The 226,901-nt window shown below is 64.1% G+C and carries 211 protein-coding genes and 2 pseudogenes (1 of these 213 running past the window's edge); 135 read left to right on the forward strand and 78 right to left on the reverse strand.

All coding sequences use genetic code 11. The features are described from left to right. Positions 1-200 (reverse strand): transposase (locus K359_RS0105175; protein ID WP_029078390.1); only part of this gene is annotated, 200 nt, incomplete at its 3' end. Positions 201-896: 696 nt separating this feature from the next. Beyond that, positions 897-2,630: an alpha/beta hydrolase gene (locus K359_RS0105185; protein WP_029078391.1), complete on the reverse strand. Its 1,734-nt coding sequence runs from the start codon at positions 2,628-2,630 to the stop codon at positions 897-899. Positions 2,631-2,963: 333 nt separating this feature from the next. On the opposite strand from K359_RS0105185, the gene K359_RS61085 reads away from it, so the two are divergent. Continuing rightward, the gene (locus K359_RS61085) at positions 2,964-3,269 is read left to right on the forward strand and encodes a hypothetical protein (protein ID WP_156928373.1); all 306 of its coding nucleotides are present in this window, start codon (positions 2,964-2,966) and stop codon (positions 3,267-3,269) included. Positions 3,270-3,628: 359 nt separating this feature from the next. Here K359_RS61085 and K359_RS51165 read toward each other — a convergent pair whose 3' ends face one another. Continuing rightward, positions 3,629-4,450: an alpha/beta fold hydrolase gene (locus K359_RS51165; RefSeq protein WP_051346007.1), complete on the reverse strand. Its 822-nt coding sequence runs from the start codon at positions 4,448-4,450 to the stop codon at positions 3,629-3,631. A 54-nt stretch (positions 4,451-4,504) separates the two neighbouring features. After that, positions 4,505-5,020, reverse strand: coding sequence for a hypothetical protein (locus K359_RS64260; protein ID WP_245284518.1), 516 nt, complete (start codon positions 5,018-5,020; stop codon positions 4,505-4,507). A gap of 94 nt (positions 5,021-5,114) precedes the next feature. Here K359_RS64260 and K359_RS0105205 point away from each other — a divergent pair, with 94 nt between their 5' ends. After that, positions 5,115-5,663 (forward strand): TetR/AcrR family transcriptional regulator, encoded by a 549-nt coding sequence (locus tag K359_RS0105205; protein WP_245284519.1) that lies wholly within the window; start codon positions 5,115-5,117, stop codon positions 5,661-5,663. 480 nt (positions 5,664-6,143) lie between these two features. On the opposite strand, the pseudogene K359_RS64265 reads toward K359_RS0105205, so the two are convergent. The 3 genes and pseudogenes from K359_RS64265 to K359_RS0105225 all read right to left on the reverse strand — a co-directional run. Next, positions 6,144-6,409 (reverse strand): annotated as a pseudogene (locus K359_RS64265) (response regulator); the annotation flags it as partial. Positions 6,410-6,972: 563 nt separating this feature from the next. After that, positions 6,973-8,046, reverse strand: coding sequence for a hypothetical protein (locus K359_RS57125; RefSeq protein ID WP_051346008.1), 1,074 nt, complete (start codon positions 8,044-8,046; stop codon positions 6,973-6,975). Between the two features lie 242 nt (positions 8,047-8,288). Continuing rightward, positions 8,289-8,555, reverse strand: a complete 267-nt coding sequence (locus K359_RS0105225) for a hypothetical protein (protein ID WP_029078395.1) — start codon at positions 8,553-8,555, stop codon at positions 8,289-8,291. Between the two features lie 305 nt (positions 8,556-8,860). Between K359_RS0105225 and K359_RS0105230 the strand changes: the two genes are divergently transcribed. Continuing rightward, on the forward strand, positions 8,861-9,277 hold the full coding sequence (locus tag K359_RS0105230; protein ID WP_029078396.1) for a hypothetical protein: 417 nt from the start codon (positions 8,861-8,863) through the stop codon (positions 9,275-9,277). 48 nt (positions 9,278-9,325) lie between these two features. Beyond that, complete coding sequence (locus K359_RS0105235; protein WP_029078397.1) at positions 9,326-9,535, forward strand: hypothetical protein; 210 nt, start codon at positions 9,326-9,328, stop codon at positions 9,533-9,535. Positions 9,536-9,729: 194 nt separating this feature from the next. On the opposite strand, the gene K359_RS51180 is transcribed toward K359_RS0105235, so the two are convergent. After that, a complete protein-coding gene (locus K359_RS51180; protein WP_156928375.1) occupies positions 9,730-10,572 on the reverse strand; it encodes a protein-L-isoaspartate O-methyltransferase in 843 nt (280 codons plus the stop codon). Between the two features lie 139 nt (positions 10,573-10,711). Between K359_RS51180 and amrB the strand changes: the two genes are divergently transcribed. Beyond that, on the forward strand, positions 10,712-12,415 hold the full coding sequence (gene amrB, locus K359_RS51185) for an AmmeMemoRadiSam system protein B (protein ID WP_051346010.1): 1,704 nt from the start codon (positions 10,712-10,714) through the stop codon (positions 12,413-12,415). Positions 12,416-12,427: 12 nt separating this feature from the next. Here amrB and K359_RS0105255 read toward each other — a convergent pair whose 3' ends face one another. Continuing rightward, positions 12,428-14,299, reverse strand: coding sequence for an MORN repeat-containing protein (locus tag K359_RS0105255; protein WP_029078398.1), 1,872 nt, complete (start codon positions 14,297-14,299; stop codon positions 12,428-12,430). Between the two features lie 172 nt (positions 14,300-14,471). Between K359_RS0105255 and K359_RS0105260 the strand changes: the two genes are divergently transcribed. The 6 genes from K359_RS0105260 to K359_RS0105285 all read left to right on the forward strand — a co-directional run bounded on the left by K359_RS0105260 (position 14,472) and on the right by K359_RS0105285 (position 21,816). Continuing rightward, positions 14,472-15,137, forward strand: coding sequence for a hypothetical protein (locus K359_RS0105260; RefSeq protein WP_029078399.1), 666 nt, complete (start codon positions 14,472-14,474; stop codon positions 15,135-15,137). Next, a complete protein-coding gene (locus tag K359_RS0105265) occupies positions 15,119-16,186 on the forward strand; it encodes a hypothetical protein (RefSeq protein WP_156928376.1) in 1,068 nt (355 codons plus the stop codon). The genes K359_RS0105260 and K359_RS0105265 overlap by 19 nt, the downstream gene beginning before the upstream one ends. A gap of 19 nt (positions 16,187-16,205) precedes the next feature. Then, a complete protein-coding gene (locus K359_RS0105270; RefSeq protein ID WP_029078401.1) occupies positions 16,206-17,600 on the forward strand; it encodes a TIR domain-containing protein in 1,395 nt (464 codons plus the stop codon). A 382-nt stretch (positions 17,601-17,982) separates the two neighbouring features. Then, complete coding sequence (locus K359_RS51190; protein WP_051346011.1) at positions 17,983-19,572, forward strand: sugar ABC transporter ATP-binding protein; 1,590 nt, start codon at positions 17,983-17,985, stop codon at positions 19,570-19,572. After that, a complete protein-coding gene (locus K359_RS0105280; protein ID WP_029078402.1) occupies positions 19,569-20,561 on the forward strand; it encodes an ABC transporter permease in 993 nt (330 codons plus the stop codon). Before K359_RS51190 ends, K359_RS0105280 begins: the two co-directional genes overlap by 4 nt. 103 nt (positions 20,562-20,664) lie before the next feature. After that, on the forward strand, positions 20,665-21,816 hold the full coding sequence (locus K359_RS0105285) for a substrate-binding domain-containing protein (RefSeq protein WP_029078403.1): 1,152 nt from the start codon (positions 20,665-20,667) through the stop codon (positions 21,814-21,816). Between the two features lie 80 nt (positions 21,817-21,896). Here K359_RS0105285 and K359_RS0105290 read toward each other — a convergent pair whose 3' ends face one another. Next, on the reverse strand, positions 21,897-22,691 hold the full coding sequence (locus K359_RS0105290; protein ID WP_029078404.1) for a DeoR/GlpR family DNA-binding transcription regulator: 795 nt from the start codon (positions 22,689-22,691) through the stop codon (positions 21,897-21,899). Between the two features lie 348 nt (positions 22,692-23,039). On the opposite strand from K359_RS0105290, the gene deoC reads away from it, so the two are divergent. The 8 genes from deoC (at position 23,040) to K359_RS0105330 (ending at position 32,404) form a co-directional block, all read left to right on the forward strand. Then, positions 23,040-23,957, forward strand: a complete 918-nt coding sequence (gene deoC, locus K359_RS0105295) for a deoxyribose-phosphate aldolase (RefSeq protein WP_245284534.1) — start codon at positions 23,040-23,042, stop codon at positions 23,955-23,957. 2 nt (positions 23,958-23,959) lie between these two features. After that, the gene (locus K359_RS0105300) at positions 23,960-26,347 is read left to right on the forward strand and encodes an aldehyde dehydrogenase family protein (protein WP_029078406.1); all 2,388 of its coding nucleotides are present in this window, start codon (positions 23,960-23,962) and stop codon (positions 26,345-26,347) included. A gap of 82 nt (positions 26,348-26,429) precedes the next feature. After that, positions 26,430-26,885 carry an RbsD/FucU family protein gene (locus K359_RS0105305; protein WP_029078407.1) on the forward strand — a complete coding sequence of 152 codons (456 nt, stop codon included), beginning with the start codon at positions 26,430-26,432 and terminating at the stop codon, positions 26,883-26,885. 5 nt (positions 26,886-26,890) lie between these two features. Then, entirely contained in the window at positions 26,891-27,814 is a 924-nt protein-coding gene (rbsK, locus tag K359_RS0105310) for a ribokinase (protein WP_029078408.1), read from the forward strand. 7 nt (positions 27,815-27,821) lie between these two features. Continuing rightward, positions 27,822-28,697 (forward strand): carbohydrate ABC transporter permease, encoded by an 876-nt coding sequence (locus tag K359_RS0105315; RefSeq protein WP_029078409.1) that lies wholly within the window; start codon positions 27,822-27,824, stop codon positions 28,695-28,697. Beyond that, positions 28,694-29,731: a carbohydrate ABC transporter permease gene (locus K359_RS0105320; RefSeq protein WP_029078410.1), complete on the forward strand. Its 1,038-nt coding sequence runs from the start codon at positions 28,694-28,696 to the stop codon at positions 29,729-29,731. Before K359_RS0105315 ends, K359_RS0105320 begins: the two co-directional genes overlap by 4 nt. Before the next feature lie 24 nt (positions 29,732-29,755). After that, positions 29,756-31,216, forward strand: coding sequence for an extracellular solute-binding protein (locus K359_RS0105325; protein ID WP_029078411.1), 1,461 nt, complete (start codon positions 29,756-29,758; stop codon positions 31,214-31,216). Between the two features lie 93 nt (positions 31,217-31,309). After that, a complete protein-coding gene (locus K359_RS0105330; RefSeq protein WP_029078412.1) occupies positions 31,310-32,404 on the forward strand; it encodes an ABC transporter ATP-binding protein in 1,095 nt (364 codons plus the stop codon). Positions 32,405-32,459: 55 nt separating this feature from the next. Here the strand turns inward: K359_RS0105330 and K359_RS0105335 are convergent, their stop codons facing one another. Genes K359_RS0105335 through K359_RS0105345 form a run of 3 tightly spaced genes read right to left on the reverse strand, consistent with a single transcriptional unit; the run spans position 32,460 to position 35,646 of the window. After that, positions 32,460-33,488, reverse strand: a complete 1,029-nt coding sequence (locus K359_RS0105335) for a class II aldolase/adducin family protein (RefSeq protein WP_029078413.1) — start codon at positions 33,486-33,488, stop codon at positions 32,460-32,462. An 11-nt stretch (positions 33,489-33,499) separates the two neighbouring features. Next, complete coding sequence (locus K359_RS0105340; RefSeq protein WP_029078414.1) at positions 33,500-34,369, reverse strand: TIGR01459 family HAD-type hydrolase; 870 nt, start codon at positions 34,367-34,369, stop codon at positions 33,500-33,502. After that, positions 34,366-35,646, reverse strand: a complete 1,281-nt coding sequence (locus K359_RS0105345; protein WP_029078415.1) for an FGGY-family carbohydrate kinase — start codon at positions 35,644-35,646, stop codon at positions 34,366-34,368. Before K359_RS0105345 ends, K359_RS0105340 begins: the two co-directional genes overlap by 4 nt. 135 nt (positions 35,647-35,781) lie before the next feature. Here K359_RS0105345 and K359_RS0105350 point away from each other — a divergent pair, with 135 nt between their 5' ends. From K359_RS0105350 to K359_RS0105395, 10 genes are all read left to right on the forward strand, one after another. Further along, the gene (locus K359_RS0105350; protein ID WP_029078416.1) at positions 35,782-36,798 is read left to right on the forward strand and encodes a sugar-binding transcriptional regulator; all 1,017 of its coding nucleotides are present in this window, start codon (positions 35,782-35,784) and stop codon (positions 36,796-36,798) included. Between the two features lie 26 nt (positions 36,799-36,824). Next, a complete protein-coding gene (locus K359_RS0105355) occupies positions 36,825-38,264 on the forward strand; it encodes an extracellular solute-binding protein (protein ID WP_029078417.1) in 1,440 nt (479 codons plus the stop codon). A 120-nt stretch (positions 38,265-38,384) separates the two neighbouring features. Beyond that, positions 38,385-39,314 (forward strand): carbohydrate ABC transporter permease, encoded by a 930-nt coding sequence (locus K359_RS0105360; RefSeq protein WP_156928395.1) that lies wholly within the window; start codon positions 38,385-38,387, stop codon positions 39,312-39,314. A 14-nt stretch (positions 39,315-39,328) separates the two neighbouring features. Then, positions 39,329-40,186 (forward strand): carbohydrate ABC transporter permease, encoded by an 858-nt coding sequence (locus tag K359_RS0105365; RefSeq protein WP_029078419.1) that lies wholly within the window; start codon positions 39,329-39,331, stop codon positions 40,184-40,186. 4 nt (positions 40,187-40,190) lie between these two features. Then, complete coding sequence (locus K359_RS0105370; RefSeq protein WP_029078420.1) at positions 40,191-41,294, forward strand: ABC transporter ATP-binding protein; 1,104 nt, start codon at positions 40,191-40,193, stop codon at positions 41,292-41,294. A 12-nt stretch (positions 41,295-41,306) separates the two neighbouring features. After that, positions 41,307-42,422, forward strand: coding sequence for an ABC transporter ATP-binding protein (locus tag K359_RS0105375; RefSeq protein ID WP_371261128.1), 1,116 nt, complete (start codon positions 41,307-41,309; stop codon positions 42,420-42,422). Between the two features lie 2 nt (positions 42,423-42,424). Then, positions 42,425-44,005, forward strand: coding sequence for an FGGY-family carbohydrate kinase (locus K359_RS0105380; RefSeq protein WP_029078422.1), 1,581 nt, complete (start codon positions 42,425-42,427; stop codon positions 44,003-44,005). Continuing rightward, on the forward strand, positions 43,998-45,038 hold the full coding sequence (locus tag K359_RS0105385; RefSeq protein WP_029078423.1) for a 2-hydroxyacid dehydrogenase: 1,041 nt from the start codon (positions 43,998-44,000) through the stop codon (positions 45,036-45,038). Before K359_RS0105380 ends, K359_RS0105385 begins: the two co-directional genes overlap by 8 nt. 18 nt (positions 45,039-45,056) lie before the next feature. Next, positions 45,057-45,782, forward strand: a complete 726-nt coding sequence (locus tag K359_RS0105390) for a class II aldolase/adducin family protein (protein WP_029078424.1) — start codon at positions 45,057-45,059, stop codon at positions 45,780-45,782. Continuing rightward, on the forward strand, positions 45,779-47,287 hold the full coding sequence (locus K359_RS0105395) for a glycerol-3-phosphate dehydrogenase (RefSeq protein ID WP_029078425.1): 1,509 nt from the start codon (positions 45,779-45,781) through the stop codon (positions 47,285-47,287). Before K359_RS0105390 ends, K359_RS0105395 begins: the two co-directional genes overlap by 4 nt. Positions 47,288-47,339: 52 nt before the next feature. Here the strand turns inward: K359_RS0105395 and K359_RS0105400 are convergent, their stop codons facing one another. The 5 genes from K359_RS0105400 to K359_RS0105420 form a co-directional block, all read right to left on the reverse strand. Beyond that, on the reverse strand, positions 47,340-48,224 hold the full coding sequence (locus tag K359_RS0105400) for an ABC transporter ATP-binding protein (RefSeq protein WP_371261129.1): 885 nt from the start codon (positions 48,222-48,224) through the stop codon (positions 47,340-47,342). Next, on the reverse strand, positions 48,209-49,111 hold the full coding sequence (locus tag K359_RS0105405; RefSeq protein WP_029078427.1) for an ABC transporter permease: 903 nt from the start codon (positions 49,109-49,111) through the stop codon (positions 48,209-48,211). Before K359_RS0105405 ends, K359_RS0105400 begins: the two co-directional genes overlap by 16 nt. After that, positions 49,108-50,529 (reverse strand): ABC transporter substrate-binding protein, encoded by a 1,422-nt coding sequence (locus tag K359_RS0105410; RefSeq protein ID WP_029078428.1) that lies wholly within the window; start codon positions 50,527-50,529, stop codon positions 49,108-49,110. Before K359_RS0105410 ends, K359_RS0105405 begins: the two co-directional genes overlap by 4 nt. Before the next feature lie 165 nt (positions 50,530-50,694). Continuing rightward, positions 50,695-51,471 (reverse strand): Crp/Fnr family transcriptional regulator, encoded by a 777-nt coding sequence (locus K359_RS0105415; protein WP_029078429.1) that lies wholly within the window; start codon positions 51,469-51,471, stop codon positions 50,695-50,697. Between the two features lie 210 nt (positions 51,472-51,681). After that, a complete protein-coding gene (locus K359_RS0105420) occupies positions 51,682-51,987 on the reverse strand; it encodes a gamma-butyrobetaine hydroxylase-like domain-containing protein (RefSeq protein WP_035976181.1) in 306 nt (101 codons plus the stop codon). A 223-nt stretch (positions 51,988-52,210) separates the two neighbouring features. Here K359_RS0105420 and K359_RS0105425 point away from each other — a divergent pair, with 223 nt between their 5' ends. The 4 genes from K359_RS0105425 to K359_RS0105440 all read left to right on the forward strand — a co-directional run bounded on the left by K359_RS0105425 (position 52,211) and on the right by K359_RS0105440 (position 56,129). After that, positions 52,211-52,984: a ferredoxin--NADP reductase gene (locus K359_RS0105425; RefSeq protein WP_029078431.1), complete on the forward strand. Its 774-nt coding sequence runs from the start codon at positions 52,211-52,213 to the stop codon at positions 52,982-52,984. A gap of 104 nt (positions 52,985-53,088) precedes the next feature. Continuing rightward, the gene (locus K359_RS0105430) at positions 53,089-54,831 is read left to right on the forward strand and encodes a fumarate reductase/succinate dehydrogenase flavoprotein subunit (protein ID WP_029078432.1); all 1,743 of its coding nucleotides are present in this window, start codon (positions 53,089-53,091) and stop codon (positions 54,829-54,831) included. Between the two features lie 84 nt (positions 54,832-54,915). Then, positions 54,916-55,149 (forward strand): ferredoxin family protein, encoded by a 234-nt coding sequence (locus tag K359_RS0105435; protein WP_029078433.1) that lies wholly within the window; start codon positions 54,916-54,918, stop codon positions 55,147-55,149. Between the two features lie 2 nt (positions 55,150-55,151). Continuing rightward, positions 55,152-56,129, forward strand: coding sequence for a HEAT repeat domain-containing protein (locus K359_RS0105440; protein ID WP_029078434.1), 978 nt, complete (start codon positions 55,152-55,154; stop codon positions 56,127-56,129). An 18-nt stretch (positions 56,130-56,147) separates the two neighbouring features. On the opposite strand, the gene K359_RS0105445 is transcribed toward K359_RS0105440, so the two are convergent. From K359_RS0105445 to K359_RS0105480, 8 genes are all read right to left on the reverse strand, one after another. After that, positions 56,148-57,422 carry an aspartate aminotransferase family protein gene (locus K359_RS0105445; RefSeq protein WP_029078435.1) on the reverse strand — a complete coding sequence of 425 codons (1,275 nt, stop codon included), beginning with the start codon at positions 57,420-57,422 and terminating at the stop codon, positions 56,148-56,150. Positions 57,423-57,426: 4 nt separating this feature from the next. After that, positions 57,427-58,491, reverse strand: a complete 1,065-nt coding sequence (locus tag K359_RS0105450; protein ID WP_198031113.1) for a phosphotransferase — start codon at positions 58,489-58,491, stop codon at positions 57,427-57,429. A 21-nt stretch (positions 58,492-58,512) separates the two neighbouring features. Further along, the gene (locus K359_RS0105455; protein ID WP_245284520.1) at positions 58,513-59,391 is read right to left on the reverse strand and encodes a glyoxylate/hydroxypyruvate reductase A; all 879 of its coding nucleotides are present in this window, start codon (positions 59,389-59,391) and stop codon (positions 58,513-58,515) included. Positions 59,392-59,451: 60 nt separating this feature from the next. Further along, on the reverse strand, positions 59,452-61,071 hold the full coding sequence (locus K359_RS0105460; protein ID WP_029078438.1) for an ABC transporter ATP-binding protein: 1,620 nt from the start codon (positions 61,069-61,071) through the stop codon (positions 59,452-59,454). 3 nt (positions 61,072-61,074) lie between these two features. Further along, on the reverse strand, positions 61,075-61,914 hold the full coding sequence (locus K359_RS0105465) for an ABC transporter permease (RefSeq protein WP_029078439.1): 840 nt from the start codon (positions 61,912-61,914) through the stop codon (positions 61,075-61,077). Further along, complete coding sequence (locus tag K359_RS0105470) at positions 61,911-62,882, reverse strand: ABC transporter permease (protein WP_029078440.1); 972 nt, start codon at positions 62,880-62,882, stop codon at positions 61,911-61,913. The genes K359_RS0105465 and K359_RS0105470 overlap by 4 nt, the downstream gene beginning before the upstream one ends. 79 nt (positions 62,883-62,961) lie before the next feature. Then, positions 62,962-64,512: an ABC transporter substrate-binding protein gene (locus tag K359_RS0105475; protein ID WP_029078441.1), complete on the reverse strand. Its 1,551-nt coding sequence runs from the start codon at positions 64,510-64,512 to the stop codon at positions 62,962-62,964. Positions 64,513-64,565: 53 nt separating this feature from the next. Next, complete coding sequence (locus tag K359_RS0105480) at positions 64,566-65,339, reverse strand: class II aldolase/adducin family protein (RefSeq protein ID WP_051346012.1); 774 nt, start codon at positions 65,337-65,339, stop codon at positions 64,566-64,568. A 148-nt stretch (positions 65,340-65,487) separates the two neighbouring features. On the opposite strand from K359_RS0105480, the gene K359_RS0105485 reads away from it, so the two are divergent. Together K359_RS0105485 and K359_RS0105490 are read left to right on the forward strand one after the other, a co-directional pair. Further along, positions 65,488-66,192 (forward strand): GntR family transcriptional regulator, encoded by a 705-nt coding sequence (locus tag K359_RS0105485; protein ID WP_029078443.1) that lies wholly within the window; start codon positions 65,488-65,490, stop codon positions 66,190-66,192. A 43-nt stretch (positions 66,193-66,235) separates the two neighbouring features. Continuing rightward, positions 66,236-67,261, forward strand: coding sequence for a histone deacetylase family protein (locus tag K359_RS0105490; protein WP_029078444.1), 1,026 nt, complete (start codon positions 66,236-66,238; stop codon positions 67,259-67,261). Positions 67,262-67,300: 39 nt separating this feature from the next. Here the strand turns inward: K359_RS0105490 and K359_RS0105495 are convergent, their stop codons facing one another. After that, entirely contained in the window at positions 67,301-68,014 is a 714-nt protein-coding gene (locus tag K359_RS0105495) for a transglycosylase SLT domain-containing protein (RefSeq protein ID WP_245284535.1), read from the reverse strand. 776 nt (positions 68,015-68,790) lie between these two features. Between K359_RS0105495 and K359_RS0105505 the strand changes: the two genes are divergently transcribed. From K359_RS0105505 to dhaK, 12 genes are all read left to right on the forward strand, one after another. After that, entirely contained in the window at positions 68,791-70,149 is a 1,359-nt protein-coding gene (locus K359_RS0105505; protein WP_029078446.1) for an ABC transporter substrate-binding protein, read from the forward strand. Positions 70,150-70,261: 112 nt separating this feature from the next. Further along, positions 70,262-71,197 carry a carbohydrate ABC transporter permease gene (locus K359_RS0105510; RefSeq protein WP_035976259.1) on the forward strand — a complete coding sequence of 312 codons (936 nt, stop codon included), beginning with the start codon at positions 70,262-70,264 and terminating at the stop codon, positions 71,195-71,197. Beyond that, positions 71,194-72,156 (forward strand): carbohydrate ABC transporter permease, encoded by a 963-nt coding sequence (locus tag K359_RS0105515; RefSeq protein WP_029078448.1) that lies wholly within the window; start codon positions 71,194-71,196, stop codon positions 72,154-72,156. The genes K359_RS0105510 and K359_RS0105515 overlap by 4 nt, the downstream gene beginning before the upstream one ends. A gap of 77 nt (positions 72,157-72,233) precedes the next feature. Beyond that, positions 72,234-72,362, forward strand: a complete 129-nt coding sequence (locus tag K359_RS66130) for a hypothetical protein (protein WP_334262084.1) — start codon at positions 72,234-72,236, stop codon at positions 72,360-72,362. A 4-nt stretch (positions 72,363-72,366) separates the two neighbouring features. Then, complete coding sequence (locus K359_RS0105525; protein ID WP_029078450.1) at positions 72,367-73,464, forward strand: ABC transporter ATP-binding protein; 1,098 nt, start codon at positions 72,367-72,369, stop codon at positions 73,462-73,464. Then, positions 73,457-74,482 (forward strand): ABC transporter ATP-binding protein, encoded by a 1,026-nt coding sequence (locus K359_RS0105530; RefSeq protein ID WP_029078451.1) that lies wholly within the window; start codon positions 73,457-73,459, stop codon positions 74,480-74,482. Before K359_RS0105525 ends, K359_RS0105530 begins: the two co-directional genes overlap by 8 nt. Before the next feature lie 21 nt (positions 74,483-74,503). After that, positions 74,504-75,127 (forward strand): dihydroxyacetone kinase subunit DhaL, encoded by a 624-nt coding sequence (gene dhaL / locus K359_RS0105535; protein ID WP_029078452.1) that lies wholly within the window; start codon positions 74,504-74,506, stop codon positions 75,125-75,127. Beyond that, complete coding sequence (dhaM, locus tag K359_RS0105540) at positions 75,124-75,516, forward strand: dihydroxyacetone kinase phosphoryl donor subunit DhaM (protein WP_029078453.1); 393 nt, start codon at positions 75,124-75,126, stop codon at positions 75,514-75,516. Before dhaL ends, dhaM begins: the two co-directional genes overlap by 4 nt. 31 nt (positions 75,517-75,547) lie before the next feature. Next, positions 75,548-75,850, forward strand: a complete 303-nt coding sequence (locus K359_RS0105545; RefSeq protein ID WP_371261130.1) for an HPr family phosphocarrier protein — start codon at positions 75,548-75,550, stop codon at positions 75,848-75,850. Between the two features lies 1 nt (position 75,851). Beyond that, a complete protein-coding gene (gene ptsP / locus K359_RS0105550) occupies positions 75,852-77,471 on the forward strand; it encodes a phosphoenolpyruvate--protein phosphotransferase (RefSeq protein WP_029078455.1) in 1,620 nt (539 codons plus the stop codon). Position 77,472: 1 nt separating this feature from the next. Further along, positions 77,473-77,886: a hypothetical protein gene (locus K359_RS0105555; RefSeq protein WP_029078456.1), complete on the forward strand. Its 414-nt coding sequence runs from the start codon at positions 77,473-77,475 to the stop codon at positions 77,884-77,886. Between the two features lie 37 nt (positions 77,887-77,923). After that, on the forward strand, positions 77,924-78,907 hold the full coding sequence (gene dhaK / locus K359_RS0105560; protein ID WP_029078457.1) for a dihydroxyacetone kinase subunit DhaK: 984 nt from the start codon (positions 77,924-77,926) through the stop codon (positions 78,905-78,907). Positions 78,908-78,985: 78 nt separating this feature from the next. Here the strand turns inward: dhaK and K359_RS51195 are convergent, their stop codons facing one another. The 3 genes from K359_RS51195 to K359_RS0105575 are packed head-to-tail and all read right to left on the reverse strand — an operon-like array spanning position 78,986 to position 81,760. Beyond that, positions 78,986-79,666 carry a class II aldolase/adducin family protein gene (locus tag K359_RS51195; RefSeq protein ID WP_035976185.1) on the reverse strand — a complete coding sequence of 227 codons (681 nt, stop codon included), beginning with the start codon at positions 79,664-79,666 and terminating at the stop codon, positions 78,986-78,988. A 32-nt stretch (positions 79,667-79,698) separates the two neighbouring features. Beyond that, entirely contained in the window at positions 79,699-80,424 is a 726-nt protein-coding gene (locus K359_RS0105570; RefSeq protein WP_029078458.1) for an SDR family oxidoreductase, read from the reverse strand. Positions 80,425-80,440: 16 nt separating this feature from the next. Next, positions 80,441-81,760 (reverse strand): iron-containing alcohol dehydrogenase, encoded by a 1,320-nt coding sequence (locus K359_RS0105575; RefSeq protein ID WP_051346014.1) that lies wholly within the window; start codon positions 81,758-81,760, stop codon positions 80,441-80,443. Positions 81,761-81,901: 141 nt separating this feature from the next. Here K359_RS0105575 and K359_RS51200 point away from each other — a divergent pair, with 141 nt between their 5' ends. From K359_RS51200 to K359_RS51215, 8 genes are all read left to right on the forward strand, one after another. Next, entirely contained in the window at positions 81,902-82,939 is a 1,038-nt protein-coding gene (locus K359_RS51200) for a sugar-binding transcriptional regulator (protein ID WP_051346015.1), read from the forward strand. Positions 82,940-83,005: 66 nt separating this feature from the next. After that, positions 83,006-83,947, forward strand: coding sequence for a carbohydrate ABC transporter permease (locus K359_RS0105585; RefSeq protein WP_084518305.1), 942 nt, complete (start codon positions 83,006-83,008; stop codon positions 83,945-83,947). Next, a complete protein-coding gene (locus K359_RS0105590) occupies positions 83,947-84,837 on the forward strand; it encodes a carbohydrate ABC transporter permease (RefSeq protein ID WP_029078461.1) in 891 nt (296 codons plus the stop codon). The genes K359_RS0105585 and K359_RS0105590 overlap by 1 nt, the downstream gene beginning before the upstream one ends. A gap of 48 nt (positions 84,838-84,885) precedes the next feature. Then, positions 84,886-86,412, forward strand: a complete 1,527-nt coding sequence (locus tag K359_RS0105595) for an ABC transporter substrate-binding protein (RefSeq protein WP_035976188.1) — start codon at positions 84,886-84,888, stop codon at positions 86,410-86,412. A gap of 169 nt (positions 86,413-86,581) precedes the next feature. Then, positions 86,582-88,111: an FGGY-family carbohydrate kinase gene (locus K359_RS51205; protein ID WP_035976190.1), complete on the forward strand. Its 1,530-nt coding sequence runs from the start codon at positions 86,582-86,584 to the stop codon at positions 88,109-88,111. After that, a complete protein-coding gene (locus K359_RS0105605) occupies positions 88,108-88,911 on the forward strand; it encodes an HAD hydrolase family protein (protein ID WP_029078463.1) in 804 nt (267 codons plus the stop codon). Before K359_RS51205 ends, K359_RS0105605 begins: the two co-directional genes overlap by 4 nt. Before the next feature lie 15 nt (positions 88,912-88,926). After that, complete coding sequence (locus tag K359_RS51210) at positions 88,927-90,036, forward strand: ABC transporter ATP-binding protein (RefSeq protein ID WP_051346016.1); 1,110 nt, start codon at positions 88,927-88,929, stop codon at positions 90,034-90,036. Positions 90,037-90,084: 48 nt separating this feature from the next. Next, entirely contained in the window at positions 90,085-91,719 is a 1,635-nt protein-coding gene (locus K359_RS51215; RefSeq protein ID WP_035976192.1) for a choline dehydrogenase, read from the forward strand. 66 nt (positions 91,720-91,785) lie between these two features. Here K359_RS51215 and K359_RS0105620 read toward each other — a convergent pair whose 3' ends face one another. From K359_RS0105620 to K359_RS0105650, 7 genes are read right to left on the reverse strand one after another with little or no spacing between them, the layout of a single operon-like run. Beyond that, positions 91,786-92,313, reverse strand: coding sequence for a MarR family winged helix-turn-helix transcriptional regulator (locus K359_RS0105620; RefSeq protein WP_063618910.1), 528 nt, complete (start codon positions 92,311-92,313; stop codon positions 91,786-91,788). An 18-nt stretch (positions 92,314-92,331) separates the two neighbouring features. Continuing rightward, positions 92,332-93,060: an SDR family NAD(P)-dependent oxidoreductase gene (locus K359_RS0105625; protein ID WP_371261131.1), complete on the reverse strand. Its 729-nt coding sequence runs from the start codon at positions 93,058-93,060 to the stop codon at positions 92,332-92,334. Positions 93,061-93,072: 12 nt separating this feature from the next. Then, on the reverse strand, positions 93,073-93,558 hold the full coding sequence (locus tag K359_RS0105630; RefSeq protein ID WP_029078466.1) for an aromatic-ring-hydroxylating dioxygenase subunit beta: 486 nt from the start codon (positions 93,556-93,558) through the stop codon (positions 93,073-93,075). 28 nt (positions 93,559-93,586) lie between these two features. Beyond that, positions 93,587-94,900: an aromatic ring-hydroxylating dioxygenase subunit alpha gene (locus K359_RS0105635; RefSeq protein ID WP_029078467.1), complete on the reverse strand. Its 1,314-nt coding sequence runs from the start codon at positions 94,898-94,900 to the stop codon at positions 93,587-93,589. Positions 94,901-94,911: 11 nt separating this feature from the next. Further along, a complete protein-coding gene (locus tag K359_RS0105640) occupies positions 94,912-95,874 on the reverse strand; it encodes a PDR/VanB family oxidoreductase (RefSeq protein ID WP_029078468.1) in 963 nt (320 codons plus the stop codon). A gap of 2 nt (positions 95,875-95,876) precedes the next feature. Further along, positions 95,877-97,421, reverse strand: a complete 1,545-nt coding sequence (locus K359_RS0105645; protein WP_029078469.1) for an indolepyruvate oxidoreductase subunit beta family protein — start codon at positions 97,419-97,421, stop codon at positions 95,877-95,879. Next, positions 97,418-99,580, reverse strand: coding sequence for an indolepyruvate ferredoxin oxidoreductase subunit alpha (locus tag K359_RS0105650; protein WP_029078470.1), 2,163 nt, complete (start codon positions 99,578-99,580; stop codon positions 97,418-97,420). The genes K359_RS0105645 and K359_RS0105650 overlap by 4 nt, the downstream gene beginning before the upstream one ends. 270 nt (positions 99,581-99,850) lie before the next feature. On the opposite strand from K359_RS0105650, the gene K359_RS0105655 reads away from it, so the two are divergent. The 5 genes from K359_RS0105655 (at position 99,851) to K359_RS57130 (ending at position 105,193) form a co-directional block, all read left to right on the forward strand. After that, positions 99,851-101,026: an acyl-CoA dehydrogenase family protein gene (locus tag K359_RS0105655; RefSeq protein ID WP_029078471.1), complete on the forward strand. Its 1,176-nt coding sequence runs from the start codon at positions 99,851-99,853 to the stop codon at positions 101,024-101,026. A gap of 67 nt (positions 101,027-101,093) precedes the next feature. Next, entirely contained in the window at positions 101,094-102,221 is a 1,128-nt protein-coding gene (locus K359_RS0105660; RefSeq protein ID WP_029078472.1) for a cupin domain-containing protein, read from the forward strand. A gap of 10 nt (positions 102,222-102,231) precedes the next feature. Continuing rightward, positions 102,232-102,381, forward strand: a complete 150-nt coding sequence (locus tag K359_RS61095; protein WP_156928380.1) for a hypothetical protein — start codon at positions 102,232-102,234, stop codon at positions 102,379-102,381. Between the two features lie 131 nt (positions 102,382-102,512). Then, complete coding sequence (locus K359_RS0105670) at positions 102,513-103,310, forward strand: enoyl-CoA hydratase/isomerase family protein (RefSeq protein WP_029078473.1); 798 nt, start codon at positions 102,513-102,515, stop codon at positions 103,308-103,310. 44 nt (positions 103,311-103,354) lie between these two features. After that, the gene (locus K359_RS57130) at positions 103,355-105,193 is read left to right on the forward strand and encodes a non-ribosomal peptide synthetase (protein ID WP_165123165.1); all 1,839 of its coding nucleotides are present in this window, start codon (positions 103,355-103,357) and stop codon (positions 105,191-105,193) included. Positions 105,194-105,269: 76 nt separating this feature from the next. On the opposite strand, the gene K359_RS0105680 is transcribed toward K359_RS57130, so the two are convergent. From K359_RS0105680 to K359_RS0105695, 4 genes are read right to left on the reverse strand one after another with little or no spacing between them, the layout of a single operon-like run. Beyond that, the gene (locus K359_RS0105680; protein WP_029078474.1) at positions 105,270-105,983 is read right to left on the reverse strand and encodes an ABC transporter ATP-binding protein; all 714 of its coding nucleotides are present in this window, start codon (positions 105,981-105,983) and stop codon (positions 105,270-105,272) included. Further along, positions 105,980-107,749, reverse strand: a complete 1,770-nt coding sequence (locus K359_RS57135) for an ATP-binding cassette domain-containing protein (protein ID WP_051346018.1) — start codon at positions 107,747-107,749, stop codon at positions 105,980-105,982. Before K359_RS57135 ends, K359_RS0105680 begins: the two co-directional genes overlap by 4 nt. Next, positions 107,746-108,789 carry a branched-chain amino acid ABC transporter permease gene (locus tag K359_RS0105690; RefSeq protein WP_029078475.1) on the reverse strand — a complete coding sequence of 348 codons (1,044 nt, stop codon included), beginning with the start codon at positions 108,787-108,789 and terminating at the stop codon, positions 107,746-107,748. Before K359_RS0105690 ends, K359_RS57135 begins: the two co-directional genes overlap by 4 nt. Before the next feature lie 32 nt (positions 108,790-108,821). Continuing rightward, the gene (locus K359_RS0105695) at positions 108,822-109,970 is read right to left on the reverse strand and encodes an ABC transporter substrate-binding protein (protein WP_029078476.1); all 1,149 of its coding nucleotides are present in this window, start codon (positions 109,968-109,970) and stop codon (positions 108,822-108,824) included. A gap of 82 nt (positions 109,971-110,052) precedes the next feature. On the opposite strand from K359_RS0105695, the gene K359_RS0105700 reads away from it, so the two are divergent. The 6 genes from K359_RS0105700 to K359_RS0105725 all read left to right on the forward strand — a co-directional run bounded on the left by K359_RS0105700 (position 110,053) and on the right by K359_RS0105725 (position 116,718). After that, the gene (locus tag K359_RS0105700) at positions 110,053-110,877 is read left to right on the forward strand and encodes an alpha/beta fold hydrolase (RefSeq protein WP_035976195.1); all 825 of its coding nucleotides are present in this window, start codon (positions 110,053-110,055) and stop codon (positions 110,875-110,877) included. A gap of 474 nt (positions 110,878-111,351) precedes the next feature. After that, positions 111,352-112,152: an aspartate/glutamate racemase family protein gene (locus K359_RS51230; protein ID WP_035976197.1), complete on the forward strand. Its 801-nt coding sequence runs from the start codon at positions 111,352-111,354 to the stop codon at positions 112,150-112,152. Between the two features lie 146 nt (positions 112,153-112,298). Beyond that, positions 112,299-113,477 (forward strand): thiolase family protein, encoded by a 1,179-nt coding sequence (locus K359_RS0105710; protein ID WP_029078478.1) that lies wholly within the window; start codon positions 112,299-112,301, stop codon positions 113,475-113,477. Continuing rightward, on the forward strand, positions 113,474-114,715 hold the full coding sequence (locus K359_RS51235) for an SDR family NAD(P)-dependent oxidoreductase (protein ID WP_029078479.1): 1,242 nt from the start codon (positions 113,474-113,476) through the stop codon (positions 114,713-114,715). The genes K359_RS0105710 and K359_RS51235 overlap by 4 nt, the downstream gene beginning before the upstream one ends. A 34-nt stretch (positions 114,716-114,749) precedes the next feature. Continuing rightward, entirely contained in the window at positions 114,750-115,529 is a 780-nt protein-coding gene (locus K359_RS0105720) for a cyclase family protein (RefSeq protein WP_029078480.1), read from the forward strand. Between the two features lie 34 nt (positions 115,530-115,563). Then, positions 115,564-116,718, forward strand: a complete 1,155-nt coding sequence (locus K359_RS0105725; RefSeq protein ID WP_029078481.1) for an ABC transporter substrate-binding protein — start codon at positions 115,564-115,566, stop codon at positions 116,716-116,718. 16 nt (positions 116,719-116,734) lie between these two features. Here K359_RS0105725 and K359_RS51240 read toward each other — a convergent pair whose 3' ends face one another. After that, the gene (locus tag K359_RS51240) at positions 116,735-118,357 is read right to left on the reverse strand and encodes an AMP-binding protein (RefSeq protein WP_084518282.1); all 1,623 of its coding nucleotides are present in this window, start codon (positions 118,355-118,357) and stop codon (positions 116,735-116,737) included. Between the two features lie 307 nt (positions 118,358-118,664). Between K359_RS51240 and K359_RS51245 the strand changes: the two genes are divergently transcribed. Continuing rightward, a complete protein-coding gene (locus K359_RS51245; protein ID WP_245284521.1) occupies positions 118,665-119,651 on the forward strand; it encodes an AMP-binding protein in 987 nt (328 codons plus the stop codon). Between the two features lie 498 nt (positions 119,652-120,149). Then, positions 120,150-121,442 carry a c-type cytochrome gene (locus K359_RS0105740; protein WP_029078482.1) on the forward strand — a complete coding sequence of 431 codons (1,293 nt, stop codon included), beginning with the start codon at positions 120,150-120,152 and terminating at the stop codon, positions 121,440-121,442. A 24-nt stretch (positions 121,443-121,466) separates the two neighbouring features. Here K359_RS0105740 and K359_RS0105745 read toward each other — a convergent pair whose 3' ends face one another. Both K359_RS0105745 and K359_RS0105750 read right to left on the reverse strand, forming a co-directional pair. Next, complete coding sequence (locus K359_RS0105745) at positions 121,467-121,775, reverse strand: hypothetical protein (RefSeq protein ID WP_245284522.1); 309 nt, start codon at positions 121,773-121,775, stop codon at positions 121,467-121,469. A 43-nt stretch (positions 121,776-121,818) separates the two neighbouring features. Then, positions 121,819-123,789 carry a 4Fe-4S binding protein gene (locus K359_RS0105750; RefSeq protein ID WP_029078484.1) on the reverse strand — a complete coding sequence of 657 codons (1,971 nt, stop codon included), beginning with the start codon at positions 123,787-123,789 and terminating at the stop codon, positions 121,819-121,821. A 209-nt stretch (positions 123,790-123,998) separates the two neighbouring features. Between K359_RS0105750 and K359_RS0105755 the strand changes: the two genes are divergently transcribed. From K359_RS0105755 to dusA, 28 genes are all read left to right on the forward strand, one after another. Next, positions 123,999-124,706 (forward strand): biotin/lipoate--protein ligase family protein, encoded by a 708-nt coding sequence (locus K359_RS0105755; protein WP_051346038.1) that lies wholly within the window; start codon positions 123,999-124,001, stop codon positions 124,704-124,706. Next, on the forward strand, positions 124,703-125,236 hold the full coding sequence (locus tag K359_RS0105760; RefSeq protein ID WP_029078486.1) for a DUF6505 family protein: 534 nt from the start codon (positions 124,703-124,705) through the stop codon (positions 125,234-125,236). Before K359_RS0105755 ends, K359_RS0105760 begins: the two co-directional genes overlap by 4 nt. Positions 125,237-125,247: 11 nt before the next feature. Beyond that, positions 125,248-126,255, forward strand: coding sequence for a DUF6352 family protein (locus K359_RS0105765; RefSeq protein ID WP_029078487.1), 1,008 nt, complete (start codon positions 125,248-125,250; stop codon positions 126,253-126,255). Then, positions 126,252-126,767, forward strand: coding sequence for a DUF3305 domain-containing protein (locus tag K359_RS0105770; protein WP_029078488.1), 516 nt, complete (start codon positions 126,252-126,254; stop codon positions 126,765-126,767). The genes K359_RS0105765 and K359_RS0105770 overlap by 4 nt, the downstream gene beginning before the upstream one ends. Beyond that, positions 126,764-127,420 (forward strand): DUF3306 domain-containing protein, encoded by a 657-nt coding sequence (locus K359_RS0105775; RefSeq protein WP_029078489.1) that lies wholly within the window; start codon positions 126,764-126,766, stop codon positions 127,418-127,420. The genes K359_RS0105770 and K359_RS0105775 overlap by 4 nt, the downstream gene beginning before the upstream one ends. A 119-nt stretch (positions 127,421-127,539) precedes the next feature. Continuing rightward, complete coding sequence (locus tag K359_RS0105780) at positions 127,540-128,316, forward strand: Cro/CI family transcriptional regulator (protein ID WP_029078490.1); 777 nt, start codon at positions 127,540-127,542, stop codon at positions 128,314-128,316. Positions 128,317-128,345: 29 nt separating this feature from the next. Then, the gene (locus tag K359_RS0105785; protein WP_029078491.1) at positions 128,346-128,555 is read left to right on the forward strand and encodes a twin-arginine translocation signal domain-containing protein; all 210 of its coding nucleotides are present in this window, start codon (positions 128,346-128,348) and stop codon (positions 128,553-128,555) included. Positions 128,556-128,566: 11 nt separating this feature from the next. Further along, a complete protein-coding gene (locus tag K359_RS0105790; RefSeq protein ID WP_029078492.1) occupies positions 128,567-131,512 on the forward strand; it encodes a formate dehydrogenase subunit alpha in 2,946 nt (981 codons plus the stop codon). A gap of 13 nt (positions 131,513-131,525) precedes the next feature. Then, on the forward strand, positions 131,526-132,122 hold the full coding sequence (gene fdh3B / locus K359_RS0105795; protein ID WP_029078493.1) for a formate dehydrogenase FDH3 subunit beta: 597 nt from the start codon (positions 131,526-131,528) through the stop codon (positions 132,120-132,122). Positions 132,123-132,154: 32 nt separating this feature from the next. After that, positions 132,155-133,156, forward strand: a complete 1,002-nt coding sequence (locus K359_RS0105800; protein WP_029078494.1) for a formate dehydrogenase subunit gamma — start codon at positions 132,155-132,157, stop codon at positions 133,154-133,156. A gap of 412 nt (positions 133,157-133,568) precedes the next feature. Further along, positions 133,569-133,748, forward strand: a complete 180-nt coding sequence (locus K359_RS61100) for a hypothetical protein (RefSeq protein WP_156928381.1) — start codon at positions 133,569-133,571, stop codon at positions 133,746-133,748. Positions 133,749-133,794: 46 nt separating this feature from the next. Further along, on the forward strand, positions 133,795-134,457 hold the full coding sequence (locus tag K359_RS0105810; RefSeq protein WP_029078495.1) for a response regulator transcription factor: 663 nt from the start codon (positions 133,795-133,797) through the stop codon (positions 134,455-134,457). A gap of 61 nt (positions 134,458-134,518) precedes the next feature. Continuing rightward, positions 134,519-136,288, forward strand: a complete 1,770-nt coding sequence (locus K359_RS0105815; RefSeq protein ID WP_029078496.1) for a hybrid sensor histidine kinase/response regulator — start codon at positions 134,519-134,521, stop codon at positions 136,286-136,288. A 193-nt stretch (positions 136,289-136,481) separates the two neighbouring features. Then, the gene (locus tag K359_RS61105) at positions 136,482-136,655 is read left to right on the forward strand and encodes a hypothetical protein (RefSeq protein WP_156928382.1); all 174 of its coding nucleotides are present in this window, start codon (positions 136,482-136,484) and stop codon (positions 136,653-136,655) included. A gap of 90 nt (positions 136,656-136,745) precedes the next feature. Further along, complete coding sequence (locus tag K359_RS0105825) at positions 136,746-137,477, forward strand: sulfite exporter TauE/SafE family protein (protein ID WP_029078497.1); 732 nt, start codon at positions 136,746-136,748, stop codon at positions 137,475-137,477. A gap of 231 nt (positions 137,478-137,708) precedes the next feature. Next, positions 137,709-137,909, forward strand: a complete 201-nt coding sequence (locus K359_RS0105830) for a hypothetical protein (protein ID WP_029078498.1) — start codon at positions 137,709-137,711, stop codon at positions 137,907-137,909. Between the two features lie 188 nt (positions 137,910-138,097). Continuing rightward, entirely contained in the window at positions 138,098-138,292 is a 195-nt protein-coding gene (locus K359_RS0105835; protein ID WP_029078499.1) for a hypothetical protein, read from the forward strand. 202 nt (positions 138,293-138,494) lie between these two features. Beyond that, positions 138,495-139,763, forward strand: a complete 1,269-nt coding sequence (locus tag K359_RS0105840) for an NHLP bacteriocin system secretion protein (protein WP_029078500.1) — start codon at positions 138,495-138,497, stop codon at positions 139,761-139,763. 12 nt (positions 139,764-139,775) lie between these two features. Beyond that, a complete protein-coding gene (locus K359_RS0105845; protein WP_198031114.1) occupies positions 139,776-142,004 on the forward strand; it encodes an NHLP family bacteriocin export ABC transporter peptidase/permease/ATPase subunit in 2,229 nt (742 codons plus the stop codon). Beyond that, complete coding sequence (locus K359_RS51250) at positions 142,001-144,907, forward strand: NHLP bacteriocin export ABC transporter permease/ATPase subunit (protein ID WP_051346019.1); 2,907 nt, start codon at positions 142,001-142,003, stop codon at positions 144,905-144,907. Before K359_RS0105845 ends, K359_RS51250 begins: the two co-directional genes overlap by 4 nt. An 11-nt stretch (positions 144,908-144,918) precedes the next feature. Next, positions 144,919-145,482: a cyclic nucleotide-binding domain-containing protein gene (locus K359_RS0105855; RefSeq protein ID WP_029078502.1), complete on the forward strand. Its 564-nt coding sequence runs from the start codon at positions 144,919-144,921 to the stop codon at positions 145,480-145,482. Between the two features lie 262 nt (positions 145,483-145,744). Further along, on the forward strand, positions 145,745-145,918 hold the full coding sequence (locus K359_RS63150; protein ID WP_165123179.1) for a hypothetical protein: 174 nt from the start codon (positions 145,745-145,747) through the stop codon (positions 145,916-145,918). A 45-nt stretch (positions 145,919-145,963) separates the two neighbouring features. Beyond that, on the forward strand, positions 145,964-146,164 hold the full coding sequence (locus K359_RS0105865) for a hypothetical protein (RefSeq protein ID WP_029078503.1): 201 nt from the start codon (positions 145,964-145,966) through the stop codon (positions 146,162-146,164). 32 nt (positions 146,165-146,196) lie between these two features. Next, positions 146,197-146,400, forward strand: coding sequence for a hypothetical protein (locus K359_RS0105870; protein WP_029078504.1), 204 nt, complete (start codon positions 146,197-146,199; stop codon positions 146,398-146,400). A 75-nt stretch (positions 146,401-146,475) separates the two neighbouring features. Then, a complete protein-coding gene (locus K359_RS0105875; protein WP_029078505.1) occupies positions 146,476-146,676 on the forward strand; it encodes a hypothetical protein in 201 nt (66 codons plus the stop codon). A 79-nt stretch (positions 146,677-146,755) separates the two neighbouring features. Continuing rightward, a complete protein-coding gene (locus tag K359_RS0105880) occupies positions 146,756-146,944 on the forward strand; it encodes a hypothetical protein (RefSeq protein ID WP_029078506.1) in 189 nt (62 codons plus the stop codon). An 829-nt stretch (positions 146,945-147,773) separates the two neighbouring features. Next, a complete protein-coding gene (locus K359_RS0105890) occupies positions 147,774-147,968 on the forward strand; it encodes a hypothetical protein (protein WP_029078508.1) in 195 nt (64 codons plus the stop codon). A 280-nt stretch (positions 147,969-148,248) separates the two neighbouring features. Then, positions 148,249-149,235 (forward strand): tRNA dihydrouridine(20/20a) synthase DusA, encoded by a 987-nt coding sequence (gene dusA, locus K359_RS0105895; RefSeq protein ID WP_029078509.1) that lies wholly within the window; start codon positions 148,249-148,251, stop codon positions 149,233-149,235. 9 nt (positions 149,236-149,244) lie between these two features. Here the strand turns inward: dusA and K359_RS0105900 are convergent, their stop codons facing one another. The 5 genes from K359_RS0105900 to K359_RS0105920 all read right to left on the reverse strand — a co-directional run bounded on the left by K359_RS0105900 (position 149,245) and on the right by K359_RS0105920 (position 153,667). Further along, a complete protein-coding gene (locus K359_RS0105900; protein ID WP_029078510.1) occupies positions 149,245-150,141 on the reverse strand; it encodes a LysR family transcriptional regulator in 897 nt (298 codons plus the stop codon). 186 nt (positions 150,142-150,327) lie between these two features. Then, positions 150,328-151,506 carry a muconate/chloromuconate family cycloisomerase gene (locus tag K359_RS0105905; RefSeq protein ID WP_084518287.1) on the reverse strand — a complete coding sequence of 393 codons (1,179 nt, stop codon included), beginning with the start codon at positions 151,504-151,506 and terminating at the stop codon, positions 150,328-150,330. Positions 151,507-151,575: 69 nt separating this feature from the next. Continuing rightward, positions 151,576-152,445 carry an intradiol ring-cleavage dioxygenase gene (locus tag K359_RS0105910; RefSeq protein WP_029078512.1) on the reverse strand — a complete coding sequence of 290 codons (870 nt, stop codon included), beginning with the start codon at positions 152,443-152,445 and terminating at the stop codon, positions 151,576-151,578. Beyond that, complete coding sequence (locus K359_RS51255) at positions 152,439-153,041, reverse strand: flavin reductase family protein (protein WP_063618911.1); 603 nt, start codon at positions 153,039-153,041, stop codon at positions 152,439-152,441. The genes K359_RS0105910 and K359_RS51255 overlap by 7 nt, the downstream gene beginning before the upstream one ends. Continuing rightward, entirely contained in the window at positions 153,038-153,667 is a 630-nt protein-coding gene (locus K359_RS0105920; RefSeq protein ID WP_245284523.1) for an FAD synthetase, read from the reverse strand. The genes K359_RS51255 and K359_RS0105920 overlap by 4 nt, the downstream gene beginning before the upstream one ends. 275 nt (positions 153,668-153,942) lie before the next feature. On the opposite strand from K359_RS0105920, the gene K359_RS0105925 reads away from it, so the two are divergent. Further along, the gene (locus K359_RS0105925; RefSeq protein ID WP_029078514.1) at positions 153,943-155,517 is read left to right on the forward strand and encodes a 4-hydroxyphenylacetate 3-hydroxylase N-terminal domain-containing protein; all 1,575 of its coding nucleotides are present in this window, start codon (positions 153,943-153,945) and stop codon (positions 155,515-155,517) included. Positions 155,518-155,624: 107 nt separating this feature from the next. Next, positions 155,625-155,915 carry a muconolactone Delta-isomerase gene (gene catC / locus K359_RS0105930; protein WP_029078515.1) on the forward strand — a complete coding sequence of 97 codons (291 nt, stop codon included), beginning with the start codon at positions 155,625-155,627 and terminating at the stop codon, positions 155,913-155,915. Between the two features lie 237 nt (positions 155,916-156,152). On the opposite strand, the gene K359_RS0105935 is transcribed toward catC, so the two are convergent. From K359_RS0105935 to K359_RS0105960, 6 genes are all read right to left on the reverse strand, one after another. Continuing rightward, positions 156,153-156,743, reverse strand: coding sequence for a TIGR02281 family clan AA aspartic protease (locus K359_RS0105935; protein WP_029078516.1), 591 nt, complete (start codon positions 156,741-156,743; stop codon positions 156,153-156,155). Between the two features lie 25 nt (positions 156,744-156,768). Further along, a complete protein-coding gene (locus tag K359_RS0105940) occupies positions 156,769-156,972 on the reverse strand; it encodes a DUF1289 domain-containing protein (protein ID WP_029078517.1) in 204 nt (67 codons plus the stop codon). A gap of 107 nt (positions 156,973-157,079) precedes the next feature. Then, positions 157,080-158,684 (reverse strand): HAMP domain-containing sensor histidine kinase, encoded by a 1,605-nt coding sequence (locus K359_RS0105945; RefSeq protein ID WP_029078518.1) that lies wholly within the window; start codon positions 158,682-158,684, stop codon positions 157,080-157,082. A 153-nt stretch (positions 158,685-158,837) separates the two neighbouring features. Further along, complete coding sequence (locus K359_RS0105950; protein ID WP_029078519.1) at positions 158,838-159,761, reverse strand: L-lactate permease; 924 nt, start codon at positions 159,759-159,761, stop codon at positions 158,838-158,840. 30 nt (positions 159,762-159,791) lie between these two features. Then, the gene (locus K359_RS0105955; RefSeq protein WP_029078520.1) at positions 159,792-160,316 is read right to left on the reverse strand and encodes an L-lactate permease; all 525 of its coding nucleotides are present in this window, start codon (positions 160,314-160,316) and stop codon (positions 159,792-159,794) included. A gap of 124 nt (positions 160,317-160,440) precedes the next feature. After that, entirely contained in the window at positions 160,441-161,313 is an 873-nt protein-coding gene (locus tag K359_RS0105960; protein WP_029078521.1) for an NAD(P)-dependent oxidoreductase, read from the reverse strand. 199 nt (positions 161,314-161,512) lie between these two features. On the opposite strand from K359_RS0105960, the gene K359_RS0105965 reads away from it, so the two are divergent. The 5 genes from K359_RS0105965 to K359_RS0105990 all read left to right on the forward strand — a co-directional run bounded on the left by K359_RS0105965 (position 161,513) and on the right by K359_RS0105990 (position 166,430). Then, positions 161,513-161,953, forward strand: a complete 441-nt coding sequence (locus K359_RS0105965) for a VOC family protein (protein WP_156928383.1) — start codon at positions 161,513-161,515, stop codon at positions 161,951-161,953. A 126-nt stretch (positions 161,954-162,079) separates the two neighbouring features. Beyond that, positions 162,080-163,210: an Mrp/NBP35 family ATP-binding protein gene (locus K359_RS0105970; RefSeq protein ID WP_029078523.1), complete on the forward strand. Its 1,131-nt coding sequence runs from the start codon at positions 162,080-162,082 to the stop codon at positions 163,208-163,210. Positions 163,211-163,419: 209 nt separating this feature from the next. After that, a complete protein-coding gene (locus tag K359_RS0105975; RefSeq protein ID WP_029078524.1) occupies positions 163,420-163,650 on the forward strand; it encodes a hypothetical protein in 231 nt (76 codons plus the stop codon). A 311-nt stretch (positions 163,651-163,961) separates the two neighbouring features. Further along, positions 163,962-165,050: a TRAP transporter substrate-binding protein gene (locus K359_RS0105985; RefSeq protein WP_029078525.1), complete on the forward strand. Its 1,089-nt coding sequence runs from the start codon at positions 163,962-163,964 to the stop codon at positions 165,048-165,050. Positions 165,051-165,341: 291 nt separating this feature from the next. Beyond that, complete coding sequence (locus K359_RS0105990) at positions 165,342-166,430, forward strand: TRAP transporter substrate-binding protein (protein WP_029078526.1); 1,089 nt, start codon at positions 165,342-165,344, stop codon at positions 166,428-166,430. Positions 166,431-166,495: 65 nt separating this feature from the next. Here the strand turns inward: K359_RS0105990 and K359_RS51260 are convergent, their stop codons facing one another. The 3 genes from K359_RS51260 to K359_RS0106005 are packed head-to-tail and all read right to left on the reverse strand — an operon-like array spanning position 166,496 to position 172,582. Then, a complete protein-coding gene (locus tag K359_RS51260) occupies positions 166,496-168,040 on the reverse strand; it encodes an efflux transporter outer membrane subunit (RefSeq protein WP_084518288.1) in 1,545 nt (514 codons plus the stop codon). Positions 168,041-168,050: 10 nt separating this feature from the next. Next, positions 168,051-171,296, reverse strand: coding sequence for an efflux RND transporter permease subunit (locus K359_RS0106000; RefSeq protein WP_029078527.1), 3,246 nt, complete (start codon positions 171,294-171,296; stop codon positions 168,051-168,053). A gap of 56 nt (positions 171,297-171,352) precedes the next feature. Next, a complete protein-coding gene (locus tag K359_RS0106005) occupies positions 171,353-172,582 on the reverse strand; it encodes an efflux RND transporter periplasmic adaptor subunit (protein WP_245284524.1) in 1,230 nt (409 codons plus the stop codon). 404 nt (positions 172,583-172,986) lie between these two features. Here K359_RS0106005 and K359_RS0106010 point away from each other — a divergent pair, with 404 nt between their 5' ends. Together K359_RS0106010 and K359_RS0106015 are read left to right on the forward strand one after the other, a co-directional pair. Then, complete coding sequence (locus K359_RS0106010; protein WP_029078529.1) at positions 172,987-173,661, forward strand: response regulator transcription factor; 675 nt, start codon at positions 172,987-172,989, stop codon at positions 173,659-173,661. 2 nt (positions 173,662-173,663) lie between these two features. Beyond that, the gene (locus tag K359_RS0106015) at positions 173,664-174,989 is read left to right on the forward strand and encodes a HAMP domain-containing sensor histidine kinase (RefSeq protein WP_029078530.1); all 1,326 of its coding nucleotides are present in this window, start codon (positions 173,664-173,666) and stop codon (positions 174,987-174,989) included. A gap of 83 nt (positions 174,990-175,072) precedes the next feature. Here the strand turns inward: K359_RS0106015 and K359_RS0106020 are convergent, their stop codons facing one another. The 4 genes from K359_RS0106020 to kynU all read right to left on the reverse strand — a co-directional run bounded on the left by K359_RS0106020 (position 175,073) and on the right by kynU (position 180,020). Then, positions 175,073-176,434 (reverse strand): PDZ domain-containing protein, encoded by a 1,362-nt coding sequence (locus K359_RS0106020; RefSeq protein WP_029078531.1) that lies wholly within the window; start codon positions 176,432-176,434, stop codon positions 175,073-175,075. Between the two features lie 121 nt (positions 176,435-176,555). Next, entirely contained in the window at positions 176,556-177,845 is a 1,290-nt protein-coding gene (locus K359_RS0106025; protein WP_035976202.1) for a M20/M25/M40 family metallo-hydrolase, read from the reverse strand. Positions 177,846-177,990: 145 nt separating this feature from the next. Next, the gene (gene kynA, locus K359_RS0106030; RefSeq protein WP_029078533.1) at positions 177,991-178,830 is read right to left on the reverse strand and encodes a tryptophan 2,3-dioxygenase; all 840 of its coding nucleotides are present in this window, start codon (positions 178,828-178,830) and stop codon (positions 177,991-177,993) included. Beyond that, a complete protein-coding gene (gene kynU / locus K359_RS0106035; protein ID WP_029078534.1) occupies positions 178,827-180,020 on the reverse strand; it encodes a kynureninase in 1,194 nt (397 codons plus the stop codon). Before kynU ends, kynA begins: the two co-directional genes overlap by 4 nt. Positions 180,021-180,197: 177 nt before the next feature. Between kynU and K359_RS0106040 the strand changes: the two genes are divergently transcribed. Further along, positions 180,198-181,031 carry an alpha/beta hydrolase gene (locus K359_RS0106040; RefSeq protein ID WP_029078535.1) on the forward strand — a complete coding sequence of 278 codons (834 nt, stop codon included), beginning with the start codon at positions 180,198-180,200 and terminating at the stop codon, positions 181,029-181,031. 217 nt (positions 181,032-181,248) lie between these two features. Here K359_RS0106040 and K359_RS0106045 read toward each other — a convergent pair whose 3' ends face one another. The 5 genes from K359_RS0106045 to K359_RS0106070 all read right to left on the reverse strand — a co-directional run bounded on the left by K359_RS0106045 (position 181,249) and on the right by K359_RS0106070 (position 186,343). Next, complete coding sequence (locus tag K359_RS0106045; RefSeq protein WP_029078536.1) at positions 181,249-182,850, reverse strand: TRAP transporter large permease subunit; 1,602 nt, start codon at positions 182,848-182,850, stop codon at positions 181,249-181,251. Beyond that, complete coding sequence (locus K359_RS0106050; protein WP_029078537.1) at positions 182,847-183,386, reverse strand: TRAP transporter small permease subunit; 540 nt, start codon at positions 183,384-183,386, stop codon at positions 182,847-182,849. Before K359_RS0106050 ends, K359_RS0106045 begins: the two co-directional genes overlap by 4 nt. A gap of 318 nt (positions 183,387-183,704) precedes the next feature. Beyond that, positions 183,705-184,739 (reverse strand): GTP 3',8-cyclase MoaA, encoded by a 1,035-nt coding sequence (moaA, locus tag K359_RS0106055; RefSeq protein ID WP_029078538.1) that lies wholly within the window; start codon positions 184,737-184,739, stop codon positions 183,705-183,707. Positions 184,740-185,016: 277 nt separating this feature from the next. Continuing rightward, positions 185,017-185,502: a hypothetical protein gene (locus K359_RS0106065; protein ID WP_029078539.1), complete on the reverse strand. Its 486-nt coding sequence runs from the start codon at positions 185,500-185,502 to the stop codon at positions 185,017-185,019. A gap of 160 nt (positions 185,503-185,662) precedes the next feature. After that, positions 185,663-186,343: an HAD hydrolase-like protein gene (locus tag K359_RS0106070; RefSeq protein WP_029078540.1), complete on the reverse strand. Its 681-nt coding sequence runs from the start codon at positions 186,341-186,343 to the stop codon at positions 185,663-185,665. A 77-nt stretch (positions 186,344-186,420) separates the two neighbouring features. On the opposite strand from K359_RS0106070, the gene K359_RS0106075 reads away from it, so the two are divergent. The 7 genes from K359_RS0106075 (at position 186,421) to K359_RS0106105 (ending at position 192,619) form a co-directional block, all read left to right on the forward strand. Beyond that, a complete protein-coding gene (locus K359_RS0106075) occupies positions 186,421-187,254 on the forward strand; it encodes an SDR family NAD(P)-dependent oxidoreductase (protein WP_029078541.1) in 834 nt (277 codons plus the stop codon). Between the two features lie 109 nt (positions 187,255-187,363). After that, positions 187,364-188,062 carry a ribose-5-phosphate isomerase RpiA gene (rpiA, locus tag K359_RS0106080; protein ID WP_029078542.1) on the forward strand — a complete coding sequence of 233 codons (699 nt, stop codon included), beginning with the start codon at positions 187,364-187,366 and terminating at the stop codon, positions 188,060-188,062. Between the two features lie 23 nt (positions 188,063-188,085). Further along, entirely contained in the window at positions 188,086-188,616 is a 531-nt protein-coding gene (locus K359_RS0106085; RefSeq protein WP_029078543.1) for a DUF2059 domain-containing protein, read from the forward strand. Positions 188,617-188,831: 215 nt separating this feature from the next. Next, positions 188,832-190,217, forward strand: coding sequence for a glutathione-disulfide reductase (gor, locus tag K359_RS0106090; RefSeq protein WP_029078544.1), 1,386 nt, complete (start codon positions 188,832-188,834; stop codon positions 190,215-190,217). Between the two features lie 47 nt (positions 190,218-190,264). Next, positions 190,265-191,353, forward strand: coding sequence for an alpha/beta fold hydrolase (locus K359_RS0106095; protein WP_051346021.1), 1,089 nt, complete (start codon positions 190,265-190,267; stop codon positions 191,351-191,353). Positions 191,354-191,576: 223 nt separating this feature from the next. Continuing rightward, complete coding sequence (locus K359_RS0106100) at positions 191,577-191,765, forward strand: DUF2934 domain-containing protein (RefSeq protein ID WP_029078546.1); 189 nt, start codon at positions 191,577-191,579, stop codon at positions 191,763-191,765. 500 nt (positions 191,766-192,265) lie between these two features. Beyond that, on the forward strand, positions 192,266-192,619 hold the full coding sequence (locus K359_RS0106105; RefSeq protein WP_029078547.1) for a cupin domain-containing protein: 354 nt from the start codon (positions 192,266-192,268) through the stop codon (positions 192,617-192,619). Positions 192,620-193,425: 806 nt separating this feature from the next. On the opposite strand, the pseudogene K359_RS51265 reads toward K359_RS0106105, so the two are convergent. Then, positions 193,426-194,352 (reverse strand): annotated as a pseudogene (locus K359_RS51265) (alpha/beta fold hydrolase). Between the two features lie 146 nt (positions 194,353-194,498). On the opposite strand from K359_RS51265, the gene K359_RS0106120 reads away from it, so the two are divergent. The 4 genes from K359_RS0106120 (at position 194,499) to K359_RS0106135 (ending at position 199,296) form a co-directional block, all read left to right on the forward strand. Then, positions 194,499-195,887 carry a class II 3-deoxy-7-phosphoheptulonate synthase gene (locus tag K359_RS0106120; RefSeq protein WP_029078548.1) on the forward strand — a complete coding sequence of 463 codons (1,389 nt, stop codon included), beginning with the start codon at positions 194,499-194,501 and terminating at the stop codon, positions 195,885-195,887. A gap of 29 nt (positions 195,888-195,916) precedes the next feature. Continuing rightward, on the forward strand, positions 195,917-196,270 hold the full coding sequence (locus K359_RS0106125; RefSeq protein ID WP_029078549.1) for a diacylglycerol kinase: 354 nt from the start codon (positions 195,917-195,919) through the stop codon (positions 196,268-196,270). A gap of 41 nt (positions 196,271-196,311) precedes the next feature. Then, positions 196,312-197,457: an FAD-binding oxidoreductase gene (locus K359_RS0106130; RefSeq protein WP_035976207.1), complete on the forward strand. Its 1,146-nt coding sequence runs from the start codon at positions 196,312-196,314 to the stop codon at positions 197,455-197,457. Between the two features lie 87 nt (positions 197,458-197,544). Next, entirely contained in the window at positions 197,545-199,296 is a 1,752-nt protein-coding gene (locus K359_RS0106135) for an NAD+ synthase (RefSeq protein ID WP_029078551.1), read from the forward strand. Positions 199,297-199,299: 3 nt separating this feature from the next. Here K359_RS0106135 and K359_RS0106140 read toward each other — a convergent pair whose 3' ends face one another. Both K359_RS0106140 and K359_RS0106145 read right to left on the reverse strand, forming a co-directional pair. Next, complete coding sequence (locus tag K359_RS0106140) at positions 199,300-200,463, reverse strand: DUF2865 domain-containing protein (protein ID WP_029078552.1); 1,164 nt, start codon at positions 200,461-200,463, stop codon at positions 199,300-199,302. A 149-nt stretch (positions 200,464-200,612) separates the two neighbouring features. Next, complete coding sequence (locus K359_RS0106145) at positions 200,613-200,921, reverse strand: hypothetical protein (protein WP_029078553.1); 309 nt, start codon at positions 200,919-200,921, stop codon at positions 200,613-200,615. 298 nt (positions 200,922-201,219) lie between these two features. Here K359_RS0106145 and cysS point away from each other — a divergent pair, with 298 nt between their 5' ends. From cysS to K359_RS0106165, 4 genes are all read left to right on the forward strand, one after another. Beyond that, positions 201,220-202,635 carry a cysteine--tRNA ligase gene (cysS, locus tag K359_RS0106150; RefSeq protein ID WP_029078554.1) on the forward strand — a complete coding sequence of 472 codons (1,416 nt, stop codon included), beginning with the start codon at positions 201,220-201,222 and terminating at the stop codon, positions 202,633-202,635. Beyond that, positions 202,632-203,138, forward strand: coding sequence for a GNAT family N-acetyltransferase (locus K359_RS0106155; RefSeq protein WP_029078555.1), 507 nt, complete (start codon positions 202,632-202,634; stop codon positions 203,136-203,138). The genes cysS and K359_RS0106155 overlap by 4 nt, the downstream gene beginning before the upstream one ends. Next, entirely contained in the window at positions 203,135-204,733 is a 1,599-nt protein-coding gene (gene cimA / locus K359_RS0106160) for a citramalate synthase (RefSeq protein ID WP_029078556.1), read from the forward strand. The genes K359_RS0106155 and cimA overlap by 4 nt, the downstream gene beginning before the upstream one ends. 156 nt (positions 204,734-204,889) lie before the next feature. Continuing rightward, the gene (locus K359_RS0106165) at positions 204,890-205,267 is read left to right on the forward strand and encodes a VOC family protein (protein ID WP_029078557.1); all 378 of its coding nucleotides are present in this window, start codon (positions 204,890-204,892) and stop codon (positions 205,265-205,267) included. A 155-nt stretch (positions 205,268-205,422) separates the two neighbouring features. On the opposite strand, the gene K359_RS0106170 is transcribed toward K359_RS0106165, so the two are convergent. Next, positions 205,423-206,028, reverse strand: coding sequence for a TIGR00730 family Rossman fold protein (locus K359_RS0106170; protein ID WP_029078558.1), 606 nt, complete (start codon positions 206,026-206,028; stop codon positions 205,423-205,425). Between the two features lie 237 nt (positions 206,029-206,265). On the opposite strand from K359_RS0106170, the gene K359_RS0106175 reads away from it, so the two are divergent. The 4 genes from K359_RS0106175 (at position 206,266) to K359_RS0106190 (ending at position 211,040) form a co-directional block, all read left to right on the forward strand. After that, positions 206,266-208,254 (forward strand): ABC transporter ATP-binding protein/permease, encoded by a 1,989-nt coding sequence (locus tag K359_RS0106175; protein WP_029078559.1) that lies wholly within the window; start codon positions 206,266-206,268, stop codon positions 208,252-208,254. A 141-nt stretch (positions 208,255-208,395) separates the two neighbouring features. Beyond that, positions 208,396-209,094, forward strand: coding sequence for a phosphatidylserine decarboxylase (locus K359_RS0106180; protein ID WP_029078560.1), 699 nt, complete (start codon positions 208,396-208,398; stop codon positions 209,092-209,094). Between the two features lie 78 nt (positions 209,095-209,172). After that, on the forward strand, positions 209,173-210,051 hold the full coding sequence (gene pssA / locus K359_RS0106185) for a CDP-diacylglycerol--serine O-phosphatidyltransferase (protein ID WP_029078561.1): 879 nt from the start codon (positions 209,173-209,175) through the stop codon (positions 210,049-210,051). Positions 210,052-210,320: 269 nt separating this feature from the next. Next, on the forward strand, positions 210,321-211,040 hold the full coding sequence (locus K359_RS0106190) for an RraA family protein (protein ID WP_029078562.1): 720 nt from the start codon (positions 210,321-210,323) through the stop codon (positions 211,038-211,040). 62 nt (positions 211,041-211,102) lie between these two features. Here K359_RS0106190 and K359_RS0106195 read toward each other — a convergent pair whose 3' ends face one another. Further along, positions 211,103-211,717: a TerC family protein gene (locus K359_RS0106195; RefSeq protein ID WP_029078563.1), complete on the reverse strand. Its 615-nt coding sequence runs from the start codon at positions 211,715-211,717 to the stop codon at positions 211,103-211,105. A gap of 189 nt (positions 211,718-211,906) precedes the next feature. After that, positions 211,907-212,302, reverse strand: a complete 396-nt coding sequence (locus K359_RS0106200; RefSeq protein WP_245284525.1) for a hypothetical protein — start codon at positions 212,300-212,302, stop codon at positions 211,907-211,909. 401 nt (positions 212,303-212,703) lie between these two features. Here K359_RS0106200 and K359_RS0106210 point away from each other — a divergent pair, with 401 nt between their 5' ends. Then, positions 212,704-213,531, forward strand: coding sequence for an SDR family NAD(P)-dependent oxidoreductase (locus tag K359_RS0106210; protein WP_029078566.1), 828 nt, complete (start codon positions 212,704-212,706; stop codon positions 213,529-213,531). Here K359_RS0106210 and K359_RS0106215 read toward each other — a convergent pair. Then, entirely contained in the window at positions 213,509-214,963 is a 1,455-nt protein-coding gene (locus K359_RS0106215; protein ID WP_029078567.1) for a PLP-dependent aminotransferase family protein, read from the reverse strand. The two genes, K359_RS0106210 and K359_RS0106215, sit on opposite strands and share 23 nt — an antisense overlap. Positions 214,964-215,051: 88 nt before the next feature. Here K359_RS0106215 and K359_RS0106220 point away from each other — a divergent pair, with 88 nt between their 5' ends. Further along, complete coding sequence (locus K359_RS0106220; RefSeq protein ID WP_084518308.1) at positions 215,052-215,459, forward strand: cupin domain-containing protein; 408 nt, start codon at positions 215,052-215,054, stop codon at positions 215,457-215,459. Then, positions 215,456-215,923, forward strand: a complete 468-nt coding sequence (locus K359_RS0106225) for a carboxymuconolactone decarboxylase family protein (RefSeq protein WP_029078569.1) — start codon at positions 215,456-215,458, stop codon at positions 215,921-215,923. Before K359_RS0106220 ends, K359_RS0106225 begins: the two co-directional genes overlap by 4 nt. A 161-nt stretch (positions 215,924-216,084) precedes the next feature. Here the strand turns inward: K359_RS0106225 and K359_RS57140 are convergent, their stop codons facing one another. From K359_RS57140 to K359_RS0106240, 3 genes are all read right to left on the reverse strand, one after another. Next, the gene (locus K359_RS57140; RefSeq protein ID WP_051346022.1) at positions 216,085-216,681 is read right to left on the reverse strand and encodes a DUF2889 domain-containing protein; all 597 of its coding nucleotides are present in this window, start codon (positions 216,679-216,681) and stop codon (positions 216,085-216,087) included. 259 nt (positions 216,682-216,940) lie between these two features. Continuing rightward, positions 216,941-218,497, reverse strand: coding sequence for a long-chain fatty acid--CoA ligase (locus K359_RS0106235; RefSeq protein ID WP_029078570.1), 1,557 nt, complete (start codon positions 218,495-218,497; stop codon positions 216,941-216,943). Next, positions 218,427-219,227 (reverse strand): TetR/AcrR family transcriptional regulator, encoded by an 801-nt coding sequence (locus K359_RS0106240; RefSeq protein WP_029078571.1) that lies wholly within the window; start codon positions 219,225-219,227, stop codon positions 218,427-218,429. Before K359_RS0106240 ends, K359_RS0106235 begins: the two co-directional genes overlap by 71 nt. A 107-nt stretch (positions 219,228-219,334) precedes the next feature. On the opposite strand from K359_RS0106240, the gene K359_RS0106245 reads away from it, so the two are divergent. The 7 genes from K359_RS0106245 (at position 219,335) to K359_RS0106275 (ending at position 226,812) form a co-directional block, all read left to right on the forward strand. Next, positions 219,335-220,519, forward strand: a complete 1,185-nt coding sequence (locus K359_RS0106245; RefSeq protein ID WP_029078572.1) for a lipid-transfer protein — start codon at positions 219,335-219,337, stop codon at positions 220,517-220,519. A 7-nt stretch (positions 220,520-220,526) separates the two neighbouring features. Then, positions 220,527-220,982, forward strand: a complete 456-nt coding sequence (locus K359_RS0106250) for a MaoC family dehydratase N-terminal domain-containing protein (RefSeq protein ID WP_029078573.1) — start codon at positions 220,527-220,529, stop codon at positions 220,980-220,982. Continuing rightward, positions 220,979-221,386 (forward strand): MaoC family dehydratase, encoded by a 408-nt coding sequence (locus K359_RS0106255; protein WP_029078574.1) that lies wholly within the window; start codon positions 220,979-220,981, stop codon positions 221,384-221,386. Before K359_RS0106250 ends, K359_RS0106255 begins: the two co-directional genes overlap by 4 nt. Positions 221,387-221,576: 190 nt before the next feature. Then, complete coding sequence (locus K359_RS0106260) at positions 221,577-222,404, forward strand: SDR family NAD(P)-dependent oxidoreductase (RefSeq protein ID WP_029078575.1); 828 nt, start codon at positions 221,577-221,579, stop codon at positions 222,402-222,404. A gap of 13 nt (positions 222,405-222,417) precedes the next feature. After that, a complete protein-coding gene (locus K359_RS0106265) occupies positions 222,418-223,563 on the forward strand; it encodes an acyl-CoA dehydrogenase family protein (RefSeq protein ID WP_029078576.1) in 1,146 nt (381 codons plus the stop codon). 313 nt (positions 223,564-223,876) lie between these two features. After that, positions 223,877-225,541, forward strand: a complete 1,665-nt coding sequence (locus tag K359_RS0106270; protein WP_029078577.1) for a thiamine pyrophosphate-binding protein — start codon at positions 223,877-223,879, stop codon at positions 225,539-225,541. Then, positions 225,541-226,812: an FAD-binding oxidoreductase gene (locus K359_RS0106275; protein ID WP_029078578.1), complete on the forward strand. Its 1,272-nt coding sequence runs from the start codon at positions 225,541-225,543 to the stop codon at positions 226,810-226,812. The genes K359_RS0106270 and K359_RS0106275 overlap by 1 nt, the downstream gene beginning before the upstream one ends. Before the next feature lie 9 nt (positions 226,813-226,821). Here K359_RS0106275 and K359_RS0106280 read toward each other — a convergent pair whose 3' ends face one another. Then, on the reverse strand, positions 226,822-226,901 hold the final stretch of the coding sequence (locus tag K359_RS0106280) for a lipoprotein-releasing ABC transporter permease subunit (RefSeq protein ID WP_029078579.1). 1,189 nt of this gene lie beyond the right edge of the window; the window shows 80 of its 1,269 coding nt (coding positions 1,190-1,269); the start codon falls outside the window, past its right edge — the gene reads right to left on this strand; the stop codon is at positions 226,822-226,824.

Consider the following 226,901-nt stretch of genomic DNA (forward strand, 5'->3'; position numbering starts at 1 on the left):
AGGCTGTGCACGACCCGCGTCGGATCGCGCCGATCCGGGAACACCCGGGCCAAATTGTCGGCCAAGCCGAGACGCCGCTCGGCCATCGCCAGAAGCATCACGCCCCCGTTCGAGGTCAGCCGACCGCCATCGAAGGCAGCTGTGACTTTCCTGGCGTGAACGGCTGGAAACGAGAAGGGCAGAATCGTATCATCGGTCATGGCGGGCCTGGTGTTCGCGGCTGAAGGTGATGGGGTTGGCTTTGCAACCGAATCCTACGCCGCATCAGCGCTTTACACCACGCTCGCCAGCCTCTCAGGCGCCTCTGACGAATAAGACGGGCTAGAGGATGTGGCTAACAGGGAGGCTATCGCCGCGACCAAGAGGAATTGTTTGAACATGACCCTCTCCTCGGAGGCAGTTCGAAAAACAAACTCTTCAAAAAATCAGTCGGCAGTTGAACGGCTGGAAACATAGCATTCGCTTGGCGGCGCCGTTGTGAACTCATTCACACCCAAAGGAGCACAATGCCGGTCACCGAATATGCTGGTGAGCGGCGTGCCTTGTACTTCACCGGGACACCGTCCGGCCGTTCAGCAGACGACGTAGCCGCCCACGCGTTCCGGGAGCTTCGCCGCGCTACTTGGGAGGAATGGCGCCCAGAGGGGTCGATCGAAATTGATTGCGTGGAAACCATCATTCTTTGCCTATGGCGTAAGCAGCGCGTCCGCGCAAAGCGGAAGCTGGACATGGCAGTCGCTCTCGACAGGGTTGAGAATCGGGTTTTCCGGGAAAGGCCTCCGCAAGTTCTCCTGAAGAATGACCTCGGATGGGTTGGCCTTTTTTATAGACGGCAAATTGGCAAGAGATGGCCCCCGGTATCTTGCACCCTCAGGTTAACCCGTACAAAACGCCGGTCAGTTCGACCGTTGCTTGACGTATCGCCCGGGCGCACTTTCGACGATTTGATACCGAGCATTTCCGGGTTGTGATGGGGCTCCGGTGGTTCCGGTGGAGTAGCGCTTCATCCAAGCGTCCCAATCGGGCCACCAGCTTCCCGGCTTCTCCTCGGCCCTTTCCAGCCACCCTGCGGCATCGCCATCCAAGCTTTCGTGGATCCAATAGTTGCGCTTCTTGCGCGCTGGCGGGTTGATCACACCCGCCACGTGACCACTCGCTGCAAGCACAAAGCGAGGATCCGTTCCAATAAGCTCCTTCGATCGGTAAGCGCTCTGCCAAGGCACGATGTGGTCCTCACGCGAGGCCAGCAGATAGAGCGGTATCTTGACCTTGGAGAGATCGATAGGCACGCCGCATTGCTCAGTCGCGCCGGGTTGCTTGATCTTGTTTTCAAGGTAGGTGTTGCGCGTGTACCAGCAATACATGGGACCTGGCAGGCTGACGCTGTCGGAATCCCAATACAGAAGGTCGAACGCCTCCGGCGGCACACCCTTCATATAGCTATCGACTACGTAGCGCCAAATTAGGTCGTTCGCGCGTAGCGTTCCAAAGGTGAATGCCAGCTCCTTTCCCGGCAGTATGCCGCCCATTCCGATCGTTGCCTCGCGCATCGCCACCGAATGCTGGTCGATAAGTAGACCGATTTCGCCGGTATCGGCGAAATCAATCATTGTAGTCAACAGCGTCATGGTCGCTAGTTTATCTTCTCCGCGTGCCGCAAGCACGCCGGCAGCACAGCTCAAGATGGTGCCACCAACGCAAAAGCCCAGAGTATGAACCTTTTCGACATTTGCGATGTCGCGCACAACGTCGATGGCTTTCAACGGCCCGAGTGTCAGGTAGTCGTCCCACGTGAGATTTTGAGTCTCGGTAACGGCGCTACGCCAGGAAATCAGGAAAACCTGATGCCCCTGGGCAACGGCATATTCGACGAACGAGTTTCCCGCGCCGAGGTCGAGCAAATAGTACTTGTTGATGCAGGGCGGAACGATCAACAGCGGAGCTTTTTCCACATCAGTCGTCTGCGCCGTGTATTGAATGAGTTGAATCAGTTCGTTCTCGAAAACCACCGCGCCGGGCGTCACCGCAAGATTGCGACCAATTTCGAAAGCCGTTTCATCCACGCGGGTGATGCGTCCTTTCTGGATATCCGCGATCAGATTCTGCATGCCGGACGTCAGGCTCGCGGATCGCGTACGGATGGCAGTCCGGATGACCTCGGGATTGGTCGCGGGAAAGTTCGACGGGCTCATCGCATCGATGAATTGTCGTGCATAGAAGCGCAGCTGAAGCTTGGACGTGTCGTCGACTTGCGCCTGGTCGACAAGATCCGACAATTGCTTCGAATTCGCTAAATAAACTCGCTTAAGCAGGTCATAGTAAGACGAATACCCCCAGGCCTCGTCCTTGAATCGCCGGTCGCCTCGGGAAGCTCGTGTAGATGAATCCGCCCCCGGCGCGGATCTATCGCCCAAAAAACCGCGCCAAAAATCCACGATCGGCGACCAGTATTGTTGCTGCAAGTTCGCCGCGACGGCGAAAGGCGTCATTCCCCCACCTTTCGCAGGTTTGCCCTCGAGACCCATGGCAGCAACGAGTGCGTCGTCGAATTGCTCGGTTGCCTTCTGGCCGGCTTGCATCAGGCTTTCTAGATAGGCGGAGGGACCTCCCTGCGAGGATCTGCTACCCATTTGCACCTCCCGCGAAGACGTCGCTTACAGGACAATCTTACTTCCGGCCGTCGGCCATGACAGCGTAATTTTCGCCGTCGGCGGCTCTGGCTTTGTTGCAGCGCACGCTTGTTGACCAGCAATTGCTCGGCGCTCGGCATTAGACCCTGCGGCAGCACGGTAGACGCGTGGTCAAAAAGTGTCACTTCAAGGCGCGAGGCCGGCCTGGGTCGGAGATTGCCAGGCAGCTTTGCCGAAACCTTCATCTAGCTTCTTCTTCAATGAGTCTTTGCCCACTTGCCAACGGAAGACATGTGCTTGTCGTTCCTATCGCGTCCGGATGGCCCGGGAAAAATGCTGCTGGCCGAAATAGGACAATCGGCAAATCAAAGCAGGCCGCTTACATCAGGACAAGTGGCAATATTCTGGAGTCATCAGGACAAGCTGCCGGTTGCCTGCCCGAGGAGCGGAAGCGGCTCCAACTCCTACCCAGAGCTGCCGCTCATATTTGAGGGGGCGCAAATTAAAGCGCAGTTCCCAAGGCACCAATTGAGAGGTCACAGGGCCAGAGATGAACACAATAAAGCAGCGGGACATCACGAAAATGCTGCCAATCCCGCCGCGGAACATCGCGGCAAAGGCGACTACGCCAAAGGTTAAGGAACGCGCCGCAAGCGCAAAGCAGCACTCGCAAACGCCCAACACAGCGACCAGGCGCATTCGAAAAGTCAGCAGCCGAAGTGATAAGCAACGAGGGCTCGGTTGATCGCCGGGCTCTTTCGTTTCGTTCTGAATCCGGGATGCAAACGCCGTGGGCATTGGACCACAACCATTGGCTTAGCGGCGGGCCATCCTGCCGCGTTCGCCGTCGTGCTTGCGTATGCAGTGCTCTGGCTATGCTGTCATTCGCTGCGACGCACGTCCTGTCTCCAAAGCGCAGCCGGTAGCAAACAGCAGCGGCCACCGCGATCTCCCCATGCTTGCCATCACCGTCGGTCGCCATTCGAACTCGTGACTGATCAGTAAGCCGAGGACGAAAGACGCCTTGGCGGGTGCAGCCCGTCCGCGAAGGCCAGGAACTTGGCGGCAAACTCCTCGGAGGCTTCGAAATATGCCTGATGCCCGGCGTTGATCTCGCCGAACGTTGCGTCTGGAATCCGCTCATAGAGATCGCGAGTGCGGGTGACGATCTGATCGTGGGCGCATCCGATAACGAGCGTCGGGCACCGGACCCGGCTGGCTTCTGCCTGGATGTCGACGCGCAGATCAAGCTCCACCTGTCGCGCCAGACCCTCCCAGTTCGTACCCGCAAGAATGCCTTGGGCCAGGGCGTCGAGATGTGCCGCAAGCGGGCTGGCGAAGAATTTGTCCGACAGGGTCGTCAGTGCAAGAAGTTGGATAAAACCCTCCCGATCCGCCGCGATGAGACGGCGCCACAGCTCGAAGGTCAGCTTCAGACGTGGCTCGTCGGCGGTCAGGAAACCGGCCACCAAGGTGAGCGTGCGGACCATTTCAGGCCGCTCCGTCGCCAGAACGGTCGCGATGGCGGCGCCGAGCGAATGGCCTACGAGGTCGACATGCGGTGGGCCGACCGCGTCAACTACCGCCGCCACTTGCCGGGCCAGCGTCGGCAAGTCGAGTGGGGCGCCATCGTCCGTCGTCTCGCCGGCACCGGAATAGTCCAGCGTCACCACTGTGCGGCTTCGGGCCAGCCGCTCGATGAGATCGCCCCAATGCCCGTCTCCGCCGCCGGTGCCGTTCACCAGAAGAACCGCAGGTCCCTTACCCAGCACTCGGTAGGCCACGCGCGCGCTGCCCACGTTCACGAAGTTACTCGTCATTATTTCTTGCCTCTTCATTGTGTTGCTTCAGCAGCGAATTCTGCATTTTGTTCCTCACTGAGTCTCTCGCCCCGATTTCGCATTGCGGACGAGCACGCTGTCGCCGTTCCGGCTGATTTCGAGCGCGCCTGCCCGGGGCGTTGAGAAAGCCACGCTCTGACCCGGTGCAAAAACAGACACAACACGGATCGGCGTTCCCGCGATGCCCTGCGCAAGGGTCGTGACAACATGGAATCCATCTCGCTCGACGGTGTAGGCGACACCGGACACTTCGCCGAGGTCGATGCTCTTGGCATCAATCGGACGCAGGCCATCGGCGCGGGCCGCCTCCACAGAGGCCAAGGCGAATGCTGCGGCAACAAGCATGCTACGGATAGACATCGCGATCTCCTTTGGGTTGCGACCCGAAATCTTGAAAGCCCGCGGCATCCGGGCGTTCGGGTCGCCGTCAACGATCAACATCGCACCGGTGAGAGCCCGCTTTTCGGTCGGAGCCATTGCAATCTCCATTTCTGTAGTGATCGGCACATAATCATTTCGACGATTTAGATCCTTGATCGACAGTGTCAAGTAACTTATGTGTTGATCATTACAGAATAGAGGGGCGATGGCAGCTATGGGGAGGCCAAGGGAGTTTGATCGCGACGCGGCGCTCGAGGCCGCCATGTTCCTGTTTTGGCGCAAGGGGTATGCGACAACTTCGATGAATGACCTGTGCGGCACCATGGGCGTTGGGTCGCCAAGCCTCTATGCGGCCTTCGGCGGCAAGGAGGCGCTCTATCTCGAAGCGATCCAGCATTACGTCCGGACCAAGGGGCTCCTAGTCTGGGACAAGCTTGCGGAAGGAGCGACCGCTCGTGCTGGCATCGAGAATCTACTGATCGCGGCGACCAACCGCCTGCCGAGATCCCGCGCGACACCGGCAGGCTGTATGGCAGTGCTGGCGGCCGTCGGCGACGAATGGCCGACCGCGATCGCCCGCGTGGTCAAGAAGGTCCGGCTCGAAATGCTGGGTATGCTACGCTCGCGGCTGGAAGCTGCAGCGAACAAAGGCGAACTGCCCGCCTCGACGGAAATTGATGGCCTGAGCCGGTTCTATTTGAGCGTCTACCAGGGAATGGCAATTCAGGCGCGGGACGGAGCCACCCAGGTGGAGTTGCGAGCCGTGGCTGCAGCGGCAATGGCTGCTTGGCCGGGCGGTGGCCAGACATAGTCCGCTCGGGAAATACGCTTCTCGGCAGTCGCGAGCAGATCGTCGCTGATGCCCGCTAACGGGATGGTCCGGTGTGCTCCCGCCCCGCCGGTGACAGAAGCTGGCCCGGGGCAGCGAAGACAAGAAGCGGTCGGCACCGAGAGCCGCCGGTCGCAGCGACCGGACCGTTGATGTAGCATCTAGGCGCGGTGAAACAGTTTCTTATCTCCAAACTTCAAATCGATCTCTGCTGGAACGTGCAGTTGAAGATGGCATGCGTCGAGCCGACGCCGATGTGGATCTACGCCTAAGCAGTTTTAAGCGGACATGTTTCCCTTCGATGGCTGGCTATCGCGATGTCCCGCTGACACGGATTTCCTCAAAGTGCGAGTGCAGCCAAAGCCGCTTCCTTAGGCATGTTTGCGATATGCCATCCGGCGTCGTGTTGGTCTGCTTCGGTCAGTATGCCTCCTTCCGACCATTCGGTAGTATAAAACGAAAGATTCCGCTCGCGCCATAGCCGGTAGAAAAAATGAAGGGGCGCTCACGCGCTCTGATAATCTCAGCCACCGGTGCGCTTGATCTGCCGGCGAGATTTATATCTAGAATGGCGAAATCGAACTCACCACGGTTTGCTAGGTGAACAGCTTGTGGAGACCAGCCTCGGCCGCGACCGCTTGACCTAGCTCCTCCAGCATTTCCACCAGCATCATCCTGATCATTGTCTCGTCCTCAACGAGGAAGACAGAATAGGGTGATTCTATCATGGTGGAATGCCTGCCGTTTCTGTCGGGCCAGATCGGCTCCATAAGCTTAACCCGGCGCGCGCGTGTCGCACCTCAATTTGGGCGTTAAGCTTGATGTCCGCGTTGCAGGTTAAATCTGGAACGATCTTTTAGGCCGGTCGGTTGGGCCGATCTGTTCGTGCCTTCGTCTCCATCACACGGCTCATCGCCGGGGGCTTCCTTTGACCTTAATCCAATGGCTCCGGCCGCCGCGGTAGGGGCAACCTGAGCGCTTTGGACGCCAGCCCCACGAAGCCAAACTCGCAGGGCTTGGGGACCGCTCTACGCGATCGCGCACGGGGCTTATGCAGGGAATTGGGCCTTCGAGACTGGTTACGGCAGACCGGGTCCGCCACCATCCTTCGCTCGCAAGGCGAGAAGGATGACGCGCAGAAGCTAGCCGCGGAGGCAAGCCTGCCGCGTGCCACTTCGCGAAGGCGTACTAGTCGTACCTGTCACTGCGAGGAGCGAAGCCACGAAGCAATCCATCGCGCCGCATACGGAAGGGTCTGCTTCGCTTTGCTCGTGCCGCCCGCGGCGCAGATCTAGTTCGGCATCAGCACCGCGTCGACGCGACGGCTGTTTCGTGCGCTGATGACGATGACGCCATTGCGGATCGCAAACCTCGCGCCGACGAGGCGCGGAGCCTTCTCCGTCAGCGGTGACGGCAGCGGAATCATTCCACCGGTGACGGTATCGCCTACGTTTATCGGCGGCCCCACAACGCCGGTCGATGGCGCTGCTTTGATGTATTCCCTTATCAATTGAATCTCTTCACGCGAAAGGCTGAGCGCGGTCTGTTCGCCGCCGGCCGCCTTTCTTTCCGCCTCGGCCTTGTCTTGCGCTTCTTGCTGTTGGGCGGCGTCGCGCTTCGCGGTTTCGATCTGTTCGAGTCTTGCGAGCCGTTCCCGCAGCGGAGCCAATTCCCGGCGCAGCGTGGCAATGTCCGACTTTAGGGTGGAGTTCTGGCCGAGCGCAATTGCTGCGGCAACGCAGGCAACGACCGCGATCAGGCTAAGACATGCGACCGCCAGCCCCGCGATGCCGACCCCATCGCTGGCCTTCCGGTCCGCCGCGCCGCTTGTGAAACGCCGACGCCGCCGGTGAGTGAATTTCGGCATGCGCATGCCAAGCAATCCGACAAGTCGCGATAGCTGGGAATCGCTCCGATTCGTCTCGTGAATGGAGCCAAATGACGGCTCGAGGACGATCGGGGATCCTCCGGGTAGATCCGATGCGGCGGTCGAACGGCTCGAGCTCGAGCTCACGCGATCGGTGCCGTCTTCATCTATCGCGCGAGGGGGCTCTCGATCAATGTCGCCGGTTCGATCGACGAGCGCATCGCGTGTGTCGCCAACAATGGCGTCCGAACGCGCTGTGGCTTCAAGCGAATGCCATAGCGAGAGACCGGAATCTGTGATTTGCAGACCGGCGTCATTGATCGAAGCTAATCCGGCTTCGAAGACGTCGGCGTCGCCTAGCTCGGACGAGCGCCTCAACTGCGCAGCTCCATCGCCGCCTGCGATCATGCGCTTGACTTCGCGGCTGACCTCCTCAAGCGGAATCCGTTGCTCGGGCCTTGCGGCCAGCACACTCAGGATCGCCAGATTGAACTTCATGCGGCGCCTCTCGATGCCTCATCAATAGGTCGCGCAGCCATTGCTCTCCCGTACGGGCGATTTGCGAGCGTCAGCGGACGTCGAAGCGGTTAGTCAATGCCGGCATCGACGTCCGTCAGCCAGAGAGTCGGGCGAGTGTAACGGCTCCCGCATAGGCAAACAATCCGGCGAAAGACGTGCGCCGAATGGATAAGTCCGCATGCGAACGGCACGCGCCAAGATCGCGTCGGCCGACGCGTGTCTCAGAGAAATTCGCGAAGCCTGGAGAGTTCGAGCACATGCTCCGGCGACAGCACATCGGGGACGAGGGGAGGCTGCGCCGTAGTCCGGATCTCATAGAGATGGCGCGTCTTCTCAGGCTTATCCATAAAGTCCCGAATGCATTGGTCGAGCGTCCCGCTGACGACCGTATAGGGCATCCGATCCTCTCGCCTGGCATTGTTGAGCGATGGCCACTTGTAAAGCGAGGCCGTGGCCTGAAAGTCCACCTGATGAGCGTGATCGTTCATTCGAGGATATCAACCCCAAAAGGCTTTTCCGTCAATGAGCGTACGGCAGCACACACGCGCTTATATGAATATCCGAAATAGCGTGAGCGCGGCGAAGACGAAGGTCGTTAACGGTGAATGCTTGAATCTGTCCACTCCCAAATCAAGGAGGCGTGTGAGTCAATCTACAATCTAAAATAGAACGTGTATTTTGATTGACTACAACAAATGAGAGCATTTTAACGAAATGAATGTCTTAAGTCGCTGAAAAAGTTGTAAAATTGTCAAATTGGTCGCGTTGGGATGAATTGCGTTGCGAACGTGCGATGACGCTCGATGCGCCGGTGTGCACGACAATGATCCTCGCCCGCCTCGCCGGAAGTCTGGTACGCGCTGCGCTTGCTGACCACCCGGGCGAGAAGATCATCTCGCTTCTGGCTATCTCGGTGTCGCACCTCGAGGAACACTGGGATCTGGCTCTCGACCTCCCGCTCGGACTGGCCGATGAAGCACTTCGCCCTGGAAGTCCGCCGGGGATGGCCCGCTGGGCGGCAGACTGTGCCATCGACAGGATCCGCGATCGCTTTGGCTGGGCGCGATCGGATACGGTTCGGCGGCGCTGGAGGCTGTTCGTTCGGTCCCCGATGAGTTTCGCAAGCTTGCCGAGAAAGACCTCTAGAATTCGTGATTCACTTTCTCGTCAGTCCATTAACAAAAGGCAATTTGGAATCGCGCCCTTGTGAGTGGTGACCTCGCGCACTCGGCCTATTCTGGGGATGCGGAGGACAGCCATGACGCACAGCGCCGAACTGATCCAGACCATGCGCGATGCGTTGGACACGGTCATGGCCAGCGTTCCTGCGGATCAATCCGTTTTCGGTCTCAAGGCGGCCGTTGCTGAATGCATCCTGAGAGCCGCCGCTCACGGCCAGACGTCGTTCGACGGACTCGTCACCTCAGCGTCCAATCAGCTGCAATCGATCATCTCGATGCTGACCTAGGAGATGAGGGCGGCCGAGCCGTCCGGAGGACCAGCTCGAATGAGCAGGGGATGCACGGCTGAGAACCCGACCTTGCTCGCCGCAAGCAGGTGCCGCGGTGGCGAATCCGCCAACGTCGCGTCCGGCCGCAGCAGCAGCCACCGCCTGACTTGTTCGTCCATTGGCGTTGCGGCAATGAGTGCGAGCGAACGTGGCTATATCCGCATCGGCAGGAAGTGGATCAGCTTCCCATGGTAAAGATCGACCGTCTCGCGAGGGGATGAGGATGAAGCTTTAACGACTTTGATGATGTGCTGCATTGCGCGGTGACCCAAGGGCAGGATCATCATGCCACCAGGCTTCAGTTGATCGAACAATGGTTGAGGAATGTGATCCACGGCGCAGGTCACAACGATCTTGTCGAACGGAGCCGCTTCGGCCCAGCCGAAATATCCGTTGCCCTGCTTGGTGGAGATGGACGCGTATTCCCGATAGCCGCGCTCGACCAGATTCTCGTGCCTGGCTCGAGCGTTGTCCGCCAGTTCGCCAACGATCTCCACGGTCCATACCTTGTCCGTAAGATAAGCGAGGTAGGCGGATTGATAGCCAGATCCCGTGCCGATCTCGAGAACATGATCGCCGGGTGACACCTCGAGCGCGCTTGTCATCCGGGCGACAATGCCTGGACCCGAGATCGTGGCGCCATGACCGATGTTCAGATAGGCGTTGTCATAGGCACGGATCATGTCCTGGGCCAGAACGAACTGGTCCCGCGGCGTCATCAGAAATGCCGCGGCATCCTGCGGCCCCCAGATGTCCCGGTTCGACCGGAGCGCCAGATATCGCTCCCACCTGTTGGCCAGCAATGGCGCCTGTTCACCGCGGTTGATTTCCATCCACCGGATGAAATCTTCCCGATTGTCGAGTGGCGGTGAAAATTCAGGTGCCTGGTGTCGTTCAAGTGCCGCGGCAGCGATCCTGGGAAAGGCCGCGCTTGCGATCGCGCCGGCCAGAACGGCACGCCTTGTCAGCCCGCACGGATCTGATGCCTGGCTCATCCTGCGATCCTATTCTGCCCGATGTTCTACCAGCAAGCGAAAATATAGCGGACCGAACGCCAAGCGTCATCACTCGAATTGGAACGTCCCGGTAAAGCTGCAATAATCCGGCGGCGACCGTCGCCGCAGAACCAAAAGAATGCATTCTCCAGCGCACAGATCATACAAGCATCTGCAACTGCTTCTGTTTGCTTTCGGCATCGTCGTGATTGCCACGACGGCAGCGGAAAGCTCCTCCAGGCCGTCAATTCGGGCTCAATTCACCGCAGCCGAAATGTTCTCGATACCGATCGGCGAAGCTCGAAGAGCCGGCATCGCTCCGAGGAGGCTCTCCGGAATCACCGTTCCCCATCACCTGCTGGCGGCCGGGTTGATCGCGCAGGCGTTTCAAGCGGTGGAGAGCGGGCGCATCAAGAAGGTCATTGTTCTATTCCCCGACCACTTCAAGCGATCGAGCTTGCCGTTTGCAACGACGGACCGCCCGTTTGACACGGTCTTCGGACGGGTCGAGAGCAGCCTGCCTGATGTCCGGACACTGCTTGGGGCGCGACGGTTGGTCGGCCGATCCGACTTGTTCGAGCGCGACCACGGGATCGGCGCCATCGTCCCATTCATCAGGCACTACCTGCCGGATGCCCGGATTATCCCGATCGCCGTTGCACTTCGTTCGCAGCAAGCGGATTGGGACCAACTCGTTGCGGTTCTGCATTCGATCGTCACTGAGGAGACGCTGGTGGTTCAATCCACCGACTTCTCGCACTATCTGCCGCTCGAGCAGGCGACGCAACGGGATCAGGAGGTCCTGAATATTCTCGCTTCGGGGGATATCGCCTCGGTTGCTCGGCTAAGGCAACCGCAGCATATGGACTCGCGCGGGTCGCAATACCTGCAAATGCGAATACAACGGGACTTCTTCAGGAGCCGGCCGCTGGCCGTCTACAATTCAGACTCACACGCCTATGCCGACGGCCGGGACGGACTGACGACCACCTACATCGTCCAGCTCTATGAGACCGATCCGCCAGCGCAAATAGGGCAGGACCTTCCTGGATCCAAGGTATACTGCTTTGCCGGGGATACGTTGTTTGGACGAGGCCTGCTGCGAATTCTCTCGACTCGAGATGAGCAGGAGCGGTTCTTTCGGGACGCACGTCGCGTGTTGAACGGCTGCCGGCTGATCGTGAATCTGACCGGCGTGGTCGTACCGGAGCTTCCGCTCAAGTTGGAGCCCATGATGTTGGCGATGCCGTCGATCCTGACGCTGGAGGCGCTGAAAGCCATCAACGTCGTGGGTGTCAGTCTCGCCAACAACCACACCATGGATCTCGGACCCGCGTCCTTCGATCTGATGAGAAGAATTCTATCCGACGTCAACATCGCCACCATGACGCATGGCGAGATAGTTGACTTCGGCGGCTTCAGGTTGACGGCGTTGACTGATCTCGACAATCAGAGCCTTCGGACCGAGGGCGTAATCGGTCCGGACGACATCGCGCGGCTCGCCGCATCGCACGCCAAGCCGCCTCTTTTTGCGATGGTCAATTGGGGCACGGATTACGTCAACAGGCCGGGTCCACGCCAGATTGAGCTGCGATCGGAACTCCGGCAGTCAGCCGTCTCGTTGGTGATTGGTGTCCACCCCCACTCGGCGGCTTCCGCTCTAGACCTGCTCGATGGGGGCGGAGGGATCAGCGTCCACTCGCTCGGCAACTTCATCTTTGATCAGACCTCACGGGTTGCTTCCGGCAGCTTCCTCGAGGTCCGCGTCTTCGAACACGGGACGTACTTCGCGCGTCTGGTTCCCCACCTGAACTTCTTCGAAGCTGCGCTGCAGCAGCGATAAGCCTGATCCGCCTTACGGTTTCGGCATTCGCGGCCTGAAATACGTCAGGTCGACCACTGGCGAGGTGACGACCGATCCATCGGTGAGCTTCAGCACCAGTTGGAATTGATGTCGCGACGTCTTGGGGGCCGAGATATCGAGATTAAAGCTTCGGGCCGTGCCCTGAGCGATGCTTGCCTGCCAATTCTTCGGAAGATGAACTTGATAAGAGCTCCGTCCGACGGACAGCAGGCTAGGCGAGGTCTGCACCCGAGAACCTCGATCCACTGCGTCATCGCAGCCAGCTTCACCCATCTCGATGTCGAAGGAGACCAGGGGTATGTTCAGTGAAAATGGCGAAGATTTCGATTTCAGTTCGCCTTGATTCGATTTCCATTGATATTCGATGTTGCCGGACATGGTCGTGAAAATGACGTTCTGCTGCGGATAGACAAAGTCGCCAAGTCGGCCGAACAGGCCGGTTTTCTTGACCTTGAGCACGCAGGCTGCGAGAGCCGTGTTGATCTGATCCTCCGTCGTATCGCCGCTGGGCATGTCGCAGCGGAACGCGAGACCGCCTGTCTTGGGCTTGTCGGACATTTTCTGCCGATACAAATCGAGCGCTGCCTTCTTCAAACGGTCGGTATCGACGCCGAAGCCGCGGAGGCCGTCAACGATCGAGGCCTGCTTGGTGCCGTCAAAGGACCCGAGTTGCGCAGTGGTTTCCTGAGTGCGCCGATCGGCGGTTCCCAAACTGTAGGTCAGTTTTGCGCCGACGACCTGTCCCCACCCCAGATTCCGAAAGATGATGTCCGGTCTGTAGGCAGTGTCGATCCCGCAATATCCGGGACCTGTCTGAGACGCTTCCAGATATGGCTCCGGGTCGAGGGTACTTGATGCAACATCCAGAATTGCGTCGGCGATGACCGCCGGTTGAACGCCTTCGTTTTGCACCTGTACCTTCAGGAATACCGAAGCGAATTGATTGTCGCTGTAGATCGAGGGCAGGCCGTCCTCGTACCCCGACGAGATCTTCCCGCCGCCCTTCCAGGCGTCGCGAAAAGCCTTGGAGCCCGGTTGGATGGTCATCATTCCAGGTGAGAACTCGGCGTCGTACACGTGCGCTTGGGTGTCGGGATCGGCATCGGCGAAGGTGCCGTTTTTCTCCTCATCCATCGCCAGCTTCAGCTTCACTGCGTTGGAAACCGCCGCGAGCCGCGGCTTCAGCGCACGTGGAATCGGCGTGACATCGGGAATCCGCACGCGGTTGGTTTCGGTGCCCTGGTCCCAAACGGTCCAGTAAGACCCTTCGGCCAGCAGGAGCTTGCCTCGACCGTGCCTCAAGCCGCTTTGAAACTTGCCTTGATAGATCGAGCCATCGCTTGAGACGTATCGGCCTTCGCCTTCCATCTTGCCCGCGACGAAATCACCGTCATACCTGTCGCCATTCTCCAGCTTCAATACGCCATGGCCGTCCATCAGTCCGTTGAGCCAGTGTCCTGAATACGAATACCCGGTCCGGAACACGAGAAGCGCTCCGTCTCCTTCCGGACGCCCGTCCTTCAAGGTCCCTTTGAAGACGCTGTAGATGAACTGGCGGTCGTAATCGGGAGCGCCCTTCGCGCGCCAGCTCAAGGTGCCGGCGCCATTAGCCAGGGGATTTTCATCGGAGCGGACCGGAGCGCGAGGCTCCCAAAGAAACTCCAGATCCAGTTCAGGATGAGGATCCCAAACCCGGAATTCCTTGCGGATCAGGCCACGCGTTTCGCTGCTCCAGACGACCTCGGTCCTGTTCTTCCAAGCGCCGTCGGCAAATGCAGGTTCAGGGAATAGCGGCGAGACCGTCAGCAGTGCGGTGAAACACGCGCCGGCGAGTATTCGAGCCGCATCAATTCGTTCGCGCATCGAATGTGTGTCCGATCATCAGAACCAGCATTCAACCGTTGCCACGCGAGCAAAGGTTAGCGAACGAACCGATCGCGGGCAAGGCCCGCGAACCATATGCACTTGTCAATCATGCGTTGCGGCTCCTATAGTCGGAACGGTGCAAGGCCCTGAAGATGCGGTTGAACACACGATGCGTCGCCTGCTTGCAGCCGTTCTTGCTTTTGCCCTCTTGGTGACCAGTCCGACCCTCGCCGAGACCGGACCGACGAGGGTGATCTTGCTGTTCGTCATCAACACGCCCGATCAAAACGCAATGAACGGCGTCACCGAATGGATCAAGGCGTTCAAGAACAATCTCCGGTTCCTGCTTGCCGACTTTGACAGTGAAAATCCGGGTGCCGACCCGGTGTTCAAGGTCCAGCTGGTTTCAAAGAACGTGGAGACGGCCGATACCGATCTGCTCGAGAGCTCGTTTCAGACCCAGCCAAGCTTGCAGGTCCTGAGCACCGTCGGCAGATACGCCGGGCAATCGACCTTTGTCGATAACGACATCTATCTCGGCGATCTTCGAGGCCGGCTCAAGGCCCCTTACGTGCACTTCTCTCGGGAGATCGCGCCGGGGCTCTACTCGATCAACCGCGAGGCCCTGGCGGTCGTCACACTCTATGCGTACGGAATGGCGCTTGCGAAGGCACTGCCGGCAGATAGCAGCCGCTACGTCATCTGCAAGGTTCTCGATCGCGCGAACATGTACAGGGATCGGGATCTCGGCGCCGACATGAAGATGTACTTCGACGAGCTGTTCAAGGCGATTTCGTACGAGCTGGAGGCTCGCGCATGCGGCGGCAAAAAATAGTTTGCTGCGCCATTGCCTTCTTTTGCCTGCTGGCGGCCGGGCTGCCGGCTCGCTGTGCCGACAGGGTATCGGTTCGTACGCTGGTGCCGACTTTCTCCAGCAACACCAGCCTGGGAGCCAACGCATCGACCGTTCTAGCATTGAGGCTCTGGACGACGCTTCGTCCGCGTCCCAACCCAAATCCAAAGGATCTCTATTTCGGGTCGGGACAAATCGAATGGTCGGAGCGCGTCACCGAGAATTCACCAGAGGCCGCCAATCAGATGGCGCTTGAAACCGGCAGCGATCTCGCGCTGTGGGGCGGGGTCGAGGAGTACGGACCCGGCATCGTTGTCCTCGCAAACCTGCTCGTTGTACGCAATCGACCGGCCACCGACGACCTTCAGAAATGGGTGGTGAATTATCGTGACCAGCAGATTGAGCTCAGGCTACCAAACACCAACTATCAGTTCTCCCCGCTGGTGCTCGCAAAGGACGTGACCGCCAAATATTCGCGCCCGAACCAGATTACTGTGTGCGAGCAGAAAAGTCCGGATTGTGCCGGAAGGCGTCTCGGTAGCCCGTTTCGGTCAATCAGGATCGATGGAGATTACGCGCTCGTAAGGCAACCGAGCGGAGCTACCGGCTGGGTATTTCTTCCGGATTTGTCGAAGGCGCAGGGAGAGGTGATCGATTTCACCGCAGCGCTCATATCGTATCTGCGGGGCGACTTCGAACAGGCCGAACGATTGTTTTCCAGGGTGCGCGATTCTCAGACGGACAGCCTCGTGCATAACGACGCGTTGCTGCTTGCAGCAGTCTCTCGATTTCGCCTGGGCGACGGAATTGATGGCTTGCGGAGTGCTCATGAGCAAAACCCGTATTCGCGTTTCGGGGTTCAGGCGCTCGTCATGGCGAACATCTCGTTGGCCCAGGCGGCCCAATCTGGAGAGAGCAGGGCTGCCAGCCTGAAGGAAGCCGGCAGCTTGATCGAGGCCTATCGACACCTCTTTCCTGACACCGATCCCTGGCTCGTCGGCGTGATCAGGTCGTTGCGCTCATCCAACTAGGCCCGGATCGGAGAGCGGCATGGCCGACGTATTCATCAGCTACTCAAAGTCCCGCCGGGCGGAGACGGAGGAGCTTGCCGCGGATATCGAGGCTCGGGGATATACGGTTTGGTGGGATACGGACATGTCCCCCGGCGATCAATTCACCACCGTCATCTCCACCGAGTTGGCGCGGGCGCGCGCTGTCATCGTGATCTGGACGCCGAAATCCGTGACGTCGGACTGGGTGATCTCGGAGGCCGGCCGCGCCCTCAAGCGCAAGGTCTTGATCCCGGTTTACACGTCTGATCTGGCGATCGACTCGATCCCGCCGCCATTCGACGTTCTGCACACCGAACCGGTGACAAACCGCGAAGCGATTTTCGGTGCACTCGAAAAGCTTGGCATCAAGCCCGGCGAGCTGCCGGTCAAGCCGCCACCCAGTCCGCCTTCACGTCGAAATGTGCTTGCCTTGGCCGGCGGATCGGCTGCCGTCTGCGCGCTAGCAGCGATTCCCTTCTTGCGGAGTAAAGCTTCCGACACCGACAAGCCGGCCCGCACATTCGAGATCGGATCGGATACCATCTCGACAATTGCCTACACGATCGATGGCCACAACCTTCTCCTGGGCGGCTGGGATGGTGCCATCAGCCTGCGCGATTTTAAGAGCGGCAGCGAGGTTCGCCGTTTCGATGGTCATGCCCATGTGGTGTGGAGCCTGGCTGTCCTCCCGGACGGCCATCGGGCCATTTCGAGCGGCGACGACGGGATCGTGAAGCTGTGGGATCTGGCCAATGTCCATCCCATACGGGAGTTCAAGGGACACAGCGGCGAGGTGTGGTCGGTGTCGCTGGTGCCCGGCCAGGACAGGGCTCTTTCGGCTAGCCTCGATGGGACCATGAAGCTCTGGGATCTGTCGAAGGACATCCCGATCAGAACGTTCAACTATGGTTCGAGGCTCCTTTGCGTTGCGACGTCGCCTGACGGCAAGATCGCCGTGTCCGGAGCAAATGGCGCCATCCAATCGTGGAATGTCGACGACGGAAGCAAAATCAAGACTCTCAACGGGTTTGATGGCGATATCATCGCCATCGGCGTACTGCCCGACGGCAAGCATGTGGTTTCGGGCGGCGACGATGGCATCATTAGATTGTGGGAGCTAGCGTCGGGGCGCGAAGTCGCGAAGTTCGAAGGCAGCCGAAAAATCTCCGCGCTTGCAGTTTCACCGAACGGCCGCACCGTGATTTCGGGGGGAGAGGATGCAACTGTGCGGCTTTGGGATGTTTCCAGCCATCGGTTGATCAAGAGCTTCAATGGCCACGCTGCAGCGGTCGAGTCTGCAGCGATATCTCCCGATGGCCGTTCCGCCGCAACCGGTGACAAGAAATCGGTCGTCAACATTTGGAATCTGGGAGGGACCGGCTCGACCGTTTGATCTGCCGGAAGGTTGATCGTGCTCCTCGGCGTTACGAACGGACGAGCCTTGATGTCCCGATGAGCATCGCGAGCGCCCGCTAACCCCTTGTGGTCGCGACCGGTCGATCACGGAAGTGATGTATTTGTCATGTCAGTGTGCGGCCGCACGCTCCGGAAACCGCACGCGGTTCGGTCCGGCCTGCTTAGGTTTGACGCAAGAAGAGGTGGCACCCGTCGGGTCTCCGAGGAGCTGGGGCACGCGTTGCGGAGCTGAAAACCCCCGTCCAACCGCGAAGCCATCCGTTGACAATCGACCCGGATGGTAGAATTATAACATAAATAGTTCGGAAAATAACACGATGTCACCATCGTAGCAGCGATGGGCGGAGTGGGAGGAGAAGGTGGAGCCGTCTGGTTCGGTTGCAGCACAACCGACGCCGCCGCTTGTGCTGGTCAACGGCATCAACAAGCGCTTTGGCGGCGTGCGCGCGCTGCGCGACGTCAGCCTCGAGGTGCGGGCCGGCGAGGTGCATGCGCTGCTGGGCGAGAACGGCGCCGGAAAATCCACGCTGATCAAGATTCTCAGCGGTGTTCATGCCTTCGACAATGGCTCAATCGAGATTGCGGGCCGGCGGGTGGCATTCGACAGTCCGGCAAAGTCGCGCGAGGCGGGGATCGCCGTCGTCTATCAGGACCTCAGCCTTGTTGAGTCCTTGAGCGTAGCCGACAATCTGCTGCTCGGTCGTGAACCACGCACCCGTTTCGGCTTCGTCAGGAAGCGCGAATTGATGGCACAGGCCGAGGCGTTTCTGACGCAGCTCGGCATCCCCCTCGATATCAAGGCCACCGTCGGCTCGCTGCCGTTTGCCTATCGCCAGATGACGGAGATCGCGAAGGCGCTGATGGGCGAGGTGCGGTTGCTGATTCTCGATGAGCCGACGTCCTCGCTGACATCGGACGAGGTCCGCATCCTGTTCGAGGCAATCGGCAAGGTGACGCGCCGCGGCGTCGGCGTGATCTATGTGACGCACCGGCTGAATGAAGTCTTCGAGATTTCGCAGCGCGTGACCGTGTTGCGCGACGGAGCCAATGCCGGCACTTTCGTCACCGCCGATACCGACATGAAGCGGCTGGTCAATGCGATCGTCGGCATCGATCGGGCGTTGCCGGTGACGACGAGGGCCGAGCCGCAAGCTGCCCGCGCCTTCGAAGCGGCTCCGGTTCTGTCGCTGTCGAATGTCTCCAACGACCGGATGCGCGCTGTCGACCTGTCGGCCCTGAAAGGCGAGATCCACGGGCTGGCCGGGTTGATCGGCAGCGGGCGTACCGAGATTCTCGAGACGATCTTTGGGCTACGTCCCGTCGAGCATGGCTCGTTGCAGATCGACGGCCGCGACTGGCTGCCAAAGAACCCGGCGGATGCGATCGACCGGGGAATAGCCCTGGTGCCGGAGGATCGTCACGTCCAGGGCCTGGTGCTCGACCATTCGATCGAGCGCAACGTCACGCTGTCGCGGCTTCCTTACTTTTCGCGCTGGGGCTGGATGCAGCAGGCCGCGGCCGCCAGGCGCGCGGAGACCGCGATCGGCAGGCTAGCTGTGAAGGCGCCGGGCGCGTCGAGCCTGGTCAGGACGCTCTCCGGCGGCAATCAGCAGAAGGTGGTGTTCGGCAAGTGGAATGATCCGAGGCCGCGCGTTTTGCTGCTGGACGAACCCACAGTCGGCGTCGACGTCGGCGCGCGCGAGGAGATTTATGGCGTGATCCGGCACGCCGCTCGCGACGGCACCGGTGTGCTGGTCGTGTCGTCCGACCTGGTCGAATTGATCGAGCTCTGCGACCGCATCTCGGTGATCGTTGACGGCAGCGTGGCCCGCACGCTTGTGCGCGGCGAGATCGACGACGCCGAAGAGCTCCACCATTTGCTTCAACTGTACCAGGCGTCCGGCCAAGGCGTTCTTGACAAAGCCGCATTGCACGAGTTGCCCGCATGACCGAACTGACTGCCCCCAACGTCGTCGCATCGCCGACCAGATCCGACCGCCGCCGCAAGCTGCTGCAGAATTTGTTGCGCGGCGAACGGCCCTACATGCTCTACATCGCCTTCGTGATCCTGCTGGTCGTGTTCAGCCTGTCATCGCCCTGGTTCCTGTCGGTCGAGAATTTCCTGAATATCGGACGGCAGACGACGCTGGTGTCGATCATCGCGGTCGGCATGACCTTCATCATCATCGCGCGCCAGATCGATCTATCGGTGGCATCGACGCTGGCCCTGTCGGGGATGGCGGCTGCGCTGGCGATGAGCCAGATCAACAACAGCTGGATCGTCGGCGCCGCCGCCGGGCTCGGCACCGGTGCGCTGGTCGGGTTGCTCAACGGCATCCTGACCACGCAGCTTCAGATCCCGTCCTTCCTGGTGACACTTGGCACCCTGAGCATGGCGCGCGGACTGGCGATGATGGTCACCAACACCAAGCCGGTCATCATCACCAACGAGACCTATTTTGCGATCTTCGGCGAAGGGTCTTTTCTCGGCATCCCCGTGCCGATTGCCTGGACGCTGGCGGCGATGATCGTCGGCATCCTGCTGCTGCACTACAACGTGTTCGGGCGGAGGATCTACGCGGTCGGCGGCAACCCGACCGCGGCATTGTATTCCGGCATCAACACCAAATGGGTGACGACGGCGGCCTTTGTTCTCACCGGCACGCTGGCCGGCCTCGCAGCGCTGGTGCTGTCTGCTCGTTCGCATGCCGCGCGGCCCGATGTCGTGCAAGGCATGGAGCTCGACGTCATCGCAGCCGTCATCCTCGGTGGCTGCAGCCTGTTCGGCGGGCGCGGCTACATCCTGGGGACGCTGTTCGGCAGCCTGATCATCGGCACGCTCAACAATGGTCTCGTGCTGCTTGGCGTCAGTTCGCCGATGCAGCTCGTGATCAAGGGCGCAATCATCGTGGCCGCGGTGGCCTTCACCAAACGCTAGTCGAAGTCGAAACGCGGCGCATGAGGCACGGAATCTTCGCGCTGCACGGTAGGGGCAAGGTCGCCGGCCCTCGGTCAATCGGCGACCAAAATGGGAGGAAACAATGAAGCCAATCTTGCGACAAAGTGTGCCGCTGACCATGCTGATTGCTGCGACGGCCATCTCGATCGCTCCCTCGGCCCGCGCCGAAGTCCCCGCAACCTGCGTCAAGGGGGTCGACCTCGCAACGCTCGGACCGAAATCGATCGTCGGCCAGGGACCGCATGGCGAGAAGGCCGCTTCGCCCGAAGTGCTCGCACTGTCGGACGCGGATGCTGCCAAGATCAAGGAGAAGCATTTCAAGGTCGGCATCTCCATGCAGACCGTCAACCTGGACTGGTCGCAGCTCCAGATTCAGGGCATCACCGACACGCTGAAGAAATACGGCGTGACGGTGACGGGCGTTGCCTCCGCCGAATATCAGGTCGACAAGCAGATCGCCGATATCGAGAATACGATCCAGCAGCATCCGGACGGCATCATCTCGATCCCGGTCGATTTCACCGCCACCGCGCCGACCTACAAAAAGATCGCCAAGGCCGGCATCAAGCTGGTGTTGATGGACAGCATCCCGACCGGCCTCAAGCACCCCGAGGAATACGCCGCGATGGTCTCGGCAGACAGCCAGGGGAACGGGTTGATCGCAGCGCAAATCCTTGCGTCCTGCGTTGCGCAGGGCGGCACCATCGGCCTCGTCAATTTCGGCGTCGACTATTTCAGCACCAACGAGCGCACCAAGGGCGTGCGCGAGTGGATGAAGGCGAACCGGCCGGACATCAAGATGAAGCAGGTCGATTTCACCGACCCGCCGAAGGTCTCGCAGATCGCCGGCGACTTCCTTACCGGCAACCCTGATATCAAGGGCCTGTTCGCGGTCTGGGATCAGCCGGCGCTGGATACGCTGAGTTCGATGCGCGCTCAGAGCATCAACATCCCGGTCACGACCGTTGACCTCGGCCTGCAATCGGCGATCGAGATCGCCAAGGGCGGTCCGTTGAAGGCGACCGGCTCGCAGCGTCCCTATGATCAGGGCGTCGCAGAGGCACTGGCGATGATGAATGCGCTGCTCGGCAAGGAAACGCCCGGCTGGATCGGCGTGCAGTCGCTGCCGGTGACGCAGTCGAACGTGCTGGAATCCTACAAGACGGTGTTCAAGAAGGAGCCGCCGCCCGAACTGATGGATGCCTGCAACAAGGCCAAGCCTGCCTGCAACTGAGCCTTGACCCGCGATGCGCGGTTTTGCGAGGCCACGCATCGCCGACCAGCCTGATCCGGGCGAGCCAGCCCCCGTTCGGATCAGGTTGCGCTCGTCACATACTCGACAGGAAGGCTGCGGAAGTGCTTGCGCATGTCTGACGGCACCGAGCCGCCGACGATGATCCGCGAAAACGCGCTGACGTCCGAGAAGAAGGCGGGCTTGAGACTGCCGAGCTTGCTGGCATCGACGACCAGAATGCTTTCCATCGCAGTGGCGATCGCAGCCTGCTTGATCGCGACCTCGTGAAAATTGGAGCAGCTCGAGCCGCGGGTCCAGTGCAAGCCTCCGGCGGAGATGAAGGCCTTGTTGATCCCGAGCCGCCGCAGATAGGACAGCCCGTCGTCGGACGAGAACGACTGCGATGACGGGTGATAGAGGCCGCCCATCAGCATCACCTGCGTGGCCGGTCGCCGCGTGACGATCGTCGCCACGTTCATCGAATAGCAGATCACCGAGAGCGGCATATCCTCGGGCAGGCAGTCTGCCAGCGACTGCATCGTGGTGCCGCAGTCGATGAAGATCGTGTCGCCTTCCTTGATCGATGCCGCCGCCGACCGGCAGGCGAGCAGCTTGTCCTGGGTGTGCTGATCGATCTCCTGCTCGAACGTGTACTTGATGCCGGTCGGAGATGCCGCGTTCACGACGTAGCCGCCGAGCAGGGCGAGCGCAGCCTCCGGTCCGGCGAGGTCGCGCCGCACCGTCATCTCGGACACCTTGAGCAGCTCCGCGGCATCCTTCAAGTGCAGCGCGCCGCTGCTTTCGACAGCGCGGCGCAGCCGCTGCAGGCGCTGAACGCGTGTCTCGCTGGGTCGTGCGTTCGGTGTTTCAGCCATTTTGCTCACCGAGCTTGCTTATCCGGTTGACAATGATCTTACAATGATGTGAGTTTAGCAACGACAATATGTTACAATAATAACATCAAGGGCTGGCGGCCAATCCGCGGTCTGACGATGTCATGCATCGGCGGGCTGCGGCTCCGGCGGGCAAGGTCTGGGAGGATCCCATGTTGCAATGGACACATTCAGTCTATCTGCCGATCTGCTCGATTCGCTAGAACCGCCGGCGTTGCGATGGTGCAGAGCGTGCGCATTCCAAATCCTTCCGCCGTGCCGGTACAGCCCGGTGCGCAGGGCGACGGCGATCTCCATCCGGTCGCGCGCAACAGCGGCCGTCCGCTCGAGATGGATTGGGTCGACGAGACCAGGATCAATCTGTCTGCCGCCGAGCGGCGCGTGGCGAGCTTGCCGGGTCGGCGTACTGTCAAGAAGGACGCGCAGGCCGCTTGGCTGCTCAAGGCGATCACCTGCATCGATCTGACGACGCTCAATGGCGACGACACGTCGGAGCGGGTGAAGCGACTCTGTGCCAAGGCGAAGGCGCCGGTCCGCAGCGACCTGCTCGAGGCGCTCGGCTTTGCCGGGCGCGATCTGCACGCCGGCGCGATCTGCGTCTATCACCGTTTCGTCGCCACGGCGGTCGAGGCGCTCGACGGATCCGGCATCCCTGTCGCCGCGGTGTCGACCGGATTTCCGGCTGGCCTTGTGCCGCACGACATTAAGCTCAAGGAAATCGAGGCGTCGGTCCGCGACGGCGCGCAGGAGATCGACATCGTCATCACCCGCGAGCATGTGCTGACCGGCGATTGGCGTGCGCTTTATACGGAGGTCAGGGATTTTCGCGCGGCGTGCGGCGAGGCGCATCTGAAGACGATCCTGGCCACCGGCGACCTCAAGACATTGCGCAACGTCGCCAAGGCTTCGATGGTTTGCATGATGGCCGGCGCGGACTTCATCAAGACCTCCACCGGCAAGGAAGGCGTCAATGCGACGCTGCCCGTGACGCTCGCAATGCTGCGGATGATCCGCCTTTACCAGGAGCGCACCGGCTACAGGATCGGCTTCAAGCCGGCCGGGGGAATCTCGACCGCCAAGGACGTGCTCAACTATCAATTCCTGATGAAGGAGGAATTGGGCCGCGACTGGCTCGAGCCGGATCTGTTCCGCATCGGAGCCTCCAGCCTGCTCGCCGACATCGAGCGCCAGCTCGAGCATCACGTCACCGGCCGCTACTCGGCCTTCAACCGTCATCCCGTGGGCTGAGCATGAGCGTCGCACAATACTACGAGACCATGGACTATGGTCCCGCGCCCGAGGCCGACGGCGAGGCGCGCGCCTGGCTGAAGCGCCACGACGCGACTTTCGGACATTACATCGGCGGCAAATTTGTCGCGCCTCAATCCGGCAAGCATCTGACGACGATCGAGCCGGCCACCGGCAAGACATTGGCGAAGATCGCGCAGGGTGCTTCTGCCGATGTCGAGGCTGCGGTCGGCGCCGCGCGGTCAGCGCAACCACTTTGGGCCAAGCTCGGCGGCCACGGCCGCGCCCGCCATCTCTATGCACTGGCGCGCATGCTGCAGCGTCACGCGCGGTTGTTCGCGGTGCTGGAGGCGATCGACAACGGCAAGCCGATCCGGGAAACCCGCGATCTCGACGTGCCGCTTGCCGCGCGCCATTTCCTGTATCACGCCGGCTGGGCCCAGCTGCAGGAGCGCGAGTTCGCCGATCAGGTGCCGATCGGTGTGATCGGGCAGATCATTCCCTGGAATTTCCCGCTGCTGATGCTGGCGTGGAAGATCGCGCCTGCGCTGGCCGCAGGCAATACGGTGGTGCTCAAGCCCGCGGAATTTACGTCGCTCACGGCCCTACTGTTCGCCGAGCTTGCGGCTGCGGCCGGTCTGTCACCGGGCGTGCTGAACGTCGTGACCGGTGATGGCGCGACGGGTGCGTTGCTTGTCGAAAATCCGGGTGTTGACAAGATCGCATTCACAGGATCGACCGAGGTCGGCCGGCTGATCCGCCAATCCACCGCAGGCACCGGGAAGTCGCTGACGCTCGAGCTCGGTGGCAAATCGCCCTTCATCGTCTTCGATGACGCCGACATCGACGGCGCGGTCGAGGGGGTGGTCGATGCGATCTGGTTCAACCAGGGGCAGGTCTGCTGCGCCGGTTCGCGGCTCTTGCTGCAGGAAGGTATCGCAGAGACGTTTCGCCGACGGCTGATCCGGCGCATGGAGACGCTTCGCGTCGGCCCGCCGCTCGACAAGTCGATCGACATGGGGGCGGTGGTCGCGCCCGTGCAGCTCGAACGGATCAGGTCGCTGGTCGAGACCGGGGTGAAGGAGGGCGCCGAGAAATATCAAGCGCCGGGCGCGCTGCCGGCGGAGGGCTGCTTCTATCCGCCGACCCTGCTCTGGAATGTGCATCCCGCTTCGACGGTGGCGATCGAGGAGATTTTTGGGCCGGTGCTGGTGGCGATGACATTCCGCACGCCCGACGAGGCGGTGATGCTCGCCAACAACACGCGCTACGGGCTTGCCGCAAGCGTATGGAGCGAGACGATCGGGCTGGCGCTGGATATCGCGCCGAAGCTTTTGGCCGGCGTGGTCTGGATCAACGCGACCAATTTGTTCGATGCCAGCGTCGGCTTTGGCGGTTACCGCGAGTCAGGCTTTGGCCGCGAGGGCGGCCGTGAAGGCATGTACGAATATCTGAAGCCGAAGGCATGGAGCGGGCGCAAGGCGCGCGCGAAGGCGTTGCCGCCGCCGGCGCCTGCCGCCGATGGTGGCGGGTTTGGCGTGCCGGCGATCGACCGCACGGCAAAACTGTTCGTCGGCGGCAAGCAGGTGCGTCCCGACGGCAATTATTCGCGTGCGGTGCTTTCGCCGAAGGGCAGGCATCTCGGCGAGGCCGGCGAGGGCAACCGCAAGGACATCCGCAATGCCGTGGCTGCGGCGCGCGCCGCCGAAGCCTGGGCGAGGGCGACCGCGCATAATCGCGCCCAGATCCTCTATTACCTTGCCGAGAATCTCTCCGCGCGCAGCGACGAATTCGCCAGGCGCATCGCCGACATGACGGGCATATCGGCCGCCAAGGCGCGTACCGAGGTCAACACGAGCATCGAGCGGCTGTTCAGCTATGGCGCCTGGGCCGACAAATTCGAAGGAACTGTCCACGCGCCGCCATTGCGCGGCGTGGCGCTCGCGATGCATGAGCCGATCGGAGTTGTTGGCGTGGCCTGTCCGGACGAGGCACCGCTGCTCGGTTTCATCAGTTTGGTGGCGCCGTTGATCGCATTGGGCAATCGCGTCGTCGTCGTGCCGAGCGAGCGGCATCCGCTCGCCGCGACCGATTTCTACCAGGTCCTGGAGACGTCGGACGTACCGGCGGGCGTCGTCAATATCGTCACGGGTGATCGCGACGGTCTCGTGAAGGTCCTCGCCGAGCACGACGATGTCGACGCGCTCTGGGCGTTCGGATCGCAGGAGGCTTCGGCGGCGGTGGAACGGCTGTCGGTCGGCAATCTCAAGCGCACGCTGGTCGATCACGGTCTGTTGCTCAATTGGTACGACAAGGCTGCGTGTGAAGGCCCGATCCTGCTGCGCCACGCCGTGCAGGTGAAGAACATCTGGATCCCCTATGGTGACTAGAGTCACCAGATCACTGTAACGACAACAGCGATCCGGACCGTCAGCGTTCGGACGATTTCGAGGATCAAGGAGGGAAGGCAACATGCTGAAGGGCATCGATCCACTGCTCAATGCCGATGTGCTCCATGCATTGCGCGCGATGGGGCATGGCGACCGTCTGGTCGTTTGCGATACCAACTTTCCGGCCGATTCCATCGCGCGCCAGACGGTATTCGGCCGGCTGCTGCGTATCGACAATGTCAGCACCGCGAGGGCGATCGAGGCTATTCTCTCCGTCATGCCGCTTGATACCTTTGTCGACGATGCAGCCACCCGGATGGAGATCGTCGGCCAGCCGCAGGAGGTGCCGCCGGTGCAGCGCGAGGTGCAGACCGCGATCGATCGCGCAGAAGGGCGGTCCTGGCCGCTGGTCGGCGTCGAGCGCCATGCCTTCTACGAGAAAGCCAAGTCCGCCTATTGCGTGATCGCGACCGGCGAGCGCCGCTTCTATGGCTGCTTCCTGTTCAGCAAGGGCGTGATCGCGCCGGACGGAGAATGATCACCATGAGCAGGAATGGCGTCGCCGTCCTTGGCGTGTTCGTCGTCGATCTCGCGTTCCGCGCGGGCAATATGCCGGCGATCGGCGAGACGATCGCCGGGTCAGGATTTGCGATGGGACCCGGCGGCAAGGGCTCCAATCAGGCGGTCGCGGCCGCGCGTGCGGGCGCTGCCGTGACCTTCATCTCCAGGATCGGCAGCGACGCTTTCGGCGAACTTGCGATCAAGACCTGGGAGGCCGAGGGAATCCGGCCGCGTGTGGCCAGGACTGCGGAAGCGCCGACCGGCGCGGCGTTCATCTATGTCCACGAGACGCGCGGCGATAACGCGATCATCGTGGTGCCGGGTGCTGCGGGCGGTATCAGCCCGGCTGATATCGACGCGGTGGCGGGTGCCATTCGCGACAGCCGCGTGTTCGTGACGCAACTCGAGCAGCCGGTCGACGCGGCGTTCAGGGGGCTTGAGATTGCGCGCGCGGCCGGCAGCATCACGGTGTTCAATCCGGCGCCGGCGATCAAGTTCGACAGCAGCCTGTTTGCGCTGTGCGACTATGTCGTCCCCAACGAGACCGAGGCTGAAGCGTTGACCGGGATCGCGGTGGGCGATCTCGACGGCGCTCGCCGCGCTGGCGACGCGCTGCTGGCCAAGGGGGCGGGGACCGCGCTGATCACGCTCGGCGAGCGTGGCGCGCTGTTCCATGCGCGGGACCGCTCGTTGCACGTGCCGCCCTTCGCAGCCGGCAAGGTGGTCGAGACCACCGGCGCGGGCGACGCCTTCGTCGGCGGCTTCGCGGCGGCGCTCGCGGATGGCGTCGATCCGCTGGAGGCTGCGCGCTTCGGATCGGCCACGGCGGGAATCTCGGTGACGCGACCGGGGACGGCGCCGGCGATGCCGCGGCGTACGGAGATCGAAGCGCTGCTGAAGGGCTGATCCTCCGATGATGCGGAATGATCCGATCAAGCACGTCTTCATCTGGCCGGCGGTGCTCGTCGTGCTGGCGATCTCGATCTTTCCGCTGATCTATTCGCTGACCACCAGCTTCCTCAGCTACCGCCTGATTCCGCCGATCCCGCCGCGGGTGGTTTGGCTCGGTAATTATGCGACGCTGCTGCAGGAGCCGCGGTTCTGGAATGCGATCTTCACCACGACGCTGATCGCCTTCATCGCCGTCGGGCTGCAATATGTAATCGGATTTGGCGTGGCGCTCGCGCTCAATGCGCGCGTGCCAGGCGAACGGCTGTTTCGCGTCGCGTTGCTGCTGCCGATGCTGCTCGCGCCGGTCGCGGTCGCACTGGTCGCGCGCATGATCTTCAACCCGACCATGGGACCGCTCAATCAGCTCTTGGGCAAGTTCGGCCTGGTCAATTTGCCGTTCCTCACCAATGGACACTGGGCGCTGGCCTGCATCATCGCGGTCGAGGTCTGGCAGTGGACGCCCTTTATCATCCTGATGATGCTGGCCGGCCTGCAGACGCTGCCGGAGGACGTCTACGAGGCCGCCGAGCTCGAGAACGCCAGCGCCTGGCAGCAGTTTTGGGGCATCACCTTTCCGATGCTGCTGCCGATCTCGGCGGCGGTGGTCTTCATTCGCCTGATCGAGAGCTACAAGATCATGGACACCGTGTTCGTGATGACGGGCGGCGGACCTGGCGTCGATACCGAGACCCTGACCCTGTTCGCCTATCAGGAGGGCTTCAAGAAGTTCAATCTCGGCTACACGTCGGCACTCAGCTTCCTGTTCTTGATCGCCATCACGATCATCGGCGTCACTTATCTGGCGCTGCTCCGGCCGCATCTGGAGAAGCGCCGATGAGCGGGCAGGGCCTGACCGGACTGTCGCCTTGGAGCCGCCGGCTGGTCGCCGCGGGTGTTCTCGCCTGGTGCCTGATCACCGTGTTTCCGCTCTACTGGGTGGTCGTGACCGCGTTCAAGACACCGCCCGGCGTGGTCGGCGGCCCGACCTATCTGCCATTCATCGACTTCACGCCGACCTTGCAGCCCTTCATCGACCTCTATCAGGGCATCCGCGGCGAGTTCTTCCGGACCTTCCTGAACTCGACCATCGTGGGCCTCTCGGCAGCCGCGATCGCCACCGCGATCGGCGCGATGGCCGCCTATGCGCTGGTGCGGTTCGAATTCAGGGTCCGGCTCGGTGCAGGCCTTGCCTTCTTCCTGCTCGCACTTGGCGGTTACCTCGTCTTCAACAACAATTTTGGATTCACCCGACCGCAGGCGCTGCTGCTCGCATTCCCGATCGCGCTGGCCGTTGCGATCATTGCCAACCGCCTGCCGCTGCCTGGGCCGATTCTCGGTAACGAGGACATTCTGTTCTGGTTCGTCAGCCAGCGCATGTTCCCGCCGATCGTCACCGCATTTGCGCTCTATCTGCTCTACAGCGAGATCGGCCGGCTCGGCTTCCAGCTGATCGACAGCTATATCGGCCTGACGCTGTGTTACGTCGCCTTCTCGCTTCCGATCGTGGTCTGGCTGATGCGCGACTTCTTCGAGGCTGTTCCGATCGAGGTTGAGGAAGCAGCGATGGTCGACAACGTGCCGAGCTGGCGCATCTTCATCGGCATCGTGGTGCCGATGTCGATGAACGGGTTGCTCGCGACGTTCATGATCACGCTGGCCTTTGTCTGGAACGAGTTCCTGTTCGCGCTGTTCCTGACCAATTCGCGATGGCAGACGCTTCCGATCCTCGTGGCGGGGCAGAATAGCCAGCGCGGCGACGAATGGTGGGCGATCTCGGCGGCGGCGCTCGTCGCCATCGTTCCGATGATGATCATGGCAGGTTTGCTCAGCCGGATGATGCGGTCGGGCCTGCTGCTCGGAGCTATCAAGTAAGAAAACCTAGGGAGGACAAAAATAATGTTGCGACGAACGTTCCTGATGCTTGCCACTTCGCTGGCGACAGTTTGCGGCGTGGGCGAGGCGAGCGCTGCCTGCAGCCCGGACTATACCGGCGTCACCCTGACGGTGGCGTCGCAGACCGGCCCCTATATCGCGTCCGCGCTCAAGCTCGGCGCCGACGAATGGGCGAAGAAGACCTGCGGCAAGGTCAACGTCGTCGAGTTTCCGTGGTCGGAGCTCTATCCGAAGATCGCGACCTCGCTCACGGCATCGGACGCGACATTCGATCTCGTCAGCTTCGCGCCGGCCTGGCTGCCGGACTTCGTGCCCTATCTCAGCGAGATGCCGAAGGAGATGCAGTCCGGCAAGGACTGGGATGACATCGAGCCGGCCTACCGCGAGCGCCTGATGGTGTGGGAAGGCAAGATATATTCGCAGTCGATGGACGGCGACGTCCACACCTACACCTACCGCACCGATCTGTTCGGCGATCCCAAGGAGAAGGAGGCGTTCAAGGCCAAATACGGCTATGACCTCGCGCCGCCAAAGACCTGGAAACAGTATCTCGACATCGCCGAGTTCTTCCAGCGCCCGGACAAGGGATTGTGGGGAACGGCGGAGGCATTCCGCCGCGGTGGCCAGCAGTTCTGGTTCTTCTTCAGCCATGCTGCGGCTTACACCAACAATCCGAACTATCCGGGCGCGATGTTCTTCGATCCCGAGACGATGGATGCGCAGATCAACAATCCGGGCTGGGTGAAGGGACTGGAGGAATACATCCGCGCCTCCAAGCTCGGCCCGCCCAACGCGCTGAACTTCTCGTTCGGCGAGGTGAACGCGGCGGTGGCCGGCGGTCAGGTGGCCGAGTCGATCGGCTGGGGCGACACCGGCGTCATCGCCGCCGATCCCAAGCAATCGAAGATCTCGGGCAAGGTCGGCTCGGCGATGCTGCCCGGTTCGGACGAGATCTGGAACGCCAAGACCAAGACCTGGGACAAGTTCCCGAGTGTTGTGCCGGGCCCGTTCATGGCGTTCGGCGGCTGGCAGATCGCGGTGCCGAAGGCCGGCAAGAACCAGCAGGCGGCCTGGGACTTCGTCAAGACGCTGACCAGCCCCGACGTGTCCGGCCAGGCGGCGATCACCGGCGGCAGCGGCGTCAATCCCTATCGCAAGTCGCACACCGCCAATCTCCAGCTCTGGAGCAAGATCTTCTCGCCTGAGGAGGCCAAGGAATACCTCGGCGCGCAGTCCGACTCCATCAACGCCAAGAATGTCGCGCTCGACATGCGTCTGCCGGGCTACTTCTCCTACACCGAGGTCGTGGAGATCGAACTCGGCAAGGCGCTGGCAGGCCAGACCACGCCGAAGGCCGCGCTCGACGCGATCGCGAAGGAATGGAACCGGCTGACCGACGAGTTCGGCCGTGCCAAGCAGCTCGCCGCCTATCGCGCGGCGATGGGCCTGCCGCCCAGGAACTAGCAAGAACTAGCATGCCATTGAGATGGTCCCGGATGACGCGCGATCGTCATCCGGGGCTCAATGATCTCCGGCAAGAGACGGAAACAGGACTTTATGGCTCACGTCGAGATCGAGAACGTCAGCAAGGCATACGGGCCCTACAAGATCATCGAAGGGCTTGATCTCAACGTCGCCGACAAGGAGTTTGTCGTGCTTGTCGGTCCGTCCGGCTGCGGCAAGACGACAACCTTGCGGATGATCGCGGGACTTGAGACCGTCACCAGCGGCACCATCCGCATCGGAAACCGCGACGTCACCCAGTTGCGCCCGGGGTTGCGCAATTGCGCCATGGTGTTTCAGAACTACGCGCTCTATCCGCATATGACCGTCGGCGAGAATATCACCTATGGCATGAAGGTGCGGGGCGAACCACGCGCCGGCATCGAGAAGGCGGTCAAGGATGTGGCGCGGGTACTCGACCTCGAGCAGTATCTTGACCGGCGTCCCAAGCAGCTCTCGGGCGGCCAACGCCAGCGCGTGGCGATCGGCCGCGCCATCGTGCGCAGCCCCGATGTCTTTCTGTTCGACGAGCCGCTGTCGAATCTCGATGCCAAACTCCGTATCGAGATGCGGACCGAGATCAAGGCGCTGCATCGCCGGCTCGCCAAGACCATCGTCTATGTGACGCATGACCAGGTCGAAGCCATGACGATGGCCGATCGTGTCGTCGTGATGAACCGCGGCCGGATCGAGCAGGCGGCCGACCCGATCACGCTGTACGAGCAGCCGAGCAATCTCTTTGTGGCGGGCTTTATCGGCGCACCCAGCATGAATTTCATCCATGGCGAGATCGTCGCGCGCGACGGTGCGCTGCTCTTCACCGCGCCGTCGGGAGCAGCGCTGAGATTGCCGAAATCACGCGAGGCTGCCTATGCGGGGAGCATCGGGAAGCCGGTCGTGCTTGGCGTGCGGCCGGACCACGTCCTCCCGCAGGGCGCTCCAGCCGGCAGCACGATCCGCATGATCGTGAAGGATGTCGAGCCGTTGGGGCCGCACACGCTGGTGATTGGCGCGGTCAGCGACTTTCCATTCACCGCGCAAGTGCCGGTCGGTACCACCGCAGAGCCGGATCGGCCCTTCGACGTAGGAGTAGATCTCGAGCGCGTGCATCTGTTCGACAAATCGTCGGGAAAGATCATTCCGACGTAAGGCGGACATCGGCGCTTCGAAGATTGAGGGCCTTGATCGTTCGGTCCTGGTCGGATCAGCGATCGGCAGTCAGCTGTTGGCGATATCGCTCGGCATCCCAATTCAGCAACGCATGCTCACTCTCTGCCGCTAGATAGTTGACGCGTGCAGTCAGGGGGACGCGGCAGGTGACCAGTGCAAGACAGCTCAGCATGGCTTCCGCGCCGTCGCTGGCGTCCTCGCGGATCAGGCTGCCGACGTCGGGGACGAGAAGGGCAACCGGCGGCGGCAGCCCGTCCGCAATGGTCCGCGCGATCATGACGTTCAGCTTCTCGCGATGCTCCAGGACCGGCAGTCCCGGGCCAAGGAAGACGACGTGATCAGGATAAAGCGAGCCGCTGGTTGCGATCGCGCGGCTGTAGCGGTCGGTGGCAATGTTGTGGCAGCGCGGATCCCGCGGCAGGCGATAGTTTGTGCCTGCGCAGATCGTTCGGAGCGCATCGTGATCCGCGGTTGGCGCGCCGCGCGGCTCCAGCATGAGGCGCTTCTCGACGTCGGCCACCATGGCCTCCGCCGCATTGCCGGTGGCTGCGCCAACCACCAGGCCGTGATTGCCGAGGACCAGGACGTCGACCGCATCCTGTGCAATCGCCTCACTGACCGCGCGTGCGAGCGGCAGTCCCGGGTGGTGATAGTCGAGGTAACGCCAGGCCAATCCGTCCAGTCGCCGGGCAAATTCGTCGCGGGCGTCGGTTCGCACCGCCCATGCGATGGTGTTGATCGAATGCACGTGCAGCACGACCTGGTGCGGCATCAGCGCATGCAGCGAGGTCTCGATCGAGGCGCGCAGCGTCGTCCCGGCGTTCGGAGCGAGCGGGACGCGTTCGTCGCCTTGCGCCAGCGCCGTGCGCGCGGCCGACAATGCGACCGGTACGAAAATGTCCCTGTCCTCGGCATCGGCGAGCCAGGTGCCCGACGCCTTCACCCACAGCACGTCGCCATCCTTGACCGACGAATTGCCGCCGGCACCCTGAACCAGCAGGATATTGCTGCCGACGCGAGCCGACATCTGGCGCAATTCGTTCAGTATTTGAGGCTGTCGCATCGGGGCTGTTCTCACCAGATCAGATGGTCCATCGTCCAGTGCGGCATCCGTGCCGCCGTGCCGGCTGCGATCCTGATCGCTTGCGGCAGATTGCTTGCCTGCGCCAGCGTCGCCCGGTGGGCGCCGGAGCCGATCAACAGGGTCAGCATGCCGGCGGCACGTCCACCGGCGATGTCGTGATCGAGCGAATCGCCGATAACCAGGATCCGGTCCGGCGGTGGATGTCCCAATTGGTCGCGCGCGGCGGCAAACATCGGTGGATACGGCTTGCCCACGAACAGCACGGTACCCTCGAGTGATTGGTAGAATGCGGCAAGCGCGCCAGGTGCCGGGATCAGCCCGGCGGCGCCGAACATCACGAGGTCGGGATTGGCGCACAGCATTGGCAGTCGCCGCGCGGCAGCCGCCATCAGCAGCGCACGCCAGCGTTCGGGCTCGGCCGTATCATCATCGAGCCCGCCGAGCAGGATGAAATCAGCCTCGTACACAGTCGAAGCCATCGCGAGATCGATGCCTTCGACGATCGAGTGGTCTCCGTCGCGCGAGATCAGGAAGCAGGCGCGTCCAAGTCCTGCAAAGGGAGGCTGCTCGCGCGCATGCAGACCGCGCCAGGTGACCTCGCCCGAGGACAACACGCCGTCATAGGCCTCTGGCGGCAGGCCGAGCGCCGCGAGCCGTCGCTGATTGCTGCTGGCGCGTTTGCCGGAATTGGAGAGGATCAGGATGCGCTTGCCGGCCTCACGCAGCCTTGCCACGCAATCCAGCGCCGCAGGGAACACCGCCAGCCCCTCGTGCAGCGTGCCCCATTGGTCGAGCAGCACGTGATCGAAGCGGTCGACGACCGCGTGAAGGCCGGCGATCGCGGTCGCATCGGCCGTCATGGCGGACCGCCATTCAGCGCCAGCAGGGCGGCGCCGTAGCTTGCTTCCGTCTGCTCGGCGACCGAGACAGGAACGCCAAGAATGCGGTGCCTGATCCTGGTCCATGCGTCGTTCTTCGCGCCGCCGCCGATCCCGATGACGCGGCGCAGGCGCGGTGCGCCGAGCCGCGCTAGCTGCCGATAGGCGAGGGCTTCCACCGAGGCAATGCCCTCGAGCAGGCCCTGAAAGAAGCGATGATCTTCCGCCGGGCGCGGCGTGATCCGTGCGGCCAGCGCAGGATCGGCGATCGGAAAGCGTTCGCCGGGCTTGGGGAGCGGATAGTAGTCGAGCCCGGTCGGCTCGTTGGGCGTCACCTGCGGTGTCAGCCGTTCCATCTCGTCGGCGGTGAAATGCGCCAGAAGCGCGGCGCCGCCGGAGTTCGAGGCACCGCCGGCGAGCCAGCGCTCGCCGAGCCGGTGCGAATAGACGCCCTGGTCGGCCGCGAAGATCGGCTGGGTCGCAAGCTGCTTCACCACCAGCGTGGTGCCGAGCGAGGTGACGGCATCGCCCGGCTGGTCGGCCCGCGTCGCGATGAAGGCCGCAACGCCATCGGTGGTGCCCGCCGCGACCTGCGCTGTGGGGGGCAGCCCCAGCGACCGCGCGATCTGCGGATCCATCTCGGCGAATGGCGTGCCCGGCACCAGCACCTCGGGAAGCAGATCGTCGCGCGCGCCGAGCTGGTCAAGCCAGGGTGGCCAGGCGCGCGCGACCGGGTCGTAACCGAGCTTCAGCGCGTTGTTCTCGTCGCTGATGCCATGACAGCTGGCGAGCCGGCCTGCGATCCAGTCCGCCTGGTGTACGGCGTGGCGCGCATCGCCGATATAGCCGTGGGTCAGGAGATAGAGCAGCTTGGCGAGCGCGCTGCTCGCGCCATGCGCGCCGCTTTCGAGCGGTGCGATTGCCGCCACGCGCATCGCCTCACGTGTGGCGCGCGCGTCATTGTACATCAGACCCGGCGAGCAGGGGCGGCCGATCGCATCGACCAGCAATAGCGTGCCCGATGTGCCGTCGACGACGATGCGCGTGATGTCGCCGAGACCGACGGTCTCGCCAAGCTTGCGGATTGCCGCCACCGCGGCCTGCCACCAGAGCTCCGGTGTCTGGTCGATCGCGTTGCCGTCGACGCGCGGTACGGGCAGCGCGACTGAAGCGAAGCCGCGGATGCCGGCCTCAGTATCGATTGCACAGGCGCGGACGCCTCCGGTTCCGACATCAATGCCGAGATACAAACCTCCCATGCGACTTCACCGCTGTTTGGTGCGCGCGCTTCCAACATTGGTTGCGCTGCAGCACGTTTGGGGGATTGACGCCCCGTCCGGCCTCTGCAATTTTTTGCAGGACGTGAAGAAATTTGCAAGCGGACTTTTCCGGACATGGCTACACCGCCCGACAGGCTGCCGGTGATCGACGGCGAGGCGTCGCTCGCGACGCGGGCAGCGTGGCTGTATTTCGCGGCCGGGCTCACGCAGTCGGAGGTCGCAGACCGCCTCAACATCCAGAGCACCAAGGCGCACCGCCTGATCGCGCGCGCCAGCCGCGAGGGCATGATTCGCGTTTTCGTCGAGGGACCGGTCGCCGAATGCGTCGCGCTGGAGAACGATCTCACGCAGCGCTTTGGCCTCTCGTTCTGCCGCGTCGCCCCCGATCTCGGTGAGGGCGATCTGCCGCTGAAGGCGCTGGCGCTGGAGGGCGCGAGCTTTCTACGCCAGATCCTCGAGCGCGGCGACGACAAGGTGATCGGCGTCGGCCATGGCCGCACGCTCGCCGCCGTGGTCGAGCAGATGCCGCAAACGCCGGCGCGCGACGCGCAATTCGTGTCGCTGCTCGGCGGGCTGACGCGAAAATTTGCCGCCAATCCGTTCGACGTGATTCACAAGCTCGCCGAGCGCACCGGCGCGGAAGCCTATCTGTTGCCGGTGCCGGTGTTCGCCAATTCGGTCGCCGACCGCGCCGTGCTGATGCAGCAATTCGGCATTGCCGACGTGTTCGCGCTGGCGCGCAAGGCCTCGCTGCTGTTCGTCGGCATCGGCCAGATCAGCCGCGACGGCTTTCTGGTCTCGAGCGGCATGATCAAGCCCGACGAACTCGTCGAGCTGAAGCGTGTCGGCGCCTGCGCCGATCTGCTCGGACACTTCTTCAGCGCCGACGGAACCGTGCTGGACACCGATCTCTCGGCCCGCGCCACCTCCATGAGCATGCCCGATCTCACGAAGCACCGGATCGTCGCCATCGGCGGCGGGCCGGCCAAGGTGACCGCGCTGCGCGGGGTGCTGCGCAGCGGCGTTCTGCACGGCCTCATCATCGACGAAGCGACTGCAAAAGCGCTCGCCACCGACAAGCCGGAGACCACATCCGGCAAGGCAAGAAGCAAGACCCGGAAGGACACATAACAAGCGTCAACAAGGAGAGGAAATACATGTTCGATCGCGAGAAGAATCTGTTCGACTCCTACGCTGCCAAACGCATCAGCCGCCGCGATCTCCTCGACGGCGCCGCCAAGCTCGGCATCGCGGGCATCGCTGCAAACGCCACCTTCGCCTCCTCGGTGTCGAAGGCGATGGCCGCGGACTTCAACTGGAAGGCTCAGAGCGGCAAGAGCGTCAAGCTGCTGCTGAACAAGCACCCTTACGTCGACGCGATGATCGGCGACATCGAGGCGTTCAAGTCGCTGACCGGCATGAATGTCACCTACGACATCTTCCCGGAGGACGTCTATTTCGACAAGGTGACGGCGGCACTGTCGTCGAAGTCGGACCAGTACGATGCCTTCATGACCGGCGCCTACATGACCTGGACCTACGGTCCGGCGGGCTGGATCGAGGACCTCAATAGCTACATCAAGGATCCCGCCAAGACCAACCCGGCCTTCGCCTGGGACGACGTGCTGCCGGGCCTGCGCGCCTCCACGGCGTGGGATGGCGTTGCCGGCTCCGAACTCGGCTCGGGCAAGGCCAAGCAGTGGTGCATCCCCTGGGGCTATGAGCTCAACAACATCACCTACAACCGCAACATCTTCGACAAGGTCGGCGTCAAGCCGCCGAAGAACCTCGACGAGATGCTGGAGGTCGCGGCCAAGATCACCAAGGACGCCGGCGGGCCCTACGGCGTCGGTGTGCGCGGCTCACGCTCCTGGGCGAGCATCCATCCTGGATTCCTGTCGGCCTATTCGAACTTCGGCCAGAAGGATTTTGTGATGGAGGGCGGCAAGCTGAAGGCCGCGATGAACACCAAGGCCTCGAAGGACTTCCACGACAAATGGGTCAAGATGATCCAGACCTCGGGTCCGAAGAACTGGTCGACCTACACCTGGTACCAGGTTGGCACCGACGTCGGCGCCGGCGCCTCCGGCATGATCTTCGATGCCGATATCCTCGGCTACTTCATGAATGGCGGCGACAACAAGGAGAAGGGGCATCTCGGCTACGCGCCGTTTGCCGCCAATCCGGCCGCCAAGGCGCCAACCCCGAACGTCTGGATCTGGTCGCTCGCGATGTCGACCTTTTCCAAGCAGAAGGACGCGGCGTGGCTGTTCATGCAGTGGGCCGCCTCCGTCGAGCACGACCTGTTCGGTGCGCGCAAGATGGACTTCGTCAATCCGGTCCGCGCCTCGGTGTGGAAGGACAGCGAGTTCCGCGATCGCATCGCGAAATCCTATCCCGGCTACCTCGAGCAGCACGACGTCTCCGCGCCCGGCGCCAAGATCTACTTCACGGCGCAGCCGCTGTTCTTCGACCTGACGACCGAGTGGGCCGCCTCGCTGCAGAAGATGGTGGCGAAGGAGGTCAGCGTCGACGAGGGGCTGGACAAGCTCGCCGACAGCATCAACCGGCAGCTCAAGCAGGCCGGTCTCGGCTGACGGATCAACTGCGTGGTGCCTGATCCTCCTCTGCACCACGCCCTTCCGCCGGCTCGGAGACTAGCCCCATTCCGAGCCGGCGGCGTTGCCAGCCGAAGGCGATCTCGTATCATCATGAGCATGGTCCAACTTCTTCAAACGAACGCGCCGACGGCGCCGGCCAAGCCACGGCCGCGCGGCCGCCTGCTGCCATACCTGCTGAGCCTGCCGGCGCTGCTGATCTGCGTGGCGATCCTGGTTCCGTTCGTGACCGCGGCGATCTATTCGCTGCAGCGCTACCGGCTGAACCTGCCTTATCTGCGCGGTTTCATCGGCCTGGACAACTATATCGACTTTCTCTCCGACCCCGCGTTCTGGAATACGTTTCGCGTCTCGATCACCTACACCGCGTTGACGGTCGTGCTCGAGCTGCTGCTGGGCCTTGGCATTGCGCTGCTGCTGCGCCGGCCGACCCGCTTCCACAATGCGGTTTCGATCATGCTGTTGCTGCCGCTGATGACGGCGCCGGCGATCGCCGCGCTGATGTGGAAGCTGATGACCAATCCGAGCTTCGGCATCCTGTCCTATCTGGTCAGCCTGTTCGGCGTCACCGATTTCAAATGGGCCTCCGATCCGTCGACGGCGCTGTTCACGGTCGTGCTGGTCGACGTCTGGGTCTACACGCCCTTCATCATGATCCTGCTGCTGGCGGGGCTGCGCTCGCTGCCGCGGCAGCCGTTCGAGGCCGCCGCGCTCGACGGCGTGCCGGCGAGTTTTGTCTTCTTCCGCATCACGCTGCCGATGCTTGCGCCCTACATCATCACGGCGTCGCTATTCCGCCTGCTCGACTCGATCCAGCAGTTCGACATCATCTATGCGATGACGCAGGGCGGCCCCGGCGACCGGCTGATGGTGTTCCAGGTGCAGGCCTATCTGGAATTCTTCCAGTACACCAATGTCGGCAGATCAGCGGCGTTGTTGATGATCCTGTGGCTCATCACCAACATCCTTTCGAATATCTTCATCAAGAACTGGCTGCGGTTGCGCGCGCGTGCGCACGGCCACGCGTGACGGGGAGGGGCACGATGGAGCATTCCAGCCTTGCCGGTCGCGTCTTCCGCGGCGTGGCGCTCACGCTGATCCTGATCTTCTTCATGTTTCCGATCGTCTGGATCTTCCTGATGTCGTTCCAGAGCAACGACCAGATCCTGCGGATTCCGCCGCGGATCCTGTTCGAGCCGACGCTTGCGAATTACGAGGCGCTGATCTCCGGCCAGCTGCGCACCGTGGCCGGCAATCTGCAAATCTCGTTCATGCGCAATCTTTTCAACAGTGTCGTGCTGTCGAGCGCGGCGGTGCTGCTTGCGCTATTGCTCGGGGTGCCGGCAGCCTATGCCTTTGCGCGCTACAAGTTTCGCCTCGGCGAGACCATCGCCTTCACGCTGCTGTCGTTCCGCTTCGCGCCGCCGCTGCTCGTGCTGTTGCCGCTGTCGCTGTACTACCAGGAGCTCGGCCTCAACGACACCTATATCGGTATCGTCTGGGTCTATCAGTTAATCGCGCTGCCTTTGATCCTGTGGATCGTGCGCGGCTACTTCGAGGATATCAGTCCTGATATCGAGCATGCCTACCGGCTGGCCGGGCATTCCTGGAGCGAGGCCTTCATCAAGATCGCGGTGCCGCTGGCAGGCCCGGGGATCGCCGCGGCGGGGCTGCTGTCGTTCATCTTCTGCTGGAACAATTTCGTCTTCGCCCTGATCCTGGCCTCCGCCGACAAGCAGCCGGTAACGGTCGGCGCGCTCGCCTTCGTCACCGCATCCGGAATCCAGTACGGCCAGATCGCGGCGGCGATCGTGCTGTCGGTGACGCCGACCCTGTTGCTGGCGCTCTATGCGCAGCGCTATCTGGTCGAAGGTCTCTCGCTCGGCGCGGTGAAAGGCTGACCCGATGGCGCGTCTCGAGATCAATTCGGTGAGCAAGGCCTTCGGTGCGGCACGGCCCGCCGACGGACTGTCGCTGGCGGTCGAGCCCGGCGAGATCGTGGCGGTGTTCGGACCATCCGGCAGCGGCAAGACCGTGCTGCTGCGCATGATCGCGGGCATGTTCGAGCCTGACGACGGCGACATTCTGGTCGGCGGTCGCTCGATCGTCGGTGCCCCACCCGAGCGGCGCGGTATCGGCATGGCGTTCCAGAATTTTGCCCTGTTCCCGCACATGACCGCCCGCGACAATATCGCAAGCGGGCTGCGCGCCAGGGCCGGCGGCAGCGATGTCGCGGGCCGCGTTGCCGCGATCAGCAAGCTGCTCAAGATCGAGCACGTGCTCGGCCACACGCCGCGCGAATTGTCGAACGGACAAAAGCAGAGGACGGCGTTGGCGCGGGCGCTGATCGGCAATCCCGATGTGCTGCTGCTGGATGATCCCCTGCGCAACGTCGACGCCAAGCTGCGCTACGAGATGCGGCTCGAGCTGCCGAACCTGCTGCGGCGCGGAACCGCCGCGGTGCTCTACGTGACCCAGGACTACCGCGAGGCGATGGCGATCGCCGACCGCATCGCGGTGCTGGTCGACGGCCGGCTGGCGCAGGTCGCGACGCCCGCCGATATCTATGCCCAGCCCGCGTCGGTTGTGGTCGCCCGGCTGTTCGGCGACCCGACCATCAACCTCGCCGAGGTTTCACCGATCGCGGAGCACGGCTTGCTATCGGCCGCGGTCGCTGGCGCCAGGATGCGGCTCGGTGCTGCCGATGGCGTGGCACCCACCGGTCCGTGCTGGCTTGGCGTCCGGCCGGAGGATCTCGCGGTCTCACCCGTGTCCACGGACGACGCCATTCCGGCGCGCATTCTCGCGATCACGCCGATGCACGAGAAGGCGGTGCTGCTGCTGCGTCTCGCTGATGGAACCGAATGGCTGGCGGCGCTGCCGCCGGATGCGTCGAAAGGTGCGGCCGACGATACCGTCTTCGTCCGCTTCGCGCCCGATGCCGCGATGCTGTTCGATCGCGCGACCGGGCTCCGGATCGGGCCGTCGCCGCGGCTCAAGGCGGCATAGGAGCGGATGGCCATGGACATGCTCGAGCTTCAAGGCATCGACAAGGTCTACCGTAGCCGCGGCAAGCCACCGGTGCACGCGGTGCGGGCGCTCGACATGGCCGTCGAGAAGGGCGAGATCGTCGCGCTGCTGGGATCGTCGGGCTGCGGCAAGACCTCGACACTGCGCATGATCGCGGGGTTCGAGGACGTCTCCGCCGGATCGATCGCGCTCGGCGGGCGGCGGATCCACGAGCTGCCGCCGGCGCGGCGCAAGGTGGCGATGGCCTTCGAGGGTTATTCGCTTTATCCGCCGCTCACGGTCCGCGAGAACATCGCGTTCGCGCTGAAATCCGCTCAGCTGCCGCGCGGCGAGATGAAGCGTCGCGTCGACGAGATTGCCCGCCTGGTCGAAATCGAGGACATCCTCGACAGCTATCCGCGCGCGATCTCCGGCGGCCAGCAACAGCGCGTGTCGCTGGCGCGTGCGTTGGTGCGCGACGCCGATCTCTATCTGCTCGACGAGCCGATGGGGCAGCTCGAACCGCAGCTGCGTGCGGTGCTGCGCGGCCGGATCAAGAGCCTGCTTGCCGAGCGAGGCATGACCGCGATCTTCGTCACCCACGACCAGACCGAAGCGAGTGCGCTGGCCGACCGCATCGCGGTGATGGAAGGCGGCGTGCTGCAGCAGTTCGCCAGTGAGAAGAAATTGAAGGGCAGGCCCGCCAATTTGTTCGTCGCGAGCTTCATTGGCGAGCCGCCGATGAATCTGCTCGACGCCGAGGTGGCGCGGTCGGATGGCGGCTTCCGCCTCTCGGTCGGAACAGACATGAGTTTCGATATCAGCGGTGCCGGGCTCGACAGTGAGGCGGCGAAGGCGCTCACGAGCACGCGAGAGGTCCGGATCGGCATTCGTCCGCAGAAGATCGTGGTCGGGACCGGCGACGTCAGGGTCAAGGTCGTCTCCAACCAATGGCTCGGCGATCAGTCGCATGTCGCAGGCGATTGCGGTGGTCGCATGCTGATCGCGGTCACTCCGGGCCGCGTCGCCGCGCGGCCGGGCGACATTGTCTCCTTCGCGCTGGAGCCGCGTCACCTGCACATCTTTGGAAGCGACGGAACCTGCATTCGCCATGCGGAGGGGTCCTGACGATGACCGCTTCCGCAAGCCGCGATGTCATCATTGGCATTGATGCCGGCACCTCGCTGATCAAGGCGGTGGCGTTCACACTGGCCGGCGAGCAGCTTGCCGATGTTTCGCGGCCGAATGTGTACAGCAGTCCGGCCGGCGGTCATGTCGTGCAGGACATGGCGCGGACCTGGAGCGATACGGTTGCGGTCATTCGCGCTCTCGCGAGCGCCTTGCCGAACCTGTCGGCACGGATAGCGGCAATCGCGGTGACCGGGCAGGGCGACGGCACCTGGCTGATCGACGACGATGGCCGGCCGGTTGCGCCGGCGCTGCTGTGGCTGGACTCTCGCGCCGGGCGGCTGGTCGAGGAGATCCGCGGCAGCGATCGCAACGCGCCGTTGTACCGGCGTACGGGCTCTGGGCTCATTGCCTGCCAGCAGGGGCCGCAACTGGCGTGGCTTCAGGCGCACGCGCCCGACACGATTGCGAGGGCGACCACTGCCTTCCATTGCAAGGACTGGCTCTATTTCCTGCTCACCGGCGAGCGTGCAACCGATCCATCGGAAGCCACCTTCTCCTGCGGCGATTACCGCAAGCGCGGCTTTGATGCGGAGACGGCGCGGTTGATCGGTATCGCCGACCTGACCCGCCTGTTCCCGCAAGTCGTTGACGGTGCGGTCGCAACGCATCCGCTCACCGCGGCGGCCGCGATCGAGACCGGCCTGCCGGAAGGCGTGCCGGTCTGCCTTGGCTATGTCGACGTGATCTGCAACGCGCTCGGTGCGGGGCTCTACGATCCGTCGCCGGATGTCGGCTGCACCATCATCGGTTCGACCGGCATGCATATGCGGCTGGTCCGGAGCGCGGACGCGGTGACGCTGAACCGGGAGGCAACCGGCTACACCATGCCGTTCCCGGTGCCCGGTCACTATGCCCAGATGCAGTCGAACATGGCGGCGACGCTGAACATCGACTGGATGCTCGATCTCGCATGCGACATGCTGGCGGCGGAAGGCGTGACGCGCACGCGCGCCGAGCTGATCGGACGGCTCGACGATCAGGTGCTGCAGGCCAAGCCCGGCGAGGTGCTGTTCCATCCGTTCATCTCCGATGCCGGCGAGCGTGGTCCGTTCGTCTCGCATGAGGCCAGCGCGCAATTCTTCGGCCTGCGCTCGCGCCACCGCTATGGAGATTTGATGCGTGGCGTGATGGAAGGTTTGGCCTTCGCTGCGCGGGATTGCTATGCCGCGATGGGTTCGTTGCCGCGCGATGTCAGGATCACCGGTGGCGCGGCGAAGAGCCGCGCGCTTGGCGTGATCCTCGGCGCCGCACTGGATTGCGACGTCCGCATCTGCAGCCGCGGCGAGGCCGGCGCCGCGGGTGCGGCGATGATCGCCGCCGTTGCGATCGATGCCTATCCCGACATGCGCGCCTGCGCCCAGCAGTGGGTTGCGCCGCATCTCAGTCCCCCGCAATCGCCCGACGCTGCGCTGGCGAAGCGCTACGCCAGCATCTTCCCGACCTATCTCGATGCGAGGCTGGCGTCGCGACCGGTCTGGAAGCAACTCGCCGCGCTGCGCACCGGAGGCGATCATGTCTAAGCCCATCGCCATTGTCGGCGACCGCTTCATGCTGCCCTCGGTGTTTGCCGAGCACATCCGGACGGCCTGCGGCAATGGCGTCGATATCCGCACCCTGGAGCAGCCCTGGCCGGACGAGCCGATGGAGCACGGCTACGCCGGCTCGAAGCTCGATGGCCTGAAGGAGTTCATGGGACAGCCGGACGAGATCATGGCCTTTGTCGGCGATGCCGAGCTGCTCGTCACGCACCTGGCGCCGATCTCACGCTCGATGCTGGAACGGCTGCCGAAGCTGAAGTTCATCGCGGTGTCGCGGGGCGGTCCGGTCAACATCGATATGCAGGCGGCGCGCGACCACAATGTGCTGGTGGTCAACACACCCGGCCGCAATGCGAGCGCAGTGGCGGAGTTCACCATCGGCGCGATTCTTGCCGAGACGCGCCTGATCCGCAGTGGCCACGAGGCGCTGCGGGGCGGGGAATGGCGCGGCGATCTCTATCGCGCCGACCGCACCGGGCGCGAGCTCGGCGAGATGACGGTCGGCATTGTCGGTTATGGCGCGATCGGCAGCCGCGTGGTGAAGCTGCTGAAAGCCTTCGGCTGCAAGATCCTGGTCGCCGATCCCTATGTCCAGCTCAGCGCCCAGGACCGCAATGACGGCGTCGAGCATGTCGGGCTCGGCGAATTGCTCGGCCGCGCCGATATCATCACGCTGCACGCGCGGGTTACGCCGGAGACCACCCGCTTTATCGGGCGCGACGCGCTGGCGCGGCTCAAGCCCGGCGCGTTCCTGATCAACACCGCGCGCGGTCCGCTGGTCGATTACGAGGCGCTGCACGATGCGCTGGCATCGGGGCATCTCGGCGGCGCCACGCTCGACACCTTTGCGGTCGAGCCGGTCCCGGCAGACTGGCCGCTGCTGCAGCTTCCCAACGTCACGCTGACGCCGCACATCGCCGGAGCCTCCGTGCGTACCGTCACCGTGGCCGCCGAGCAGGCGGCCGAAGAGGTTCGCCGCTTCCTGGCCGGCGAACCGCCACTCCATCCGTGCTGAAGAGGAAAGGCAGTCCGTATGACCCGTGAGGAACGACAATTGCGCGAGGCGATCATTGCCAAGTGTCGATGGATGAATGCGTCGGGTCTCAACCAGGGGACATCTGGCAACATCTCCGCCCGCTACAAGGCCCGGATGCTGATCACGCCGTCGGCGACCCCCTATGATTCGATGAAGCCGGAGATGATCGCATCGATGCCGCTTGAAGGCGACTATGGCGGGTGGGAAGGGCCGCTGCAGCCGTCCACCGAATGGCGCTTCCATCTCGACATCACGCGCGCCCGGCCCGATGTCGGCGCCATCGTGCATACCCACTCGACCTACGCGACCGTGCTCGCGATCGCGCGTAAGCCGATCCCGGCCTGCCACTACATGATGGCGGCGTTCGGCGGCACCGATATCCGCTGTGCCGGCTATGCGCGCTACGGCACCAAGGAACTGTCCGATCATGCGATCGCCGCGCTTGAAGGACGCAATGGTTGCCTGCTCGCCAACCACGGCATGATCGCGCTCGGCGCCAATCTCGACAAGGCGATGTGGCTCGCGGTCGAGCTCGAAACCATCGCGCGGCAGTATTACCTCTCGCTCGCGCTCGAGTCGCGCGTGATCCTGACCGACGAGGAGATTGCCGACACCGCGAGGGGGTTCTCCACCTATGGCTTGCAGGCGCCAAAGCCGAAGGCCCGCGCGACGGCAAAGGCCGCGCCGCGCCCCGCCGAGAAGCGGCGTAGCAGCAGGCGATGACCGGGACTGCGCCGGTCGCCGGCGGGGATTACGGACTGGTCGATATCGCGGTGATTGGTGGCGGCATCAACGGCGCCGGCATCGCCCGCGACGCCGCCGGCCGCGGGCTGAAGGTCCTGCTCTGCGAGAAGGATGATTTTGCCGAGGGCACCTCGTCGCGCTCAGGCAAGCTGATCCATGGCGGGCTGCGCTATCTCGAATATTACGAGTTCCGCCTGGTCCGCGAGGCATTGATCGAGCGCGAGGTGCTGCTTGCCTCCGCGCCTCACATCATCTGGCCGATGCGCTTCGTGCTGCCGCATTCGCCGGAGCAGCGGCCGGCCTGGCTGGTCCGCACCGGGCTGTTGCTCTACGACCATCTCGGCGGCCGCAAGCAGCTGCCGGCGAGCCGCAGCCTGGATCTGTCGCGGGCCCCGGAAGGTGCGCCGCTGCAAGAGGAATTCCGCCAAGGCTTTGAATATTCCGACTGCTGGGTTGATGACGCCCGGCTGGTGATCCTCAATCTGATCGATGCGGCGCAGAACGGCGCCTGCATTCTGCCGCGCACGCGGGCGGTGCGCGCGCGCCGGGAAGGCGATGTCTGGCTGCTCGAGGTGCAGAGCGATGGCGGCACGACGCAGGTCGTACGATCCCGCGCGCTGGTCAACGCCGCCGGACCATGGGTTCAGGACGTCATCCAGGGCGTGGCGGGACTGAACTCCGCCCAGAGCGTGCGGCTGGTCAAGGGCAGCCACATCGTGGTGCCGAAATTCTGGAATGGGCCGCAGGCCTATCTGCTGCAAAACAGCGACCGCCGGGTGATCTTCGTCAACCCCTATGAGGGCGATCTGGCGCTGATCGGCACCACCGACATTCCCTATCAAGGCCGCGCCGAGGACGTCGCGATCGACCAGGACGAGACCGACTATCTGTTGCAGGTGCTGCGCCGCTACTTCCGGACGCCGCCGCAACCGGGCGAGATCGTGCACGCCTTCTCCGGAGTCCGGCCGCTCTATGACGACAATGCCGACAATCCGTCAGCCGTGACGCGCGACTATGTGTTCGAGGTTCACGGCGCCGAGGGCGCGCCGCCGCTGCTCTCGATCTTTGGCGGCAAGATCACGACCTACCGCCGGCTGGCGGAGCAGGCGCTGCAGCGGCTCGCGCCGTGGTTTCCCAGGATGTCGTCGGCCTGGACCGCGGATCGGCCCCTGCCGGGCGGCGACATCGGCGGCAGCTTTGATGATTTCTCGAATGGGCTGGCGCGCGACTATCCCGATCTGCCGCGGAAGCTCATTCAGCACTATGCGCGCCTCTATGGGACGCGCGCGCGTGAACTCCTGGGTTCGGCTCGCATCTCCAGCGATTTGGGCCGCCATTTCGGCGGTGACTTCTATGAACGCGAAGCGGTGTATCTTCGCGAGAAGGAGTGGGCCAGACGGTCCGCCGACTACCTGGATCGGCGAACCAAGCATGGCCTGCATTTGACGCCGGCGCAGCGGATGGCGTTTGAGAGTTCGATCTAGGAGGGGATGCGCAGCCGGCTTGAGCTTCGAAGGTCGGCAGGGATGTTCGCGCCTAGAGTATCTCGGCCAGCGAATGACCGTGCAGCTCGATGTTCAGGCCTTGCATGCCGAGATCATTGATCTCGCCGCCCATGGCCTTCAGGCTCTCCTCGCGGATCAGTGACATCAGTCCACGGCGCAGGGCCAGGAATTCCGAGGACATCATCATTGACTGCTGGCGTGGCCGCTCCAGCGGAATTGGGATTTCGGCCTTGATAGAGCCGGGGCGGGCGGTCATGCAGTAGACGCGGTCGGAAAGGAAGATTGCCTCATCAATATCGTGCGTCACGAACAGCACCGAGATCTTCAGCCGCTGCCACATGTTGGTGAGGATCTGCTGCATGATGACGCGGGTCTGCGCGTCGAGCGCGCCGAAGGGTTCATCCAGCAGCAGTACCTTCGGGCCCGTGGCGAGCGCGCGCACAATGCCGACGCGCTGCTTCATGCCGCCGGAGAGCCTTTCCGGATAGTGCTTTTCGAAGGCTTCGAGCCCGGAGAGGCCGAGCAGGGTGCGCGCGGCGCGCTCGCGCTGCGAGCGCGGCATGCCACGCATCTTCAGGCCGAACTCGACGTTCTCCCGCACCGTCTTCCAGGGGAACAGCGAGTATTGCTGGAACACCATGCCGCGCTCGGCGCTGGGGCCGCTCACGCGCTCGCCGTCGACCGTGATAGTGCCCGTGGTGGGCTTGAGAAAGCCCGCCACCGCATTCAGGAACGTGGACTTGCCGCAGCCCGAAGGTCCGACGATCGATACGAACTCGCCCGGCTTCACATGGATGTAGGTGTCGGTGACGGCCTGGACAGCCCCATCGATGGTCTCATAGCTCAGCGAGAAGTTCTTGACCTCGATATGGCCCTTCGGCGAGCTGATTCTGTTCTCGCTCATTTTGATCTCCATGGCATCACAAGGTATCCCATGCCGCGGATCAACAGGCTCGATCCGAGGCCGAGGACGCCGATCGCGATCATGCCGAGCGCGATGTCGGCATACTGGACCAGCGAATAGGCTTCCCAGGTGAAGTAGCCGATGCCGTACTGACCCGAGATCATCTCGGCTGCGATCAACGATACCCAGGCCACGCCCATACCGATCGTAAGGCCGGTAAAGATGTGGGGCAGAGATGCCGGGAAATACACCTCGCGGAAGATCGAGCGCTCGCGCGCCCCGAGACATTGCGCGGCGCGCACGAGTACGGGGTCGACGAGCGACATGCCGTGCAGCGTGTTGACCAGGATCGGGAAGAACGAGCCGAGGAAGGTGATGAAGACGATGCTCTGTTCGTTGGTCGGCCACAGCATGATCGCCATCGGGACCCACGCGATCGCCGGAATTGGCCGTAGCACCTCCGCCACGGGAAAGATCACCTCATGGATCAGCTTGAAGCGGCCCATGACGAGGCCAAGCGGCACACCGACGATGGCGGCCAGCGAGAAGCCGATGAAGATGCGCCGGCAGCTCAGCAGGATGTGCACGAGGAACTTGGGGTCGTGGATCGCCTTGGTGAAGCTCGCATAGACCGCAAGCGGCGAGGGCACGTTGGTGAATCGCACGAAGAACACCACACGGTAGGTCGTGAGCAGGTGCCAGACCAGGAGGAATGCGGCCAGCGAGACGAGACCGATTGCGGTTGCGCGCAAGCGGTCCTGGTTGAGCCGGTACCAGCGCGCGGCCAGCGCGGCGGAGGAGGCGGGCGGGGCCGCGGTGGGCGGGGAGGTCGTCTCCGTGGTCGCTGGCACCGCTGGCACGTTGTCCTCGGGATGTCTGAGGAGGGCGGGGGTACTCACGTCTTGCCTCCGCCGATCGCCGCCTTCAGTGCATCATCGAAGCCAAGCACCTTGCCGCCGATCGTTGCGGCATAGGCCTCGGCGTCCTTCTTGAGCAGGAAGGGCGCCACGTCCCCGTTACCCACTGCGAAGAAGGCCTGGTCGGCAAACAGCTTGATCCCGCGCGTGGTGTCGAAGACATAGGCGACGTTGATTTTCTTGCCCTTCGCCTTGTAATCGGCATAGGCGCCGAGCGTGCACGCCGCGGATGCAAACGGCAGGATGCCGACCCCGTCGACCCAGACCTCGCCGGCCTTACGCGGATCAGAGATCGGCTTCTTGCAGAACGTATCCTCGCCTGAAATCTCGTAGTTCTTTGTGCTCGAAAGCTGGGCGTCATAGTCGAGCTTCATCTCGGCATAGGCCTTGCGGATGTAGCTGTCGTCGACCCATTTCTTCGGGTCGAACTCCTTCATGCGGCCGAGATTTTGCAGCACCTTGACGTCGGCCGTGGCCGCATCGATCAGCGCCGGTTTGATCGTGGGATCGGTGGTCATGTTGCCACTCGGGCCCAGGAAGATATAGACGACCTCCTTGCTGATCCCGGTCCAATCCTGGATCTTCTCGGCGGCGAGCTTGGGATCGTCGCGTAGCCACTGATTGGCGGCGATCACGGCCTTCATGTAGGCGACGACGACTTCCGGATATTTTTCCGCGAAATCGGTGCGAACCACGATACCGTGGAAGGTCGGCAGGTTGGTCTCGACGCCGTCGAAAATCTTTCGCGCGAAGCCGCGGAAGGGAAGCAGCTCCGCGAAGGGGACGAAGTCGGCATGGGCGTCGATCTTCTTCTCCTGAAGATTGGTCGAACCAACCTCGGGGCTCTGGCTGACGAGCTGGAAGAAATCCGGTGCATAGCCGCGGTCCTGCATGGCCTTCAGCACCATGCCATGCGCGGCGGAGCCAAAAGGAACGCTGACGAGCTTGCCCTTGAGATCGGCGAGATCGTAGTAGGGCGAGTCCTTGTGAACGACGATGCCATTGCCGGAGCCGGAGAGGCTGTAGGCGGCAACGCCGATCAGGCGGCTCTTGCTCTCGGGGTTGCTCTCGAAGGTGAAGCCGTTCACGATCAGCGGATAGTCGCCCATCATGCCGATCTGAAGCTTGTTCGCCATCATGGCATTGGTGACGGGCGGACCGGACGTGAAATTCTGCCACTCCAGCTCGAACTTGATGTTGGCGTATTTGCCGTCCTTCGGCAGGTACTTTTCGAGGAGATGCAGCTGCCGGATGACGACGCCGGCCGTGACGGTGTTGGTCGTCGTGTCCTGCGTTCCGATGCCGAGCGTGACGGTTTCCGCCGAGGCTGGCTGCGCCATAAATAGCGCCAGCGACGTCACCGACACCACTAGTGAGAACGTGGGAAGATGGCGGACCATTCTCATCCTCTTTCGGTTGGATGTGCTGTGGCTGCCATGATTGGATGGGGAGGCGGGCACGGCAAATCCGGATTCATCGCCGCTGTCGATTAGTTGCCGGGAAATGCTGGTTGCTTACTCCTTGTGCAGTTTTGCCGGTGAAAGCCAATTGCATGTGCATCGGTGTCAATCGGACGCCTGGCCCCGCATCTCCTCCAGGACCTCGGAGCGGCAGACCACGATCTGCGAACGTTTAGTGACGACGATTCCCTTCTCCTGCATGCGCTTCAGGCTGATCGTCACCCATTGCCTTGTGGCGCCGACCATGTGGGCGATGTCTGCATGGGTGAATGCCGCCGCAATCACGGTGCCGTCGGCGTCCTGCACGCCATAGAGCTCGACGAGGTGCAGCAACAGATGCGCCAGGCGCTGTGTAATCGACCGCGTTCCCAGCATCTGGGCGAGCGCGGAGTAGCATTTGCCCTTGAAGGTGAGGCCTTCGATCAGGCCGATCGCGAGGTTCGGGATCTCCGCCGCCAGCGCGCGCAGCTCTTTTCCAGGCAGGTGCACGACGCTGCAATTGCTGGAGGCGACGCCCGACCATTGATGAACGGTGCCTTCGAACACCTCGGGTCCGCCGACAAAATTGCCGACGTGCCAGTAGGCCAGCGTGATCTCGCGCCCCAGGGGCGAGATGTAGAAGACACGGATACGGCCGCTCTCGATCAACCAGATGCCGTCGTGTCGGCCACCTTGGCTGAACAGCGTCTGGCCGCGATTGAGCACCTTGCGACGCCCCTGCTTCAAGACCAGTTCCCGTTCGCGCGGCGTGAGCTTGTCCATCAGCGGCGGCGGCCCGCCGATCCATTGCTGGTTCTCGGTCAACAGCAGCGAGGACCCGCCCGCAGGCCGAACCGTGACGGGAATGGTCCCGCGAGCCGCACTGGCCGCCTGTAGCAACATTGAGCCGCCTCCGAACCGTTCAAACCGTTCTAAAGAGGAGCAATGTCCGTGCCAGAGCGGGTTGGCAAGTGGGGGGACGGCTGGCCGTTGACGCCGGCGTCATGTCGAGACTGCACCAGGTGTGCAGGCCCGGAAAGTTCATCACTGAAAACGGGGGATATATGGAATAGGGATTTGCCCGTCGGGGCCCCGGATAGAAGGGAAGATCGGCTAGTGTCCTGCCAGGCTCAACAGATAAATTTTTGGGTAGATTCCGCGATTGTGCCCGTCGGAGAACGAGATGTTGAGCCCGTAGCCCAAATCGCCGATCCCGGTGATCGCGATGCCGGGAAATCGTTCGGGGAAGCGGCCGTCGAAGCGGGCGCGGGTGCAGTGGGCGCATTTGCAGGCGAGGCGAAGCTGCTCCGCGCTGAGCGTCACCTCATCATCGCGCGCAGTGCGCACGAGGAGTGTCGCGAGATCGGCGCTGGCCTCGTAGCCGGTCACGGTCGGAGCCACCAATGCGGTCATGGTCATGACGATCCTCCACCGTCTTTCCTGACACCGAAGCTACGGACGCAATAGCAACTAATTGCCGGATACGGCGTGACGTCGCGGGTCTCGCGGATGCGGCTGCCTGCCTGGCGGTCATCGCACGCGAAATGTGAAACTAATCGACCGGGAACGGCAGTTCGCCGTTGCCGGATCTGCCTCTCTCCGAAACCTTGGCCCCGCATCGAGCAAGCATGGAGAGACGAACGTGAGCGCTTTTCAGAAGGAAACGGTCCTCTCGGTCAGGCACTGGACCGAATCCCTGTTCAGCTTCACGGCGACACGCGATCCCGGCTTTCGCTTCCAGAACGGCCAGTTCGCCATGATCGGGCTCGAGGTCGATGGCCGCCCCTTGATGCGCGCCTACAGTTTGGCGAGCGCCAATCACGAGGAGGCGCTCGAGTTCTTCAGCATCAAGGTGCCGGATGGTCCTCTGACGTCGCGGCTGCAGAGGATCAGGGAGGGCGACATCATCCTGGTCGGCCGCAAGGCGACGGGAACGCTGATCGCCGGCAATCTCATCCCGGGCAAGCGGCTCCTGCTGCTGTCGACCGGCACGGGGCTCGCACCGTTCGCGAGCCTGATCAAGGACCCGGATGTCTATGAGAGCTACGAGACCATCGTGCTCGCCCATGGCTGCCGCCAGGTTTCGGAGCTGGCTTATGGAGAGCACCTCGTCGAGGGCCTGTGCAACCACGAATTCCTTGGTCCGGTGATCAAGGACAAGCTGATCTATTACCCGACCGTCACCCGTGAGCCCTTCAGGAACCGCGGCCGCATCACCGACCTGATCACTTCCGACCAGCTCTTCGACGACATCGGGCAGCCCGCTCTCGACCGCGAGTCCGACCGCATCATGCTCTGCGGCAGCCCTGCGATGCTCGAAGAGCTCCGCGAGCTGTTCACGGCGCGTGGCTTTGTCGAGGGCAACCACAGTGAGCCGGGTCATTTCGTGATCGAAAAGGCCTTCGTGGAGCGGTGAAGGGCAAATCGCACTCCGGCGACAACTAATTGCTATCGCCGTGGGACCACCCGGGCAAATCTCATGTAAAGGCGCCGGTCGCGCCGGCGAAACAGGGACAGACAATGGCACTAGATCAGATCGTCGACGGACTTTCGGAGGTTTCCTGCGATGTGCTGGTGATCGGTGGCGGCACGGCCGGACCGATGGCGGCGCTCAAGGCCAAGCTCAAAAATCCGAAGGCCGACGTCGTGCTGCTTGAAAAGGCCAACGTCAAGCGTTCCGGCGCGATCTCGATGGGCATGGACGGGCTCAACAACGCCGTCATTCCGGGATATGCAACGCCGGAGCAGTACACCAAGGAGATCACGATCGCCAACGACGGTATCGTCGATCAGAAGGCGGTCTATAAATACGCCCAGAACTGCTACAAGATCATCGAGGAGCTCGACAGTTTCGGAATCCGCTTCCTGAAGAACGAGAACGGCGACTTCGCCGTCAAGAAGGTGCACCATATCGGGACCTACGTGCTCCCGATGCCGAATGGCGAGACCGTGAAGAAGGCGCTGTACCGCCAGCTGCGCCGCGCCCGCATCCTGATCTCAAACCGCTATATGGCGACGCGGTTGCTGAAGGCCGCCGATGGTCGCGTCGCTGGCGTCATCAGCGTCAACACGCGTACCGCCGAATTGCTGGTGATCAAGGCGAAGGCCGTGATCCTGTGCATGGGTGCCGCCGGCCGTCTCGGACTTCCGACCTCGGGCTACATGTTCGGGACCTACGAGAACGCCGCCAATTCCGGCGACGGCTATGCCATGGCCTATCATGCCGGCGCTGCGCTTGCGAACCTCGAGTGCTACCAGATTAATCCGTTGATCAAGGACTATAACGGTCCGGCGTGCGCCTATGTGGCCGGGCCTTTCGGGGCTTATACCGCGAACAACGAGGGCTCACGCTTCATCGAATGCGACTACTGGTCGGGCCAGATGATGCTCGAATTCTACAATGAACTGCTCTCGGGCAAGGGTCCGGTCTTCCTGCAGCTCAAGCACCTGCACGAGAAGACGATCGAGGAGATCGAGTCGACGCTGCACAAGGTCGAGCGGCCGACGCGCGGCCTGTTCCAGCAGGGGCGGGGGGTCGACTATCGCACGGACTCGATCGAGATGCACATCTCCGAGATCGGCTTTTGCTCCGGACACAGCGCTTCCGGCGTATTCGTCGACGACAACGCGCGCACCACCGTACCGGGCCTTTACGCTGCGGGCGACATGGCGAGCGTGCCGCACAATTACATGCTCGGCGCCTTCACCAACGGTTCCGTTGCCGGCACTGACGCGATGGAGTTCGCCGAGAACCACGATCTTGCCGAGTTTGATCCGGCAGCTGTCGCCCTTGAGCGGGAGCGCATCTTGGCGCCGACCAGGCGCGAGGACGGCATTCCGCCGAACCAGATCGAGTACAAGACCCGCCGCCTAGTGAACGACTATCTACAGCCGCCGAAGGTCACCCGCAAGTACGAGCTCGGCATGCGCCGTCTCGCCGAGGTCCGTGAAGACATGGAGACGCACATGATCGCGCGGAACGCGCACGAACTGCTCCGTGCGCTCGAGGTGCAGTCGATCATGGATTGCGCCGACATGGCGGCCCACGCCTCGCTGTTCCGCGAAGAGAGCCGCTGGGGTCTCTACCATTGGCGCACGGATTTTCCGGAGAAGGACAACGAGAACTGGTTCTGCCACACGCTGCTGTCCAAGCAGGACGGCAGGATGACGAGCACGAAGCGCGCCGTGGAACCTTATGTCGTGCCGATCGCCGACGACGAGAAGGATCTCTACGACAAGCAGCGCATCCGCGCCAGCGCGTGATTCTTGTTTGACGCGTTTCTTCGCGCGAACCGGTATCCACTTCGCTCGAAAACGCTTCGCGGCACAATAACAGGAGATTGGACGATGCCTCTCGCTTCCTATCAGACGTCGGTCCCGGTGGTGGTCGACGAAGCCAAATGCATCGCGGACAAGGGCTGCACGGTGTGCGTCGACGTCTGCCCGCTCGATGTTTTGCGCATCAGCGACATGACCGGCAAGGCCTACATGGCCTATGACGAGTGCTGGTACTGCATGCCGTGCGAGGCGGATTGCCCGACCGGTGCCGTCACGGTCAATATTCCCTATCTGCTGAGGTGAACATGTCGAGCCCGTTCGAATCCTACGACGATCTCGAGGACGCCGACGAGCGGCTGCAGGCCGCAGACCCCGCCGAACGCCGTGTCGCCATCATCGCGCTCGGTCATTCCGGTGATTCCGCCGCGGTCGGCCATCTTGCCAGGATGGTGTCCGATCCTGATGCCGGTGTGCGCCAGCAGGTCGCGATGGCGCTTGGAGAGTTCGATGGGCCGGACGCGGCTGATGCCCTGGCGAAATTGCTCGTCGACCCCGAGAGCGTCGTGGCGTCGGCGGCAGCCGACAGCATGGCGGAGTTCAAGGATCCCGCCTGCGCGGACGTCATCCTGCCGTTGGTCAAACATGCCCACGCCTTCGTCCGTATGGGCGCATTGCGCGCGCTGAAGGAACTACGCCGCAAGGACACGCTGAAGCCGGCGCTGGAGGCGTTGCAAGACCAAGACGCCGCCGTGCGCGTGCAGGCGATCGGCGTCATCGGCTTCCTGAAGCTCGAGGAGTCAATTCCGGCGCTGACTGCGCTGATCCACGACCCTGACGCGCATGTGCGGCGCGCGGCTGTGAGCGCGCTCGCTTTCTCGCAGATGAAGCCGGCGGCGGAGACGATCACCCGTGCGCTCAAGGACGAGGACTGGATGGTGCGTGAGATGGCGGCCGAAACGCTCGGGCTCAACGCCAACGGTGCGCTGGCGGCGGATCAGCTGATCGCGTCGCTTGCGGACGGGTTTTGGCAAGTGCGGCTCAAGGCGGTCCGCAGCCTCGGCAAGATGAAGATCGAGGGCGCGGTGCGCCCCATAGGCAATTGCGTCAGCCACGAGCAGGCAAACCTGCGCAAGGAAGCAGCCGCGGCGTTGGGCGAGATCGCTCATCCCGACGGCGAGGCGTTCCTGGCAATCGTTGCCGACGATCCCGATCCCGACGTCAGAAAGAACGCGCGCTGGGCCCTTCAGCAGATCGTGGCGAAGAAGGCGAAAGCGAAATCGTAGGTCAGCACGTTTGTAGTGTCAGGCCGGCGAGATCTGCAGGAGCGCTTGATTTAGCGTCTCGACCAGCAGGTCGGCATGCTCGGTCCCGAACACCAGCGGCGGCCGGATCTTCAACACGTTGCCGCCGGGACCGGCGGCGCTGATCAGCACGTGCCGGGCGCGCAGCGCGTTGACGAGTTCCGCCGCTTCTTTGCCCGTGGGTGCACCATTGCGGCGAAGCTCAACACCGAGGAACAACCCGGCGCCGCGGACCTCCGCGACCAAATCATGCCGGGAGCGCAACGCATCCAGCTTCTCGCGCAGATAGGCGCCGGTGCGCTTCGCGTTCTCGACCAGGCCTTCCTGTTCGATGATGTCGAGCACGGCGGTCGCCGCGGCTGCGGAGACAGGATTGCCGCCGAAGGTGTTGAAGTAGCGCGAACGTGCACCGAATTCCTTGAGCAGCGCCGGACGCGCGGCCATCGCGGCGACCGGGTGGCCGTTGCCCATCGGCTTGCCCATCGTGACCATGTCGGGAATGACGCCATGACGGGCAAAGCCCCACAGGCCCTCGCCGCAGCGGCCGAAACCGGGCTGCACCTCGTCGGCGATGAACAGCGCGCCTGCGGCATGCGCGGCTTCCACGGCCGGCGCCAGAAAGCCGGGCGGATCGGCGAACACGCCGTCGCTCGAGAAGATGGTGTCGACCAGCAGCGCGGCCGGGCGAATCCCGCTGCGTTTCATGTCGTCGAACGCGGCGCGTACATGGCCGGCAAAAATCTCGCCGGTCGCATCTCCGGCAGACTGCGGCGCCGGCACGAGGCGGACATGGGCCGCGGTCGGCTCCGGTAGGCCGAGCGACGGCGACAATTCGGCCAGTGCGCCGGTGACGCCATGATAGGCGGTCCCGGTCACGATGACGCCGGTGCCGCCGGTGCAAGTCCGCGCCACGCGCAGCGCGAGGTCGTTGGCCTCGCTGCCGGTGCAGGTGAACATCACATTGCCGATCTCGGCCGGGAAGGTCGCGAGTAGCCGTTCCGCATAGTCGAGGATGCTCTCGTGCAGATACCGGGTGTGGGTGTTGAGCTCTGCCGCCTGCCGCGCGATCGCCTCGACCACGCGCGGATGGCAGTGCCCGACGCAGGCGACGTTGTTGTAGGCGTCGAGATAGCGATTGCCGGCCTGATCGTACAGCCAGACGCCTTCGCCACGGACGATTTGCACGGGCTGTTCGTAGAACAGCCGGTAAGCCGGGCCGAGCAGGCGATTGCGCCGCGCGATCAGGTCTTGCGTCGAGGCATTCTCCACCGGCATCGCTTCACTCTCCCTGGCAAGCGCGTTCGATCTGTTGTCTGGCCTGGTCGCGCGACAGACGAGCGATCCGCCCAAGCCGTGCCGAAGCCGCCTTGTTGTTGCGCAGAATATACTCCCGGTTTTCCGGATAGCGAGCCGCTCTCAGGTTGCTGATCACGACCGTCATTACCATGCGGGTCGCGATCAGGTCGAACAGCACCGCGCGCTCTTCCAGCGCGAGTGGCATCACGGCGTGGTAGCCCGCGATCAGCTCGCAGGCCGGAGCCAGCGCTTCGTCGCTGTCGGCGACCTGGTAGGCGCATGAGATTGCAAGGTCGTTGATCCGGGCCGTGGCGGTGAGGTCGCCGAAATCGATGATGCCCGCGATGCGTTCGTGATCGGTTGGGACGATGACGATGTTGTGCGGGTTGAGGTCGTTGTGCACGGGCTGCGCCGGAAGCTGCGACAGGACCGGCCGGGCGTGGGTCTCGAAGCCGTCGAGGAAGCGTTCCACGACGTCGCGCTGGGCCGCGGGAACGGCGTCGAGCAGCGGGCGCAATTCGGCCGCGTGCTGGATGTCCCACAACAGCTTGTGGCCGGCCCCGGGGTGGCGGAAGTCGCGCAAGGCCCGGGCGAGGCGCGCCGCCCAATGGCCGGTCTCGCGGCGCAAGGCGGTCGACGGCGTCACCTGGTGCATCGGCGTGCCGGCAAGGAAGGACAATAGGCGCACGATGCGGGTTGAACCGTCGTCGAACGTGACCTCGAGCTCAACCGCGCCATTCAGCGCAGGGAAAACCCGTGGAATCGGCAGCGCCGAATCGTTGGCGGCAGCATGACGCAACGCTTCCGTCTGCAGATTGGTGACGGCGCGGTCTTCCGCGGGATTGGCGATCTTGAGCACATAGTCGCGCCCGTCGGGGGTGTGCAGCCTGAAATTCTGGTCGCGTTCGCTGTCGAGCCGGCGCACCGCCGCGGGCAGGCCATAATATTCCTCGGCCAGGGCCTGCGCGCGCGTCTCTGGGATCGGCGAGGCGGCGCGAAGCCCGTCGAGCGGGTGCGCGGCAGCGATGGTCGGCGGGGAATTTGGCACCTGGCGTTTCCTGTCCCGCAATCAATAACCGCGCGCACGGTCGATGGCGTGCGGCGGGCGCCGCCCGGCGCTGACAGCATCGGCCGTTGCCGCCAGCGTGGACGCGACGGCATGGACGCTGACGTCGCTGGCATCATGCGGGGTGATGGCGACCTGTGGATGGTGCCAGAACGGGTGTGCCAGGGCCAGCGGTTCGGCGGTGAACACATCGAGCGCTGCACCGGACAAATGGCCGCGCTCGATCGCCGCGAGCAGATCGTCTTCCACGAGATGCTCGCCGCGACCGACCTGGATCAAATAGCCACCGCGGCGCATTTGAGCGAAAAGCTCGCCGTTGAGAATGCCGCGCGTCTCCGACGTCAGGGGCAGCAGGTTCACCAGCACCTCGGTCTCGGCGAGCATGGCGACGAGGCCCGCCGGCCCGTGAAAGCTGCGGCTCGATGACGAGATCGCCTTGGCCGTGCGGCTCCACGACATCACGGGGAAGCCGAGATGCACGAGGTCGGCGGCGACGCGCTGGCCGATCTCGCCATTGCCGAGGATACCCACCGGGACGTCCTGCGCCCGGCGCTGGTCGCGGCGTTGCCAGATCCGGTCGCGCTGCTGGGCGCGAAAGGCGGCAAAGCCGCGCTGATGTCCGATCACGTGCCAGGCGATGAAGCCCGACATCAACTGCGCCTGCCCGGGATCGACCACGCGCACCACCTCGACGCCGGAGCGCAGGCTGGGGCAGGCGATGATGTTGTCGACGCCGGCCGCGATCGAGCACACGGCTTCCAGGTTCGGGTAACGCTCGAACGCATCGTGGGGTGGATGCCAGGCCAGCGCGAGCCGCACGTCTTCGGCCGGTGCATCCGCCATATGGTCCACGACTTCGATGCGAGGCGCCGTGCGCGCCAACGCCGCGCCAATGTAGCTGCGCAGATCGAGGGTCTTGCTGACGAGAACGCAACGCATCGATCAGGCCGCCCGCGATGACGGGATCTGGCCGGGCACCGCGGCGAGAAGTTCACGGGTGTAGGCGTGCTCCGGCGCCGAAAACAGCGTTGCCGTCGGCTTCAGCTCGACGATGGCGCCGCGCTGCATCACCGCGATCCGGTCGCAGATTTGCGCCGCCACCCGCAGATCATGGGTGATGAACAGCATCGACAGGCCCAGCCGCGCCTTGAGGTCCTCGAGCAGGTTCAGCACCTGGGCCTGCACCGAGACGTCGAGCGCCGAGACGGCTTCGTCGGCGACGATGATTTCCGGCTCGAGCGCAAGCGCGCGGGCAATGCCGATGCGCTGGCGCTGGCCGCCGGAGAATTCGTGCGGGTAGCGGTCCATCGCATTGGCGTTGAGGCCGACGAGGCCGAGCAGTTCGGCGGCGCGCTGGCGCGCGACCGCGGGATCTGTGCCGTGGGCGATCGGCCCGTCGGCAATGATGTGGCCGACCTTGCGGCGCGGATTGAGCGAAGCGAACGGATCCTGGAAGATCATCTGGATGCGGCTGCGCTCCTTGCGCAGCGCACGGCCGGCGATGCGGGTGAAATCGGTTTCACCGAGGCGGACCGTGCCCTGGTCGGGTTCGATCAGGCGCATCACGAGCCGGGCGACGGAAGATTTGCCGGAGCCGGATTCGCCGACCAGGCCGACGGTCTCGCCCTGCAAAATGTCGAAATTGACCTGCCTCGCAGCCGCGACGCGGCGTTCGGGCTGGAACCAGCCGCCGCCGCTGACATAGGTCTTGTCGAGGCCGACAATTTCGACGGCTCGGGCGCGGCCCGTGAGCGGCGCGCGCTGTGGCGGCTGCATCGAGGGAACAGCCGCCAGCAGCGCGCGGGTGTAGGAATGCTGCGGACGCTGCAGCACGTCGTCGGCCGCGCCCTGTTCGACCACCTTGCCGTGCTGAAGCACGACCACGCGATCGGCGATGTCGGCGACGACGCCGAAATCGTGGGTGATGAACATGACGGCCATGTTGCGGCGACGCTGCAGGTCGCGGATCAGCTCGAGGATTTGTGCCTGCGTGGTGACGTCGAGCGCGGTGGTCGGCTCGTCGGCGACCAGCACCGCCGGCTCCAGCGCGAGCGCCATCGCGATCATGGCACGCTGGCGCTGGCCGCCGGAGAGTTGATGCGGATAGGCCCGCATCGAGCGCTCGGGGTCGGGCAGGCCGACCTCGCGCAGCAGCTGCAGCGCCTTCTGCTTCCGCGCCTTCGGCGTCAGCAAATTGTGGGCCTCGAACATTTCGGCGATCTGCTCGCCGATCCGAATCAACGGATTGAGCGCCGTCATCGGTTCCTGAAACACCATGGCAATGTGGCGTCCGCGCAGCGCGAGCCAGCCGGTATCGTCGAGGGTAAGCAGGTTCCGGCCGTCATAGGCGATCTCGCCGGCCTCGCGGGCGATGGTGTCGGGCAGCAGGCCCAGCAGCGCGTGCGCACACATCGATTTGCCGGAGCCGGACTCGCCCACCACGCAGACGATCTTGCCGGGCGTCAGCTCGAACGAGACGCCGTCGACGGCGTAGGGGCGGTCGGAGCCGGGCGGCAGCGCAAGCTTGAGGTTCTTGATCGAGACGACGGGTGCGGCAGGCATGGGTTAGCGCCCTTCCTTGCTGAGGCGCGGATTGAGCGCGTCGTTGAGGCCTTCGCCGATCAGGTTCAGCGCCAGGACCGAGAGCAGGATCGCGATGCCGGGAAACAGCGTGATCCACCAGGCCTGGCGGATCACGGTGCGGCCGGCGCCGACCATGTAGCCCCAGGACATCAGATTGGGATCGCCGAGGCCGAGGAAGGAGAGCGAGGATTCCAGCAGGATCGCGGTCGCGACCATCAGCGAGGCCAGCACGATCACGGGCGACAGCGCGTTCGGCAGGATTTCGCGCCAGATGATCCAGCTGTGCGACTGCCCGGTGACGACGGCGGCCTGGACATATTCGCGGGTGCGCAGCGAGAGCACCTCGCCGCGGACGAGGCGCGCCACCGGCGGCCAGCTCACGATCGCGATCGCCAGCACGATCGAGGCGATCGAGGGCTGCAGGATCGCGACCAGCACGATCGCGAGCGCAAAGCTCGGCACGGTCTGGAAGAACTCGGTGAAGCGCATCAGGGCGTCGCCGATCCTGCCGCCGAAATAGCCGGCGAGCGCGCCGACGGGTATGCCGACCGCGAGCGCGGCCATGGTCGAGACCAGGCCGACCAGCAGCGAGACGCGGGCGCCGTAGATGATGCCGGCGAGCACGTCGCGGCCGAGCGCGTCGGTGCCGAGCGGCAGGCCGGATACCGTGAACGGCGGCAGGAACGGCCGCTGCACCATGCGCCAGGGCGATGTCGGGAACAGCAGCGGGCCGAACACCGCAATCGCGATCGCAAGCAGCAGGATCACGAGGCCGATCACGCCGCCGGGGTTGCGCAGCATCATTCGCCAGGACTTGCTCATGAGGCGAACTCGATGCGCGGGTCGACCGCGCGGTAGATCAGGTCGGTGATCAGGTTGAAGGCCAGTACCATCGCCGAGCAGACCACGAATACGCCGAGCAGCAGATTGTAGTCGCGTTGCAGCAGCGCTTCATACATCAGTCGGCCGATGCCGGGCCAGGCGAACACGGTCTCGGTCAGCACGGCGCCGCCGACCAGCGTGCCCGCCTGCAGGCCGGCCAGCGTCACCACCGGCAGCAGCGCGTTGCGCAGCACGTGGCGGCGCTGGATCACGGCATCACGCAGGCCCTTGGCGCGCGCGGTCTTGACGAAATCATGCCGCTTCACCTCCAGCATCGAGGCGCGGGTCATCCGGGCGTAGGTCGCCATGAAAAACAGGCCCATCGTTGTCGCCGGCAAAATCAGATGCGCGCCGACGTCGAGCACATGGGCGAGACCGGCGTAATTGGCGCCGACGGTCTCGTAACCGAAGCTTGGCAGCCAATCCATCGCGACCGAGAACAGGAGGATCGCCATCAGTGCAACCCAGAAGAGCGGCGTGGCGTAGAAGATCAGCGCCAGTATCGTGATCGCGGTATCGGCCCAGGTGCCGGCAAAGCGCGCGGCCAGCGTGCCGAACAGAACGCCGAGCAGCAACGAAATCACGAAGGCTGTGACGGTCAGCAGCAGTGTCGCCGGCAGCCGTTCGGCGATCAGCTTGGCGACCGGCATCTGCTGGCGGAACGAGAAGCCGAGGTCGAGCGTCACGATGCCCTTGACGTAGCGATAGAGCTGGACCGGCAGCGGTTGGTCGAGCCCGAATTTCTCGCGCAATTGCGTGACGAAGATCTTGTCGCTGGCGCCGGCTTCGCCTGCCATCACCATCGCCGGATCGCCCGGCGCCATGCGGATCAGCATGAAGTTGAGCACGACGATCGCGAGCAGGACGACAACGGCCTTGGCAAGTCTCTGGGCTATGAATGCGAGCATCGGTGACTTCGGTTGCGTTCGGGAAGGAAGCAGAAAGGAGCCGCGGCGTCTTGTGCACGCCGCGGCCCGATGATGAGCCCTATTTGTCGAGCCAGGCGTCGCGGAAGCCGTCGTTGACGCCGATCGCGGTCGTGACCAGGTTCTTGACATTGCAGCGGGTGATGGTCGGGAACTGAAGCTCGAGCTGCCAGGCCACCGGCACGTCGTCGGTCAGGATCTTCTGCGCCTTGAGATAGATCTCCTCGCGCTTGGAATCCGGGAAGGCGGTGGCGCCGTCGGCGAACAGCTGGTCGATCTCGGGGTTCGAGTAACCCTCGACGTTGTTGAACGGCGAGCCCTTGGCAATCTGGCTCGAGACGTAGTTGCGGCCGACGCCGAGCGCGGGATCGCCGTACTGATAGAGATAGGTGAAAGCGATGTCGTAATCCCAGTCGGAGACCTTCTGGTTCCAGCCGGGCACATCGGTTGCGATCATCTCGACATTGACGCCGACGTCCTGCAGGTTTTGCTTCACGGCCTCGGCCCAGCGCTGCCAGGTTTCGCCATACGGCAGCGGCAGCAGGCGGACCATCTCGCCGTTGTAGCCGGCCTCCTTCAGCAGTGCTTTCGCCTTGGCCGGATCGTAGTCATAGGTGGTCACCTTGTCGGTGTAGTACTTGATGGTCGACGCCGACGGGCCGGTCGCGACCTTGGCGAGGCCGTTCCAGATCACTTCCTTGGCGAAGTTGCGGTCGATCGCATACATCAGCGCCTGGCGGAATTTCTTGTTCGCGGTCGGACCTTGCCGGTTGTTGAGCCACAGCCAGGAATGCGGGCTGAAGAATTCCCAGCCGGCGCCGGTGACGCAGACATTCTTCAGCTTGGACAGGCGCGGCACATCGAAATTCTCGACCGAGCCGCCGGGCAGGATGTCGATCTTGCCGGTCTCGAACGCCACCGCGCGCGCGGCGGCGTCGGGAATCACGTGCCAGTAGATCTCGTCGAGATAGGGCTTGCCCTTGATGTAGTAGCTCGGGTTCTTGACCAGGCGAATGAACGAGCCCTTCTGCCATTCCTTGAACATGAAGGGACCGGTGCCGATTGGCGTGTTGTTGGCCGGATTGGTCTTGTAGTCGGTGCCTTCGTAGATGTGCTTGGGGATCATCGGCAGCGAGCCGACCTCGAAGATGCCGAGGAACGGCCCAAACGGTTGCTTCAGTGTAAACACAACGGTGGAGTCGTCGGGCGTCTCGACCTTGTCGAGCTGGGCAAGATTGCCGCGGGCGCGCGGATGGGTCTGCTTGAGGAAATCGATCGAGAACGCAACGTCGGCGGAGGTGAACGGCTTGCCGTCGTGCCAGGTGACGCCCTTGCGCAGCTTGAACGTATAGATCTTGCCGTCCTCGCTGACGCCCCAGCTTTCGGCGAGACCGGGCAGCGGCTCGAGCTTCGGTGAATAGCGCAACAGACCTTCATAGATGTTGCCGGCGACCATTTGCGTCGGGCCGTTCTGCACCAGGCCGACCATCAGGCCGGGCGGTTCCGGCTGGATCACCGCGTTGACCACGCCGCCGGATTTCGGCTCCTGGGCAAACGCCGCGGTGCTCAGGGCACTCGCGACCAGAAGGCTCAGCAATACTCGCTTCAACATGTGCAATCTCTCTTGTTGTTCGTTTCGCCTGGCGACGCGTAACGGGCCGACGACTAGCTGATGAAATCCGGATCGGTGCGCTCCAGCATGCGCTTGAAGGCTGCCCACTCGGTGTCGGGCACGCCCTTCGTCTCGATGCTGTCGTAGAATGTTGCGTATTGGCCGGCGGTCTTGTGCCCGACCGCATCCGACAGCGGCGCGATGGCGGCGCCGGCGGCCTGGATCGCGAGTTGGGCGCGGCACGAGCGCTCGAGGTTGTGCATCAGCTTGAATGCCTCGGCGACCGAGCGGCCGCAGGTCAGCATGCCGTGATTGCGCAGCACCATCACGAACTTGTCGCCGAGATCGGCGATCAGGCGCTGACGCTCGTCGAGATCGAGCGCGATGCCCTCATAGTCGTGATAGGCGAGGCAGCCGGTGAACTGCATCGACCATTGATTGAGCGGCAACAGACCCTGCTTCTGGCAGGACACCGCGACACCGGCCACTGTGTGGGTGTGCAGCACGCAGGCGACGTCCGGCCGCGCCGCATGCACGGCGCTATGGATGGTGAAGCCGGCGGGATTGATGCCGAGCCCGAGCGGATCGTCGATGACGACGCCGTCAAGATCGACGGTGACGAGATTGGAAGCCGTGACCTCCTCGAAGCGCAGGCCGTACGGATTGATCAAAAAGCGGTCATGCCGGCCGGGCAGCCGCACGGAGATGTGCGTGTAGATGCTGTCGTCGAGCCCAAGCCGATGGATCAGCCGGTAGGCCGCGGCGAGGTCGATGCGGAATTGCTGGTTTTGGTCCTTCACGGCCTCGGGCCGCACATGCGTCGTCATCGTTGTGGCTAGTCCCTGTCCGCGGGCCGTTTCTGTTGCGTTGCAATACCCGCGCCACTAAACTGTCGACAATCTAAGAATTGATCAAGGCTAAACTGTCGACAATCGGCGATTAAATAATGTACAAGGGTCAAAACGGACCCTTTTGATGCGCACGATGTCCCCTCCGGTCGGCTTGCCGGCCCTCAACGAGACCGATCTGGTCGGCCAGGTCGCACGTCGCCTGACTGAAGCCATTGTCCAGGGGCGGCTGCCGCCGGGGTCAAAGGTCGTCGAAGCCGGAGTGGCACGCGAGCTGGGTGTGAGCCGGGCGCCGGTGCGCGAGGCCGCGCGATTGCTGGAGCAGCAGGGGCTGCTCGTCGCCCATCCGCGCCGTGGCTTCTTCGTTCGTCAGTTTGCCGCCGACGATATCGACGAGATCTACGATCTGCGTCTCTGCGTCGAACGTCACGCGGCGGTGCTTGCTGCGCGCAATCTGACGCCGGAGACCCGCGACATGCTCCGCCGGCAGATCGATGTGCTGCATGAGATGGCCGATCTCGATGATCCGGCGCGGCAGGTCGAGGAAGACTACCGGTTTCACCGCCTGATCTGCGAGATCGCCGGCAACAAGCGCATGCTGCGGCTGTTCGATGATCTCGCCTCCGAGCTGCGCATGGTGATCGGCCTGATCGGTCGGCTCTACGATGATCCGCACGAGATCGCGCGCACCCACGAGCCGGTGCTTGCCGCGATCGAGGCCGGTCATCCCGAGCGCATTGTCGCCCACATCGACCACCACCTCGGTCACGCCTGGCGCGAAGTCGGCCGGCTGGTGCGCGAGATTCCGCCGTGGCCGGCCGCGGCGAAGTGACCACGCACCTCGCGCAATCGGATTCAGCGAACAGGAGTAGCTTGTGAAGGCCGTCTATACCGAACTGCACCGCAGCCACGATCCGCAATTCTTCCTCGTGCGCGGTGTGGTCACGCGGACCACGGAGCAGCCCGAGCGCGCCGATCGTTTGCTGGCAGGATTGAGGGCAGGCGAGCACACGCTGGTCGCGCCGACCGCATTCGGACAGGGGCCGCGCGCCCGTGTGCACAGCCCCGAATATCTGAGCTTCCTTGCCGAAGCCTGGGACGCCTGGTCGACGCTCGGTGATTCCGGGCCGGAGATGATCGCCAACATGCATCCGGTTCGTAACGCTGGTACCTATCCGACGCACATCGTCGGCAAGCTCGGTTGGCACACCATCGACACCTCATGCCCGATCGGGCCGGGCACCTGGGCCGCCGCATGCTCGGCAACCGACGTTGCGACGACCGCCGCGCAGATGGTGATGGACGGCGAGGATGCGGTTTACGCGCTGTGCCGTCCGCCCGGCCATCATGCCTATCGCGATCTCGCCAGCGGCTTCTGCTTTCTCAACAACAGCTCGATCGCAGCCGCGCATCTTCGCCTCAAGCACGAGCGCGTCGCGATCCTCGATGTCGACGTGCATCACGGCAATGGCACGCAGGGCATCTTCTACGAACGGTCCGACGTGCTGACGGTTTCGATCCATGCCGATCCGACCTTCTTCAACCCGTTCGTCTGGGGCTACGCGCATGAGCGCGGCGCGGGATCTGGGCTTGGCGCCAATCTCAACGTTCCCCTGGCGATCGGCACCGGGGATGACGGTTACATCCAGGCGCTTGCCACTGCGGAAAAGATGATCCGCGCCTTCGAGCCGGGTGCGCTGGTTGTCGCGCTCGGCCTTGATGCGTCCGAGCACGACCCTCTCGCGGGTCTTGCCGTCACCACCGGCGGATTTGGACGCATCGGCAGCGCCATTGCACGGCTTGGACTTCCGACCGTGTTGGTGCAGGAGGGCGGATATCTGTCCGACATTCTTGGGAAGAACCTGACGTCGGTTCTCGCCGGATTCGAGGCCGTTCGCTAGCTGGTCCAGCTCGTGCCGGCCGGTTATCCCACTCCGAGCTCAGCCCCTGTCGTTCGCAGCAAGCTTCGCGAATTGACGCCTCATCCGGTTGACCTTGGCAAGGTACGCCGCGACGAGGTGATCGCCGCAGTGTTCGCCGGCGGCCGGTTGGAAGCCGCGGCGCACGAAGGCCGGTCCGGGACCGGTGCCGCACAGATGGATGAGAGCGGCGAGGTCCTGCTTCTGTTGCGGATTCGCCGTGCTCTTCGGCGCTGCCGCGAGAACTCTGGCGACGCCGCGATCCAGGGATACCGCAGTGAGTTCCGTGGCATGGCTCGGTAGCGTGCGAACATACAGGCTGTTGAACCAGCAGTCCGTCGCAACGACCGCGTGCTGGCGGATACAATAGCTGTTCGCCTCCGCGAACGTCGCGTCAATCATCTGATAAAGGCCGACGGCACTGGAGGCGGGCTTGTAGATCGCGAGAGGATTCCAGCTCAGCCGCCAACGCCAATAAGTGCGTGCCACCGGATTCCCGGAGCTCTCGGTCTGCGCCAGCGCAGCGAGTAGCTCAGGCGTGACAGTGTCCGTGGAGTAGGTGCGGAAATGTGCTCCATACTGCCGCCAGGTCTCTGTCGGTTCCTTGTCGAGCGCGGTGCCAACAAGGAAGAACAGCTCGGTCGGTTTGCGGACGACCTGAAAAACAAGGTTAGCCAGCGGAAGGAGTGCGACGATCGTTGCGCCGACGATCGCAACCCGTATCGCGGTCGGCATCGCACCCAGCTTCGCCCAAATCCTGCGCGCGCCGTGCCAGCCGCGAGCGAGCCGAATGGCCTTGGTCCAGTGTTGCCCAACGCGCCTTTTGCGAGCGGCGGGCCGGGTGGCGGGCAACGTGGACACGGAGATCGTCAGCCTGTGAGGAATCTGATGCGGCGGGAGCCGTAGCGGTTGCGTGCGATGAAGCCTGTCTCGAATTCGCCTCGGTGCGGCTCCTCTGCCGCGAGGCGGATCTGAAACGCGGACCACATTAGAGCCGAAAGATTTCCAGTGTCCTGACGAACCGGCCAGGCGAGAGAGTTCCATCACGCGCCGGCGTCGTGCATCGGTCTTTGCCCGAGCCATCGTTCCATTGAACGTTCAGTAAAGCGATTTGCTAAACATCGGGAATAGTGCGGCTTCCGGCACCTCCCTCGATCTAGCCGGTGCGAAAACGTCCAAGCGTGCCAGACCGATGATCACGGACGGCTAGCAAACAAGCTATTTTTGCTGCATCGCGGTACTGCATCGACGGGCGCGCAATTCCCATGGGGCTCGCGCGAAACCCGCTTGACGGCCGTCGAAATTTAGTAATACGTTTAGTTACTAAGAAAAACTAAACATCGCGCATCGAGCTGATGTGTGGGAGGAGCCCGCCCGTCCGAACAAAGGTTTGGGATGGATCTGTCTCGTTCTTCACCCATCGCTCCTCAACTCGGCTTCAGGTTCTTTGCGTCGCTCCGGCAGGGGGCGCGCAGCGTGGGTTAGATGCATCAACGAGAGAGGAAACGGACATGCGAAGCTTCAAATGGCTAGGTAGCTCTGCGGCGACGGCGGTCCTCGGGGCTGCGCTGCTCGGGGTATTCGGTGGAGGCGAGGCTGCAGCGCAAGGCAAGCAGCTTACGCTGTGCTGGGCGGCATGGGATCCCGCCAACGCGCTGGTCGAACTGGGCAAGGACTTCACCAAGCAATCCGGCATCGAGATGAAATACGAGTTCGTCCCCTGGACGAGCTATGCGGATCGCTTCCTCAACGAGCTGAACTCCCATGGCAAGCTCTGCGACCTGATCATCGGCGACAGCCAGTGGATCGGCGGCGCCGCCGAGAACAAGTGGTACGTCAAGCTCAACGATTTCTTCGACAAAGAGAAGATCTCGATGGACGACTTCGTCCCGGCGACCGTTGTCGGCTACTCGCAGTGGCCGAAGAACTCGCCGAACTACTGGGCGCTGCCGGCGATGGCCGACGCCGTGGGCTGGACCTATCGCAAGGACTGGTTCTCGCGTCCCGAGATTCAATCGGCGTTCAAGGCCAAGTACGGCCGCGATCTGGCGCCGCCGAAGACCTATGACGAGCTGAAGCAGATCGCCGAGTTCTTCCAGGGCCGCGAGATCGACGGCAAGAAGGTCTATGGCGCCTACATCTTCACCGAGCGCGGCTCGGAAGGCATCACGATGGGTGTGACCAACGTGCTCTACAATTTCGGCTTCGGCTACGACAATCCGAAGAAGCCGTACCAGATGCAGGGCATCGTCAACTCAGCTGACGCCGCCAAGGGGCTCGAATTCTACAAGGAGCTCTACAAGTGCTGCACCGCGCCGGGCATGACCAACGCCTACATGCAGGAAGGGCTTGATGCCTTCAAGTCCGGCCAGGTGGCGATGCAGATGAACTGGTTCGCCTTCTTTCCCGGCCTCTACAAGGATCCGAATGTCGGCGGCGACAAGATCGGCTTCTTCGTCAATCCGGCCGGTCCGAAGGGACACTTCACCCAGCTCGGCGGGCAGGGCATCTCGGTGGTAGCGACCTCCGACCGCAAGGACGACGCGCTCGCCTACATCAAGTGGTTCGCGCAGCCGGCCGTGCAGCAGAAATGGTGGCAGATCGGCGGCTACTCGGCGCTGAAGGCGGTGGTCGACGCACCCGACTTCCCGAAGAGCGCGGCGTTTGCGCCGCAATTCCTGGAGTCGATGGGCATCGTCAAGGACTTCTGGGCCGAGCCGTCCTACGCGCAACTGCTGCTCGACATGCAGAAGCGGGTGCATGACTACGTCGTCGCCGACAAGGGCACGTCGCAGCAGGCGCTCGACCTCCTGGTCAAGGACTGGACCAAGGTGTTCAAGGAGCAGGGCAAGGAAGTCGCCTCGCAATAGGTCCGCGACCACGCGACTTCACCGAACTGGCTTCCCCGGGGCGCCGCCTTGGGGACGCCGATCCAGCCAGCCGATGGGACAGATGACCACGATCCTGCAACCCGATCATGCTATGATCCCGGGCGTGAACGAGCCCGCCAAATCCCGCGCCGCGCGGCGTGTCCGCGGCCTGTCGGACCGCACCATTGCGTGGCTGTTCGTTGCGCCGACGATCGCGCTGCTGCTCGCGATCAACATTTTCCCGCTGATCTGGATGATCCGGCTATCCTTCACCAGCCTCAACCTCAGCATGTCCTATCTGCCGCTGCGGTTCGTCGGCCTCGACAATTTCAGGGATATCCTCACCGACGAGGACGTCTGGACCCGGCTGCAGACCACGGCGCAGTTCGTGATCTCGTCGGTGGCGCTGCAGGTGGTGGTCGGATTTGGCCTTGCGCTCCTGATCAACCGCCAATTCCGCGGCCACAGCTTCTGGACCACGATCATCCTGCTGCCGATGATGCTGTCGCCGGCGGTGGTCGGCAACTTCTGGACGCTGCTGCTGCAGCCGCAGATCGGCCCGTTCAACTATCTCATCAGTCTGTTCACCGGCGTGCCGCCGAGCTCGTTCAGCATGACCGGGCAGGTCTCGCTCGCGCCGTGGACCATCGTGCTGGTCGACACCTGGATGTGGGCGCCGTACGTGATGCTGATTTGCCTCGCCGGGCTGCGCTCGATTCCCGATTACATTTATGAGGCCGCCGAAGTCGATCGTGCCTCGCCCTGGCGGCAGTTCTGGTCGATCACGCTGCCGATGACGGTGCCGTTCCTGATGCTTGCGGTGCTGTTCCGCGCGATCGAGAACTTCAAGATGTTCGACATGGTCAATCTCCTGACCTCGGGAGGACCAGGATCGACCACCGAACTGGTGTCGATCACGCTGAAGCGCGCGGCGTTCGAGAAGTGGCGCACCGGCTATTCCTCCGCGCTCGCCATCATCCTGTTCGTGACCGTGTTCGGTGCGGCCAACATCTACGTCAAAGCGCTCAACAAGGTGAAGCAACGATGACCGCTGCTGTTGCCAAATCCACCGCGCATTCGATCGTCGAGGCCTCGCCGCGCACCAAGGCGTTCGCCGGCACGCTCGTCATCCTCTATGCGTTGATCACGATCCTGCCGCTGCTCTGGATCGTCGCCACCGCCTTCAAGTCGCAAAGCGATGCCATCGCCTATCCGCCCAAGGTGATCTTCGAGCCCACCCTCGAAGGCTATGTCAACCTGTTCACCGTGCGCACCCGCCAGACACCTGATTTCATCACCAAGTTGCCGGCGCCGGAGACCTGGTATGACAAGCTCGTGCGCAAGCATGACATGGTGATTGCCGGACCGTCCAAGGTCGTGCCGCGCTTCGTCAATTCGCTGATCATCGGCTTCGGTTCGACCTTCCTCGCCGTCTTCCTCGGCACACTCGCGGCCTACGCGTTCTCGCGCTTCCGCATTCCGTTGGCCGACGATCTGCTGTTCTTCATCCTGTCGACGCGGATGATGCCGCCGGTCGCGGTCGCGATCCCGATCTATTTGATGTACCGGCAGCTCAATCTGACCGACACCAGGCTCGGCATGATCCTGCTCTACACCGCCGTGAATGTCTCGCTCGCGGTCTGGCTGCTCAAGGGCTTCATCGATGAGATCCCGCGCGAGTACGAGGAGGCTGCGCTGGTCGACGGCTATACACGGTTGCAGGCGCTGCGCAAGGTGGTGCTGCCGCAGGCCGTCACCGGAATTGCGGCGACCGCGATCTTTTGCCTGATCTTCTCCTGGAACGAGTACGCGTTCGCGGTTCTGCTGACCAGCGGCGAGGCGCAGACCATGCCGCCCTTCATCCCGTTCATCATCGGAGAGGGCGGGCAGGACTGGCCGGCGGTTGCCGCCGCGACCACGCTGTTCGTCGTCCCGATCGTCATGTTCACCGTGTTGTTGCGCAAGCATCTGCTGCGCGGCATCACCTTCGGAGCGGTGCGCAAATGAGCGGTTCTGCGGTTGCCCGGGGAGGCAAAGGGGCACTCCATCGCTTTTTCCAGCGGAGCCGCTGGGAGACCGTTGCGATGACCCTGATCGGGGGCGGCATCTTCATGCTGGTGCAGCCCTGGTCGATCGATCTGTACAGCTACTCCTTCGTGACGATTCTTGCCGGCACGGTCGGCTACGTCGTCGTCAGCCATTTTCCGGAATAGGGCCATGGCACAGATCCGCATCGAGAACCTGCGCAAGTCGTTCGATCAGTTCACCGCGGTGGAAGGCTCGACCTTCACCATCGACGACGGCAGCTTCTTCGCGCTGCTCGGCCCCTCCGGTTGCGGCAAGACCACCACGTTGCGCATGATCGCCGGCCTCGAGCTGCCGACCGAGGGCAAGATCCTGCTCGACGGCGAGGACGTCACCTTCCACCGCGCCGCCGCCCGCGACATCGCCTTCGTGTTCCAGCTGTTTGCGCTCTATCCGCACATGAATGTCGGGCAGAACATCGGCTTCCCGCTGAAGTGCCAGGGCATGGCGAGGCGCGATATCCGCGAACGGGTGCAGGAAACCGCGCGGATGCTGCGGATCGAGCATCTGCTGTCGAGCAAGACATCAAAGCTCTCGGGTGGCGACCGCCAGCGCGTTGCGCTCGGGCGCGCCATGGTGCGGCGCCCGAAGGCCTTCCTGATGGACGAGCCGCTGGGCGCGCTCGACGCCGAGTTTCGCCATCTGATGTGCGGCGAGCTGCGGGACCTGCACGATCGCATCAAGGCGACCACGGTCTATGTCACCCATGACCAACTCGAAGCGATGTCGATGGCCGACCAAATTGCGATCATGAACAAGGGTCGCGTCGAGCAGATCGGCACGCCGCAGGAGGTCTATGACCGGCCCGCCAGCATGTTTGTCGCGGACTTCATCGGCTCGCCGCCGATGAACTTCCTGCGCTTCGAGGGCGGCCTGCGATCCGGTGACCGGGCGATCGATTTCCACGACACCACGCTCGCGGTGCCCGAGATCCGCGAGGACCGCGCGAGCGCGCCGCTGGCGCTCGGGGTACGTCCGGAGCATATCCGCTTCGCCGACGCCGGACCCGTTCGCGGCGAGGTGTTCGGCGCGGAATATCTCGGCACCACGCAGATCGTCACCGTCGACACGGCGTATGGGCGGGTCGCGGCGCGGCTGCCGTCCAGCGCCTCGGTGCGGATCGGAGAGACCATCGGCCTCGAATTCAACTCCGAGCGGTTGGCGCTGTTCGATATCGGCAGCGGCCTTGCGATCAGGACCGCCAGCGAGGAGGGCGTGCGCCATGGCTGACGTCAGCTTGCGCAATATCAGCAAGCGCTTCGGCGCGGTGGAGGCGGTGCGTGACCTCTCGCTGACGGTGGGCGACGGCGAATTCCTCGTCCTGCTCGGGCCGAGCGGCGCCGGCAAGACCACGACGCTGCGGCTGATCACCGGGCTCGAGAGTCCCGACGCCGGCTCGGTCATGATCGACGGGCGCGATGTGACGCATGATCCGCCGGGTGCGCGGGACATCGCGTTCGTGTTCCAGCAATATTCGCTGTATCCGCATTTGTCGGTCTACGACAATTTGGCGTTCCCGTTGCGCTCTCCGGCGCGGCGCGTGCCGGAGCCCTTGATCCGCAAGCGCGTCGAGCAGACCGCGGAGCTGCTGCATATCACCGGCAAGCTGAACAATCGCGCCACCCGCCTGTCCGGCGGCGAGATGCAGCGGGTCGCGATCGGCCGCGCGCTGGTGCGCGATCCCTCGATCTATCTAATGGACGAGCCGCTGTCGTCGCTGGATGCAAAGCTTCGCGCCGAGCTTCGGCTCGAGCTGAAGCGGATCCAGCTCGAGCTCGGCGCGACCATCCTGTACGTGACCCATGACCAGGTCGAAGCCATGACGATGGCATCGAGGATCGGCGTGATCAGGGACGGCCAATTGCTTCAGCTCGGCACGCCGAGGGAGATCTACGAAAATCCCTCCTCGAGCTACGTCGCCTCGCGGCTCGGGACGCCGCAGATCAATTTTCTGCCCGCACGGCTGCTGTCCGATGTGGCGATGCCACCGGAAACCGAGACGGTGGGCATCCGCACCGAGCACCTCCAGATCGCCACGCGCAGTGGCGGGCAGATGGTCGGGCGCGTGCATCGGGTCGAGCACCTCGGCGAGCAGAATCACGTTCACCTGGACTATAAGGGCGAAACGCTGGTGACGCTGGCGGATCCGCATCGGCCGCTGCGGGCCGGTCAGGAGGTCGAATTGCAACTGGTGCGTCCGCTGTGTTTCGACCGTGCCGGGCAGCGCGTCGGCGCGATGGTTCAATAGAGGCGTAAGAGGTTCAGATCAATGTCGGTGCAACCCGAGACATTCAAGTCGCTGCTCAAGGCGGCCGCCGAGCAGGTCATCGCCAGCGCGCCGGAGCTCACGAGCCTGGACCAGGCGATCGGTGACGGCGACCACGGGACCAACATGAAGCGCGGCTTCGAAGCCGTGCTCGGCAAGCTCGATGCCATCTCGGCGCAGCCGCTCGACGAGGCGTTCAAGATGATCGGCAAGACCCTGGTCATGACAGTCGGTGGCGCCTCCGGCCCGCTCTATGGCAGCTTCTTTCTTGCCGCGGGCGAGGCGTTGTCGCACGACAAGCACCTGCCTGATGATCTCGCCGACGTGTTCGGCAGCGGCGTGAACGCGGTGAGCGCGCGCGGCCGTTCGCAGGCCGGCGAGAAGACGATGCTTGATGTGCTCGTTCCGGTGCTGGAGACGCTGAAAGCAGGCGTCGGCCAGCCCGATCTGATCGCGCGGGTGCGCAGCACCGCGGCTGAAGCGGTCGAGCGCACGGCGCCGATGCAAGCTACCAAAGGGCGGGCGTCGTTCCTCGGTGCGCGCAGCGTCGGCCATGTCGATCCCGGGGCGCGGTCGAGCTGTGTTCTTGTGCACGCTGTGTGCGCCGGCCTGGAGGCGCGGCAATGACCGACACCGTGGGCATCGTGATCGTCTCGCATTCCCTAGATATCGCCAAGGGAACCGCCGACATGGTGCGGCAGATGGTCGGCAGCGAGGTCAAGGTCGCTTTCTGCGGCGGCAATCCCGACGGTGGTCTCGGCACCAGCGTGCCGCTGATCATCGACGCCATCAACGACGCCTGGTCGTCGAAAGGCGTCGCCGTGCTGGTCGACCTCGGCGGCGCCGAGACCAACAGCGAAATGGCGGTCGAGATGCTGGAGCCGGCGCGGCGCGATCTCGTTGTCGTCTGCAACGCGCCGATCGTCGAGGGCGCCGTGATGGCGGCGACGGAAGCTGCGGGCGGCAGCTCGCTGGCCCAGGTCAAGGCCGTGGCCGAGGAACTCTCTGCCGACTGAGGCGTCGGCGAAGCGATGATGGATGATGAGCATGCTTGATAAAGCGGACGGACAGATATTCACCGGCAACGTGCGGCTGGTGCATGCGGTCGGCATGCACGCGCGCCCCGCGGTCAAGCTGACCAAGCTCGCCAAGAAGTTCCAGGCGCAGGTCTCGGTGCGGGTCGCGGACGCGCCGGAATGGATCAACGCCAAGAGCGTGGCCAAGATCATGGCGATGCGTGCGGCACACGGCAGCACGATCGAGATCAAGGCCTCCGGCAGCGATGCCGAGGCCGCGGTCGCGGCGCTGGTCGATCTGATCGCAAGCGATTTCCCGGATGGAGCACCGTAGCATGCAGGGCGGCGCTGCAGGGCTGGCCTACCGCGGCAGGACCGCCTCGATCGGCTTTGCCCACGGCCCGTTGGTCCGGGTCGACGCGGGCGCGGCCGGCGAGCGGGTGGCCGGCACGCTGGTCGAGGAAGCGTTGGCGCTGCGCAATGCGATCGACGTCGCGAGCGGGCAGATCGCCGATCTTGCCGCCAGCGCCGGCGGCGAAGCCGCGCAGATCCTCGAATTCCAGGTCGCGCTGCTGGAGGATGAGGATTTGATCGAGGCGATCTTCGGGTCGATCGGCGAGGGACGTCCCGCCGATATCGCATGGCGCTCGACGCTCGACGCCCACATCGCCGACTACAATTCCGCGCCGGACGACTATCTGAAGGCGCGTTCCTCCGATCTCGCGGATTTGCGCGACCGGGTGATCCACGTTCTACGTGGCGACCAGGGCCAGCCGCTGAAGATCCCGAGCGGGGGCGTGGTTTGTGCCGACGATCTGCCGCCATCGCGATTCCTCGAGATTGACTGGTCCGGCGGCGGCGGCCTGGCGCTGTTGCGGGGCAGCCCGACCAGCCATGTCGCGATGCTGGCGCGGGCGCGCGGCATCCCGATGGTGGTGCAGCTCGGTGCGATTCCGGACACCGGCACCACGGCGCTGCTCGACGGCGAAGGCGCGACGCTGGAGCTCGATCCCAGCGTCGAGCAGGTCCGCACTTTCGAGAAGCGACGCGACAGCCATCGCAAGAGCAGGGCATCCGCGCGCGCGATCCTGCGGCGGCCGACGGCCTCGTGGCGCGGCGAGCACATCAAGCTCCTCATCAACATCCAGCGCGTCGAGGATCTCGAGCACGCCGACGCGCAATATGCCGACGGCATCGGCCTGATGCGCACCGAGTTCCTGCTCGCCGGGCGGAGCGATCTGCCGGACGAGGAGACCCAGTTTCAGGCCTATGACGAGGTGGTGCGTTGGGCCGGCCAGCGGCCCGTCACCATCCGCACCTTCGATGCCGGCGGCGACAAGCCGGTGCCGGGCTTCACGCTGGACGGCGAAGCCAATCCGTTCCTCGGGGTGCGCGGCCTGCGGCTGTGCCTTGCCCGGCCCGAGATCTTTGCGGTTCAGCTTCGCGCGCTGGCGCGGGCCGCGGTGCGCGGCAATCTCAAGGTGATGTTCCCGATGGTGACGTCGGCGGACGAGCTCGAGGCAGGGCGGAGGTTATTCGCCGATGTCGTGCAGCGCTTGCAGGCGGACGGCATTGCCGCGATGCTGCCCGAGCTCGGAATCATGGTCGAGGTTCCGGCGGCGGCCCTGGCCATCACAAGCTTCAAGGCGTCCTTCTTCTCGATCGGCTCGAACGATCTCGCGCAATATGTCCTGGCCTGCGATCGTTCCAACGGAGCTCTCGCCTCCCTGATGGATCCGCTTCATCCGGCAGTGCTCGAACTGATCGCGCGGACCGCGGAGCATGGGCGGCGCGCCGCGATCGGCGTCAGCCTGTGCGGCGACATGGCGGGTGATCCGCGCTGCCTGCCCGCGCTGCTGAATTGCGGGCTGCGCGAACTCTCCGTCAATGCATCGGCGCTGGCGCAGATCAAGCAGACCATCGACCGGCTGAGCGGCGGAGGCGGCCTTGGCTGATATGGCGGCCGATGACGCGCCCGAAGCCGGTGCGGTTGCGGTCTACAAGCGCATCTTCAAGGAGGTGCTGGAGAGCCGTCCGTCCGGCATGCGGCTCCGGCTGGCCCATGCCATGGGGAAGAACCGCAGCTTCGTCAGCCAGATCAGCAATCCCGCCTATCCGGTGCCGATACCGGTACAGCATCTCAACACGATCTTCGATGTCTGCCATTTTCCGCCACAGGCGAAGACCGCCTTCCTTCGCGCCTATGCGCGCGCACATCCGCGCCGCGTCGGCCGGTTGAGCGAAGGTTCGCACGAGCGGACGCTGACGTTGCATCTGCCGGATCTCGGCAGCGCCAAGCGCAACGCCGAGCTCGACGCGCTGCTGCAGGAGTTCACGCGGCGGCTGATTGCCATCATGCGGGAAAAATAGGCGAGAAACGCCAAACGAACGAAGCGGGGAGGAAACAATGAAGAAGTTCATCAATTCGGTCGACAACGTTCTCGCCGAGAGCCTCGACGGCTTTGCGGCCGCGCACGCCGATCTGGTTACGCTCGGCGCCGAGCGGAAATTCGTGCGGCGCCGCGAGCTGAACCCGAAGAAAGTTGCGCTGGTGTCGGGGGGCGGCAGTGGACATGAGCCGCTGCATGCGGGCTTTGTCGGCTACGGCATGCTCGATGCCGCCTGTCCCGGGCAGGTGTTCACCTCGCCGACGCCGGACCAGATCGTCGAGGCGGCCCAGGCGGTTGCGGGCGACGCCGGCGTCCTCTTCATCGTCAAGAACTATGCCGGCGACCGTATGAACTTCGAGATGGCGGCCGAGATCGCCGAGGGCCGCACCGCGGCCATCGTGACCGACGACGACGTCGCGGTCGAGAAGTCCACTTACAGTATCGGGCGCCGCGGCGTCGCAGGCACGTTGATCGTCGAGAAGATCGTCGGCGCCGCCGCCGAGAAGGGCGCCGATCTCGCAGCCTGTGTCGCGCTCGGCGAGCGCGTCAACACGCAGACGCGCTCGATGGGCGTTGCGCTGACGAGCTGCACCGTCCCGGCTGCGGGCACGCCGACCTTTGCATTGGGCGAAGACGAGATGGAGATGGGGGTCGGTATTCACGGTGAGCCGGGACGCCGCCGCGTCAAGCTGGCAGCGGCTGATGCGATCGCCGCCGAGATGACGACGGCCATTGCGGAGGATCTCGGCGCGCGTGCCGGGACGGAGGCGCTGCTGCTCGTCAACGGTTTCGGCGGCACGCCGACGATCGAGCTCTATTTGATGTACAACGCGGCGCGCCGGATGCTCGAAAGTCGCGGCCTGCGCATCGCCCGTTCGCTGGTTGGCAGTTACGTCACCTCGCTGGACATGGCGGGTTGCTCGCTCACTGTGAGCCTGCTTGATCCTGAGACGACCGCGCTTTGGGACGCCCCCGTGCGCACGGGTGCGTTGAGATGGTAACTGCCGTCGCCCTGGCGCGGCCCGCGATCATTCGTGGGTGCGCATCATCCAGATTGGAGTGGCTTTCCACCATGCCGATCACGTTGTTGCGTTCGCCTTGACCGGCGGATCCTGCAAGCCATAGCTGCCAAATGCAGCGGCGGTTTCGCTGATGTTGGCCTCGCTCAGCAATACCGGTCCACCGATCGCCAGGGAGAGATAGTACTGCCGGGCGATGGTCTCGAGTTCGACCGCCAGCCACATCGCCTTGTCCAGTGATGCCCCCGTGGCGATCATTCCGTGATTGGCCAACAGGCAGGCGGTGCGGTTCTCCAGCGCGGTCAGCGCATGCTCCGACAGTTCCTTGGTGCCGAACCTGGCATAGTCGGCAACACGCACGTTCATGCCGCCAAAGGCCGCCATCATGTAGTGGCATGCCGGGATTTCCTTGCGCGCGATCGCCAGCACGGTGGAATAGGTCGCGTGGGTATGGACGATGCCCCCGACGTCGGGTCGTGCCTTCATGATGTCGAGATGGAAGCGCCATTCAGTGGAGGGCTTGAGCGGTCCCCGCCATGATCCGTATTCGCCTTCGATCGGCATTGCCGCGATCATGTCGGGCGTGAGCAGGTCGTAAGGCGTTGCCGACGGTGAAATCAGCATGGTGTTGCCGTGGCGGGCGGAGATATTTCCGGACGTGCCCTGGTTCAGCCCTGTCGCATTCATCCAGCGGCATTTCGCGATGATCGCCTCGCGCAACTGAAGTTCGCTGTCGGTCATGGTCGGCTCCTGAGGTCGGCGCGTGAGAGCGCTCAGTATTTTTGTCGAGTCGGCGTGATGCAAATCTCCTGCACCAGCGCCTTTTGCGGAAGGTTGTAGGCGTCGAGGATCAGGTCGGCGACGTGTTCGGCCCCGATGCCGCCGCCGATTGCGGCCTTGTTTGCGTCATAGCTGGCACGTGTCACCGGATCCTTCACGCCATCCAGGACCTCGGTCTCAATGATTCCCGGCGAAATGACGATCACGCGAACATCGTAGGCGGACAGATATTCGCGAAGGCTCTCGGAGACGCCGTGGACGAAATATTTGGTCCCGCAATAGACCGTATGATCGGGATAGACCTTGCGTCCAGCGATCGAACTCATCATGACGAGCGTACCGTGACGACGGTCCATCATGCCCGCCATGACGGCATGTACGCTGTTCATGACACCATTGACGTTGATGGCGATCATTTCGTCCCAATCGGCGGGGTCCTGCCTGCCGATGTCACCGAGCCTCGCAATGCCGGCGTTGGCGAACATCATATCCACGGGGCCGAACCTTGCTTCGGCGTCTCGTACCGCCGCGGCGAGCATCGCACGATCGCGAACGTCCACCTTGCGACAGACCGAATTGGGCAGACGCATGGCCTCCAGCCGTTCGATCCGGCGGGCCATCAGCAGCACAGGGTGGCCGGCCGCGGAGAAGGCGCGGGCGGTGGCTTCTCCGATGCCGGAGCTCGCCCCGGTTACGGCGACAAGCGGCTTTGCGGTCATGTCACAGGCCTCCCTCTCAAAGTTCGCCTTGCGCAAACGCCTCCAGCGTGCCGGCGTCTGCGGCAATGTCGAGGAACGAAAAGCGGTTGCGCATCTCGCGGCAATGCACGATGGCCTCGCGGTAGAGATCGACGGGCACAGCCAGTTCGGTCGCCGTCGTGGCGCCGCCCGCAGCCGACAGCAGGCGCTTCATCTCGCCGACCGGAATCGCGAACCCGGCCAGCTCGCGCCGCAAGTCAGGCCATGTGTCGTCGAGCTTGCGATTGAATGCGATGGCGCCGTCGCGGTCGAAAGCCTTTTTCTTCAGCTCCGCCAGGCATTGCGATGCGACTTCATCGCCAAAGCGGCGGGCCATGCCGGCGGCGTCGATAGGGGTGGCGTGAACGGAAGGCGGCTGATCGCTGGCAAGCATGTACTGCTGCAGGCGCGCCATGCTCAGCGACGCGATGCCGACTTGCTGGCCGTGCAGGCTGCCCGGATGCCGCGCTCCCGCGAAGCAGTCGATGTAATGCGAGATCTGGTGTTCACCCATCGAACCATGGTGCGAGATGCCGGTGAACGAGATGCCCAGTCCGCACAGGGTTAGCACCCGATAGAGATACCCCATCGCCTCGATATCGCCCTTGGGCAGATTCGCGGCGCGCTTGTTGAGCTCGACCTCGTCGACGGCCTGGATCGTGTAAGGCTCTTGAAAATACGCCGTGCCCAACAGCCGGTGCGACATCCACCAGTCGCTTTGGGCTACCGAGCGGGCGAGGCAGTCGGCGAAACCGGAGGCGGCGAGATAGGGCGGCGCCGCGGCGGACACCTTGAGATCGACGAAGAAGCCGGCAGGTGTGTGCGAAGGCAGCGACACCTTCAGGCCGCTGTCGAGGGTGAGCGAGGCGGTGGAAGAGGTATACCCGTTCATCGAAGCGGCGGTTGCGAACACGCAATAGCGCCGCCCGTCGAGGCCGGTGACATACTTGCAGAGGTCGTTGACGGTACCTGAGCCGACGGCGACGACGGAATCGAATCCGCGCAGCTTCTCGGTCAGATTACGAACCTCGGCCATGTCGGCGTGCGGACGATCGAGAACAATGGCCTCGACGGGGCCGATCTCGCGCAGTGCCCTTGCAATCCGCGCGCCCAACGCGTCGTAGGTCGCCTGATCGGCGACCAGAGCAAGGCTGTGCCCCAGCTTCAGGGACGCAACCAGCTCGGCCTCGCGGCCCTCGAGACTGTCTTCAATCACGATGGAGTCGTAGGGCACCTTCACGCGGGCGCCGGTCAGCGGATTGGTCCAGCGGCCAGCCACCAAATCGTCGATCAGCGCGGTCCAGTTCTGCTTCGACATCGAGAAAATCCCGCACAACGCTTCGGCACCGCAGCACCGGCCGTGACATTCGACAAAACTAATTGGCAATTAATCGAGCCAATTGACAATTGTCAACTCGATGTGCATTTTGTGTATCCGACACTGAGGCCGCGATCGCCGATGACCAGGACGCTGCAACGCAAAGTGACACCGCCGCGCATCAAGCGTCGCGCGTTGTCGATTCCTGCAGAGTTCGACAGTGATCCGGTCGTGTGGGCGGCCTGGCTCTACTACGAGGAGGGCATGACGCAGGAGGAGGTCGCCGATCAGCTCGGCGTCTCGCGCGCGTCGGTGGTGAACTTCCTGCAGGAGGCCCGCGACCGCAACATCGTCACCATCGCGGTCTCGTCACGGCACTTGCAGACCATCGGTCTCGCACGCGAAGTGGCCGACGCTTACGGCTTGTCCAACTGCCTCGTCGTGCCTGATGATGGAGGCCGGCTGCCGGTGCACGAGCGGATCGGCATGGCCGCCGCGCGGTTGCTGATCGAGCGTTTGCAGCCCGACGATGTGCTCGGCGTTTCCTGGGGGCGCACGGTGCAGGCCTTGTCGGCAGCGTTGCCCGAGATGAAGCTGCCTGGAGTGACTGTTACCCAGATCACTGGCTGCTCGATCGGGACGACGGAATTCTCGCCGGAACTGTGCACCTCCAACATCGCCAACAAGCTCGGCGCGCGATGCGTCAATCTGCACGCCCCTGGCATCGTCTCCACCGCGCAGATCAAGCGCCTGTTCATGCAGGAGCCGGCGCTGGTCGAGACCTTCAAGATCATCCACTCGAGCAACAAGGTGCTGTTCGGCGTCTGCAGTGTGGATGACGCGGGCACCGCGATGCGCAGCGGATACATGACGCCGGAGAAGATCGAGCCGTATCTCGCGCGCGGCGCGGTCGGCGTGGTGAGCGGACGTTTCATCGACCGGGACGGCAAGCCGCTGTTGGGCGCGCTCGACAATCAAATGATCGGCCTCACGCTGGACGAGATTGCCAAGGTGCCGGAACGAATCTGCATTGCCGGCGGCACCGACAAGATCGACGCGGTCTACGCGGCGCTCAATAACAACTACGCGACGATATTGGTGACGGACGTGGCAACGGCGAGAACGCTGGTGCCGCGTGCGGCCCGGTCTCACCGAGCCGGAGTATCACGCCGGCCCTGATCCAACACAGCGAACTGGGCCGCAGAGCCCGGCGCCGAGAAAAAAGCGATGCACGAGGAAACGTCAATGGTTTCGCAGCAGGTGCCAAGTCTGGCCGTTGACGTGCCGGTGTCCGGCACGGAGCGTCGCCGGGTTTGGCCGCGATTTCTGACCTCGGAACACCCGTTTCCCTGGCTGGCGCCGATCACCGCATTGATCCTGGCGTTCGGGGTCTATCCGCTGCTCTATGCGCTCTGGCTGACGTTCTTCAAGCGCAACCCGGTCACCCGTCTGAATGTCTTCAACCCGACCTGGAACTGGGGAAAGCTGTTCGCCGATGAACGGGTATGGGGCGCCATCGGTCACACCTATCTGTACACGATCAGCGCCCTGCTGATCGAACTGGGTCTTGGCCTTGCCATCGCATTGCTGCTCGACAGCGACCGCAGGGGGTATGGGCTGCTGCGCGCGCTGATGACGCTGCCGCTGGTGGTGCCGCCTGCCGTCACCGGCATGATGTTCCTCCTGATGCTGGACGGATCGTTCGGCGTATTGAGCACGGGCCTCGTTTCGCTGGGGCTGTGGTCGCCGCAACATCCGATCCTCGCCTCCAGCGGTTCTGCACTGGCCGGCGTCCTGCTGGCCGATATCTGGCAGTGGACGCCGTTCATGGTGTTGATCATGCTCGCCGGGCTGCGCGCCTTGCCGAAGGAACCCTTCGAGGCTGCCGCCATCGACGGAGCGACGGCGAGTCAAGCCTTCTTCCGCCTGACCCTGCCGATGCTCTCCAGGATCATCGCGTTGGCCGTCCTGATCCGCGGCGTCGACCTGTTCCGGATCTACGACTACGTGAAGGTGATGACGGACAGCGGGCCCGGCACCTCGACCGAGACGCTGACGTCCTACGCCGGCACCATCTATTTCAAGAACGCCGACTTTCCCTACGCCTCGACGATCTCGCTGTTTACGCTGCTGCTGGTGATCGTCACCTCGAGCATCTTCATCAAGCTGTTCAAGGTGCGGTTCTGATGCAGGAAACATTCCTCCAGAAGCGTTTGCGCGATGTGGCCGCCGTGCTCGTGGTCGGCATGTTCATGTTCCCGCTGTTCTGGTGGGCGCTGACGTCGTTCAAGCCCACGTCGGCGATCTTCAACAAGGACGAGATCGTCTGGTTCAATTTCAAGCCGACGCTCGTCAATTATGCCGTCACGATGCTCGGCAAATCGCGCGCTGAACTGGCCATCGATTCCGGCAACACGTTCGGGGTCGGGGGTGCGAGTTCGTATGACAGCCGCCAAACCATCATCGACTCGCTGATCATCGCGGTGGGAGCGACCGCGCTGACGCTGCTGCTGGCGGTCATTGCGGCCTACGCACTGTCGCGGATGCGCTTTCGCGGGCGGCAGGCCTATCTGAACTGGATCCTGTCGCAGCGCTTCATGCCGCCGATCGCGATCATCGTGCCGGTCGTCTTCATGTTCCACTATCTGTCGCTGCTCGACACCCGGCTTGGCCTGATCATCGTGGATACGCTGATCAACCTGCCGATCGCCGTGCTGCTGATGAAGTCATTCTACGATGACGTTCCCGTCGACGTCGATGAAGCCGCCATGATCGATGGCGCCACGCGATTGCAGATCTTCTGGCGCGTTGTCCTGCCGATGGTCAAGGGCGGCGTCGCAGCCACCGCCGTCCTCTGTTTCATCTTCTCGTGGACGGAATTCCTGATGTCGCTGTTCCTGACCAATTCGATACGAACATTGCCGGTCAGGATCACGACCTTCGTCACCTCGACAGGCTCGGAATGGGGATTCATCGCGGCTCTCGGCACGACAGCCGTGATCCCGAGCTTCATCTTCATCCTGCTCGTCCAGAAGCAGCTTGTCCGCGGCCTGACCCTCGGGTCTCTCAAGGAGTAGGCGCGCGGAGCGAGACCAGAAAGTCAACAAAACATCGGGAGGAGTGCAATGAGTTTCAAGAAATTCGACCAGCAGACGTTCATTGTCGACACCGCGAACGCCTATACCAACGGGCAAATCTCGAAACGCGAATTTCTGCGCAAGCTGGGACTGGCCGGTGTCGGATTCTCGGCCTTCAGCCTCGGCATGCTCGGTAGCCCGCGCGGCCTGCGCAAGGGCAGTCTGCTCGGAACCCCGGCCTATGCCGACGGCTTGCCGGACAACCAGGCCAAATGGCTGAAGGAGGTCGGCAGCAAGTTCAAGGGCGCCAAGATCCGTTATTCGACGGAATCGACGCCGCCCTCGGTGATCCTCAACCAGATCAAGAAGGAGTTCACCGATCCGACCGGTATCGAGGTCGAGGTCGAGATCGTGCCGCTGGAGCAGGTGCTCGCCAAGGCGACGCAGGACGTGCAGGGCCAGCTCGGTTCGTACGACCTCTACTACCTCGATCAATCCTGGATATCGATGTTCCAGCCCGATTGCATCGATCCGGTCGCCTACTACAAGGACAAGCCGGAACTGGCGATGCCCGATTTCGATTGGGACGATTTCTCCAAGCCGCTCGTCAAGAATGTCGCCCAGGTCGACGGACAATGGATGGGCATTCCCTTCGACATTCCGATCTTCACGCTGATGTACCGCAAGGACATCCTGGAGAAGCACAAGATCGCGGTGCCGACCACCTACGAGGACTACCTCGCCGCCGCCAGGCAAATCACCGAGGCCGAGAAGGGCAACGGCATCTTCGGAACCGGCCTGCAGGCCAAATCCGGGCACTATTCGCTGGAGTGCGACTGGAGCCAGGCGGTGTGGGGCCATGGCGGCTCGATTTTCAACAAGAGCAAGAAATTCTCCGGTAACGACGAGCAGGGCATTGCCGGCCTGAAATGGTACCAGGACCTGTTGAAGGTCTCGCCGCCGAATTCGACGGCATCGACCTGGGACGGCCAGTTCGAGATGATGCATTCGGGCCAGATCGCGCTGGCGCAGAGCTGGGATGAGTTCTTCCCCGGCCTCGATGCCGACGACTCCAAGGTCAAGGGCCTGTGGGAGCCTGCCAAGCCGCTGACCGCCAAGAAGCTGCGCCCGGCCTCCGAAGCCGGCTTCAACGAGCAGCCGAACCTCGGCCATCAGGGCGGCTCGTGCATCTCGCTGTCGAAATACTCCAAGAACAAGGAGGCCGCGTGGATCTTCATGCAGTGGGGTTGCTGCAAGGAGATCATGACACGCTGCACGCTGCTCGGCGGCTTCGCTCCGATGCGCAACTCATCGTTCGCCGATCCGCGCGTCAAGGCCAAGGCCAAGGTCGGCGCGGGCACCACGCGGCATCTGGAGACCGTGAAGTGGGTGATCGACAACGCGATGGCGACCGAGCCGCACATGGCGTTGTGGGCGGGTCTGTCGACCAACGAGATTCCAACCGAACTCGGCAAGCTGCTGACGGGCCAGGCCTATGGTGGCGATCCCAAGAAGTGCATGGACGCGCTCGCGAAGCAGATCGACGCCCAGGTCAAGGATGCTGGTCTGCTCTAGAGCGCTTTCGAGCGAAGCGGACACCCGGTTGGTGTGAAGAAGACGCGTCAAAACAACGATCCAGAGCTTCGATTCTGATCCAACCAGAACCGGAATGCTCTGGGTCCCGCGGAGCTAGACTTTGCGGAGGCGGCCTTGGTCGCCTCCGCGCCAATTGAATTGAGATGGCATGTCCAGAGATCTGGTGATCGGCATCGACAGTTCGACCTCGGCGACCAAGGCGATCGCCTGGGATCGCAGCGGACGTGCATTGGCCGAAGGGCGCAAGGCGATCGGCCTTGCCAATCCGCAGCCGGGATACTTCGAACAGAACCCGGACGAGTGGTGGGATTCGACCGCGGCTGCCTTGCGCAGCATCACCGACCAGGTCGGTGCCGAGCGGATCGCTGCGGTTGCGATTTCCAATCAACGCGAAACTTTCAGTGCATTCACGGAGGAGGGGACCGCAATCAGGCCCGGCATGACTTGGCTCGACGAACGGGCTCGGCCTCAGGTTGTGCGCTTCGGCAAATCGTTCGGAGCCGAGCGCGTTCATGCCATTTCCGGCAAGCCCCTTGACGTGCTGCCCTGCCTCTACCGCATCATCTGGATGGCGGAGCACGAGCCGGAGATCTTCGCGCGCGCCGCGCGCTTTGCCGAAGTCCACGGCTATCTGACGCATTGCCTGACCGGTCGATGGCGGACGTCGACGGCCTCGGCCGATCCGACCGGGCTGCTCGATATGACGCGCAACGTTTGGTCAGCCGAGATTCTCGACGCCGCCGGCATTGCGATCGAGAAGTTGCCGGCGCTGATGCCGCCGGGCGCGCGGATGGGGGAGGTCACGCATGCGGCCGCGGCATTCACCGGCCTTTCGGCTGGAACGCCGGTCGTTGCCGGCGGTGGCGATGGCCAGTGCGCCAGCACCGGTGCCGGCGTCACGTCTCCGGGCAGCGCCTACATCAATCTCGGGACCGCAGTGGTCTCGGGAAGCTACGGTCGCAACTATGCCTATGACCGCGCCTTCCGCACCGAGAAGGCGGTGTGCGACGACGGTTACATCTACGAGCAGTGTATCCGCACCGGAACGTTCCTGGTCGACTGGATGGCGCGCGAGATGTTCGGGATCGATGCGACGGCGCAACTGAATGTCTTCAAGGCGCTCGAAGCCGAAGCAGCGAGCTGTCCGATCGGGGCTGATGGCGTCGTGGTGCTGCCTTACTGGCTCGGTTGCATGACCCCCTATTGGGATCCCTATGCGCGCGGCGTGATCGCCGGATTGTCGGGCTCGACCCGGCGCGGTGCGATCTATCGTGCCTTGCTCGAAGGCATCGCGCTGGAGGTTGCCGCTCAGGCTGAGAAGATCGCAGCGGCGACCGGCGGCGAGATCGGACAGTTCTCGGCGATTGGCGGCGGTTCGGACAGCGATCTCTGGCTGCAGATTTTGGCCGATGCCGCGGGCCGGCCGGTTGCGCGCTCGACCGCGCGGGAAGCCTCATCGCTCGGCGCGGCGATCGCGGCGGCCAAGGGCGCCGGCTGGTACGGCACCATCGCCGAGGCCGCCTCGGCGATGACGAGGCCGCCGGCACGAGCATTCCGACCTGAACCGAAGAATGTGGCACGCTACGCCGAATTGCGCGCCATCCATGCCGACCTCTGGCCGCGGCTGCTTGACTGGAACGCCCGGCTTGCGTCGTTTGCGGAGGGCACACCGTCGTGAAGCCCATCGCAAGCTTTCCCGCGGAGACCGCTCGCCGCATCGTCTGCATCCTGACCGACATTGACGATACGCTGACCACCGACGGCCAGCTCCCTGCGGCTTCCTATGCCGCGCTGGAAAAGCTCCAGGGCGCCGGCCTCGCCGTCGTTCCCGTCACCGGCCGGCCGGCCGGCTGGTGCGACATGATTGCGCGGTTCTGGCCGGTTGACGGCGTGATCGGCGAAAACGGCGCGTTCTATTTCCGGCACGATCCGGTGGCGCGGAAGATGGTTCGCAAATTTATCGCAAGCGAGCCCGAGCGCGCCGCCAATCGGCGCAGGTTGCTCGCGCTCGGCGAGCGAATTCTGTCCGAAGTGCCCGGTGCTGCGATTTCGGCCGACCAGCTCTACCGCGAGGCGGATCTTGCGATCGATGTCTGCGAGGACGTGCCGCCACTGCCGCGCGCCGCGGTCGACAGGATCGTCGGGCTGTTCGAAAGCGCGGGCGGGATCGCCAAGGTCTCCTCGATCCACGTCAACGGATGGTTCGGCAGCTACGACAAGCTGGCCATGACCCGGATCTTTCTGCGCGAAAGGCTGGGGCTCGATCTCGACGCGGCGAGGGACCGCATCGTGTTCTGCGGCGACAGTCCGAACGATGCGCCGATGTTTGGCTTCTTCCCCTACGCCTGCGGCGTCGCCAATGTGCGGGATTTCGAGGGGACGATGGCCGCAACGCCGGCCTTCATCGCCAGCAAGCGCGGCGGCGAAGGGTTTGTCGAAATCGTGGAACAAATCTTGTCGGCCAGGACGGGCGCGTAAGGAGAAGAAGCAGCCATGGCATCGGTCACCATCAGCAATGTGCGGAAATCCTACGGCAAGTTCGAGGTGCTGCACGGCATCGATCTCTCGATAGCCAACGGCGAATTCGTCGTGCTTCTGGGACCTTCCGGTTGCGGAAAGTCGACATTGCTGCGGATGGTCGCCGGGCTCGAGCCGATTACGTCGGGCCAGGTCAGCATCGGCAACGTCCTGGTCAACGATCTGCATCCCAAGGATCGCGACATCGCGATGGTGTTCCAGAACTACGCGCTCTATGCCCACCTGAGCGTGTTCGACAACATGGCGTTTTCGATGCAGCTCAAGAAGGTTCCGAAGGCCGAAATCAGGCGCAAGGTGGAGTGGGCCGCTTCGATCCTCAACCTGACGCCCTATCTCGACCGCCAGCCGAAACAGCTGTCCGGCGGCCAACGTCAGCGCGTTGCGATGGGTCGCGCCATCGTGCGCGATCCAGCCGTATTCCTGTTCGACGAGCCGCTGTCGAATCTCGACGCGAAGCTGCGCGTGCAGATGCGAACCGAGATTAAGGAACTGCACCACAAGCTTGCGACCACCACCATCTATGTGACCCATGACCAGATCGAGGCCATGACGATGGCCGATACGATCGTGGTGTTGCGCGACGGCGATATCGAGCAGATCGGCAAGCCGTTGGAGATCTATGACCATCCCGCAAATCTGTTCGTCGCCGAGTTCATCGGTTCGCCGGCGATGAATATCCTGACCGGCGAAGTCGCCGCCGAGGCGGGACGCCCGGTGCTGCGCGCCAACGGCGTGACGCTGCCGTTGCCCTCGGATGCAAATGTCAGTGCCGGTCAGATCGTCAAATACGGCATCCGGCCCGAGCATCTGCGGCCGGGCGCTGGCAGTGCAGGCTTTCCCGCCAAGGTCTCCGTCGTCGAGCCGACGGGCCCTGAAATTCACATCTATGCCGAGGTAGGCGCGCAGGAAGTCTGTTCGATCACGCAGGAGCGCATTGAATTGTCGCCTGGCGACGAGATCAGTCTGCTGCCCGCCCTCGACAGGGTTCGCCTTTTCGAACCCGAGACGGGCAAGGTCATCAACGGCCCGGCCGAGGTCAGGCCTCGCCCGCTGATGCGGGCCTAGTTCGCCCGATCGGACTCCAATCTGTCCAGACAAGAAGACGGAGGAAACATGGTGGACTACGTCATCGTCGGCGCCGGATCGGCCGGATGCGTGTTGGCAAACCGTTTGTCGGCAGATCCGAACAATGACGTCGTGCTGCTCGAGGCCGGCGGCAAGGACACCAATCCCTTCATCCACATGCCGGCGGGCTATCTCGCCCTGATGAAGTCCGGGAGTGTCGACTGGCATTACCATACGGATCCGCAGCCGCACCTGGACAACCGCGTGCTTTTTTGGCCGCGCGGGAAGGTGCTGGGAGGATCGAGCTCCATCAACGGGATGGTCTATATCCGCGGCCACGCCTCCGACTACGATTTGTGGGCTCAGCTCGGCAATCGCGGCTGGTCCTACAGCGATTGCCTGCCATATTTCATTCGGTCGGAAGGGCGGCAGGCCGGCGCCGACGATTATCACGGCGGCGACGGCCCGTTGCGGACGAGCCGGCTGTCGGAAATAACCCATCCGCTGACCAAGGCGTGGTTTGAAGCGGGCAAGCAGGCGGGATTTCGCGCGACGGATGATTTCAACGGTGCCGAACTCGAAGGCTTCGGCCCGGTCGACAGCACGATCGCCGACAATCAACGCGCCAGTGCGGCGCGCTGCTACCTGCATCCGGTTCTTAACCGCCCCAATCTCAAGGTGATCACGAAAGCGCTCGCCTCACGCGTGCTCGTGGAGGGTGGTCGCGCGGTTGGCGTCGAGTACATCAGGAATGGTCAGGTTCACACCTTAAGGGCCGAACGTGAGGTGATCCTGGCCGGTGGCGCGATCAACTCGCCGCAACTGCTCCAATTGTCGGGAATCGGCGATGGCGACCATCTGCGGTCGCTCGGGATAAAGGTCGTCCACGAGCTCAAGGGGGTCGGGCAAAATCTGCAGGACCATCTCGCCTGCGGCGTCAAGCAGCGGTGCACCCAGCCGATCTCGTTTCTCAAGCACACCAAGCCATTGGGCGCCACAAAAGCCTTCATCCAGTACGTGCTGACCAAAACGGGCCCAGCGACGTCGCACGGCCTGGAAGCGATGGCGTTCCTCAAATCGAAAGCGGATCTCATCGCGCCCGACCTGCAATATTTCTTCGTTCTGCTGATGTACAGCGACCATGGCCGCAAGATCACAAATGAGCACGGCTTCATGGCTTACTTCAACATCGCGCGCCCAGAGAGCCGCGGCAGCATCATGATCAAATCAGCCGATCCGTTGCAGCATCCCTCGATCCAGCCGAATTATCTGGAAGCGCCGGAGGATGTACGCAACATGCGCGACGGCGTCAGGATCGGCCGGGAGATCATCGCCCAGAATGCGTTCGCCCCCTATCGCGGACAAGAATATGCGCCGGGTTCTGGCGCGGCGTCGGACGCGGACATCGACCTCTACGTCCGGCAAACCTCCGAAACCATCTATCACCCGGTCGGCACATGCAAAATGGGGTCGGATCCGCTGGCCGTTGTCGACGATCGTCTTCGTGTTCGCGGCGTCGAAGGACTGCGGGTCATCGATGCGTCCGTCATGCCGCGACTGGTCTCGGGAAACACAAACGCGCCAACCATCATGATTGCGGAGAAGGGGGCTGACTTCATCCTTGAGCGCCGGCCTCTCGCAGCAAGTCCCCTGGAAACAGGCAGTCGGCACGTCAGCGTGTAACCGACAACCGTGTGACGAAGTTGCCGTCAGGCCCGGTTAGATTGGCGATAGCTTGTGGCGTCCGCGTCAGGTGTGCTTGTCCAAGCGGCGCTTGAGCAGGGTCAGGTGCTGCAGCAGGTCCGATTGCGCGACGGGCGAGAGCTCCCCGATCAAGGCGATCACCCATTCCTCATGCCGTCGCGCCATCCGGCCGAATTCCCTTGCGCCTTCCTGCGACAGACGCAAGCGGAAGGTACGGCGATCTTCGGAATCGACCTCGCGATGGATCAAGCCGTCGGCTTCCAGCTTCTGCACCAGCGCGGTGATGGCGCCGTTCGAAACCATCAAGAGCTGCGAAACCTCAGACATGGTCGCACCTCCAGGTTTGCGCTCGAGCTGCGCCAAAAGGTCGAAGCGGGCCAGCGTCGTGTTGAACTCCTTGCGCAGCCGGGCATTCAGGGTTTTTTCGATCCGGGTGGTGCAGGAGAGCAGCCGCAGCCAGATGCGCAGCTCGAGATGCGCGCCATCGGACTCATGTGCCGGCCCGACCGGCTGCAGCGGTGGCGGGCGCGCGCTCTTCGGGGATCTGACCTTCCGTTTGGTCGTGGCATCCATTGCTGCGTCTCGCCGAACCTAGATGGAAAGGGACCCGATGCTGGCTCCGCCACAGACATAAAGCGTCTGCCCGGTGATGAAGTCTGCATCCGGCGAACTAAAGAAACTGACCGCGCGCGCAACATCGGTGGACTTGCCAAGGCGGCCGAGAGGAATCGACCGCGCCAGCGCTTTTGCGCGTTCGGATTCCGGCGACATCACGCTCTCGAACATTTCAGTGTCCGCGATTGGGCCCGGTGCCACGACATTGACCGTGATGCCGAACGGAGCGAGCTCCAGCGCCCATGTCCGCGCCATGCCGATGATGCCGGCCTTGGTGGCCGAATAGACCGTGCGGGTGGCAGCCCCAAGCGCCGCGCGGGACGACAACTGCACGATGCGGCCAAAGCGCGCGTGCTTCATGCTCGGCAGCGCTGCCTGCGCCAGCGCAATTCCGGCGCCGAAATGGAGCTGCGCCAAAGCGCCGACGTCCTCGTCCTCGACCTCTTCCAGCAGCTTGGCGCGGATCGCGCCCGCATTGTGGACGACATGGGTGATCGCAACCTTCGCGGCGATGTCCGCGGCCACCTGGCGTGTCGCCGTCCCATCGAGCAGATCGACCTCGTGTGAGGCGAGCCTCGGATGGCTCCAGTCGGGCTTTCGCCGCGACAGCGAGATCACGTCGTAGCCGTCGGCGAGGAGGCCGCGCGCGATTGCGGCGCCGATGCCGGTATTGCCACCGCTTACGATTGCCGTGTAGTTGGCCACGCTCATCGTTCCCTACATGAAGAGCTGGATGTTGCCGAAGGCAGCATCGCAATTGATCAGGTCGACCCGCTTGAGCTTGATCTTCAGCCGGCCGTTCTCGACGCTCAGACGATGCGTGGCCCAGGCCGCATAGAGCGTCTGCTCGTCGTAGCGGGTCTCGACATAGTGCATCGGGGTCCAGGTGACGTAGCTGTTGGCAGCGACATCGCGTGAATCGACCTGTGGGGTCTGCAGCACGTGATGGCAGCGGCTTTTCGGCTTCTGGCTGAAGGTCCGCGCGCCCTTGAGCCGCTCGACCCGGATCGACAGCAGCAGCTTGTCCTCGTACATCAGCGAGCAGGTCAGCCGCGGATCGGTCTGATTCCATTCCAGCGGCATCCAGTAGAAGGCGTCATCGGCGTACAGATCGAGCCACTCGTCAAAGCGCTGCTGATCGATCAACCGAGCCTCGCGGACCACGAAGTCGATCAACTCCTGATCGGTGGGAGCGGCGCTCATGAGAGGGACCTCGGCTACCATGCTCATGTCACATCCCCATCGTCATGAACTTGGTCCACGCCCGGAACTGGTGGCGCATCGGCCATTCGCTGGTCCCGTTGATCGCCACATTGGTCTGCCCGGCTTCGTCGGGACTGTAGAGACGCTGCAGATTGACCCACTCATTGCCGTTCGAATGCAGGCCTTCCTGCGCGCGTTCATACATTTCGAGGTCGTCGTGGCCGACGATGGAGGTCGGTGCATTGATGAGACGGTTGTACATCAGCGTGCGCTCGAGCAGCATGTCGGGTGCGTCGACCAGCTGGAACGTCCAGGACTCGACCAGCGTCTTGTTGGCCGCGATCGGCTTGAACTGTCGCAACAGCTGGATCGGTCCCTTGATCATGATGTTGGGGAAATAGACCGTGTTGTGCCGGTTCTCGTTCAGGATCGCCTTGGCGCGGTCCTCGCCATAGGTCGCCGTCATCTTCTCGAAATATCCGGGTACTGCCGAATAGTCCGAATGGATCGAATGGTGCACGCCGGTGTGACCGTGGCCATTGTCCCAGATCCGGATGCCCATGTTCTCGAAGAACTCGTATGGGCTCATGAAGGGAGCGATGATCTCGACCGCCATCGGCTTCTTCGTGCCGGGAGGGGCTTTTTTCCAGACTTCGACCACGGTTCCGGCGGAGGATTCGTGCGCCACCATGGGATGGCAGGTGTCGGTCTGGTTCTCGACCAGCATCTTCCAATTGCAATTGTGCATGTAGCGCAGCACACCGCCGGCGACCTTGAGCTGACCGGCCGGCGAGCGATCGGTCATGTTGTCGAAGCTCGACAGGCTATCGCCGAAGAACGCCTCGAAATCGAGCCCGCCGTCATTGATCTTGGCGAACACGAAGCCTCGGTAGTTGCGGACATGGCGCACCGGCGTCATGCCGCGCGCGGCCTCGCTCTGTTCGAAGCCGGTGTTCTCGTAACCCTTCTTCAGGGGGATCGCGAGCAGCGAGCCGTCGGTCTTGAAACTCCAGGCGTGGTAGGGGCAGCGGAAGAACTTTCCAGTATTGCCGCAGGTCTCGGACGTGATGCGCGTGCCCTTGTGGGGACAACGATTGTGCAGCACCCGGACCGTGCCGTCGGTGTGACGGACCAGCAGGACCGGCTGGGTGCCGATCGTGGTGCCGTAATAGTCGCCCGGATTGGGCACCTGGCTGTCGTGGCCAACATAGACCCAGCTGTTCGGGAACATGTGCTCCATCTCGAGCTGGAACACCTCCTCGCTGACATAGACATCGCGGTGAACCTCCTGGTCACGGACCAGGGCACGGATCGCCGCGGAGTTGCCGGCGTATCGGGACATGGGTCTCTCCATCACAGATCGAGCACGAGTCGCTTGGTCTTGGCGCGCGAAATACAGATCTGCATCACCTTGTTCGACGCCTTCTCGGCATCGCTCAGGATGTAATCGCGATGGTCCGGGACGCCCTCGATCACCGCGGTCTGGCAGATTCCGCAATCGCCGCGCTTGCAGTCATGCAACGGGTCTTCGCCGGCCTCGAGCAGCACATCCAGGATGGTCTTGCCGACGGGAATTTCGTAGATGCGACCGTTGCTTTTCAGCTCGACCTCAAAACTGCTGTCGCCGGACTTCTCCTCGGGCGCGGCAAATATTTCGAAATGCAGCCGGCCCGGCGGCCAATCCAGCTGTTTCGCCAGCGCGATCGCCGATTCGATCATCGGCAGAGGTCCGCAGAGATAGAGCGGTACATCGGGTGCAAGCCGGGTCATCAGGCCTTCGAGATCGAAGAACCGGCCGGCTTCGTCGTCGGCGTGGATGATTGCGTTGGCGGAGGCGAGGCGCTGAATGTCGTCCGAGAACGCAAGTTCGCTGCGGCTGCGCCCGGCGTAATAGAACGAGAATGGCCTTTGCGTCGCGCTCAGCTCGCAGGCCATGGTGAGCAGCGGCGTGACGCCGATGCCGCCCGCGACAAGGACCACTTCGCCGGCGCCGGAGGCGAGAGCAAAATTGTTTGCCGGAGGCGAGATCGTCAGTCGATCACCGGCCTTGAGACCATGCATCTGCAGCGAGCCGCCGTGACTCTTGCTTTCCTGCAGGACGGCAATGCGGTAACTGGTCGGATGCTCGGCCGCGCGCGGCGAATTGGTCTCGATCAGTGAATAGGAGCGCCGGCCGACATCGGGCAGATGAACGTCGATATGGGCGCCGGCGGCCCAGCCCGGCATCGGCGCGCCGTTGGTGCGCGCAAGCACGAACTCGCGGATGCGCGGCGTGAGCGCTTCGGTCTTCGACACCACCACTTCGAATTGATCCATCCTCAGGCGTCCTCGAACAGCGTCTCGACGGTACGCAACGCGCCGTCGAGCTCGGTGCCATCGGCATCCTTCAGCGCGACCTTGATCAGCCGCTGTACCCATTCGGCGGCGTCGGGCCGGCCAGCCAGCCGCTCGGACGCAAGCATGACCTTGTCGAATTTCGACTCACCGCGCGAATGTGTGTCCGAATAGCCGCCGACGAGACGGCGCGCCTCGCACACGGCGGTCGCGAGCGCGACATCGTGTGCTGCGAATTTCTGGACGCGCTGCGCCCAGCCGTCGAGATGGCGCGTCTCGCGGGAATGCCGCAGATTGCCGCGGCGGAAGCGACGCAGGCCGGCAAGGCAGTACAGCAGCAGAAAGGACGCCGGCGCGGTTGTGCGCAGCTTGCGTCCACGGTCGATCAATCCGGCAAGTCGTTCGCTCCGCTCAACCTTCGCGCCGAGCCGCGGCGGCAACAGCCCTGCCATCTCCTCGGTCCGCGGATGGAAGAACTCGGTGATCGCGAGAACCTGGTCGTCAGCGGCGCGCACCTCGCGGCGCAACCGCTTGAACCTTCCTGCGCGGGTCTTCAGATCGGCGACGCGGATGACGTCGTCATAGGCCATCGCAACCGCGAGATACTTTGCGAAAGCCCGCAGCAGGCCGCTGGCACCGCGCGGCAGGGCTTCCAGCCGATCGAGATACTCGCCGCCATAGGCCACATCCTGATAGTCGACCACGCGTTGCAGGCCGGCCGCGACAATGCCGTGCGATTCGGGCGGCAACTGCCGGGCACGTGCGACCAGCGCGTCGTAGCCGGCATGGCCGATCGGCTCGAGCTTCGGAAATCGTTTGGCGAGCGGCGGCTTTGCCGCGGGCTTCGTCTTTGGATCCTGTTTGAGCTCGGCGGCTGCGCGTTCACGGCCGGCGGCAAACGCGCGCAGGCTGGAATCGACGCCGACGCCTGCGGCCCGGATCGTGGCTTCAAAATCCTCGGTCGTGAAGGGCAGGGCGGAGGAGCCCGCCAGGGCGCCGAACAGCACCGCGGAGACCGCGCTACCGGTGGTATCTGCAATCTCGGCCATGTCGAACGCAATGAAGCGATTGGCGGCGACATTGGCTGCGTCGTAGACCTGCGACGCGTCGGCCGTGCCATCGCCGGGCGCGGTTTTCTCGATAACCGCGAGCGAGCGGTGCGAGGAGCCGATCAGAAGCGTGCGGTCGGGCGAGACCAGTCCGCGCAGGATCGCGCGGCCGGCTTCCATCAATTCGGCGCCGATCACGATGTCGACCTTGCCGGGCGCCGGCATCAGCGACAGCACGGGATGGCGGTCTGGCTTGCTCGCGTCGGGCGCGATCATCTCGATATAGTAGATCGTGGCACCGGTGCGCTGAGCGACGCCGGGCACCGAGGTCGATTGCGCATACCAGCCGCGCCGCTCGGCGAGCGCAACGATCCAGTCGACCAGGACGCCGCCGCCCTGGCCGCCCATCGCGAGCACCGCGACGCTGATCGGGCGTGCCTGGCTGAGGCCGGCTGCGAGGGGGGCGACCGAGACGTTCATGCCGCCTCCTGCTCGAACGTCACCCGCCGTGCCGCCCGCCAGCGCTGCAAGGTGCCGATCAGCCGCCGCCAGAGCCGATCGAACCGCACTTCGGACGCGGTCGGATTGGAGACGATGTCGGCGCGATAGAACGAGGGACACAACACGGCAGCGTCCGCGACTTCGCCGCAATGGCCGCAGCCGACGCAGGAGTTGTCGACGGCGGCGACCGGATTATCCTTCAGCGGGTCGTCGGTCGGCTTCACCGACAGCGACGGACAGCCGGACAGACGGATACAGGCGTGGTCACCGGAACAGACGTCTTCGTCGACGCCGAAGCGCTCGCGCACGATGCGCTCGCCGCGTTTGGCGGCTGCGGCCGCCAGCGGCTTCACGCGCCGCTGCTTGTTCAGCATGCATTCGGACGAGGCGACGATGATCTTCGGCCCTTTCTCCTCCGTGGTCAGAGCCTCGCGCAGCGTATCGCGCATCCGCGTCACGTCGTAGGTGCGGTCGATCTGGCGTACCCATTTGGCGCCGACACCCTTCACCGCCTCGACGATCGGATGCTTGGTCGAGCGCGAACGGTTGTCGGCGCGCGAGGACGGGATGTCCTGGCCGCCGGTTGCGGCGGAGTAGTAGTTGTCGACCACGACGATCACGCCATCATGCTGGTTGAAGACGGCGTTGCCGATCCCGCTGCTCAGCCCGTTATGCCAGAAGCCGCCGTCGCCCATCATCGAGATCGAGCGCTTCCCCGCGGGAACATTGAAGGCCGAGGCCGACGCCGGTCCGAGCCCGTAGCCCATCGTGGTGGCCCCGATGTTGAACGGCGGCAAAATCGAAAACAGGTGGCAGCCGATATCGGCGGCGACATGATGCGGGCCGAGCTCCTTTTCCACCAGCTTCATCGCGGAAAAAATCGGCCGCTCCGGGCAGCCGGTGCAGAAGCCCGGCGGCCGCGGCGGGACCACATCTGCCAGCGCGCGGATCTTGTCGTCGACCTCGACCCGATCGATGTTCGGTGCGCGTGCGGCATCCGGCAGCACGTCCGGGCGCCAGCGGCGGATGAAGGCGCCGATCGCCTGGCCCATCACCTGCGCGGTGTATTCGCCGGCCATCGGCAGCAAGTCCTTGCCATGCAGTTTGGCTGGAATATCCGCATTGCGGAGGATCTTGTGCAGCGCCTGCTCGATGAATTCGGGCTGGCCTTCCTCGACCATCAGCACGGCCTTCTTGCCGCGACAGAAGTCGATCACCTCGCGGTCGACGATCGGGTAGGTCACGTTCATCACATAGAGCGGCACCCGCGTTTCGCCCCAGACATCCGCCAGCCCGGCCTCGCGCAGCGCCGTGATCACGCCGTTATACATACCGCCTTGCATGATGATGCCGATGTCATCGATATCGCCGTTGAACGTCTCGTTCATGCCGCGGGCCTGGATGAATTCGACCGCTGCAGGCCAGCGCTTCTCGATCTTCTCCTTCTCGTGCAGGTAGGAGGCCGGCGGCAGCACGATGCGGTTGGTATCGCGCGACGGCTGCTCGAGCGCGCGGGACAGCGGAAAGGTTGGGCGGACATTGTCGCGGGTGGCGAAGCGGCCATGGACGTGGCAGGCGCGAATCCGCACCTCCAGCATCACGGGCGTGTTCGACGCCTCGGACAGATCGAAGGAATCCCGCACGGCCTTGACGATCGAGGCCACGTCGGGCCGCGGATCGACCAGCCAGAGCTGCGATTTCATCGCAAAGGCGTGTGAACGCTCCTGCATGATGGAGGAGCCTTCGCCGTAATCCTCGCCGATGATGATGAGCGCGCCGCCGGTCACGCCGCCCGAGCTGAGATTGGCGAGAGCGTCGGACGCGACATTGATACCGACCGGCGCCTTGAAGGTGACCGCACCGCGCAAGGGGTACATCACCGAGGCGGCAAGCGTCGCCGCCGCGGTAGCTTCGCTGGCGCTGGATTCGAAATGCACGCCGAGGTCGGACAGGATATCCTGTGCGTCCGACAGCACGTCCATCAGATGCGAGATCGGCGCACCCTGGTAGCCCGCGACATAGCTGACGCCGCATTCGAGCAGGGCCTTGGTGATGGCGAGGATGCCTTCGCCGCGGAACTCCTGGCCGGCGCCGAGCTTGAGGTCCTCGACCTCGCGCGCGAAAGAGCGTTCTGCCATGCTCGTCTCCTCGGGCCTTCCGCGGTATCCCGCACGACCGAATATAGTTTAGGCATCAAACAAAAATCATGTCAATCGGACAGGGGGATTTCGTTGCGCGAGCTCGTGTCGCGTCTAGTTTATACGCATTTGTAAGCCTGTTCCGGCGGCTCAGTGCCCGGATCTGCGGCTCCACAGTTCAGTCGGCTTGCTTGACAGGATATTTTAGTAGTGAAACATTATTGGGGCGCGTTGCGGTCTGGCGGCGCGCGGCCTTTGCGGGAGATTCACATGACCCCGGGTTCGATCTTGCGCGGGCCGTCGCGCGAACATCTCACGTGGCCGTTCTTCGATGCTGGCCACAGCGAATACGCCGCCGCGCTCGACGCGTTTGCCGCCGACCTCGGCGATACCCATGGCGGCAATGTCGATGAAACCTGCCGCTCGCTGGTTCGCAGGCTCGGCGCTGCGGGCCTGCTTGAGGCATCGGTCGCCGGTGACCGGATCGATGCGGTGATCGATTCCCGGCTGATCTGCATCGCCCGCGAGACCCTCGCCTGGCACAGCGGGCTCGCCGATTTTGCCTTTGCGATGCAGGGACTTGGAACCGGCGCTGTTGCGATCGCGGGTGCACCCGAATTGCGCGCGCTGGTGCTGCCGAAGGCGCGGCGTGGCGAATGGGTCGCCGCCTTCGCCCTGTCGGAGAAGGAAGCCGGTTCCGATGTCGCCGCCATGACCTGCAGCGCCCGGCGCGAGGGCGACCACTACATCCTGGATGGCGAGAAGACCTGGATCTCCAACGGCGGCATCGCGGATGTCTATACGCTGTTCGCGCGGACCGGAGAGGCGCCGGGCGCGCGGGGCATTTCCGCCTTCGTGGTGCTTCCCGACGATCCCGGCTTTTCGATCGCCGATCGCATCGATGTGATGGCGCCGCACCCGCTGGCGACGCTGCGCTTCGAAGGATGCCGGATTCCGGCGGCGCGGCTGCTCGGCTCCCCAGGCGAAGGCTTCAAGATCGCAATGCGCACGCTGGATATTTTTCGTGCGTCGGTCGCGGCCGCTGCGTTGGGCTTTGCCCGCCGCGCGCTCGACGAAGCGACGGCGCATGCCAGGAGCCGCCGGATGTTCGGCGGCGTGCTGGGAGACCAGCAATTGACCCAGGCCGCGCTTGGCGACATGGCGGCCGGCGTCGATGCCAGCGCGCTCCTGACCTATCGCGCGGCATGGCGCCGCGACGTGCAGAAGGCGTCGACGACGCGCGAGGCGGCGATGGCGAAGATGGTCGCGACCGAAACCGCGCAAACGGTGATCGACCGTGCCGTGCAGATGTTCGGCGGCCGCGGCGTGCGTTCCGGCGAGATCGTCGAGCAGCTCTATCGTGAAATCCGCGCGCTGCGAATCTATGAGGGCGCAACCGAGGTCCAGAAACTGATCATCGGACGCGACGTCCTGAAGGGGGGCTGACCGGGGATCGCGCCGACGGGCAATTGACAACGCGGGGCCGGACAAGGCGCCGGTGCAGGAGGGCGAGATGGCAACGAAACCGCGTGAGAACCATCGGGAAGACGTGGCCGGACGGGCCAATGTCGAGGATACGCCCGAGTTGCTCGCCTATTACGACGAACTGGAAAGGCTGGAAGCCGGCGCGCTGTGGACGGTCGCCAACAAGATCGAGCCCTGGCAGCCCAAATCGTCGTCGGTTCCAGTGTTGTGGCGCTACGAGGATCTGCGTGCCCATGTGTTGCGCTCGGTCGAATTGGTGTCGCCCGCGAAGGCCGGTCGCCGCGTCATCTATCTGAACAATCCTGGCCGCCGCGAGCATGCTGCCGCGGTCGGCTGGCTCTATTCGGGTCTGCAGGTCATGCACCCGGGCGAGGTCGCTTCCGCCCACGCCCATTCGGCGTCGGCGCTTCGCTTCATCATGGAGGGCGAGGGCGCCTACACCATCGTCGACGGCCACAAGATGACGCTCGGCGCCAATGATTTCGTGCTGACACCGAATGGCACCTGGCACGAGCACGGCGTCGCGAGCGACGGCTCGCCCTGCATCTGGCAGGACGGCCTCGACATTCCCCTGGTCAACGCACTCGAGGCGAATTTCTACGTGGTTCACCCCGACTTGCAGCAGAGCGTCGGCTATCCCGTCGACGACATGACGCACACCTGGGGCAATCCCGGCTTGCGTCCGGCGGGCGCCGAATGGTCGAAAGGTTATTCGCCGCTCCTGAAATATGAGTGGGGCGCGACCTACGAGGCGCTGCAACGCTATGCGGGGGCCACCGGAGGCTCGCCCTACGACGGCGTTCTCATGAACTACGTGAATCCGGTCACCGGCGGTCCGGTGATGCAGACGATCGGCGCCTCGATGCAGATGCTGCGGCCCGGCGAGAACACGCGCGCGCATCGCCACACCGGCAGCTTCATTTATCAGGTCGCCAAGGGAAGCGGTTACTCGATCATCGACGGCAAGCGCTTCGACTGGAAGGAGCGGGACATCTTCTGCGTGCCGTCCTGGGCCTGGCATGAGCACGTCAACGCCTCCGCCAGCGAGGACGCCTGCCTGTTCACCTTCAACGACCTGCCGGTCATGCACGCGCTTGGGCTCTATCGCGAGGAAGCCTTCGGCGACAATGGCGGTCACCAGCCCCTCGTTTCCTAGGAGAGCGAACGTGCGTCTCGTGACTTACCGCAGCACGGTCGAGGCCGCAGCGCGTCTTGGCGCTGTTATCGACGATCTGGTCGTTGACGTTGCGGAGGCCGGCCAGCATGCCGGGGTTCGACTGCCATCCTCGATGCTGGATTTCATCGCGTACTCATAATCGTCGGCGATGTCCGCTTCGCTCCGATACCGACCGCCTTTGTGCAACTGCAGCAAATGTCGCCGATTGACATCAAGGTAGGCGTTGGATCATCGTTCATAAGAGCTATTGGCTGTAGAGGACGTGTCCCTATGCCCGCCGCGCAGCACGAACTGGTGCTCTACAGCCGGGACGAGCACGTAGTCACGATCACGCTCAATCGGCCCGAGAAGCGCAACGCATTCAACGCGGAGCTTGTCAAAGAACTAAGGGCTGCACTGCTTCGGTTTGAGGCCGATGATGATGCATTCGTCGCCGTTCTGACCGGCTCAGGGCCCTGTTTTTCGAGCGGGGCCGACGTCGGCGAACGACAGGTCCGATCCGTTGCGGAGTTCGATCGACTTGGCGGTCCACAGGAGCCGGATGCTCACACCGCCGATCTTCTCGCGCGACTGCCGAAGTCGAAGCCGATCGTTGCAGCCGTGCACGGGGTCGTGATGGGGCTGGGCATAGGTGTCGCTTTCGAGTGCGACTTGGTCGTTGCCGATAGCGAGACACGTTTTCAGATCACCGAAACACCGCGCGGGCTCGGCGGTGCTCGCTTCTGGGCTTTGCTCCATTTCTGCGGCGGAGGCAGCTTCGCGACGGAAGTGGCGCTCACCGGGCGGTTTTTTTCGGCTGCGGAAGCGGCCGCGGCGGGGATCGTCGGTTCTATTGCTCCGCCCGGTTCGGTCGTCGAGACAGCTACCGCTCTCGCCCGCCAGATCGCAGCCAATCCGCCTCTAAGCGTGCAAGCAACCGTACGAGCACGCCGCTGGTTCATGGATCAAGCCGAGCGAGCGGCGATGGCGATTACCGATCCGATGAAGCTTTATCTGACAGAAGACTTTCGCGAAGCGCTCGCAGCGCACCTCGAGAAACGTAAGCCGCGGCCTTTTCGGGGACGATGAGTTGCTCCAATCGCGTGCACGCAAGTTCGAGGCGGGCTACCGAGATGAATTGGTCCAAATCACTTTGGGGTGGCGCTGCCAACCTCGGTCGATCGGATAACGAGACGATCCAGCAGCGAATACGGCGCCATGTCGAGCGTCGTGGCGGTACTCCCGCAGTCTGGTTCGCCCCCGATCAATTCTGCAGCTATAGCCAGATGAACGAGAACGCTACTGTCATTTCCCTAGCGTTGAAATCTGCGTCAGGCGCATCAAGTCCTCGGGTGTGCTTTCCAATGCCTCGCGGCTCGTCTGCGCTCTATGGGTTTCTAGGCGCAATCGAGTGCGGTACCTGCTGTCCACTGGACGGAAAGCTCAGGCAAAACGAGTTTGACGAGGCTTACTCGGTCCTGTTGCCGGATGTCGTGCTGAGCAGCGAACCTCAATCGATAGGCGTGAAAGTAGCCGCTGCTGCAGGCATAGCCATCGTCATCTACGAGGTTTCCTCGGATCACCGGAACTGCCGCATCATCGACGTGAGGCCCGCCAAAAACGTGCGGCGTGCTGATCGTCTCATGACCTTGACGTCGGGAGAAGCGCCGGCTGTTCTGATGCGCACATCCGGGACGACAGCGCAGCCCAAGCTCGTCGGGCTTACGCATGCCAATGTTCTGGCTGCGACAGACACGATGCGGGTGGCGTTCGAACTCACCGAAAGCGAGGTTTGCATTACGCCGATGCCATTGCATCACGTGCATGGGTTGATAGCGGCAGCCCTTTCAGCGCTCTCTGCCGGCTCATCGATTCATTGCTGCGAAACGTTCTCGCCTCGATCGTTCGATCAGGCATTACGGGACTACGCGCCGACCTGGCTTACGGCAGCGCCCGCGCTGCACATCGCTATGAGCGACTACTATGCGGGACAAAATTTTACGCCGAGTATTCATACGCTGCGATGCTTTCGCTCATCGTCCGCGCCGCTTCCGCCTGCATCGATAGCGCGTTTGGAAGAGCTGTACGCCGCGCCGCTGCTGGAAACGTATGGGCTCACCGAGACCGCCTCAACCTTGTGTTCGAATCGACTGCCTCCACGGAAGCGCAAGCCCGGCTCTGTTGGACAAGCAATTAGCGCGGACTTGAAAATCGTCGATCCGGAGGGGCGTGAGTTATCGGCAGGCCAGGACGGCGAGGTGATCTTGAAAGGTCCCGGTGTGATCAGCGAGTACGTCGGAACTCAGCCAGCGGACGCGTTTATCGACGGCTACTTGCGCACCGGCGACATCGGACGCGTCGACGGAGACGGTTATTTGTACATCGTTGGTCGATTGAAAGAGGTCATCAAGAGGGGCGGGCACTCAGTCTTTCCGCTGGAGATAGACAACGCATTGCTGGATCATCCGGCCGTCGCCGAGGCGGTGACGTTTTCGATCCCTCACCCGACCCTCGGCGAGGACGTTCTCGCCGCCATAGTGCCGAAAGCAGGTTCCGTTGTACTTCCGTCAAGCATCCGTGAAAGTGCTGCCGAGGTCTTGAGCGGCTATAAAGTTCCGACGCGAATTCTCGTAGTGGAAGCAATACCCCGCAATGCCATCGGGAAGGTGATGCGGCGCGATGTTCCGTCCCTATTGGCGAAACAGCTGGCGCCCGCTCGGATAGCGGCGACCCAACCCACCGAGCAGATACTACTGGCGATTTGGCTGGAGATCATCCAACGCGATGACATCGGCATCACAGACAACGTTTTCGAGTTCGGCGCAGATCCGCTCCGAGCCGAGCTGGCTGCGGCCAGGATTGATCAACGCTTCGGCGTCCGCTTTTCGTTGAAACAAATTTTCGCACAACCGACGGTGAAGGAGCAGGCGGTGCTCCTCGATAACAAGGGTACGCATCATGCCGCGTCCTAGTGTGCTGGGATGTTGCGAGGCCCCACTTCTAGTTTGCATGGGGTTGTTTTCGCGCTTTTAGTCCCGCTCCTGGTCTCTAATGCCCGCCGAGATAGGCCGCGATCAGCTTCGGGTCGTGGATCAGGGTATCCGCCGGCCCCGATTGGATGATCTCGCCGGTTTCCAGTACATAGCCGTAATCCGCGGTCTCGAGCGCAGCCCGTGCGTTCTGCTCGACCAGCAGCACCGAGACGCCGAGGCTGCGCAGCGAGGCGATGGTGCGGAAGATTTCGCGGACGATGAGCGGCGCGAGCCCAAGGCTCGGTTCATCGAGCACGAGCAGCTTCGGCTTCGCCATCAGCGCACGGCCCAGCGCCAGCATCTGCCGCTCGCCGCCGGATAAGGTGCCGGCGGCCTGCTTGCGTCGCTCCTTCAGCCGTGGAAAGCGGTCGAACACGTCGTCGAGGCACGTCCGTGTCGCCGAGCGATCGCGCAGGCTGTAGGTGCCGAGCAACAGATTGTCGGCGACCGACATGTCGGCGAACAGCTCGCGCTTCTCGGGCACCAGGCAAAGGCCGCGTTCGACCCGGCCCTCGACGTCGATTTTTGCGAGATCAGTCCCCTGGAAGATCATCCGGCCCGTGCATCGCAACAGGCCGATCGCAGCCATCAGCAGGGTCGTCTTGCCGGCGCCGTTCGGACCGATCACGGTCACGATCTGTCCCTGTTCGACGGACAGCGAGACGTTCCGCACCGCCTCGACCTTGCCGTAGGCGACCGACACATTCTCGATCGAGAGCAGCTGTGTCACGCGACGCCTCCGAGATAAGCCTCCTGGACCCGGGCGTCGCTGCGGATCGCCGCCGGGCCACCCTCGCAGAGCTTTGAGCCGAAATCGAGCACGACGATGCGGTCGACCAGCGACATCACGAATTCCATGTCGTGCTCAACCAGCAGGATCGTCAAATGGTCCGCGCGCAGTGACCGCAACAGCTCGGCGAGCTTCAGCTTCTCCTGGCGGCGAAGGCCCGCCGCAGGCTCGTCCAGCACGAGCAGCGTCGGATCGGCGGCGAGCGCGCGGGCGATTTCGAGCACGCGCTGATTGCCGAGCGGCAGGTTGCCGGCGAGTTCGAATGGCTTGTCGCCGAGCCCGACCCGCTCGAGCTGGCGCAGGGCCTCGTAGCGCGCGCTGGCTTCCTCCGCCTGGTTCAGGCGCAGGGCGCCGGCCAAGAGACCGGTCGTGGTGCGCGCATAGGTGCCGAGCAGCACATTATCGAGCAGCGTCATGCGCGGACGCAATTTGACGTGCTGGAAGGTGCGGGAGATCCCGGAACGGGCGATCCGGAATTGCTGGTCATGGGTGATCGATCGGTCGACGAATTTGATCTCGCCGCTGTTGGTGCGAAGCGCGCCGGTGAGCAGGTTGAACATCGTGGTCTTGCCGGCGCCGTTCGGCCCGATCAGGCCGAGGATCTCGCCGGACCGCACCTCGAAGCTGACATTGTTGACGGCAACCAGGCCGCCAAAGCGCCGCTGCGCGCCGCTGACCTTGAGCAGGAGCGTGCCCGGCGCCGGCTGCTCGCGACGCGGCAGCGGAGCGGCCGGCTCTGGACGGGACAATTTCAGATCCGGCAAAAAGCCGGCGAGGAGCGGCACGATGCCTTGCCGCGCCCGCTGCAGAAACACGATGAACAGCGCCGAGAACGCGACGATCTCGAGCTGGCCCGAGGCGCCCTTGGCGATCAGAGGAAGGTAGTCCTGCACGGAATTCTTCAGCAGCGTCACGATCGCAGCACCGACCACGCCCCCCAGCACGCTGCCGGCGCCGCCGACCATCGCCATCATCAGATATTCGATGCCCATGCTGGCATCGAACGGCCCGGGACTGACGAAACGGCCAAGATGGGCGTAGAGCCATCCGGACAGCGCGCCGAACAACGCGGCGATGACGAAGGTCACAAGCTTGATCTGGAATGCGCTGATGCCGAGGCTTTCGACCAGCGTATTGCCGCCGCGCAACGCTCGCATGGCGCGGCCGATACGCGAGTCCAGCAGGTTGTAGCAGACGAGCAGCACCGCCCCGACGATGGCCCAGATCAGGAAATAGATCTGCCGGCTCTCGACCAGAGCGAACGGGCCGATCGAGATCGGCGGCAGGCCCGAGATGCCGTTATGCTCGCCGAGCCCGTCGATGTTGCTGAACAGGAACGCGATCGCCAGTCCCCAGGCGACCGTGCTCAGCGACAGGAAATGTCCTTGCAGGCGCAGCGTCACGAGACCGAGAATCGCCGCGATGCTGCAGGTCAGGACCACGGCCAGCACCAGCCCGAGCCAGGGCGAGTGGCCGTTCACCGCGGTGACCCACGCGGTCGAATAGGCCGCGATGCCGACGAAGGCGGCCTGGCCGAACGACACGATGCCGCCGACCCCGGTCAGCAACGCCAGCCCGATCGCCGCAAGCGCGTAGACGCCGATATAATTCAGCAATGTGATGCTGAACGGATTGAGCACGAACGGCGCCGCGACGAGGCAGGCAATCACCGCGGCAATGATCAGGCGGATCTGCGTCGCGGTCATTCCTCGACTTCCTCTTCGGAATGCTGCGAAGCGAGCGAACGCCAGAGCAGGACCGGGATCAGCAGCGAGAACACGATGACGTCCTTCAGGGTGCTGCTCTGGAACGAGGCGAAGCTCTCGAGAATGCCGACGCCGAAGGCGCCGAGCGCGGCGCCCGGGTAACTGGTCATGCCGCCGATGATGGCGCCGACGAAGGCCTTGAGGCCGAGCAGGAAGCCGGAATCGTAGAAGATCGTGTTGACCGGCGCGATCAGGATGCCGGATACGCCCGCCATCAGCGATCCCAAGAGATAGGCGATGGTCCCGGCGCGTGCCGGTCTGATTCCCATCAGCCGTGCCCCGGTCCGGTTGAAGGCCGTCGCGCGCAGCGCCTTGCCGAGCAGGGTGAAATCGAAGAACAGCAGCAGAAGGCCGCTGAACAGCAGCGCGGCCACCAGGATCAGCACCGTCTGTCCCGACACCTGGACGCCGGCGATCTCCATCCCGAGCGAGGTCAGCGGCTCGGTCCTGACGCCTTCGGGGCCGAAGAACAACAAGCCGAGGCCAACCAGCGCGAAGTGAAGCGCAACCGAGACCGTGAGCAGCAGCAGCACCGAAGCGTCCGCGATCGGGCGGAACACGATCCGGTCGAGCAGCGGCGCGACCGGCATGATCAGGAGCAGCGCCAGCACGATCCTGACCGGCGCCGGCGGATTGAACCGCATCGTCAACCAGACGATCCCGACCACGATCAGGGGAAGCACGAGATAGCCAAGGACGGCTTTCGGCACCGAGCGCAATTCGCCGGCGCGCGAAAGCGCCGCCACCTCCATGAGACTGGCCATGCATGCCAGCACGACAACCAGCCCGACCGTCCCGGGAAGCTGGTGGGCATCGAGCGCCGCCAGCGTCAGCGCGGTGAAGGCCGCGATGTCGCCGAATGGAATGAAGATCACTCGCGTGACGGTGAAGATCAGCACGGTCCCGATCGCCACCAGGGCGTAGACCGCCCCGGTCGCTATGCCATCGATCGCGAGGATCGCTGCGATATCTGCCGTCATGCTGTTGGCCGTTCTTCTCTGCTATTCCGCCCTCACGGCGCGTAGGTCCAGACGCCATTGATCAGGCGGACGATCACCAGCGAGCGCTCGTCGACGCCGTGATAGGCCCCGGGCTTGAAGTTGTAGACCGCGTGCACGCCGGCGAGTTCCTTGGTGTCGAGGATCTCGTCGCGCAGCGCCTTGCGGAATTCGACGGTGCCGGGCTTCGCCGTTTTCAGCGCGCGCGCCGCGGCCGATGTGAAGATCATCCAGCCGTCGAAGGAATAGGCCGAGAACACGTCCGTGGTCGGGGCGTTGTTGGCCTTCTGGTAGGCCGCGCGGAATTCAAGCGCCAGCTTCTTGGCGAAATGGCTGTCCGGAAGCTGATCGGCGACGATGACCGGACCGGTGGACACCTGGATCCCTTCGGCAGATTTGCCGCCGACGCGTACGAAGTCGGGATTGATCAGCGCGACAGTGCCGTAGGTCTTGCCCTTGAAGCCGCGTTCGCCAAGCGCCAGCAGCGGGAGCGAGCCTTGCGTGCCGGATCCGCCGATCAGCACGGCATCGGGGCGCGCCGCCAGAACCTTGAGGATCTGACCGGTGACCGAGGTGTCGACGCGCGCATAGCGCTCGTTGGTCAGGATCTTGATGCCGTCTTCGGTTTCGGCCGCCTTGGCGCCGTTGTAGACGAGATCACCCCAGGCGTCGGAGAAGCCGATATAGCCGATGTTCTTGACCGCATCGCGCTTCATGCGATCGGCGACGACCTTGACCAGCAGCGAGGCGGGCTGCGGAACGGAAATACCCCATTGATCGGCCGGATTGGGCTGTCCGGAGACCGGAGAGACGGCGATCATCGGCACCTTCAATTCGGTCGCGACGGCCATCATCGCGATGGTCGAGGGCGCGGTGGCGGTGCCGATCAGCAGATCGACCTTCTCTTCCTCGATCAGCTTGCGCGCGGCGCGCGTCGCGGCGGAGGGATCGGAGCCATCATCGAGCTGGATCAGCCTGATCTTCTCGCCGTTGACCTCACCCTTGTACTCCAGCGCTGCCTGGATGCCGCGCCCATAGGGGATGCCGATCGAGGAACCGGGCCCACTGAGCGATGTCACGAACCCGACCGTGATGTCGGCCTGCGCGGTCGAAGCCGTGACAAGGCCTGCCAGGACTGCAGTCAGACTCAAAATCTTGCGCATTGCATTCCCCCTTGGCTGAAAACAGTCGCTAGCTGAGCGAGATGTCAGTATGGATCGAGAGAGGATCGACAGGAGCCGTGACATGACCGCAAGCACGACCGGCCCGGGCATCGAGCGCCGCTTCATCGCGACGCGCCTTGGCCGCATCCACGTTGCCATGGCGGGAGCCGGGTTCCCCGTTCTGTTGCTGCACCAGACGCCGCGCTCGTGGGATGAGTATCGTGACGTGCTGCCGCTTCTCGGTCGCGATTTCCGCGCGATTGCCATGGACACACTTGGCTTCGGCGATTCCGACCGGCCATCGGGCGAACCTTCGATCGAGTTGTGGGCCGAGGGCGCGCTTGCGCTGCTCGACGCGCTGGAACAGCCGCGCAGCGCGATCGTCGGTCATCACACCGGTGCGGCGATTGCGGTCGAGATCGCCGCTTCGTCGCCTGCGCGCGTGAGCGCGCTGGTGCTCTCGGCCTGTCCCTTTGTCGATGCGGCGCGGCGTGCCAAGCACCATGGCATGCAGGTCATCGACGATGTCGAGACGCGGAGTGACGGCGCCCATCTTGCTGAGCTGTGGGCACGCCGGCAGCCGTTCTATCCGGCCGATGATACCGATCTGTTGCGGCGCTTCATGGTCGATGCGCTGCGGGCCGGCGATATGGCGGCCGAAGGCCACCGGGTGGTAAATCGCTATCGGATGGAGGATCGTCTGGGACACATCCGGTGCCCCACGCTGGTGATCGCACCGACCGACGATCCGCACGCTCATCCGGCGGCTCCGAGGGTCGCTGGAGCTATCGGCGGCAGCGTCCTGCGCGAGCTCTCAGGAGGCATGGTGCCGCTTCCCGATCAGATGCCGGAGGCCTTTGCGGACCTGGTGCGCGATTTCGTCGCTGCCGAGCTCGCCAGGCTCTGAGACGCCGCGCTGGTTCGCCGCGAATGCGAACCCGCCCGTCGTACCTGCTGTTCCGAGCCTGATGATCTCAGCCACGATTGAGGAACCCTTGGCAACGCAACGATCGGCGGAAGCTGTCCGTCAATTATTTAAAGCCTAAAGTATTTTCTGACGGAACGTCAATACATCAACTCCCGGGTTCGTAGAAAAGTTTGCAGTGGTGTGTACGGCCAAAAAAGCGGAATTCGCTTATGCAAATAGGACGGGCGCCCACTGCCTGTCGTTTCGGCAAACAGCTCGCAGTCGCGCGCCGCGCGTGCGGACGCGCCGTTGAATTGACGGCAAAATTATTATGTGCTTGAAATATTTCGGTCGATGGGACGGCGTCTCGCCGCGACGCGCTCTCATAACGACAGGCTTGCGCGGGTCGTCAGTCCTTCCGGACGGCGGAGGTTCAACGCCCGGTGCGGTCCGCCCGTGAACAGGATATCCGCTGTGCGCGTCTTCTGGCAGAGCTTCGTCGACCAGACCACAAGCGCGCCATACATGGCGCGGCTTGCCGACTACCTGAACGAGATCGCTGCGCCCGGCACCAGCGTCCATGTCGAGGGCATCACGCCCGCCGATCGCGACTTCGGGCGCCTGAGCGAATTCCGCTGTGCGATCCAGGCCGTCGACAACGGGCTTGCGGCGCAAGAGCGCGGCTTCGATGCCTATGTCATGGGTCATTTCCAGGATCCGGGATTGTACGAGTTGCGCTCGGCACTGACGATTCCGGTGGTCGGTGTCGGCGAGGCGACGCTGCTTGCGGCCTCGCAGCTTGGACGTCGGCTCGGCCTCGTCACGCTCGATGCTGCCTTTGAGGTTTGGCACTACGAGCAGGCCGATCGCTACGGGCTCGGCGGTCGCGTGGTGCATGTCACGAACATGGGATGCCGGCCCGAGGATTTCAGCGCAGCGTTCGCTGGCGATGCCCAAGCGAAAGCGCTTATGCTGCGCGATTTTGCGGCCTGCGCGCAGCCTCTGGTGGATCGCGGCGCCGATGTCGTGATCCCGGCCGGCGTGTTGCCCGGTCTTCTGATTGCAAGCGAGCGCGGCTTCAAGGTCGGCCATGCGCCGGTGGTCAATTGCGCCGCGGTCGCGCTGAAGAGCGCCGAAATGTGGGTGCAGCTGCAGCGCCTTAACGGCACCGAGCCGAGCCGCGGGCCGAGCTTCGCGCTGGCCAATGAGCGCGCCCGCCAGGATTTTCGCGCGCTCGTTGCGCGCATGCAGAGCACCGAACCCAAGCTACGTTGAGGACACGCATGCGGCAGCCCGACAAGATCTTGTATGAAGCCGAAGTCACCGCAACCGGCGGGCACGAACGCTGTCCTTGTTCGAATGCGACATGCGTCAAACTGACCGTGCTCTGAGCGGCCTCACCACAGGAACTAGGCAATCAGATGCAGAGTTCGATCCGCACACCTTATGACCGGGTCGTGATGGCGGTTCCCGTAACGATCCCTTACGTGCGCTACTCGATCGAGAGCGCGCAATGGTGGATCGGGCGGGCGCTGAAATCGCTGGTCGATGGCGCCGGGATCACGCCGCGCGATATCGACGGGTTCTGCGTTTCGAGCTTCACGGCCGGGCTCGACAGTGGAATCGGTCTCACCCAGCATTTTGGCCTGTGCGTGCGCTGGCTCGACACCATACCGCTGGGCGGCGCGAGCGCGATTGCCGCGCTGCGACGCGCCGCGCGGGCGGTGCAGGCGGGTGATGCCCGCATCGTGGCTTGCGTGGCCGGCGACACCAACCACGTCGATTCGTTCCGCACCACGCTGGAAAGTTTTTCGCGCTTCAACCAGGACGCGGTCTATCCCTATGGCGCCGGCGGCGCCAATGCGAGCTTTGCGCTGATCGCGCGCAACTATATGCGCACGTTCGGCGCGCGGCGCGAGGATTTCGGCAAGATCGCGGTTGCCCAGCGCACAAATGCGCTGCGCAATCCCAACGCCCTGATGAAGACGCCGCTGACCGTCGAGCAATACATGGCGGCGCGGCCGATCGCCGATCCGATCCATTTGTTCGATTGCGTGATGCCATGCGCCGGCGCGGAGGCCTTCCTGGTGATGACCGAGGACGTCGCAGCGTCGCTGAATCTGCGGGGCGCCAAAATCCTCGCCACGATCGAGCGCCACAACGCATTCGGCGATGATCCTGTCCAGGTGCGTGGCGGCTGGGCGATGGACATCGATGAGCTCTACGCGATGGCCGGCGTCAAGCCGGACAATCTCGACTTCGTCGAGACCTACGACGATTACCCTGTGATCTCGATGATGCAGTTCGAGGACCTCGGCTTCTGCCGCAAGGGCGAGGGGCCGGATTTCGTGCGCCAGCATGACCTGACGATCGACGGCTCCTTCCCGCACAACACCTCGGGCGGCCAATTGTCAGTTGGGCAGGCGGGTGCCGGCGGCGCCTATCTCGGGGTGGTCGAGGCACTGCGCCAGGTGCTGGGGCTCGCCGGTCCGACCCAGGTCAAGGATGCGCGCATCGGCTTGGCGTCGGGCTTCGGAATGATCAATTATGATCGCGGCCTCGCCTCGGGCGCGGCGATTCTCGCAGGACCAGGCGCATGATCGAGCCGCTTGCAAAGCCGCGCCGGAAGAATCCGTTGGCTCGGACACGGCTGCCGACGTCGCCGCCGCAGCCGCGCAGCCGCACCTCGCACGGGTTGACGCGCGCCGCCGCCGAAGGACGGTTCATGCTGCAGCGTTGCGGCGCCTGCGCGACCTTCTGCTATCCGGCGCGCGATGCGTGCCCCGCTTGCCTTTCCGCCGATCTCGCTTTCACGGATGCGCCGCGGCGCGGCACGCTGCTGTGCGAGACCACGCTGCACATCGCGGCCGACGTGTATTTCCGCGAGCGCGCGCCATGGCGGGTCGGCCTGGTCGCGATGGATTGCGGGCCGCGGCTGGTGACCCATTTGCATGCCGATTGCGCGGAGGGTCAGCCGGTCGTGATGTCGTTCCAACTGGACAAGAGCGGGCAGGCCGTGGCTTTCGCGCACCCCGAACGTGAGACCCCCAACATGACGGACGACAGGCAGTGGCGTGAGATGACCGCCGATCCGAAATTCCGGCGCGTTCTGGTCACCAATGGACGGAGTATCGTCGGCCAAGAGGTGGTGGCTGCACTGAAGGCGGCGGGCGCGTCGATCGTGTTCGTCGGTGTCGCCGAACCGTGGAAGCCGTTCCACGGCGAAGCGGCGTTGCGCGCGCTTGAGGGCGTCGAAATCGTGCCGCTCGACGTCGGCGATGAGAAGTCGGTCGCGGATCTCGCGGCCGATATCGGCGGCAAGGTCGACATCCTCGTCAACACTGCCGAGCATGTGCGCGCCGGCGGGCTGCTCGATCGCCCGGGTACCAGCATCGTGCGCGACGAGATCGACCAGACCTATCTCGGCTTCGTCCATCTGGCGCAGGCGTTCGGACCGGCAATGCGGATGCGTGGCGCCGACGGCGTCAACAGCGCCGCCGCCTGGGTCAATATCCTGTCGGTCTATGCGCTGGCGAACTGGCCGGTGTTCGGTGCCTACTCGGCCTCACAGGCCGCCGCGCTTTCGTTGTCGCATTGCCTGCGCGCCGAGTTCAGGCCCGGCGGCATCAAGGTCGTGAACGTCTTCACCGGCCCGCTCGATATCGAGTGGTTCCAGACCGTGCCGCCGCCGAAGGTCGCGCCCCGCGCGGTCGCCAGCGCCATCGTGTCGGCGCTCAAGCGCGGGTTGGAAGATGTGTTCGTTGGCGATATCGCCGAGGAGATCCGCCAACGCCTTGCGGCCAATCCCAAGGCGGTCGAGCGTGAGCTAGGGGCATGAGCGAGCGGATCAAAAGAAAAACGGGAGAGGCGCAATGGATAGCAACAATCTGACGCAGTTTGCTGGCGCGATCGCGTCCGGCGCGGTGCGTGTCGTCGATCTGACTTTCACGCTTAGCCCCGATTTTCCAGTGATCGTGCTACCGCCCGAGTTCGGACAGGCCGCGCCGGTGCGGATCCAGCGGATTTCGCAGTACGATGCTGCGGGCCCCGCCTGGTACTGGAACAACCTGACCTTCGGCGAGCACACCGGTACGCATTTCGACGCGCCGATCCACTGGTTCACCGGCAAGGACCTGCCGAACAATTCGGTCGACACACTGCCGGTGCGCGACATGATTGCGCCGGCATGCGTGATCGACTGCTCGGCCGAGGCGGCGCAGAATCCGGACTTCCTGCTGACGATTCCGGTGGTCGAGGCCTGGGAAAACCGTCATGGACGGATTCCGGAGCGCCACTGGGTTCTGCTGCGCACCGACTGGTCGAAGGGTTGGCGCGACTATGCCAATCTGAAGGATGACGGTGCACATACGCCGGGGCCCGATGCCGCCGTGATGCGATGGCTGGTCGAGGACCGCGGCATCATCGGCCTTGGCACCGAGACGATCGGGACCGATGCAGGACAGGCCGGCCATCTCGATCCGCCCTATCCGGCGCACCATTTCCTGCACGGCGGCGGGCGCTACGGCCTGCAGTGCCTGTGCAATCTCGATCAGCTTCCTCCGACCGGCGCGGTGATCGTCGCCGCGCCGTTGAAGATCCAGAATGGTTCGGGTAGTCCGCTGCGCGTGCTTGCGCTGGTGCCTGCCGCGTAGCGCTGGAGCCTTTTCGTCCACATCGAGTGAGTTCATGAACAAGACAACTTTGTTGGTCGGCGCCGCGCTGCTGCTCGGCGCCGCGCTGCCGGCCCGTGCTGAAATCCTGGTTGGATTCGTGACCGGGCTGAGCGGCCCGGTGTCCTCGATCGGCGTGCCGAACGCCAAGGGGCTGGCTGCGGGCCAGGCGTATATCGGCGAGCTCGATGGCGAGAAAGTTCGCGTCATCCAGCTCGACGACGGCTCCGACCCGGCGGCGTCGACGCGCAACGCGCGCAAGCTGGTGGAGCAGGAAAAGGTCGACTTCCTGATCGGAACGTCGGGCGCGCCGCAGACGCTGGCCATGGCCACGGTTGCGGTCGAGATGAAGGTGCCGATGGTGGCGATCTCGCCGATTGCGCCGGTGCCGGCAGGCGAGGGCGGACCATGGGTGGTGCAGACGCCGCAGCCGACACCGCTTCTGGTCCAGGGTATCGTCGATCACATGAAGGGCCGCAGCGTGAAGACTGTGGCGTTCATCGGCTTCTCCGACGCGTTCGGCGACCTGATGTACAATTCGCTCGTGCAAAGCGCCGAGAAGGCCGGAATCAAGGTGACCGCGAACGAGCGCTATGCGCGCTCCGACAACTCGGTCACGGCGCAAGTGTTGCGAGCGCTGTCGGTCCGCCCCGATGCGATCATGCTGGGCGGTACCGGCACCCCCGGTGCACTTCCGGTGATCGCGCTGTCCGAGCGCGGTTACAAGGGGCCACTCTACGGCAATCACGGCATGATCAGCGCCGACTTCCTGCGGCTCGCCGGCAAGTCGGCGGAGGGCATCATCTGCCCAACCGGACCGGTGACGGCAGCCGAGCAGCTTCCCGAGAGCAATCCGATCCGCAAGGTCGCGCTTGCGTTCCGCGCGGCCTATGAAAAGGCCAATGGCGAGCCGCCGGCCGATGCGTTCTCACCTTATGCCTTTGATGGCTGGCTGGTGTTCATCGATGCCGCCAGGCGCGCCAAGGCAACAGGTGCGGCGCCGGGCACGCCGGCCTTCCGCAATGCGCTGCGTGAGGCGCTGTTCACGACCAAGGATGTGGTCGGCGCGCATGGCATCTACAGCTACACGCCAGCCGATCGCCACGGCGTCGACGACCGCGCGCGGATCATGGTCCAGATCGAAGGCGGGAGATACAAGCTGCTGCCGTGACGGCAGCAGCCTGGGTTCAGGCGTGGCGCAGCGTCGCCTTGAGCTGACGCATGTCGATCGCGCGGTTGGCGGCAACCGCGGCAGCCGCGAGTGTCTTGATCTCGCCGCGGGCGAGCTTGCGCGTCGATGACAACGGCAGCTCGTCGACGATCGCCACATAGCCCGGCACCTTGTGATAGGCGAGGCGTTCGGCGCAGGCCTTGACGATTGAAGTCGCGAGCATGTCGGCGTCGTCGACCTTCGAGTTCGGCACGATGAAGGCGAAGACCTCCTCACCGCGGATGTCATCGGGAACGGGCGTGACTGCGCAGCCGCCGATGCGAGCGTCCATGTAAAGCGCGCTTTCGACCTCGAGCACGCCGATGTTTTCGCCGCTGCGCCGCACGATGGTTTTCTTGCGATCGAAGAAATACATCAGCCCGTCGTGGTCGGCGAACACCAGGTCTCCGGTGTGGAACCAGCCGTCTTGCCAGGCCGCTTCGGTGGCCCCCTCATCCTTCAGGTAGCCGCTGAAGAAACCGGCGCGCGGCGCGTCGCCCTTGGCGCGGACCAGCAACTCGCCGGGTTTGCCGAGTGCGACGTCGGCGCCCTGGTCGTCGACGAGGCGATACTCCATGCTATCCGACGGCCGGCCGACGCAGCGTGCGCCAAAGCCCGCCGGCTCGCGCGCGGTGGTAGTGGCCGCGGCGCCCCCGGTCTCGGTCATCGCCCACGCCTCGACGATCGGGATGCGGAAACGCTCCTCGAACGTGGCGCGGTGGCGGACATCGACGCCGGGGGCGAAGGCAAAGCGCACGCGATGCTGCCGTTCGACCTCGGTCGCCGGCAGCTGCAGCAGGATGGCCGGGATGACGCCGAGGCAATGCACGACGGTCGCGCCGCTGTCAACCACGCACTGCCACCAGCGGTTGGCGTGAAAGCGGTCGAGCGGCACCACGGCGCCGCCGAGCACCATCATCCCGACCGCGCTGCAGCCCAGCGCGTTCATGTGGAACATCGGCAACGGCGTCAGATTGATCTCGCGATCCGGCTGCAGCGTGGCGACGCCGCCTTGCGCGAGATACCAATCGGCAACCTGAAGGAAATAGCGGTTCGACAGCATGCAGCCCTTCGGCTTGCCGGTGCTGCCGGAGGTGAACAGCAGCGCGCATTCGTCGTTGAAGTCGGGGTGCTGGGCTGCGACCTCGCTCTGACATGACGGAATGCGGCCGTCGGTGTCGATCAGGCGGGCGCGCCCGAGCACCGCATCCCTGGTCACGTGGATACGATCCGGTGTTGCCACCAGCAGCTCCGCTTCCGACAGTTCGAGCTGGAAGGACAGCTCATCGGGGCGGATGTCCGGGTTGATCGGGACGATCGAGACCCCAAGCGCATTGAGCGCGAGCCAATGCAGGAAGAACACAGGGCGATTTTCCAGCAGCAGGGCAACCCGCGCGCCTCGTCCATAGCCCGCAGCCGCATATTCCACGCGCAGGCGATCGACCTCCGCCTTGAACGCCCCGTACGCGATGTCAAATCCGTCGGGCGCGTAGGGCAATTGCGCGCTTGCAGGCGCAAGCAGGAACGGCGCGTCCGAACGTCTTGCGGCCGATGCCATGAAGGCATCGGAGGGCGATCGATAGGGAAACTCAGGGCTCATCGCGGGGGAGTGCTCCTGTTGATGTCTCCGGCCCTGCACCAGATCACGACCGGAACCCGCACGCAGCCCTTGCTGTGGCGGCAGTTTTCGTGAATACTTTAAGCCTAAACTATCTCGCTGGCCAGTGGCGATATCGGCCCATCGGCGTGGCAAGGCGGTGGAGATGCGTGTGCCGGCAGCTGACAGCAACGTCTCCGGACAGCTATCAGGCCGGCCGATCTGGTCGGAGGCGGCCGAGCGTTTCCCCCCGGCGGACCGAATCCTTTCGACTGTTCTGATACGGCAGGCCGCACGGTACGGAGATGGCATGCTCCTTGTCTTTGGCGAGACGCGATGGAGCTATGCCGAGACCGTCAGGATTGCGGCTGCGTCGGCCGCGCGGTTGATGCGAGCCGGAATTCGCGCCGGTGACCGCGTCGCCCTGATCTGCTCGAACCGGCCGGAATTTCTTGAGGTCTATCTCGGCTGCGCATGGATGGGGGCCGTCTGCGTGCCGATCAACACGGCGCTGCGCGGGATCCAGCTCAGCCATATCTTGCGCAACTGTGGACCGAAGCTGCTGGTCGTCGAGGCGCCCTTCTTGCCGGCCGTCGCAACGCTGGAGAGCGATGTCGCGCCGCCCGGTGTGATCTGGACGATCGGAGAGGGTGGCGAGCCCTTCGCCATGCCGGGGCCGATCGCGCCACTGCCTCCGCTCGGGGAGGGAGTGTCGCCCGCGCAGGCCCGGCCCGGCGACACGGTCGCGATCCTCTATACGTCAGGCACGACAGGACCCTCCAAGGGCGTTTGCTGCCCGCAGGCGCAGATGTTCTGGTGGGGGGTCTATTCGGCGCGCGCGCTCGGCATCGTCGAGGGCGATGTCCTCTTCACCACGCTTCCGCTGTTTCACACCAATGCGCTGAACGCATTCTATCAGGCGCTCCTGAACGGCTGCACCTACGTGCTCGAGCCGAAATTCTCCGCCTCCGGTTTCTGGGCCGCGGCGCGGCGGCATCGGGCGACGGTTGGCTATCTGCTTGGCGCGATGGCCGTGATGCTGCTGGCGCAGCCGCAGTCCGAAAATGACACCGCGCACTACCTTCGTGTCGCGCTCGGCGGCGGCGTCCCCGGCCGGTTTCATGGTCCGTTTCTGGCGCGTTTCGGTGTGCCGCTGCTCGATGGCTACGGCTCGCTCGGGCGGGCCGATATGGCAAGCAGTTCGACATTGCAAGAGCTACAAGGCGGCGCTGCCAAGTTGCCGGCCGATGACTTTGACGACCGGTCCTTGGTCTTTCCGAGAGAGACGACGCGCTAGACAACCACCTGTCCGGCGAGACGACCCGCAGTCGGGCGACGAACGCTACGGGCCCAAGAAGGCGGCTGGAGGTGAGTCGTGGCTTCGGAGTAAGCCAAGCGATTCCAGTTCACCTCGATGAAGGTCGACCTCCAGGATAGCCAAGAGAGACGTCAGCACGACCGCGACGAAAATGAGCGATGGTGACGTTTCACGGGGCACGTCGCCATCGTGTGGCGAAATCGAATTGCGAAGTGACCGCCACAGCGAAATGAAATGCAGATACGTCTTGGGTCGTATTTGCATGCCGTCATCCTTGACGCTTCAGGTTCAGCTTAGGAGCCGGTGCCCCTCGGTTCAAGCCGACAAGATTGCGGCATTGAGTAGCGGGGCCGAATCAAATCCCGCGGCGCAGCATGGAAACCGAACGACGGCTCTCGTTGTTGACCCTGGTCAAGCGCGCGCAAACTATCCCTCCAGGGCAACGGCAACGTGCCGGAGCCGACCCGCGAGCCGCCGATGAACTGGCTCTCAAATCTGTGCGTCGTTGCCGCCCTGTGGGCATTTGATGCAACGCCGGCGCAAGGTCAACTCGCGGGTCATGGCGGACCCGTTCGGGCGATTGCGATCTCGAGTGATGGTAACAGTGCTCTGTCAGGCAGCTTCGACACGTCGGCAATTCGATGGTCACTCAAGACCGAATCCGCCGAGCAAGTCCTCCGCTTTCACTCCGATGCGGTGAATGCGGTCGTCTTCCTCAGGGATGGACGAATGGCGACCGCCGGAGCTGATGCGCGGATCGCGATCTGGACCTCCGGCCGCGAGCAGCCGGATCAGGTCTTCGAGGGCCATCAGGCGCCAATCGTTTCGCTCGTCGTCTCGCCGGACGGTACAAGGCTCGCCACGGCATCATGGGACCATACGGTTGGCCTCTGGTCACTCGCCGACGGCGCGTCGCAGGTGCTGAAAGGGCACACGCAGAACGTGAACGGAGTTGCCTTTTCTGCCGATGGACAATCGCTGGTCAGCGTCGGTTACGACTGCGAGTTGAGGATCTGGCCGATGGCGGCAGGAACGCCGGATGTAGTCCTGCTCCCGTCACCCATCAACGCCGTGGCAGTCGCACCTGACGGCGAAATCATCGCGGGCGGAGGCGACGGGAAGATACGATTTCTAACATCGAACGGGCATGAGACCGGCGAGGTTCCGGCCGGGTCGACCCCGGTCGTCTCGTTGGCGCTCTCCGCGGACGGGACGTTGATCGCGGCAACCGGAATTGGCGGAACCGTTTCCGTCATCGACCGAAAGGCGCGGAGCATCGTGCAAGCGCTGGCCACTCAGGGGGCGCCGGTTTGGTCGGTGGCATTCCTGCCCGACAATGCAACGTTGCTGACGGGGGGCGCGGACGGCGTGATCCGGCGCTGGAACGCGCGGACAGGCGATCCGATCGGCTCGTCGCTGCGGGCTGCGCAAAGCGATCCCCTGGCGCCCTATGCGGGAGATCGCGGCGCCCTGGTATTCAGGGCGTGTGTTGCGTGTCACACGCTGTCCGCGGAGGAGCCGCAGCGCGCCGGCCCCACGCTCGATGGCCTGTATGGTCGCAGGATCGCGTCGTTGCCGGGATATCGCTTCTCCAACGCGCTGACGAAAATGGATATCGTCTGGACTCCCGAAACGGTGGCAAGACTCTTCGAACTCGGCCCGAATACCTATACGCCGGGCACAAAAATGCCGGAGCAGCGGATCGGCTCGGTCGAGGACCGCAAGGCGCTCACGGATTTCCTGGGGCGTGCGACGTTGGGGCGACGGTAGCGGCCCGTTATGCAGCTTTGACAGCTAGAAGCCGGGCCATTTCTCTACCGGGAGGCTCGTTATGTTCGGATACTCCTTGATCAATCTGATGACGTCGACGTTTGGATGTTCCTTCAGGGCCTCGGAGACGCAATTGTTCACGTATTTCCGGCGCGCGAGCCATTTGACCTTCCTGCCCTTCGCCTCCGCCTTGCAGGCAACGATCGCCTGTTTCAAGGCGACCTTGTCGGCTTTCGACAGGCGCGCGGCTTCGACGGGCGTCGCGATCATCGCTGCGCCAAGGGCAACTACGACGGCAACGAATGCAAAATGAGCTTTGGTGAGATGAGACATGGTGCCCCTCCTAAATGTGCCGCTTCCCACAGTTGAATTGGTCCTAAGTCTTGGTTTCCCGTTCGCGTAGATAATCGTCGGTCGTTCGAGGCGCCGCGCGTTGCGGTACGCCGGCAAACGGGTCGAACTGCTGCTCGCTCATGGTGATCACGCGGCAATCCGCGCACATTCTGACCGTATCGACCCGCTTGTCGCCGGCGGGATACATCCAGTGCCGGCCCTCAAGCTTCGCTGCGATCTTCTCAATCGTGCTCTTCACGCCAAACGGCTTGTTGCAGCGGATGCAAAGCGCCGGCTCTTCCTGCTTGATGATCGTCGCCGGGGCTCTGGCGGCACGGAAGTCGATCTGCGGTTTCAGAGTAATCACCTTTTCCGGGCAGGTGCTCTGGCACAATCCGCATTGCACGCAGGCATCTTCGACGAATTTGAGCACAGGACGCTCGGGATCGTCGCGCAGCGCACCGGTCGGGCAGGCGGACACGCACGACAGACATAAGGTGCATCCCTCCACATTGACGCTGATCGCGCCAAGTGGTGCCCCTTCAGGCAGCGCGATGACGTCGACAGGCGACGGCGCCAGGCGGTGCAACTCGTGGAGCGCGAGACGAAGCAGTTCGCGCCGTTTGCCGACGGTCCGGAATGTCGCGGGATGCTCGACGGTCGGCGCAGGCTTGATTGACCAGAGCGTCCTGCCGAGTGCGTCCGGATCGTCGGTTTCGATTGCTTCGACCCTGGGTCCTGCGAACCCAAGTCCGGAGATAATGGCATCAGCCATCGCGATCGTCTTGAAGAGGCCAGCGACGTCATGCCGCGGCTTTGCGCGAAGGAGAAAGCGTATCCCCGCCGCACCATAGGCGAAGGAAGCGACGACGGCCTCGAGCCCAACCTGCGTCACCTCGTTCACCGCGAGCGGCAGCACGCTGGCCGGCAGCCCGTCGCCATGGCGGGCGAGCGCATCGATCAGCGCAGTGCCGTGCTGGCTATCGTGGAACAGGACGACGGCATTGGTGCCGCCGGCTGCGTGATAGGACAAAAGCATCGCGCGCAATTTGTGCAACAGCGCGTCGGCTGGCGGCAGGGCATAGGTTGCCGCGCCGGTCGGACAGGCCGCGGCGCATTGGCCGCATCCGGCGCAGACCTCCGCATTGATCCTGACGTGATCGCCATCCGGTGTGATCGCCCCGGTCGGGCAAAGATCGAGGCAGCGATGGCACCCCGTTAGCTTCGACCGCGAATGCACGCAGAGCTCTGCGGTGAAGTTGACGTATTTCGGCTTGTCGAAGCTGCCGACGAGATCGCGTGCCTTGAGGACCGCGCGCAGCATTGCGGGCGGGTCTCCCGGGTCGACGCGGAGATAACCTTCGCGCAAATCATGCGCGGGAAAGAGCGGCATCCCGCCGGAAAGATCAAGGATGAGGTCGCAGCGCGACGTCAGGCCGTTGCGCGGAGCCTCGAACAGCAGCGTCTCCCGCGAGGAGGGGCGAGGCGCGGCATAGTCGTCGATCACAAGCTCGAAGGCGCCCAGATGTCCCTTGGCATTGCGAATCGTTCCCTTGACGATCGGGAACGATGTCGTCGCAGGTGGCGCAATCCGCGCTGGCCTCGTGATCATGACTGTCACGTCGAGGTGATCTGCCAGCAGTTGGCCCGCTTCAACCGCGACGTCGTCGCGGCCATAGATCAGGATCACGCCCTCGCTCGACAAGGTGACAAACGGGTAGGCCGGCACGGGCTCGGACGCTGCAGCGAGCAGCCCTGCCATTTTCGGCCCCGCCTGTCGCCCTTCCAGGGACCACCCGGCGGTCTCCCGGATGTTGACGAACTCTGTTCTTTCCGAGCGGCCCTCCATCGCATCGGCAAACAGCGGCGCCTCCTGGGTGCAGCCGACGATCATCGGGCCCGCGACCTTCGCTGCATCGCGAAACCGATCCAGCTCGGCTCGGCACAGGTGTCGGAATTCGGCGATCTCGCTGTTGCGACATCCTCGCTTGATCGCAGCGGTGTCGAGACGCATCGTGTCTTCGCACGAGCAGATCAGGATCGTCTTCGGCGAATCCGGCATACGCAGCTATTCACCTCCCAACGCGGTCGGGGAACGAGGTGGCGGACTCGCGCCGTCCCCGTTGCTCGGATAAGCTATTATCACATGGGAAGAAATGGAAGCTGGAGGTCCGTCTGTCGCCGACCGTCCGCACGCGCTCATCGATCCTGGAGCCCGTTGACCTGCCTCCGCCGTTCACGCTGGTGAGGCTGCGCGAGACGCGCGATGCCTTCGCCCATGCCATCGATATCGCGGAGGAAAGCGGGGCAGGTACGCTGACCTATGTGGGGCGCTTCGATCTTGCCGAGTTCGCCGTCGTGCTCGAACCCGCCGAGCCCTTATGCACCGCGCGCCGCGCCTTCTATGCCGCCATGGTGGCATTGACTGACGCCTTGCGCGCCTATGCACCCCCGAACAAGGAGGTCGCCATCGATTGGCCGGATACGGTCCGTGTCGACGGCGGGCTCGTTGGTGGCGGCCGGCTTGGCTGGCCATCATCTGCGAAAGAGAATGAGCCGCCGCGCTGGTTGGTGTTCGGTGCCATGATCCGGATGGTTGCGATGACGGAGGCGGAAGCGGGCGTGCATCCACTCGTTTCGGCGCTCGATCAGGAGGGCTTTGGCGAAGCCGGCGCGGTTCAAATCACGGAAAGCTTTGCGCGGCACCTGATGCTCGCGACCGAAACCTGGCAAGTCGACGGTTTTGACGCCGTCGCACGCGAATTCCTCAGCCGGCTGACGGACGAACCGCAGACCTCTCGCGCGATCGCTGACAACGGCGATCTTCTGGTGCGCCGGGTTGGAGCAGATGGGACCGAGCGGCGCGATTTGAGGAAGTACCTGCTATCGTCCTTGTGGCTCGATCCGAAGCTCGGAGGGCTGCGCCTGTGAAGCTCTTGCGCACCATTGCGCTCGATCCGTCCGACACGTTCGTATTCGACGTGCCCGCGGAGCCCGGCGAATGGGCGGTGCCGGGCGCGTTCCGCTTCCTCGATCGGGATTTGGCGCAACTGGACGGTAAGGACCGGTCCGCCTTCCGCGGCGGTTTTCTCGGAGTGCAATCCTGGGGCTGGTCGACGCTGGCGCAGATCGTTCCCGCGACCGCGGACGATCGCCGCACGCTGGTGGAGCTGCTGGCGAAGCGGCTCGTCGAACGGTTCGGTGCGCCGGATCTTGCAATCGCGCACGTAGCGGCGGAAGAGGAGGTTGCCTTTGCGCAATCGCTCTGTGCCCATCCGATCAGCACGCTGATTGCCGTCCATCGCTCGGTGTGCGATGGCGAGGTCCGCGAGTCCTTCCGGAGCTTGCGGCTGCGGGAGGGGCAAGGGCACGGCAAGGCGTTCTCGTTCATGGAAGTGGAGGATGACGCCGAACCCGGCGATCTCGATCTTGCCGACATGAGCAAGGAGCCGAGGCGATGAAAGATTTGGCGATGAAGGATTTCTGGATCGCCTGCGGCCACCATCTGCTCGATCGCAACGCGAGCGGCGGGCTCGTTGTCACGGATGAATACCTGAAGGCCTATTTCGCGCGCCCCGAGCTGATGCCGCCGGATGACGCGTGCGCAGTCGAGCGTCGCTTGCACCGGCAATTGCTGGCCGATCCGCGCCTCCCGGTCGGGGACAAGGAGGTGGCCGCGATCGGTGATGCCGCCGCGCGGGAAAACTGGCAATTCGTGCTGGCATTTCGTGACCTCTTGCTGCGCCATTCGACGCTGGAGGCGGCCTATCTCGCGACGGTTCGTTCAGGTTCGGTCAATCTGCCGCCGCTGTTCATGAACCAGCTGGTGCATGTGATCCTGCGCAATGCGCTTGATCGCTGCGAGGATCCGTTTCAGCTGCGTGCAGCCGAGCTGTTCTTTCGGCCGCAACGAATCCTGCCGCACGAGCATCTGCTGCTCCTGGGCGACGATGAAATCCTTGGCGGGCGCAGCCCGACGCCGGTGCTGTCGCTGATGTCGATGCTGGACGCGACGAGCGATATCCAACTCGACGTTCTCAGCGAGGAGAACGCCGACGGCTATTGGCAACGCAGTGACCAGTTCGATATGGCGCTTGATCTGACCGGCGGAGGGCGGGGGCAGGCCGCGCTGGCCGACGCGATGCGGCGCTGGATCTCGCATCTGCTCGGGATCGATGTGACGATCGAGCCGCTGACCGAACTGCGCAACGCAGAACTCACCTGGTATGTGGGCCTGGATTCCGAAGCGACCCGCATCGGCGACCGGCTTTGGCAGGGCGAATCCCTCGACGATCGCACCGCGGGGCGCGTGCTGGCGTTGTTTCGGCTGAGCTTTGCGGATCCCGGCCTGGTCGTCGACACCGCCGGGCGCACGCCGGCCTATCTGATCCTTGCGATGACGTCCGATCAGGTCGTCCGGATGAAACCCCAGAACTTGCTGACGGGACTGCCAGTCAAGCATCTGGAGGCCGTGACATGAGCCCCGTCGCCGAGCCGCTGGTCCGTATCCCCGTCGGCGTCGTGGTCGAACGCCGCAGAGCGGGTTCTCCGTGGATCGACGTCGTCTGGCGCAGCGTCGGGGTGCTTCCGGATGAGCCCGAGATGACGCCGTGGACGGTGATCCGCGAGCAGGATGGAGTGACGCTGTTTTACGCCGGCAGTGCGACAGTCGATCTCTACCGCTCGGAAACCGATCGCTACCGCGACAATCTCACCTCCGGTGCGCCCAGCATCTGGATCGTGTTGAGCCCTGCCGAGGGAGCCTCGCCCTACCTCCTTTCCGCGGTCACGGCCGATCCCGCCGAAGGGGAGGCGTTCACGGGGGCCGGCGCCAATCTCGTCGAAGCGGTGCCGATGCCCGAGGTGCTGCGCCGGACGATTGAAGATTTCATCGCCGAGCACCACGTCGAGAAGGAGTTCTTCAAGCGCGAGCGGAGCCGCGCCGATCCGGAGGCGCTGGCGCAACGGCGCCATGACGGTGGGCACGAATGAGCGGAGACGACTTTCTGGCGCGCTGGTCGCGACGCAAGCAGGCGGCGAGGGACGGCCAGGCCGAACCAAGACCCGAACAGCCCGCCGAGGCAAATGCGCCTGCGGCGGCCGCCCCCGACGTGGCGGAGCCCTGTCCCACCGAGTTGGACTTGTCGAGCCTGCCGCCCATCGAATCGATTGGTGCCGCGACCGACGTCTCGGCCTTCCTTCGCAAGGGCATTCCTCAGGAATTGAGCCGTGCGGCGCTTCGTCGGGCCTGGAGCGCCGATCCTGCCATTCGCGACTTCATTGGGCTGGCGGAAAATGCCTGGGACTTCAACGACCCGACCGCCATGCCTGGCTTCGGTCCGCTGGACTATTCGGCCGAGCAGGTTGACGCACTCGTCCGCCGCGTTGTCGGGGACCTCGTGCAGGCCGCCGAGAACGCGACCGACGCGATCGAAGGGACTGTCGACGCCATGCGACCGCCCGTTGCTGCGGTCGACGATTTGGCGCAAGCATCAAATCCGGTGAAGGCGCGCCCGAATCTCCCACTGTCCGATGAGTCCGCGACCGCGGAATTGCCCGCAAACTCTGCTGCACCGCAACTGCCAGGTCCGGATGAAGAGACTGCCGTTCGGCGGCGCACACATGGCGGCGCGCTGCCTCGATAGGCTGCGACCAAATGCTATAGCCGCAGGCTATGCGCATCGATTGACCGCTTCCCGGCACCCGATTAGTCTTTGTTAAGCAAACGCAATCAAGCGCTTGGCCCCGAGGATGGGAGGGCGGTGTGCGCGATGCGGGCCTTGAACGTGCCATCGATGCCGTGGGCGGCGTAGCCCAGCTAGCCCGGAAAATCGGTATTGCGCAGCCCTCGGTGTCGAACTGGAACCGGGTGCCGGCGCAACGCGTGATTGCGGTCGAAATCGCGACGGGCGTCCCGCGAAAAATTCTTCGTCCCGATCTCTATAGCGAGCTTGCGATATCGGACCTGCTTGATCCGATCGAAGCCGGACGCGCGCAGGAATACGCACTGCTTGCGACCCTGCTCTCGTCGGCGCCGTCGCGAGACCTCCTTGAGAAGATCGCGCAACTGAACGGCGATGTGACGCCGCTTGGGCGTGCCCACTCCGCTCTTGCGGAGGCCGCTTCGATCGCGGTCGCAACCGAGGTCGAGCGCGAATATTTCGACCTGTTCGTCGGCGTTGGGCGCGGCGAGCTGCTGCCCTACGCGTCCTACTATCTGACCGGCTTCCTCAACGAGCGCCCGCTGTCGCGACTTCGTGACGATCTGGCCGCGCTTGGCATCGAGCGGGTGGAGAGCAATCCAGAACCCGAGGACCATGCGGCGACGCTATGCGAGATCATGGCGGGCCTTGTGGCTGGTCGTTTCCCGGCGTCGCTCGCAGCACAGCGCGTCTTCTTCGAGAAGCATGTGTCCCGCTGGATCGGACGTCTGTTCGCCGACATGGCGAAGGCCGAATGCGCCAGGTTCTATCGAGCGGTCGGGGCGCTGGGATGCGTGTTTTTTGAGATTGAAACAGAGGCCTTCAAGTTCGCCAATTGACCGGCTGCCCCGGTCCAAGGAGAGGTGCAATGAGCGATGAGAAGAAAATGACGGCAGGCCGCCGCGACTTCCTTCGCAAGGTCGGAATCGGCACGGTTGGTGCAGGCGCCGCGCTGGCAACCCCCTTGATCGCGCCGGCGAAGGCCGACAGCGAGAGCGAAGCTGACAAGCGCAAGGCGCGCTACAGGGAAACCGAAGACGTGAAGGCGTACTATCGCGTCAATCGCTATCCGCGGTGAGGGAGGCGGCCATGCTGATCAGGAGAACACAGCGTTCCGATTCCGACCGACGTGGATCCGTCGCAGCCCTTCTGTCCGGGCAGACTGGCGGCCTCGACCGCCGCACGTTCCTGCGTCGGTCCGGTCTTGCCGGCGGCGCGCTCGCTGCGCTCAGCACGCTGCCCCTCGGTGGCGTTCGCGAGGCGGAGGCTGCCGCCGCCGGGCCGCTAACCGCGGGAGCGACGGCGCGCAAGAGCATCTGCACGCATTGCTCGGTTGGATGCACCGTGACTGCGGAAGTGCTGAACGGCGTATGGATCGGCCAGGAGCCGACCTGGGATTCCCCGATCAATCGCGGATCGCATTGTGCGAAGGGCGCCTCCGTGCGCGAACTCGTGCACAGCGAGCGGCGGCTTCGCTATCCGATGAAGCTGGTTGGCGGGCAGTGGACCCGGGTCTCCTGGGAGGCCGCGATCAACGAGATCGGCGACAAGCTGCTGGAGGTGCGCGAGAAGTCGGGACCCGATTCCGTCTATTGGCTCGGGTCGGCCAAGATGACCAACGAGGGTGCCTATCTGTTCCGCAAGCTCGGCGCGTTCTGGGGCACCAACAACACCGACCATCAGGCGCGTATCTGCCATTCGACGACCGTCACCGGCGTGGCCAACACCTGGGGTTACGGCGCGATGACCAACAGCTTCAACGACATCCGCAACGCCAAGACCCAGATGATCATGGGCGGCAATCCGGCCGAGGCGCATCCGGTGTCGTTGCAGCACCTGCTCGAGGGCAAGGAGCTGCAAAAGGCCAACTTTATCGTCATCGACCCGCGCCTGACGCGCACCGCGGCGCACGCGACCGAGTATGTCCGCATGCGGCCTGGCACCGACATTCCGGTGCTCTACGGCATGATGTGGCACATCCTGCAGAACGGCTGGGAGGACAAGGAATTCATCCGGCAGCGCGTCTATGGTTTCGACGATCTTCGCAAGGAGGTCGAAAAATGGAATCCGGAGGAGGTCGAGCGCGTTACCGGCATTCCCGGTGAACAGCTCAAGCGTGTCGCGAAGTTGTTCGCAACGGAAAAGCCGTCGACGCTGATCTGGGCCATGGGGCAGACTCAGAAGACGGTCGGCACCGCCAATGTGCGGGCGAGTTGCATCCTGCTCCTGATGACTGGAAATGTCGGCGGACCGGGCATGGGCGCCAACATCTTCCGCGGCCATGACAACGTGCAGGGCGCGACCGATGTCGGGCTCGATATCGTCACGCTGCCGTTCTACTACGGGCTCGCCGAAGGCGCCTGGAAGCACTGGTCGCGGGTTTGGGAGGTCGACTATGACTTCCTGAAGTCGCGCTTCGACTCCAAGCAGATCATGGAAGCGCCCGGCATCCCGCTCACGCGCTGGTTCGAAGCGGTGACGTTGCCGAAAGACCAGGTCGCCCAGAAAGACAATGTGCGGGCGGTGTTCGTGCAGGGACACGCCTCTAACAGCATCACCCGCATTCCGGAATCCCTGAATGGTCTGAAGGCGCTCGACCTGCTCGTCATCGCCGACCCGCATCCGACCACCTGGACCTCGCTCGCCGTGGAGGCCGGGCGCAAGGACGGTCTCTACATTCTCCCGGTCGCCACCCAATTCGAGTGCAAGGGGTCTCGTGTCGCCTCGAACCGCTCGCTGCAGTGGGGCGAGCAGATCGTGAAGCCGATCTTTGAATCCAAGGACGACCTCGAGATCACCTATCGCCTGGCGAAGAAGTTCGGCTTCGCCGACAAGATGTTCAAGAACATCAAGGTCGAGAACGATCTGCCCGAGGCCGAGGACATCCTGCGCGAAATGAATCGCGGCAGCTGGTCGACCGGCTATTGCGGGCAATCGCCCGAGCGTCTCAAGGCCCATATGAAGAACCAGGCGAAGTTCGACATGCTGACGATGCGGGCTCCGAAGGACGATCCGGAAGTCGGCGGCGACTATTACGGCCTGCCCTGGCCGTGCTGGGGCTCGCCGGAGGTCAGGCATCCGGGCACGCCGCTGCTCTACAATACAAACCTCGGCGTGATGGATGGCGGCGGCACGTTCCGGCCGCGCTTCGGCATCGAACGTGAGGAGAAGCTGGCCGACGGCTCGACGCGGAAGGTCAGCCTGCTCGCCGACGGGTCCTATTCGAAGGATTCGGAAATCAAGGACGGCTATCCGGAATTCACGCTGGCGAGCCTGAAGAAGCTCGGCTGGGACAAGGATCTGACGGAAGCGGAGATGGCCACGATCAACAGGATCAACCCGGCCACTCCCGACGCGGTGTCGTGGTCGCTCGACCTTTCGGGCGGCATTCAGCGCGTTGCGCTGATGCATGGCTGCGTGCCTTACGGCAACGGCAAGGCGCGCATGAATGCGTTCGGCCTGCCGGATCCCATTCCGGTTCACCGCGAGCCGATCTACACGCCGCGCGTCGATCTGGTCGCCAAGTATCCGACGCTTCCCGATGCCAAGCAGTTCCGCATGCCCAACATCGGGTTCTCCGTGCAGAAGGCCGCGGTGGAGAAGGGCATTGCCAAGCAATTCCCGCTCATCCTCTCCTCGGGCCGCCTGGTCGAATACGAGGGCGGTGGCGAAGAGACGCGAACCAATCCGTGGCTCGCCGAACTCCAGCAGGACATGTTCATCGAGATCAGTCCCGCCGATGCCGCCGATCGCGGCATCAAGGATGGCGGCTGGGTCTGGGTGAGCGGTGCTGAAAACAACGCGCGTGCCAGAATGAAGGCGCTGGTGACCGAACGGGTCGGGAAGGGCGTTGCCTGGATGCCTTTCCACTTCGGCGGCTGGCTCGCGGGCAAGGACCTTCGCGGCAATTACCCGAAGGGGACCGATCCGATCGTGCTTGGCGAAAGCGCCAATACGATCACGACCTATGGCTATGATCCTGCAACCAACATGCAGGAGACCAAGGTCACTCTCTGCCAGATCGTCGCAGCCTAGAGGAGCAACGCACATGGCTCGAATGAAATTCCTCTGCGACGCCGACCGCTGTATCGAGTGCAATGCCTGCGTCACCGCCTGCAAGAACGAGCATGAGGTGCCCTGGGGCATCAACCGGCGCCGCGTCGTCACGATCAACGACGGCAAGCCGGGAGAGCGATCGATCTCCATGGCTTGCATGCACTGCACCGATGCACCCTGCGCGGCGGTCTGCCCGGTGAACTGCTTCTACACCACCGCCGATGGCGTCGTACTTCATTCCAAGGATCTGTGCATCGGCTGCGGCTATTGCTTCTACGCGTGTCCGTTCGGCGCGCCGCAATACCCGAAGATCGGCAATTTCGGCTCCCGCGGCAAAATGGACAAGTGCACGTTCTGCGCCGGCGGCCCCGAGGTCGACGGCAGCAAGGAGGAGTACGAGAAGTATGGGGCCAATCGCCTCGCCGAGGGGAAATTGCCGCTCTGCGCCGAGATGTGCTCCACAAAATCATTGCTCGCGGGCGATGGCGAGATCATCGCCCAGATCTACAAGGAACGTGTGATGAAGCGCGGCTACGGCTCGGGCGCCTGGGGCTGGAAAACCGCCTATCGCGAGACGATCGAATCCTGAAGGCGGGTTTGCGCATATACCGGGAGGAGCTCATGGCGTCTCTTGCAAAATACATCCGTCTCGCCCTCGGCGCATGGGTGCTTGCGTTGATGATCACTGCGTCGGTGCCGTCCATCGGCCAGCAGGTCAACCCGAACGCAAGCGCAGTGAAGGAGCAACAGCTTCTGCAGGAGCTCAACCGTATCCAGGGACGCGTCAGCATTCCCGATCAGCGGTCAAGCGTGCTGGAGCAGCCGGCGGGGCGCGAGTGGCGGGAATTCCGCAACGTCACCCTGCGCTGGGTCGGCGGAGTTGCCATCCTCGGCATGCTCGTGGCGCTCGTCGCCTTCTATCTCATCCGCGGCATGGTCCGCCTCCAGAGCGGGAGGTCGGGGCGCACGATCGTGCGCTTCGGCGCCTTTGAGCGCTTCGTGCACTGGATGACGGCGACCTGCTTCATCATTCTGGCAATCTCCGGACTGAACATCACCTTCGGCCGTCCGCTGCTGTTGCCGCTGATCGGCCACGAAGCATTCTCCGAATGGTCGCAATGGGCGAAATACGCGCATAACTATTTGAGCTTCCCGTTCACCATCGGAGTGATGCTGATCTTCCTGATGTGGCTCGGCGGCAATATCCCGAACAAGGTCGATGTCGAGTGGATCAAGCGCGGCGGCGGTATCGTGGGTCATGATCATCCTCCGGCCTATCGTTTCAACGCCGGACAGAAGGCGGTCTACTGGATCGTTGTGATCGGCGGCGCTGCCATTGCGATCACCGGATATGAGCTGATGTTCCCGTTCTACCTGTCCGGCATCGAAGGAATGCAAATGGCCGCGGTGATCCACGCGATCGTGGCGGTCCTGTTCGTCGCGGTGATGCTGGCCCACATCTACATCGGCACCATCGGCATGCAGGGCGCCTTCGAGGCGATGGGCAGTGGCGTCGTGGACGTCAATTGGGCGAAAGAGCACCACAGCCTGTGGCTGGAGGAGGAGACGCGCACCGCGGCCAATGACGCGCGCTCGAAGCCGGCCGCCACGGCGGCGGAGTAAAAGCAACGCCGCCCCCCGGGGGCGAGATCGCTAAAGCCGCACGGCCGTCGTTGCAAAGGCCTCTGCGACCGGTTGTTGCACGCGGTCAAGGACCGCGGCGCTGACTCCCGCCACAACGACGGCGGCCGCGCAGGCGAGCAGGAAGGCTCTCATGGCTATCCTCCCAAAAAGGTCGAGTGCAGCGAGAGATTACACAAAATCGATTGTCACGGACAGCGCTGCTTTCCCGCGCCCTTGCGTCGACGCTTGCTTCTGACGCATCGCAGTGCCCGGCATCACAGCCATTGCCGTCGTGGCGCGTTATCAGGCGCCTGTGCTGCAAAATGCGGCTCCGCCACTTCGGTAGCGTAGTCCGGCAACCACGCCTCGCACGGCACCGATAACAGATGTCGATGTGATGACGAGCCCGTTGATGGAAAATCAGGACGCGGGCGGCGGCCACCATAAAGAATCAAATCCGCCGGTGGATCGACCAGGGTTCGCGTCCGCCCGGCGCCAGCCGCGCAACACGGCAATGGGGCATTCAGACGATCACCGCAAAATGACCAAGCTGACCAAACCGGCAAATGGATTTGTGAATCGAACTCCTTGATTGGAGTTGGTTGATACCCTAATACCGTCATCGGCAGGGGTGGTGCATGTGCGGGCTGGTTAAAGCGATCATTGCTGACGATCACGCCGTGGTTCGGGAAGGGCTGAAACAGCTTCTGTCGACCGTGGACCAGCTTACAATCGGTGGAGAAGCCGCCGACGGCGAGGCCGTTCACCGGCTGCTGAACGAGAGCTCCGCCGATCTTCTGATACTCGATCTCGGCATGCCGGGTGTGGGCGGGTTTCAGTTCATAGCGAAGCTGAAAGCCGAATGGCCTGAGCTGCGAGTGCTTGTCCTCACCGCCAATGTTGAGCCACGTTCCGTTCGGGCAGCATTTTCCGCGGGTGCGAACGGCTATTTGACCAAGAGCGGCGATCCGTCGGAGCTCATCGCTGCAATCGATGCCATCAGAAAAGGCAACGCCTATGTGGCGGAGGAGGTTCGCTTTGCGGTGGACCAGCATGATGGCCTGAATGAAACCCCGGAGCCCACGGCTGCGATCATATCTCCGGTCACGCTGACAAGGCGTGAGCGGCAAATCCTGGGGATGATCCCTCACGGCGCCACCAGCCGCGACATCGCCAACCGTCTCGGCATCAGTCTGCTGACCGCCCGGAAGCATCGCGAAAACCTGATGCGGAAGCTCGATCTGCATAGTGGTGCCGAATTGACAGCCTACGCGATCCGTCTCGGCCTTCCAGCGGGCTAGCTAGCGCAGCGGCAACTGGCGAACGAAGCCGCCGCACCTGTCGGCGCGTGGAGAGGTTTCGATGCAAGAAGACAAGATACGCGAGGCGCTCGTCGAGCTCTTGTATCGTAATTCCTATGGCGTGGTGGCCTCCAACGTCCTGATCTCCCTGGCGGCGGCGTACGTCCTGAGGAACACCGTACCGGCGAGCTGGTTGGTCGGATGGCTCGGTGCGCTGTATCTGCTCACCGCCATACGCGTCCTGGCGGCGCGCCGGTTCTTCAGCCGGAATCGAGAACCAGCGTCTGTGTTGCGATGGGCGTGGCTCGCGGCTTCTTTTTCCTGCGTGTCGGGCCTGCTGTGGGGAATGCTCGGCTGGGTCGGGTTCGTTCCTGAACAGCCCGTTCCTTTTTTATTCACCGCTGTTGCCTTGACCGGTCTGGTCTGCGGCACGGTTCCGTCGCTCTCGGCCTTTCCGCCGGCTCTGATCGGCTCGATCATCGCAACGGTGCTGCCGGTCATGGCGCGCTCCTTTATCAATGGAGGTGATGCCTCCGGCGCATATCTCGCCCTGCTTACGGGGCTTGTGGCCATCAATTTCTACTACTGCCGCACGACGCACCGCATGCTGCGTGAGACCATCAGGTTGCGTCTGGAAAATGTCGAGCTCGTCAGCCACTTGCAGGAAGAACGCGACCGCGCGCAGGCGGCCGATCGTGCGAAAACGCGTTTCCTTGCGGCGGCAAGTCATGACCTGCGCCAGCCGATCCATGCCTTGAGTCTGCTGATCGCCACGCTCGCGGCGCTGGGTCACCGCGGCGCTGTCCAATCCGGCGATGCACGCGATCTGGCCGGCAAGGCAAAATCCATTGTCGGCAACCTCAGCGCCCTCCTGAACGGACTGCTCGACATCTCCCGGCTCGATGCCGGCGTCGTCACTGTTGCGAAGGAGACGGTGAATCTCTCCCAGCTGTTCTACCAGCTCAACAACGAGTTCGCTTCCGTTGCGAAGGATCGCGGCCTTGATTGGCGTGTCGTTGAAAGCCGTCTCCAGGTGGACAGCGATCCCATGATGCTGAAACGGGTGTTGGGCAATCTGCTGTCGAACGCCTTTCGCTACACGGGATCCGGCGGCGTTCTGCTCGGCTGCCGCAGGCGCGGCGCGTCGGTGGAAATCCAGATATGGGATACCGGCCCCGGCATCCCCGCAGATCAGCAAGCAATGGTCTTCGAGGAATTCGTGCAATTGCAGAACCCGGCGAGGGATCGCACGCAAGGGCTTGGCCTTGGCCTCGCCATCGTTCGCCGCACCGCCGCGCTGCTGCAACATCCGCTGAAACTGGTCTCCGTCACCGGGCGCGGCTCGATGTTTTCCGTTACGGTTCCGCAAGCCGGTGCGGTGGCGGCTCCCTTGCCCGATAGCGCGGCACCACCCGCAGCCATCGCCGTCAGCATCATGGTCGTGGAAGACGAGGAGGATGTTCTCGATATCATGGTGCAGTTGCTCACGCTGCAGGGGCATCGGGTCTATGCCGGTCGATCTGCCGCTGAGGTGCAACAGATTCATGCAGAGGCGATGATAACAGGCGATGCACCGGTCGATCTGATCATCGCCGACTACCGCCTCGGAGATGGTGCTACGGGCCTGGAGGCAATCGAGGCTCTTTGCGCCCATATCGGCCGCTCGGTCCCTGCCTTTATCGTAACCGGCGATACCTCGCCGTCGCGCATCAAGGAAGCCACCGCCAGCGGTTATCGTGTTCTGCACAAGCCGATCAGCGGCGAGGAATTGCACGATGCGATCGTCGCGGCCTGCGTCGACGGCAAGGAAGCAATCATGAGTGATTGCTAAAACATTAGACGACGAAATACGACGTCTGCCGTATCGCTCGCGAATCAACCCAACGATATCCTTCACCCCAACTGGACGCGCTTGAACGGCAGCCGATCTCGAACCCGGCTGTTGGGAGCAGGAGTGTGCCATCAACGGGAGCTGTCAAGACGAGCAGCTTCGCTCCGAGCGCGTACAAGAAGGCAAGTTGGATATGGCAACGACCGATAGCTCCCACGCCCGGCGGCCATCGCCGGCTCTCAAGGCGTGGACAATTGCCGTCCTGGCCGGCTTCGGCATTTTTCACGTCGTCGGGGGATACATGCTGCATCGCGCGCTGAATATCCTACCCATCGAAACGGCAACAACGGCGATCGAGGGCGACTAAATGGATTGGCTGACGCCACGCGTGTGAGTTCGGACGCCCCCACGCTGTCCCGCCATTGACGACGATCACCTTTCTCGAGGAAGCGATACCATGTCAGACGTAGCGGTTTATTTGGTGCTGAGTGGGGCGGTTTTTGCGGGCGCGTTCGTTTCCGGTCTTTCCGGATTTGCGTTCTCGGCGGTCGCCGGCGCGATCCTGCTACACGTTTTTCCGCCTATCGAAGCAGTGCCTTTGATGATGGCTTGCAGCATTACTGTACAAGCCGCCAATCTGTTTGCGCTCCGCAAGAGCATGCAATGGAAAACCAGCCTCGTTTTCATCGCTGGTGGACTATTGGGCATTCCGATCGCGATCTATTTCCTGCAGAATGTGGATACCGGGATGTTCAGACTGGGCTTTGGAATTCTCGTATCGCTTTACGCCGCATATGCCTTGTTGCGGCCAACGGCTGCCTATTTGCGTCAAATGGACAGCCGGAGCAGGAATGCGCTGGTGGGGTTTGGTGGCGGGCTGGTCGGGGGGCTGACTGCGATGCCCGGCGCACTTCCTGCGATCTGGTGCGATATCCATGGTCTCCCGAAAAATCAGCAGCGTGGCCTGGTCCAGCCCTACATCGGGGTGATGCAGTTTTTCGCCCTCGCGCTCATGCTTTCGCACCACAGCCTCTCGCTAAAGGTCTTGATCGACTTTGGCATTGCGCTGCCCGCCTTGGCCGCTGGAACGGCCGTGGGTATCGTCCTGTTCGGACGCGTCAACGAAGCAGCCTTCAAACGAATTATCCTGGGTCTATTGCTGTTTTCGGGACTTTGCCTCGTGATCTAGAGGGGTCTCGGTGGAAAGGTGCGGGCGGCTTCGGGCTGAACATCTGACACCGCGCCGTCACCTGCGGCGGCGCAGGGCCTTTCGACATTAACCTCCTGACCGACGACGAAATACGACATCTGCCGTATCGCCCAGCGACCGGGATAAGGATATGAAGCCCGGTCATGGGGACGAAGTTCGTCTCGAGCATTCGCGTGAGACGCCTGGCATTGATGAAACGGGAGATGGAATATGACCATTGCGCAAGATGCGAATAAGCAAGGGGAAGCTGAGGGCCTCGCGGACGCCGCTCAGGACAAAAGTTCCCAGATCTCGTTGACGTCCGAAAAGGATGCGCTCGGCGATAGCTCCCTGGACAAAGTGTCGGGCGGCGTTTGGCCGTTCAATAATCTGGCGGCTGCCAGCTACGCCAGCACAGGCCCGGCGGGCTAGAAAGCACCTGAGCCGACGACGGCTTGAAGAGGTCATCTCCGCCGCCGCGCATCGAACCGGAAATGGTCGATCTCGTTGATATCGGCATGCCCGCTTTGCTCCATTCTGGAGGAGCGGACATGAGTTGAGCGCAGGGTTGCAACCTCGGGCTGGCCCCGATCAGCATTGATCAAGGATGGAGATTGAAGATGACCAATGAGCAGGACACCAATTCGAAAGCGCAGGCCGATGCTGGCGAGAGCCTCAAGGACGACGCTCAGAGCAAAGTCTCCCAGATCTCGGCGACGTCTGATGCGCTCAGCGACAGCTCCCTGGACAAAGTGTCAGGCGGCGGTTGGCCGTACGCAACCTTGCACTCCGCTCAGGTCTCTCCAACCATCTGATCTCGGGGTGAGGGCGGGACCGGTCTGGATATGACCGAGCATTTGGGATGACCGATGGTTCCGCGCGGTGAGCGTCGCTCTCTTGTCGCGGCGGCATTTGACCGCCGCGAGATAACCATGCCCGCCAATCAGGCATTGCGCTTCGCATGACGCGGCGAGCGGACGATGTCGGAAGCTGTTCGCCGGTGTTTGCGGGGGCTGCGTGAAAAGGGAAACGGAGCAAATCTTTCGGGCAGCGGCCATCGAGCGGCTTTCCAATCCCGAACAGCTCGACCATGTTGTCGGCGTCACGCGCCCGTTCGACTGGATGGCTGCAGCGGCGCTGGCACTTGGTCTTGCCGTGCTGGTTGCCTGGAGCGTGCTCGGCCGCATTCCAACCCGTGTATCCGGTGATGGCATTTTGTTGAGCAGCGGCGGTCGTCTGGTCGACGCCGTGTCCGCGGTCAGTGGCAAGCTGGCCTCGCTCGAGGTCGGCATCGGCGATGCCGTCCGCCGCGATCAGGTGATCGCCCGGATCGTCCAGACCGAGACCGAGCAGCGGCTTCAGCAGGCGAGGGATGTCCTGCGCGAGCGCGAACGCGAGCATGCCGAGCTCGCCGGGGCGATCTCGCGGGAGATCGATGCCAAGCTTGCCAATTATGCGGCGCAGGAGGCAGGTCTGGGCAACGTGATCGCGGCTGCCGAGAAGCGCACCGCCTATCTCACGGACGAGGTGGCCAAGCTCGAGCCGGCGGCAGCGAACGGAACTGTCACGCGCAGGTATCTCGAGGACCGCCGCGTCGAACTCAACAATGCGCGGGAACGCATCACCGACGCAAGGAACGACATTCTCAAGCTCAATGCGCAGCAGCTGGATCTGCAGAGCCAGCGTGAGCGCGATCGGCTGCTTTCGGAATTCAAGGTCAATGATGCGAAGCGGACGGTTGAGCAGCTTGCGGCCGAGCTGGAACGAGGATCACGGATCCTCAGTCCCGCCGACGGGCGTGTCGTCGAACTCAAAGTGTCCAGCGGCGCCGTGCTTGCCCTGGGTACGCCGGTTATCGAAATCGAGACCGCAGGACAGGTCCTCGAAGCGACGGTCTACATGCCGCCGGACCGTGGCAAGAACATCAGGCCCGGCATGGAGGTTCGTGTCGAGCCGAGCACCATCAAACGGGAAGAATACGGCGCGATTGTCGGCAATGTGGTGGCGGTTTCGGAATTCCCTGTCACGCCCCAGGGCATGCTGGCGGACCTGCACAACGATGCATTGGTCAAGCGCTTTTCGCAGGACGGCGCGCCCTATACGGCCAAGGTGACCCTGGAGCGCGATCCCTCCACCGTCAGCGGGTATCGCTGGACCTCCGGCAAGGGGCCGCCGATCCAGCTCTCGACCGGTACGCTGACCCGGGCCGAAGTTACGACGCGCGAGCAGCAGCCGATCGATCTGGTGATTCCGCTGATGAAGCGGCTCAGCGGCATTGGCGGCTAGGATCGGCAGCGTATGACCATGTCATCGCGCCAAACCGATGCCCGGCCGGCGCTCCTCGATCGCCTCGGCAACTGGCTCAGGCGCATCCCGCTGCCGGTGCGACGGCGCTGGGTGACGCGCACGGTATTCCAGATGGAAGCGCTGGAATGCGGCGCGGCTTCGCTCGCGATGATCCTGGCGTATCACGGTCTCTGGGTGCCGCTGGAAAAGCTGCGCGAAGCCTGCGGCGTGTCCCGGGACGGCAGCAAGGCCAGCAACGTGCTGAAGGCCGCACGGCAATTCGGACTGACGGCAAAGGGGTTCAGGAAGGAGCCGGCAACGCTGCATGAGCTGCCGATGCCATCGATCATCCACTGGAACTTCAACCATTTCGTGGTGCTCGAAAGGCTGGATTCGGATTACGCCTATCTCAACGATCCCTCGACCGGCCGCCGCAAGGTCGGTCACGATGAGTTTGACGCGGCCTTCACGGGCGTTGTCCTGGCGATGGAGCCGGGCCCCGACTTCAAGCCGGGTGGTCGCGAGCCCGACCTTGTTCCGCTGCTGCTGCGGCGACTGTCGAATTCGTTGAGGGCGGTGCTGCTGCTGGTTGCACTCAGCATGGCGCTGGTGGTGCCCACCATCCTGGTTCCGGCATTCGCGAAAATCTTTGTCGATGACGTCCTGATCAAGCATGCCGAGGGCTGGTTCACACCTTTGCTGATCGGCATGGCGATGACAGCCGTGGCGCGGGCGCTGATGACGGCATTTCAACAGTCGCTGCTCCTGCGCATCCAGACCAAGCTCACGGTGACGATGGTCAGCCAGTTGCTCTGGCACGTCCTGACCCTTCCGATGGAATTCTTCACCCAGCGGCACTCCGGCGATCTCGCCAACCGCATAGCCGCCAGCGAACAAATCGCCCAGCTGCTTTCGAACGGGGTGGCTGCCAATGCGCTGAACCTGATCGCGGTCGCCTTCGTCGCCGTGACGATGGCATTCTACGACGGTTTGCTGGCCGCGATCAGCATCGCCATGGCTCTCCTCAATGTCCTCGTCCTCAGGCTGGTCGCGCGCCAGCGCGAGGACCTCAACCGCAAGCTGTCGATCGAACGTGCCAAGCTGAATGGAAGCACCATCGAAATCATCCGCACGATCGAAACGATCAAGGCCGGCGGCCTGGAAGATGACGCCTTCGCGCGCTGGGCGGGGTTTCAGGCCAAGGTCCTGAACGCCGAGCGTGATCTCGGCGTCTACTCCACCTTCCTCGACAGCTGTCCGATCTTCCTGACCGGATTGACCACCGCGATCGTGCTGGGGGTGGGGGGCCTTCGGATCGTCGACGGCGCATTGACCATCGGTGGCCTCGTCGCCCTGCAGGCGCTGCTCACCAGCCTGGTCGAGCCGGTCAACGCACTTGTGCAGCAGGCCGCTGTCTTCCTCGCCATCAAGGGCAACCTGTTCCGGATCGAGGACGTCTTCAACTATCCCGCCCGTCCCCTGGTGCCGATCGAGTGCGCGCCCGCAACGATGCCCGCAAAACTGTCGGGCCGGGTCGAGTTGAAGGACATCTCGTTCGGCTATTCGGCGCTCGAGCCGCCGCTGATCGAGGATTTTTCGCTGGTCGTCGAGCCCGGTCGCCGCGTCGCGCTGGTCGGCGCGTCGGGCAGCGGCAAATCCACCGTTGGACGGCTGGTCAGCGGACTGTACCGGCCGTGGTCCGGCGACATCCGCATCGACGGCTGGTCGATGGCCGAGATTCCCCAGGAGATATTCACCAACTCGGTTGCCTATGTCGATCAGGAAATCCTGCTGTTCGAAGGGACGGCCCGCGACAACCTCACGCTCTGGGACCATACCGTGGCTGAGGCCAGCGTGTCCCGGGCGCTCAAGGATGCGCTGATCCACGAGGAGGTTGTCGTCCGGGCCGGCAACTACGATTGCCACGTGGCCGAGGACGGCAGGAATTTCAGCGGCGGCCAGCGGCAACGGCTCGAGATCGCACGGGCGCTGGCAGGCAATCCTTCCGTGGTCGTGCTCGACGAGGCCACTTCCGCCCTGGATCCGATCGTCGAGAAGGCGATCGACGACAACCTCCGGCGCAGGGGATGCACCTGCATCATCGTCGCGCACCGGCTCAGCACGATCCGCGACTGTGACGAGATTCTTGTCATGAGCAACGGGCGGGTCGTGCAGCGGGGAACGCATCAGGAGCTGCTCGCCGAGGGCGGCGAATATGTCCAGCTGGTGTCGAGCGAATGAACCGCGTCTACCAGCCTCCCGCCCTCGAAACTCCGCCCTGGCGCGGAGGCGCGGCGTCTCGCCCAGTCGGGCTCGAGAGCCGCCGACCGCTGCCGATCAATGACCTCGATCTCGTTCTGCACGTCGTGCGCGGCTATGTCGACCTGTTTGCCGTCAGGGAGAGCGCCGGCGGCGAGCCGAGCCGGCGGCATCATCTGTTTCGGGTCGAGCAAGGCGCGGTGGTTTTTGGCTTGCCCGGCATCGGCGATGGAAACGGAAATTCGGTGGCCGTGATTGCGGTCGGCGGTCTCGAGACCGAAATCGTGATCGATCATCGTGGCCGTTTTGCCGATCGGGACGCAATCGACGCATGGACCGCGCTTGTGTCGGGAGTCATCGCAGCGTCTCCTCAAGGAGCGGGCGTGCAGCAGGCCGCGATCGGCTCGCGATACGCATTGGCAGCCGGCGACATACTCCGGCTGTCCGGTCGGCGGGTCGGCTGGATCGGGATTGAGCATGGGACCATCGGCGTGATGGAGATGCCGGCGATCCATGGCTCCAGGGAGTGTCCCGCGCCGATGCCGCCGGGAACGTGGATCGTCGCCCGCGAGGACGCGACGCTGGTGGTGCGGGAGAGCACGGCATTCCCGCTTGCCGAGATATGGGCCGCGCTTGATCGATTCCATGCACGTGTCATGGAAAGCCTGTGTCGCAGGATCGACGAGGAAACCCTCGCGGAGGCCGACCGCCTGCGCCTGCGCTCGAACCTCAACCGGCTGCGGACCAGCAGCATTGTCGGTCGGCTTGCCGGTATCATCGCTGCCGAGCCCGGATCAACGCAACCCGGCGCGGTTGGTGCTAGCCGTCTGGTCGCCGCCTGTCGGGAGGTCGGAGCAGCGCTGGGCATAGCGCTCCACGCTCCGGCCAATATGGCGTTCGACCATGATGATCTTGCGAGCGCCGTGAGGATCGCGGAGGCGTCGCGGGTGCGAACGCGGCGATTGTTGCTGCGCGCGGACTGGGGGGCCAACAGTGCCGGTCCATTCGTCGCGTTTCTCGGCGAAGACCGGCGGGCCGTCGCGATCCTTCCGGGGGCAGGCGGCCGCCACATCATCGTTGACCCCGGCGCCGGCACGCGCCGTGAATTGACGCGCGCAACCGCCGCCGAACTGGCGCCCGAGGCGGTGATGTTCTATCGCCCGCTGCCTTCGGGGGCTCTGACGGTCCGCGATCTCCTGAAGTTCGGCGCCGCGACGGTCCGGGCGGATCTTCTGCGGATCGTTCTGGCGGCCCTGTGCCTCGGTCTTCTCGCGCTGGCCACGCCGCTGGTGATCAAGCTGCTGATCGATTCCGTGCTCCCGCGCGCGGAGGTCGACCAGCTCCTGATCTGCGCCATCGCGCTCATTGTCGTGACGCTGGTGACCGGCGGATTTCAGGTGATGCAGGGCATCGCCATGCTTCGGCTTGAGAGCCGGCTGGACTGGGTATTGCAGGCGGCGGTTGTCGACCGCCTGCTGCGGATGCCGGCCGGGTTTTTCCGCAACTTCTCCGTTGGTGACCTCGCGGACCGCACCCTTGGTGTCGAAGCCGTCCGCACCATCGTCACCGGCCGCGCCATTCGCGGATGTCTGGCGTTGGTGTCCAGCGCCTTCAGTTTTGCCGTGATGCTCATCCTCGATATCAGGCTCGGCATGCTGGCCGCGGCGCTCGCCGTGCTGCGCGTCGCAATGGTGGTCGCGATCAGTCTGGTCCGGCTGTCGGAGGAGCGCGAGAGCCTTTATCAGCAGGGATGGCTGGAGGGGCTGGTGCTACAACTCCTCACCGGCGTCGGAAAACTGCGGATTGCCAATGCGACCATGCAGGCGCTCTCGATCTGGGTCGAGCGCTTTTCCAGGCAGAAGCGCCATTTTATCGCGTCGCAGCGTGCGGGAAACCTCCAGAAGAGCCTCGAGGCGGGGTTTCCGGCGTTGGCGACGCTGCTCATCTTTGCGCTGGCCCAGACGACGTCAGGCGCGCGGCCGGTACACGAGCTTGGTACGTTCCTGGCATTCTATGCGGCGTTCGGGCTGTCGCTTGCCGCGGTCGGCGAGTGGGCGCTGGCGCTCGGAGAGCTGCTGGTCGCAATCCCGAGGATCGAGCGGATCAAGCCGATCATCTCGACGGCGACAGAAATCAGCGACGAGCGCAAGTCGGTTGGCGAGATCGGCGGCTCGATCGAGTTTGCCAACGTGTCGTTCCGCTACGGCGACAGCGGGCCGCTGATCCTCGACGATGTCAGCCTCAGCGTCGGGACAGGAGAGTACCTCGCCATTGTCGGCCCGTCGGGAAGCGGGAAGTCGACACTGTTCCGATTACTTCTCGGGTTCGAGAAGCCGGAGTCCGGCGTGATCTTTGTCGACGGCAAGTCGCTCGAGACCATCGACGTCGGCTTGTTGCGCCGCGACGTCGGTGTCGTGCTGCAGAACTCCAGGCTCGCCTCCGGCAGCGTCTATGAAAACATCTGCGGCGCAGCCCAGCTATCGATTGACCAGGCCTGGGAGATCGCACGGCTGGCGGGATTCGACCGCGACCTCGAGGCCATGCCGATGGGCATGCAGACACTCGTTGCAGAGGGCGTCAACACCCTCTCGGGTGGCCAGCGCCAGCGATTGCTGATCGCGCGGGCGCTGGCGCATCGGCCGCGGCTCTTGCTGATGGATGAGGCCACTAGTGCGCTCGACAACCGGTCGCAGGCCATCGTCAGCGATTCGATCTCACGGTTCAACCTGACGCGCATCGTCATCGCGCACCGGCTCAGCACCGTTCAGTCGGCGGACCGGATTGTCGTGCTGGACGGCGGCAGGATCGTGCAGACCGGCACTTTTGCCGAGCTGATGGCGCAGCCGGGCCTGTTTGCGGATTTCGCGGAACGTCAACTGATCTAGGGGTCACCGATATGCGCAAGGTCCTCTTCATATTCGGCGTGCTGAATGACTCCGACATCGACTGGATGGCCCGTGCCGGCGCCCGCCGCGGCATCGGGCGACAGGACGTCCTGATCGATGAAGGCGTGCCGATCTCGTCGATCGTCCTGCTGTTGCAAGGACGAATGGGCGTGAGTGTGTCCGGCATCGGCGAGATCGCCCAGCTCGAGGCGGGCGACTTCGTCGGCGAGATGTCGCTGGTCGATTCAGCGCCGCCCTCGGCCACGGTGGCTGCGAAGGTCGATTCGGTTGCCCTGTTCCTGGACAAGCAGCTCCTGAAACGAAAGCTCGCGGGAGATCACGCCTTTGCCAGCCGCTTTTACCGCGCCCTGGCCATCCTGCTGTCGGACCGCCTGCGCGCCACCGAGCGCAGGATGGCCTACGGTGAGCAGGACAGCGGCCTCGGCGACGAGACGACGCGGTTGAAGGACGAGCTTGATCCTGCCGTGCTCGACCAGGTGTCGATCGCGGGCGAGAGATTCGACCGCCTGCTCAAGCTGGTCGAGGAGGTCGCGATGAAGGGTGCCAGATCCTGAGATCGAAGGCAGGGCCTTTCGAAGGGGCGGCCTTTCGACGGGGGCCTTTGACACTTCCCCGTGACCGACGACGAAATACGGCATCTGCCGTATCGTTCGCAGATGGATCCAGCGGTAGCTTTCACCCTCAAGCGCAGGAAACAAGGGGCGACGCCGGGGAAACCGGTTTCCCGCCTCCGGCTTTGAAATATTTGGGAAATGACTTCATCGTTACGACGCAACTATTGATTCAATTGGCATGCACCAAAATCGGAGATTGAGAATGGCCAACAAGCAGGACGCGAATTCCAAGCCGGAAGCCGAAGCTCTCGATAGCCTCAAGGACGCCGCCCAGAACAAGGCACCGAAAATCTCGACGTCTGAAAAGGATGCACTCAGCGACAGCTCCCTGGACGATGTGTCCGGCGGTCGCGTGCCTCCGACCCACGGGTTCTGACGTCCGGCCATAGCGCTTGGCATTGATCAGAGTTGGAGATTGAACATGGCCGATCAGCAGGACACGAATTCCAAAGGGCACGCCGGCCCTGGCGAGAGCCTCGAGGACGGCGCGGAAAATCAAGCCTCCCAAGTCTCGCCGGTGGCTGATGCACTCAGCGACGGCTCGCTGGACGATGTCTCAGGCGGCGGTTGGCCCCTCAATACTTTCTCGAGCAGCGTCTACCGCCCCACGAACGGTGGCTAACCAATCAGCATCGATGAAGGTAGAGATTGGACATGACCAACAAGCAGGATGCGAATTCCAAGGCGGACGCCGGACCTTGCGAGAGCAGCAAGGACGGCGCTCAGAACACAGCCTCCCAAGTCTCGCCGGCGGCCGATGCGCTCAGCGACAGCTCGCTGGACGATGTGTCAGGCGGCAGTTGGCCGTATAATAACGCTGTGCGTGCCAGCATCGGCGCCACAGGCGGCGGAGGTTGACCGAGAAAGCGTCTGAGCCGACGACTTGAAGCAATGGCGGCTAACAATCAGCCTTGGTGAAGGTAGAGATTGAACATGACCAACAGGCAGGATGCGAATTCAGAGGCGGGGACCGAACCTCGCGAGAGCCTCAAGGACGGCACGCAGCACAAGATTTCCTCGGCGCCGGAGAAGGATGCGCTCCGCGATGGCGCGCTGGACGATGTGTCGGGCGGCGCTTGGCCTTACGGTACCACTGCATCTGCCAGCTACATCAGATCGGGCGGGGGGGGCTGACCGGGAAAGCACCAGAGCCAACGACGGTTCGAGCTAACGGCAGCTAACCAATCAGCATTGATGAAGGTGGAGATTGAACATGACCGATGAGCAGGACACGAATTCGAAAGGCGACGTTGTACCTCCTCAGAACCTCAAGGAAGGTGCGGAGACCAAGATTTCGTCGACGCCGGGGAAGGATGCACTCGGCGATGGCGCGCTGGACGATGTGTCGGGCGGGCTTTGGCCGGCCGTAATGAGCAGCAGCACATACAACAAAACCATCTGACCTTGGGCCTCACCGGCCAGCATTGATGAAAGTGGAGACTGAATATGAGTAGTGGGCAGGACACGAATTCAACGGCGCAAGCCGAATCTCTCGAGAGCAGCAAGGACGGCGCTCCGAACACGGCGTCCCAAGTCTCGCCGGCGGCTGATGCGCTCAGCGACAGCTCCCTGGACAAAGTGGCGGGCGGCGCTTGGCCTTACAATAGCACTGCGGCTGCCAGCTACAGTGCCGGCGGCCCGGGGGGCTAGCCGAAAAAGCGCTCCGCCGCGCACCGGTGGGGAACGGCCCATCGCCCAAGCGCTTCGCGCGATGCCACGAAACAAAGCGCGACGCCGGGGAAGCAGCTTTCCCGGTCCTTGAAATCCTTACGAAGCGAGACCAGCGCAGCATTTTCAACGTCGGGTTGGCCCGATCAGCATCGATGAAAGTGGAGACTGAATGTGAGCAGTGGGCAAGACACGAATTCAACGTCGCAAGCCGAATCTCTCGAGAGCAGCAAGGACGGCGCTCCGAACGCGGCGTCCCAAGTCTCGCCGGCGGCTGATGCGCTCAGCGACAGCTCGCTGGACGATGTGTCAGGCGGCTCTTGGCCGTTCAGTAGTGCCGCGCGCGCCAGCTACAGCGTCAACGGCCCGACGGGCTAGCCGAAAGCGCTCCGCCGCGCATCGGTGGGGAATGGCCCATCGCCCAAGCGCGATGCCGCGAAACAAAGCGCGACCGCCGGGGAAGCAGCTTTCCCCGGCCCTTGAAATCCTTACGAAACAAGACCAGCGCAGCATTTTCAACGTCGGGTTGGCCCGATCAGCATCGATGAAGGTGGAGATTGAACATGACCAGTGGACAGGACACGAATTCAACAGCGCAAGCGGAATCTCTCGAGAGCAGCAAGGACGGCGCTCAGAACACGGCACCGCAAACCTCGCCGACGTCTGATGCGCTCAGCGACAGCTCCCTGGATAAAGTGGCGGGCGGCGGGTGGCCCTACGCAACGATGGGCTCTGCTCAGGTCACCCCGACCATCTGACTTGGGGCGACGGCGGAATCGGGTCTAGACATTGCCGAGATCTTACGATGATCGATGGTCCTGCGGGCCATCGATCATTTTGTTTTGCTGTCGAGCAACGTCAAACGTCTTCGCGTCGCCCGAAGCGTCCCTGCGGCTGCGATCCTACTTTGCATGGGGTTGTTTTCGATATTTCGGTTTGGCCGGACATTGCTCCGCAGCTTTATGGCGCAGATCGGACGGGCAGGGTTTTCGAAAACATCATATTGCAATGAGCCGGTGTTGTGATTAAGCAATTGAGATGAAATACAAATTCTCCATTGCGCCGATGATGGATTGGACTGATAGGCATTGTCGCGTCTTCCATCGCCTGATGTCGCGGCGGGCGCGGCTTTATACGGAGATGCTGACGACGGGAGCCGTGATCCATGGCGACCGGGCGCGGCTGCTAGGCTTCGATGCCAGCGAGCATCCGGTGGCGCTGCAGCTCGGCGGTTCCGATCCGCGTGATCTCGCGACCGCAGCAACAATCGGCGAGGAGTTTGGCTACGACGAGATCAATCTCAATGTCGGCTGTCCCTCGGATCGGGTGAAGGACGGCCGCTTCGGCGCCTGTCTGATGGCGGAGCCCGCGCTGGTCGCCGAAGGCGTTGCGGCGATGAAGCGCGCGGTGAAGGTCCCCGTCACGGTGAAGTGCCGGATCGGCATCGACGACCAGGATCCGGAGGTCGCGCTCGATACGCTCGCCCGCGGTGTGATCGCCGCCGGCGCGGACGCGCTCGTCGTGCACGCACGCAAGGCCTGGCTGAACGGCTTGTCGCCGAAGGAGAACCGCGACATCCCGCCGCTCGACTATGATCGCGTCTATCGCCTCAAGGCGGCGCTGCCGGATGTGCCCGTCATCATCAACGGCGGCATCACGAGCCTTGCCGAGGCCAAACAGCATCTGGCGCATGTCGATGGCGTGATGCTGGGGCGGGCGGCCTATCAGGAGCCGTGGCGGTTGCTGTCAGTCGATTCCGAGCTGTTCGGCGAAGCTTCGCCGCACGCGACGATGAAGGATGTGTTTGCGGCCATGCTGCCCTATATCGAGCGGCAACTGGCTGAAGGCACGCGGCTGCATTCGATCACGCGGCATTTCGTCGGCGCCTTCCATGGCGTGCCCGGCGCGCGCGCCTTCCGCAGGCATCTGGCCGAGAACGGCGTTCGGCCGGGCGCTGACGTCGACGTGCTGCGCGATGCGATCGCACGCGTCGACGATCGCGCGCCTGCGGCGGTCGCGGCCTGAGGGCGCGGATTACGACTTGCGCTGACGCCGCGTGACCTCCTGCGCGACCTTCAGGAAATTGAAGAGGTGCGGCATCCGGTTGTCGCGCCGGTAGTTCAGCGACAGTGCGGTGCCCGGGTTACGGCCCTCATAGGCGCGGTAGGTGACACCGGGGCGTTCCGATTGCGAGACTGATTTCGGCACCAGCGCGATGCCGACGCCAACCGACACCAGGCTGATCGCGGTCTGATAGTCCTGGGCCAGCACCTGCGATTTCGGAATGAAGCCTTCTTCGAGGCAGATATTGAGGATGTGGTCGGCGAAGCTCGGGCGCGGCTTGCGCGGGTAGAGGATGAATGTCTCGGCCTTCAGCGCCGACAGAAGCGTGACCTGCTGTTCGAGCAGCGGCGAGGTGTCGGGCAATGCGAGGATCAACGGTTCCTGCAGCAGCGGCTCCGACTTCAACTCCTCGTCGTCGAGCGAGGGGCGGGCGACAGCGATGTCGATCTCGCGCTGGATCACGGCACGCTTCTGCTCCGCATTGTTCATCGCCGACAGCGCGAGCTCGACATCGGGATAGGCCGAACGAAACGCCTTGATCACGTTGGGTAGCACGCCATAGGTCGCCGATCCGACAAAGGCGACGCGCAGGTGACCCGAAAAGCCTTCTCCGATCCGCTTGATCTCGCGGTGCGTTCGATCGAGCCGCTCCAGCACGTCGCGCGCGCGTTCCAGCAGGACGCTGCCGGCCTGGGTCAAGCGGATCTGGCTCCGGCTCCGGTCGATCAGCATGACGCCGAGATCGCTCTCCAGCTGCGCGATCTGCCGGCTGAGCGGCGGCTGGGCGATCGCGAGCCGCGATGCGGCGCGGCCGAAATGCAATTCCTCGGCGACGGCCACGAAGTAGACCAGTCGCCTCAGATCCATGACATCGTCGCGGTCGGTCACGGTTAGGCGAACGTTGGTTCGCGCGCTTCCGCGGAAGCTGCGGGGAAGGCCTGCCGGGTTTGATGCCGCGTGGTCATCAGCGCTTGATCGAGACGATGGTTCCAGCGGGAAGACTGAGCGGGCATCCCTGGATTGTCAATTGTCCGCGGGGACGACGCCATCCGCCTAATCCTTCCGGGCGAAGGCGCGGATCTTGTCCTCGTCGACCTCGACGCCGAGACCGGCGCCATCAGGGACGCAGATCTCGAACTCGTCGAACCTGATCGGGTTGACGACAAGATCCTCCACGAGAATCCGCGGACCGAAATGCTCGCTGCCCCATTCGAGCCTGGGCAGGGTGGCGAGTGCGGCGAGATGCGCAGCCGCGCCGATGCTGCTCTCCAGCAGACAACCGCCATAGAGCTCGAGGCCGTGCGCGGCCGCGACCGCGGCGGCGCGCTTCATCTCGAACAGGCCGCCGCTTTTGACGAGTTTCAGCGAGTAGACGCTGCCGCAGCCCATCGTGGCGGTTCGGGCGATTTCTTCCTTGGTGAAAGCGGCTTCGTCGATCAGCAGCGGGATCGAGGTGCGTGCCGCGACACGCGCCATGGCTTCCAGCTGCTGCGCTGACACCGGCTGCTCGACCAGAGCGACATCCAGCTCCTCCAGCGCGGGCAAGAAGCGGATGCATTCGGCCTCGGTCCAGCCCTGGTTGATATCGACAATCAGACGCACCTCGTCGCCGAGGCCGGCGCGCAGCGCCTGCAGCCGCTTCAGATCGGCCTGCGGCCGGTTGAAGCCGAACTTGATCTTGAACTGGCGGTGCTCGCGGCGGCGCAGCTTCTCCTTGGCTTCCTCCAGCTCCTGGCCGCTGTCGCCCGAGGCGAGCGCCCAGATCACCTCCATGCGCGCGCGCACCGCGCCGCCGAGCAGGGCGCTGGCGGACAGGCCAAGCGTCTTGCCGGCGGCGTCGAGCAGGGCGGACTCGATGGCGCCCTTGGCCGCGAAATTGCGGGTGGCGGCCTTGCTCATGCGGAGCGCATTGGCTTCGAAGGCGAGGGCAGGCTGTCCCAGCAGCACCGGCGCCAGATAATTCGTGACCGCGGCCTTGATCGATTCCACGCTCTCCTCGGCCCAGCGCGGCCCGCCGAGCGTCGAGGCTTCGCCGATACCCGCCACGCCATTGTCGAGCAGGACACGGACCAGCACGTAGCCCTGATGCGTGACTTCGGTGTTGGAAAGCTTGTGCCGCCGGCGGGTCGGCGCCTCCACGATGGTCGCGCGGATGCTGCGGATCGTAGTGTCTTTCGCGAGAGGCTGCATGTGTTGCATGGGCTCGGCGATGTCGATCAAGGCACGACTCATATGTCCTCACATGTCAGTTCAAAATGGGCCCTGCCGGGCTCTGCGAGGCCTGGCAGGGCGTAACGCGCATCACTCGGCCGCGACGAGCCGCTCGACCGCCGCCTTCTTGAGCTTGAAGTCGAAGTCGAGAACGAGGTCGGTGTCGGCGCCGGCCGGGGCCTTGCTGAATTTGCCGATCAGGCTCTGCTTCACGGCAAACACCGAGTCGTTGTCGAGGTACTTGGTCTCGGAATCGTAGATCTGCGAGATCAGCGATTGATAGCCGTCCTTCGAGAGCATGAAGTGGATGTGGCCCGGACGCCAGGGATGGTGGCCCATGTACTTCAGGAGCTCGCCGCCGGCGCCGTCATAGGGGATTGGGTAGGGCTCGGGGCGCAGCGCGACGAAGGCATATTCGCCGTTGGCGTCGGTGGTGAACCGTCCGCGCAGATTATAGGCCGGCTGCTCCGGATCCTGCAGATCATAGAGCCCGTTCGGCGCGTCTTCCCAGACGTCGATGGTGACGCCCTCGATCGGGCGTCCCGCGGTGTCGCTGATGCGACCGGACACCTTGACTGTCTGCGCGTTGTCGAACGTCTTCTTGATGATGGAGGCGCCCTTGGCCAGCACCGGCGGATTTTCCCGGTAGAACGGCCCGAGCACGGTGGACTCGCTCTCGCCGTCGGTGACGCGGTTATCGAGCATGTCGACCAGCACCTCGACGCCGAGAATATCCGCGATCAGGATGAACTCGTTGCGCTTCTCGTCCGAGATGTCGCCGGCGCGGCGCAGGAATTCGCAGGCGGCGAACCACTCGGCGAAGGTCAGGTCGACCTCCTTGCAGAAATCGTGCATGTGGCGGATCAGGCTGGTCATGATCTGACGGTTGCGATCCGGAATGTCCTTCGCGAGCGCGGCGATCACGTGGTCGGTGATGGTGTCCTTGTTGACGTTCAGCATGGTCGTTTCCTCCTTTTCTTGCAGTTTGATCGAACTTGCATCCCCGTTTCGGGAATCTCGGTTGGTGGTCTCACCAGACGAATTCGTAGCCGGCATTCTCCAGCATCGCGGGCGCGGGGTGCGGATCGGCAAAGGCCGCCGAAACGGCCGCGGAAGAACAGCAGCGGCTTCTTGCTTTGCTCGAGCGCCATCTCGCGGACATGGCCGAGGAAGATGGTGTGATCTCCTGCGATGATCTCATCCGCAAGATCGGTTACGAAATACGCCGCTGCGTTGGCGATGACAGGCAGCTCGTTGCGGCGTTCGAACACGTCGCAGAGGTCGAGCCTGGGTTTGCCGGCGAAATGCCAGGCGAGATCCTCCATCCCTTCGGCAAGGACGCTGACCGCAAAGCGGCCGGTCTTCTGGATGTTGCCAAGCATCTTCGCGCTCTTCGCGATCGAGATTGCGACCAGCGGCGGCTCGAGCGACACCGACATGAAGGCGTTCGCCGTCATGCCGTGGTCGCGTCCCTCGCAATGCGTCGTGATGATGGTGACGCCAGTGCCGAATTGGCCACAGGCATTGCGCAGCTCTCGCGGATCGATGGCGGTCATTGGCTTGCGACCTTGAGTTGGACCAGAGAGGATCGATTGGCCGGTGGCGCGGTCACGATATCTAGCCAGTTTTCCAGCGCCGCGGCGGCGGCGGCAAGGCCGGATCGCCGCAAGCTTCGGATACGGCTGCTCGAGACGATCTCGCCATTGCCGCAGCGCACCGGCGGCAGAATGCGGGTGTTGAAGTGCTGCCGCAGCAACAGCGCGGTGCCACCCTTGCAGGACCCGAAGCGAAAATCCTCGCCGACGATCACCTCGCGAGGCTGCAAACGTTGCAACTCGGCGAGGAAATCGGCCGCGGTACGGCGGACATAGATCTGGTTGAAACCGGCGACGACGATGTGGTCAGGCGCGAATGTCGCGATGCGCTCGAGCTTTTCGCTGAGCGATATCAGCGGCTCGGCCTGGCCGAAATAGACCTTTGGCGGAGGATCGAAGGTGTAGACCACGGCCGGAACGCCGCGGCGTCGGGCTGCCGCAATCGTCTGCCGGAGCAATTCCTGATGGCCGCGGTGGACGCCGTCAAATGCGCCGATCGTCACGACGCTCGAGTCGAGGGCCAATTCTGCATCGCGATGGAAAGTGACAGTGGTGCTGTCAAAATCCTTGCCCAAACCTTGGCCCATGGTTCGCTCCGGTTTCGCTCCCTTGCCGTGCTGTGCAATTGCTGCGTCAGCTGCGGCGTTGCATCGGCCGGACGGTCATTGCCGTCAGGTCCGTGCCACCCGAGTCATAGCCCGGCCCGGGCCAGTCCGCGCGGTATGGTGTGATACCTTTCGCCCGCTCCCGCTCAGCGCGTAGCGTTTCCTCCGATGTCACGCCGACCAAGAGCGTGACGAGATGGTCCCAGGCCGGTGTGGCAACTCCCCGGTCCCACCACACAAGCGGAGGAGAAACGTTCATGACTACTGCAGCTGCCCTGCGGGCCGACACGCCTGCGTCAACCAGCGTCTATACCGGCGCGGAATTCCTGGACAGCATCCAGGACGGCCGCGAAATCTACATCTACGGCGAGCGCGTCAAGAACGTCACGGCGCATCCCGCCTTCCGCAATTCGGCGCGGATGGTGGCGCGCTGGTACGACCGCTTTCATGAGAAGAAGGATCAGATCGGCGTCCTGACCGACACCGGCTCGGGACAGTTGACCCATCCGTTCTTCCTGGGGTCGCGAACGGCCGACGATCTGATCAGGGGGCGCGATGCGATCGCCGAATTGCAGAAGGTTGCCTTCGGCTGGATGGGCCGTTCGCCGGACTACAAGGCGGCATTCCTCGGAACGCTGGGCGCAAATTCGGGCTTCTACGGCGAGTATGCCGGCAACGCCCGGAAGTGGTATGCCCGGACCCAGGAGCGGCTCGACTTCTGGAATCACGCCATCGTCAATCCGCCGATCGATCGTGACCGCGCGATCGAGGATGTGCGCGACGTCTTCATGCATGTCGAGAAGGAGACCGACGCAGGCCTGATCGTGTCAGGCGCAAAGGTGGTCGCGACCGGTTCGGCGCTCACGCACTACAACTTTATCGCGCATTACGGCATCCCGATCAAGGACAAGTCGTTCGCGCTGATCTTCACGGCCCCGATGGACGCCAAGGGCGTCAAGCTGATCGCCCGCTCGTCCTACGAATTCACGGCGGCCGCGACCGGCTCGCCGTTCGACTATCCGCTGTCGAGCCGCTTCGACGAGAACGACTCCATTCTGGTCTTCGACAAGGTGCTGGTGCCCTGGGAGAACGTCTTCATCTATGGCGACGTCGGCAAGATTAACCAGTTCTTCCCGGCGTCGGGCTTCGTGCCGCGGTTCACGCTGCACGGCGTGACGCGGCTTGCAGTCAAGCTCGACTTCATCGCCGGCCTGTTCTCGATGGCGGTCGAGGCGACCGGGTCGAAGGATTTCCGCGGCGTGCAGACGGCAGTCGGCGAGGTGATCGCCTGGCGCAATCTGTTCCACGGCATTTCCGATGCGATGGTGAAATCGCCGATCGCATGGCAGGGGACCGAGGGATATAATCTGCCCAATCTGAACTACGGGCTGGCCTATCGTGTGTTTGCGCCGATGGCCTATCCGCGGATCAAGGAATTGATCGAGCGCCATGTCGCGAGCGGCCTGATCTATCTGCCGTCGAGCTCGGCCGATCTGGAAAGCGAAGCCATCCGGCCCTATCTCGACCGCTTTGTGCGCGGCTCCAACGGCTATGCGGCGATCGACCGGATCAAGCTGCTCAAGCTGCTCTGGGATGCGATCGGCTCCGAGTTCGGCGGCCGGCATGAGCTCTACGAGCGCAATTATGCGGGCAATTACGAGAACCTGCGCGTCGAGACGCTGATGGCCGCGAGCGCCACCGGCGACCTCGGCGCCATGCAGGACTTCGTGCGCAACTGCATGAGCGACTATGACGTCTCCGGTTGGACGGCGAAGGACCTCATCAACCCCGATGACATCAACCTCGTCAGCCGCGGTCTGGTGCAAGGCTGACGACAGGGCTGACGATCTGGTAGACAGAATATCGGAGCCGCCGCGATCGCACGGCGGCTCCGTTCCGTTTTCGCGCCACTTCATCCTTGCAGAGAGAGTTCACCGTCATGCTGTTTCACGTCGAAATGGAGGTGCGGATTCCGCACGATCTGCCGACTGAGCGAACCGATGCGCTGAAGCAGGCGGAACGAATCCGCGCCATGGAGCTGCAGCGGACGGGCGCCTGGCGACATCTGTGGCGGGTGGCCGGACGCTACGCCAATGTCAGCGTCTTCGACGTCTCAGGCCCGCAGGAATTGCACGACATCCTGTCCAGCCTGCCGCTGTTTCCATTCATGGAGATCCGCGTCATGCCACTGTGCCGGCATCCGTCGTCGATCCACGATGACGACCGCTAGCGGCGGGCGTGTGCCGTTCGCGATCGCGCGAGAACGCGATAAATTCAGATCGGTCAGCCACGGGCTCGGTTCACCTCTCCCCGACGGGGAGAGGTCGATTTGCGAAGCAAATCGGGTGAGGGGCCGCGGCTCCAAGGAGAGACCGTAATCCCTCACCCGGCGCTGCGCGCCGACCTCTCCCAAGGGAGAGGTGAACCGAATGCTCGGCGAATTGATTCAACTAAAGCTCATCACACTCTAGTCGACGGCCATGCGCGGGCGCCGGTGCCGGCTTGAGGGGGAGACACTACCGGTGACGTCGGGGTATCCGGTCAGCGACAGCGTGTCGGAGCGGACGCCCCAGCTCTCGAGACGGTCGAGGAAGCTCATGCCGAGCAAATTGGTCTTCATCTGCCCGCGCTGCACCACCAGCGCCGGCACCGATTTCTCGACCAGCTTGCCGACCGCGAGCCGATCGAGCGTCAGCCGCGCCGCCTTGGTGTGACCGCCGGCGGTCTCGAGGTCGACATTGTATTCGAGCATGTCGGTCGGCAGCCCGATCGCCTTGGCGGTTTCCCAGGTCAGCACCACCGAGGTCGCGCCGGTGTCGATCACCATCGGCGCGCTGACGCCGTTGATCTTGGCGCGGAATGCGAACTCACCGCCCTGGCCGCGTGCGATCTGCACGGCGGGGGCAGAGGCGGGGGCCGACGCAGTGGTGGCAGTGCTGCGGCCGAGGATCTGGTTGAGATTTTCCCTTGCGCGCGCGATCTGGTCGGGATCGCCATAGGTCACGACGGCGCCGGCGGTCGTCATCAGCAGCAGGATGACGAGGAGGATGCGGGTCACGGTGCGTCTCCGGCGGCTGCGCCGATCAGGCGCGCTTCGGATGCGGCTCCATGCGCTCGAGCCCGGCGTCCGCCATGCGCGCCGGCAACGTCGCCATCACCGTCAGCCGCTCCGTGCGGTCCATCTTGTGCCAGCGCGCGATCTCCGGAAGCGTGCGGCCACAGCCGAAGCAGAGCTTCGTTTTGGGGTCCATCATGCAGACTGCGATACACGGCGTTTCTGAGCTCATTCTTCCAGTGTTGAACGGTTTCAGCCGCTGGTGCAAGCCGGCCGAAGCGCGATGCTGTCATCACGCCTCAGCTTTTTGTCGTGAGCATGGTCTCCCGCGCCATGCTGCTACAATCCGGTGCCGGCACTCATGATCGCCCTGCGGCGCACACGTGTACGGTCGGCGCCCATCGTGGGCTCCGCGGGCTCCGGCTGCATCGGCGGTGATTCTTCCGCCATTGGCGCCAGCGCGCTCATCACCCGTTCCGGCGGCAAGGTCACGATCACCTCGGTGCCGATGCGCAGTTTCGATTTCAGCGTGAAGGTGCCGCCATGCATGTCGATCAGGCTTTTCGCGATCGGCAGGCCAAGGCCTGCGCCCTGTTCCGCCGACTTGATCGAGTTGGAGCCCTGACCGAACGAGGCCAGCACGACCGGGATCTCGTCCTCGGCGATGCCGCTTCCGGTATCCTTGACGCTCAGATATTGCCCGCCCGATGCGGTCCAGCCGACCTTCAGCCAGATCTCGCCGCCCTGCGGCGTGAACTTGATTGAATTGGAGAGCAGGTTGAGCACGACCTGGCGGATGGCGCGTTCGTCGCCCCAGATCCTGGGCATGCCATGCTCGAACACTTCGTGGATTGTGATGCCGCGGCTGGAGGCACGCAGCTTCAAGAGATGGTGGCAATCGGCGACGACATGCACCAGTGCCACGGCTTCTTCGTTCAGCTCGTATCGGCCGGCCTCGATGCGCGACAGGTCGAGGATCTCGTTGATGAGATTGAGCAGGTGCACGCCGGAATTATGGATGTCGGCGGAATATTCCTTGTACACCGCAACGGCATGCGCGCCGAAGATCTCGCTCTTCATCACCTCGGAGAAGCCGAGGATGGCGTTAAGCGGCGTGCGCAGTTCGTGGCTCATCTGGGCGAGGAAGCGCGACTTGGCGACGTTGGCGGATTCGGCGCGGTGCCGCGCCTCGTCGGAGATCGCCTTGGCCTGTTCCAGTTCGCCGATCAGCGCGTCCTTTTCGGCGCGGGCCTCCAGCGTCGCCAGCGTGGTCGAATGCAGGCGGTGCGCCAGCAGCGCGAAATAACCCTCGGCGGCAAGCGCGAGCAGCGCCAGCACATAATTGTCGAACGCGCCGTTGAGCACGAGGTCGAGCGCGATGCCGACCGTCACTGGAACGGTCGCCGCGAGGGCTGCGATCGGCAGGCTCGCCGCCAGCATGCTGGAGACTGCGATCACCAGCAGCATCAGGAACATCATCAGCGTGTTGGAGGCGAGATCGCGCCCGGCGGGGTGGATCAGGATCGCGGTCCAGCACAGGCCGTAGAGCAGGTCGAGCAGCACGAAGCGCGTCCGCCATTTGCGGGTCACCGCGACCGAGGGGGGCTCGGCGAGGAAGCGGGCGCAGCTGCGGATGATCGCGAGATGGACGGCGAGGATGCCGACGGTCCAGGCGCCGGCCACGATCGGCTGCATCCAGAGGCCAAACAGCACACCGGTCGCGACCACGAGCAGCATCACGACGTAGGACGCCGACATCCGGGTCTGGGCGTATTGCCGGAGCAGTTCGGCGTCGAACGCCGGGCGGGTTCCACTGGTTGACGTTAACCGATCCCGCGCCTCACGCACCCGCTGCGCGGCGGCACGCCGGCTATTCACCGGCGACGCCACCTGGGGGCTTGCCGGAAGCTGTACAACTTCAGGCTTTTCTGCGGGATTACTCATAAACAACACAAATCCTGCCCGCGAACCGCGCGGGCTTTTTGCATTGTCTATCTGTGACGCTAAATCATTAAGCGATGACTTAAAGAGCTAAAGAAAAGCGTTAACGGGGGGTTAAATTAACTTTTGCGCGGGCGCCGTGGCGCGCGATGAATCTCACCATCTCACCAGCAGCAGCGCCGCGGCACCCACCAGGATCGCGAGCGGAACCGCACCGAGCGGCCAGCCGCGCAGATACACGGTCCGCTCGAGATCGGGCTTTCCGGCCAGCGCGCAGCCGACCGCGACCCGCACCGGCGACAGCATGGTCAGGGCTGCGGCTGCAGTGTTCTGGATTGCGCCGAGCCACGGCAGGCTGAGCGCGGCGTCCCTGGCGAGCGCGATCTGGGCTGGCATCAACAGGCCGTTGGCGGCGTTGCTGCTGCCGGTCAGGAATCCGAACAGCCCGGCGAACAGGGGCGTCGCCAGAACGGCGAGCGGGCCAAGCGCCGACCTCAGGCCCCTCGCGAGGCCGTCGGCGAGGCCCGATGCGGCCATCACCTGCGCCATCGCAAGGAAGCAGCCGATGGTGAGGATGGGTTTGTGGCCCCGGCTCCATGCGCGTCCGAGCACAGACGCCGCCGGCCGTCGCATCGCGATCGTCGTGGCAAGGCCGACCACGAGCAGCCAGGAGCCTGGATGCAGCAGGGGAAACCAGGTCGGGCCGTCGGCAAACGGCCGCACCGCGAGCGCAAGGCGCTGCCATTCGTTCAGCAGCGTGATCGCGCGCGTCGCCATCAGGATGGCGATCAGGGCGACGTAAGGTAGCCCGACGCGCAGCGCCGCGCGCCACTGTTCGCGATTGGGCCGGCCGCTCAACAGGAATCTTGCGACGATCAGCGGTCCAAGGGCCGCCAGGGCGGCGACCTCCGGACCGAACAGAGCGTTGGCGGCGACCAGCAGCCCACCGGCCGCAATCGTGCACAGCGCTTCGCCGATAAAATCAAGCGCCGTCCCGGGAACCTTGGCGATGGCGGCGATGCGCCAGAACAGACCGAGCCAGGCCAGCAGCAGCGGCACTGTGAGGAGGGCGCTGTGCACGCCGAGGTCGGTCGGCGTAATCCCTGACAGTTACGAGCCGACGATCGTGCCGTTGGCCATCGCGCCCCATGACACCATCATCTGGCTGAACAGCCCGAACAGGATGGCGTGGAGCGGCGCAAGCCCGATGCCGTTGAGGATCGGCGCAACCGTGACCTGACCGACGCCGAAGCCGGTCGCTCCCTCCGCGAACGGGCCGATCAGAAAGCACGTTGTGTAGAGCTGCTTGCGGCGCCGCTCCGGCGCGACCGGCACCGGATTGCTTGCCACGCGATGCTCCGAGACCACCTCGCGGAAGAATAATCCTCCAAGAATGACGGCGCCGACGAGCAGCGCCAGCCATCCGCCGCGCGCAATCGCGCCGAGCGCATCGTAACTGCCAAAAGGGTGCGGTGGCGCCGCCATGGCGACAATCAGCGAGCTGACGAGACCGAACAATCCCACCACGGTGGAGGAGGCACGTCCGGTGGCGATCAGCGCCGCGACGACGACGAACGGGAGCGACCACACCAGATATTGCAAGGTCGTCTCGCTTTCCTCTCGGGCATGCGGCATCGACGGCGGGTTTCAAGCTACCGCTATATTTAGCCGTCGACAGCGCGCGAGGGAGCGGAATTTGGGAGGCAACACCGCATGGCAGGTGACCCGCGGGCGCGGGACACCTTGGCTGCGCGGGCAGCTAGCGCTGCAGGCGGGCGAGCAGGCTCGACGTATCCCAGCGCTTGCCGCCCATCTTCTCGACCTCGGCATAGAACTGGTCGACCAGCGCGGTGGCCGGCAGCGTGGCGCCGTTGCGGCGGGCTTCGGCCAGCGCGATCGACAGGTCCTTGCGCATCCACTCGACCGCGAAACCGAAATCGTACTTGCCCTCGTTCATGGTCTTGTAGCGGTTCTCCATCTGCCAGGACTGCGCCGCCCCCTTGGAGATGGTCTCGATCACGGCCGCGACGTCGAGGCCGCTCTTCTTGGCGAAGTGGATGCCTTCGGAGAGGCCCTGCACGAGGCCGGCGATGCAGATCTGGTTGACCATCTTGGTCAGCTGGCCGGCGCCTGCCGGTCCCAGCAATTTGCACATCCGCGCATAGGCGCCGGTGATGATCGGCTCGGCGCCGGCATAGGCGTCCGCGCTGCCGCCGCACATCACCGTCAGCACGCCGTTCTCGGCGCCGGCCTGGCCGCCGGACACCGGCGCGTCGACGAACTTGAAGCCGGCCTTGGTGGCAGCCGCGTCGAGCTCGCGGGCGACTTCGGCGGAGGCGGTGGTGTGGTCGACGAAGGTCGCACCCTTCTTCATTCCGGCGAAGGCGCCGTCGGCGCCGATCGTGACCGCGCGCAGGTCGTTGTCATTGCCGACGCAGCACATCACGAAATCCTGGCCTTCGGCGGCGGCCTTCGGCGTCGGCGCCGTCTTGCCGCCAAACTTGTCGGCCCATTCCTTCGCCTTCGCCGCAGTCCGGTTGTAAACGGTGACCTCATGGCCGCCCTTTTTCACGAGGTGTCCCGCCATCGGGAAACCCATCACGCCGAGACCGAGAAAAGCGACTTTAGCCATATCTGTTACCTTGGGTTCTGTGATTTGCCGTGGTGATCGCCCCTTGAGACCGCCGGAAAACGTCGCGGCGGGCAGGGCATTCCGTCCATGGAAGGAGCCGCACCATACCCCCTGCGCAGCGGAGGGCAACGGCTTCGTTGGATGGCAGATGGCGGTTTTGTGCTAGGATGGCCCACCAAAGAACTTCACAAAAAAGGGAGTGTCTCGCATGAGCGTGGGTGTGCTCGATCATTTCAATATCCGGACCCGGAATCTCGCCGCCACGGTGCGGTTCTATGAGGACATTCTGGGCCTGGAAAAAGGCGCGCGGCCGAACTTCGCGTTCCCCGGCGCATGGATGTACAGCGAGGGCAAGGCGGTCGTGCATCTGGTCGATATTTCGCAGACCAGCGAGGCACAAAAGCCGGATTCCGGCGTCGTCCACCACGTCGCCTTTGCCAGCCAGGGCTTTGACGGGATGAGGCAGCGGCTTCAGTCCAAGGGCATGGAATTCGACTCGCGCCAGGTTCCCGGTGGCGACCTCTGGCAGATCTTCGTCAACGACCCGAACGGGGTCATGATCGAGCTGAACTACGAGGCCGCCAAGGAAGGCGGCTCGGCAGCGCCGGCCGAGCGGCGGGACGATGTCGGAGCGAGGTAGCCTTTTGCGCTGCAACGCTCTATGGGTCGTCTCCCTGGGCATGATCCGGAACTGAGGTTTTCCGGCGCGACAAACGCGACGCGTTTGCGCGGAGATCATGCCCACTGAAAAGCCAGGAGATGCGCGGTGAGCGTGACGCAGCAACAGGTTCTCGATTGCCTTGCCAAGGTGATGTCGCCGCGCGGCACAGCCTTGACCAACGCCAATGTGCTGTCGGCGATCACGGTCACCGACGGCAAGGTGTTCTTCTCGATCAACGTTGACGCCGCGGAGGCCCGCGCCTGGGAAAGCGTGCGTGCGCAGGCCGAGAACGCCGTGCGCGCCATTCCCGGCGTCAGCGTGGCGATGATCGCGCTGACCGCGGAGCGCAAGGCGGGCGCCGCGGCGCCTGCACCGCGCCCGGCCGGCGGCGTCCCGCCGGCGTCCGCGCACCGGCATCCGCATCCGCCCGGCGCGCAATCGCCGATGGCGCGCCAGGCCGAGATTCCCGGCATCTCCGCCGTGATCGCCGTTGCCTCCGGCAAGGGCGGGGTCGGCAAGTCGACCACGGCGCTCAACCTCGCGCTCGGCCTGCGCGACCTCGGCCTGCGCGTCGGGCTGCTCGACGCCGACATCTACGGCCCGTCGGTGCCGCGGCTGACCGGTATCCGCGAGAAGCCGCAGCTCAACGACGACAAGAAGATGATTCCGCTGCAGCGCTTCGGCCTGTCGATCATGTCGATCGGCTTCCTGGTCGAGGAGGACACCGCGATGATCTGGCGCGGGCCCATGGTGATGTCCGCGATCACCCAGATGCTGCGCGACGTCGCCTGGGGCACGCTCGACGTGCTGGTGGTCGACATGCCGCCCGGCACCGGCGACGCCCAGCTGACGCTGGCGCAGAACGTCCCGCTCAAGGGCGCCGTCATCATCTCGACCCCGCAGGACCTCTCGCTGATCGACGCCCGGCGGGGATTGGCGATGTTCAAGAAGGTCAACGTGCCGGTGCTCGGCATCGTCGAGAACATGAGCTATTTCCAGTGCCCGCATTGCGGCACGCGCTCGGACATCTTTGGCCATGGCGGTGCCCGCCACGAGGCCGAGAAGCTCGGGGTGCCGTTCCTCGGCGAAATTCCCCTGCACATCGCCATCCGGACCGCGTCCGATTCCGGCACCCCGGTGGTCGAGAGCGAGCCGGACGGCCCGCACGCGGCGATTTACCGCGCGATCGGCGGCAAGGTCCGTGAGCAGCTGCAGGACGTCATCGCCGCAGCCTGAGGTTGCCTTGCCGTCGTCGCGGGCCGGGCTCTAAAGGCGTCGGCCTCGGCGGCGGTTCTTCACAGAACTGTCGCGCTGAACGGTTGCTGGGCCGCTTTCGGCCTGTATGGTTGTGAAGAGATAGCCGAATCGTACCAGTCTGTCCGTCAGCTTGAACGAGTCCATCGCCAGGCCGTAACCGCGGGAAAGGCCGTGAGGCCACGATCAACATGGCAGCACCAGCAAAGAAAGCACGCCGCAAACATCTGACGCGGGAGAAGCGCGAAGAGGCTTCCCGGATGGCGTTCAACATTGCGAAGAAATCCGACTCGATCAAGGAGGCCGCGGCGGCGATCTCGAAGACGTATGGCGTGAGCCACACGACCGCGCAAAGCTGGATCCGGCGCGGGCGGCATTTGGCCAACCAGGCCAAGAAAGCGCGGGAGACGACGCGGCGCTGATTGCCCCGGTAGCCTGGTGGTTGAGCGCGGGCCGGACGGCCCGCACGCGGCGATTTACCGCGCGATCGAAGGGGCCCGGTCCGCGAACAGCTGCAAGGCGTCATCGCCGCGGCCTGAGCCGCAATTCCCGGCCGATTCCCGCGTCATCAGACTTTCGTTTAATTGGCGTGGTCATGCCATTGTCGCGTTTCCGTGAGGCCGCCTTCCGTGTTAAAGGGCCGACCCAGAGCGCCTCGGCAGGCCTGTGCAAGCGTCCCGCCGGAGAACTGCTTGCGGTCACTGGGAAACGCCCCTCAAGGAGAAGCCTTACGATGAAGCGTCGTGATTTTTTGAAAGTTTCTGCGGCCGGTGCTGCCGCGACGGCGGTTGCGGCGCCGGCGATCGCGCAGTCCTCGCCTGAAATCAAGTGGCGCTTGACCTCGAGCTTCCCGAAGTCGCTGGACACCATCTACGGCGGCGCCGTCGAGGTCTCGAAATACGTCGCCGAAATGACCGACAACAAGTTCCAGATCCAGGTGTTCGCGGCGGGCGAAATCGTCCCCGGCCTGCAGGCGCTGGACGCGACCTCCAACGGCACGGTCGAGATGTGCCACACCGTGTCGTACTACTATGTCGGCAAGGACCCGACCTTTGCGATCTATGCGTCGGTGCCGTTCGGCCTCAACGCGCGCATGCAGAACTCCTGGTGGTACCAGGGCGGCGGCGAGGCGCTCGGCAACGAGTTCTTCAAGAAGTTCGGCGTGATCGGTTTCCCGACCGGCAACACCGGCACCCAGATGGGCGGCTGGTTCCGCAAGGAGATCAAGACGGTCGCCGATCTCTCCGGCCTCAAATTCCGCATCGGCGGCATCGCAGGTCAGGTGCTGCAGAAGGTCGGCGTGGTGCCGCAGCAGCTCGCCGGCGGCGACATCTATCCGGCGCTCGAAAAGGGCACCATCGACGCCGCCGAGTGGGTCGGTCCCTATGACGACGAGAAGCTCGGCTTCCAGAAGGTCGCGAAGTACTACTACTATCCGGGCTTCTGGGAAGGCGGTCCGACCGTGCACTCCTTCATCAACCTGGAGAAGTGGAACGCGTTGCCGAAGAACTACCAGGCGATCCTGACCAATGCGTGCGCCAACGCTAACAGCTGGATGAATGCGCGCTACGACATGCAGAACCCCTCGGCGCTGAAGCGGCTGGTGGCCGGCGGCACCCAGCTGCGTCCGTTCACCAACGAAGTGCTCGAGGCCTGCCTCAAGGCGACCAACGAGCTGTGGGGCGAGATCTCCGCCAAGAACGCCGACTTCAAGAAGTCGATCGACGCCATGCAGGCGTACCGCTCCGACCAGTATCTGTGGTGGCAGGTCGCCGAGTACACCTTCGACAGCTTCATGATCCGCTCGCGCACCCGCGGCTGATCGGCGCAGCGTTCGCGCGAGGAGAACGCTGCAACAGATAGGAAAGGGCTTCGCTTCCAGGACTGAAGCCCGTGCCAAGGTTCGACTTAAGTAGCCCGGCCTCCGCGAGGAGGCCGGGTTTTTTGCGTCTGGCGTTCGGCAAGGGGATGCTCCATGCTCGCGCCCGAAGCCTCGGCACGAAGGCGGCGCATGATCGGTCTCCGGTCGTGACGGCAAAAAAGAAAAGCGGCGCGACGATCGCAAGCAGTCGACGCTCGGACAACACAATCATACAGGGCAGGATTCATTCAAATGAAGCGCAGGGATTTCATCAAGGTCACGGGTCTGGGCGTCGCCGGTGCCGCAACCGTCGCGGCGCCGGCCATCGCGCAGTCGATGCCGGAGCTCAAGTGGCGGCTGACGACGAGCTGGCCGAAGTCGCTCGACACGCTGCACGGCGGCGCCGAGCTGATGGCGAAGGCGGTGGGTGAAGCCACCGACAACAAATTCCAGATCCAGACCTTTGCCGCCGGTGAGATCGTGCCGGGCCTGCAGGTGCTCGACGCCGTGCAGAACGGCACCGTCGAGATGGGGCACACCGCGCCCTATTATTATTACGGCAAGGACGCCACCTTCACCTTCGGCTCCTCGGTGCCGTTCGGACCCAACATGCGCCTCAACCAGGCCTGGTACATGATCGGCGGCGGCAAGGAGCTGCTCAACGAGTTCTACAAGAGCTACAACGTCACCTCGCTGCTGGCCGGCAACACCGGCTGCCAGATGGGCGGCTGGTTCCGCAAGGAGATCACCAGCGTCGACGATCTCAAGGGCCTCAAATTCCGCATCGGCGGCTTTGCCGGAAAGGTGATGCAGAAGCTCGGCGCGGTGCCGCAGCAGCTTGCCGGCGGCGACATCTATCCGGCGCTGGAAAAAGGCACCATCGATGCAGCCGAGTGGGTCGGTCCCTATGACGACGAGAAGCTCGGCTTCCACAAGGTTGCGCCGAACTATTACTTCCCCGGCTGGTGGGAAGGCGGCCCGATGCTGGTGGCGATGATCAACCTCGACAAATGGAATGCGCTGCCGAAGCACTATCAGTTCGTGCTCGAGCAGGCCGGCCATCTCGCCAACAACTGGATGATGGCGCGTTACGACCAGGCCAACCCGATCGCGCTGAAGAAGCTGCTCGCGGTCGGCACCAAGCTGCGCCCGTTCCCGCCTACGGTGATGGAAGCCTCCTTCAAGGCCGCAAAGGAGCTGCATTCCGAGGTCTCGGCGACCAACGCCAACTTCAAGAAGGTCTATGACTCGCTGACGTCGTTCTCCAACAACGGCTATCAATGGTTCCAGGTCGCCGAAGTCGGCTACGACAATTTCATGGCGCGCCACTCGCAGGTGTGATCGCGGCTCGGCATGACGACAGCAAGCCCCGAAGCCATCGCTTCGGGGCTTAGCTCATTGAACGATCAGTTCCTCGACGCGACGCGGCCTTCGAACACGCAGGAACGCCAGTCGCTGGTTGCGCAATCGGTCGGCCAGCCGCCACCGAGCGCCATGAACAGCGCCGCGGTGTCGGACAGCCGCGTCGCCACCGCCTGCACGCGGGTGATCGCGGCATTCAAATAGACCTGCTGCGCGTTCAGCACATTGACCTGATTGACCTGGCCGAGCCCGAGCTGCTTCTGCACGATGTCGAGGCTGGCCTTGGCGGCGTCCTCCGCCTTGATCGCGGCCTGTACGGCACGGGCGTCGGCCTGCAGGCTGCGCAGCGCGTCGGCGACGTTCTGGAACGCCGTGATGACGGCCTGGCGGTACTGCGCATTGGCCTGCTCGAGCGCGGCCTCCGCCGCCTTTTGCTTGTGGTACAGCGTCAATCCGTCGAACACGGTCTGGGTCGCGCTGCCGGCAACCGTGTAGAACAGCGTCCCCGGCGTGAACAACTGGGCGGCGTTGAAGGCAGTCGAGCCGGGGTTGGCAGAGATGGTGAAGCTCGGCAGCCTTGCTGCGATCGCGGCACCAACTAGCGCGCTTGCCGAATGCAGATTGGCCTCGGCCGCCCGCACGTCGGGGCGCTGCGCCACCAGCGTACTCGGCAGGCTCACCGGCAGATTGGCCGGCAGCGCGAGCCGTTGCAGATCGAATTTCTGCAGGATCTCATCGGCGGAGAATTGCCCGGCTAGCGCCGTGAGCAAATCGCGCTGGATCGCGAGCTGCTTCTGCAGCGGCGGCAAGGTCTCCTCGGACTGCGCGAGCGCCGCCTGTTGCGCCAGCACGTCGACCTGCGCCGCCTGGCCGGCATTGAACTGGTTCTGCAGAATGCCGAGGATGTCGCGCTCGACCTTGATGATGTGCTCGGTGGCGGCGATCTGGCCGCGCAGCGAGGCCTCCTGGATCGCCGCCGTCACCACATTGGAGGTGAGCGTCAGATAGGCTGCCTCGAGCTGGAACTGGGCCTGCTCGGTGAGCGCGTCGAGGCTCTCGACGTTACGCATGTTCTCGCCCCACACGTCGGGCACGAAACTGATATTGAGCTGCGCGGTGTACAGCGTGTAGCGCGCCTGCGCCGTGTTGCCGGGCCCCGACACGGCGTTGGAGACGAGCTGGTCGGACGGGGTGAAGTTTGCACCGACTTGCGGAAAGTACAGGCCGCGCTGCGCCAGCGCGTTGAAGTTCGCCATCCTGATCGCGGCCTCTGCGGCCTGCAGGGACGGATTGCGCTCGACCGACAGGCGGATCAGCTGGTTGAGCGGCGCGGAGCGGAACGCGGCCCACCAGCGCGTCGTGATGTCGGCGCCGTTGACGAAGTGTTGCCCGGCCACGCGCGGTCCGGCCGGATCGGATGGCGGCGATTGCAGCTTCTCCGGCGTGTAGCCGGCGACGGTGGGGGCGGGCGGCGACGAGAAATTGGGGCCGACCGCGCAGCTTGCAAGCATGAGGGCGCCGGCGGCCGCGGCCAGCCCGCGCATCGCGGGAGCGGCATGACGTGGCGTCCTGGTGCTGAAATCGTCCATGGCACGCCCCCTAATGCGCGGCTTCAGGCGGCGCCGCGGCGGGCGTCTCGCTGGGCGAGGCTGCACGTTCGCGCGACAGGAAGATCTTGCGCAGCGCGGGCGCTACGATCAGGAGCAGCAGTGGGCCGATGAACATGCCGCCGACCACCACGGTCGCCAGCGGCCGCTGCACCTGGCTGCCGATGCCATGCGACAGCGCGGCCGGGAACAGGCCGACGCCCGCGGACAGCGCGGTCATCAGCATCGGGCGCATGCGCTGCTCGGCGCCGTTGAACACCGCCTCCGCAATGCTCTGGCCCGACGCGCGCAGCTCGCGGAAATAGGTGATGTTGAGAATGCCGTCCATGACCGCGACGCCGAACAGCGAGATGAAGCCGATCGCGGCCGAGATCGAGAAGTCGAGCCCGGCGAGGTACAGCGCGATCAGGCCGCCGCCGACCGCGAAGGGAATGCCGGCCAGCGCCAGCAGGCTGTCGCGCAGCGAATTGAACAGGCTGTAGAGCAGCACGAAGATCAACAGCAGCGTGACCGGCACCACGATCATCAGCCGTGCCTTGGCGGCTTCGAGATTGTCGAATTCACCCGACCAGATCATCCGGTAGCCGGTGGGCAACGGCACGGCTTGCGCGATCCTGGCCTGCGCCTCCGCCACCGTGCTGCCGAGATCGCGGCCGCGGACGCTGAACTTGATCGGGATGTAGCGCTGGCTGCGCTCGCGATAGATGAACAGCGCGCCGGTATCGAGCGAGATATCGGCAAGCTCGCTCAAGGGGATATAGGCATTGGTGCCCGACGGGGTCGCATAGGCAACCTTGATGTCGCGCACCGCGTCGATGCTCCTGCGGAATTTCGGATCGAGCCGCACCACGACGCCGAACTGCCGGTCGCCCTCCAGCACGGTCGTGGCATTGGCGCCGCCGAGCGCGGCCTGCACCACGGTGGTGACGTCGCCGGTATTGAGGCCGAAGCGCGCGGTCTTTTCCCGGTTGACCCGGATGTTGAGATTGGGCTGACCGACCAGATGGAAGATGCCGAGATCGGCGACGCCGCGGATTTTCGCCATCTCCTGCGCGACCTTGGTCGCGAGCCCTTCGAGCACGTCGAGATTGGGGCCGATGATCTTGATCGAGTTGGCGCCCTTTACCCCGGAAAGCGCCTCCTCGATGTTGTCCTGGATGTACTGCGAGAAGTTGAAGGTGACGCCGGGCATCTCCTCGTCGAATTCCTTCTGCAGCTCCTCGGTGAGCTTCTCCTTGGTGAGACCCGGCGGCCACTGGTCGAACGGCTTGATCGGCGCGAACAATTCGACATTGGAGAAGGGCGAGGCGTCGCTGCCATTGTCGGGGCGGCCATGCTGCGACACCACAGTGATGATCTCGGGGTGGCGCAGCAGGATCTCGCGCATCTTGCGGGTCGGGTCGGTGCCGGCCTCGAGCGAGATCGTCGGCGGCATCGAGGCGCGGATCCAGAAATTGCCCTCCTCGAGCGCGGGCAGGAATTCGCTGCCGAGCCTACTTGCCGCCAGCGCGCTGAGGCCGAGGAACACAATGCCGGATGCGACAGCGACCTTGAGATTGGCCTGCGACCAGCGCAGCACCGGCGTGTAGCTCTTGCGCAACCAGCGCGCGATGATGGTCTCGGTTTCCTCGATATGCCGCGGCAGCAGCAGCGACGCCAGCACCGGCGTCACCGTGAAGGTCGCCAGCAGCGCTCCGGCCAGTGCATAGCCATAGGTGCGCGCCATCGGGCCGAAGATCTGGCCCTCGACGCCCTGCATGGTGAGCAGCGGCACGAAGGCAGTCACCGTGATGGCCGCGGTGAAGAACACTGCTTTGTCGACCTGCAGCGCGCTGACGAAGATCATGCGCAGCCGCTCGGTCCAGCCCGGCGCGGGCCCGCCGTGCTGCGTCGTCGGGTCGCTCCCCCAATAGCCTTCGGCGAGGTTCTGCAGCACGCGCAGCCGGTTCTCGGGGCTGGACTGGAAGTTGCGGAAGATGTTCTCCATCATGATGACGGCGGAATCGACGATGATGCCGAAATCGACCGCACCGAGCGACAGCAGATTGGCGTCCTCACCCTGTAGCACCAGGATGATGATGGCGAAGAATAGCGCGAACGGGATGTTGGCGCTGACGATCAGCGCGCTCCTGAGGTCGCCGAGAAAGACCCACTGGATGACGAACACCAAAAGGCAGCCGAACAGCAAATTGTGCAGCACCGTGTGGGTCGTCACGCTGACCAGCGAGCTGCGGTCGTAATAGGGCACGATCCTGACGCCCGGGGGCAGGGTGCCGTCGCTGTTGATGCTGGCGACCTCTTCCTCGACCTTGGGGATGATGTCGTTGGTGTGCTGGGTGCGTCCCATCACCACGATCGCGGCAGCGACGTCGTCACGGCCGTCCTTGCCGGCGATGCCGAGCCGCGGCACATAGCCGATCGACACCTTGGCGACGTCCTTGATCTGGATCGGCAGCCCGTTCGACTGGGTCAGGACGATGTTCTCGATGTCCTGGACCCTGTAGCCCTTGGTGATGTCGTCATCGCCGCCGGAATTGATCAGGCCGATGCCGCGGATGTTGACGGATTGCTGGCCGATCGCGATCTCGCGGCCGCCGACATTGACGTTGGAATTGCCGAGCGCGCTGATCAGCTGCGGCACGGTGATGTTGTAGGCCTCGAGCTTGGCGAGATCGGCGTCGACATTGAACTGCTTGGTGGTGCCGCCCCAGGAGTTGATCTGCACCACACCCGGAAGCGTCATCAGCCGGCGGGCAACGACATAGTCCTGCAAGGTCCGCAAATTGGTCAGGCCGAAATTCGGCGGCCCGACGAGCTGGTAGCGGTAGATCTCGCCGACCAGGCTCGATTGCTGGATCTGCGGGACCTGATTGCCGGGCAGCTGGACGTTCTGCGTGAGGCTGTTGGTGGCCTGGGTCAGCGCGAAATAATAGTCGACGCCATATTTAAAGGTGACCCGCACGAAGGACAGGCCGTAGAACGAGGTCGAGCGGATGTTGACGACACCGGGCGTCGAGTACAGCCCGACCTCCATCGGGATCGTGTAGTACTTCTCCATTTCCTCGGCGGAAAGCCCGGCGGCCTGCGCCGTGATCTCGATGATCACAGGCGCCGGGTTCGGATAGGCCTCGATGTTCAGCTTGGCGAACGCCGCGAACCCGGCGGCGCAGAACACGATGAGGCCAAGCACGATGACGGCGCTTCGGGTCAGGCCGAACTGGAGGAGGCTCTTGATCAAGGTGCTGCACTTCCTCTTGGGGTGACGAGCGCGCGGTCAGCGTCGTATCCGGCGTGCTATCCGGAGGCCGCATTGGCGAACTTGTTGCTGAGGAAGATTGCGCCTGACGACGCGACCTTTTCGCCCGCGCCGAGGCCTGAGAGGATCTGCCGCCAGCCGTCCTGCTCCATGCTGATCGTCACCGTGCGACGGTCGAATTTGCGGCCGTCGGTCGTGACCCACACCGTCATCGTTCCGTCGCCCTCGCGCACGATCGCATCCGACGGCACGCTGACCGACAGTTTCGGCGGCTCGGTTTCGATGGTGAAGCTCGCCAGCATGCCGGCGCGCAGCTTGTGCTGGGGATCGTCAATCACCGAGCGCACCAGCTGACGGTGCGAGGTGGGATCGATGTTGAGGCCGAGCGTCGTCACGCGGCCGCGAAACACCTCGTTCGGATAGGCGGGCAGGCGGACCTCGACCGATTGACCGATCCGGTAGGAGGGGGCATCGGTCTCGATCACATTGGCGACCATCCACATCGTCGAGATGTCGGCAAGTGAGTAGGGCGCCGGTGCATTGCCGGGCTGCACGTAGAGCCCCGGCGCGGCGTTGCGCGCGATGATCCGGCCCGAGATCGGGCTCGGGACCACCAGGATGGAATCGACCTTGCGGTCGGCGACGATGCGGTCGATCTCGGCGTCGGTCTTGCCGAAGATGCGCACCGCGTCGCGCGCGGCCTTGTAGTTGCCTTCTGCGGTCTGCTGATCCGACGTCGCCTGGTCGACGTCCTTCTGCGCGCCACCGCCGGTCTTCAGCAGCTGCCTGACCCGTGCCAGCGTCCTGATCTGCAGTTCGAGCACGCCGGACGAGGCGAGCAGCGATGATTCCGCCTGCAGCAGGTCGGGGCTGTCGATCGTGAACAGCGTGTCGCCCTTGGCAACCTCGTCACCGACATTGAGCGGCGTGTCGACGATCCTGCCGGGGTTCGGCGTGAACGCCTGCACCAGCATGTTCTGGTTGAAGTCGATCGAGCCGACCGCGTTCTTCAGTGTCCGGAACGAACGTTGTACCGCCACCATGACCTTGAGCGAGGCGGCCTGCTTGTCGCTCAGCGCGACATATTGCTGCTCGACGTTGACATCCTGCGGCGCGGTCTCCTGTGCTGCGACCCTCTGCGCAGCCATCTTCTGTGCAGCCTTGGCGCTCACGACGCCGTCGGCGCGCGTCATCAGCCACGCGCCGGCGAGGAGCACGGCCAGCACCGGCATCGCCGCAAAGCCCATATGCTTCATTCGAAATGACATCGCCCGCCCGGCCAATTCTGCATGAAAGCCTCGCGCGAGGATCGAGGTCTTGCCGCATATTGGGCATTCGTCGAGCTCTCGGCGAGAACGAGCAATCTGTTATCAGGGCTAGCTGACGCCAGCCTTACGCTGGCCGGCCCATTCATGCGGGGTGGGCGCGGATTTTGATTGCAGCCGGTAGGCGTTTATCTATTTTCACGTCATGGCCGGTGCGGCCGGTCATAGCGAAAACATAGCGCGGGTCGCGCAATCGAGGCGTTGTGCCCAAATGCGTGTCGTTTGCATATCGTGATTGCCCAAGGTGATTGACCAAGCCGCGATCCGTCGCGCGGTTCATCCCGTGGCTGGCGCATCGCGACAAGATGTGCAAACGGAAGACATCGAATGAAGACAGGACTGCTGCGATGCGCCTTTTGATCGTCGAGGACAATGTCGAGCTCTCGAGACTTCTCGCCAGCGGATTGATGGCGGCGGGATATGAATCCGATGTCGTCAACAATGTTGCCGAGGCGCGTGATGCGCTGCGCAGCGTCACCTATGCCGCCATGATCCTCGATCTCGGTCTGCCCGACGGTGACGGCCTGTCGGTGCTGTCGGAGCTTCGCCGCAAGACCGACCCGCTGCCGGTGCTGGTGCTGACTGCGCGCAACGGCCTGCAGGACCGGGTCAACGGCCTGCGCAGCGGCGCGGACGACTATCTGGCGAAACCGTTCGCGCTGGAAGAGCTGGTGGCACGGCTCGAAGCCATCCTGCGCCGGCCCGGCCAGCTGCTCGGCTCGTCGCTGAAGCTCGCCAATCTGGTCTACGACACCGAGAGCAAGCAGGTGTTCGTCGACGGAGCGCCGCACGTGTTCTCGGCGCGCGAGACGTCGGTGCTGGAGATCCTGCTGCGGCGGCAGGGGCGGGTGGTGCCGAAGAAGAACGTCGAGGATCACATCTTCGGGCTGTCGGGCGAGGTCGCCTCGAATGCGGTCGAGGTCTATGTGTCGCGCCTGCGCAAGCTCCTCGCCGAGCACCACGCCAAGATCATCATCCACACCATTCGCGGCGTCGGCTATCTGATGGCGGAGGAGAAGTAGCGGTGTTCCGCTTCAAGTCGCTGACCTCGCGGATCGTGTTCCTGCACATCGTGGCGGTTGCGGTCGCCGCGATCTTCCTGCCGCTCTTGCTGCTGTGGCTGTTGAATACGGAGATCAACCATCTGCATCGCGAGGCAATGCGCGATCAGGCCGCCGATCTCGGCCAGAACCTCTCGGTCGATTCCAGCGGCAAGGTATCGCTCAATCTGCCTGATAGCCTGAGGGGGCTCTATTCCGACGCCTATGGCCGCTACCGCTACGACATCTACGATGCGGACGGCCACGTGCTGTTTTCGTCGCATCGCGAGGCGCCGCCACTGCCGGCCTCGGTCGACCGGATCTCCGGTGCCAGCGTCACCAGGCTGCTCGGCGGTCAGACGCTGCGTATCCAGGTCGCCGAGGACCTGTCGCATCGCGACGTCATCATCGATGACATCGTCACCAACTTCTTCCGGCGGGTGGGCTGGATCACCATCCCGATCCTGCTGATCCTGCTTGCCGCCGATATCCTGATCTTCCGCCGCGCGATTGTCCCGCTGTTGCGCGCCTCGGAGGAAGCCAGAAGTATCGGACCGGCCAGGACCGATATCCGTCTGCCGACCGAGGGGATTCCGAGCGAGATCCTGCCGCTGGTGACCGCCGTCAACCAGGCCTTCGACCGTCTGGAGGACGGCTTTCACGTGCAGCGCCAGTTCACCGCCGACGCCGCGCATCAGCTTCGCACCCCGCTCGCGATCCTCAGGACCCGGATCGAGACGCTGGACGCAGCCAAGGGGACCAGCGAGCTGCATGCCGACATCGAGAGCATGAGCCGGATCGTCAACCAGCTGCTCGAGATCGCCGAGCTCGATACGCTGGTGCTGGATCCCGGCGAGACCGCGGACCTGCGCGCGGTGTGCGCCGAGGTGGTCGGCTCGATCGCGCCCTACGCGCTGGCGCAGCAGAAGGACATCGCGCTGCGCGGCACGGACAGTGCGGTCCGGGTCAGGGGCAATGCCGAGATGCTGCAGCGGGCGATCTTCAATCTGGCGGAGAACGCCATCAAGTACACCGCCGATGCGACCTCAGTCGATGTCGAGGTGCACGAAGATGGCTCGGTGCAGGTGCGCGACTGCGGGCCGGGGATTGCGCCCGCCGAGCAGGGCCTGATCTTCCAGCGCTTCTGGCGCGGCGATCGGCAGCGCACCGACGGCGCAGGGCTCGGGCTCTCGATCGTGCGCGGCGTCGTCGACGATCACGATGCGACGGTGAGGGTGGAGAACCTGCCGGCCGGCGGTGCCCAGTTCACGCTGCGCTTCCGCCTTGCGGAGGCGGAGCCGGCGTCGTGAGACGGCCTGCGGCCGAACAGAGCGTTTTGAGCGAAGTGGTGATGCACCCGAAAGCGGACGTCTCACGCTTCAAGCTGTAGCCTTCAACCGCTGTGGCCAGCTTGGGCCACCAACCAATCGCCGACGACTGACTCGATCGCTGTTTGGTAGGCCGGATGCCGCGCCGGCGTCAGATCCCACGCCCGCGGAGCCTTGAAGCTCGTTGCCTGGTCGGCGGCATCAGTCAGGTAGTGGTCCATGTGGTCGATGATCCTGAGCTCGCCGCGGCCGGGGTGGACGCTGTTGACGTTCTGCAGAATCGCCCGGCTGTCGGCTTCACTGGTGATAAAATCCGCGGTCCCGTAAACCACCAGCACGGGTAGGTCGAGCGGCGCCCACAACTCCGGCAGGTTGAGAGCGGCGACCTGGCGCAGGTAAGCGTCCGAAGCCGGATACTTGATCATCGCCGCCGCGGCCGGCCGTTCAGCCAGCAGCGCCGCGCGTGGCTGGCCCTCGATCAGGAGGCGATGCATCGCCCATTCCTTGAGCGCCATGCGGTCGGCCACCGCGGCGGGCGCCAGCCCTTCCAGTTCCAATTGCCGGCGCACATTGACGAGTTCGTACTCGAACCACGTCGTGCCCACGCCTTGCATGACGACGATGCCACGCACCGGGTCGCGTGCCGCGGCCATCGGCGCTTCCACGCTGCCGATGCTGTGGCCCAGAATGAAGACCCGCTCGGGATCGACCTCCGGCCGCTGCTTGAGCATCCGCAGGCCGGCGACGTAACCGGCGAGCTCGCCTTCGAGATCCACTTCCTTGGCCGGCGGCCCTTCGCTGTCGCCGACGCCGCTCTTCTCAACCCTGAGGGTGACGAAGCCGCGGCGGGTGAGGGCGGTGAGCAGGCGCCGGTACGGCTCGGCGACGTCGTGATCGGGATCGAAGGAATAGTCGACGCTGTAGCTGCCGATGCCGCCGATCAGCAGCACCGCCGGTCGCCGACCGGCAGCAGGCGCCTGCGGCGTGGTCATGATCGTGCGCCGAAGTCCGGTCGGCGTTGTGACGGCGTCATAGGTGAAGTCGACGCCGAAGGCAGTCTCGAACGGTACAGCGCCGAGCGTGATGGCCAGTGTGAGTGGTTGGCCGGCGCGGCGCAGCTCGACGCGGATGGTGTCGCCGGCGCGGTGCACCCGCACCTCACGCAAGAAGTCGTCAACTGCGGCGAGCGGCGTGCCGTCCACCGACACCACGACATCACCGGAGACGACGCCGGCTTGAGCGGCCGGCGAGCCGGCGATGACGCGCGCGGCCAGCACGCCAGGTCCAATCGAGCCGGCTCCTGCCGGCAACGGCGTGGCCGTAATGCCGAGCAGTCCGCGACGTCCCAGATCGAGCGCCGATCCCGGGGTCGCCAGGACGACCGAGAGCAGGATCGAGCAAAGCAGTCCGATCAGGTGCTTGTACATCACACCGACCTCCCCAGGAGCGGTTTGCGGTGCGTCAGCTTAGGGACAGTGCGCAGTCACCGCAATCACAGCGGCTGCCATTTCGGGCCCTGCGCAAACGCCCTGCAGTAAGCCTGCCGGTCTATTTCACCTTGCCGTCGGACAGGTCCATGATCATGCGGGTGGCCAGGTACAGACGCGGCACGATGCTGTTGATCTGCACGTACTCCGCATCGTTGGAGTGGGCGCCGAAGCCGGACAGGCCCATGCCTTCCACCACGGCCCCTTTGGTCTTGAGGGCGGCAAACGCAGCGTCGGTGCCGCCGCCCGTAGCCCTTTCGGCCACGTTCAGCGACATGCCCAAGTCCTGATAGATCGTCTTGCCGTGGCTTGCCACGCGGCGCGAGGCATCATTGGCTTCGAGCGGCGGGCGACGCACCTCGAATTTCACGTCCACCTTGGAGTCGGGCAGTAGGCGGTTCTTGATCTTGTCCTGCAGCGCCTTCTCGAGCTCGTCGAAATCCGCAACCTTGAGCGCGCGCGCATCGGCCTGGGCGGTGGCCTCGGCGGGGATCACGTTGCGGTTGGTGCCGGACTTGGAAACCGTCCAGTTCAGCTTCAGCCCCTGCTCGGGCTTGGACAGGTCCTTCATCTGCAGCACCTGGTGTGACAGCTCATAGAGCGCATTAACGCCGCCTTCGGGCCTGGCGCCCGCATGTGACGATTTACCTTGCACCGTCAGGTAGGCCGAGCCGATGCCGCTGGTGGCGAGGCGGAGCGTGCCGCTGGCGTCGCTGCCTTCGAACGAGAACACGGCATCCTGCTCCGCGGCAACGCGGGTGATGGTGCTGCGCCAGCCGGGCGAACTGATTTCCTCGTCGCCGTTGATGAGCACGGTGAGGGTGCCGTAGTCCTTGAAGTTGAGCTTCTGCAGCAGCGCCACGGCATGGAGGATGGTGGCGATGCCCTGCTTGTCGTCGGCAATGCCGAGCCCGTAGGCCTTGTCGCCATCGACGCGGAACGGTTGGTCCTTCAGCATGCCCTTGAGATACACCGTGTCCATGTGCGCGATCAGCATGATCTTCGCCTTGCCGGTGCCGGTGAATACAGCCTGCACGGCCGGGCCGATCTTCTCGGGCGTGTCGTCCAGCCGATAGACGTCGGTGGTTTGCAGGATCTCCACTGCGCCACCGATCTGCTTGAGCTGTCCGGCGATGCGCTCGGCGATCTGGTTGAGGCCCTCGATGTCCTTGCTGCCCGATTCGATCTGCACGAGGTCGCGCAGGGTGTCGAGCAGCGGCTGCTGCTCCTGCTGCGCCAGCGCGCGAAGGTCGGCCTCCGGCGCCGCATGCGCCACGGGCGCGGCAACGGCCAGGCCGAGCGATATGATCAGCGGGCGAACGAACGAGCGGGCGGGACGCAATTGGGGCATGGGTGGGGTCTGTGAGTTCGAGGACGATCGGTGTCCCGTGTCTTCACAGGCCGCACGGCCGCCGTCAACAGGCGCGGCATGCCCCGCTCTCGCGAGGCACGCCGAAGGCGCTGAAGTCCGCGACTGCTTCGGCTGGCCCGGAATCCTACAGCTCTGTTCTCACCTTCCAGAGCTCCGGGAACAGCACGATCTCGAGCATCCTGCGCAGATAGGAGACGCCGGAGGTGCCGCCGGTACCTTGCTTCAGGCCGATGATGCGCTCGACCGTGGTGACGTGGTTGAAGCGCCAGCGGCGGAAATAATCCTCGAAATCGACCAGTTTCTCCGCCAGTTCGTAGAACATCCAGTAGGTTCCGGGAGATGCGTAGATCGTCTTCCAGGCGGCCAGAACCTTGTCATTTTCGTTCCGCGTCGCGCGCCAATCGGTGCGATGCGCATCCTCGCCGATATCGAAGCCATTGCGTCCGAGCAGAAGCAAGGCCTCGTCGTAGAGGCTGGGTGCGGCAAGAATCTCCTCCAGCCTTGCGACGATGTCGCCGCGATGATCGTGCGGGTGCAGCATCGCCAGGTTGCGGTTGCCGGCCAGGAATTCGATCGCCCGGTACTGGTAAGACTGGAAGCCGGAGGACTGTCCGAGCCGGTCGCGAAACTTGGTGTATTCGCTCGGCGTCATCGTCCGCAACACGTCCCAGGCATTGTTGAGTTGTTCGAAGATCCGCGCCATGCGCGAGAGCATCTTGAAGGCGGACTGAAGCTGATCCTGGCGAATGGCTGTGATCGCCGAGCGGATTTCGTGAATCGCAAGCTTCATCCAGAGCTCGGACGTTTGGTGCTGGATGATGAACAGCAGTTCGTCATGCGCGCCCGAGAGCGGCTTCTGGGCTCCCAGCACAAGTTCCAGATTCAGATAGTCGCTGTAAGACATGCGTCCCGCAAACGACATCTGGGCGCCTTCCTGGGAGGGGTCGTAGGGTTTTTCGGTCATGTCACCAGGGCCCTTTTGCGATATTCGGCGGTGTCCCACCGTCGGTTGGCGATGACGTCAGCGATCACGTAGACCGCGGCGCGAACCTCCGTTTCCCCGATGTAAAGCGGCGTGAAGCCGAAGCGTATCGCGTCCGGCGCCCGGAAATCGCCGATCACGCCGCGCGCGATCAGTGCCTGCATGATCGCGTACCCATTGTCGTGACGGAACGAGACCTGGCTGCCGCGTTTGCTTCCGTCGCGCGGTGAGGCCAGCTTCAGCTCCTGGCAGCGCGCCTCCACTTCGCGGATGAACAGATCGGCGAGCGCGATCGACGCCTGACGCACGTCGTTCATGCTGACGCCGTCCCAGACATCGAGCGCGGCGTCCAGCGCGGCCATCGCAATCACCGGCGGCGTTCCGACCCGCATCCGCTCGATCCCCGAGCCGGGCCGGTAGTCGAGATCGAATGCAAACGGCGACTGATGTCCCATCCATCCCGACAGCGCAGGCCGTGCGTTCTCGGCATGCTGAGGCGCCACGTAGATGAAGGCCGGCGCGCCGGGGCCGGCATTGAGATATTTGTAGGTGCAGCCAACCGCGAAATCCGCTTTCGCGCCCAGCACATCAACTGGGATCGCGCCCGCGGAATGTGCCAGATCCCAGATCGTGATGGCGCCGGCGCTGTGCGCCTTCTGCGTCAGCGCGGCCATATCGTGAAGCCGGCCGGTGCGGTAGTCGACCTCGGTCAGCATCGTCGCAGCGATCGTGTCGTCGATGGCGGCTTCGACGTCCTCAGGCGCGACGACCTTGAGCGTATATCCCCGGTCGAGCGTCCTGAGCAGACCTTCGGCCATGTAGAGATCGGACGGAAAGTTTCCGTTGTCGGTCAATACCATGCGCCGCGACGGGTTGAGCTCGAGCGCCGAGGCCAGCGCCTGGTAGATCTTGATCGAGAGCGTGTCGCCGACGACCACCGTGCCCACCGGCGCACCAATCAGGCGGCCGATGCGGTCGCCGATCCGGCGCGGCTGGACCATCCAGCCGGCGCTGTTCCAGCCTCCGATCAGTTGCTTTCCCCATTCCTCCGATATCACGCGGTGGACGCGTTCCGAGACCGCAACGGGCAACGGGCCGAGCGAATTGCCGTCCAGGTAGATCACGCCATCCGGCAGGCTGAACAGCGATTGCGTTCGTTTGAAATCGGTCATCCGTTTTCCTCACGCGCAACGGCAAATTCTGCCATGCGAGCGATTTACTTCAAGCCTAAAATTTATAGGCATGAAATACATTCCCGCTGTGCCTCGGGCGTCCATGCTATTAGATTCCGTCAAGCTGCGTCGCATTTATCGGCGCTGACCCGCAGGTCCCCGAACGGACATCGGCCCATGATTTTCCATCAGGTTTCCGACTGGAATGATGCCTATGCCAACGCCGCCAACATCCCCGGCGGCGAACGCTGGCCGGGGGCGTGGGTGCAGCCGGCCGAGGCCTATCGTGATGAACTCCAGGGTACCGCCCGCGCCAGGCTCGACATCAGCTACGGCGAGAGCGCACGGAACCGGTTTGACCTGTTCCTCCCGCAAGGTTCGCCCAAGGGCCTGGTCGTGTTTGTCCATGGTGGCTTCTGGCGCGCGCTCGACAAGAGCTACTGGTCGAACCTGGCGCGCGGCTCCGTCGACAGCGGCTATGCGGTGGCGATGCCGTCCTACACGCTGTGCCCTGCCGTTCGCATCGCGGACATCACGCGTGAGGTCGGCGCCGCGGTCGAGCGGGCCGCCTCGATGGTCGAGGGGCCGCTATTTCTGACAGGCCACTCCGCGGGCGGCCACCTGGTCACGCGCATGATCTCGGCGACGTCGCCGCTGCCGGATCAGGTGCGGGCGCGTATACAACACACGCTCTCGATTTCCGGCCTCCATGACTTGCGGCCGCTCATGAAGACCGCCATGACCGCCGATCTCAGGATTGATGAGGCGGAAGCATGGGCCGAAAGCCCGGCATTGCTGCAGCCATTGCCCGAGGCACGGGTGACCTGCTGGGTCGGCGGCGCGGAGCGTCCGGAGTTCATCCGTCAGAATGCCCTGCTGGCCAACATCTGGACCGGCCTCGGGGCGCGGACCTGCATCATCGAGGAACCCGGCCGGCATCATTTCGACGTCATTGACGGTCTTGCCGATCACCGTCATCCGATGGTCCGGGCCCTGTTGTCTGCCACCTAAGCGTTTTCGAGCGAAGTGGACGCCGGTTCGCGTGAAGAAAACGCGTCAAAACAAAAAGCTAGAGCGTCGGTTCTGATTCAATCAGAACCGAAAGTGCCCTAGCCGATCGGTGGTTGCTCCGAGCGCGTCAAGGTCGACCTGTCTCGCGACCGCCAAAACAAGCGAAAACCCCGGCGCGAAAGCCCCGGGGTTATTCCTTCTGAAGAAGCGAGGCGCGCTACTGCTTCGGTTGGCCGAAATCGAGCGGCGGCAGCTCGATCTGCGGCACCTCGATCTTGATCTTGCTGAGATCGACGTCGAGCGGCTTGTCGAGCAGGGCGGTCACCACGATCGGGAAAGCGATCACGATCGCCACCATGATCGCCTGCAGGCCGATCCAGGGCAGGGCGCCCCAATAGATGTCGGAGCTCTTGACCTCTTTCGGCGCCACGCCGCGCAAATAGAACAGCGCGAAGCCGAACGGCGGATGCAGGAACGAGGTCTGCATGTTGACGCAAAGCATGACGCCGAACCAGATCAGCGCGGCATCGGGTCCCACGACCGGCCCCAATACCTTCTGCGCGATCGGCGCGATCATCGGCAGGATGATGAAGGCGATCTCGAAGAAGTCGAGGAAGAACGCCAGGAAGAAGATGAAGAGGTTGATGAAGATCAGGAAGCCCCAGACGCCGCCGGGCAGCGAGGTCAGATGGTGCTCCAGCCAGACGCCGCCGGAGACGCCGAGGAACACCACCGAGAAGCAGGTCGAGCCGATCAGGATGAACACCACCATGGTGGAGAGGCGCATGGTCGACTCGTAGCCCTGCTTGATCAGGCCGCGCAGGTCGGGGATGCGGACGGCTTCGAGACAGAGCCAGACGACGGCGAGATAGACCACCGCGAAAGTCAGCTTGAACAGCTTTCCATCGCCGACGAGCATTCCGATGATCGTGCCGATGCCCGTGGCGGCGATGCCGATCAGCAGCATCTTGTGGCCCGTGTTGCTCAGATCCTTGTGGTGGATCGCGGCGAGAACGATGGCGCCGATCGCACCCATCGCGCCGGCTTCCGTCGGCGTCGCCAGGCCGAGCATCATGGTGCCCAGCACCACGAAGATCAGCACGGCCGACGGAATGATGCCCATCAGGCATTTGCGCCAGAGCGGCCAGCCCGTCAGCGTCCGCGCTTCCTTAGGAACCGCAGGGACGTGACTTGGCTTGAAGATGCCGAGCAGGAACGTGTAGCCGGCGAACAGGGCGATCTGGAGCACCGACGGTCCCCAGGCGCCGAGATACATGTCGCCGACCGACTTGCCGAGCTGGTCGGCCATCACGATCAGCACCAGCGAGGGCGGCACCAATTGGGTGATGGTGCCGGAGGCGGCCAGCACGCCGGTGATGTAGCGCACATTGTAGCCGTAACGAAGCATCACCGGCATCGAGATCAACGCCATGGCGATGACTTGCGCCGCCACCGTGCCGGTGATTGCGCCGAGGATGAATCCGACGATGATCACGGAGTAGCCGAGGCCGCCGCGGATCGGGCCGAACAGCTGGCCCATCGAATCCAGCATGTCCTCGGCCAGCCCGCATCGCTCCAATATCGCGCCCATGAAAGTGAAGAACGGAATCGCCAACAGCAATTCGTTGGAGAGCACGCTGCCGAAAATGCGGCCCGGAATGGCCTGCAGGAAGTTCATGTCGAAGAAGCCGAGATAGATCGACAGGAAGCCGAACGACAGCCCGAGCGCGGCCAGCGTGAAGGCTACCGGGAATCCGATCAACATGGCCAGAATCAAGCCGCCGAACATCAGTGGCGGCATCATTTCCAGCGTGATCATTGGGTCGGCCTCTCATACTTCGCATCGATCACGACGTAACCCTTCAGTGCAGCGATGCGCTTGATCACTTCGGAGACGCCTTGCAGCGCCAGGAAAACGAAGCCCACGGGAACAACGAGCTTGATCGGCCAGCGAACCAGCCCGCCGGCATTGCTCGAAATCTCACCCACTTCGTAGGCTTGATAGAAGAACGGCCAGGACAGATAGCTGAGCAACAGGCACGACGGGATCAGGAAGAACAGCGTTCCGATCATGTCGAGCCAGAGTTGGCCGCGCTCGGACAGCATGAGATAGAGAATTTCGACGCGAACATGCTCGTTCTTTTTGAAGGTATAGGAGGCGCCGAACATCACGAAGACGGCGAACATGTACCACTGCAATTCGAGCCAGCTGTTGGAGCTGTAGCCGAACGCGTAGCGGATCATCGCGTTGGCGGCGCTCACCACGCAGGCGGCGAGCACGAGCCAATTACAGATGCCGCCCAATTTCTCATTAAGCAGATCGATAACCGTACTGAGTGCCAGCAATGGGCGCATCACGATCTCCACGGTCGCGCCCTCTGCGCGCCGAATACGTTCTCAACCATCATCTGGCCGCCGTGCGTATGCGCACGGAGCCACGGCTCACTTTCAGGAGCAGTTGCAAACGTTCGTCCTCCCCCGAAATCCGCTTCAGCCGTTCTTGGCTGCACGGGGGCAGCGGCCTATCCTGGCCAGACTAGCGTGGAAGCTAAGGCACCAAATCAGCGCCGTGGAACGCCGTCAATCGGAAAATGGGCAAATTGACACGCGGGCAAATCATTGTCCCGCCTTGGCAATCAGGCGGCACTCAGGGCGTTGGGGAGGGGCCGGAGTCTAGCCGCCGGTCACGCTCATATGGCGGCTGACGCTCGGACGATTGTGGCGGCGGTCGATGATGAAATCGTGCCCCTTCGGCTTCAGCCCGATGGCGCGGTCGATCGCCGCCGACAGCAGCTCGTTGTCGTCGGAGGCGCGCAGCGGCCGGCGCAGGTCGGAGGCGTCCTCGTGGCCGAGGCAGGTGTGCAGCGTGCCGGTGCAGGTGATCCGCACCCGGTTGCAGGATTCGCAGAAATTATGGGTCATCGGCGTGATGAAGCCGAGCTTGCCGCCGGTCTCGGCGACCCGGACATAGCGGGCAGGGCCGCCGGTGTCGTCGGCGAGATCGGTCAGCGTGTAGTGCTTCTCGAGCCGCGCGCGCAGCAGCGACAGCGGCACGTACTGATCGATGCGGCCTTCGCCGATGTCGCCCATCGGCATCACCTCGATCAAGGTCAGGCCCATTGCCTTGCCGTGTGCCCATTGCATCAGCGCGGGGATCTCGTCCTCGTTCATGTTCTTCAGCGCGACCGCGTTGATCTTGACCGCGAGCCCCGCCGATCGCGCCGCCTCGATGCCCGACAGCACCTTGTCGATGTCGCCCCAGCGGGTGATGGCCCGGAATTTTACGGGGTCGAGCGTGTCGAGCGACACGTTGACGCGGCGCACGCCGCAATCGGCCAGCTCCTGGGCGAAGCGGGCGAGCTGCGAGCCGTTGGTGGTCAGCGTCAACTCGTCGAGCGCGCCCGTTGTCAGATGGCGCGACAGCGAGCGCACCAGGCCCATCACGTTGCGGCGGACCAGCGGCTCGCCGCCGGTGAGGCGGATCTTGCGCACGCCCTTGGCGACGAACGCCGAGCACAGACGGTCGAGCTCTTCCAGCGTCAACAGATCGGCCTTCGGCAGGAAGGTCATGTCCTCCGACATGCAGTAGAAGCACCGCAGGTCGCAGCGGTCGGTGACGGAGACGCGCAGATAGCGGATCGTGCGGCCGAACGGATCCGTCATCGGACGAAACAACGAGTCAGAATGCGCCTGCGTGGATCCGTTCATTCAACCCAAGCCTTCAACTAGGTCTTGCGACCTGTTTCCCTGCGTGCCGCGCCGTGATCGGCTCTGCACCGACAATCTATGCATGTTGGCTCGTTGTCACAATGCGTCCGTAAGGATGATCCGCAACATGTAACGCTGATTGCGCGCGCGATAGGTGAGCCATATCGCGTGATGCATCATCGCAATCGCCGATGTGTCTCCACAAAAACCAAAAACCCGGCTTTGGGCCGGGCTCTTGTGCACTGCAATCGTTTGCGATGTTCGACGCGCTTGCGCGCTAGCTTTTCGGAGCCGCAGCTGGCGGCGGCGCCGCGGCGGGAGCTGGGAACGCCGTGTCCGGAGCGGCGGCAGGGGCCGCGGCGGCCGGCTTCGGCTTCTTCTTTTTCGGGCGCATCGGCTTGCGTGCCGCACGCGGCGGCGGGCCGGCGGGTTGCAGCTCGGCGAACACCGGGCTCGGATCGAGTGCGGTAGTGGCCGGGCTCGTGAAGTCGCCCGGCGTGCGGGTCACCGTCACCGGCACCGTCGCCGGCTGGAACTTCGGCATGTTGAAGGTGACCGTGAAGTTCGCCTCCGGCGCCGGGATCGACACGGTGCAGGGCGTCTTGCAGCCCGGACCGAGCGAGGTCACGGCGTCCGCGCCCTGCGGGTTCGAATCCAGCTGCACCGGTACCGGCGGTGGCGCCGACTTGAACGAATCCAATGAGAAGGAGGAGCAGCCGGCCAGGCTCAGCCCGGCGGCCGCAATGACGATGATACGACGCATGATCCACACTCTACTGCGGCAATCAGCCACAATCCCCGGCCGGACCATAGGGGCGTCGGAACAGGGGCGCAACCGGGGGAGGCCTGTTCGTTAAAGGATGGTTAACAGCAGAATCGCATGGCAAATTATTGCCAAGCGATATCAATGTTTTGCAGGATATTTATGCCGCGATGAGGCTGGCGACGGCGTCGGGCAGATCGCGCATATGGCTGATCAGCCGGTCGGGCTTCAGCTCGGTCATCGGTACGTCGGTATAGCCGAAATCGACGCCGATCACCGGGACCTGGGCCCGCCGCGCAACCCCGACATCGGGGCCGGCATCGCCGACCATGATGGCGCCCGGCAGCCGGCCGCCGGCGCGGGCCACCGTCTCGCGCAGGAACGCCGGATCGGGCTTGGCGACGCCGAACGTGTCCTGGCCGCAGATCGCGGCAAAGCGCGAGGTCAGGCCGAGCCGGTCGAGCAAAAGCTTCGACAGCCATTCCAGCTTGTTGGTGCAGACCGCGAAGCGATGGCCCTTGGCCGCCAGCCTGTCGAGCGCGGCCTCGAGCCCGTCGAACGGGCGCGAGCCGTCGGCGATGTGCTCGGCGTAATAGTCGACGAAATCCTTGGTCAAACGGTCGAGGTCGCCAACGCTGACCGCGCGTCCGTCCACCTCGAGGCCGCGTTCCAAAAGCTTGCGCGCGCCGGCGCCGATCATGTTGCGGGCCGCGGCCAGCGGCACCGGCGGCAGATCCTCGCGGGCGAGCACATGGTTCAGCGCGCTGATCAGATCAGGCGCGGTGTCGACCAGCGTGCCGTCGAGATCGAACACGATGATGGGGGGAGAGGAGGCGGACATCACGCTTTTCGCTATCGGGCTGTGCGCCGCGATGCAAGAGTAGATGTGCGCGCGTCATGAAATTGGGGAGGCCTAGGATGCGGGAACTCGCCGGAAAAGCCGCTTTTGTCACCGGTGCGGCCAGCGGCATAGGACTGGCGATGGCAACCGCCTTCGCGGCAGAGGGCATGATGGTGATGCTGGCCGATGTCGAGACCGGCGCGCTGGACAAGGCGGTCGATGCGCTGCGTGCCACCGGCGCCGACGTTCAAGGCGTTGTCTGCGACGTCGCCGATCCCGACAGCGTCCAGGGTGCAGCGCAGGCTTCATTCCTCGCCTTCGGCAACGTTCACGTCCTCTGCAACAATGCCGGCGTCGCGGGCGGCGGCGGCATCGACCCGATCTCGCTCGACGACTGGCGCTGGGTGATCGACGTCAATCTGATGGGCGTCGTGCACGGCTTGAGGAGCTTCCTGCCGCATATCCGCAGGCATGGCGAAGGCGGCCATATTGTCAACACGGCATCGATGGCCGGGATGAATGCCGGGCTCGGTCTCAGCCCCTATTCCGCCACCAAGTTCGCCATCGTCAGCATGTCGGAGGGGCTCGCGGCGCAACTCAGGCCGCTCGGCATCGGCGTCAGCGTGCTCTGTCCGAGCTATGTGCGCACCCGGATCGCCGAAAGCGGGCGCAACCGCCCCGAGCAGTACGGCCCGTCCCGCCAGTTCGCTCCGGACAGCCCCGCGGCTGCGATCATCGCCGAGATCGCGCGCCGCCTGGAAGCCGGTCTCGATCCGGCATCGGTTGCGGCCCGCGTCGTGAGCGCGATTCACGACGATCAGTTCTATGTTTTCACCCATCCCGGGATGCGGGCCGAGGTCGAAGAGCGTTTTTCGGCGATTTTGGCCGCGATGGATGCCGTTTCGGCCTGAAGACGAGCCCGGATGCCGCTATTCCTGCCCGTGAATCGAGGCTAGATATGCGCCCGCCGGGCCGCCGATTGGCGCGCCCGCAACCGCGGAAACCGGGAGCTAGCGGCACGTGGACATGGACGCACTGAAACGCCAGGCGGCGGCGCGCGCGCTCGAAGAGGTGCGCGACGGCATGAAGCTCGGGCTCGGCACCGGGTCGACCGCCAAGCATTTCGTCGAGCTGCTCGGCGACAAGGTCCGCGCCGGCATGAAGGTGATCGGTGTGCCGACCTCGGAGGCGACCCGCGCGGATGCGATCCGCTGCGGCGTGCCGCTGACCACGCTGGACGAGATCGACCATCTCGACCTCACCATCGACGGCGCAGACGAGATCGACCCCGCGCTCAACCTGATCAAGGGCGGCGGCGGCGCGCTGTTGCGCGAGAAGATCGTGGCGGCCGCCAGTGATCGCATGATCGTGATCGCGGACGACAGCAAATGGGTCGACGTGCTCGGCCGTTTTCCGCTGCCGGTCGAGGTGATCCCGTTTGGCCTCGCCGCGACGCAGGCCGCGATGGCGCGGGCGTTCACTGATGCCGGCGTGTCCGGCCAAATGGTCATCCGTAAGGGCAAGGACGGTCACGCTTTTGTCACCGATGGCGGCCACTGGATCATCGATGCCCATCTCGGCCGGATCGGCGACCCGCCGCGTCTGGCCGGTCTGCTCAGCGTGATTCCGGGCGTGGTCGAACATGGTCTGTTCATCGGGCTTGGCAGCGTCGCCGTTCTGGCCGGCGCACAGGGAATTCGGGTTGTTGAACGGCGATGACGCCGCAAGCAAGGAGACTTGGAATGAAGCGTTTCTCGGGACTTTTGTCGGCTGTGGCCCTGTCGGCCGGCCTCGCGTTCGCGGCCGCGCCGGCGATGGCGCAGCAGCCGCCCGCTGCGCCCAGCGTCAAGCAATCGACCCCTGCGGCGATTGGGTACGCCAAGGAAATCCTGACGATGAAGAACGTGCAGGTGATGTATGCCGGCGCCGTGCCGGGCATCATCGAGAAGACCAAGACCGGTCTGCTCCAGCAATACCTCAACTACCAGAAGGATCTCGACGAGGTCGCGGTGATCGTCGCCAAGGCCTACGCCGGCCGCGAGAAGGAGATCGGCGACGGCATGGCGCAGATCTACGCCGCCGAGTTCACCGAGCAGGAGCTGAAGGACCTCGTGACGTTCTACAAGACGGCGCTCGGTCAGAAACTTTTGATCTCGGAGCCAAAGGCAATCAACGACTCCCTGCAATATATGCAGCAGTGGGCGCAGCAGTTTGGCGTGCAGGTCAACGCCCAGTTCAAGGCCGAGATGAAGAAGCGCGGCAAGGATATCTAAGCGCGCCATGTGACCTCGCCCCGCTTGCGGCGGCTATCGCATATGGCGTGTCAGGCGCTTTGGCCCTGACGTTTCCGCATCCGTCATGGCCGGGCTTGTCCCGGCCATCCACGTCTTTCTTGCTGCGGAAACCAAGACGTGGATGCCCGGGACAAGCCCGGGCATGACGAGTGATGAGGACAGCGCGGGGCGAGGCGTAGTGAGAGAGGGTTGCCATGGCCGAGTATGACGTCGACCTGTTTGTCATCGGTGGCGGTTCGGGCGGGGTTCGCGCCGCGCGCATCGCCGCCAATTATGGCGCCAGGGTCATGGTCGCCGAAGAGTACCGGATGGGCGGCACCTGCGTGATCCGCGGCTGCGTGCCGAAGAAACTGTTCGTGATCGGCAGCCACGTCCACGACGAGATCGAGGACGCGGCCGGCTTCGGCTGGCGCATCGGCCAGGTCTCGTTCGACTGGGCCACTCTCGTCGCCAACAAGGACAAGGAGATCGCCCGGCTCGAGGCTGCCTACACCACCAATGTCGAGAAATCAGGCGCGCGGATCGTGAAGACCCGCGCGGTGCTGGAGGATGCCCACACGCTCCGCCTCGCCACCGGCGAAAAGGTGACCGCGAAATACATCCTGATCGCGACCGGCGGCGCGCCCAACCACGGGCCGGCCGTACCTGGCATCGAGCACGTGATCTCCTCGAACGAGGCGTTTCACCTCAAGGAGCTGCCGAAGCGGATCGTGATCCAGGGCGGCGGCTATATCGCGCTGGAGTTCGCCGGCATCTTCAATGGCTACGGCTCCGACGTGACCGTGATCTACCGCGGAGACAACATCCTGCGCGGCTTCGACGAGGACGTGCGCAAGCATGTCCGCGCCGAGATGGAGAAAAAGGGCATCACCATCATCACCGGCTGCACGGTGGCGAAGGTCGACAAGCACGGCCATGATTTCACCACCCATCTGTCGAGCGGATCGAGCATCGCCTCCGACCAGGTGATGTTCGCGATCGGCCGGCATCCGAACGTCGGCCATCTCGGGCTCGAGGCTGCCGGCGTCGCCATCAATCCCGCCAATGGCGGCATCCAGGTCGATGCCTGGTCGAAGACCTCGGTCGACAACATCTATGCGGTCGGCGACGTCACCCACCGCACCAATCTGACTCCCGTCGCGATCCGCGAGGGCCATGCCTTCGCCGACACCGTGTTCGGCAAGCGCCCGGTCGCGGTCGACCACGCGACGATCCCGACCGCGGTGTTCTCGCAGCCCGAGGTCGGCACGGTTGGCCTGACGGAAGAAGAGGCGCGGGCGCAGTTTTCCCACGTCGACATCTACAAGACCGATTTCCGCCCGATCAAGGCGACGATGTCCGGCCGCGACACCCGGGTGCTGATGAAGCTCGTGGTCGACGGTGTGAGCGACCGCGTGCTCGGCTGCCACATCGTCGGCGACTGCGCCGCCGAGATCACCCAGGCGGTCGCGATCGCCGTGAAGATGAAGGCGACCAAGGCCGATTTCGACGCCACCGTCGCGCTGCATCCGACCGCCTCCGAAGAGCTGGTGACGATGCGGACGCCAACCGCGCGGCACGTGCGGCAGGCGGCGGAGTAGGGGGCTGCCGTCGCGAGATTTCTCCCGGATCAGAGGGAAGCGTCTCGATGAGGTTTCTGGTGCTGTGGCTGATCCTCGTCGCAGCACCGGGCCTCGCGCGTGCCGAGGACGCAATATTCAAGGTCGGCGTCACCACGCGCGATTTCACTCTGGCCGAACCTTACGATTGGCGCGGTGCCAGCGTGCATGCGCTCCGCGCCACCATCTGGTACCCGGCCGCGGCCGATGCGCGCGAGCAACCGCAATGGATCGGGCCGCGCATCGTCCCGTTCATCAGCACCGGCAGCGCCGCGCCTGATGCGACGCCGGCGGCGGGGCTCCGCCACCCGCTGATCCTGCTGTCCCACGGTTTTGGTGGCTCGGCGTCCAATCTGGCCTGGCTCGGCGCGGGGCTTGCGGCGCACGGATTCATCGCCGTTGCGGTCAACCACCCCGGCAACAACGGATCCGAGCGCACGACCGTCGACGGTTATGCGCTGACGTGGTTGCGCGCGGTCGATCTCAGCGCGCTGATCGACGCCATGCGCGCCGACAGCACGTTCGGCGACCGGATCGACCCGGCGCGGATCGGCGCCGCCGGCCATTCGTATGGCGGCTACACCGTGATCGCTATCGCCGGCGGCATCACAGATCCGGAACGGACTCCGGCATTCTGCCGCTCGCCCGCCGCCGATGCGCTGTGCACGTCGCAGTCGGGCGCGACAGAGCTGCGCCAGAAGAGCGTGTTGCGTTTGACGACCGATCCTGATTTCCGGCAGCGCTACAGTCTGGCCGGCCAGTCCTATCGCGACGAGCGCGTTCGCGCCGTGTTCGCGATGGCGCCGGGGCCGGTGCCGGCCTTCACGCCGGAGAGCCTTGCCGGCATATCGATCCCGATCGCGATCGTCGCGGGAAGCGCCGACGAGATCACGCCCATAGCCTCAGGCGCCGAGGCGCTCGGCAAAGCTGTTCCCCATGCGACGCTGAAGCTGTTTCCGCATGCGGGCCACTTTGTCTTCTTCGGGACCTGTACCGCGATAGGGCGCCTGGTCATCGGGGGGACCGTATGCCGCGATCCCGACGGCACCGACCGCGACGCAGTTCATGCCGAGACCATCAGCCTTGCGCGCGATTTCTTCACGGCGAACCTGCGCTGAGCGGACTGCGCCAGGCGGCGGAGTAGGGGGCTACCCGCACGCCGCCGGTGCGTGGTGGGTAATCGCGCGACCCGGCGCCCGCCACCACACAATCTGATTGCTCCCGGCCGCGCCGCGTCGCAGACTGCGGCGGCGCACCATATCGCGCGCGTTTTGGAACGTTGTGCCGGACTGGAAGTTCCCCTTTCAAACGATTTGATATTCGCGATTAAGGGAGCCGCTCATGAAAGGTCCCACCGAGCAGGAGATCAGGACCCGAGCCTACGAGTTGTGGAAGGACGCCGGCGAACCGCACGGCAACATGGATCAGCTCTGGTATCAGGCCGAGAGAGAACTTTTGGCGCGCAAGGCCGCCAATGGCGAGACGCCCTGCGGGATGAACGGCCATCACAAGCCAACGTCAGTCCAGTAGAGAGCCGGATCGCGCTCGACGCAATCGACGGCATGCGATCGCCGCGTCCATCGGGCGCGGCGATCGCATCTCGCTTCCCGCTTCCCGGCGATACGATTCGAGATCACCTCGAAGCCGGCGAGGCAACCCACCGGCGCTAGGAACGTCTCTCTGCCGCGGACATTGACATCGGTGTCCCAAACGACGGAGGAAAGAAATGATCCGACCGATTGCCGTTGCTCTTTCAGTTCTCATCGCCTCGACGTCCCTTGCCTTCGCGCAGGCAAGCTCGAGCTCCAGCGGCAGCGCAAGCTCCAGTGGCAGCGCGAGTTCGAGCAAGAGTTCGAGCGGTTCGGGCAGCGCCCAGGGCTCAGCCTCGACGACGGGACAAGGGCAGCCACAGAAACCGCCGAGCGCAACAGACAAGTAATCAAGGAGGCCGCAGGAGTAAGCGGCCTCTTTCATGTGTGGTCTTCAGGCTGCCATCGATCGCCTTCAATCTGGCGAGCCCGGAGGCATCCATGAACGACGCGATCGATCTCGCACAAAAGCTGTCGACCTTTTCCGACCACTGGTCGCCGCGCACCGTCGCGCAATTCAACGCCTGCGACGTCATGGTGGTGAAGGTGCAGGGCGAGTTCGTCTGGCACAAGCACGACGACACCGACGACTTCTTCCTCGTCCTGAAAGGCGTGCTCGACATCGAGCTGCGCGACCGCACGGTGACGCTGAGAGAGGGCCAGATGTTCATCGTGCCGAAGGGCGTGGAACACAGGCCCGTCGCACGGGAGGAGGTGCATCTGCTGCTGATCGAGCCTACGGGGACGCCGAACACCGGCGATGGCGAGACGGCCGCGCCGCGCAAGCTGGTCTGAGGCCTTCAGTTCACCGCGACAAAAAAAGGGCTCCAGCACTTGACCGGAACGGACAGCGCTGGAGCCGTCAAGTAAGCGCCCATGTTCGATCCGCCGGGTGACGACAGCTACGTAGCGAGGTGGGTGCGGGTTTCAGTGTTGAGAGAAGTTGATCAACGGGCGTTGCTCTGCGCCAAAGCGCGAAATTCATAAGTCCAATCAAAGCGATCACCCCTGTCCAGTGCCCTCGCGGAAAATATTCCGCTTGGCGTTCGACCCAACTCAGATGTTCAATCTGGCCGTCTCACCCGATTGAGGGGCGCGTCGCGGTCGTCACGAGTGTTGCGGTGGACGCCGCGCATGCGAGAGACGAAGTGCATGTGAGGCGGACCCCGTCACCCTGAGGAGCGCGTAGCGCGTCTCGAAGGGTCGACGGCCACCAGCCGGGCCGTGCATCCTTCGAGGCTCGCCCAGTGGCGCAAGTACGCCGCAAGGCTCGCACCTCAGGATGACGGGGTCGATAGCCGTCATGCGAGCGAAGCAATGACGCCGCGGCCCATCGGTTCAATAACCACTGCCTCTGGAATACTGGATCGCCCGGTCGAGCTGGGCGATGACACCGGAGGTGGGGTACGCCAATGAAGCTGCGAGCGACGCTACAAACGACCGCGCGAGAACCATCCGCATCGTCGTCCTGGCGAAAGCCAGGACCCATTACCCCAAATGTTCGTTGCTGCACGACGCTGGGGCCGCGATCCCGTTCACAAACAAATGCGGTGGTTATGGGTCCTGGCTTTCGCCAGGACGACGGTGGTGAAAATTTGCGGCTACCCCTCCGCCTCGAGCCACTCCGCGGCGCCGCGCCACAGTGCGTCGCGGTGTTCGCTGCTGAAGAAGCCGAAATGGCCGATCGTCTTGACGCCGGCGTCAGTGGGGTGGATCGAGATGATCTCCGGCGTGGTCGAGGTGAACGCGGAGCACAACAGCTCGACCGCCGGACGCGTCGCCTAGGTGTCGTCGGTCATGCTGATGGCGCGGAGCTTGCCCTTGAACTTTGGAAAATTCTCGCGCGCGGCCAACGTCGTGTCGTCGAGCAGATAGCGCTCGCGCATCACCCAGCGGGTCCATTGCTCGAACACGCCCCTCGGCAGGTCCATGCCGAGCCCGGCCCAGCCGGGCAAATAGCCGAGCGTGCGCGTCAGCGGCAGGCCGATGCCGTTCATGAAGGCTATGACGCGATAGCGCTCGGGCGAGGCCATCAGTTTCCAATATGCGGCTTGCGAGGCGATCAGCAGCACGCGCGGGATCTCGGCATTGTTCGGCAACAGGCCGAGCGCTTGGCCGCCGAAGGAGTGGCCGACATAGGCAAACGGCAGGCCGCGGTAGCGCTCGCGCATCCAGCTCACGGCGGCGGTGGCATCGAGCGCGGCCCAGTCCGCCATCGTGGCCTTGAAGCCGGCGAGCGACTTCGGCTTGTTGAGGCCGGTCGCCGCCATCGGCCGGCTATCGCCGGTGCCGCGGTAGTCGTAGGTCAGGACCGCCGCGCCGCGGCGGGCGAGGTAGCCGGCAAAGCCGCGATAGACTTTTCGGGACACGGCGGTCGCCGAATTGATCAGCACGGCGTGGCGCTTGGCACCGCGCGGCAGGAACAGCGTCGCGGCGAGCGGATAGCCGTCCGCGGCCGGCACGACGATGTCGTCGCTAAAAACGTCGTCAAGCGTGGCGGAGGCCACGGCGATTTCCCTGGCATTCATGGTATGGTCCAGCAAAGGCGAATCCGCATTTTCCTGCAAGAGTTTGACGGGATTGCAGGAATCCTTCTAGCGGGGGAGCGGGCGGCTGTGTATAAGCCGGGCTTTCCCGTCGATTAAGTCGCGGTTTTTGCTCAGGAGTTGACCTCATGTCCGAGCGGTGGACACCCGATAGCTGGCGCGCCAAGAAGGTGCTGCAGGTGCCCGATTATCCCGATGCCAAGGCATTGGCCGATGTCGAGGCCCAGCTTGCGACCTTTCCGCCGCTGGTGTTCGCCGGCGAGGCGCGCAGCCTGAAGAAGGCACTGGGGCGGGTCGCCGCCGGCGAGGCCTTCCTGTTGCAGGGCGGCGACTGCGCCGAGAGCTTCGCCGAGCATGGTGCCAACAACATCCGCGACTTCTTCCGCGTGCTGCTGCAGATGGCGGTCGTGCTGACCTATGCTGGCGCGCTGCCGGTGGTGAAGGTCGGCCGCATCGCCGGTCAATTTGCAAAGCCGCGCTCGTCGCCGACCGAGAAGCAGGGCGACATCGAGCTGCCGAGCTATCGCGGCGACATCGTCAACGACATCGCCTTCACGCCGGAAGCGCGCATCCCCGATCCGCAGCGCCAGCTGATGGCCTACCGGCAGTCGGCCGCGACGCTGAACCTGCTGCGCGCCTTCGCCACCGGCGGCTTCGCCAATCTCGGCAGCGTGCATCAATGGATGCTCGGCTTCCTGAAGGATTCGCCGCAGTCCCGCCGCTACAAGGAGCTGGCCGACCGCATCTCGGATGCGCTGAACTTCATGCGCGCCTGCGGCCTCGACCTCGAGAGCCATCCCGAGCTGCGCGCCACCGATTTCTACACCAGCCACGAGGCGCTGCTGCTCGGCTACGAGCAGGCGATGACGCGGGTCGATTCCACCACCGGCGACTGGTACGCGACCTCCGGCCACATGATCTGGATCGGCGACCGCACCCGGCAGCTCGATCACGGCCATGTCGAATATTTCCGCGGCATCAAGAACCCGATCGGCCTGAAATGCGGCCCGTCGCTGAAGCCGGACGAGCTGTTGAAGCTGATCGACATCCTCAACCCCGACAACGAGCCGGGACGGCTGACGCTGATCAACCGCTTCGGCGCCGACAAGGTCGGCGACCATCTGCCGGGCCTGATCCGCGCCGTGCAGCGGGAAGGGCGCGTCGTGGTGTGGTCGTGCGATCCGATGCACGGCAACACCATCACCTCGACCTCGGGCTACAAGACCCGGCCGTTCGACCGCGTGCTGTCGGAGGTGAAGTCGTTCTTCCAGGCCCATGCCGCCGAGGGCACCCATGCCGGCGGCGTGCATCTGGAGATGACCGGGCAGGACGTCACCGAATGCATCGGCGGCGCCCGCGCCATCACCGATGAGGATCTCAACGACCGCTACCACACGGTCTGCGATCCCCGTCTCAACGCCGAACAGTCGATCGACATGGCCTTCCTGATCGCCGAACTGCTGAAGCAGGAGCGCGCCGGCAAGGTCAAACCGATGCCGGCCGCTGCGGGGTTGTGATTTGGGGCAGGTGACTTGGGGACAGTGACTTGCTGAGGTTCTGGCGGGCCACCATCAACTCGCGCAACGGGCTGGCGTTCGCCATTCGCTCGGAGCAGGCGATTCGCGAGGAGGTGGTGGCGCTCGTGCTGTCGCTGCCGCTGGCCTGGCTGGTCGGCGCCACCGTGATGCGCCGGGTCGAACTGGTCGCGACTGTGGTGCTGGTGCTGGTGATCGAGCTGCTCAACACCGCGATCGAGAAGCTCTCCGACCGCCTGACCATGGATCACGATCCGCAGATCGGCCGGGTCAAGGACGTGGGCTCGGCCGCGGTCGGCGTCGCGCTGGTGATGGCCGGGGTGTTCTGGCTGTTCGCTCTCGCCGAGCGCATGGGGGCGTTCTGAGTCTGACCATGATCCGGAACGGCAAGGCGTAGGAGGTCATCGTGAGCGCCAACAAGGCGATCAAGCTTGCGGTGATCGGACGCGGTCTGATCGGATCGGCGGCTGCGCGACATCTGGCCAAAATGGGCCACGACGTTGCACTGATCGGGCCCGATGAGCCGGCCGATTTTTCGCAGCACAGCGGCGTCTTTGGCAGCCATTACGATGAAGGCCGCATCACGCGGACCTACGATCCGGGAGCGTTCTGGCGGCAGGCGAACCGCGCTGCGATTTCGCGCTACGGCGAGATTTCCGCTGAGAGCGGTGTCGAATTCTACCGCGAAGCCGGTGCGCTTCACGTCGGCAACAGCCAAACCACCGATGTCGCATCGGTCGGCACGATCTGCGCCGAAGACGGGATCGCTTGCGAAGAATTTCGTGATGCGGGGCTCGCCGAGCGATTTCCGTATCTCAAATCAACCGCGGGAATGCAGGGCTTTTTCGAGCCGCGCAATGCCGGATACATCTCACCGCGCCGCCTGGTCCGGGCGCAGACGATCGCGGCGGAGCGGGCAGGCGCGCGGATTATCGACGAAGTTGCGCTGGGGATTTCGGAGAACGGCTCCGGCGTGACGATCCGGACGCGATCGAGGAGCGTCGAGGCCGAGCGCGTTCTCGTCGCGGCAGGCGGGCACACCCAGTCGTTGCTTGGTCGCTCGCTGGGATTCACGGTCTATGCGCGCACCGCGGCGCTGTTTCGGCTCGGTGCGGCGGAGGTCCAGCGCCTCGCCGGAATGCCATCGATGCGTTGTCTGGGGCCCAAGGGCGACAATCCCTATATCCTGCCGCCGATCCTCTATCCGGACGGCCAGACCTGGTTGAAGCTCGGCGGTGATCCGGTCGACATTGCGCTCGACAGCGAGGCTGACATCAAGGACTGGTTCCGATCGGGCGGATCGGTTGACGTTGCTGATCACCTGCAAGAGCAGATCCTTGCCCGTATCAGCGACCTCAGGTTCGAGGAACGCCGCGTGGTGCCGTGCATGACCACCTTTGGCGACACGGGCTTGCCCTGCATCGGACCACTTTCCGAGCGGGTGACGGTCGCATTCTGCTGCTACGGCAAGAGCGCGAAATGTTCGGACGAATTGGGCCGGTTGGGTGGTATGGCGCTGCTCGGCGAGGTCAGAGCCGAGCTTGCGCCCTGACCAGCCCCCGACATGGTGCGATTTCTGCAATCGCACCATGACCGGACGACCATTGAAGTTTGCCCTTGTGCGGGACAACATGACGATATGAGCGAACAACAGATCAAGATCACCCTGGCGCAACTCAATCCGACGGTCGGTGACGTCACCGGCAACGCCGCGAAGGCGCGTGCCGCGCGCGAGAAGGCCAAGGCAGACGGCGCCGACCTTGTGGTGCTGTCGGAGCTGTTCGTCGCCGGCTATCCGCCGGAGGATCTGGTGCTCAAGCCGGCGTTCCAGTCGGCCTGCCGCGCCGCGATCGAGGAACTGGCGCGCGAAACCGCCGATGGCGGCCCGGCCATGCTGATCGGCACGCCCTGGGTCGAGGACGGCAAGCTCTACAATGCCTGCGCGTTGCTCGACGAGGGCCGCATCGCCGCGCTGCGCTACAAGGCCAATCTGCCGAACTATGGCGTGTTCGACGAGAAGCGGCTGTTCGCGCGCGGCCCGGCATCGGGCCCGGTGACGGTGCGCGGCGTTCGCATCGGCGTGCCGATCTGCGAGGACATCTGGCTCGAGGAGTCGGAGGAATACGAGAACGTCGTCGAGTGCCTCGCCGAGACCGGCGCCGAGATCCTGATCGTGCCGAACGGCTCGCCCTATGCCCGCGACAAGGCTGATCTGCGTCTCTCGATCGTGGTCGCGCGCGTCACCGAGAGCGGGCTGCCGCTGATCTATCTCAACGAGATGGGCGGCCAGGACGAATTGATCTTCGACGGCGCCTCGTTTGCGCTGAATGCCGATCTTTCGGTGGCAGCGCAGCTGCCGGCGTTCGAGGAGAACATCACGACGCTGATCTGGCGCAAGACGGCGGACGGCTGGCGCTGCAACGGGCCGATCACGCCGCAGCTCGAGGGCGACAAGGCCGACTACGCGGCCTGTGTGCTCGGGCTGCGCGACTATGTCCGCAAGAATGGCTTTCCCGGCGTGCTGCTCGGCGTCTCCGGCGGCATCGACTCGGCGCTGTGCGCGGCGATCGCGGTCGATGCGCTCGGCGCCGACAAGGTGCGCGGCGTGATGCTGCCGTTCCGCTACACCGCGCAGGTTTCGCTCGACGATGCCGCCAAGCTCGCGACCGCGCTCGGCATCCGCTACGAGGTGCTGCCGATCGCCGACGCCGTCAACGGGTTCGAGGCGATTCTCGCGCCGGTGTTCAAGGGGCTGGAGCGCGACATCACCGAGGAGAATCTGCAGGCGCGCGCCCGCGGCACGCTGTTGATGGCGATCTCCAACAAGACCGGCGCCATGGTGGTGACGACAGGCAACAAGTCGGAAATGTCGGTCGGCTACGCCACGCTTTACGGCGACATGAACGGCGGCTTCAACCCGATCAAGGACATCTACAAGACCGAGGTGTTCCGCCTGTCGAGCCTGCGCAATGCCTGGAAGCCGGACGGCGCACTGGGACCGTCGGGCGAGGTGATTCCGGTCAACATCATCATCCGGCCGCCGACCGCGGAGTTGCGCGAGAACCAGACCGACCAGGATTCGCTGCCGCCCTATGACGTGCTGGATGCGATCCTCGAGCGGCTGGTGGAGCGCGAGGAGCCGCTTGCGACCATCATCGCCGCCGGCTTCGACCGCGACGTGGTGACCCGCATCGATCGCCTGCTCAACATCGCCGAATACAAGCGGCGGCAGGCCGCGCCGGGCGTGAAGGTAACGCGCAAGAATTTCGGCCGCGACCGCCGCTATCCCATCACCAACCGCTTCCGCGATTTCGGCCAGGCCTTGCCGGAGCCCGACGACAAGCTGGTGACCCGCACCTCGCGCGCGTCGGCCGAAGCGTTCGAGGGGTAAACCTTACTGCTTCTTCTGCGGAATAAAGGTCGGTCCGACGGTGCGGATCTGGCCGTCGCTCGCGGGCGCGGCCGGCGCCGTGGCGTCAGCGGCGGCAGGCTGCTGCGGCGCTGCCGCGGCCGGCGCACCCTTCTTGCCGGCGGCAGCCTTGGTCTGAGCCCGCTGCTGCATCTTCCGCGCGCTCTCCTCAGTGACGATGATGTCGCCCTGCTGCTCGGCGGACGCCTTGTCGTCGACGGCCTTCAGCGCCTCCGCCCAGCTCTGGCCGGCCGGCTTGCAGGAGCAGGACGGGTTGAACTCGGTGCGGTACTTGAAGGCGTTCGGCAGCGACGAGTAGGACTGGCCGTTGATCGAGACCGCCTGGTTGATGTCCTCGCCGGGATTCCGGTAGGTGAACAGGCTGGCTTCCGCGGCAGGGCACTGCGCCTTGCAAATTTGCTCGTCGGCGCCGAAGCGTGCCTGCGAGGTCGCGAACGAGATCGGGAAATAGGCGCCGTCGCAGGTGCGGACGCAGACCGTGCGGAAGGTGCCGGACTGCGCGCCATATTGCGCGTCGGGCGGGGGCAGCGGATTGGGATTGTTTTGGCCGCCGCCGAACAGGTTCTCGATAAAATTGCCGGGGCCGCGCGCCGCCGCGGCATATTGCGGGCCGCAATTGTTCTGCGCGAGCGCGGTCAGCACTGAGCGGCGCTGGTTCTCGCGGTCGGCGCCGCCGAGTCCGCCGGAGCGCAGCCGCTCCAGATTCGAGGTGATCTGGTCGAGATTGGCGCGCATCTGCTGGATCTGGGTGTTGACCGGACCGCACTGCGCCGAGTTGTTATTGAAGAGCGAAAAGAAGCCGGAACTGTCGCAGCCCATGCGCCGGGCCTGCGCCGTCACGCGATCGAGCTCGCCCTGCTGCCTTGTGGCCGCATCCTGATAGCGGCGGATTTGCTCGTCCTTGGCCGGATCGCCGGTGCCGCCGCCACGATCAATCGCCGCCAGCTGGCCTTCGAGCCGTCCGCACATCGGATTGGCTTGCGGATTTGCCTGCGCGCCCTGGGGGGCCGGGCCAGGCGGGCCCGGGGGCACCTGCGCGAAGGCGCCCGTGGCTGGCAGGGCGATGCCGGCCAGCACGGCGCCGGTCAGAAGCCAGCGAGAGAAGCGAGAACAGGGGCTATTGGGCATATCCGGCCATTAAAACGACGCCGCGCGGCGATCAACGCCAAAGCGCGCGGCCAAGCCGCTTGCAATAGCCGTTTCTCGGGGCAGCGTCACGTCGTTTCCGGGGCGCCGGTGTGGCAATAACCCCGCTTGACCAGCGGCTTGCCGCGGCCTCAGCGCTGGCAGGTGATGGCGACGTATTCGCCACAGACATTGCCGCTGCATTTCTCGTTCGCGGCGTGCGGAACCGCGCCGGTGATCTCGTCCGGATCGACGCGGCGGTAATTGGTGGCCTGCGCAAAATCGCGTGACTGGCAATAGGCGCGGGCGGCGGAGGCGCCGCAGCGGTCGCCGCGCGCCAGACATTGGTCGATGCCGTAGCCGTCGGCCTGGTTGGCGATGATGAAGACGCGGCTGTCGGCTAGCGCGGCCGAGGAGACAAGGAAGAACGTGCAGGCAATCAATGCTGAAATGGGCCGCATGGTGCACCAGTGAAAATGGCGGGGAATCCGCTGGCCCTCCCGATACGCCCAAATGCTCAATAATGATTAACCATGAGGGCGTTGGCGTGATTTTGGCCCGCCCCGGGCGCTGCAAATCGCCCGAAAACAGCCCCTTGACGCCATGCAGGGGGCATGAGACAGGATGGAACCATGAACGGCCACCTCGCCATCTGCAGCATTTGCCGGGAGATTATTAGCTAGCGATTCGCTGGCTGAGGCCGTCTTTTCTCAATCACCCTGAGATCACTGGACGCCCGGCCGCGAGGACAGGTGATCCATGGAATTGCGCCTTTACGACACGTTGACCCGGGAGAAGCGGCCGTTCGTGCCGCTCGATGCCAATAACGTCCGCATGTATGCCTGCGGACCGACGGTCTATGACTTCGCCCATATCGGCAACGGCCGCGCCGCTGTTGTTTTCGACGTGCTGTTCCGCATGCTGCGCCATCGCTATGGCGCCGGCCACGTGACCTATGTCCGGAACGTCACCGACGTCGACGACAAGATCAACGTCCGTGCCGCGCGGGATTATCCCGGCGTGCCGCTGAACGAGGCGATCCGCAAGGTCACCGAGCAGACCTATCAGCAATACCAGGACGACGTCACGGCGCTGGGCTGCTTGCCGCCCACGGTGCAGCCGCGCGCCACCGAGCACATCCCGGAGATGCGCGCGATCATCGAGAGACTGGTCGCCGGCGGCTTTGCCTATGTCGCCGAGGATCACGTGCTGTTCTCGCCGCAGGCTATGAACGCGGCCAATTCGGAGCTGCCGCGCTACGGTGCGCTGTCGAAGCGTTCGCTCGACGAGATGATCGCCGGCGCCCGCGTCGATGTCGCGCCTTACAAGCGCGACAACACCGACTTCGTGCTGTGGAAGCCGTCCAAGCCGGGCGAGCCGTCATGGCCGTCGCCATCAGGCATCGCGGTCGAGGGCCGGCCCGGCTGGCACATCGAGTGCTCGGCGATGGCCTGGAAGCATCTCGGCGAGAAGTTCGACATCCATGGCGGCGGCATCGACCTGGTGTTCCCGCACCATGAGAACGAGCTCGCACAGACCTGCTGCGCGTTCAACTCCGACCGCATGGCCAATGTCTGGATGCACAACGGCTTCCTGCAGATCGAAAGCGAGAAGATGTCGAAGTCGCTCGGCAACTTCTTCACGATCCGCGATCTCCTGGCCGATTGGCCGGGCGAAGTGCTGCGGCTCAGCATGTTGCGGACGCATTACCGCTCGCCGCTCGACTGGACGCTCAAAAGCGCGGAGGAGGCCGCGCGAACGCTCGACGACTGGTATGCGGTTGCGGCCGATGCCGAGCCCGGCGCGCCATCGCCGGCGATGGTCGAGGCGCTTTACGACGACCTCAACACGGCGCAGGCGATCGCGGTGCTGCATGGCCTCCGCAACGCCGCGTCGGCGAGCGAGCAGAGCCGCAAGGAGTTTGCCGGTTCGCTCCGGCTGCTCGGCTTCCTGTCGGAGAGCGCGGCCGCGTGGGAGGGGCGCAAGCAGCAGGCGAGCGGCGTCGATGCTGCCGCCGTCGAGGCGCTGCTCGCCGAGCGCACCGCGGCGCGCGCGCGCAAGGACTTCAAGGAGTCCGACCGGATACGCGATCAACTCGCCGCGATGGGCGTGGTGATCAAGGATGGCAAGGACGCCGACGGCAAGCCGATGACCACCTGGGAGGTTGCGCGATGAGCCGCTCCGCACCCGCATTGCGCCCGTATCTGCCCGACGACGCGCCGCTGCTGGCGGCGATCTTCACGGCCTCGATCATGGACCTGACCGGCGACGATTACAGCGAGGCGCAGCAGGAAGCCTGGGCGGGGGCCGCCGACGACGAGGAGGCCTTCGGCAAGAAGCTCGCCGGGCAGCTGACGCTGATCGCGACATTGCAGGGCGCGCCGGTCGGCTTCGCCTCGCTGAAGGGGGCCGATCACATCGACATGCTCTATGTGCATCCGAGCGCGGTGGGGCAGGGTGCGGGCAGCGCGCTGTGCGACGCGCTGGAGAAGATCGCGAGCGCCCGCGGCACCAAGGCCCTGAAGGTCGACGCCAGCGACACCGCGCTGGAATTCTTCCGCAAGCGCGGCTACGTCGCGCAGCAGCGCAATACAGTCACCGTCAACGACGAATGGCTCGCCAACACCACGATGCAGAAGACGCTCGACGGTGTCGCGACGCCGGGAGGCCACGCATGAGCCGCGAACGCCTCTATCTGTTCGACACCACGCTGCGCGACGGTGCGCAGACCAACGGCGTCGATTTCACGCTGCAGGACAAGCAGGTGATCGCGGCGATGCTCGACCAGCTCGGCATCGACTATGTCGAGGGCGGCTATCCCGGCGCCAATCCGACCGACAGCGAGTTCTTCAGCAGGAAGCCGGTCTTCGACCATGCGCGCTTCACCGCCTTCGGCATGACGCGGCGGCCGGGCCGCTCGGCGTCGAACGATCCGGGGCTTGCCGCCATCCTCGAGGCCAGGGCGGACGCGATCTGCTTCGTCGCAAAATCCTCCGCCTACCAGGTCCGCGTCGCACTCGAGACCACCAACGAGGAGAACCTCGCCTCGATCCGCGACAGCGTCGCGGCTGCGAAGGCGCTCGGCCGCGAGGTGATGGTCGACTGCGAGCATTTCTTCGACGGCTACAAGGAGAACCGCGACTATGCGCTCGCCTGCGCGAAAGCGGCCTATGAGGCCGGCGCGCGCTGGGTGGTGCTGTGCGATACCAATGGCGGCACCATGCCGCATGAGGTCGAGACCATCGTCGGCGACGTGATCAAGCATGTGCCGGGCGCCCATGTCGGCATCCACGCCCATAATGACACCGAGCAGGCGGTGGCCAATTCGCTCGCCGCGGTGCGCGCCGGCGCGCGGCAGATCCAGGGCACGCTCAACGGCCTCGGCGAGCGCTGCGGCAACGCCAATCTCTGCTCGCTGATCCCGACCTTGAAGCTGAAGCAGGAGTTTGCCGAGAAGTTCGAGATCGGCGTCACCGCGGAGAAGATGGCGACACTGATGAAGGTGTCGCGCACGCTCGACGACATGCTGAACCGCGCGCCCAATCGCCATGCGGCCTATGTCGGCGAGAGCGCCTTCGTCACCAAGACCGGCATCCATGCCTCCGCGGTCATGAAGGATCCGCAGACCTACGAGCACGTGCTGCCGGAGTTGGTCGGCAACCACCGCAAGGTGCTGGTCTCCGACCAGGCGGGCCGCTCCAACGTGATGGCCGAACTCGACCGCGCCGGCATCGTCTATGACAAGGGCGATCCGCGGCTGACCCGTCTGGTCGAGGAGCTGAAGGAGCGCGAGGCCGCCGGCTTCGCCTATGAATCCGCCAACGCCTCGTTCGAGCTCCTGGCGCGGCGCACGCTCGGCAAGGTGCCGGAATATTTCAAGGTCGAGCAGTTCGACGTTAATGTCGAGCAGCGCTACAACGCCAACGGCCAGCGCGTCACGGTGGCGCTCGCGGTGGTGAAGGTCGACGTCGACGGCGAGCGGCTGATCTCGGCCGCCGAAGGCAACGGTCCGGTCAATGCGCTCGACGTGGCGCTGCGCAAGGATCTCGGCAAGTACCAGAAATATATCGACGGGCTGAAGCTGATCGATTACCGCGTGCGTATCCTCAATGGCGGCTCCGAGGCGGTCACGCGCGTGCTGATCGAGAGCGAGGACGAGACCGGTGACAGCTGGACTACGGTCGGCGTGTCGCCCAACATCATCGACGCCTCGTTCCAGGCGCTGATGGATTCATTGGTCTACAAGCTGGTGAAGTCGGGCGCGCCGGTGTGAGTGGCTAGGCCGTCATTCCGGGGCGCGTTGAAGACGCGAACTATGGTTCGCAATTGCGCACCTGAGAATCTCGAGATTCTCAGATGTGCAATTGCACATCATAGTTCGATGCTTCGCATCGCCCCGGAATGACAGCATAACGAGGAGGGCGCTTGCATGATCGACCACGTCTCCGTCGGCGTCCGCGATCTCGAGCGCGCCGCGCGGTTCTACGAACCGACGCTGGCCGCGCTCGGCCTGACCCGTGTGGTCACGCGGCCGGCGACGATCGGCTTCGGCAAGGCCTATCCCGAATTCTGGATCAATCTGCGCGCCACGATGGCGCAGGTCGCGCATGAGAGCGGCAGCCATATCTGCCTGCGCGCCAAGACCACCGCCGAGGTCGATGCCTTCCATGCCGCCGCGCTGGCCTCCGGCGGCTTATCCGATGGCGCCCCCGGCCTGCGCCCGCACGACCGGGTGCGCTACTACGCCGCCTTCGTCCTCGACCCCGACGGCAACCGCATCGAGGCCGTGACGTTTCCGAGCGAGTGAGTTTAAATCAGGCGTTCGATTATCCCGACCCGTCATCCTGAGGAGCGCGTAACGCGTCTCGAAGGATGCACGGCCACAGTTGGGCCGTCGTGCTTCGAGACGGCCGCCGCGCGGCCTCCTCAGCATGACGGTGTAGGAGCTGCGAGCCCGAGACGTTACAGCCGCCGCGCCACTTCCGGCGCGAGTTCCTTCGCGGCCGCCGGCTTTCCAGCCACCGCGGAACGGAGCCGCGGCAGGATATCGTCGACGCGGTCGGCCATCAGCACGTTGATCGGAAGCGTCGCGCGGATGAATTCGGTCGTGCGCATGTGGCTCAGCAGCGAGAGCAGGGGTTCCCAGAAGTTGTCGATGTTGGCGAGCAGGATCGGCTTGTGGTGACGGCCGAGCTGCTGCCAGGTCAATTGCTCGACCAGCTCCTCCAGCGTGCCGATGCCGCCGGGTAGCGCCACGAACGCATCCGAGCGCTCGAACATCAGCCGCTTGCGTTCATGCATGTCGGGTGTGACGATCATCTCCTGAACTGAGGTCAGCGCGTTCTCGCGCGCGCGCAGGAATTCGGGAATGATGCCGGTGACCGAGCCGCCATGGTCGAGGGTGGATTTTGCCACCGCGCCCATCAGGCCGATCGAGCCGCCGCCATAGACCAGGCGCACATTGTTTTCGGCAAAGCTCTTGCCGAGCGCGATGGCAGCTTCGATGAAGCGGGGATTGTTACCGGGGCCGGAGCCGCAATAAACACAGACAGTCTTGATTTGGTTCATACGTTCCTTGTGGCACTGCAGCGTAAACAGGGTCAAGACTCGCATATGGGGATTGAGGGTCAAAAAATCCCGTAAATTCCCGCGAATCGCGAACAAATTTCGCCATAAGCCTGTACGCGACATTCAAACGATCTATATGACGAGCACAATGGCAAATCGTGGAAAAGCTGTGGCAGCGGACCGCCGCGCCGGCATGGCAGTGCTCTTCGTTACCCTCCTGGCGCGGGCGGGCTCCTGATGGTGCCGCCGCAACCTCATGTGACCGCTGCTGCAGCGCCCGCGGCCGCGGCGCCGGCCGTCGAGAAGGGGACGCTGGTCGGCACCCTCGTTCATCTCTGGCCCTATATCTGGCCGGGCGATCGCGCCGATCTGAAGACGCGCGTGATCTGGTCGGTGGTGCTGCTGCTGTTCGCCAAGCTCGCGACGCTGTCGGTGCCGTTCACCTTCAAATGGGCGATCGACGCGCTGAACGGCACGGGCTCGGCGCCGGTCGCGGCCTCGAACTGGGTGGTGTGGCTGATCGCCTCTCCGGTGCTGATGACGATCAGCTACGGCGCGGTGCGCATCATCATGGCGGTGCTGACGCAGTGGCGCGACGGCATTTTCGCCCGCGTCGCGATGCATGCGGTGCGGCGGCTCGCCTACATCACCTTCGTGCACATGCACGAATTGTCGCTGCGCTTCCATCTCGAGCGCAAGACCGGCGGCCTGACCCGCGTGCTGGAGCGCGGCCGCTCCGGCATCGAGACCATCGTGCGGATGGTGATCCTGCAGCTGATCCCGACCATCGTCGAGGTCGCGCTGCTGGCTGCGGTGCTGCTCTGGCAGTTCGACTGGCGCTATGTGCTCGCCGTGCTGCTGACCGTCGTCGTGTTCATGTACTTCACCTACATTGCGACCGAGTGGCGGATCGAGATCCGCCGCAAGATGAACGATTCCGATACCGAGGCGAACACCAAGGCGATCGACTCGCTGCTCAACTACGAGACGGTGAAGTATTTCGGCGCCGAGGAACGCGAGGCCAGCCGCTACGACCGCTCGATGGAGCGCTACGAGCAGGCCAGCGTGAAGACCTATACCTCGCTTGCGGTGCTCAACACCGGGCAGGCGATCATCTTCACCGCGGGCCTGACCGCGACCATGCTGATGTGCGCGTTTGGCATCCGCAACGGCACCCACACCGTCGGCGATTTCGTGCTGATCAATTCGATGATGATCCAGCTCTACCAGCCCTTGAATTTCATGGGCATGGTCTATCGCGAGATCAAGCAGGCGATCATCGACATCGAGAAGATGTTCGACGTGCTGGAGCGCAATCCCGAGGTCAAGGATTTGCCGGGCGCCAAGCCGCTTGCGGTGTCCACAGGCAGTGTGCGCTTCGAGGATGTCCGCTTCGCCTACGAGCCCGACCGGGCGATCCTTAAAGGTCTGAGCTTCGAGGTACCGGCCGGCAAGACGGTCGCGATCGTCGGTCCCTCCGGCGCCGGCAAGTCGACGATCTCGCGGCTGCTGTTCCGGCTCTACGACGTTTCGAGCGGCCGCATCCTGATCGACGGGCAGGACATCAAGACAGTGACGCAGGCCTCGCTGCGATCGGCGATCGGCATGGTGCCGCAGGACACCGTGCTGTTCAACGACACCATCCGCTACAACATCCGCTATGGCCGCTGGGACGCCAGCAATGAGGAGGTCGAGGAGGCGGCACGGCTGGCGCAGATCGACGGCTTCATCCGGATGTCGCCGCAGGGCTATGAGACCCAGGTCGGCGAGCGCGGCTTAAAGCTCTCCGGCGGCGAGAAGCAGCGCGTCGCGATCGCGCGCACGGTGCTGAAGGCGCCGCCGATCCTGGTGCTGGACGAGGCGACGTCTGCGCTCGACAGCCACACCGAGCACGAGATCCAGGGCGCGCTGGAGCGGGTGTCGCGCAACCGCACCTCGCTGGTGATCGCGCATCGGCTCTCGACCATCGTCGGCGCCGACGAGATCATCGTGCTGGACCAGGGCCGGATCGCCGAGCGCGGCACCCATGCCCGGCTTTTGGCCGGCGGCGGCCTCTACGCCAGCATGTGGAACCGGCAGCGCGAGGCCGAGGAGGCCCGCGAACGGCTCGCCCAGGTCGATGACGATGGCCCGGCGCCGAATCGCCCGCCGCCGCCGGTCACCGAATCCTCTGACGATTCCACCCCGGTTGCGGGTGAGAAGCCCTTGCCGACCGCCGCGGAATAGTCGATTTAGGGCATGATCCGGAAAAGTGCGAAGCGGTTTTCCGAAAAGATCATGCTTAAACAACCAACTAAAGAGCGATGATCCCATCGCGCTTTAGGGCCTCTCCCGCCAAACCGGGCGGGGAAACGCAAGCGAGCTTTGATGTCGATCGCCAATTCCATCCGCGCGCAGATCCCGCCGATCCACCCCGAGGGGTATCCCTTCATCGGCGGATTCGCGCTGGCGAGCTTGATCCTGTTCTGGATCTGGACCCCGCTGGGCTGGATCGGCACGCTGCTCACGGTCTGGTGCGCGCTGTTCTTCCGCGATCCCGTCCGCGTGACGCCGCTGCGCGACGGCATCGTGGTGTCGCCAGCCGATGGCCGCGTCTCGATGGTGGTGCAGGCGCTGCCGCCGGCCGAACTCGGCCTCGGCGATAAGCCTTTGCCGCGCGTCTCGGTCTTCATGAGCGTGTTCAACTGCCATGTGAACCGTAGCCCAGTGGTCGGCCGCATCGACCGCATCGCCTATCGGCCCGGCGCGTTCATCAATGCCGAGCTCGACAAGGCGAGCGAGGACAATGAGCGCAATTCGCTTGTCATCTCGACCGCCAACGGGCGCATCGGCGTGGTCCAGATCGCGGGCCTGGTGGCGCGCCGCATCGTCTGCTTCGTCAAGGAAGGCCAGTCGATCGGCGCCGGCGAGCGCTTCGGCCTGATCCGCTTCGGCTCGCGGCTCGACGTCTATCTGCCCGAGGGCACCAAGGCTTTGGTCTCCGAGGGCCAGACCGCGGTTGCCGGCGAGACGATCTTGGCGGATTTCCGCGGCGCCGATCCGGGCCGCACCTACCGCGCCGATTAACTCTGTTTCCCCAGCTTTATCGGCTGGTTCCCGGTGCAATGGCGGAGCTGGGCCATGCTTGCTATATTACCAAGCATGATGCCATCCGATCCCAATTCCACCGAGTTTCGCCGCCGGCGGTTCCGCCCGATTCCGGTGCGAATGCTCGTGCCGAACATGATCACGCTGCTGGCGATCTGCGCCGGCCTCACGGCGATCCGGCTGTCGACGGAAGGGCGGATGGAGCTTGCGGTCGCCGCCATCGTGTTCGCCGCGATCCTCGACGGCATCGACGGCCGCGTCGCGCGCCTGATCAAGGGCCAGTCGAAATTCGGCGCCGAGCTCGACAGCCTGGCCGACTTCGTCAATTTCGGCGTCGCGCCGGGCCTGATCCTGTATTTCTGGACGCTGCATGAACTGAACAATGGCGGCTGGATCGCCGCGATGGTGTTCGCGATCTCCGGCGGCCTGCGGCTGGCGCGCTTCAACGCCTCGATCGACGATCCGAACAAGCCGGCCTTCGCCGCCAATTATTTCACCGGCGTGCCGGCGCCGGCCGGCGCGATTACCGTGCTGCTGCCGATCTATCTCGCCTTCCTCGGCGTGCCGATGCCGCCGGCGACGCTGACCGCGTTCTACACGCTCTTGATCGCGTTCCTGATGGTATCGCGGCTGCCGGTGTTCTCCGGCAAGACCGTGAAGATGCGCGTGCCGCCGGAGATGGTGCTGCCGGTGTTCGTCGCCGTGGTGTTCTTCGTGGCGCTGTTGATCGGCTATCCCTGGCACATCCTGTCGGCCGGCTCGGTGCTGTATCTGATCAGCCTGCCCTGGGGCTGGAAGTCCTATCGAGACCAGGAGCGCAGCCTCGCCGCGCAGACGCAGGCGGCGGGTGCAGCCGCGCCGGCATCTGCTGCCGCGCCCTACGCGGCACCGGCCGCGGAGAGTGACCGGGACGATCGTCCGACGCATTTGCACTGACACATCTGCCTGCCCCGTCATCCTCGCGCAAAGGCTTCGCCTTTGTCGCCGGAGGAGCGCGTAGCGCGTCTCGAAGTATGCACGGCCACCAGCGGGGCCGTCGACCCTTCGAGACGGCCGCTGTGCGGCCTCCTCAGGGTGACGGGTATGAAGTTCGTTCGCTCTCTCCCAAATATCAGCCATGAGCGTGGCTCGGTTGGGTTCGCCGCCGATCTCGGCTATAGGCCTAAGACCGGCCAGCGAACGCCAAAAATCAGGAGAGAAACGCCGTGACGACATCCGCTTCCGCCCCGCTTCCTGCCTCCGTCCTTGAAGCGTTGGCGCGCTACGACACGCCGACGATCTGCAACGCGATGGAGATCGTCGCGCCGGAGCGCCGTCTGATCGGCTACACCGTGAAGCCGCTGGTCTGCCCGTTCCCGACGCTGCCGCCGATCGTCGGCTATGCGCGCACGGTCGCGATCCGCTCGGTGCTGAAGTCCGGCCTCTCGGCCGAGGAGCAGTCGAAGCGCCGCATCGAATATTACGAATATGTCGGCACCGGCTTCGGTCCGCGCATCTCCGTGATCCAGGATATCGACGGGCCCGATGTCGGCTACGGCGCGTTCTGGGGCGAGGTGCAGAGCGCCGTACACAAGGCGCTCGGCTGCCTCGGCGTCATCACCGACGGCTCGATCCGCGACATCCCGCAATGGGCCCCGGGCTTCCAGGCGCTGGCCGGCTCGATCGGCCCTTCACACGCCTGGGTACATGCCGAGAGCTTCGGCGGTGAGGTCCGTGTCGCCGGCATGACGGTGCGCTCCGACGATCTGATCCACGCCGACAGCCACGGCGCGATCGTGATCCCCCACGAGATCGCGGCCAAGCTGCCGGAAGCCGCCGAGCTCTGCGGCCGCCGCGAGACCCCGATCCTGGACATCGCGCGCAGCAAGGATTTCACGCTCGAGAAGTTGAAGGAAGCGCTGAAGCGCTCGGCGGAAATTCACTGAGGCAGCATGCGCTGTCGAACTAGGAACGGCGGGCCATGAGGCCCGCCGTTTTGCCTTCAGCCTCACGCCGGCGCGACCTTCGCGATCTCGGACGCGCCGCGCACCGTCATGTCGATGGCGACGTACAAGATCACGGCCAGGCCGACATAGGCGATCCAGCGATGGTTCTGCAGCAGTTTTGCGATGAAGCTGGCGGCCGCGCCCATCATCGCGATCGAGAGCGCGAGCCCGAACACCAGCACGATCGGCTGCTCGCGCGCCGCACCTGCCACGGCCAGCACGTTGTCGAGCGACATCGAGACGTCGGCGACGATGATCTGGGTCGTCGCCTGCAGCAGCGTCTTGCGCGGCGCCTCGGTCCCGCCATGCGCGGTCGTGGTCTCGTGTTCGGTGGCGCGCAGCTCGCGCCACATCTTCCAGCACACCCACATCAGCAGGATGCCGCCAGCCAATAGCAGGCCGACGATCTGCATCAGTTGTGTGGTGACAAGGGCGAACAGGATGCGCAGCAGCGTGGCGGCGCCGATGCCGATCAGGATCGCCTTGCCGCGTTGCTTCTGCGGCAGGCCGGCCGCGGCAAGGCCGATCACGACGGCGTTGTCGCCGGCCAGCACGAGGTCGATGACCACGACTTGCAGCAATGCGCTGAGGGCGTCGAGTGAAAACAGGTCGGACATGGATCATGCTCCCCTTGAGGTCGGGGAGTGGACCGGTTCGACGACGCCGGCTGTTGCCGTCATGCGGACGGAAAATCCGCCACGACGCTGGTCACGTCGCGGGTCGAAGCAGGGCCACTCCAACTGAGTTCCAGTCCGACATCGCAGCTTGTGGCTGCCAGAGGGGCCCGGCCTGGGATTACGGTCGCGTTACCGACGCAGCGCGGCCTGTTCCTCGAAGAACAGCGCCGCCTGATCCGGCTCGCCGAGGATCGCCGCCGCGCACCCCATGAAGGTGAACGCCCCGGCAAAATCCCACAGCGTGAGGTTCGCCGCGCTGCTGCGCACGTGGATCACGCACGCGGCCATCGCGGTAATGGCTGCCTCAGCGAACAACAACAGGCTGAGCGCGGGCAGCACGAGTGCGGGCTCAACCAGACGAACCGTCAGGATGATCGGCAGCGCGGTGAGCACGCCGAACAGCAGGAGCATGCCGTACGGCTCCAGCGAGGGAGCCTTCCGCAAAATCCGGTCTGGAATGGTCGAGGACATTTCGATCCCTGCCGATCCTTTCCGACCCTTGCCGATCCTGGCCTTGTCGTTCATCTCGACGATATCAGAACGCATTCACCTTGACGCGCGGCGCGGCGCCGCGCGACTGCAGGTCGCGCGACAAGCTGACCATGCAGGCATCGTATTTGCACTGGTCAGCAACGCCCTTGGGGCCATCTTTCTGCGGGGATGAGGTCGTGTTTGGTGATAAAATCCCGAACCATCACGTCGATGAGCGCCGCCTGCGGCGCGTCAGGAACCAGGAGGCCGAGCAGATGCGCGACTGCCCAATGGGCCATGCGGCCGCTCTGGGTGACCATGGAGCGGGAGGCCCTGGGCCAACCATGATGGACGCCGTTTTGGCGCCGCCGGCGGCGTGGCATGCCATGGCAATGTCCGCAAGGGGCCTTTATCTTCGGTGGCAGCGCTGGGCGTACGATCGAAAGGCAATTTCGATGAATATGGCAGGCAAGACGGTGCTGATCACCGGTTCCACCGATGGCGTCGGCCGCTACGTCGCGATGAAGCTGGCTTCCGCCGGCGCCCGGGTGCTGATCCACGGCCGCGATACCAAGCGGGCGCAGACCCTGGCCGACGAGATCAAGCGGGTCAGTGGCCGCGAGCCGATGTTCTATCAGGCCGATCTGTCCTCACTGGCCGAGGTCCGCGAGTTCGCCCAGCTGGTGCTCGACGATCAGGAGCGGCTCGACGTGTTCATCAGCAACGCCGGTATCGGCTCGCAGAATGAGGGGCCGGCGCGGCAGACCAGCAAGGACGGCCACGAGCTGCGCTTCGCGGTGAACTATCTCGCCGGCTTCTTGCTCGCGCATCTGCTGCTGCCGCGGCTCAAGGCGAGTGCGCCGGCGCGCATCGTCAATGTCGCCTCGCTCGGCCAGCATCCGATCGATTTCGACGACGTGATGATCACGAAGAACTATAGCGGCGCGCGCGCCTATGCGCAGAGCAAGCTGTCGCAGATCATGTTCACCATCGAGCTTGCCGCGGAGCTCGAAGGCTCCGGCGTGACCGTCAATGCGCTGCACCCGGCGACCTATATGAACACCACGATGGTGCGCGCCAGCGGCGCGACGCCGATCTCGACCGTCGAAAAGGGCGGCGATGCCATCCTGCGTCTGGTCCATGACGACGATGTCGCAGGCCAAAGCGGGCTGTTCTTCGACGGCAGGCGCGAGGTGCGCGCCCATGCCCAGGCCTATGATGCCGAGGCGCGCAAGCGGCTGCGGGCGCTGAGTCTCGCGCTTACCGGCTTGCGGGCTTCCTGACGCGGCGTGACGCCGGCGCGCCATGGGTGCGGTCTTGCGCGCGGATCGCCGCGAACAGACGCTTGCAGGCGGCCTGAACGCCGCGATCGGGCACCGTTGCAATGCCGAGCAGCAGGCCGGGCTGCGCGCGCTTCGATGAGACATACCAGGGCGAGAGCGGGGCGGGCGCCAGCCCATGCGCGAGCGCCTCGCGTGCGATTGCGACATCGTCGGCCTTGTCCGGCAGCGTCAGCATCACCGCGAGGCCGGCAACCCGCACATCGTTGCTCCACGTCCGCAGCGCAGCCGTCAGCGCATCGCGGCTGTCGCAATAGGCCCGTTTGGTTCGTCGGAGATGGCGGATGTAATGGCCCTCTCGCATGAACTCCGCGGTCGAAAGCTGTACCGCCGGTCCGGGGGCAGGGGCGAGGCACGTCGCCACGTCGGCGAACTGCGCCGCCAGCGCTTCAGGGGCAACCAGGAAGCCGAGCCGAAGCGTCGGCGAGATCGTCTTGCTGAACGAGCCGAGATGGATCACGCGGCCGGCAGGATCGAGCGAGGCGAGTGCGGGCGCGGCGCGGCCGTCGAGCTGCAACTCGCCGAGATAGTCGTCCTCGATGATCCAGGCGCCGGCCTGCGCGGCCCAGTCCAGCAGCTGCGCGCGGCGCCCCAGTGACAGCGGCGGGCCGAGCGGCGCCTGCTGTCCCGGCGTCACGACCGCGAGCGCCGCGTCGGGTGCGTGCCGCAGGCCGTGCTCGACATCGATGCCATTGGCATCGACGGGGATCGGGACCGGCTCGAGCCGAGCGAGCTCGAGGCCCTTCCGGGTCAAAGGAAATCCCGGGTCTTCCAGCCATGCGCGGCGGCCTTCGAGGCCGAGCACCCCCAGCGCGAGGCCGAGGCCGCCGCTGAAGCCCGACGTGATGACGATCTGTGCCGGCGAGCATTCGATCCCGCGCGCGATCGCAAGATGCGCTGCGATCTCGCGTCGGAGTTCGATCTCGCCGCGCGGATCGATGGTGCGCGTCACCGCGCTCAATTCCGCCCGCACGGCGCGTGCGCGGATTCGCGCCAGCAGCTTGGCGGGGAGGGTCTCTTGCGCGGGGACACCCATCCGGAAGATGCCCTGACCGCTCAAATCCTGAAACATCTCCACGACCGAGCCGGGAACGACCGGCGCGTCGGGCTTCGCCGCTTTCCTCGGCCGCATCGCGACGGTGGTGCCGTTCGCCTTCGACGACACGATGTGCTGCGCGTCCGCCAGTCTGTCGTAGGCCGCCCGCACGGTGCCGCGCGCGACGCCGAGCTGGGCGGCGAGGTCGAGCCATGACGGCAGCCGGGCGCCCGGCACCAGCACGCCATTGTCGATCGCCGCCGCAATCGCCTTGCGGATCTGCTCGGACAGCGGCGTCCTGGCCGAGCGGTCGAGCGCGATGGGAAGCGGGTTTGGCATGGCCCGTGGTACACCAATTCGGTTCATTCTTGGTGCTTCATTTTGGCCGTGTGCGCCCGCATTTATTTGTCAGCAATGGAGGCACATGATGAATACCTTATGGACGACGCTGCTGGCCTGCGCCGCGCTTGCGACCCCTGCGATGGCGCAATCGGTGACGCCGAAATTCGAGCACGCAATTACCAACATTCCCGGCAAGTCGCTGATCGCGGTCGAGGTGAATTTCCCGCCGGGCGAGCCGTCGGCGCCGCATCATCATGCCAAGTCGGCTTTCCTTTATGTCTACATTCTGCAGGGCGCGATCGAGAGCCAGCTGGAGGGCGAGGCGGCGCACGTCTATCGGGCTGGCGACAGCTTCTTCGAGCCGCCCGGCGCGCATCATGTGCTCGGCCGAAACGCCAGCGCGACCGAGCCGGCGAAGCGGCTTGCCGTGTTCGTCGTCGACAGCAACGACAAGGCGCTGACCGTCTTCGACAAGGAAGGACACAAGCAGTGAGCATGCGGATCGATTACAACAAGGCCGCGCCCGCCGGCATCAAGGCGCTCGGCGGCGTCTATGGCTACATCACGCAAAGCGGGCTCTCCGCGACGCTGATCGAACTGGTCTATCTGCGCATCTCGCAGATCAACGGTTGCGCCTACTGCCTCGACATGCACACGCGCAGCCTGCAGAAAATGGGCGTCAAGATCGAGAAGCTGGCGCTGCTGCAGGTCTGGCGCGAGGCGGAGACGCTGTTCGACGCCGAGGAGCGCGCAGCGCTGGCCTGGGCCGAGACGGTCACGCGCGTGTCGGAGACCGCGATCCCGGACGCGGATTATCAGGCAGCGCGCGCGGTGTTCAACGAGAAGCAGCTGGTCGACCTGACCATCGCAATCGGACTGATGAACACCTACAACCGGATCGCGATCGGTTTCCGCAATCCGCCGCAGGCGGTGGTCGAGCATTCGGCGGCGGCGTGAATGCGCAAATCTCGTAGGGTGGGTTAGCCGCCCACGAGTGCGGTCGTTCGGCAAGCGATGGTGCAAGGCGTAACCCACCATCCTTGTTGCGCGTAAGGTGGTGGGTTACGCGGAGTTTATCATCGGGCCGCGCTTCGCGCCGACCCGTTGGCTAACCCACCCTACGATTCCTGTTTCGCCTCGACCGGCTTCGTCGCGAATTGCGGAAAGGTCTCGGCCACGACAGGTCCGTCCAGCCGCCACGAATAGCAGCCGCCGACGAAGAACGGCGGCTCGGTCGCGTCGCGCTGGTGATCGAGCGAGCCGCGGCCCTGCGGATCCTTGCCGGCGGTCGCGGTCTGGAACAGCGTCGTTACCGCCGGCCCCAAGAGCTCGGCGAGATGGGTGCAGGTTTCGAGCTTGCCGATCTTGCGCCTGACAATCTCGCGCCAGCCCTTGCCGATGCGCTCGCCTACCAGGCGCTGCAAGATACCCTCGACATCGAGGCAGGACGGGTAGGGCGTCGAGGCCATCGTGGTGCCGGTCTCGCGGATGGTAAAGCTGTCGTCGACCGCGAGCCGCAGCCTTATGTCGTGCACGGGATCCTCCGGCTGCTGCTGGCCGCGATACTTGTCGTGCCGCGCATAGGGCTTGGTGTCGACCAGCCGTGCCTCGACCTCCCACAGCCCGTCGTCGCGGAGATAGCCCAGACATTCGACGGAGCGGCGGTGCATCAGGCGGCGGGGCTTGCCGTCGGCATTGGTATCAGGTGCGGACATCGGAACTCGCTGGATTGAATCTGGAATTGATCCAATCGGCCGCATGCTCCGATGTCAACGCCTGAGGCCCGCGCGGCGCCATGCATTGCGTAGGGTGGGTTAGCCGCCCGCGAACGCGGTCGTTCAACAAGCGGTGGCGGAAGGCGTAACCCGCCGTCTTTCGCGGCACGAAGTCGGTGGGTTACGCGGAGCCTGTCATCGGGCCGCGCTTCGCGCGGACCCGTTGGCTAACCCACCCTACGATTCCCGCGTGCCGGCCTCAGCTCACCCGCCGCTCGCGGTTCTCCCAATACGGCTTGCGCAGCTCGCGCTTCAATATCTTTCCCGCGCCGGAGAGCGGCAGCGGGGTTGCGGTGATGTCGACGCTGCGCGGGCATTTGTAGCCCGCGATCAGCGCCTTGCAGTGCTCCATCAGCTCTTCCGGCGTGGCGCCGGCGCCGCTCTTCAGCACTACGACGGCGTGCACCTGCTCGCCCCAGCGCTCGCTCGGGATGCCGATCACGGCGCATTGCGCCACCGCGGGGTGCTGAGCGAGGGCGTTCTCGACCTCAGCCGAATAGACGTTCTCGCCGCCGGAGATGATCATGTCCTTGACGCGGTCGACGACGTAGACGAAGCCGTCCTCGTCCATGTAGCCGCCGTCGCCGGTGTGCATCCAGCCGTCGATCACGGCGCGCGCGGTTTCCTCGGGCCGCTCCCAATAGCCCATCATCACCATATCGCCGCGCACCGCGATCTCGCCGACGGTGCCCAGCGGCACGACCTTGTCTTCGGCATCGACGATCTTCACTTCAGCGCCAAGCGTGGCGCGGCCGGCGCCGCGGTGTCGGCCCTTGGCGCGGCCGTCGCCGATATGCTCCTTCCAGTGCAGGATCGTAGCGATCGGCGACAGTTCGGTCATGCCATAAGCTTGCGTGAATTCGACATGCGGCAGCGCCTTCATGGCGCGCATCAGCACGGCGTCGCTGATCACAGAAGCGCCGTAGGAGATGCCCTTCAGCGACGACAGGTCATAAGTGCCGAGCGTGGGGTGATCGACGAACATCTGGATCATGGTCGGCACCAGCAGCACGTCGGTGACGCGCTCCTTCTGAATCGCAGTGGCGACGCCATCGGGCGTAAAGCCCTGGATCACGACGTTGGATCCGCCCGACAGCAGCACCGAATACATCGCAGCGCCATTGGCGAGGTGGAACATCGGTGCGGCGTGCAGATAGATCGTGCTGCCCGGCCACAGGCCTTCGCCGAGCGCGTTGAGCGCATTGGCCATCAGATTGCCGTGGCTCAGCATTACGCCCTTGGAGCGGCCGGTGGTGCCGCCGGTGTAGAAGATGCCGGCGAGATCGTCGCGCGAGCGCATCGCGTCCGCCATCGGTTCGCTGCGCGCGATCAGCGTCTCGTAGTTGTCCATGTCTGCGGGGGTCTCGCCCTCATCGGCATAGACCAGCTTGAGGCCGGGGATGGTGGTTGCGAGCGTCGCGCCGACCGGTGCAAAGGCCTTGTCGACGAACAGGATTTTGGCGCGGCAGTCGCGCAGCGCGTCCTCGTTTTCGAGGGGGCTCCAGCGGATGTTGAGCGGCACGATCACGGCGCCGGCCCAGCCGACCGCAAGGTACAGCTCGAGATAACGATCGGAGTTCAGCGACAGGATCGCGACGCGGTCGCCGTTGTCAGCGCCAAGGCCGCGGATCGCCGCGGCGAGGCGGGCGACGCGGGTGCCGACCTCGCGCCAGTTGCGTCGTCGCTCACCGCAGACGACCGCGAGCCCGTTTGGATTGACCTGCAGCGCCCGCCGCAGCCCGTGTGTGATGTTCACTTCCGTCCTCCCTTGGTGCGTTTCCGTTGTGAGGCGGTCTGTCCGCCTTCTCTCCAGCTGGAACGGCTGCTTTGTGCGCCGTTGTTTTGCGCGTTGATGTCGTGGCAATCCCCTCGGTGAGGCGGATCGCGAATTCCTCGGCGACGGCGCGTCCGGTCAACTCACCGCCGGGCTGGAACCAGTGGCCGATCCAGTTCAGCGAGCCCGCGATCGCAAACGCCGCGAGCTTCGGGTCGCACGGTTTGACCGAACCGTCCTCGACACCCTGTACGATGTAGTCGCGGAAGGCGCGGTCGATCCGCCGCTTCGCCGTCTGCACGATCTTGCGATTGTCCTCGCTGAGGTCGCGGATGTCGAAGCGGACCAGGCTCTTGCCGTAGTCCTCGGTCATCAGCTCGGCATAGCGGACCACCAGCTTGCGCAGCTTCGCAAGGCCGCTGCCGCTGCCGGCCGAGGTCTCGGCAATGCATTCGTCGACCAGCTCGTTGCCGATCGACCAGCACTCGAACAGGATCTCGTCCTTGCCGCGGAAGTAATTGTAGAGCGCGGGCTTGGTGATGTTGAGCCGCTTGGCGACGTCGTTCAGCGTGGCGCGGTGATAGCCCTGTTCGAGGAACAGCTGCACGGCGGCGCGCAGCACCGCCTCGCGCTTCTCGTCGCGGGCGCGGCGCCGGCTCTCGAAGGGCAGCCAGGGGGACTGGCTGGAGGAGGGGATGTGTCCGTCGTCCATGTGAGGCCGATACCGTGAAGCCGATGCCGCATTGACTCTGCGTGAGGTGCCGTATATTACCCATGGGTAATAAATAGTCCAGCGGGTAAGTTTCGGGAGGACACGCGATGACGTCACGCACCTATGTTGCCGGGGTCGGCATGATCCCGTTCGTCAAGCCCGGCGCCAATGCGCCGTATCACGTGATGGGCGCCGAGGCCGCCAGGCTCGCGCTCGCCGACGCCGGCCTCGACTACGGCCGCGTGCAGCAGGCCTATGTCGGCTATGTCTATGGCGACTCCACCTGCGGCCAGCGCGCGCTGTATCCGGTCGGCATGACCGGGATCCCGATCGTCAACGTCAACAACAACTGCTCGACCGGTTCGACCGCGCTGTTCCTGGCGCGGCAGGCGATCGAGTCAGGCGCGGCGGATTGCGTGATGGCGCTCGGCTTCGAGCAGATGAAGCCCGGCGCGTTAGGGGCCGTGTTCACCGATCGGCCCAGCGCGTTCGACGATTTCGACGCTGCGGCCGACAAGCTGGTCGATGCACCCGGCGTGCCGCTGGCGCTGCGCTATTTCGGCGGCGCCGGCTTGAGCCACATGAAGAAATACGGCACGCCGCTCTCCGCGTTTGCAAAAGTGCGCGCCAAGGCGAGCCGCCATGCCAAGAACAATCCGCTGGCGCTGTTCCGCAAAGAGGTCACCGCAGACGACGTGATGAACGACCAGGTGATCTGGCCCGGCGTGATGACGCGGCTGATGGCGTGCCCGCCGACCTGCGGCGGCGCCGCCGCAATCCTGGTCTCGGAGAAGTTCGCCGACCAGCACGGGCTCAACAAGCAGGTCCGCATCGCGGCGCAGGCGATGACCACCGACACCCCGTCGACCTTCGGTGCCGACGACATGATGCAGGTGGTCGGCTATGACATGACGCGCGACGCCGCGACGAAGGTCTATGAAGCCGCCGGCATTGGGCCGAAAGATCTCAACGTTGTCGAGCTGCACGACTGCTTCGCCCATAACGAGCTGATCACCTATGAAGGGCTCGGCCTTTGCGCCCAAGGCGAGGCCGCGAAGTTCATCGACGACGGCGACAATACTTATGGTGGCAAGTTCGTCACCAATCCCTCAGGCGGCCTGTTGTCGAAGGGCCATCCGCTCGGCGCCACCGGCCTCGCTCAGTGCTACGAGCTGACGCGGCAGCTGCGCGGCACCGCGGCGGCGACCCAGGTCGAAGGCGCGCGGCTCGCGCTGCAGCACAATCTCGGCCTCGGCGGCGCCTGCGTCGTGACGCTCTACGAACGCGTCTGAGGTCGTCATGGTCGATCAATCTGCCGTCGGGCGTGCGTTCACGCCGGTGACCGCGCGCGTCGAGCCGGGGCGCCTGCGCTTCTTCCTCGATACGCTCGGCGAGAGCAATCCGGTCTATCGCGACGAGGCGGCCGCGCAGGCCGCGGGTTTTGCGGCGGCGCCGGTGCCGCCGACCTATCTGTTCTGCCTGGAAATGATGGACGCAACCGTGCCGTTCGAGTTCCTGACCGCGCTCGGCATCGATCTCGCCCGCGTGCTGCATGGCGAGCAGCGCTTCGACTATCACGCCCCCGTCATGGTCGGCGACACCCTGACGTTCCGCCCGCGCGTCACTGGCGTCACCGACAAGAAGGGCGGGGCGATGACGCTGATCGTGGTCGACACCCCGGTCACCAACCAGAGCGGCGTCCATGTCGCCGATATCTCGCGCACCATCGTGGTGCGCAATGCGAGGCCGTCATGAGCGCTGCACATCCGGCGGTCGGCGACATCATCGTCCACAAGGCGTTCCCGCCGATCACCCGGCATCGCCTCGCGCTGTATTGCGGCGCCTCTGGCGATCACAACCCGATCCATGTCGACATCGACTTCGCGAAGCAGGCCGGTTTTCCCGACGTGTTCGCGCACGGCATGCTTGTCATGGGCTATCTCGGCCAGGCGCTGACGGATGCGGTCGCGCCGTCGCGCATCCGCTCGTTCTCGACCCGCTTTGCCGCCATCACCCAGCTCGGCGCCCAGCTGACCTGCGAGGGCACGGTGACCGAGCTGATCGAGCAGGGCGGCCAGAAGCGGGCGAAGGTCGCGCTGACGACGAAAGATCAGAACGGCGAGATCAAGCTCGCGGGGGAAGCCGTTATTGCGCTGTAGCGAGATAGTCACGCCAAGCAAGGACTCGTACTCCCTCTCCCGCTTGCGGGGGAGGGCTGGGGTGGGGGCTCTCTCCACGAGTCATGTCGCGGAGAGAGCCCCCACCCGCATCGCATCTTCGATGCGATGCGACCTCCCGCGCAAGCGGGAGAGGTGAAGAAAGAAGATCATCTCGTTTGAGGGAGGAACCATGTCGAAACTGCAAGGCAAAGTCGCGCTCATCTCAGGCTCGGGCCGCGGCATCGGGCGGGCTATTGCGCTGAAGCTTGCGAGCGAGGGGGCGCGCGTCGTGGTCAACGACCTCGATGCCGAGCCGGGCAATGCCGTCGTCGCCGAGATCAAGGCAATGGGCGGCGAGGCGATCGCGGTCAATGGCAGCGTGACCGACGCCGGCTTTGCCGATCGTTTCGTAGGCCACGCGATCGAGCAGTTCGGCGGCCTCGACATCATCGTCAACAATGCCGGCTACACCTGGGACTCGACGATTCAGAAGATGTCGGACGAGCAGTTCCAGGCGATGCTCGATGTCCATCTGGTTGCCCCGTTCCGGATCATGCGTGCGGCGTCCGAGCCGATCCGGGTGATGGCCAAGAAGGAGGCCGAAGCCGGCCGTGAGGTGTTCCGCAAGGTCGTCAACATCTCCTCGATCGCCGGCCTCTACGGCAATGCCGGGCAGGCGAGCTATTCCTCCGCGAAGGCCTCGCTGATCGGGCTAACGCGCACGATGTGCAAGGAGTGGGGCCGCTACAAGGTCAACGTCAATTGCGTGGCGTTCGGCCTGATCAACACCCGCCTGACCCAGCCGATCGAGACCCAGCAGAAGACCATCGACGTCGCCGGCCGCGACATCAAGGTCGGCGTCCAGCCGCAGATGCTGGAGGCGATGGGCCGGATGATCCCGCTCGGCCGCGGCGGCACGCCGGAAGAGGCGGCGGACGCGGTCTATCTGTTCTGCGCTCCGGAATCGAACTACATCAGTGGTCAAGTGATCGTCGCCGGCGGCGGTCTGCTAATCTGATAACGAGGAAACAATGCTCTACCGATCGTCCTGGATGACCGAGGAACTGGACACCTTCCGTGACCAGTTCCGCAAATTCCTCGCCAAGGACCTTTTGCCGCACGCCGAAAAGTGGCGCGAGCAGAAGCTGGTCGACCGCTCCGCCTGGCGCGCGCTCGGCGAGATGGGCGCGTTGCTGCCGAGCGTGCCCGAGGCCTACGGCGGCCTGGGCGCCAGCTTCGCCTATGATGCCGCGGTGCTCGATGATCTCGAGAGCACGGTGCCGGAGCTGACCACCGGCGTCTCCGTGCATAGCGCGATCGTCGCGCATTACATCGTCAATTACGGCTCTGAGGAGCAGAAGCTGCGCTGGCTGCCGAAGATGGCGTCGGGCGAGATGGTCGGCGCCATCGCAATGACCGAGCCCGGCACCGGCTCCGACCTGCAGGCTGTCAAGACCACGGCCAGGAAACAGGGCAATTCCTACGTCATCAACGGCCAGAAGACGTTCATCACCAACGGCCAGGCCGCCGATCTCGTCATCGTGGTGGCGCGCACCGGGGCTGCGGGCTCGAAAGGCATTTCGTTGATCGTCGTTGAAACTGCCGGCGCGGAGGGCTACCGGCGCGGGCGCAATCTCGACAAGATCGGCCTGCACGCCTCAGACACCTCGGAACTGTTCTTCGACAATGTCACGGTGCCGCCGGAAAACCTGCTCGGGGCGGAGGAGAGCAACGGCTTCGCGCAGCTGATGCAGCAATTGCCGCAGGAGCGGCTGGCGCTCGCCGTCGGCGCCGTCGCCTCGATGGAGCGCGCGGTCCGGATCACCGCCGACTACACCAAGGAACGCACCGCGTTCGGCAAGCCGCTGCTCGAATTCCAGAACACCGCCTTCAAGCTCGCCGAGCGCAAAACCGAGGCGATGATCGCCCGCGTGTTCGTCGACTGGTGCATCGAGCGCCTGGTTGCCGGCGACCTCGACACCGTGACCGCCTCGATGGCGAAATGGTGGTGCTCGCAGAAGCAGGTCGAGACCGCGGACGAATGCCTGCAGCTGCACGGCGGTTACGGCTACATGCAGGAATATCCGATCTCGCGGATGTTCATCGATGCCCGCATCCAGAAGATCTATGGCGGCACCAACGAGATCATGAAGCTCCTGATCGCGCGCTCGCTGTAAGTGACCGGGTCATTCCGGGGCACGCGGAGCGTGAACTAATGGCGCGCAATTGCGCGCCCGAGAATCTCGAGATTCCGGGTTCGATGCTGGCGCATCGCCCCGGAATGACGGAGCCCGTCAGTGCAACGGAATCCGCCCGCTCTGCACAAATCGGCGGCCACGCGCCGCTGCCCTTTCCCTGCCGCATGGCTCGATGCCGCCACCGCGTCCCGCGGCGGTTTCGGCCTTGCGCCATATTGCCGTCTATCATACCCCCGTCGGACCATTTTCCGCGCAAGCCTCGCGCGCGCGCCAATGCCTGCAGGGAGCCCTCATGACCAAAAGCAATGCCCGCACCGGAGGCCAGATCCTGATCGACCAGCTGGTCGCGCAAGGGGTGGAGCGCGTCACCTGCGTGCCGGGCGAGAGCTATCTGGCGGCGCTCGACGCCCTGCATGACAGCCCGATCGACGTCGTGATCTGCCGCGCCGAGGGCGGGGCCGCGATGATGGCGGAGGCCTATGGCAAGCTGACCGGGCGGCCCGGCATCTGCTTCGTCACCCGCGGTCCCGGCTCGACCAATGCCGCCCACGGCGTGCACATCGCGATGCAGGATTCGACGCCGATGATCCTGTTCGTCGGCCAGGTCGACACCGGCATGCGCGAGCGCGAGGCGTTCCAGGAACTCGATTACAAGGCGGTGTTCGGCACCATGGCGAAATGGGCGGTCGAGATCGACCGTCCGGACCGCATTCCGGAGCTGGTCGCGCGCGCCTTCCGCGTCGCGCTGCAGGGCCGCCCCGGGCCGGTGGTGATCTCGCTGCCGGAGAACATGCTCACGGAGACCGCGGCGGTCGCCGACGCGCCGAAGGTCGAGCCTGCGGTGACCTGGCCGGCGCCCTCGGATCTCGAACGTCTCGGCACGATGCTCGCCGGCGCCAAGGCCCCGATCGTGGTGCTCGGCGGCTCGGCCTGGACCGCAGAGGCGGCCAAGGGCATTGCGCGCTTTGCCGAGCGGTTCGACCTGCCTGTCGCGACCTCGTTCCGCCGCGCCTCGCTGATCGACGCCGACCATTCGCATTATGCTGGTGACCTCGGCATCGGCCCGAGCCCGAAGCTGAAAGATCGCTTCACCGGCGCCGATGTGATCCTCCTGATCGGCGGCCGCATGTCGGAAATGCCGTCCTCGTCCTACACGCTGCTCGACATTCCCACACCGAGCCAGAAGCTGATCCATGTCCATCCCGGCTCCGAGGAGCTCGGCCGCGTCTACCAGCCGGCGCTGGCGATCCAGGCGACGCCTGCCGCCTTCGCCGCGGCGGTCGAGACCATGAAGCCCGCAGTTGCGCCCGCCTGGAAGGGCGAGGCGGCGAAGGCGCACGCGGATTATCTCGCCTGGACCGACAAGCCGCGCGAGCTGCCGGGCCATTTCCAGTACGGCGAGGTCGTGACCTGGCTGCGCGATCGGCTGCCGAAGGATGCGATCGTCTGCAACGGCGCCGGCAATTACGCCGGCTGGATTCACCGCCACCATCGCTTCCACACTTTCGCAGCGCAGCTCGCGCCGACCTCGGGCTCGATGGGTTACGGCGTGCCGGCGGCTGTGATGGCCAAGCGGCAGCATCCGGATCGCGTCGTCGTCGCGTTCGCCGGCGACGGCTGCTTCCTGATGAACGGGCAGGAATTCGCCACCGCCGTGCAGTATGACGCGCCGCTGATCGTCGTCGTCATCGACAACGCGCAATACGGCACCATCCGCATGCATCAGGAGCGGGACTATCCCGGCCGCGTCGTCGGCACCCAGCTCAAGAACCCGGACTTCGCGCTCTACGCCAAGGCGTTCGGCGGCCACGGCGAACGGGTCGAGCGCACCGAGGATTTTGCGCCGGCGTTCGAGCGCGCGCTGGCCTCCGGCAAGCCGGCGATCCTGCACTGTCTGGTCGATCAGCGCGCGCTGTCGGTCGGCAAGGACTTTGTGCCCGAGCAGGCCGCGCGTTGATGGCGCAGCCAACGGGCCGTCACGTCGCGATCATCGGCGCCGGCGCCGTCGGCGTGATCAGCGCCATCGAGGCGCTGCGCTGTGGTCACCGCGTCACGCTGATCGATCCGGGCGAGCCCGGCGGTGAGCAGGCGGCGAGCTATGGCAATGCCGGCTGGCTGTCGTCGCATTCGGTGATCCCGCCGGCCGAACCCGGCACCTGGAAGAAGGTGCCGGGCTATCTGATGGATCCGCTCGGGCCGTTGTCGATCCGCTGGTCGTATCTGCCGAAGGCGTTGCCGTGGCTGATCAAGTACTTGTTGTCGAGCCGGACCGAGGCGCAGGTCGAGGCCACTGCGCGGGCGATGCGCGATCTCTTGAAAGACGCGCCGCTGCTGCACCGGCAGCTCGCCGAGGAAGCCGGCGTGCCCGAACTGATCGAGCGGCGCGGGGTGATGCATGTGTTTCCCTCGCGCGAACCGTTCGACCGCGACCTCGGCTGGCGCATCCGCAAGCGTGTCGGCATCGAATGGCTCGAGCTCGATGAAGACGAGATGCGCCAGCGCGAGCCTGACCTGCATCCGCGCTACAAGTTCGGCGTCGTGGTCGAGGAGGCCGGCCGTTGCCGCGATCCCGGCGCTTATGTCGCAGCGCTCGCCGCGCATGCCATTGCGAACGGCGCCGAGCGCGTCGCCGCCAAGGCGGTCGGTCTCAGACTTGCGGGCGACCGGCTCGCCGCCGTGGTTACCACGACCGGCGAGATTGCCTGCGACGCCGCGGTGGTCGCCGCCGGCGCGCGCTCCAGGCAACTGACCGCGTCGATCGGCGATTCGCTTCCGCTGGAGACCGAGCGCGGCTATCACGTCATGATCGAGAATCCCGAATCCGGACCGCGCAATTCGATGATGGCCTCGGACGCCAAGATGGTCGTCAACTGGACCGACAAGGGCCTGCGCGCCGCAGGTACGGTGGAGATCGCGGGGCTCGACGCCGCGCCGAACTGGAAGCGCGCCGAGATCCTGCGCGAGCATCTCTTCAGCATGTTTCCGAAACTGCCGAAGGATATTCCGGCGTCGCGGATCAAGACGTGGTTCGGCCATCGCCCAAGCATGCCGGACGGGCGACCGTGCATCGGCCATAGCAGCGCCACGCGTGACGTGGTCTACGCTTTCGGCCACGGCCATGTCGGCCTGGTCGGCTCGGCCCGTACCGGCCGGCTGGTCGCGCAATTGCTCAGCGGCAAGGCGCCGGAAATCCCGCTCGCGCCGTTTGCGCCGTCACGTTTTCTGTAGGACGCAACATCACCGGAAGGCTTCGACCGGATCGAGCCGCGCCGCGCGCCATGACGGATAGAGCGTGGCAAGCAACGACAGCGTCAGCG

The organism is Bradyrhizobium sp. th-b2 (genome assembly GCF_000426785.1).
Taxonomy (GTDB): Bacteria; Pseudomonadota; Alphaproteobacteria; order Rhizobiales; family Xanthobacteraceae; genus Bradyrhizobium; species Bradyrhizobium septentrionale.

Excerpts from the sequence above, each read along its gene's own strand:
- K359_RS0105505 (WP_029078446.1), top strand. The coding sequence starts at position 68,791 with ATGCGAAGCTTCAAATGGCTAGGTAGCTCTGCGGCGACGGCGGTCCTC.
- K359_RS0105480 (WP_051346012.1), bottom strand. The coding sequence starts at position 65,339 with ATGACGACGCATGTGCGGCCCGAGGCCGTGAAGGACCAAAACCAGCAA.
- K359_RS0105415 (WP_029078429.1), bottom strand. The coding sequence starts at position 51,471 with ATGTTGCTACAGGCGGCCAGTGCGGCTCGCGGGACCATTCCCGTCACG.
- K359_RS0105750 (WP_029078484.1), bottom strand. The coding sequence starts at position 123,789 with ATGCGTCTCGACACCGCTGCGATCAAGCGAGGATGTCGCAACAGCGAG.
- K359_RS0106220 (WP_084518308.1), top strand. The coding sequence starts at position 215,052 with ATGAATACCTTATGGACGACGCTGCTGGCCTGCGCCGCGCTTGCGACC.
- K359_RS0105435 (WP_029078433.1), top strand. The coding sequence starts at position 54,916 with ATGCCTCTCGCTTCCTATCAGACGTCGGTCCCGGTGGTGGTCGACGAA.
- K359_RS0105485 (WP_029078443.1), top strand. The coding sequence starts at position 65,488 with ATGCGCACGATGTCCCCTCCGGTCGGCTTGCCGGCCCTCAACGAGACC.
- K359_RS0106155 (WP_029078555.1), top strand. The coding sequence starts at position 202,632 with ATGAGCCGCTCCGCACCCGCATTGCGCCCGTATCTGCCCGACGACGCG.
- K359_RS0105830 (WP_029078498.1), top strand. The coding sequence starts at position 137,709 with ATGACCATTGCGCAAGATGCGAATAAGCAAGGGGAAGCTGAGGGCCTC.
- K359_RS0106265 (WP_029078576.1), top strand. The coding sequence starts at position 222,418 with ATGCTCTACCGATCGTCCTGGATGACCGAGGAACTGGACACCTTCCGT.
- K359_RS0105260 (WP_029078399.1), top strand. The coding sequence starts at position 14,472 with ATGCGTCGCCTGCTTGCAGCCGTTCTTGCTTTTGCCCTCTTGGTGACC.
- K359_RS0105230 (WP_029078396.1), top strand. The coding sequence starts at position 8,861 with ATGACGCTCGATGCGCCGGTGTGCACGACAATGATCCTCGCCCGCCTC.
- K359_RS0105515 (WP_029078448.1), top strand. The coding sequence starts at position 71,194 with ATGACCGCTGCTGTTGCCAAATCCACCGCGCATTCGATCGTCGAGGCC.
- K359_RS0106180 (WP_029078560.1), top strand. The coding sequence starts at position 208,396 with ATGTCGATCGCCAATTCCATCCGCGCGCAGATCCCGCCGATCCACCCC.
- K359_RS0105815 (WP_029078496.1), top strand. The coding sequence starts at position 134,519 with ATGCAAGAAGACAAGATACGCGAGGCGCTCGTCGAGCTCTTGTATCGT.
- K359_RS0105270 (WP_029078401.1), top strand. The coding sequence starts at position 16,206 with ATGGCCGACGTATTCATCAGCTACTCAAAGTCCCGCCGGGCGGAGACG.
- K359_RS0105590 (WP_029078461.1), top strand. The coding sequence starts at position 83,947 with ATGCAGGAAACATTCCTCCAGAAGCGTTTGCGCGATGTGGCCGCCGTG.
- K359_RS0105835 (WP_029078499.1), top strand. The coding sequence starts at position 138,098 with ATGACCAATGAGCAGGACACCAATTCGAAAGCGCAGGCCGATGCTGGC.
- kynA (WP_029078533.1), bottom strand. The coding sequence starts at position 178,830 with ATGACCGAAAAACCCTACGACCCCTCCCAGGAAGGCGCCCAGATGTCG.
- K359_RS0105880 (WP_029078506.1), top strand. The coding sequence starts at position 146,756 with ATGACCGATGAGCAGGACACGAATTCGAAAGGCGACGTTGTACCTCCT.
- K359_RS51245 (WP_245284521.1), top strand. The coding sequence starts at position 118,665 with ATGCTCCTTGTCTTTGGCGAGACGCGATGGAGCTATGCCGAGACCGTC.
- K359_RS51205 (WP_035976190.1), top strand. The coding sequence starts at position 86,582 with ATGTCCAGAGATCTGGTGATCGGCATCGACAGTTCGACCTCGGCGACC.
- K359_RS0105400 (WP_371261129.1), bottom strand. The coding sequence starts at position 48,224 with ATGGAGATCAAAATGAGCGAGAACAGAATCAGCTCGCCGAAGGGCCAT.
- gor (WP_029078544.1), top strand. The coding sequence starts at position 188,832 with ATGGCCGAGTATGACGTCGACCTGTTTGTCATCGGTGGCGGTTCGGGC.
- K359_RS0105350 (WP_029078416.1), top strand. The coding sequence starts at position 35,782 with ATGGCTACACCGCCCGACAGGCTGCCGGTGATCGACGGCGAGGCGTCG.
- K359_RS0105440 (WP_029078434.1), top strand. The coding sequence starts at position 55,152 with ATGTCGAGCCCGTTCGAATCCTACGACGATCTCGAGGACGCCGACGAG.
- K359_RS57135 (WP_051346018.1), bottom strand. The coding sequence starts at position 107,749 with ATGACCGCGACGCAGATCCGCCTGATCATTGCCGCGGTGATTGCCTGC.
- K359_RS0105300 (WP_029078406.1), top strand. The coding sequence starts at position 23,960 with ATGAGCGTCGCACAATACTACGAGACCATGGACTATGGTCCCGCGCCC.
- K359_RS51180 (WP_156928375.1), bottom strand. The coding sequence starts at position 10,572 with ATGAGCCAGGCATCAGATCCGTGCGGGCTGACAAGGCGTGCCGTTCTG.
- K359_RS0105370 (WP_029078420.1), top strand. The coding sequence starts at position 40,191 with ATGGCGCGTCTCGAGATCAATTCGGTGAGCAAGGCCTTCGGTGCGGCA.
- K359_RS63150 (WP_165123179.1), top strand. The coding sequence starts at position 145,745 with ATGGCCAACAAGCAGGACGCGAATTCCAAGCCGGAAGCCGAAGCTCTC.
- K359_RS0105365 (WP_029078419.1), top strand. The coding sequence starts at position 39,329 with ATGGAGCATTCCAGCCTTGCCGGTCGCGTCTTCCGCGGCGTGGCGCTC.
- K359_RS0105640 (WP_029078468.1), bottom strand. The coding sequence starts at position 95,874 with ATGGATCAATTCGAAGTGGTGGTGTCGAAGACCGAAGCGCTCACGCCG.
- K359_RS0105920 (WP_245284523.1), bottom strand. The coding sequence starts at position 153,667 with ATGGGCCAAGGTTTGGGCAAGGATTTTGACAGCACCACTGTCACTTTC.
- K359_RS0105925 (WP_029078514.1), top strand. The coding sequence starts at position 153,943 with ATGACTACTGCAGCTGCCCTGCGGGCCGACACGCCTGCGTCAACCAGC.
- K359_RS0105655 (WP_029078471.1), top strand. The coding sequence starts at position 99,851 with ATGACCCCGGGTTCGATCTTGCGCGGGCCGTCGCGCGAACATCTCACG.
- K359_RS51215 (WP_035976192.1), top strand. The coding sequence starts at position 90,085 with ATGGTGGACTACGTCATCGTCGGCGCCGGATCGGCCGGATGCGTGTTG.
- K359_RS0105265 (WP_156928376.1), top strand. The coding sequence starts at position 15,119 with ATGCGGCGGCAAAAAATAGTTTGCTGCGCCATTGCCTTCTTTTGCCTG.
- K359_RS0106175 (WP_029078559.1), top strand. The coding sequence starts at position 206,266 with ATGGTGCCGCCGCAACCTCATGTGACCGCTGCTGCAGCGCCCGCGGCC.
- K359_RS0106070 (WP_029078540.1), bottom strand. The coding sequence starts at position 186,343 with ATGTCCGCCTCCTCTCCCCCCATCATCGTGTTCGATCTCGACGGCACG.
- K359_RS0106200 (WP_245284525.1), bottom strand. The coding sequence starts at position 212,302 with ATGAACGACAAGGCCAGGATCGGCAAGGGTCGGAAAGGATCGGCAGGG.
- K359_RS0105375 (WP_371261128.1), top strand. The coding sequence starts at position 41,307 with ATGGACATGCTCGAGCTTCAAGGCATCGACAAGGTCTACCGTAGCCGC.
- K359_RS0106020 (WP_029078531.1), bottom strand. The coding sequence starts at position 176,434 with ATGTACAAGCACCTGATCGGACTGCTTTGCTCGATCCTGCTCTCGGTC.
- K359_RS0106165 (WP_029078557.1), top strand. The coding sequence starts at position 204,890 with ATGATCGACCACGTCTCCGTCGGCGTCCGCGATCTCGAGCGCGCCGCG.
- K359_RS0105670 (WP_029078473.1), top strand. The coding sequence starts at position 102,513 with ATGCCCGCCGCGCAGCACGAACTGGTGCTCTACAGCCGGGACGAGCAC.
- K359_RS0105905 (WP_084518287.1), bottom strand. The coding sequence starts at position 151,506 with ATGAGTCGTGCCTTGATCGACATCGCCGAGCCCATGCAACACATGCAG.
- K359_RS61105 (WP_156928382.1), top strand. The coding sequence starts at position 136,482 with ATGGCAACGACCGATAGCTCCCACGCCCGGCGGCCATCGCCGGCTCTC.
- K359_RS0105975 (WP_029078524.1), top strand. The coding sequence starts at position 163,420 with ATGGCAGCACCAGCAAAGAAAGCACGCCGCAAACATCTGACGCGGGAG.
- K359_RS0106100 (WP_029078546.1), top strand. The coding sequence starts at position 191,577 with ATGAAAGGTCCCACCGAGCAGGAGATCAGGACCCGAGCCTACGAGTTG.
- K359_RS0105695 (WP_029078476.1), bottom strand. The coding sequence starts at position 109,970 with ATGCGCAAGATTTTGAGTCTGACTGCAGTCCTGGCAGGCCTTGTCACG.
- rbsK (WP_029078408.1), top strand. The coding sequence starts at position 26,891 with ATGAGCAGGAATGGCGTCGCCGTCCTTGGCGTGTTCGTCGTCGATCTC.
- moaA (WP_029078538.1), bottom strand. The coding sequence starts at position 184,739 with ATGAACGGATCCACGCAGGCGCATTCTGACTCGTTGTTTCGTCCGATG.
- K359_RS0105330 (WP_029078412.1), top strand. The coding sequence starts at position 31,310 with ATGGCTCACGTCGAGATCGAGAACGTCAGCAAGGCATACGGGCCCTAC.
- K359_RS0106195 (WP_029078563.1), bottom strand. The coding sequence starts at position 211,717 with ATGTCCGACCTGTTTTCACTCGACGCCCTCAGCGCATTGCTGCAAGTC.
- K359_RS0105745 (WP_245284522.1), bottom strand. The coding sequence starts at position 121,775 with ATGTCTCATCTCACCAAAGCTCATTTTGCATTCGTTGCCGTCGTAGTT.
- K359_RS0106010 (WP_029078529.1), top strand. The coding sequence starts at position 172,987 with ATGCGCCTTTTGATCGTCGAGGACAATGTCGAGCTCTCGAGACTTCTC.
- K359_RS0105360 (WP_156928395.1), top strand. The coding sequence starts at position 38,385 with ATGGTCCAACTTCTTCAAACGAACGCGCCGACGGCGCCGGCCAAGCCA.
- K359_RS0105320 (WP_029078410.1), top strand. The coding sequence starts at position 28,694 with ATGAGCGGGCAGGGCCTGACCGGACTGTCGCCTTGGAGCCGCCGGCTG.
- K359_RS0106275 (WP_029078578.1), top strand. The coding sequence starts at position 225,541 with ATGGCGCAGCCAACGGGCCGTCACGTCGCGATCATCGGCGCCGGCGCC.
- K359_RS51195 (WP_035976185.1), bottom strand. The coding sequence starts at position 79,666 with ATGACCGACAGCGAACTTCAGTTGCGCGAGGCGATCATCGCGAAATGC.
- K359_RS0106210 (WP_029078566.1), top strand. The coding sequence starts at position 212,704 with ATGAATATGGCAGGCAAGACGGTGCTGATCACCGGTTCCACCGATGGC.
- K359_RS0105620 (WP_063618910.1), bottom strand. The coding sequence starts at position 92,313 with ATGGATGCCACGACCAAACGGAAGGTCAGATCCCCGAAGAGCGCGCGC.
- kynU (WP_029078534.1), bottom strand. The coding sequence starts at position 180,020 with ATGACCGATTTCAAACGAACGCAATCGCTGTTCAGCCTGCCGGATGGC.
- K359_RS0105570 (WP_029078458.1), bottom strand. The coding sequence starts at position 80,424 with ATGACCGCAAAGCCGCTTGTCGCCGTAACCGGGGCGAGCTCCGGCATC.
- K359_RS51240 (WP_084518282.1), bottom strand. The coding sequence starts at position 118,357 with ATGAGCCCTGAGTTTCCCTATCGATCGCCCTCCGATGCCTTCATGGCA.
- K359_RS0105475 (WP_029078441.1), bottom strand. The coding sequence starts at position 64,512 with ATGTTGAAGCGAGTATTGCTGAGCCTTCTGGTCGCGAGTGCCCTGAGC.
- K359_RS0105955 (WP_029078520.1), bottom strand. The coding sequence starts at position 160,316 with ATGCCGCATGCCCGAGAGGAAAGCGAGACGACCTTGCAATATCTGGTG.
- K359_RS0105740 (WP_029078482.1), top strand. The coding sequence starts at position 120,150 with ATGAACTGGCTCTCAAATCTGTGCGTCGTTGCCGCCCTGTGGGCATTT.
- K359_RS0105635 (WP_029078467.1), bottom strand. The coding sequence starts at position 94,900 with ATGTCCCGATACGCCGGCAACTCCGCGGCGATCCGTGCCCTGGTCCGT.
- K359_RS0105770 (WP_029078488.1), top strand. The coding sequence starts at position 126,252 with ATGAGCCCCGTCGCCGAGCCGCTGGTCCGTATCCCCGTCGGCGTCGTG.
- K359_RS0106120 (WP_029078548.1), top strand. The coding sequence starts at position 194,499 with ATGTCCGAGCGGTGGACACCCGATAGCTGGCGCGCCAAGAAGGTGCTG.
- K359_RS0105355 (WP_029078417.1), top strand. The coding sequence starts at position 36,825 with ATGTTCGATCGCGAGAAGAATCTGTTCGACTCCTACGCTGCCAAACGC.
- cimA (WP_029078556.1), top strand. The coding sequence starts at position 203,135 with ATGAGCCGCGAACGCCTCTATCTGTTCGACACCACGCTGCGCGACGGT.
- K359_RS0106255 (WP_029078574.1), top strand. The coding sequence starts at position 220,979 with ATGAGCGCTGCACATCCGGCGGTCGGCGACATCATCGTCCACAAGGCG.
- K359_RS0105325 (WP_029078411.1), top strand. The coding sequence starts at position 29,756 with ATGTTGCGACGAACGTTCCTGATGCTTGCCACTTCGCTGGCGACAGTT.
- K359_RS0105660 (WP_029078472.1), top strand. The coding sequence starts at position 101,094 with ATGGCAACGAAACCGCGTGAGAACCATCGGGAAGACGTGGCCGGACGG.
- K359_RS0105910 (WP_029078512.1), bottom strand. The coding sequence starts at position 152,445 with ATGCTGAACGTCAACAAGGACACCATCACCGACCACGTGATCGCCGCG.
- K359_RS0105205 (WP_245284519.1), top strand. The coding sequence starts at position 5,115 with ATGTTCCTGTTTTGGCGCAAGGGGTATGCGACAACTTCGATGAATGAC.
- K359_RS0105460 (WP_029078438.1), bottom strand. The coding sequence starts at position 61,071 with ATGCCTGCCGCACCCGTCGTCTCGATCAAGAACCTCAAGCTTGCGCTG.
- K359_RS0106140 (WP_029078552.1), bottom strand. The coding sequence starts at position 200,463 with ATGCCCAATAGCCCCTGTTCTCGCTTCTCTCGCTGGCTTCTGACCGGC.
- K359_RS0105255 (WP_029078398.1), bottom strand. The coding sequence starts at position 14,299 with ATGCGCGAACGAATTGATGCGGCTCGAATACTCGCCGGCGCGTGTTTC.
- K359_RS0106245 (WP_029078572.1), top strand. The coding sequence starts at position 219,335 with ATGACGTCACGCACCTATGTTGCCGGGGTCGGCATGATCCCGTTCGTC.
- K359_RS0106105 (WP_029078547.1), top strand. The coding sequence starts at position 192,266 with ATGAACGACGCGATCGATCTCGCACAAAAGCTGTCGACCTTTTCCGAC.
- K359_RS0106170 (WP_029078558.1), bottom strand. The coding sequence starts at position 206,028 with ATGAACCAAATCAAGACTGTCTGTGTTTATTGCGGCTCCGGCCCCGGT.
- fdh3B (WP_029078493.1), top strand. The coding sequence starts at position 131,526 with ATGGCTCGAATGAAATTCCTCTGCGACGCCGACCGCTGTATCGAGTGC.
- K359_RS0105545 (WP_371261130.1), top strand. The coding sequence starts at position 75,548 with ATGCTTGATAAAGCGGACGGACAGATATTCACCGGCAACGTGCGGCTG.
- K359_RS0105555 (WP_029078456.1), top strand. The coding sequence starts at position 77,473 with ATGGCGGCCGATGACGCGCCCGAAGCCGGTGCGGTTGCGGTCTACAAG.
- K359_RS0105185 (WP_029078391.1), bottom strand. The coding sequence starts at position 2,630 with ATGGGTAGCAGATCCTCGCAGGGAGGTCCCTCCGCCTATCTAGAAAGC.
- K359_RS0105575 (WP_051346014.1), bottom strand. The coding sequence starts at position 81,760 with ATGTCGAAGCAGAACTGGACCGCGCTGATCGACGATTTGGTGGCTGGC.
- dhaM (WP_029078453.1), top strand. The coding sequence starts at position 75,124 with ATGACCGACACCGTGGGCATCGTGATCGTCTCGCATTCCCTAGATATC.
- K359_RS0105890 (WP_029078508.1), top strand. The coding sequence starts at position 147,774 with ATGACCAGTGGACAGGACACGAATTCAACAGCGCAAGCGGAATCTCTC.
- K359_RS0105345 (WP_029078415.1), bottom strand. The coding sequence starts at position 35,646 with ATGGGAGGTTTGTATCTCGGCATTGATGTCGGAACCGGAGGCGTCCGC.
- K359_RS51235 (WP_029078479.1), top strand. The coding sequence starts at position 113,474 with ATGATCGAGCCGCTTGCAAAGCCGCGCCGGAAGAATCCGTTGGCTCGG.
- dusA (WP_029078509.1), top strand. The coding sequence starts at position 148,249 with ATGAAATACAAATTCTCCATTGCGCCGATGATGGATTGGACTGATAGG.
- K359_RS61085 (WP_156928373.1), top strand. The coding sequence starts at position 2,964 with ATGCTGCTGGCCGAAATAGGACAATCGGCAAATCAAAGCAGGCCGCTT.
- K359_RS0105845 (WP_198031114.1), top strand. The coding sequence starts at position 139,776 with ATGACCATGTCATCGCGCCAAACCGATGCCCGGCCGGCGCTCCTCGAT.
- K359_RS0106135 (WP_029078551.1), top strand. The coding sequence starts at position 197,545 with ATGAGCGAACAACAGATCAAGATCACCCTGGCGCAACTCAATCCGACG.
- dhaK (WP_029078457.1), top strand. The coding sequence starts at position 77,924 with ATGAAGAAGTTCATCAATTCGGTCGACAACGTTCTCGCCGAGAGCCTC.
- K359_RS0105990 (WP_029078526.1), top strand. The coding sequence starts at position 165,342 with ATGAAGCGCAGGGATTTCATCAAGGTCACGGGTCTGGGCGTCGCCGGT.
- K359_RS0106095 (WP_051346021.1), top strand. The coding sequence starts at position 190,265 with ATGAGGTTTCTGGTGCTGTGGCTGATCCTCGTCGCAGCACCGGGCCTC.
- K359_RS0105720 (WP_029078480.1), top strand. The coding sequence starts at position 114,750 with ATGGATAGCAACAATCTGACGCAGTTTGCTGGCGCGATCGCGTCCGGC.
- K359_RS0105235 (WP_029078397.1), top strand. The coding sequence starts at position 9,326 with ATGACGCACAGCGCCGAACTGATCCAGACCATGCGCGATGCGTTGGAC.
- K359_RS0105390 (WP_029078424.1), top strand. The coding sequence starts at position 45,057 with ATGACCCGTGAGGAACGACAATTGCGCGAGGCGATCATTGCCAAGTGT.
- K359_RS0106270 (WP_029078577.1), top strand. The coding sequence starts at position 223,877 with ATGACCAAAAGCAATGCCCGCACCGGAGGCCAGATCCTGATCGACCAG.
- K359_RS0106040 (WP_029078535.1), top strand. The coding sequence starts at position 180,198 with ATGATTTTCCATCAGGTTTCCGACTGGAATGATGCCTATGCCAACGCC.
- K359_RS0106005 (WP_245284524.1), bottom strand. The coding sequence starts at position 172,582 with ATGTCATTTCGAATGAAGCATATGGGCTTTGCGGCGATGCCGGTGCTG.
- K359_RS0105335 (WP_029078413.1), bottom strand. The coding sequence starts at position 33,488 with ATGCGACAGCCTCAAATACTGAACGAATTGCGCCAGATGTCGGCTCGC.
- K359_RS0105865 (WP_029078503.1), top strand. The coding sequence starts at position 145,964 with ATGGCCGATCAGCAGGACACGAATTCCAAAGGGCACGCCGGCCCTGGC.
- K359_RS51200 (WP_051346015.1), top strand. The coding sequence starts at position 81,902 with ATGACCAGGACGCTGCAACGCAAAGTGACACCGCCGCGCATCAAGCGT.
- K359_RS0105305 (WP_029078407.1), top strand. The coding sequence starts at position 26,430 with ATGCTGAAGGGCATCGATCCACTGCTCAATGCCGATGTGCTCCATGCA.
- K359_RS0105410 (WP_029078428.1), bottom strand. The coding sequence starts at position 50,529 with ATGGTCCGCCATCTTCCCACGTTCTCACTAGTGGTGTCGGTGACGTCG.
- K359_RS0105395 (WP_029078425.1), top strand. The coding sequence starts at position 45,779 with ATGACCGGGACTGCGCCGGTCGCCGGCGGGGATTACGGACTGGTCGAT.
- K359_RS0106045 (WP_029078536.1), bottom strand. The coding sequence starts at position 182,850 with ATGATCACGCTGGAAATGATGCCGCCACTGATGTTCGGCGGCTTGATT.
- cysS (WP_029078554.1), top strand. The coding sequence starts at position 201,220 with ATGGAATTGCGCCTTTACGACACGTTGACCCGGGAGAAGCGGCCGTTC.
- K359_RS51255 (WP_063618911.1), bottom strand. The coding sequence starts at position 153,041 with ATGACCGCCATCGATCCGCGAGAGCTGCGCAATGCCTGTGGCCAATTC.
- K359_RS0105765 (WP_029078487.1), top strand. The coding sequence starts at position 125,248 with ATGAAGGATTTCTGGATCGCCTGCGGCCACCATCTGCTCGATCGCAAC.
- K359_RS0105340 (WP_029078414.1), bottom strand. The coding sequence starts at position 34,369 with ATGACGGCCGATGCGACCGCGATCGCCGGCCTTCACGCGGTCGTCGAC.
- K359_RS57140 (WP_051346022.1), bottom strand. The coding sequence starts at position 216,681 with ATGTCCGCACCTGATACCAATGCCGACGGCAAGCCCCGCCGCCTGATG.
- K359_RS0105280 (WP_029078402.1), top strand. The coding sequence starts at position 19,569 with ATGACCGAACTGACTGCCCCCAACGTCGTCGCATCGCCGACCAGATCC.
- K359_RS0105585 (WP_084518305.1), top strand. The coding sequence starts at position 83,006 with ATGGTTTCGCAGCAGGTGCCAAGTCTGGCCGTTGACGTGCCGGTGTCC.
- K359_RS0105470 (WP_029078440.1), bottom strand. The coding sequence starts at position 62,882 with ATGCTCGCATTCATAGCCCAGAGACTTGCCAAGGCCGTTGTCGTCCTG.
- K359_RS0105790 (WP_029078492.1), top strand. The coding sequence starts at position 128,567 with ATGCTGATCAGGAGAACACAGCGTTCCGATTCCGACCGACGTGGATCC.
- K359_RS0105290 (WP_029078404.1), bottom strand. The coding sequence starts at position 22,691 with ATGGCTGAAACACCGAACGCACGACCCAGCGAGACACGCGTTCAGCGC.
- K359_RS0105510 (WP_035976259.1), top strand. The coding sequence starts at position 70,262 with ATGATCCCGGGCGTGAACGAGCCCGCCAAATCCCGCGCCGCGCGGCGT.
- K359_RS66130 (WP_334262084.1), top strand. The coding sequence starts at position 72,234 with ATGACCCTGATCGGGGGCGGCATCTTCATGCTGGTGCAGCCCTGGTCG.
- K359_RS0105645 (WP_029078469.1), bottom strand. The coding sequence starts at position 97,421 with ATGAACGTCTCGGTCGCCCCCCTCGCAGCCGGCCTCAGCCAGGCACGC.
- K359_RS0105785 (WP_029078491.1), top strand. The coding sequence starts at position 128,346 with ATGAGCGATGAGAAGAAAATGACGGCAGGCCGCCGCGACTTCCTTCGC.
- K359_RS57130 (WP_165123165.1), top strand. The coding sequence starts at position 103,355 with ATGAATTGGTCCAAATCACTTTGGGGTGGCGCTGCCAACCTCGGTCGA.
- K359_RS0105875 (WP_029078505.1), top strand. The coding sequence starts at position 146,476 with ATGACCAACAGGCAGGATGCGAATTCAGAGGCGGGGACCGAACCTCGC.
- K359_RS0105870 (WP_029078504.1), top strand. The coding sequence starts at position 146,197 with ATGACCAACAAGCAGGATGCGAATTCCAAGGCGGACGCCGGACCTTGC.
- K359_RS0106065 (WP_029078539.1), bottom strand. The coding sequence starts at position 185,502 with ATGCGTCGTATCATCGTCATTGCGGCCGCCGGGCTGAGCCTGGCCGGC.
- K359_RS0105430 (WP_029078432.1), top strand. The coding sequence starts at position 53,089 with ATGGCACTAGATCAGATCGTCGACGGACTTTCGGAGGTTTCCTGCGAT.
- K359_RS0106260 (WP_029078575.1), top strand. The coding sequence starts at position 221,577 with ATGTCGAAACTGCAAGGCAAAGTCGCGCTCATCTCAGGCTCGGGCCGC.
- K359_RS0105380 (WP_029078422.1), top strand. The coding sequence starts at position 42,425 with ATGACCGCTTCCGCAAGCCGCGATGTCATCATTGGCATTGATGCCGGC.
- K359_RS0105595 (WP_035976188.1), top strand. The coding sequence starts at position 84,886 with ATGAGTTTCAAGAAATTCGACCAGCAGACGTTCATTGTCGACACCGCG.
- amrB (WP_051346010.1), top strand. The coding sequence starts at position 10,712 with ATGCATTCTCCAGCGCACAGATCATACAAGCATCTGCAACTGCTTCTG.
- K359_RS51260 (WP_084518288.1), bottom strand. The coding sequence starts at position 168,040 with ATGGACGATTTCAGCACCAGGACGCCACGTCATGCCGCTCCCGCGATG.
- ptsP (WP_029078455.1), top strand. The coding sequence starts at position 75,852 with ATGCAGGGCGGCGCTGCAGGGCTGGCCTACCGCGGCAGGACCGCCTCG.
- K359_RS0106085 (WP_029078543.1), top strand. The coding sequence starts at position 188,086 with ATGAAGCGTTTCTCGGGACTTTTGTCGGCTGTGGCCCTGTCGGCCGGC.
- K359_RS0105775 (WP_029078489.1), top strand. The coding sequence starts at position 126,764 with ATGAGCGGAGACGACTTTCTGGCGCGCTGGTCGCGACGCAAGCAGGCG.
- K359_RS0105900 (WP_029078510.1), bottom strand. The coding sequence starts at position 150,141 with ATGGATCTGAGGCGACTGGTCTACTTCGTGGCCGTCGCCGAGGAATTG.
- K359_RS51165 (WP_051346007.1), bottom strand. The coding sequence starts at position 4,450 with ATGACGAGTAACTTCGTGAACGTGGGCAGCGCGCGCGTGGCCTACCGA.
- K359_RS0105445 (WP_029078435.1), bottom strand. The coding sequence starts at position 57,422 with ATGCCGGTGGAGAATGCCTCGACGCAAGACCTGATCGCGCGGCGCAAT.
- K359_RS51250 (WP_051346019.1), top strand. The coding sequence starts at position 142,001 with ATGAACCGCGTCTACCAGCCTCCCGCCCTCGAAACTCCGCCCTGGCGC.
- K359_RS0105825 (WP_029078497.1), top strand. The coding sequence starts at position 136,746 with ATGTCAGACGTAGCGGTTTATTTGGTGCTGAGTGGGGCGGTTTTTGCG.
- K359_RS0106240 (WP_029078571.1), bottom strand. The coding sequence starts at position 219,227 with ATGGACGACGGACACATCCCCTCCTCCAGCCAGTCCCCCTGGCTGCCC.
- K359_RS0105725 (WP_029078481.1), top strand. The coding sequence starts at position 115,564 with ATGAACAAGACAACTTTGTTGGTCGGCGCCGCGCTGCTGCTCGGCGCC.
- K359_RS0105225 (WP_029078395.1), bottom strand. The coding sequence starts at position 8,555 with ATGAACGATCACGCTCATCAGGTGGACTTTCAGGCCACGGCCTCGCTT.
- catC (WP_029078515.1), top strand. The coding sequence starts at position 155,625 with ATGCTGTTTCACGTCGAAATGGAGGTGCGGATTCCGCACGATCTGCCG.
- K359_RS0105465 (WP_029078439.1), bottom strand. The coding sequence starts at position 61,914 with ATGAGCAAGTCCTGGCGAATGATGCTGCGCAACCCCGGCGGCGTGATC.
- K359_RS0106145 (WP_029078553.1), bottom strand. The coding sequence starts at position 200,921 with ATGCGGCCCATTTCAGCATTGATTGCCTGCACGTTCTTCCTTGTCTCC.
- K359_RS51210 (WP_051346016.1), top strand. The coding sequence starts at position 88,927 with ATGGCATCGGTCACCATCAGCAATGTGCGGAAATCCTACGGCAAGTTC.
- K359_RS0105710 (WP_029078478.1), top strand. The coding sequence starts at position 112,299 with ATGCAGAGTTCGATCCGCACACCTTATGACCGGGTCGTGATGGCGGTT.
- K359_RS0106250 (WP_029078573.1), top strand. The coding sequence starts at position 220,527 with ATGGTCGATCAATCTGCCGTCGGGCGTGCGTTCACGCCGGTGACCGCG.
- K359_RS0105495 (WP_245284535.1), bottom strand. The coding sequence starts at position 68,014 with ATGCCGACCGCGATACGGGTTGCGATCGTCGGCGCAACGATCGTCGCA.
- K359_RS0105700 (WP_035976195.1), top strand. The coding sequence starts at position 110,053 with ATGACCGCAAGCACGACCGGCCCGGGCATCGAGCGCCGCTTCATCGCG.
- K359_RS0105385 (WP_029078423.1), top strand. The coding sequence starts at position 43,998 with ATGTCTAAGCCCATCGCCATTGTCGGCGACCGCTTCATGCTGCCCTCG.
- K359_RS0105420 (WP_035976181.1), bottom strand. The coding sequence starts at position 51,987 with ATGACCATGACCGCATTGGTGGCTCCGACCGTGACCGGCTACGAGGCC.
- K359_RS0105945 (WP_029078518.1), bottom strand. The coding sequence starts at position 158,684 with ATGAGTAATCCCGCAGAAAAGCCTGAAGTTGTACAGCTTCCGGCAAGC.
- K359_RS0105985 (WP_029078525.1), top strand. The coding sequence starts at position 163,962 with ATGAAGCGTCGTGATTTTTTGAAAGTTTCTGCGGCCGGTGCTGCCGCG.
- dhaL (WP_029078452.1), top strand. The coding sequence starts at position 74,504 with ATGTCGGTGCAACCCGAGACATTCAAGTCGCTGCTCAAGGCGGCCGCC.
- K359_RS0105315 (WP_029078409.1), top strand. The coding sequence starts at position 27,822 with ATGATGCGGAATGATCCGATCAAGCACGTCTTCATCTGGCCGGCGGTG.
- K359_RS0105960 (WP_029078521.1), bottom strand. The coding sequence starts at position 161,313 with ATGGCTAAAGTCGCTTTTCTCGGTCTCGGCGTGATGGGTTTCCCGATG.
- K359_RS0105630 (WP_029078466.1), bottom strand. The coding sequence starts at position 93,558 with ATGAGCGCCGCTCCCACCGATCAGGAGTTGATCGACTTCGTGGTCCGC.
- K359_RS0105285 (WP_029078403.1), top strand. The coding sequence starts at position 20,665 with ATGAAGCCAATCTTGCGACAAAGTGTGCCGCTGACCATGCTGATTGCT.
- K359_RS0105650 (WP_029078470.1), bottom strand. The coding sequence starts at position 99,580 with ATGGCAGAACGCTCTTTCGCGCGCGAGGTCGAGGACCTCAAGCTCGGC.
- K359_RS0105810 (WP_029078495.1), top strand. The coding sequence starts at position 133,795 with ATGTGCGGGCTGGTTAAAGCGATCATTGCTGACGATCACGCCGTGGTT.
- K359_RS0105800 (WP_029078494.1), top strand. The coding sequence starts at position 132,155 with ATGGCGTCTCTTGCAAAATACATCCGTCTCGCCCTCGGCGCATGGGTG.
- K359_RS0106075 (WP_029078541.1), top strand. The coding sequence starts at position 186,421 with ATGCGGGAACTCGCCGGAAAAGCCGCTTTTGTCACCGGTGCGGCCAGC.
- K359_RS0105530 (WP_029078451.1), top strand. The coding sequence starts at position 73,457 with ATGGCTGACGTCAGCTTGCGCAATATCAGCAAGCGCTTCGGCGCGGTG.
- K359_RS0106025 (WP_035976202.1), bottom strand. The coding sequence starts at position 177,845 with ATGCCCCAATTGCGTCCCGCCCGCTCGTTCGTTCGCCCGCTGATCATA.
- K359_RS0106050 (WP_029078537.1), bottom strand. The coding sequence starts at position 183,386 with ATGCGCCCATTGCTGGCACTCAGTACGGTTATCGATCTGCTTAATGAG.
- K359_RS0106215 (WP_029078567.1), bottom strand. The coding sequence starts at position 214,963 with ATGCCAAACCCGCTTCCCATCGCGCTCGACCGCTCGGCCAGGACGCCG.
- K359_RS57125 (WP_051346008.1), bottom strand. The coding sequence starts at position 8,046 with ATGAAGTTCAATCTGGCGATCCTGAGTGTGCTGGCCGCAAGGCCCGAG.
- K359_RS0105525 (WP_029078450.1), top strand. The coding sequence starts at position 72,367 with ATGGCACAGATCCGCATCGAGAACCTGCGCAAGTCGTTCGATCAGTTC.
- K359_RS61100 (WP_156928381.1), top strand. The coding sequence starts at position 133,569 with ATGGAAAATCAGGACGCGGGCGGCGGCCACCATAAAGAATCAAATCCG.
- K359_RS0105940 (WP_029078517.1), bottom strand. The coding sequence starts at position 156,972 with ATGAGCTCAGAAACGCCGTGTATCGCAGTCTGCATGATGGACCCCAAA.
- pssA (WP_029078561.1), top strand. The coding sequence starts at position 209,173 with ATGCCATCCGATCCCAATTCCACCGAGTTTCGCCGCCGGCGGTTCCGC.
- deoC (WP_245284534.1), top strand. The coding sequence starts at position 23,040 with ATGGATTGGGTCGACGAGACCAGGATCAATCTGTCTGCCGCCGAGCGG.
- K359_RS0105690 (WP_029078475.1), bottom strand. The coding sequence starts at position 108,789 with ATGACGGCAGATATCGCAGCGATCCTCGCGATCGATGGCATAGCGACC.
- K359_RS0105855 (WP_029078502.1), top strand. The coding sequence starts at position 144,919 with ATGCGCAAGGTCCTCTTCATATTCGGCGTGCTGAATGACTCCGACATC.